Below are 230686 nucleotides of genomic sequence, written 5' to 3'. Positions count from 1 at the left end.
GGCAGAGCCTGGCAATATCCGCCGACGTGCTTTTGTGCACTTGTCCTGACAACCGCAGTGGGGGTCGGAACGATGTTCTGGCCGCTCATTGCTTTGACGAAATCCAGGCACGAAAAGATTTCGCTCTGCCTCTTACGCTTCCCAGCGAAGGGCTCTCTTAGTTCTTGCATCCCATTGTCGAAAACCAAACTGGCATTGCCGAACACGAAACTCATATCTTCGTTTGCTTCAAAAAGCTGAGCGACGCGAGACAGAGCTCCCGGCGCGAGGTAATCGTCGGCCGAGAGCAGCAGAAAGAGATCACCTGAGGCCCAATCAATGCCCTCGTTATACGTTGCAATATGTCCCTTATTTTCCGTGTGGTAGCGGTACTCGACCCGTGGATCGCTCTCGGCCAGTTGTCGTCCCACCTCTGCGGTATTATCAGGCGAGCAATCGTCTAGAATAAGCACGCGGGCCTGAATGCCTTCCTGTGAGAGTACGCTTTGGACACACTCCCGCAGGAAGTGTCCGTATCGATAACATGGAATTGCAACGTCAACAGTTAGTGTCACGGTTCCCCCCCGAAAAATAGACGCTACGCGTTACCCTTGAGCGCGCGCTGCAAGGCCTTATCAATCGCGGCTCCCGCCAGATCCCAGGATGTCGAGTTGACACTGTCAGCCGCGCGTTTGGCCTCCGATTGAAAATTCGGCATCGCCACGATCGCTTCCAGCGCCTCTGAGAGAGAATGCGGGGAAAGCGACGCGTAGCGCACATGCGCGTTGTCCAACACCATGCGATTGTGATCGGCGTCGTTGACTACGGGAATGCAGCCGCATGCAAGCATCTCGTGCGGAACGAGCGATACGTTCGTGAGTGATAATGTCAAACCCGCGAAGCACCGGTTATAGATGTCGCCCAGCTTGTCGGGGGACACCAGTCCATGGTTGGTGTATCGGAAGGGAAGCATACCGAGATCCTCACCGAAAAGGTGAAGTTCGATCTCGGGGTGACGCTTGGCAAATACTTCAAGCGCGAGGAGACCAAGCTCGACAGCGCGACGCGGCGTGCCGGCGCGCGCGTAGAACGCGACACCATTTCTCTTTGATGACGGATTGAATCGATAGCGGCTTGTGTCACAGCCGAAGGGAAACCAGTCTGATTCCATTCCGAACTCCGCCGCCAACTTCTCGGTTAGCCATCGGCCCGCGGTGAGGCCATGAAATCCCATTCTATAAGTGCTTTCCGCCAATGCGCTGTTAGTGCCGATAGGGTAAAAGGACGGCTCATAATCCTGAACGAAGTAAAAGCGTTTGCCAGCCGTCCGAATGTTGAACATGGCATAAGCCGATGGCCAATGGGTTGCCACGACCGCGTGGGCATCCCTCATATCGGGGCCAAACTTGCCAATCTTGCAAGTAACACCATAGCTCGAACGAGCAATACTTTCGTAATACTTATGATCCCCGCCATATGGATCGTAGAAATAGACGCTATTGTCGTAGCCGATCCGTTGCAGATAATTAACCATGCGAAATATTGTCGTGTGACCTCCCGATCCAGGACCAGCGGGGCCAACGATCCAATTGATCGCGATCGGCGCACCGTCTTCAACCGCCGGAACAGCAAAGATCGCCGGTCGCGTGAAGTCGGCATTCAAAACGTCTTGCGGAAAAACATGCCAGATGAAACCTTTTGGCTTTATCCAGTCGGATAGCTTTGATCGAGCGCGCGTAGCTAGGGTACCCCAACCTTCACGCAGCATGATGTGGCTGAGTTGCCTTCCTCGGCGATCGAATTGAGCACCAATCCCCTTCAGTGTAGCTGCAGCCCGCCTAGGCAAGCTATTGGACTTACCGTTTGCCGCAACCGGAACCTTCGTCAGCAAAAGCCCGATCCTTTCGTTCGTACGCACAGCATGTCGCCGCTCTCCTGGTTGCGTCACGCAGACGGCTACCATACCGTTTCCACCGAGGCACCCTATTAGCCGCAAATATAAACACCGAAATTACTTTCGCAACTCAGTATGACGAAGCAATAATTTCAAAATAAATACGCCTTTCGATTAGGCATATACCGCATTTTGATTCCTTTACTCTGCCGACGAAAAGCTTTCTCTTGAGTGGCGAAAGTCGTCCGTCGGCGCTCTTTTTTGTGCGTTAAGCCGACGTAGTTCAGAGTAGAGTGAGGACATCAGGGCATGATTGCTTCGAGCGTAACGCTGGGTGACAACGTCGTCATTCATCACCCAGACCTAGTCAATCTCTATGGCTGCTCAATCGGCTCGGGCACACGTGTCGGAACCTTCGTCGAGATCCAGAAGAACGCCGCCATCGGTGTAAACTGCAAGATCTCCAGCCACTCCTTCGTTTGCGAGGGCGTGACGATCGAGGATGGGGTGTTTATCGGCCATGGCGTGATGTTCACGAATGATCTTCAGCCTCGCGCCGTCAATCTCGATGGCTCACTTCAGTCGGACGCCGACTGGGCTGTCGTCCCCACGGTTGTGAAACGCTATGCCTCGATCGGCAGCAACGCGACCATCGTCGCAGGCATCACAATCGGCGAGGGCGCGCAGATTGGCGCCGGCGCGGTCGTGACAAAGGATGTTCCTGACTACGCAATTGCAGCAGGCGTGCCTGCGCGGATCATTGGCCGCGCCAAGGACGCTCCAGTCGAAATTCTGTCATCTGGGAGGGCACGATGATTGGTATTGCCGTCGTCGGTTATGGCTATTGGGGACCCAATCTGGTCCGAAATTTCGCGGAGACACCCGGCGCGCAGCTGCTGTGGGTCTGCGATTTGAAAAAGGACCGGCTAGGCGCCGTGCAGATGCGCTATCCGACGGTCCAGATCACCGATGATTTCGACGAGGTCCTGCGCGACCCCCGCGTCGATGCGATTGCGATCGCCACACCTGTTTTCGCCCATTACAAGCTCGCCATGCAGGCAATGATGGCCGGCAAGCACGTGTTCGTCGAAAAGCCGATGGCCTCGACCTCGGAAGAGGCGCGGCGCATGGTGGAAGAAGCCACCCGCCGAGGCCTGATCCTCGCAGTAGACCACACCTTCATCCACACCGGCGCCGTCCGCAAAATGCGGGAAATCATCGAAACGGGCCTCGGCGACGTCTATTATTACGATTCAGTGCGCGTCAATCTGGGCCTCTTCCAGCACGATGTCAGCGTCGTTTGGGATCTGGCAGTGCATGACCTTTCGATCATGGACTATGTCCTGCCGGAGAAGCCGGTCGCGGTTTCGGCCACCGGCATGGGGCATGTGGCCGGCGAGCCAGAGAATATCGCCTATCTGACTCTGTTTTTCGAGAGCAAGCTGATCGCGCATATCCACGTGAACTGGCTGGCGCCGGTGAAGGTTCGCCGCACACTGATCGGCGGCAGCAACAAGATGATCGTTTACGACGATCTCGAGCCTAGCGAAAAGATCAAAGTCTACGACAAGGGCATCACGCTGAACGGCAATGCCGAACACAACGGCGACAAGGTCTACGAGATGCGCGTCGGTTACCGCACCGGCGACATGTACGCGCCGCAGCTCGACATGACGGAAGCGCTCGGCCGCGAGCTTAAGCAGTTCGTCGATTGCGTCACCAACAAGACGCAACCGCTCGCCGATGGCCACGCCGGCCTGCGCGTGGTGCGCATTCTCGAAGCCGCGACGCAATCGCTTGCTCAGCGCGGCCGTGTCATCGAACTCGAACAGGCAAGGCTGATAGCATGATCCCGCTGCTCGACCTGAAGGCTCAATACGCGTCGATCAAGGACGATGTCGATGCCGCGGTTCTCCGCGTTCTTGCTTCCGGCCACTATGTGCTCGGCGAGGAAGTCGCGCGCTTCGAAGAGGAATTCGCGCGCTATTGCGGCACGAAACACGCCATTGCCGTCAACACCGGCACCAGCGCGTTGCACCTGTCGCTGCTCGCAGCCGGCGTCGGGCCTGATGATGAGGTCGTCACGGTATCGCTGACCTTCGTCGCGACCACCGCCGCCATCTGCTACACGGGCGCCCGGCCGGTTTTCGTCGATGTGGAGCCGGTGACGCTCACCATGGACCCGGCGAAGCTGGAAGCTGCGATTACCCGCAAGACCAAGGCGATCGTGCCGGTTCATCTCTATGGCCAGATGGCCGATATGGATGCCATTCAGGCGATCGCCGACAAATATGGCCTGCCCATTATCGAGGACGCCTGCCAGGCACATGGCGCCGAATATAAGGGCAAGCGCGCCGGCAGCATCGGGATCTCCGGCAGCTTCAGCTTCTACCCGGGCAAGAACCTCGGCGCCTGCGGCGAAGGCGGCATCATCGTCACCAATGACGACGAGCAGGCCAAGGCGATGCGCATGCTGCGCGATTGGGGCCAGGAGAAGCGCTATCACCACGTGATGAAGGGCTACAACTACCGGATGGACGAAATCCAGGGCGCCATCCTCAGGATCAAGCTGCGACATCTCGAAGACTGGACGGAAGCCCGCCGCACGCGCGCCGCGCGCTATTCGGCGCTGCTTGCCGGATCGAGAAGCGTTCAGGCGCCGGTTGCCGCAAGCGACCGCCGCCATGTCTACCACGTCTATGCGGTGCGCACCCCTGATCGCGATCATCTGCAACAGGCGTTGCGCGACGAAGGTATCCATACTGGCTTGCACTATCCCGTGCCGGTCCACCTGCAGGAAGCGCATGCTGATCTCGGCTACCAGGTCGGTGACTTCCCGGTTTCGGAAGCGGCGGCGCGCGAAGTGCTTTCGCTACCGATCTATCCGGAGCTGACGATGCGCCAGGTCGAAGAGGTCGTGGCCGCGGTGGAGCAGGACGCCTATGTCAGCTGACCCAGCCCCCCTCGTCCGGCTTGTCCAATCGGTACACGGCCTGAAGGAAAACGCGTCCGATCCGCTCTATCAGAGCGAGCTCGCCAAGGAACTGCGCCAGACATACGGGCTGGCGGGACTGGTGGAACTCTACGCGCGCTTCGCCAATGGCGATGGCTTCGTCGACGCCTTCATGCGCAAGGTCATCTGGAACAGCTTCACGCGCTCCTGCGGCTCGGGCCTGCAGGTCGGTAGCGGCGTCGGTTTCAAGCATCCGGAAACCTTCGAAATCGGAAACGGCGTTTTCATCGGCGCCCAGGCCTACATCCAGGGACGTTTCGACGGCACCTGCAAGATCGGCGACAATACGTGGATCGGCCCGCAGGCGTATTTCGACGCGCGCAACCTCGTTCTTGAGGAATGCGTCGGCTGGGGGCCAGGCGCCAAGGTTCTTGGCTCCAGCCATACCGCCCTTCCGGTTGACGTGCCAATCATCCGCACCGATCTCGAAATCAAGCCGGTACGCATCGGCGCCTGGGCCGATATCGGTACCAATGCCACCATCTTGCCCGGCGTTACCGTCGGCAAGGGCGCGATTGTTGGTGCCGGCGCTGTTGTCTTGGCGGATGTGGAACCGTTCTCGGTCGTCGCCGGCGTGCCGGCCAAATTCATCCGGTGGCGCGAAGACTCCGATCCCTCAACTGTGAAAAGCGTGGAGTAGTCATGAAGAACCAGCGAATTCTGATCACCGGCGGCGCGGGCCTCATCGGCTCGCATATCGCGGACCTCGTTGCGCTGGAAGAGCCACGCGAGATCGTCATCATCGACAACTTCGGGCGTGGCCGCCGGGAAAATCTGGCCGATGCGATCAAGGCAGCGCCCGTCACGATCATCGACGGGGATATCCGCGACCGCAAGCTGCTAAAGGAAACATTCGCCGGTATCGACACTGTGTTTCACCAGGCGGCCATCCGCATCACCCAATGCGCCGAAGAGCCGCGTCTGGCCTTCGACGTTCTCGCCGGCGGCACGTTCGATGTACTCGAGGCGGCTGTGGAAGCGAAAGTTTCCAAGGTTGTCGCGGCATCATCCGCCTCCGTGCTCGGCCTTGCCGAGAGTTTCCCGACCACCGAGGACCACCACCCCTATAACAACCGCACGATCTATGGCGCCGCCAAGGCCTTCAACGAGGGTCTCCTCAGAAGCTTTGCCGAGATGTATGGCCTGCGCTACGTCGCGCTTCGCTATTTCAACGTCTACGGGCCGCGCATGGATGTGCATGGCGTCTATACAGAGGTTCTGATCCGCTGGATGGAGCGCATCGCCAACGGCCAGCCGCCCATCATTCACGGCGACGGCCTGTCCACCATGGATTTCGTGCATGTGCACGATATCGCCCGCGTGAACCTGCTTGCGGCGAAGTCTGACGTCACCGACGAAGTGTTCAACGTGGCAAGCGGCGAAGAGACCAGCCTGCGCGACCTCGCGCAACTGCTGATGAAGGTCATGGGCGCGTCGATGGATGTGCAATACGGGCCAGCGCGCAAGGTCAATGCCGTTCCTCGTCGTCTTGCCTCTACGGTCAAGGCCGAGACCATGCTCGGCTTCAAGTCCGAAATCAGCATGGAGCAAGGGCTGAGCGATCTCGTCGCCTGGTGGCGGCATGAGAAGATGCAGAACACCGGAGAAGCGGCATGAGCCAAATTCCTGTTGCAAAACCTGTTCTCGACGAGCAGGAAGTCGAGGCGGTCCGTCGTGTCATTCTCTCTGGCTGGGTCACGCAAGGCCCGGAAGTCGCCGCCTTCGAACGTGAATTCGCCGATTTCGTCGGCGCCTCGCACGCCTGCGCGGTCTCAAACTGCACGACGGCACTGCATCTGGCTCTGCTGGCGGTCGGCGTCGAAGCCGGCGACGAAGTCATTACCGTCAGCCACTCCTTCATAGCGACCGCCAATGCGATCCGCTATTGCAACGCAACGCCTGTCTTCATCGATATCGAGGCTGATGGATTCAACATCGACCCCGAGCTTATCAAAGCAGCGATCACGCCGCGCACCAAAGCGATTATCTGTGTGCACCAGCTCGGCATGCCGTGCGATCTGAGCCGCATCGTCGAAGTTGCCGAGCGGCACGCCATTCCGGTTATTGAGGATGCCGCCTGCGCAACGGGCAGCGAAATCCTGTGGAAGGGTCGCTGGGAGAAGATCGGTAAGCCGCATGGCGATATCGCCTGCTTTTCGTTCCATCCTCGCAAGGTGGTAACCACGGGCGATGGAGGCATGCTGACAACGGCGAACCCGGAATATGACCGGAAGTTTCGCCTCTGGCGCCAGCACAGCATGAGCGTTACCGATAGCGTGCGCCACGGCTCGAAGCAGGTGATCTACGAAAGCTACCCGGAAGTCGGCTTCAACTACCGGATGACGGACATGCAGGCAGCCGTTGGGCGCGAGCAGTTGAAACGACTGCCGGAGATCGTCGCCAAGAGACGCGCGCTCGCCGCCGCCTACTCGCAGGCCCTCGGCAAGCTAGACGGTATGAGCGCTCCGGTCGAGCCGGACTGGGCACGAAGCAACTGGCAGAGCTATTGCATGACGCTGCCTGATCAGTTGGATCAGCTGGAGCTCATGCAGGGGCTGCTCGATCAGGGTATCTCGACGCGACGCGGCATTATGAACAGCCATCTCGAACCGGCCTACGCGGCGGAGAACTCGCACAGGGTTTCGGGTGATCTGACAAACAGCGTCAGCGCCCAGAACCGGACCGTAATCCTGCCACTGTTCGTGCAGATGACCGACGGAGAACTCGACGCTGTCGTTGATGCCATTGCAGCCAGCCGCCTGCGGTGCGAGCCTGTGATCGCAAAGGTAGGCTGACACGCACTACAAAACCATCACTTCCAATTGGACAATGGCAAGGCAAGGCAAGGCAAGGCAAGCGACTGCATGCCATGCTTCACCCCGCGCAGAAACTTGCGCCTGAAATCTGTACCCAAGGTAGCAGATTACTGGAGAAGCGACGGCAATTTGCGAGGGACGAGCATTCCTTTTCTTAAAGAGAAATCGACAAATCTCGCCCAAGGATTGTCCAAATCTCCACATTCGCTCGATCTTCAGGAAGCTGTATTGACTACTGCTATTTGAGTAGCTTCGAACCTATTCGGCTGAGTTTATCGCGGATGAAGTTGGTGTAGGATGGTTAACGGCAATCATAAATAGACAGGTGTAACCCAAAAGACGGAGCGCATGATGTCATCGATCGACCCGGAAGAAACACCCTCTAACCGTGCACGCCGACATTTTCTCGGTGTAGCGGCAGCTACGAGCGCAAGAGTTGCCGGAATCGCTGTTGCGACCATGGCAATAGCCTCTTCGCCCGCAAAGGCAATGGGACGTAATTGGGGCGGCGGCCGCGGAGGCGGACATGGTGGCGGTGGCGGTGGGGGCCACGACGGTGGCGGTGGCGGTGGCGGTGGCCATTCCGGCGGAGGAAACTCCGGGGGCGGCGACGGCGGTGCGAAGTGCCTCCTGCGCGGCACCCTGATTGCGACACCATCAGGCGAAGTCGCGATCGAGGATCTGCACCTTGGCGATCTCGTCGAAACGATCTCTGGCGAAGCCAAGCCAATCCGCTGGATCGGCCGCCAAACATTCCGCAAGAGCGTGTCCTCCTGGCATCCGACGGTCATGCCGGTGCGCATCTCGAAGGGCGCGCTGGATGACGGCATGCCGAGCCAGGATCTCTACATCTCCGCTGGCCACGCCCTTTACGTCGATGGCGCTCTGGTCCGCGCAAAGGATCTGGTCAACGGCAGCTCGATCATATCGACCGTACCTCATGACAGTCAAACGATCGAATACTACAACGTGCTGCTCGACAGCCACGACGTGGTAATCGCCGCTGGCACGCCGGTCGAGACTTTCCAGCTGCGTGGCAGCGACTACGAGAGTTTCGATAACTTCGTCGAACTCGAGAAGCTCTATCCGGCTGGGCGCCGCCCGAGTATGATGCCTTATGCCCCGGTGGTCGGCGAAGAAAGCGGAAGACAGCATCTGAAGGCGCTTCTATTGCTCAGCGTTTCGCCCATCGTTCCGATGCGTGATCCGTTCAAGGACGTTTCGCGACGCATATCGAGCCGCATCGGCGCACTGGTCGACTGATAACCGCCGCCCGGCAATTAAGGCTATCCATTGCGGATTGGTGCGTTGCTGCGCCAGTCCGTTTTTTTTGATCACACATGATCCTTGGCTTCGCGTCCGCGTAGTCACGGCCAACGCGTCGCGCCGACGTTTCGCGTGCCCTCGCATGTCTCGTATAGTCCACTCAGCGCATCTTGCGGCACCAGGCTGAGTCTTCAGAGCTATGGCAACCTCCTATGCTTCGGTATAGTGCAGTGCGGCATCGAGAGATGTTATGCTGGCTAGACGGTATGTGGAGACGTTTGAACATGGCGAAGAAGCGGCCTGAGGGAATTGAGAAGTACGACGCACCGGCCGGCGGATGGGGCGCGCTGCGTGCTGTCGCCAAGACACTTGCCCATCAGCAGGTCGTTGCCCAGGGGGCCGCAACACTGCTGAAAGCCAACAAGCCCGAAGGCTTCGATTGTCCGGGTTGCGCGTGGCCGGATCCCAAGCACACTTCGTCCTTTGAGTTCTGTGAAAATGGCGCCAAAGCCATCACTTGGGAATCGACTGCAAAGCGTGTCGATCCGAGCTTCTTTGCAGAGCATACAGTCTCGGAATTGTGGGGATGGAACGACCACAGTCTCGAGGACGAGGGCCGCCTAACGCACCCGATGATCTACAATGCCGAGACCGATCGCTATGAGGTGATCGAATGGGACAATGCCTTCGCGCGCATCGGCGCGGAACTCAATCGCTTGGAAGATCCGCATCAGGCCGAGTTCTATACATCGGGGCGCGCGTCTAACGAGGCTGCCTTTCTTTACCAGCTAATGGTGCGCGCCTATGGCACCAACAATTTTCCCGACTGCTCGAATATGTGCCATGAGGCAACCAGTGTCGGCCTGCCGAAATCAATCGGCGTCGGCAAGGGCACGGTTCTCCTCGACGATTTCGACCACACGGATGCGATCTTCAGCTTCGGTCACAATCCGGGTACAAACCATCCGCGCATGATGGCGACGCTCCACGAGGCATCACGGCGCGGCGTACCGATCATCGTCTTCAATCCGCTGAAAGAGCGCGCGCTCGAGAAATTCGCCTCGCCGCAGGATCCGGTCGAAATGGCGACGCTGTCGTCGACACGGATTGCGTCGGCCTATCATCAGGTGCGCACCGGCGGCGATCTCGCGGCACTCAAGGGCTTGATGAAGTGCGTATTCGAGATCGATGATGTAGATCTATCCGCCGGCGGTACAGGCGTGCTCGACCGCGCCTTCGTCGCCGAACACACGATCGGTCTCGAGGCGCTACGCGAGGATATAGACAACACCAGCTGGGACAGCATCATCACTGTATCCGGTCTCACGCGAGAGGCTCTGAAGAGTGCCGCCGAGGTCTATGTGAAGGCCAAGAGCGTGATCATTTGCTACGGCATGGGCATCACTCAGCACAGCAACGGCACCGGTAATGTGCAACAGCTCGCCAATCTACTGATGTTGCGCGGCAATATCGGGCGCCGCGGCGCCGGCATCTGCCCTCTGCGCGGCCATTCCAACGTTCAGGGCGACCGCACCGTCGGCATTACCGAGGTTCCCAACAAGGCGCTGATCGACGGAATGGAGAAGGCCTTCGGCTTCCGCCCGACCGACATGAAGGGACACAATGCGATTGAATCCGTCGAAGCAATCATGGAGGGTAGGTCCAAGGCGTTGATCTGCCTCGGCGGCAATCTGGCCGTCGCCATGTCCGACACCGACTTCACATTCGAGGCGATGCGCAAGCTTGACCTTGCGGCGCACATCACGACCAAGCTCAACCGCTCGCATTTGCTGATTGCCAAGACCTCCATCATTCTACCCTGCCTCGGCCGCACCGATCTCGACACGCAAGCGTCGGGCCCGCAATCGGTGACCGTCGAGGACTCCATGTCGATGGTGCATGCGTCGCGCGGCTTCCTGAACCCGCCGAGCGGGATGCTGAAATCCGAGCCCGCAATCGTTGCCGGCATCGCCAAGGCGACGCTCGGAGATCGCCATGGCATCGATTGGGATGGCATGGTCGCAGATTACGACAGGATACGCGACAAGATCGAAATCGTCTTTCCCGATTTCTTCGAATTCAACAAGCGTGTGCGCGTCCGCGGCGGCTTCCGGCTGGACGTACCGGCGTCTGAGCGTCGCTGGAAGACGGAAAGCGGCAAGGCTACTTTCCTCATCGGCCGCGGCCTGCATGAGGACCCGTTGGTGAAAAATCCGGACGCGCTTGTCCTGACCACGCTTCGCAGCCACGACCAGTACAACACGACGATCTATGGTATGGATGATCGCTATCGCGGCGTTTTTGGCCGCCGTGACGTCATCTTCATGAATAAGGACGACCTCGCGAAACGCGGATTGTCGGATGGCGACATTATCAATGTCGTCGCCCTACCGTCGACGGATGGAAAGTCGCGCAGCGCGCGCGGGCTGACCGCGATCGAGTACGATATTCCACGAGGATCGATCGCCGGCTATTATCCTGAGATGAACGCGCTGATCGCGCTCTCCGCCTATGACCGCATTTCTGGCACACCCGCCTACAAGGGCGTTCCGGTGACGGTCACTGGCGTGACCACTCAGTAGGCACGATTTGTGTTTCGGGCCTCGTCAAAACGAGGCCCGAAACATATTGATCAGGCTGCGCGCTTCAGCGCATCGCCGATGATCGAGACAATGGTCTCGATCTGATCCTTTTCGACGATCAGCGGCGGCGAAAGCGCGATAGTGTCGCCGGTGACGCGGATCAGCAGACCCCTCTTGAAGCAATCGACGAAGACGTCATAGGCGCGGGCGCCGACAGCACCTTCACGCGACGAGAGCTCGATGGCGCCGACTAGGCCTAGGTTGCGGATGTCGACGACATTCGGCAGGCCCTTCAGTGAGTGAAGTGCTTCCTGCCAAGTCTCCGCCAGACCGGCGCCGCGCGTCAGCAGGCCCTCTTCCTCGTAAATCTCGAGTGTGGCGATGCCGGCGGCGCTTGCAACCGGGTGGCCGGAGTAGGTGTAGCCGTGGAAGAGTTCGATGGCATTTTCCGGACCGGTCATCATCGCGTCATAGACCTTGCGGCTTGCAAACACAGCACCCATCGGGATCGCGCCATTCGTCAGGCCCTTAGCCGTCGTCACTAGATCCGGCACCACGCCAAAGTAATCGGTCGCGAACGGCGTACCAAGGCGTCCAAAGCCGGTGATGACTTCGTCGAAGATCAGCAGGATGCCGTACTTGTCGGCGATCGCGCGCAAGCGTTCGAGATAGCCCTTCGGTGGAAGGATAACGCCAGCGGAACCGGACATCGGCTCGACGATGACGGCCGCGATGGTCTCGGCGCCATGCAGGGCAACCAGACGCTCGAGATCTTCGGCGAGCTCGATGCCATGGGCCGGCAGGCCCTTGCTGAAGGCGTTGTGCTCGACGTCAAGAGTATGGCGCATGTGATCGGCCGGGATCTGCGGGAAGACGCGACGGTTGTTGACGAGGCCGCCGACGGAAATACCGCCGAAGCCAACACCATGATAGCCCTTTTCGCGCCCGATGATACGGCTGCGGGTGCCCTGTCCGATGGCGCGCTGATAAGCGATGGCAATCTTCAGCGCGGTGTCGACGGATTCAGAACCAGACCCGGTGAAGAACACCCGATCAAGCTGCGCGCTCGCGCCACCGGGGGCAATCTTGGCCAGCCGCTCGGCGAAATCGAAAGCAATCTGATGGCCCATCTGGAAGGTGGGGGCGAAATCCATGGTCATCAGCTGACGCTCGACCGCCTCGGCAATCCTCTTGCGGGCGTGGCCCGCGTTCACGCACCACAGACCGGCGGTCCCATCCAGTACCTTGTTGCCGTCAACATCGGTGTAATACATGCCCTCGGCGGAGGCGAGCAGGCGGGGGGCTGCCTTAAACTGGCGGTTGGCCGTGAACGGCATCCAGAAGTTATCGAGCGACGGGCTGTTTGCTTTGCTGATCTGGTCCATGAGGTCTCTCCGGAATGGTGGTGATGAAGTGATCGGCCAATTCAGATTCTCGAACAAGCCCTTTTCTGGATGCTTCCAACTCATTGAAAATCATGGAATTTGAAATCGAATGTTGTTATATTTCGAACACTCGAAACCTTGGAAACACCATGTCCGTCGATATCGGCCAACGCCTGCGCCATTTGCGCATGCTTCACAATCTTTCGCAACGCGAATTGGCGAAGCGGGCGGGGGTCACCAACTCCACCATTTCGCTCATCGAATCCAATTCCTCCAACCCATCGGTGGGCGCCCTGAAGCGCATTCTGGATGGAATCCCGATCGGATTGGCCGAGTTCTTTGCCTTCGAACCGCAGAAGTCGCGCAAGGCCTTTTACGCCGCCGAAGAGCTGGTCGAGATCGGCAAGGGCCCGATTTCCTACCGACAGATCGGCGAGAGCCTGTTCGGCCGCCAGCTACAGATCCTGAAAGAATGCTACCAACCGGGCGCCGACACTGGAAAGGTCATGCTCGTCCATGAAGGCGAAGAAGGCGGCATCGTGCTTTCAGGCCGCATGGAAATAACGGTCGAGGACGAGCGCCGCATCCTTGGCCCCGGTGATGCCTACTACTTCGAGAGCAGGCGCCCACATCGCTTCCGATGCGTCGGACCGGTTCCCTGCGAGGTTATCAGCGCCTGCACGCCACCGACGTTCTAACCACGCCAATCGCGAGCGTGATGGCTATCAAGACCCCAAACCTAAGTATAGTGTGGCCGATCTTCATGTCTGGCTATGTTGCTTACGGTCGCGGATGCGGGCACAACGTGCAGCGAAGTGCCCGCCCGCATTTAAAGCGGAGTGATGAGGGAGGCACTGCGAAATGACTCAACTCTGGAGAAACGCCGTGAGTGACATGCGACGAGCGACCATGGTGCAACCAGTATTTCCCATGGTACTGATCGTCGACGACGACATCTCCGTGCGCGAAGCACTCGTCGATCTCTTTCATTCGGTCCGGATCGATGTTTCCGCTTTCGACAGCCCAGCCGCCCTGCTTGCGGGGGCGGACCTCAAGCGCCCAGGGTGCATCCTGCTCGATGTTCGCTTGCCAGGGCTGAGCGGCCTCGATTTCCAGGGGCAACTGGAGCGCTTGGGAAGCAGGCTGCCGATCGTCTTCATGACGGGTTTCGGCGATATTCCAATGAGCGTGAGGGCGATGAAGGCCGGTGCCGTGGATTTTCTGGTAAAGCCGTTTCGCGACCAGGACCTGCTCGATGCCGTCTCCACGGCGATCGAGCGCGACGCGGTGCAACGTAGCGAGAGCGCGGAGGGTGACGCAGTCGTCACTTTGGCCGACACGCTGACGCCGCGCGAGCGTGAGGTGATGATGGCTGTCAGCAAGGGGCTGATGAACAAGCAGATCGCCTATGATCTCGGCATCAGCGAGATAACCGTCAAGCTTCACCGCGGCAACGTCATGCGCAAGATGGATGTCCGTTCGGTCGCCGACCTCGTACGCAAGGTCGAGCTTCTGGCCACTCGCCAGCCGTAAGGACCTATCGGGGCAACCCCCTCCCGATTGACTTGACGGCAGGAGCAGGACTAGCTGCGCGCGATCAAGCTGCGACTTGATTGCTGACACGGCGGCGCATGTGCGTCGTCAAGCAGCGGATCGATATCAAGAGGAATAGCCATGTCGGCCACACCCCGCCCCTCCCCCATTCCCGAAACAGAGCGCCGCGAGCGGCTTTCGACGCTGCGCAGCCGCATGGGTGCCGCCGGCGTGGACGCCGTGCTCCTCGGCTCGACGGAGAGCCTGCGCTATTTCACCGGCCTTGTCTGGCACCAGAGCGAACGACTGGTCGGCGCGCTGATCACGCAGGCTGACCTCTTCTACATCGTGCCGGGTTTCGAGCGCAGCCGCGTCGACAGTCTGCCAAAGCTCGACGGCGCAATCGTGACCTGGGAGGAAGACGAGAACAGCGCCGAAACCGTAGCCGGCCTGCTTTCGGCGAAAGGCCGCGTGGCGCTCGATGACGCCTTGCCGCTGTTCGTCTATCACGCACTTGCCAAGGAGCTCGGCGAGGAGCGCCTTGTCGATGGCGCGCGACTGATCCGCGATATCCGCCTACGCAAGTCCGCGGCCGAAATCGGCATCATCCAATACGCGATGAACCTGACGCTTGAAGTCCACCGCCGCGCGTACGCGTATATCAAGCCCGGCGTCCTGGCATCGGATGTCGTGCGCTATATCGACGAACAGCACCGTGCCCTCGGCGCCGATAGTGGATCGACCTTTTGCATTGTCTCCTTCGGCGAAGCGACCTCGCTGCCGCATGGCGCCGACGGCGAGCAGACCTATGCGGCCGGCGATGTCATTCTGGTCGACACCGGGTGCCGTATCGACGGCTATCATTCCGATCTGACGCGCACCTATGTTTTGGGCGAGCCGGATGCGGACTTTGCCCGCGCCTGGGCGATCGAGCGCGAGGCGCAGCAGGCCGTTTTCGACGCGGCCAAGCTCGGAGCTGCCTGCTCCAGCCTGGATGACGCGGCCCGCGCGGTCATCGTTCGCCATGGGCTTGGGCCTGATTACGCGCTGCCTGGCTTGCCTCACAGGGCCGGCCATGGTCTCGGCCTGGAAATCCACGAAGAGCCCTATGTCGTTCGCGGCAATAAGACGGCACTTGAACCCGGCATGTGCTTCTCGAACGAACCGATGATCGTTTTCCCCGGCCGCTACGGGATCCGTCTTGAAGATCATATCCACATGACCGAGACCGGCGCCGCATGGTTCACGCAGCCGGGCAAGAGCCCGACCGAGCCGTTTGCGTGAGATGCACGACATCGCCTGACTGAGCTGTCGGGCGCTACCCGACATGAAAATCAAAGGCCGCTGCCCGCACAGCGGCCTTTCGTCAGTGTTACAGCGCCAGGCTCGAAGCCCCCTGTTACAAGCGGCATTTGCTGATAAGTCTTGCTCTCAGGGAATGGAGGAGGATGTGATGAGCCGCAATATTGTTCTGGTGGACCCTTTGCCACGAACGCTCGATCTGATCATGAAGCCGGATGTTCGCCGCCGGCTGGAAAATCTCGGCGAGCTGGTGATTTGCGAAGATCGGCAGATGCCGGCTGAGCAGGTCGACGCATTGCTTCCCGAGACGGTGCTGATCTTCGGGCAGACCGACATGCCGCGCGAGCGGTTGGACCGGGCGCCGAAGCTAAAGGCCATCATCAACGTCGAATCCAACTTCATGGCGAATATTGACTACCAGGCCTGTGTGGAACGCGGCATCTGGGTGATCACCCCGGCATCGGCCTTCGCATCGCCCGTGGCTGAGGCGGCACTCGGCATGGCGCTCAATCTTGCCCGCGGCATCACCCAGGCCGACCGCGATTTCCGGGCGGGAACCGAAGAATATGGGCTGGCCGGCAACGACGGCGTCTTTCGTTTCGCCGGCGCGCCGGTCGGGATCATCGGCTTCGGCGATCTCGGCAAGCAGTTGCGCGATCTGATCCGCCCGTTCAAGAACGCGGTGCGCGTGTTCGACCCATGGCTGCCTAAAGAGATCATTGAGCGGCTGGATTGCGTGCCATCGGACCTGGACGAGACGTTGAGCAAGAGCCAGGTGGTTTTCGTCTTCGCCAGCGTGACCAGCGAGAACGAGGGCTTCATCGGCCGTCGCGAGTTCCAGTTGATGAGGCCGGGCGCCGCCTTTCTCTTGATGAGCCGCGCAGCGGTGGTCGATTTTCCCGCGATGCTGGAGGCAGTGAAATCCGGCCACATCATCGCCGCGACCGATGTCTTTCCGGAAGAGCCTGTGGCGGCCGACGACCCCGTGCGCGGTTTGCCGGGCTTGCTGCTCTCGGCGCATCGCACCGGTGGCACCCGCGATGCCTTCTACGAACTCGGCACGATGGCCGTCGCAGATGCCGAACTCATCATGAAAGGTCTGCCGCCCCAGCTTTGCCGGCGTGCGGACCCGGCAACGGCGAGCCGCTTGCGCTCGAAACCTGTGTCGGTGTCCTGAGATGGCCTTGGGATAGAGCAGAAAATAAAAAAGCCTGTCGCGGGAGGAGGTGCGACAGGCTTTTTAAAACAAATGAACAGCAGCTGGGAGGAGGAGTGCTACTGTTCGCGCAAGTCCCTCTGGGAGGAGGAGTGAGGCACTTGCAAACTCGAAGCTCTGCGGGAGGAGGATGCATCGCTTCGATGGATATGTATATACACACCCGCGCGCCTAAACGGTAGGCAAGTTTGTGCAAGGCAGCCATGCGCCATGCGCTTGGCGCGGAGCTCTCGATATGGCCGTCRGAGCACGAAGCCCCTGTACTGATCGACCGATCCAGCTATAGAACCAGCAGTCACGCGGAAATGCTGGTGAAAGGCGACACGGAATGCTGCGCTGGGGAATTCTCGGAACGAGCTTCATCTCGAACACAATGGCAGAGGCCATCAATGCCAGCGACGGATCGGTGATCGGCGCGGTCTTCGGTCGCGATCGTGAGCGCCTCGCAGCCTTTGCCGACCGCTACGGCATCTCCGTCGGGCATTCCAGCATCGATGCGCTTGTCGACGATCCCTATATCGACGTGATCTACGTTGGCCTGCCTAACAATGTGCACCACGACGCCGTCATCAAGGCGGCTGCGCGCGGCAAGCCGGTGCTGTCGGAGAAATCGCTGACCACGACGATGGAAGAAGCGCATGCGCTTGCCGCCGCTGTCGAGCAGGCCGACATTTTCTTCCTCGAAGGGCTGATGTATCTCAGCCATCCTGTCATCGCCGAGCTTGGCAACATCATCCGATCCGGCCGTCTCGGCGCCATACGCTCGATTTCGGGCGCCTATGCCGCGGACATCTGGCAGGTCGTCAATCCCGCGGGCCGCGGAACGCTTTATAATCTCGGCTGCTATCCGGCTTCGCTGATGCACTACGTCATCCAAACGGCTTTCGGCGCCGACGCCTTCGGGGATCGCGTGATCTCGGGACACGGCAACCGGTCGCGCCACGACCGCAACATCTGTGACGCTGCGCTCACCGCCCGCTTCGGCTCAGGCGTTTTGGCGACGCTGCAATCGACGGACTGCTATGGCATGTCGTTCGACTTCACTGTGCGCGGCGACCGCGCCTCGCTGCGCTTCCTCACCAATCCGTGGCTGCCCGTCGTCGGCGACAATCTGCTGGAGATCGAGGAATACGGCCTGCCGATAGAGCGCATCGTCGTTCCGTCGGACCACGACGCCTTCGGCCATCAGGTTCGCATCGTGGAAGACTGCCTGCGCAAGGGGCTGAAGCTGGCGCCGCGCCCCTCGCCGCGCCTTTCCGATTCCATCGAGATCATGCAGTTGCTGACCGAATGGGAGCGATGCTGCCGGACTTGAGCCGTCGTCCAGCTTGAGAAAAAGATCGATCCGGTTATATAAAATCATCATGATAACGTCAGCACAGATACGTGGCGCCCGCGCAATGCTCGGCCTCCAGCAAGCCGAATTGGCCGAGGCCGCCGGTATCTCCGTAGCGGATCTCGACCGTATCGAGCGCGGGGCCGAAAGCGCTGGCAGCACATTGCGCGCAATCAAGCACGCGCTAAAAGCCTCGGGCATCATCTTCGAAGCGGACGGAGAATTGATATCAGGCCGGCCGGGCGTGCGGCTGGCCCAATCGACGGGCAAGTTGTTCGACACGGTCGAGACGGAAGTTGTTCAATATCCGGAATTCATGAAGAACGACGCACCTCCCGGTGCCGGCGGGTGAAGTTGAGGTTGAGGTTTGTGAGATGAGCTACGACTTTCATGTCGGCCAGAAGGTCGTATGCATCGATGACACGTTCAAGCATGTCAGCATCGACCAGGGTATTCGCAAGGGCGAGATCTACACGCTGCGCTGGGTCGGCGAATACACGCACTATATCGACGGCACCTTCTTCGGCGTGAAGCTGGAAGAACTGCATCGCGGCAACGATGATGGCCCGGAGGGCTACGGCGCGGCCGACATGCCATTTCGCGCCACGCGCTTCCGCCCGCTGGTCAAGGACAAGATCTCATCGCTGCGCAAGCTGCTTGCCCCCACGCCGGATGCGCCGGTGGAACCGAAGGTGAAGGTCAAGAAGAAGGAAGAGGTCTGAGCCAGATACCATCTGGCCTCATCGAACCGACCCATCAATTTGAGGACAATTCTTGAACAGCGTTTCCGACCTCGTCGCCTCCGCAAAGACCGTTCACGCACGCTATCTGGCAGGCCGCATGGAGCGTGAAACGGTCAGGGAGTGGGTAATCCGGCTTGGCGCCTATCCCCAGCCGCACGGCGAACGGGTGCGCGAGGCAGCCGAATGGTTTCGCGTCGCCCAGACTGATCCCGTCCCGCTTGAAATCAAGCTTGTCGATCTCGATCGGCTGTCCGCAATCGTTTCAGGCTGACCGAAATAGGTAGTCTTCGCGCAAAACGAACCCATAAATGGCGCTTGAACTTCCCAGAAGTTGCGTTACATTCAACTTACATAATTCGTCTCTGACGGCTGACCACGGAGGTACTGGCAGTCGTTGTCGAGACGGGTCGAGGAAGGTCGGTGCGGTTTCGCCCCGGCCTTTTTCTTTACCGGATTGCCTGAAAACGTGCGCAGTGGAGGCCGCAGCAGCGGTGGAAACAGCTACCGCGCCGCTCTGCTCGTCCTTGGCGGGTTCCAGGCGACAGCCTGATTGCGGCCATCGCGCTTGGCCTGATAGAGGCCCTGATCGGCCTCGAGAATAAACTCGGCAGCGGTTATCTGTTGCTTCCAGTTAGATTTGGCCGAAATACCGATGCTGGCCGTCACCACGCCGTATTCGCTGCCAGAGTGAGCGATCGCCCGCGCTAGCAGGGTGCTGCGGAACTGCTCCGCCAACACCAGCGCCTTGGTCCCATCGGTATCGGGCAGCAGAACGACGAATTCCTCGCCGCCGAACCGCGCGAGCACATCCTGCGGGCGGTTCATCGTGCGGCGCAGGCAATCGGCGATCGCCTTCAGGCACGCGTCGCCTTCTGGATGGCCGTAGGTGTCGTTGTAGGCCTTGAAGCGGTCGACGTCGATCATCAGCACCGCCATCGGCCGGCGCTCCAGACGGCTTCGCTCGACCGCAACCGACATCGCGTGGTCGAAGGCCCGGCGGTTGAGAAGCCCGGTCAGGGCGTCGGTCTCGGCGAGGCTCTTCATCTGCTCGGCGACTGTCCTGAGCGCGAACTCGGCCTGCTTCATCGTCGTGATGTCTGAGACCGCAACAAGCGCCATGCCATTATCGGCGACGCGGGTGCGCAGGCTGAGCCAACGCCCGTCATAGAGTTCGATGTATTCTTCCTTGTCGAAGAACAACGCAGCGGCTGCTTCCGACAACCAGGCATCGGTAATCTCCTGACGGAAATCCCGTCGCTCGTTCGATTCCACGACTTTCTTGAGGATATCCCTGATATTCGTTCCGGGCACGCGGGCCTCGCCCGACAGCGGGAACAACGCCGCATATTGCGTGTTGCTGAAAACAAGCGTGCCTGTTCGATCGAACATCGCGAAACCATCCGACATCCCGGCCATGGCGAGCGACAGCAGATCCTTGCTCTCGCGCAGTTCCTGCTCGATCTTCCGTTCCTCGGTCACATCGCGCGTCGCGCCCGCAAGCCCGATGACAGCACCGGTCCGGTCGCGTAGCGGCACCTTCGATGTCGAATAGCAGCGATCGCGGCCGCCTTCGCTCAGATATTCGATCTTGTCCAGCTGCGACTGCCCGCTCTCCATCAAGGCTTGCTCTTCGGCATAGAGCATTTCGGCGCGGCGCTGGGTGGCGAGCTGGAAATCGGACGCGCCGACCATGGCCGCCGGCGAGGGATAGTGGTGGTGCTCGGCAACGTTCTTGTTGACGATGACGAACTTGCCTTCCCGGTTCTTCACGTAGTGAAAGTCGGGCGTCTGCGTCAGCGCTGCCGACAGGATATCGCGGTCATGCGCCATTCTTTCGAACTGGATCAGGACAAAGGCGGCGATCATGATGCTGAGGAAATTGAGAACCGTGATCGAGGCCGAAAAGCAGATGCTGGATACGCGGTCGCTTTCGGTCGCGATGGCAGTGATGACGCAGGTCCATATCAGCCGCGCCCGTTACGCCCACCTGAAGCACTCCTATTCGACGGCAGCCGCTCTTTCGAATGTCTCACACCGGATCCTCACACAGGTGCGCACCGAGACGGACGCGCAGAAGACCAGCGAACAGATGCTGATCCGTGAGGAGATGAACGCGCTGCTGGCCGATGCGAAGCTCGATATGGCCTATGCCGACCTGCAGAACGCCTATGCGAACATCTACGCTTCCCTGGGCATAGATCCGTTCCCGCAGACGCTGCGCACCACCCAACCCGTGAAGGAAATGGCTGGCGAGTTGCGTGATATGTGGCTGGAGCGCGGTGAATTGAAGACAGACCTCGTTGCGGCCAAATAACCGCCGGCATGGGAGACCGTGATGAAGCGCATAGCGGCATCCGTTCTGATGATACAGCTCTTGGCAGGTGGCGCAACTTACGCCGCCGGCAATGATGCGGCGGATGCCACGGCATCGCTGGAAGGGCTGCGCGGCATCGTCCGCGCCGCCGATGAAGCCTCGATATCGAGCGACCTCGGCTTTGCCATCGCCACACTGCCCTTCAAGGAAGGCGAAAGCTTCAACAAGGGCGACATCCTCGCCACTTTCGAATGCGGAGATATCCAGGCCCAGCTCAAATCCGCCGAAGCGGCGCTGGCGGCCGCGCAGATCGCCGTTGCCAACGACGAACGGCTGGCGCGCTCGAATGCGGCCGGCAAATTCGAGGTCGACATATCGCGCGCCAAGGCCAACCAAGCCGCAGGCGAGGCCGATGCTTATCGCAGCAAGCTTGGGCGCTGCACGATAAGGGCACCCTTTGACGGCCGGATCGGCGCCATGCCCTCCCACGCGCATGAAACGCCGGAACCGAGCCGTCCGATCATGCATATCGTCGCCAGCAACGACCTGCTGGTCGACGTGCTGGTGCCTTCGCTCTGGCTGCGCTGGCTGCGGGAAGGCGAAGAATTTTCGTTAAGCGTCGACGAGACGGCCAAGACCCTGCCGGTCGATATTATCCGCATCGGCGCGACCGTCGATCCGGTCAGCCAGACGGTGAAGGTGACCGGGCGTTTTTCCGGCCAGGCCACCGGCGTCCTGCCGGGGATGAGCGGCCCCACAGTGTTCAAAATCCCGAGTGAGTAGGCATACGCAGATGCAAGGTGTCGAAAAGCCAGCCAGCGATCCCATCAAGCTTCAGCCACCGGCAGCGGCCGCCGCCCAGCACGCCTACGAACTGTTGCTCAGGATTGAAGCTGACGCACGCCGTGCAGACAGCGTTGGCGAACTGCGCTTCCTCATCGCCAACGAGACGATGAAGCTCACCAAGGCCAGGCAGATCTTCGTGCTGTCGGTATCCAAGGGCGTCTTCAAGGTCGAGACGGTGTCCTCGATCGGCGCGGTAGATCGAAACGCGCCGCGCATCCGCTTCGTGGAGGGCGTGATCAGGCAGCTGTCGCGCGAGGCAGGGCTGGCGAAGATCAAGGCCTTCACCCTCCCCGCCTATTGCCCACCCGGCGAGATCGAGCAGGATAGCTATCCCTTCCCCTTTATGGCCTGGGTGCCGTTTCAACTGCGCGACGGCCATATTTTCGCGGGTATGCTGCTGGCGCGAGAGACGCCATGGCCGGAGGCGGATCTATTGCTGGCCGAAAGACTGGCCGAGACCTATTCCCACGCGTGGCGGGCGCTGAGCGGACCAAGACGCTTGAAGCACAATCTGCCGATCAAGCCGCTGATCGGAACCGCCGCTGTGCTGGCCATCGCCGCGATGTTCATCCCGGTGCACATGACGGTGCTGGCGCCGAGCGAGGTGGTTCCCGTGGCGCCGGAGATCGTCGCGGCACCGCTCGATGGTGCGATCGAGGAGATCCTCGTCAATCCGAACGCGACCGTCGTCAAGGGACAGCCTCTCTTCAGGCTTGCCGACACAGCCCTTCGAAACGAGCTGCGCGTCGCTGAACAGGACGTGAAGGTGGCGCAGGCGAAGCTGATGCAGATCAGCCAGCGCGCGATCGCCGACCCGGAAGCGCGGCGCGATCTAGCGGTCACTCGAAGCGAGTTGAGTGTCGCCTCGGCCAAGCGCGATTACGCGTCCGACATGCTGGCGCGAACCAACGTCAAGGCTGAGACCGACGGCGTGGTCATCTTCACCGACAAGCGCGACTGGATCGGTCGGCCGGTATCGATCGGCGAGCGCGTGATGGAAGTGGCCGACCCCAAGCGCGTCCAACTGCGCATCGACGTGCCGGTGGCTGATGCCATCGCGGTCGAGAACGGCGCTGCCGTCAGCGCCTTTCTGGATGCCGACCCGCTGCATCCGGTCGCGGCGAAAACGCTGTCCTCATCCTTCGATCCGCAGATGATTGAAGGCAACATTCTGGCCTATCGCATCTATGCCGGATTTGACGCCGTGCCGGAGCGCGGTTTGCGTCTCGGTATTCGCGGGACGTCGCAGATCTTCGGCGAGAAGGTGCCGCTGGCCTATTATCTGTTCCGGCGGCCGATTGCCGCGATCAGGCAGCGGCTGGGTCTATGAGCGTATCACCGTCGCCCGATCTCCGGCTGCCGCCCTTGCGCGAGGATCTGCAGATCGTGCGCGGCGGTACCAGCCTATCCGGCGAGCCGGTCTGGATTGTGCTCGATCCGGTCCGCAATCGCTTCTTCCGCATCACATTCGAGATGTTCCAGCTGCTGACGCTCTGGAATTTCGCCCGCTCGCTGCGCGGTCTCATCCAGGCGGTGCAAGCACAGTTCGGGCGGCTTCCCGAGCAGGAAGAGATCTATGCCGCGATGCGGATGCTGGAGACGAGCTTCGTCGTGACCGAACCAGCCTCCACGACCTGGCGCGCGCTTCATGCCAGCGCGACACGCCGCCATTCGCTCTTCATGCGGCTGATCCACAATTACCTCTTCTTCCGCATTCCGCTGGTCAGGCCGGACCGCTTCATCCGAAAGACCGCGCCTTACATTACGGGGCTCTTCAGCCCGACCTTCCATGCTTTCACCATATGCGCAGCCATTCTCGGGCTCTATCTGGTGTCCCGCCAATGGGATGCGTTCACCGGGACGTTTCCCTATATTTTCACGCTTGAGGGCATCGTGGTCTCGGTGATCTCGGTTGGCTTCATCAAATCGATGCACGAATTGGGCCACGCCTATGTCGCGCATCGCCATGGCTGCCGCGTTCCCACCATGGGTATCGCCTTCATGGTGCTGGTGCCGCTGCTCTACACCGACGTCAGTGATGCGTGGCGGCTGAAGTCGCGCTTCGATCGGCTGAAGATCGATACGGCCGGCGTGCTGACCGAGATGCATATCGCCGTCTTCGCGCTGCTTCCTTGGGTGTTTCTCCCCGACGGCCCATTTCGATCCGCGGCCTTCGTTCTTGCGGCGACCGGCTGGGTGCTGAGCCTGATCGTCAACCTCAATCCGTTCATGCGCTTCGACGGCTATTACATCTTCGCCGATCTCCTCGGTGTCGAAAACCTGCAGCCCCGCGCCTTCCGGCATCTACGTTGGCGGATCCGCCATCTCTTGTTCAACACCGGCGAGGAACGGCCCGATCGCTTCGGTCCGAAGCTCGACGTGATCGTGACGCTCTATGCGATCGCCACGACGATCTACCGGCTGTTTCTCTATTTCGGCATCGCGCTCCTCGTCTATCACTTCACAATCAAGATCGTGGGCGTGATGCTGTTTGCCGTCGAGATCGGCTTTTTCATCCTTCGGCCGATCCTGTCCGAACTCAGGGAGTGGTGGACCATGCGCCATGACATTGTCACGAGCAGACGCAGCTATCTTTCGCTGGCGATCCTTCTCTCGATTATCGCATTGCTCTCGCTGCCGATCTTCAAGAGCGTGTCGGCCCCGGCGGCGCTTTATCCCAACGAGTTCACGCGGCTTTTCCCGATGGAGCCCGGAAAGATCGAGGCGATCGGGATCAAGCGAGGCGATGTCGTGAAGAAGAACGACGTGCTGTTTTCAATCGTCCGCCCCGAGCTTCAGCAGGAGCTTCGCACCACCGAGATCGAAGCCGAACTGACACGCTACCGCCTGGCGCGCGTGCTGGCCGATCCGCAAAACCTCGTCGATCGCGGCATCCTCCAATCGCAACTGGCCGCGCTCGAGGCCAAGCGTGATGGGCTGGCGCGCCGGCAGGCATCGCTCATCGTTCGCGCACCGTTCGATGGCACCGTGATCGACATCGATCCGCAGGTCCATCTCGGCCGTTGGATCAGCCGGAAGGACCAGCTCGCGACCATCGCCGGCGCATCCGGCATGGCGGCGCGCGGCTTTTTGTCCGGCGGCGACCGTGGCCGCCTCGACGTCGGCGCCACCGGCCACTTCATCCCTGACGATCTCACGCAGTCTTCACTACCGGTGCGGCTCACCTCAATCGCCTCGGCGGGCGCCTCCGAGATCGATATTCCGCAGCTGACATCCGAATATCATGGCGAGATCGCAGTCCACCCGCAGAACGTCCATGAACGTCTGCGCCTCAGCCCTGTTTCGGCACAGTATGCGATTACCGCCGAGGTCTCCGGAAAGGCTTTCTCGGAGACCGTCCGAGGCGTGGTTGTATTGAACGGCAAAGGCGAAAGTATTGCCGGCCGCGTCTGGCGTCAGGTTGTAAAAGTTCTGGTCCGCGAGGCCGGCGCCTGAGGTTTTCGTAATAACTGTGAAACCATTGCGGGCGTCAGCGCTTTATATCACAAACCGGTGATAGTATTCCGGGTGATCAAAAGCGGAAAGGATGCGCAATGCGCCTGTTCAGGACGCGGACAACTCATCGTCACTCCATTTGGAAGCGCGACACGACCGGTCGGGCCTATGCCAGCCACGGCAGGTTCCGGTTGACGATCAATGGCGCCAATGAAAATTGGTTCTATCGCGTGTCCGACATGAACGGCGAGCTGCCCTCCGTCGACAGCAACCCCTTTACCAGCGAAGATGAAACGATGAAGGCCGCGCAGGCCGAGCTTGAGGACACGGCCGCCGAGCTACCGCTGCCGCCGGAATATTGATCTCGATATCAGAAAGGCAGGCGAGACGGCTTTAGCCGGTCGTGCCGGTCACAAGCCTTGCAATCGCCTCGGTGCTTCCCGGCTGCCCGAGCCAGATCATGGCCAGTCGATCACCGGTCTGCTTCGCCAGATACATATAATTATCCGCACGCTTCACGAAGGAAGCCGCGTCATCCTCTGGCTGCAGGAGCGTGACGCCCATAGCGGCCCCCAGTTCGACAACCACACCTTCGACGGCAATCGGCTTGAAGATGCGATCCACCGCGTCCCTGAGCGTGAGTTCCACGTCGTTCAGATGCGAGGAATCGACCTCGAGAAGAACGACGAACTCGTCGCCGCCAATGCGCGCGATGAAATCGTTGGCGCGGAAGCTGTCGCGGAAGCGGCTGGCTATGATCCTCAGCACCTCGTCGCCGGCGGCGTGTCCCATCGTGTCGTTCACAGCCTTGAAGCCGTTGAAATCGATGAAGGCCAATGCCAGCAGTTTGTCGGTTTGGTCGCGCCGTTCCAGATGCTCGGCCAGAACTTCGTCGAAACAGGCGCGATTGGGCAGGCCCGACAGCGCATCGGTACGCGCCGAAGCGCGGAGCGCAAGCTCGATTTCGTGCTGATGGCGAACACGCGCGGAGACGTCGAGGATGACTTCGACATCGAAGGACACGCCATCGATGACGGTGCGCTGCGCGGAGATCAGCGTCGGCAGGATCGTTCCGTCGGCATGACGGATATCGACTTCCTCCAGCACATAACCGCCGTCTTCGGCGAGCATGCGATGGCGCCGATCGCGCGCCGGGCTGCTGATCGCGGCACCCTCAGCGATCAGCGTTCTGCCGCTGATATCCTCCCATTTCAGGCCTGTAAGCCTGAGATAGGCGTCGTTTACCTTCAGATAGCTGGATGTCTCGGTGTCGCTGGTCGACACGGCCATGGCAATCGGTGCGAACTCGAACATTCGCATCAATATCGAAGTCAGGATCTCTGGTGGAAGTATCTCTTCGTCGGCCATACACGTGATCGCAACAAGTATGGCTGGTTGTGTAACAGACGAAAGTTAAGCTCTTCTGACTTAAAACGCTAATTTACCAAACACATGACGAGAGCGAATTCTCAGGTTCCGCGCGCGATAAAATCGGAGCCGCCGCTTTGCAACCGGTGTGATTACGCCTATCTTGCCTCATCATCGTCAACGAACAAGGGCTCCTGTGTTTCTCGAAATTGGAATTGTGGTCTTGCTCACCATCCTGAATGGTGTGCTCGCCATGTCGGAATTGGCTGTCGTGTCTTCCAGGCCCGCCCGCCTCAAAGTTCTCGCCGATCACGGAAGCAGAGGAGCCGCACAAGCCATAAAACTTGCCGAGAACCCTGGCAGGTTCCTGTCGACCGTGCAGATCGGCATCACGCTCGTCGGCGTTCTCTCCGGCGCCTTCTCGGGCGCCACGCTCGGTAGCCGCCTGACGGCCTGGCTGCAGCTTCAGGGCATGTCGCCGACTGTGGCCGATGCCGTCGGCGTCGGCACCGTGGTCATCGCCATCACCTACCTTTCGTTGATTGTCGGCGAACTGGTGCCGAAGCAGATCGCGCTGCGGGAACCTGAAGCGGTGGCCGCAAAGGTCGCGCCCGCCATGGCGGTCCTGTCGAAGATGGCGCTGCCGCTCGTCTGGCTGCTCGATGCTTCCGGCAAACTCGTGCTGAAGCTGCTCGGTCAGTCCGGCAAGGGCGGCGACAATGTCTCCGACGAGGAAATCAAGACGGTGCTCGCCGAGGCGCAATCCGCGGGCGTGATCGAGAGCGAGGAATCCGCCATGATTTCAGGCGTGATGCGGCTTGCCGACCGCACGGCGCGCGCGCTGATGACGCCGCGACGCGACGTCGAGATCATCGACGTGGACGACAGCCTGGAGGAGATCCGCGCCCAGCTGCACAACACCAAGCGTTCGCGCCTGCCGGTCAGAAAGGGCAGCTCGGACGAAGTGTTGGGCGTGCTGGCCGTCAAGGATTTCTACGACGCCATGTCCGTTCAGGGCACCGCCGACCTGAAGGCGATCACGCAGGACGTGCCGATCGTCTCCGACCTTTCCAACGCCATCAGCGTCATCCAGGCGATCCGGACGTCGCCCGTGCACATGGTGCTTGTCTTCGACGAGTACGGACACTTCGAAGGCGTCATTTCTTCCGGCGACATCATGGAAGCAATCATGGGCGCGCTGCAGGATGGCCCGATCGACGAACAGGCGATCGCGCGCCGCGACGACGGCTCCTATCTGGTCTCGGGCTGGACGCCGATCGACGAGTTCGCGGAATTCATGAGCCTGAAGCTTGGCGACGATCTCGAATACCAGACCGTCGCGGGTCTCGTTCTCGAGGAGCTGAAGCACCTTCCGGTGCTTGGCGAAAGCTTTACCAAGGATGGCTGGCGTTTCGAGGTCATCGACCTCGACGGGCGACGGATCGACAAGATCCTGGTCAGTTCGCTGGACACGCGCCAAACGGCGGACGTCGAGTAATCACTTCGGAAGACATGTCGCGAGCGGTACCCGGACAGGATATCCGCTCGCGGCGCAATAGCTATCAGCGCTTCATGTCAGGGCAGACATAGGGCACCTTGGCGACGCTGTAGCGGTGCTCGACCGTATCCTTCCCGGCCTTCACGCTGAGCGTCAGCTGGCTCGGCGACACCGATTTCACCTTCGCGGTGATTTTGGCGCCATCCTCATCCCAGGTAACGGTATCGTGAGAGCTGCGGCTCCATTTGCGTAGCGCATATGTTTCCCAGCAGGAATCCATCAGCAGGCTGCCATCGGCCATGAACACCATCATCACGCCGGGAAGACCGGATTGCGATTTGGTCTCGATCCACGCCCGGCCGACAAGCGGGTCAGCGGCCGGCGTCTGAGCCGCCGCAATCGGCGCCACCATCGGCGCCATCGTTCCCGCCGCAATTGCCAAGATCTTGTATAGATTATTCAATTCTCACTCCTCCATTCTGGAATCATGTCCCAAGAGATAAGGATCGAAGCGACAGGATTGTGACCGCCGCGCGCTTTTCTTGCGGCAATGTCGCTTTGCGGGACGCTCGACAAACGGCCACCCGGCTGCGCGCGCCTTCCCCAACTTCCGCGCCGCGCCCGGTCCCTGAAGGCCGAAGCAGCGAGGCCGCGCACGGTCCAACTGTCCCGATAATCCATTCCTCATAAACGATACGTTAGGGATCTGTTGACCATAATCGACTGCAAAGCGACCTCGCCGATCGCAAGAATCCGGCTCTCGCACCCCATCAACAATGACGGAAGTCGTGTTCGTGTACCATGCAGTCTTTTCCGTTCCCGTGACCATGCTGGCCCTGGCTGTGTCGCTTGCCGCGCACCGAATGGTGATGATCGCCCTGGTCATATTCGCGGCCATGGCCGGCGCAACGCAGGCAGCCGCCGACGACCGCGCGCTAAAACTCTATTTCACCCACACGGGAGAGCGGGCGACCATCGTCTTCAAGCGCAACGGCAAGTTCGATCCGAAGGGCCTGGCGCAGATCAACCGCTTCCTGCGCGACTGGCGCCGCAACGAGCCGACCAAGATGGATCCACGCCTGCTCGATCTGGTTTGGGAAGTGTACCAGCGCAGCGGCGCCAAGGAACCCATTCACGTCGTATCCGCCTACCGCTCTCCGGCCACGAACAACATGCTGCGCACCCGCTCGCGGGTGACAGGTGTCGCCAAGAAGAGTCAGCACATGCTTGGCAAGGCGATGGACTTCTATATTCCCGGCGTGAAGCTCGCCACCTTGCGCGGCCTTGCCATGCAGATGCAGGTGGGTGGTGTCGGCTATTATCCAACCTCCGGCTCGCCTTTCGTGCATCTCGATGTCGGCAATGTTCGCGCCTGGCCGCGCATGTCGCGGCTGGAATTGGCAAGGCTCTTCCCAAGCGGCCGCACGCTACATCTGCCGGCCGATGGCCGAGCCTTGCCCGGCTATGAGCTGGCGCTCGCCGACCAGAAGAAGCGCAACCGCCCTGTGGCAATCGAGACCATCCGTACGCCGGAAAGCGATGACGACGAAGGCGCTCCGGCACCCTCCCGCGCTCTCGTAACCGCGATGCTGCCGGTGCCGCAGACACGCGCCGAACGCGGCCTCGAGCTTCAGCTTGCCCGGCCGATGCCGCGCGCCGACAACACAGATAGTAAGGTTCCCGACCTCGCCTCCCTCACCGTGCCACTGCCGACCTTCAGGCCGGCGCTGGATGAAACCACTACGGCAAGCGTTCCTGCGCCCGCCGCTCCTGTCCTGCTCGCTACCGCCGTCACCGGCAAGGGATCGGCGGGGCAGCTTCTCTTTGCCCTCCACGCAGGCGGCTCGCTTGCCGGCGGCGCGGCAAAGCGTCCTGATATGACCGCGGTCGCTCCTCGGGAACCGCAGGTCGTATCGGCAGGCGTCGGCGCCATGTCCGGCAAGGCGCTCGTCGCTTGGGCCTTGCAGCCACCGGGTATGAAGATCGAGATGACCGCACCGCGGCCATCAGGCATGCGCCTGACGACGCTCGAAGATGTCGGTCCTGCGATCGACAGCGACACCGACGAATTTGCCGAAGAGGAATTCGATGAGGACCGCTTCGCCCTGGACGGCTAGGGGCGAGCCTTCAGCGGTTCCCACCACCACTCAGTATTGCGTGAAATCGCCGGTTTCCGATTGCAGCAGCGTCAGCGGATAGCGGGCCGGATGGTGCACAAGCGCCGTCATGTTGACCGGGCGGTTGCGGTCGTCGAAGGCGATCTGGTCGACCGTCAGCACTGCCGCCGGCGGCGCCAGCTGCAGCAGGCGCGCCTCGTCCTCGCCCGCCAGACGGGCACTCAGTGTCGTTTGGCCACGTTTCGGAAATATGCCGTAGCGCTGGCGCAGCTCTTCATATAGCGAGCGGTTGGCGATACCCCAATCGAGGTCGAGCAGCCCCGGCACGCGCCCGGCCGGAATCCAGTCAGTCTGTATCACCGCCGGAATATTGTCGAGCAGGCGCAGGCGCGATAGCACCACGACCTCGGCGCCGGGGGCGAGGAAGAGTGGTCTGCTGACTTCGAGCGGGGCCCGCACGAGGCTTGCCTCGATCAGCTGGTGACCCGGCGCACGGCCATTGGCCAGCGCGATGCTGGTGAAGCTCTTCAGCACCTGCAGCTCGAAGCCGCCGCCGCGTTCCGTGACATAGAGCCCTTTGCCGGGCTGGCTATGCACCACGCCCTGCTGGATGAGTTCACGCACCGCGTGGCGAATGGTGATCCGGCTCACATCATAGAGATCGACGAGTTCGCGCTCGGAGGGCAGCTTGCCGCGCAGCGGCAGACGCCCGTCGCTGATTGCCGCCAGCAGTGCCTCGTACACCTGCTTGTGCAGCGGCCGCGGGTCGTCGCGATCGATGACGCCGCGTGTTGCGATCAATGTGTCCTCGGTTTCGAGCGTCTTCAAATTCGATTTTCCCTGGGCTTTGGCCGCCTCTTCCAATGTCATCTTCAACGCAATTCTCTCGAAAGTCCATATTGACATAACTGGTCATAACCAGTCCTATTGATTGCAAGGAGCCAGAAGAGCCCCGACGATGCCGTGCACTATCACAATCAAGGGAACCCACCATGCTTAAGAAGAGCCTTGCCGCCCTCGCGTTCTCCGCCGCCCTCTGGAGCGGAACGGCCCACGCTGAGACGATTTCCGTATTTTGCGCGCCGACGGAATTCGAGCTGTGCACCAATGTCGCCAATGCCTGGAAGGAGAAGACGGGCAATGAAGCGAAGATCAACAAGATGCCTGCGCTGCTCGATGACGCCATTCCGATCTATCAGCAGCTGATCGCGGCGAAGTCGACCGATATCGACGTGCTGTTCCTCGACGTCATCTGGCTTGGCATGTTCAAGAACGGCCTTCTCGACCTGAAGACCGTCATCCCCCAGGCCGATCAGGACAAGCACTTCGCCTCTACGCTTAACGCCGCCAAGCTGGACGGCAATCTGGTCGCCATGCCTGCCTACATGGACGTCGGGCTGATGTTCTACCGCAAGGATCTGCTCGAAAAATACGGTAAGCAGCCGCCGAAGACTTGGGATGAGCTGGCCGCCACGGCCAAGGAAATCCAGGACAAGGAGCGCGCCGACGGCAAGGGCGACATGTGGGGTTACGCCTGGCAGGCCAAGAGCTATGAAGGCCTGACCTGCGACGCGATCGAGCTCGTTGCATCGAACGGCGGCGGCACGATCATCTCCGACGACGGCAAGGTGACGATCGACAACCCGAAGGCTGCAGAAGCGATCGAAAAAGCAAAGGGCTGGATCGGCTCGATCAGCCCCGAGGGTACGCTGAACTACGACGAGGAAGCTTCGCGCGCCGTCTTCGAATCCGGCAACGCTGTGTTCCACCGCAACTGGCCCTATGTCTGGGGCACGTCGCACAAGGAAGGCAGCGCCGTTGTCGACAAGGTCGGCGTCATGCCGCTGCCCGTCGGCACGGAAGGCCAGAAGTCGAGCGGATGCCTCGGCCCGATGTATTATGGCGTCTCCAAGTACAGCTCCAAGCCTGACGTCGCGGCAGATTTCGTGAACTTCATCACCGGCCCCGACATGCAGAAGAAGCGCGCGCTGCAGGATGCGGTCAATCCCTCCATCCCGGCGCTCTACACCGACCCCGACGTTCTGGCGAAGATCCCCTTCCTCAAGGACAACCAGCAAGCCTTCGCCGATAGCGCGGTGCGGCCCTCGGGCTATACCGGCACCAGCTACAACCGCGTGTCGCAGGCCTTTTATCGCTCCGTCCACGACATGCTGTCTGGTGGTGGCGATATCAAGTCCGGTCTGACCTCGCTCGCCGGGCGACTGGAAAAGCTCAAAGAAAGCCGTTGAGCCTCGACTGAACGTACAGGGGCAGGCCGGCGATCGGTCTGCCCTGGTCTCGCGCATCGCACACCGCCACCAGCAAGGGGGCGAGCCCTTTATCGTGATCAAGTCCGGGTGAAAAATGGCATCGGTTTCGCTTGAATCCGTTTCGAAGAATTTTGGGACGCACACCGTCATTCAAGGCGTCGACCTCAGGATCAACGACGGCGAGTTCGTCGTCTTCGTCGGCCCTTCCGGCTGCGGCAAGTCAACGCTTCTGCGCATCGTCGCGGGCCTTGTCGCCGCATCCAAGGGTGTCGTGACGATCGGCGGCGAGGACGTGACCGATGTTCCGGCCTCGAGACGCGGCGTCGCCTTCGTCTTCCAGTCCTATGCGCTCTATCCGCATATGAGCGTCGCCCGCAACATCGGCTTCGCGCTGGAAACGCTGGGCATGGCCAAGGACGCCATCAGCCAGAAGGTCTCATCGGTTGCGCGCATGCTCAAGGTCGACCACCTGATGGATCGCCGGCCGCGCGAACTCTCCGGCGGCCAGCGCCAGCGCGTGGCGATCGGCCGGGCGCTGGTGCGCCAGCCCGAGATCTTCCTGTTCGACGAGCCGCTGTCCAACCTCGATTCCGATCTTCGAATGGAAATGCGCATGGAGATCGCCAAGCTCCATGACGACCTGAAGACGACGATGATCTACGTCACCCACGATCAATCGGAAGCGATGACGCTCGCCGACCGGATCGTCGTCCTGAACCACGGCCGCATTGAGCAGGTGGGAACGCCGCAGGAACTCTACCACGCCCCTGACAATCGCTTCGTTGCAAGCTTCATCGGCAGCCCCCGGATGAACTTCCTGGCCGTCTCGCCGAAGACAGGCGCGGATGCCGGCACGATCGTCGGCCCCGGCAATCTCTCGATCGCCATGGTCGCCAACAATCCCTCGGGCCCAATCGCCGAGATCGGCATCCGGCCTGAGGGACTGCGGCTTGTTGGCGCGAATGAAGGCCGGATCACCTGCACGCTGGAACGCGTCGAAGACCTAGGCCACGAGCATTTCGCCTATTGCCGGATCACCGACGACACCGTCTGGGTCATCCGCGTAGCGAAGGCGCCTGCGCATGATCTCATCGGTCAGCCTGTCGGCCTGGATTTCGCTGACGCCGCCGTCTTCGCCTTTACGGCCGACGGCAAGCGCATTCTGCTCAGCCATCCAGCCGGCGGACAGGCACAGGTGAGCCAACCATGAGCGCCAAACTCGCCCGCCGCGATTACCGGGCCGCATGGCTGTTTCTGGTTCCCGTCATCGCCGTCATCCTCTTGGTCGCCGTCTGGCCGCTGAGCCGGACCTTCTTCTTCTCCTTCACCGACGCCTATCTTGACGACCCCTCCGTCTACTCCATGGTCGGTCTCGATAACTTCATGGAGGTCATCAACGACCACAGCTGGTGGGTTGCGGTGAAGAACACGCTCGTGTTCACCGTCATCTCGGTCGCGATCGAGACCGCCCTCGGGCTTGCGATCGCCTTGCTGCTCAACGAGATGATCCCGGGCCGCGGCCTGGCGCGCGCCGCCATTCTGGTGCCATGGGCCATTCCTGTCGTCGTCGCCACCAAGATCTGGGAATGGATGCTCAACGACCAGTTCGGCGTCATCAACAAGATCCTCACGGGGCTCGGCGTGGTCGATCACGGTATTGCCTGGACGGCCAGCAGCTCGCTGATCATGGGCGTCGTCATTTTCATCGACGTGTGGATGACCACGCCTTTCATGGTGCTGCTCATCCTCGCCGGTCTTCAGCTAATATCGCCGGAGATCTTCGAGGCCGCCGAAGTAGACGGCATCCCTGCCTGGAAGCGCTTCTGGTCGATCACCCTTCCGATGCTGCGCCCGGCGATCGGCGTCGCCGTCCTCTTCCGTGTTCTCGACGCGCTCAGAATGTTCGACCTTGCCTATGTCCTCGCGGCCAGCAACGAGAACGTGATGACCGTATCGATCTATGCCCGCGACCGGCTGATCAGCTTCCAAGAACTCGGCGTCGGCTCGGCAGCGTCGACCTGGGTCTTCCTGCTCGTCGCGCTTGTCGCAATCATCATCATCGGGGTTCTTCGCCTCGACAAAGCGGCGGGGACCTGATCGATGGCCAATGCAATCGCACAAAAGGCACTGCGCAAGCCCGCCGGCTACTATCGAATGAGACGGCGCGTCGTGCGCGGCCTGCAGATTTTCGCCCTGCTGCTCGTGCTCGTCTATACGCTGTTCCCATATTATTGGGCCTTCGTCTCCTCGACGAAGCAGGGTGCGGCACTCTATCGCTCGGCCCTGATGCCGGCGCTGGATTTCACCTATTACCGGCAACTGATCGACAACCCGGTCTTCATGGGGTCGCTGCTCAACTCGGCCTATGTCGCGATATCGACGACCTTCCTGTCGCTGATCATTGGGCTGTCGGCCGCCTACGCGCTCGGCCGCATCGAGTTTCCGCAGCGACGCGCGATCCTGATGATCGTCCTGATGATCTCGATCTTCCCGCAGGTGGTCGTGCTCTCGGGCATGTTCGAGCTGATCAACTGGCTCGGGCTCTTCAATCGCCCGAGCGCGCTGATCCTCACTTATCTCCTGTCGACGGTGCCCTTCACGACATGGATTCTCACCACCTTCATCCGCGAGTTCCCACGAGAACTGGAAGAGGCTGCCATCATCGACGGCTGCTCGCACTTCCGCATCCTGATGAAGGTGCTGCTGCCGCTGATGGGGCCGTCGCTGGCCAGCACCGGCATTCTCGCCTTTATCCTCGCCTGGAACGAGTTCCTGTTCGCGCTGACATTCACGCTGACCGACGAGAACCGCACCGTGCCGGTGGCGATCGGCCTGATCGCGGGCACAAGCCGCTACGAGTACCCGTTCGGGCAGATCATGGCAGCCTCGATCACCGTCACCCTCCCCCTCATCGCCGTCGTGCTTATCTTCCAGCGGCGGATCGTGGCGGGCCTGACCGCCGGCGCCGTCAAAGGCTGACAGATACAAGGATCAAGACCATGGACATGCTTGTGAAGCTCTACGAGCTGAAGCGCGACCCAGCACTCGACAGCCGCATGACGTCGCAAGGGGTCACCATCCGCCGCGTGCTGGTGCCGGAACTGCCGGCGCTGACATCGTGGATCGAACCGCGCTTCGGCGCCGGTTGGGCGGCCGAGGCGACCGCCGCTGCCATGCGCCAGCCGACCACCTGCTTCATCGCCATTCAGGCGGGAGAACTGATCGGGTTTGCCTGCCACGAGGCGACAGCCAAGGGGTTCTTCGGCCCCACCGGCGTCGATCAGGCGGCCCGAGGCAAGGGTGTCGGCCACGCCCTGCTTCTGGAAACGCTGCTCGACATGCATGCGCAGGGCTATCCCTATGGCGTGATCGGCGGCGCCGGGCCTATGGATTTCTACAGCAAGAGCGTCGGCGCGATCCCGATCGAGGGCTCCGAACCGGGTATTTATCGGGGCATGCTGTCGCTAGCCCACCCGAGCGAAATCTCCTCATAGAGGACACGATTTCGGACGCATCACCGCCGTATTTCAGCCTTTGATTTCAAAAATACCTGTCATGCCGGCGTGGCGCTGCTTCGCCGGTACAGCAGGCGTTGTGGCCTGTTTCGACAGTGCCGGCGACCGGTGTGTCTGTCACAAAAATTGATTTTAAGATGGACAATTTTTGTATATCGCCCTATATACGCAGCTAAGGAGCACAATGCTCCGTCGAAAATGACAGTATCAAAGTTCGAATACGTGACCTTTTGTCATATCGGATAGATATTTTCGATATATTATATTTTTCCTCGGACGAATTTGACTTATAAAATGTCTATTTGTCTCAGCAACACAACGGATAATACATCCTTATCCAGAAGACATTCTGCAGATCGTGGACGTATGCGAATAAAGGAGAATGCCTGGCCTCTCGAGCTCGGCGCCAAGATTATATGAATGCTGCAACTGAAACAGACGCGCCGACATCATCGGCTTCGACCAAGATCAGTCTCAACAACATCTACAAAGTTTTCGGCGAACACCCGAAGAAAGCCCTCGCGCTACTGCGCGCCGGCAAGTCAAAATCCGAGATCCATGCAGCAACGGGCTGCTCGATCGGCGTCAACGACGCCAGTTTCGATATTCGCGCCGGCGAGATCTTCGTCATCATGGGCCTGTCGGGCTCCGGCAAATCAACACTACTGCGCCTCCTCAATCGGCTGATCGAACCCACATCCGGCTCAATCAAGATCGATGGCCGCGATATCACCGACATGTCGCGCAGCGAGCTGATCGCGCTTCGCCGCCGCGATATCAGCATGGTCTTCCAGTCCTTCGCGCTGCTTCCCAACCGCACCGTTCTCAGCAACGCCGCCTTCGGCCTCGAGGTTGCCGGCGTCGGCGAGGCCGAGCGTCGCGAGAAGGCATTGGCCGCGCTGAAGGCCGTTGGCCTCGAAGGCTATGCGGACAGTCGCCCGGATCAGCTTTCCGGTGGCATGAAACAGCGCGTCGGTCTTGCCCGCGCACTTGCCAGCGAACCCACCATTCTTCTGATGGACGAGGCATTCTCTGCGCTCGACCCGCTGATCCGCACCGAAATGCAGGACGAACTCGTTCGCCTGCAGTCCGAGCACAGCCGCACCATCGTCTTCGTCAGCCACGATCTCGACGAGGCGATGCGGATCGGCGATCGCATCTGCATCATGCAGAACGGCAATGTCGTGCAGATCGGCACGCCGGACGAGATCGTCACCAAGCCGGCCAACGACTACGTCCGCTCTTTCTTCCGCAATGTCGATGTCGCGCATGTCTTCAAGGCAGGCGATGTCGCCCGCAAGTCGCAGGTCACTATCATCGAGCGCGAAGGCGTTTCGGCTGCGGCAGCACTTGAGCGGATGAAGAACTATGATCGCGAGTACGCAATCATCCTCGGTCGCGACAAGACCTATCACGGCATGATCAGCCAGACCTCGCTGATCGAGAAGATCAGGGCGAAGACGGCCGATCCCTATCGCGGCGCCTTCCTGCCCGAGATCGAGGCCATTCCGGCCGACGAACCGCTGTCGAACGTTCTTGGCAAGGTGGCAGCCAGCCCCTGGCCGGTTCCCGTCATCGACAGCGGCAAGCGCTATCTCGGCTCCATCAGCAAATCCGCGCTGCTCGAAACGCTCGACCGCGCCGGCTGATCACAAACACATCGGATAAATCATGAACTTCGATATCGGAAACGGCATCGACGCTGCCGTCAATTATGTGCTCGACAACTTTTCACCCGTGCTTGATTTGATCGCGGCCACGATCGGCTTCGTGACGTCAGGCATCCAGAACGCCCTGCTTGCGATCCCCATGCCGGTTGGCATCGCGATCTTCGTGATCCTCTCGCTCTGGCGCGTCGGCATCGGCTTTGCGGTGTTCACCGCGCTCGGCCTGCTGCTCATCAACCACATCGAGCTCTGGGGTCCGATGATGGAGACCTTGTCGCTGGTCATCGCTGCGACGCTGATCGCCGTGCTCATCGGCCTGCCGCTCGGCATCGCTATGGCCCGCAAGGATTCCGTCGCAGCCTTCGTGCGTCCGGTCCTCGATCTGATGCAGACCATGCCTGCCTTCGTCTACCTGATCCCGGCCGCCATGTTCTTCGGCCTCGGCGCCGTCCCCGGTGCGATCGCGACGGTCATCTTCTCGATGCCGCCGGTAGTTCGCCTGACCAATCTCGGCATTCGCCAGGTGGATGGCGAGTTCATCGAGGCGGGCAATGCCTTCGGCTGCACGGCGACCCAGCTTCTGTTCAAGGTGCAGCTTCCGAACGCCCTGCCCTCGATCATGGCGGGCATCAACCAGACGATCATGCTGTCGCTGTCGATGGTCGTGATCGCCTCGATGATCGGCGCAGGCGGCATCGGCAACACGGTTCTGACCGGCATCCAGCGCCTCGACGTCGGCACCGGTTTCGAGGGCGGCATCGCCGTCGTCATTCTAGCGGTCATCCTCGACCGCATCACCCAGAGCCTTGGCAAGCCGCGCGCCGCATTCTGGCAGGGCCTGTTCAGCAAGAGCGAAGGCGAAAAGCTGAAGCCGGCGACGGCCTGATCTCTAGCAACTCATCATGGTGGGCAGCGCCTGCCAAATGCGAACCTTCACAAAGGAGCACTCATGTTCAAAACACTCGCAACCCTCGGCCTTGCCGCCGCTCTCGTCAGCGGCGCGGTCACCTCGACCATGGCGCAAGATGCCAAGCCGGTGAAGATAGGTTGGGCCGCCTGGTCCGACGCCGAATTCGTCACCAAGCTTGCCGCTAAGCTGATCGAGACGAAGCTCAACCAGAAGGTGGAGCTCGTACAGGCTGATGTCGCGCCGCTCTACCAGGGTGTCGCGCGCGGCGACCTCGACACGATGATGATGGCCTGGCTGCCGCAGACGCATGCCGACTACTATGCCAAGGTCAAGGACAAGGTCGAGACGCTCGGCACGGTCTATGACGGCGCCAAGCTCGGCTGGGTGGTTCCCGACTACATTCCAGCCGACCAGATCGGCTCGATCGAGGACCTGAAGAAGGAAGACGTGCAGAAGAAGCTCTCTGGCACCATCCAGGGCATCGATCCGGGCGCCGGCCTCACGCGTCTCTCGGAAAAGGCCGTGAAGGATTACGGGCTCGACGGCTACAAGCTGCAGATCTCCAGCGAGGCCGGCATGCTGACTACGGTTGACCGCGCGATGCGGGGCGAGAAATGGTTCGTAGCCACCGCCTGGAGCCCGCACTGGATGTTCGGCAAGCACAAGCTTCGCTATCTCGATGACCCGAAGAAGTCGCTTGGCGAAGCAGAACATGTCGACATTCTCGCCCGCAAGGACTTCAAGTCCGACAACCCCAAGGTTGCTGCCTTCCTGTCGCGCATGAATCTGTCAATCCCCGATCTCGAAGCGGCGATGTTTGCCGCGCAGGAAACGTCCTACGACAAAGCCGTGGATAAATATATCCAGGACCATCCCGACCAGGTGAAGAGCTGGATCGGCGACGAAGGCTGACCGGATTATCGCGCCCGGCCCGATTTTCGGCGGGGCGCGACCCTTCGACCGAACAGGAGCGATGAATGTATATCGACCGCCTGCAACCGACCGACGCCGAAGACGACACGATGGGTGGGCGCATGTCGCTCGCCCGCGACGCGGTGAAACTCTCCATTGAAGCCGCCGCGAGAAGCCTCGGCATCACGCCCGACATCTGGGCATCGTGGGAAAACGACCGCGCGGCGCCCGCTGCCGGCAATCTGGAAACGATCGCCGATACGCTTGAGGTCAGCGTCGCATGGCTGCTGCGCGGCCATGGGGCGGGACCGACATGGCCGGTTGCGAACGACAACGCTCAACAGCCGAGCTGAACGGAAAGCCGCTGTGCGGCCGACCGATCACTGCACACAAAAACAAGGAAATGACAATGGATACGAAAGCGATCACCGCTGAACTGGCACAGCATGTCCCTGTTACCTCCACGCTGGAGAACGTCATCGAGGATGTCGCCCCAACCGATCTCGGGGATATGCATACGCTATACTCCGACATGGGCTGGCTGATTGCCGAGCGTTTTTCGACGCTTGAGGACAAGCAGCGGGTGTTCGAGCTGATTGAGCTCGGCATGCGCAATGGCGATGGAAGACTGAAGGATGCCGTCTCCACCGGACTTATCGAGGCGATGATTTCACGCACGGGCGCCCAGCCGGCGCGATGGCGCCAGATATCGGCCGAGCTCGGCCCGCTCTCGTCCGCCTACGTTAGGCAGTAATCAGACAGACAAGCCGGCTGGCCGCGCGATTTTCAACGCACGGCTCGCGGTTTGGGTTTGCGTGGGGGCGCCGACCTGTCATACGAAGACCCGCAAGCAAAGAGACACAGGACCCTCCCCATCATGCCAAACTCCCTCATGCCCGTTTTTGACGGCCACAACGACGTGTTGCTCCGGCTGCAGCATTCGGGCATCGCGCAACCGGCCAAGGCGTTTATCGAGGGAGAGGCGACTGGGCATATCGATCTTCCCAAGGCGCGCGCCGGCGGCCTGGCCGGAGGGCTTTGCGCGATCTACATCCCCTCGCCCAGCATGGGGAAGGACGCCAATGGCGATTTCCTGACGCCGGCACAGCCGGAATCGCTGAACCGCACCCTCGCGATGGCCCGCATTCTCTTCGACATCGAGGTTCAAAGCGCCGGCGGGCTGAAAGTCTGCCGCACGGCAGCCGATATCCGCCAGTCGATCGAAACCGGCGCCTTCGCGGCCGTGATGCATATTGAGGGGGCCGAAGCGATCGCCGCCGATCTCGATGCGCTCTATGTGCTTCACCAGAGCGGGCTTCGCACGCTCGGACCAGTCTGGAGCCGGCCGAACATTTTTGCTTACGGGGTGCCGTTCCGCTTCCCGTCATCGCCCGACATCGGCCCTAGCTTGACCGACGCTGGCAAGGATTTGATCCGCGCTTGCAACGAGTTGAAGATCATGGTCGATCTCTCGCATATGAATGAGCAAGGCTTCTGGGACATCGCCAAGCTCTCAAGCGCCCCTCTGGTCGCCTCGCATTCCAACGTTCACCACATCAGCCCGCACAGCCGCAACCTGACCGATCGGCAGCTTGACGCCATCCGCGATACGGGCGGGCTTGTGGGCATCAATTTCGGCGTGCTCTTCCTGCGCGACGACGGCACCCGCAACGCCGACACCAGCCTCGACCTCCTGGTCCGCCACGCCGCGTACATCGCCGATCGCATCGGCATCGACCACGTCGCCCTGGGCTCGGATTTCGATGGAACGACGATCCCGGCGACGATCAAGGACGCGACCGGTCTACCTCAGTTGATCGACGCGTTCCGCGCCGGCGGCTTCGATGAGAAGGCCCTGGTCAAGATCACCCACGCGAACTGGATCGATGTGCTCGAGCGCACTTGGGGCGGCTAAGTTACCAGCGGTGGTAATCGCGGCATAAAACGCCGAGAACCATGGGCTACTTGGACACGTGCTCCGGCTTACCCTTGGTCTTCGTGGATGCGAATTCCTCAAGCTGCTTTTCCGTCATGGAATCCACCATCTCGCGGGATGCGCCCTTGAGCTTGCTCTTCGGCGTTTCACCGCGCTTGGCAGACAAAGCTGCGCCGGCTGCCTTTTGTTGCGCTTTCGATTTTGCGGGCATGATCGTCTTCTCCCTTTCACCTTGAACTCACGGCGACACTGAAGGTTCCTGCGACAGAGCGCTCAGTCATTCCAACCGCCGCGATAGACTTTCTGGCCCCCGATCCTTTCCTTTTCGAAAGAGCGATTTATCTAACGCTCTGTGACTAAAAGATTTTTCAACGGAGTGGGATCCAAATGGCAGCATCTATACTGATTGGAATACTGATTACCTTCCTGGTCATCATCCTTGTCTTGTACCTTGTTGCCCGCCTGCCGATCGATGCCAGAGCTAAGCAGATCGTGCAGATCATCGTCATCATCATCGGCATCATTTCGCTTTTGAAATATCTAGCGGTTTTCTAAGGCCAGGGCTCGATCGATGGAGGGATCGCATTGAGCCTGATCCGCGGTAAAAGCACCGAGAAGACGAAGGCCAGCTTTCCGGAGCTGTTCTTCGATCTCGTCTTCGTATTCGCGCTGATCCAGCTGTCGCACACGCTGGTCGAGGACTTCAGTTCGACGACGCTCGCGGAATCGATCTTGTTGATCCTGGCGATCTGGTGGCTGTGGGTCTACACGACCTGGATCACCAACCTGCTCGACACCGACAAGGAAGCGGTGCGCCTGCTACTCTTCGCCCTTATGTTCGGCGGCATCCTACTCGCGATCGCCCTGCCCGAGGCATTCAAGCATCAGGGCACGGCATTCGCGGCGCTCTATTGCGCCATGCAGCTCGTGCGCTCGGTCTTCATGCTCTACGCCTACAAGGGCGTCGACCGGCCCTCTTACCTCACCTTTGTGCGCATCACTGTCTGGGTGATCGCTTCCAGCGTCTTCTGGATAATTGGCGGTTTCGCCAGCCTTGAGGCTCGCGTCGCCTTTTGGGGCGTCGCACTATTGATCGAGTACGTCTCGCCTTTGGCGCGCTACTGGGTGCCTGAACTGGGAGCGTCGCCGCGCGAAACGCTCGACATATCGGGCGAGCATATGGCCGAGCGCTGTGCTCTCTTCGTCATTCTCTGCCTAGGTGAAACCATTCTGACGACGGGCAGGACTGCCGCGGAACACATGCAGTCGAACCTGTCGGTCATGGTTTTCTGCAGCGCGTTTCTGACGACAGGCTTCATGTGGTGGATCTATTTCCACCACGGCCAGCAGAAGGCGGCCGACAAGGCGGAGACGACCTCGGCGCCCGAAACCGTGGCCCATGGTCTTTTCACCTACGGGCACTTGCCGATCGTCGCCGGCATCATCCTCACCGCCGTCGGTGAGGACTTCAGCCTGTCGCATCCCGAAGAGCATAGCAGCCTGAAGACCACGCTCGCCATTCTCGGCGGGCCGGGGCTGTTCTTGATCGGAAATATCTGGCTGAAATTGACAGCCGCGCGTAAGCCGCCGCTCTCTCACATCGCCGGCCTTGCCATCCTGCTGGGGACCCCCGTTGTGCTGCCGATGCAGCAGAATTTCACGATCCAGATGGTGAGCACCGTCACGCTTTTGCTCGTCGCTCTGTGGGAATATGTGGCGTTGCGAAAGGCGAAAGCCACCACCGCCTGAGCCACGGTGGCTCACTCATTCGCACATCGGCGAACCGTCGCACCCCGGATCGCCGAGATGGCGACCCGGATGCGACAAATCCGAAACTTAATCGGCAGAGCCGATCTTATCCTGCGTCTTCGTGTCGAAGTCGCTGGCGTCGTGACGCTCCCAGAGCTGGCTCGACGGTTCGCCGGAGAGACGGTTGACCATGCGCCCGCGCTGAACAGGCTTGCGCTCGCCGATCAGATCGGCCCAGCGCTGGATATTCTTGTATTCCTGAACCTGCAGGAACTCCGCCGCTTCGTAGATCCAGCCCTTCACCAGCCCGCCATACCAGGGCCACACGGCCATGTCGGCGATGGTGTATTCGGCACCGCCGAGATACTCACTCTCGGCAAGACGGCGATCGAGCACGTCGAGCTGGCGCTTGGTTTCCATCGCGAAGCGATCAATCGCATATTCGATCTTGGTCGGCGCGTAGGCATAGAAGTGGCCGAAGCCACCGCCGAGATAGGGCGCGCTGCCCATCTGCCAGAACAGCCACGAGAAGCATTCGGCGCGCGCCGCCGGCTCCGTCGGCAGGAAGGCCTGAAATTTTTCGGCAAGATAGGTCAGGATTGAACCGGATTCGAAAACGCGGATCGGCTTGGCACCGCTGCGATCAACCAGAGCCGGGATCTTGGAGTTCGGATTTGCCTGAACGAAGCCGCTGCCGAACTGGTCGCCATCGCCGATCCTGATCAGCCAGGCATCATATTCGGCGCCGCTGTGACCGGCGGCGAGAAGCTCCTCGAGCATGATCGTCACCTTGACGCCATTCGGCGTGCCGAGCGAATAGAGCTGCAAAGGATGGCGCCCGATCGGCAGTTCCTTCTCATGCGTCGCGCCTGCGATCGGTCGATTGATGTTGGCGAAACGCCCGCCGCTGTCCTTGTTCCAGGTCCAGATCTTTGGCGGCGTATACTCAGTCGAATTGGCCATGCTTTGTCTCCAGTGGTGGCGTCTTCATGCGATACGCAACCTGTCTCGATTGCGTTTTATGGGGATGGCTTAGTGTCAGATCTTTCGCCCGACCTCGGCGATCATTTCGAAGGATTGCAGGCGCGCGTGGTGATCATAAACGTCGGACACGATCATCAGTTCGTCGGTGCCGGTTTCGTCGATCAGCTTCTCCAAGCCGACGCGAACCGTCTCGGGCGAGCCGATGATCGAGCGGGCGAGCATCTGCTGCGCCTGCACCTTTTCCATCGGCGACCAATAGGTCTCGATGTCGTCGATCGGCGGCTGGCTCAGTCCGCGCGTGCCGCGAAACATGTTGGTGAAGGACATCTGCTGTGTCGTCGCAAGTCGGCGTGCCACGGCATCGGTTTCGGCGGCGATCACGTTGACGCCGACCATGGCGTAGGGCTGCGACTGCTGCTCCGATGGCTTGAAACGCGTGCGATAGATCTGCAGCGCCTGGAGAAGAAGTTCGGGCGCGAAATGGGAGGCGAACGCATAGGGCAAGCCGAGTTCGCCCGCGAGCATGGCGCCAAAATTGCTGGAGCCGAGAATCCAGAGCGGCACGTCGGTGCCGGCAGCCGGAACCGCCTGTATCCGCTGGTTCGGGCCGGCGGGCGCGAGAAATGCCTGCAGCTCAAGCACATCCTGCGGGAACTGATCGGCTGACTCCGGCGACCGGCGTAAGGCGCGAAGTGTCATCTGGTCGGTTCCCGGCGCACGGCCGAGTCCGAGATCGATGCGATCGGGAAACAGGCGCGCCAAAGTGCCGAACTGTTCGGCGATGACATAAGGAGGGTGGTTGGGCAGCATGATGCCACCGGCCCCGACGCGGATCGTCTTCGTGCCGGCAGCGAGGTGGGCGAGGACAACCGATGTCGCGGCACTCGCGATACCTATCATGTTGTGGTGTTCGGCAACCCAGATGCGCCGGTAGCCCCACTCTTCTGCATGCGCGGCTAAATCGCGTGCGTTGTCGAGTGCGCCACGGGCGTCCGTCTCCTCCGTCACGCGAACAAGTTCGAGGATGGAAAGAGCGGCCATGGCAATACCTTTGTAATCAACAAGTGGAGGCAGCCGCTGAAGACGGCTGCCCTAATCAAAAGGTATATGGAGTCCGCGACGCGCCCGAACAATGGTTGGGACGTCTGCTTTTTTTGAGATCGGGTTGCCCGGCCAATGATCCCGGCCTAGGCCACCGTCTTGCGGTTCCAGCGCCCGCTCATCTTCGCGGCACTGCCGCCGAATGTCAGGCCAAGCATGATCGCCGCCCTATAAAGACGGATGAGGACGACCGCGACGAAGGCGAGCGCTCTGGACCGCAGACCCTTGATGCGATCCGAGCGGATAATGGAGACCAGGCCCGCGGCCGGCGACAGCGCCACGGCGAGCGTGCGCGCGACCCAGCGCAGCCGCCAGGCGGACTTGGCCTTGATGCGCACGAAATCATGCGCGGTGTGCCGGTCCCATTTCTGCGCGAGCTCAGCGAAGGTCTTGCGCGCGGGATGATAAACGACCATGCCCGGGCAATAATGCGTGCGATAGCCCTGACGGAGCGCGCGCTGCCCCCAGTCGCGGTCCTCGGCGACCTCGATGCCCCCGAAGCGGCCGACCGCCGAGAAAACCTCGGCGCGGATGGCCAGATTGCCGGTTCCGGTAAAGCCCTGTTTGGCGATGTATTCCTTCATTCGATAGGCGAACACGCTCTCGTAGGCTTCGAGCATCGTCAGATGATTGGTGTCCTCATAGGCGATGCGCACATCGCCGCCCAGGATCGAGCGCTCGGGATCGCTCGAGAATTGCCGCTCGATTTCGGCAAGCCAGCCATTGCCCGCAAGGCAATCGGCATCGATGAAGGCCAGTATCTCGCCGCTGGCACGCGATACACCACGATTGCGCGCCGGCCCCGGCCCCGGAATAGATTCCGAGAGCAGCGTGACGGATGCAAAGGCGGCGCAGGTCTCGACCGGCAGCACCTGCGACCCGTTGTCGACCACGATGATCTCGACCGCTTGCTTCACACCTGCCTGCTCGGCCAGTGACACAAGGCAGGCGCGAAGCGCCTGAGGCTGGTCAAGATGCGGGATAATGACGCTGATCATTGACGTCCAATCTGCGGTCGAACAGGGTTCGGTAAGCGTCGAGATAGCGGTGCGCCTCGGCCGTCCAGCGGAAGCTGCGCTCGGCAACGGCGCGGCCGAGCACACCCATTTCCTCGCGCCGCTCGCGATCGTCCACGAGCGAGACGATGCCTTCGGCGAGCGCCCGCGGCGAATGTTCCGCCACGACCATCGCCGCATCGCCCGCGTCGTTCGTCGCCTGACGCAGATTGAATTGCACGATCGGTAGGCCGAGCATCATATATTCGAACACCTTGTTCATCGACAGCTTGTCGTTGAAATCGTTTGGTGGATCGGGAATGATCCCGACATTGAGCGCCGAAAGATGCGCGAGCAGCGACGGTCCGCTGAGATAGCCGGTGAAGCGCAGCCGGTCGCCCAGCTGTCTTTCGGCGGCGAGCGCCTTCAAGCGGCCGAATTCCGGCCCGTCACCGATAATCAGGCAATTGATGTCGTCGCGCTTCTGCACGTGAACAATGTCGTGCATGGCCTCGACCAGCGTATCCACGCCATCCTGCGCGCCCATGATGCCGATATAGCCTATCAGGTGCTTGCCGGGAACGACGAGCGATTGTTCCGCCTCCGTCAGCCTGAAGCGCGAGGCCTCGGGATAGCTTTTGACCACAACCACCTTATCGGGAGACATTCCGCCGCGGGCCACTGCAATATCGCGGAACGTCTCGTTGGTGGCGATGCTGACATCGGCGACGCGGAATGTCTGGCGTTCGAAGAACTGCACCAGCCGATAGAAGAAATCCTTACGGCCGAATTTGCTGACATAGAGCTCGGGGCTCAGGTCATGATGATCGAACACGAAGTAGGTGCCAAACAGGATCTTGTGTACCAGAGCCACGAGAAACATCAGGTCCGGCGGATTACAGGCCTGGATGGCATCGATGCGCTGCCGGCGGCGAACGCGGAACGACAAATAGAGCTGGTTTATCAGCGCCGTCGCGTACTCTCTGAAATAGCCGGCGGCCGTGTCGGCCTCGCGCAGCGGATGGCGATAGATATGAATGTCGTTGATCACCTCATAGGCCTCGTTGTGGCCTTTGCCCATCGGGCAGATCACGGAGACTTCATAACCCGCGTCGTTGAGCGCCTGCGCTTCCTGCCAGACGCGACGATCGAACGGAACCGGAAGGTTCTCGACCAAGATTAGAACGTGTTGTGTCATAGAAATGGTGGCCTCCCATACGCGTCTGGTGAACACGCTGAGCCACGACCATACGATCTCGCCACGTTAACTCTCTAGTTAGCTAACAGGATAAGCGATAGACCTTTTGTGTAACTACCGCTCAATCTTAAGAGCGGCTATGAACACTACGGGTAATACTTGCATCAATGCTTTCAAGCATATTGTCTCGAGTGGTTGCAAAGGAAGTGGCGGGCTGTGTCAAACACTGTTTTGAAAGCGACGGGACGGAACGTCGTGATATGCCCGATAACCGCAGGCGACATCGCCTCGGTCGCGGACTTCCTGCATGCGGAACTGAACAGCCGGCTCTCGCCCGCCCTATGGGCCTCCGCGATCCGTCCCTCATGGCAAACCACGGCACCGAACCACGGCTTCATGCTTATGTGTGACGGGCACGTTGTTGGCGCGCAGGTCGCCTTCTATTCGGAGCGACACGTCAGCGATCTCACGGAAAATGTCTGCAATCTATCCGCCTGGTGCGTTGACGAAAATTACCGCTCGCACGGCCTGAGATTGATCCGGGCTATACTTGGCCAGCAGGGCTATACTTTCACCGACCTATCGCCGAGCGGCAACGTCGTTCCCCTAAACCGGCGCCTGAACTTCAGCGACCTGGATACCGCCGCCGCACTGATCGTCAACTTACCGGTGCCACGTATCGGGACCGGCATCCGCATCATCTCCGACCGAAAGGCAATCGAGACCAGCCTCGACGGACGCGATCTTGAGATCTATCGCGACCACGCCAATGCGCCTGCCGCACACCACATTGTCGTCACGCGCGGCCAGCAGCGCTGCTATGTGATATTTCGGAGAGACCGGCGCAAGCGCCTGCCGCTGTTCGCCTCGATCCTCTACGTCGGCGATCCCAAGCTTTTCCAGGACGCCGCGCAGCAAGTTTACGGCTACCTGCTGACCCACTTCGGCATCCCGATGACTCTGTTGGAAAACAGGCTCGGCGTTGCCCGTCCACGCTTGTCGATCGCGCTTCGCTCGCCACGACCTAAGATGTTTCGAAGCAGCAGACTGGGGGCCGACCAGGTTGACTATCTCTACAGCGAACTCACGTGCGTGCCTTGGTAGTAGGGGAGTAGGTACACATGCAATCAGCAATCAAGATCAACCTGTCCCACCTCGTTCTCCAGGCCGCGCAGAAATACGCAGACCTACCCGCGCTCACATACAAGAGTGAAACCGTAAGCTACGGCGAGCTGTGGAGACGGGTCTGTGGCTTTGCCTACGCCCTTCGCGACCTCGGCCTGCAGCGAAGCGACCGCGTGGCCGTGTTGCTCGAAAAGCGGACGGAGACGGTGGTCTCGATCTTCGGCACGACGGCGGCAGGCGGCGTTACCGTTCCGGTCAATCCGCTGCTGCGGCCGCAGCAGGTCGCCTATATCCTCGCAGACTGCAATGTCCGCGTCCTCGTGACATCGCACGATCGGCTGCTGCAGCTGCAGGAACACATCGCCGATCACCCGGCCCTCGAGCATATCGTGCTCGTCGATCAGGCCTCGGGCGATATACAGGGGCTCGACATCAGTAAGTTCCGCCTGCATGGCTGGGCGCCGTCGTTTTCGCAGGAGCAGGAAACCGCGTCATCCATCGTCGCCGTCGATTACGATATGGCGGCCATTCTGTATACATCGGGAAGCACCGGAAAGCCGAAGGGCGTCGTTCTCAGCCATCGCAACATGATTGTCGGCGCGGAAAGCGTCAGCCATTATTTGAAGAACGGTCCTGAAGACACCATTCTCTCGGTTCTGCCGCTGAGCTTCGACGCTGGCCTCAGCCAGCTGACGACCGCGTTCAATTCCGGCGCGCATGTCGTCTTGATGAACTATTTGCTGCCCGGCGATGTCATACGCCTCTGCGAGAAACACAAGGTGACTGGTATCACCGGCGTACCGCCGTTCTGGATCCAGGTGGCAGCACTCGACTGGCCTGCCGAAACGGCTGCGCGACTGCGCTACTTCGCCAACACTGGCGGCCGCATGCCGAAGGCGACGCTTGATCGGTTGCGCAGACTGTTTCCCCAAGCCCTTCCCTATCTGATGTATGGCCTCACCGAAGCGTTCCGCTCAACCTACCTCGACCCGTCCGAGATCGACCGCCGGCCGGATTCGATCGGCAAGGCGATCCCCAACGCGGAGATTCTCGTGGTCCGGCCCGATGGTTCGCGCTGCGATCCGGGCGAGCATGGCGAGCTTGTCCATCGCGGCCCGCTCGTCTCGATGGGCTATTGGAACGACCCCGCCCGCACCGCCGAGCGTTTCCGCCCGGTGCCGGGGAGCGAGGCGAGCTGGCGTGCGCCTGAGCTCGCCGTCTTCTCGGGCGACACCGTCGTTGCCGACGAGGAGGGCTTCCTGTTCTTCGTCGGTCGGCGCGACGAGATGATCAAGACATCGGGCTACCGCGTCAGCCCCACCGAAATCGAGGAAGTGGCCTACGCCACCGGCCTTACCAAGGACGCGGTCGCGCTCGGCGTCGAAGACGGCGCGCTCGGCCAGCGGATCGTGCTGGTCGCGAGCCCGATCGCCAGCTCGCTCGATGTCAGCGCCCTTTTGACCGCATTCCGCCGGACCCTGCCGCAGTACATGGTTCCGTCGCAGGTTGTTGAAATGAGTGCCATTCCAACCAATCCGAACGGAAAGTTCGATCGGGTTCTATTGAGGGAGCAATTAGGTTCGTGAGTTCGCACCCTTCCATTTCCATGTTCGAGCCGGTCGGAAGCTGTATGGCCGTGGGCGGCATACCACTGGATCGCTTGGCCGAGCGTGTCGGATCGACGCCGTTCTTCGCCTATGACCGGGGCCTGATCACCTCGCGCATCGGCTATCTCCGCTCGATTTTGCCCGCCGACGTCAAGCTCAGCTACGCGGTGAAGGCCAACCCGATGGCGGCCGTCGTCCAGCATCTCGCCGGCCTCGTCGACGCATTCGACGTCGCCTCGGCATACGAGATGAAGGCGGCACTGGACACGCCGGTACCGGCAAACAACATCAGCTTCGCCGGTCCCGGGAAGACGACGGCGGAGCTGACGCAGGCCGTTGCGGCGGGCGTGACAATCGAGATGGAATCGACCAACGAGGCAGCCCGCGTCACCRATATCGGTCACAAGCTCGGCATCCGGCCGCGCGTGGCCTTGCGCGTCAATCCGGATTTCCAGGTCAAGGGCTCCGGCATGCGCATGGGCGGCGGGCCGCAGCAGTTCGGCATCGATGTCGAGCAGGTTCCGGATCTCCTTCAAACGCTCCGTGTCACCGATCTCGATCTCCTCGGTTTTCACGTCTTCGCCGGCTCGCAGAACCTGCACGCCGATATCCTGTGCGAAGCACTGACGCGCAACGTCGCGCTGCTAATGGGGCTTGCGGATCAATCGCCGTGGCCCGTTCGCTATCTGAACCTCGGCGGGGGCTTCGGTATTCCCTATTCCGAGAAGGATCAGCCGCTCGATCTGGTGCCCGTCGGCGCCAAGCTAAAGGAGCTGATCGAAGGCGAAATCCGGCCGCAGCTGCCCGATGCGCGCGTAACGATCGAGCTCGGCCGATACATCGTCGGCGAAGCCGGCGTCTACGTCACGCGCGTGGTCGACCGAAAGGTGTCGCGCGGGCGCACCTATCTGGTGGTCGACGGCGGCATGCATCATCAGCTGGCGGCATCGGGCAATCTCGGCCAAGTCATCCGCCGCAACTATCCTGTCGTGATCGGCAACCGGGTGCAGGAAAGCGAGCGCGAGGCAGTCTCCGTCGTCGGCTGTCTGTGCACGCCGCTCGATCTGCTTGCCGACAACGTGATGCTGCCGCCGGCCGAGATCGGCGACCTCGTCGTCATCTTCCAGGCCGGGGCCTATGGCCTGACCGCCAGTCCGACGGCGTTCCTCGGGCATCCGATGCCGGTGGAAGTTCTTGTCTGATTTGATTTCACCGGCGGGTAGCCGGCAACATTAAGAGGGGTATCATGAATTCGTCTACCTTCGAGGCCGTCAAGGACGTCATCATCGAAACGCTCGGCATCGAAGACCGGGATCGGATCGAGACCGCCGCAACGCCGCTACTCGGCAACATTCCGGAGCTCGATTCCTTCGCTGTGCTGAGCCTTGCGGCCGCGCTCGAAGAGCGTTTCGGCTTCCAGATCGACGATAGCGATTTCACCGGCGAGGTGTTCGAAACCGTCGGATCGCTGGCGCAGTTCGTTGACCGCAGCCTCATTGATCGCAAGCAGCTTCACTAGCAACCGTGGCTTCGCGGCCAATCAACGGTGGGGGATAAATTGGCAGTCATGGAACGAGATCGTCCGATCACGCGCGATACGGAAGGGGCTTCGCCGGCGCTCTCCGTCATTATCGTCACCTATAACAGCGCGGGAGCGCTGCCGCCGCTGCTCGATTCGATCCCGGCGGGTCTTGCCGGCATCGACCGCTTCGAGGTCCTGATCGCCGACAACGAATCCAAGGACGGATCGGCGGAGCTGGCCGAAGCGCATCCGGTTTCGCCGACCGTGATCCGCATGGGCTACAATGCCGGCTATGCGGCTGCAATCAATGCGGCGGCGGCGCGGGCGCATCCGGGATCGCATCTGCTCATCCTTAATCCCGATCTCAGGCTCTACCCCGACGCGGCGCGACCGCTTATTGAGCGGGCTGAAAAGACTTCAACCGGCGTTGTTGTTCCGCTCAACTACACCGAAGAAGGTCGGGTCGATCCAACGCTCCGGCGCGAGCCGTCGATTATGACGGCCTGGGCCGATGCTCTGCTCGGAGGTACGCTTGCGATGCGCGTTGGTCTCGGAGAAGTCATCGGCGGCGCGGCGCGCTACGGCCGCAGCGGCACCGTGGAATGGGCGACGGGATCAGCGCTGCTGGTATCCGCGCGGTTGCGGGACTTGATCGGTGCTTGGGACGAATCCTTCTTTCTCTACAGCGAGGAGGTCGATTATCTCCGGCGCGTTCGCGAGGCCGGCTTCGAGGTGGTGTTCGAGCCGCGCTCGCAGGTCATGCATGAAAGCGGCGGCAGCGGCCGAAATGCGCGTCTCTTCGCACTGATGACCGCCAATCGCATCCGCTACTACGGCCGCCACCACAATGCACTGCAGACATCGCTCTTCAGGCTGGGCATTGCACTCGGGCAGGCGATCCGCTGCTGGCGGGGAGCGGCGCACCGGGCGGCGCTATCGAGCGCACTGATGCCGCTGAAATCGCCGACCGAATTCATGGCGATCCGCCGGAGCTGAGAATGGCAAGGACGGCGCTCCGGATCATCAACTTTCACGGCATCGGCGAGCCTGAACGGCCGCTGGAACCGGGCGAGGCCCCCTATTGGCTGAGTGTCGCGCGGTTCAACGACATGCTCGACCGTATCGCCGATCACCCCGACCGCGACGCCTTGGCGATCACCTTCGACGACAGCAACACCTCCGACCTCACGATCGCAGCACCTGCGCTCGCCAAGCGTGGCCTGACGGCGCGGTTCTTCGTGCTGACCGGCCGGATCGGCGAGCCGGGATCGCTGGACAAGGCCGATATCAGCGCGCTTGTTGACATGGGCATGCCCATCGGCAGCCACGGCATCGCCCACCGCGACTGGTCGAGCCTTGCCCCGGCCGAACTCGACGAGGAATTGAAGACGTCGAAGAGCGTGCTGGAAGAGGTGTGCGGTTTCGAGATCACGGACGCGTCCATCCCCTTCGGCCGATACAACGCCGCCGTTTTGTCGCGGCTGCGGCGTGCGGGATACAGATGCGCCTATTCCAGCGACAAGGGGAGCGCCGATTCCGCTGCGTTCCTTCAGGCCCGAACCTCGGTTCGATCCGACACGACGGATGAAGCGCTGAGCGACGCGCTGTCGGGAGACATGCCCGCCATGAGCCGACTGCGGAGAGCGGCCCGCATGCAGCTGAAGCAATGGGTCTGACCCCTAGCGCGGCCCCCAGCAGTCAGGATTGCGCCGAGGCCCGAACCGCCGCTTCGGCTCCCATCACGCCATTGAGGTTGGCCGCCCCCTCGGCCCTCACGCGCGGCAAGCTTGCCGGATATTCGCGCTGCACGAAGTCGATGATCTTCTCGCGCATCTCGCAGCGCAGGTCGAAGGTCTTCGGCGCATTGGAGGCCGAGATGAGGATGCGGATTTCCATGACGTTTTCGCGGAAATCGGTGACCTGCACGGCGACCACCCGCTTGTCCCACAGCTTGGAGGCGGCGGCTATTTCCTCGACCTTCGTGCGGATAACGGAAACCGGCACCGAATAATCGAGAAAGATCATGACGGTACCGATCAGCGAGGAGCTCTCCCGTGTCCAGTTCTGGAAAGGGTTCTCGATGAAATAGCTGAGCGGCAGGATCAACCTTCGCCAATCCCAGAGCTTGACCACGACATAAGTAGACGTGATCTCCTCCACATTGCCCCACTCGCCTTCAACGATCAACGCGTCGTCTATGCGGATAGGCTGCGTGATCGCAAGCTGGATGCCGGCAAAGACATTCTTTAATACCGGCTGCAAGGCGAGGCCGAGCACGATGCCGGCAACGCCCGCCGAGGCGAGCAGGCTGACGCCATATTGCTGCACGGCCGGAAAGGTCATCAACCCTGCCGCGATGGTGATCGCGACGATCATGAAGGCGGCGATACGCTCGCCGATGCGCGATTGGGTGACGTGGGTACGAGCCAGCAGATTGTCTTCGGCGTCGAGCTTGAAGCGACGCAGATAGACCGTCATCCAGATGTGCAGCGTGGTCTTGGTGATCCAGCCGACGACGGCGATGAAACCCAAGAGCAGGATGTGGCGGATGAACTCCGCCTGCGGCGTCGTTAGCGGCGCGATCGTGGCGCCGAGCGACAGCGTGAGGGTCAGAATGCTGAGCCTAAGCGGCCGGCGGCCGCGCGAGACCAGCGATCGCCAGAACAAATCCCGCGTTTCGACCACGCCGCTCAGAAAGCGAAAAGCGAGACGATGGATCATCAAGCCCATGGCCAGTGCAGCGGCAAGGACACCGATGCTTACAAGCCAAGCGGGCAGCCACGCTGTTGCCTCCTGAAAGTGGAGAATGAAACGTTCCATACGACATCAGCTAGAGTGCAATGCAGCATAGGAAAGGTCGAGGCGGTGAAAATCATCCTTGTCGTGACCGGTCGCGCTTGCGGGAGGCACCGCGCTTTAGACAGAAAAGCCCCGGTCTCAACGTGACGTCAGAGCCAGCGAAACCGGGCTCTGCCGCGTCGATCGATGCGGTGAAGTGCGATCGGCGTGGATCTGCCGCTAATCGTATCGAGCAGTCGGATACTCTGTTTTCCGGCCACGAGCGCGAGGAATCGCGGACATCCGCGGATCGTTCCGCCGTTATCGTTCTCGGTAAAGATGCAGGGTACGGAGAGAACCGTCCCATACACGTTCATTCGTCCACTTTTTGGCATGCGCAAATCCTATTCGCTTTGCGTCGCCGTGTAGTGGAGCCATGATTCCGGCATGTGACAATCTCGTGATAATTTTGGACATGTGTGAAATCACCGGCCTCTTGCATTTTCGCAGTCGCTGATAGTGCCCGCGCTAAGACGCAGCACGACACCAGCTGCGGGCAAGGCCGGCGACCTAGCCTTCTTGTCGACAGCGGGCACCTATCTGTTGGGGGGAGACCACCTACAATTTCAGGTTCGGACAAGCCACACAACCTACTCTGCGGCTCATAGCTGCGCGGGCTTGGGTGACCGATTCTTCATTCAGACCTTGGGGCCGGAAGCCGCCTGCCGTTCGGTATCGGAATTTCGACCCGGCTTTTTATTGACGCCATTTGAACACTTGGGATTGATGAGCATGACGACGGTTGCATCCACGCTGACGATAACGCAGATCAGATCCCTCTCGTCCGCGGCGGTCGCAGCATGGACAACCGACGACATCGCGTCGCTATCCACGGCCCAGGTCAAGGCCCTATCGTCCTCTCAGATCGCGGCGCTCGACGTCGAGGACGTCGAGGCGATGAACTCGCAGCAGCTCAGCGCAATCGCTAAGACTTCCATCGTCGGCTTCACCTTCGATCAGCTGCACGCGCTCAACAAATATGCCATCGAGAGCCTGACATCCGTCCAGGTCTCCGCCCTGACCACGTCGCAGCTGAGCGCCTTGACGACCGAGCAGTCGGAAGCCCTGACCCCGAACCAGATCAAGGCGCTGTCCACCGCGCAGCTCGCGGCACTCAGCCCCGAGGATATCGCGACCTTTTCGACCGCCGATATCGCCGCCATCACCAAGGCCATCCAGGGTCTCGGGACGGCGGCACTCGCGGCTCTTTCTCCCGATCAGATCGCAGCCTTGAACACGAGCGCTGTCGCGTCGATGACGAGCAGCCAGATCGGCGCATTGAGCGCCGACCAGGTCGAAGCGTTTTCACCGGCGCAGATGGCGGCAATGACGTCTGCGCAACTGGCAGCGCTCGGACCCGATGACATAGCCATGCTGTCGCTCGAGGATATTGCCGCGATCAACACCAAGGCCATGAAGGGCTTGAACCTGTCGGCCTTGTCGCCCGAACAGATCGCGGCGCTGACGACGGCCCAGGCGAACACGCTGACGACGGCGCAGCTCGCCTCGCTCGATATCGGCCAGATCGAAGCGTTCTCGCCAGCCCATATCGCCTCGCTCAGCTCCAGCGCGCTGGCGAGCCTCACAACCGAACAGATCGGAGCTCTCAGCCCCGAACAGGTAGAAGCCTTCACGCCGCAGCAGGTCAAGGCACTTACCTCCGACCAGCTTGCCGTTCTCAACCAGGACGGCATCGCTGGGTTTTCGACCGCCGATATCGCAGCCATCAGCAGCAAGGCCATCGCGGGCCTCAGCCCGGGCTCCATCGCGGCGCTGTCAACCGTGCAGATCGCCGCCCTCGGCACTGGTTCGATCGCGAGCCTGACGACCGAGCAGCTCGGGGCCTTGAACGACGAACAATTCAAGGCGCTATCGTCGGTACAGGTGAAGGCGCTGAGTTCCGGGCAGCTCGCCGCACTCGACGCCGCCGATATCGAAGCCTTCTCGACCGCCGCGATCGCCGCGATTTCCAGCCGCGCCATGTCGGGACTGAGCACGGATGCGCTCGGCGCGCTTTCATCGGCTCAGATCGCCGCCATGTCCACGAGCCTGATCGCCAACCTCACCGGCAGCCAGCTCGAAGCCTTGAGTGCAGACCAGATCGCGTCGTTCTCGACCAGCCAGATCACCTCGCTCGGCGCACAGATCGCTGGCTTCAGCACAGGGCAGCTGGAAGGGCTTTCGACCTCAAAGATCGCGGCGCTGAGCACGGCCGCAATCGCCAGCCTGACGACCGAACAGATCGACGCGCTGAGCGTGGAGCAGGTCGAGGCCTTGACGCCCGCGCAAGTCAAGGCGTTGAGCGCGGCGCAAATCGCGGCCTTCGGTGCCGACGATATCGCAGCCTTCTCGACAGCCGATATCGCCGCGATAACCAGCAAGGGCTTCACCGGCCTCAACATGGATTCGCTCTCGACCGCGCAGATCGCGGCGCTGTCCACCGCGCAGATCGCGAACCTCGGAACAGACCAGCTGGCCGCGCTGACCACCGACCAGACGGAAGCGTTGTCGCCGACGCAGGTAAAGGCGCTGAGTTCGGTTCAGCTAGCTGTGTTCGACGCCGAGCACATCGCAACCTTCTCCACCGACGATATCGCCGCCATCACCAGTAGGGCCATAAACGGCCTGACCACCGATATCATCCCGACCTTGTCCACCGCCCAGATCGCGGCGTTGAACTCGACGGCGATCCCACGCCTGACGAGCGGCCAGATCGCGGCACTCAGCACCGATCAGGTTGAGGCGCTGACACCGGCACAGGTCGCATCGCTGACCTCCGTACAGCTCGCAGCGATCGATGCCGATCACATGGCGACCTTCTCGACGGCCGATATCGCGGCGATCACCAGCAAGGCCATACCGGGTCTCAGCACAGACATCATCGCCACTTTCTCTACCGGCCAGATTGCTTCGCTGACGACCGCGCAAGTCAGCGCGCTGAAGACGACACAGCTTGCGGTTTTGAACACCAGCCAGGTCGAGGCGCTCACCCCGGCGCAGGTGGCATGGCTGAGCTCGCTGCAGCTCTCGGCGCTTGGCGAAGACGGCATCGCAACCTTCTCGACGGCCGATATCGCCGCGCTCTCGAGCAAGGCGATCCCCGGCCTCAACATGTCCAGCCTGACCTCGGGGCAGATCGGCGCACTCACGACCGCCCAGGTCAACGCGCTGAAGACCCTGCAGATCTCCACCTTGGGCACCAACCAGGTCGCGGCGCTCACCACCGCCCAGATCGCGGCCTTGAGCACGACCTCGATTGCCAGCCTGACGACCGATCAGCTCGACGCCCTCGGCTCGGCGCAGGTAGAAGCTCTGTCTCCGCTGCAGGTGATGTCACTGACCTCGTTGCAGCTTGGCGTGCTGGACGCCGGCGATATCGCGACTTTCTCGACCGCCGATATCGCCGCGATCACCAACAAAGCGCTGCCGGGCCTGAGTACGGACGTGCTCGCAACGCTCTCAACCGCCCAGATCGCGGCCATGAGCACGAATGCGGTCGTGAGCCTGACGAGCGACCAGATCGGCGCTCTCAGCACAGCACAGGTCGAAGCCTTGTCGCCGGCGCAGGTGAAGGTTTTGAGCTCCGCGCAGATGGCCGCACTCGGCGCCGATGATATCGCCACCTTCTCCACCGCCGATATCGCCGCGATCACCAACAAGGCCATCTCGGGCCTCAGCGGCGACGCTATCGAAGGCCTGACGAACGAGCAGATCGCAGCGCTCAACACCAGCGCGATCGCGAGCCTCACCAGCCTGCAGATCGGCGCGATGAGCACGTCGCAGATCGAGACGCTGTCGCCCGTGCAGGTGGCGGCTCTAACATCGCTGCAGTTCTCAGCGCTTTCTGCTGAGGACATCGCGACCTTCTCGACCGCCGATATCGCGGCAATCACCAACAAAGGCTTGCCCGGCCTCGGCACTGATGCGGTTGCAGGCCTCACCACCGCTCAGATCGCGTTGCTGAGCACCAGCGCTCTTGCGAGCCTCACGAGCACCCAGGTCGCAGCACTCGGCACAGACCAGATCGCCAAGCTTTCGACCGCACAGGTGAAGGCGCTGACATCGGCGCAGGTCGCAGCACTCGGCGACCATGTCAGCGTTCTCTCCACCGACCAGATCGCCTTCCTGACGCCAGCGGGCATCACGGGTCTGACATCCGATCAGGTTGACGCGCTGAACAGCGCGCAGCTGCACACGCTCAGCACCAGTCAGATCGCCGCGATGACTACCAAGCAGGTCGCGGGGCTTAGCACCGGCGACATGGCCGGACTGACCACCCAGCAGCTGGCGGCCATGAGCTCGTCCGGCGTTTCCGGCCTGTCGACCAGCCAGGTCGCGGCCCTCAGCAACACACAAATCCTGGCGCTTTCGACCAAGCAGATGGCAGCCCTCAGCTCCTCTCAGGTCGGCGCGCTGCGCACGGACGACATAGCGGCACTCTCCACAGCACAGATCGCCGCTCTCTCGGTTGGCGGCATCGCGGGATTGAACTCGCAGCAGCTGGCGGCGCTTTCAACCGCACAGGCGGAGGCGCTCACCAGCAACCAGGTCGGAACGCTGAATTCCAGCCAGCTCTCGGTCCTCGGACCTGAGGATGTCGTGACCTTCTCCACCAAGGATATAGCCGCGATCACGTCAAGCGCGCTGGGGGGAATGTCGACGGATACGATCCGGGCCCTGACCACAGCGCAGATCGCCGCGCTGAGCAAGAATGCGATTGCAGGTCTGACCACCCAGCAGCTTGCGGCACTCAGTACCGCCCAGGCGGAAGCGCTGACCAGCAGCCAGATCAGCGGCCTGAGCTCCTCGCAGCTTGCCGCCCTCACCGCCGATGACATTGCAACCTTCTCGACCAAGGATATGGCGGCCATCGGCTCCGGCGCCATCGCCGGCCTTTCGACCGGCACGATCGCGGCGCTCTCTGCGAGCCAGATCGCGGCGCTGAACACGGCAGCGATCACGGGGATGACGACCGGGCAGATCGCGGCGCTGCGGACCGATCAGGTGGAAGCGTTGACCTCGGCGCAGATCGGAGCCCTGAGCTCGAAGCAGACGGCGGCTCTCAGCACCGACGATATCGCCATCCTGTCGGCGAAGAACATTGCCGCGATCAACTCCGGCGCCATCGCCGGCCTGTCGGCAGCCGCCCTCGCGACGCTGACGACGAGCCAGATCGCGGCGCTCAGCACTGCTGGCATCGCCGGCCTGACTGTCGATCTCATCAGCGCGCTCAGCAGCGACCAGATCGGCGCGCTGACGACGAGCCAGATCGCCGCGTTGAGCTCGCGGCAAATCGGAGCGCTTGGCACCGACGACCTCGCATCACTGACGACCGCCCAGGTCGCCGCATTGAGCACGGCGGGCATACCCGGTCTCAGCAGCGACCAGATTGCGGCATTGAGCACCGATCAGACTGAGGCCCTGACCAGCCTGCAGGTCGGCGCCCTGAACTCAAGGCAGATTGCCGCCCTAGGCACGGACGATCTCTCGCACTTCTCCACCGCGGACATCGCCGCCATTGGCTCGGGCGCTATCCTTGGCCTTTCGACCGCCGCGATCAGCGCGCTGTCGACCGCACAGATCGTCGCCATGAGCTCGGCAGGGATATCCGGTCTCTCCAGCGGCCAGATGGCCGCGCTCGGCTCCAACCAGGTGGAGGTGCTGACAACAGCGCAGATCGGCGCGCTGACCTCTAAGCAGGTCGGGGCGCTTGCCACCGACCGTATCGCGGCGCTTTCGATCGACCAGATCGCCGCCTTCGGCACGGCGGGGATCGCGGGCCTGACCAGCGATCAGATCAGTGCGCTCAGCGTGCGCCAGGTCGAGGCGTTCACCAGCGTTCAAGTAGGCGCGCTGAACTCGAAGCAGATCGCTGCACTCGGAACCGATGATCTCGACAGTTTCAGCACCGCCGACATGGCCGCGATCACCTCCAGCGCAATAACAGGCATTTCGACATCAGCGCTGGCCTCGCTTTCGGGCGACCAGATCTCGGCCCTTAGCCCCACCGGCATTGCAGGCCTCACCAGCGACCAGATCGGCGCGCTGCGCACCAACCAGGTGGAAGCACTGACGACCTCCCAGGTTGGCGCGCTGACCTCCAAGCAGATCGCGGCGCTGAACACAGCCGACATCAGCGCGTTTTCGCCGGAACAGATCGCGGCGTTGAGCACGGCAGGCATAGCGGGGCTCTCGACCGGCCAGCTCGTCGCACTGCATAGCGACCAGATGGAAGCGCTGACCAGCATCCAGATCGGTGCCCTCTCCTCGCGGCAGGTCGCGGTTCTGACTTCAGACAATCTCGACAGTTTCACCACGGCCGAAATCGCCGCGATCAGCTCGTCGGCCATCTCCGGCCTTTCGACAGCAGCCCTTGCCTCGCTCTCGCCAAGCCAGATCGCGGCGCTGAGCACCGCAGGCATCGCCGGCCTCAGCACCGACCAGATCGCCGCACTCAGCGTCGATCAGGCAGAAGCGCTGACCAGCCTGCAGGTGGGCGCGCTGAGCTCCAAGCAGATCGCGGCACTCGGAACGGATGATCTCGACAGCTTCTCGACGGCCGATATCGCCGCGATCAGCTCTGCTGCGATCTCCGGGCTGTCACCGGCGACGATCGCTTCGCTTTCGGCCGAGCAGATCGGCGCGCTGAGCACAGCCGGCATTGCCGGTCTTTCCACCGCCCAGATCGCTGCCTTAAGCACAAGCCAGGTCGAGATGCTGTCGACAAGCCAGATCGGAGCGCTGGGCACGGCCCAAGTCGCAGCGCTCAGCACCGGCGATATCGCCGTGCTGTCGGTCGAGCAGGTGGCGGCGCTAAGCGCGAAGGGGATTGCCGGCTTGAGCAGCACCCAGGCCGGCGCGCTCAACGTCGACCAGATGGAAAGGCTGTCCACAAGCCAGATCGCGGCACTCAGTTCGGATGCGCTGAAGGGTCTGACTTCGTCCAGCCTGGACGCACTGACACCCGCCAAGTTGGCGGCGATCAGCTCTGGCGCCATGAAGGGACTGTCGACGGACTTCATCGCATCACTCTCCACCGAGGAGATCGCGGCTCTGGGAAGTTCTGGGGTTTCAGGCCTGACCAGCGATCAGATTCACGCGCTGAGCACAGATCAGTTCAGCACCTTCTCCACCGACCAGATCGCGGCCCTGAGCTCGACCGGGCTTGCAGGATTGACGAGTGGCCAGCTGCAGACGCTATCGACCGAGGAGTTCGCGGCTATCACGCCAGGTTCGATCAAGGGGCTGACGACGGCGCTGTTTTCGACCCTGCCGTCGAGCGACATCGCGGCACTGACCACGGGCCAGGTGGCGGCGCTCAGCTATAGCCAGGTCGCGGCCATGAGCACGGCGCAGATCGGGATGCTGTCGACCACCCAGATCGGCGCGCTCAATGTGGTTCAGGCCGCAGCCCTTGGTCCGGATGACTTGGCAGGCTTCTCGCCCGAGAGCATCATCGCGCTCAGCTCCAGCGCGGTTTCGGGCTTGAGCACGAGAGCGCTCGGCGCGCTGACAGTGAGCCAGGCCGAAGCCTTCACGCCGGCTCAGATCAACGCGATGACCTCTGCCCAGGTGCAGGCGCTGACCAACGGCCCGCTCTCTGGCGCAAGCGCCGCCGCCGCGACAACGACCACGACGACGGCCACCACGCCGTCGGAGACAACGACCTCGGCCGCAGCATCGCCGGACACGAGTGAATCGTCTCAGGTTGCCTCGGTGATCATGTCCTATCTGGGATAAGCAGCTGATTGTGGGCGCGGCGGAATTCGATGCCGCGCCCGCAATGGTTCGTAGTTTCAGAGAAGAGCCTAAAAACGGCATTGATCGACAAGCCATTTATGGAGCATGTGGCGGAGACGTTCGTATTCAGTTGACCGCAAGGAAAGTCGCCTAGGCCATGTCGATGATGGAAGAGCCCGATGTTGTGATCATTGGCGCCGGCGCGGCCGGCACGGGTGCGGCCCGAACGCTCGCCAAGGCCGGTCTGAAAACACTGGTGCTCGAGGCTCTCGATCGCAAGGGCGGCCGTGCTTGGACGAAAACGGCAGCGGGCAGCGTCGTCGATCTCGGCTGCGGCTGGCTTCACTCCGGCGATCGAAATCCCTGGACCCGCATCGCCGGCGAGATCGCCATCGCGGTCGATCGCCGGCCGTCCGCCTGGGGCGGGCAATTTCGTGATCTCGGCTTCACTCCATCCGAGCGCGATGGGGCCCATATCGCCTTCGAACGGTGGACGGATCGCGTCTCCGCCACCCCGCCCCTCTCCGACATCGCCGCCGATGCGCTCGACCCGGCGGACGGCTGGACGAGTTATTTGCAAGCGCTCAGCGGCTATATCAGCGGCGACGAACTCGAACACATTTCCTGCAAGGACTACGCGGCTTACAACGAAGCCTCGACCGACTTCAACTGGCGCGTCGCAACAGGCTACGGCGCACTCGTCAGGGCCGCCATACCGGCCGAAGCAACGGTGAGGCTTTCGACGCCCGTTGAAGCGATTGGGCTCGATGGGGGTCGCGTCGAGATCAAGACATCGGTCGGCATCGTGCGCGCTGACGCGGTCATCGTCACCATCTCCACCAATATTCTGGCAGGCGACACGATCCGCTGGCCGTCGGTTTTGGATGCATGGCGAGAGGCGGCAGCCCGATTGCCGCTTGGCGCCAACGAAAAGCTCTTCCTTGAAATCATCGGCTCCGCTCCCTTTGAGGACGAGACGCATCTTATCGGCGATCCCCGCGACGCATCGACCGGCAGCTACTATATCCGCCCCTTTGGCCAGCCCGTGATCGAATGCTTTCTCGGCGGTGCCGGCGCGCGCGCCGTGGCGGAGCGCGGCCATGAAGCTGCATTCGCGCGCGCCACGGATCAGCTCGCCCATCTGTTCGGCAGCGATATCCGGCGCAATCTCCGCCCGCTCATCGCATCGGACTGGACCAGGACGGCATCGATCGGCGGCGCCTACAGCCACGCTCTACCCGGCCACTCCGACGCCCGCCTTACGCTCGCGAGATCATACGACGAGCGCGTGTTCTTCGCCGGGGAAGCAACGCACAGCACGGACTTTTCGACCGCCCATGGGGCGCTGCAAAGCGGCGAGCGCGCAGCACACGAAGTCATCGCCGCGCTTCAGCTAAAACCGTGATAGATGTGTCCTTGGGTGACACACGGGCGTGCAATCGCAGAACCCGCGGCAAGTGTGGCGATTCATCGGTTTGAAACCTGTTCGTGCGACAAAGTCGGTTCAAGGGATACCCCCTGAAGACCAAGCCGTGTTGCACAAAGGTACGGAAAAATGAGACCGTTCGCCGTTCTTTCTGCGAGAGTTTCTCTTGCTGCCGCTCTCTTCAGCGCGGGCACGCCGCTGATTGCAAACGCCACCGAGGATTGGATCGGATCGTCCCGCCAATGGTCGATCGGCTATGTCCACAATGGCGGCGAGCCCTATTGCGCGCTGGTTTGGGACAGCATGACCGGGAAGACCGTCGAGTTCCGCGAAAGCCTGAAGGATGCGTCCTGGCTGATCAAGAACGACGCGTGGTCGCTTCCTGATCATCTCGCCACCAAGGTTTCGGTGACCGGCAAAAGCAACAGCATGGAAGTGCCTGCCATCGGCGCCGACGGCAAGAGCCTGCGCGTCTGGAGCCTGCCCGGAAATTCCAATGCCGGCGGCGTTCAGGGCATTATTCGCGCCGCACTCAGCGGAATGGCCGACATCAACGTCTCGTTCCAGGGCAATGAACCCGACTGGGTCATCCCGACCTCGCGCATCTATCCTATGCATGCGACCTACGCGTCCTGCATCGAGCGGCTCTCGAACAAGAAGCCGGTGAAGATCGAAAGCGCCACGACGAACCCGTTCTAAATTCGTTGTTGCTGAGAGCTGCCAACGGACGGAATTCCGCTTCGGCTCCGGACGCAAAGTCGCGCCTGCGACGCGCTCCTTGCCTGCTATTCATCTGTCTAAAATAGCACTTGCCACAATGCTGCCGCTGGCGATATATCCCAACCCAGGGTTGGAGACGTTAAGGTGCTGTCTCCCTCCGTCGGTGCCTGACGCGTGCATTTCGAACCACGTAGGACGAGCCTGATGGACTTTTGCAGATTTCCCGAATTGGCGCCGAACGCGCCGTTTTTTGCAGATCATGGTTCGCCAGCGCACATGCGCTCGAAATCGCTCCTTTTCGCCTGCTGTCGTTAAGACAGCTAACCAAACGGCGAACGCGCAAGGCGAGCATCTCGTATTTACAGGCTTTCCATCTTCGTTTGCCGGATATGCAATGAGGCTATTCAATGGATAATTCACCGAACCCACCGGCGCTGTTAGGTCGCCTGTGGCTGGTATTGCTCGGCGCGATCATCACGCTCGCCGGGCTGTTTTTCGCGATCGGCGGCGGCAAGCTCGTCTCGCTGGGCGGCAGCTGGTACTTCCTGCTCGCCGGCATCGGACTGGTCATCGCAGGCCTGCTCATCATCCGCCGCAGGCCGCTGGGCGCCCTGCTCTTCGGGCTCGTCTTCGTTCTTTCGGCCATCTGGGCCATCTGGGACGCAGGCTTTGAGTTCTGGCCGCTGATTTCGCGGCTGCTGGCGATTGCCGTCGGCTCCATAGTCGTTGCCGTCTCCTTCCCTTTGCTGCGTCGCTCGGCCGGCCGCACGCCCGCTTACGGCGCCTCGTTCGGGCTGGCTCTGATCCTCGCGATCGGCACTGGCGCGGCCTTCTACGGCATGTTCATCCCGTATCCGCCGGTTGTCGCCACTGGCGCCGGCCCGGCCCGCACGCCGGTCGATCCGGCCCGCGAACAGAAGAACTGGGAAGCCTACGGTAACACCTCGGGCGGCAGCCGCTTCGCCGCACTCGACCAGATCAACCTGGACAACGTCAACGATCTGAAGGTTGCGTGGGAATACCACACCGGCGACACGCCGATCAGCCCCGGCGCCAACGGCGCGGAAGACCAGGAAACTCCGCTGCAGGTCGGCGACCGTGTGTTTGTGTGCACCCCACACAACAACGTCATCTCGATTGACGCCGATACCGGCAAGGAAATCTGGAAGGCCGAGATCAACGCCAAGTCGTCTGTCTGGATGCGCTGCCGCGGCCTCGCTTACTTCGATGCGACGCGCGCACCCGAACAGCCTTCGGCACCGAACTCCACGCCGGTCACCGCGGTCAACGTCGCACCCGGTACGCTTTGCGAACGCCGCATCCTGATGAACACGATCACCGCCGAGCTGATCGCGCTCGACGCAGACACCGGCGCGTTCTGCCCGGATTTCGGCACCAACGGCCGCGTCGACCTGAAGGTCGGCATGGGCCAGGCGGCTGATCCAAGCTACGTGCTCACCTCGGCGCCGACGCTTGCCGGCACCACCGTCGTCGTTGGCGGCCGCGTTGCCGATAACGTCAGCACCGACATGCCTGGCGGCGTCATGCGCGGTTTCGATGTCGTGACCGGTCAGCTGCGTTGGGCATTCGACCCGGGCAACCCGAACATCACGCTCCTGCCGCCCCCGGGCGAAAGCTACACGCGTTCGACTCCGAACGTCTGGGCGTCGATGTCCTATGATCCCGCTTCCAACACCGTCTTCATGCCGGTCGGCAGCCCGTCGGTCGACCTTTACGGCGCGACCCGCACGGATCTCGACCACAAGTACGGCGCCTCGATGCTGGCGCTCGACGCCACCACCGGCCGTGAGAAGTGGGTCTACCAGACCGTTCACAACGATCTGTGGGACTTCGACGTTCCGATGCAGCCTTCGTTCATCGACTTCCCGAAGGCCGACGGCACGACGGTTCCTGCTCTGGTGTTCGGCACCAAGGCTGGCCAACTCTATGTGCTCGATCGCGCAACCGGTCAGCCGCTGACCAAGGTCGACGATGTTCCGGTGAAGCCGGGCAACATCCCGAACGAGCCTTACGCTCCGACCCAGAAGCTCTCCGTCGGCATGCCGCAGATCGGCGCCAAGACGCTGACCGAAAGCGACATGTGGGGTGCGACGCCGTTTGACCAGCTGCTGTGCCGCATCGCCTTCAAGGGCATGCGCTACGATGGCGTCTACACGGTTCCGGGCACCGACCTCGCGCTCAACTTCCCGGGCTCGCTGGGTGGCATGAACTGGGGCGGCCTTTCGACCGACCCGAACTCGAACTACATCTTCGTCAACGACATGCGCCTCGGCCTGTGGATCCAGATGAAGGAAGCCGCACCGACCAAGGCCGTCAACAGCGGTGGCGAATCCGTCAACACCGGCATGGGCCTCGTGCCGATGAAGGGTACGCCCTACGCGGTCGACAAGAACCGCTTCCTGTCGGCGCTCGGCATTCCCTGCCAGGCTCCGCCCTTCGGCAGCCTGACGGCGATCGACATGAAGACGCAGAAGATCGCCTGGCAGGTTCCTGTCGGCACCGTCGAAGACACCGGCCCGCTCGGTATCAAGATGGGTCTGCCGATCCCGATCGGCATGCCGACGCTCGGCGGCACGCTCGCCACCCAGGGCGGCCTGATCTTCATCGCCGGTACGCAGGACTTCTACCTGCGCGCCTTCAGCACGGCGACCGGCAAGGAAGTCTGGAAAGCCCGTCTGCCCGTTGGCAGCCAAGGCGGCCCGATGACCTACAAGTCGCCGAAGACAGGCAAGCAGTACGTCATCATCTCGGCCGGCGGCGCACGCCAGTCGGATCTTCGTGGCGACTACGTCATCGCCTATGCTCTGCCGAACTAAACGTCAGCGCAAGCAACAGAAAGGGGCCGTTCAGCGGCCCCTTTTTTGTGCATGGACGAGATTTGTCACATATCGTGCAAAAAAGAGTGAAAACCTATCTGCGCCCTTGGCGATCTGCCGCGTCGGCTGCATAATGTGAGTCTGACGAGTATCGCGGCTATCGGCTACAGACTGTCCCGAACTTCGTAAGCGCATTGTAATAAAATAGTCTGACGCGTTCTATCTCGCGAGCCGACACGTAGCGATCCCGTCCTCATTCAACCGGCCGCGGGAGAGCAAAGATGCAGAAGAGCGAAAGCGACGTATTCGATCTGTTTTCGGAGATCTATACGAACGCCGCGCAAGAAGAGCTAAGTCTCCAGGAATACCTCCTGGCCTGCCGTGATGACAAACGACTATATGCCACCGCGCAGGAACGCATGGTGGAAGCCATTGGCGAACCTAAACTAATCGACACCAGCGCCGATGAGCGATTGGGCCGCATATTCTCCAACCGCACCGTCAAGATTTATCCCGCCTTTGCCGATTTCTATGGAATGGAAGACACGATCGAGCGGATCGTCGGCTATTTCAGATATGCCGCGCAAGGTCTCGAAGAGCGCAAGCAGATCCTCTATCTCCTCGGTCCTGTAGGCGGCGGCAAGTCGTCTCTCGCCGAACGGCTGAAGAAGCTGATGGAGCGCTTCCCGATCTACACGCTGGCGATCGACGGACAGGTGAGCCCGGTCTTCGAATCGCCGCTGGGCCTATTCCAGCCGGAGCGCATGTCCGATCTTTTGGAAGACAAGTACGGGATTGCCAGACGCCGCCTCACCGGACTGATTTCCCCCTGGGCCACCAAGCGGCTCGACGAGATCGGCGGCGATATCTCGCGCTTCAGCGTCGTAAAGCTGATGCCATCAAGGCTTCGTCAGATCGCGATTGCCAAGACCGAGCCGGGTGACGAGAACAATCAGGACGTCTCGGCGCTGGTCGGCAAGGTCGATATCCGGCAGCTGGAAAACTACAGCCAGGCCGACCCCGATGCCTATTCCTACAGCGGCGGCCTCAACCGCACGACGCAAGGGTTGCTCGAATTCGTCGAAATGTTCAAGGCGCCGATCAAGGTGCTGCACCCGCTGCTGACGGCAACACAGGAGGGCAGCTATAACGGCACCGAAAACTTCGGCGCCTTCCCCTATCAGGGCATCGTGGTTGCCCACTCCAACGAATCCGAGTGGCAGCAGTTCAAGAACAACCGCAACAACGAGGCCTTCCTCGACCGTATCCTCGTGGTCAAGGTGCCCTATTGCCTGCGCGTGACCGAGGAGCGGCAGATCTACGAGAAGCTGCTGCGCGAAAGCGAGCTCGCCAAGAGCGCCTGCGCGCCGGAGGTTCTCGAAAACCTGAGCCGCTTCACGGTCGCGACCCGCCTGATCCGCCACGAAAACTCACCGCTCTACACCAAGATGCGCGTCTATGACGGCGAGAACCTGAAGGACACCGACCCCAAGGCCAAGTCCGTGCAGGAATATCGTGATGTCGCCGGCGTGGACGAGGGGATGAATGGCATCAGCACCCGCTTTGCCTTCAAGGTGCTCTCGGAGACTTTCAATTACGACACCAAGGAAGTCGCCGCCGATCCCGTGCACCTGATGTACATCCTCGAGCAGGCGATCAAGCGCGAGCAGTTTCCGAAGGAAATGGAGGCCAGCTACCTCGACTTCATCAAGTCGGAGATCGCCACCCGCTATGCCGAGTTCATCGGTCACGAGATCCAGAAGGCCTATCTGGAGTCCTATAGTGAATATGGCCAAAACCTCTTCGACCGCTACATATCCTATGCGGATGCCTGGCTGGAGGACCAGGATTTCAAGGATGCCGATACCGGCCAGATTCTGAACCGCGAAATTCTGGACAGCGAACTCTCGCAGATCGAAAAACCCGCCGGCATCGCCAATCCCAAGGATTTCCGCAACGAAGTAGTGAAGTTCACCCTGCGAGCAAGGGCGCGCAATGGCGGCCGCAATCCGGCATGGACAAGCTACGAAAAACTTCGCGAGGTGATCGAAAAGCGGATGTTCGGTCAGGTCGAGGATCTGCTGCCCGTCATCAGCTTCGGCTCCAAGAAGGACAGCTCGACTGAAAAGCAGCATGACGAATTCGTACAGCGGATGATTGAGCGCGGCTATACCGCACGCCAGGTCCGCCGCCTGGTCGATTGGTACATGCGGGTGAACAAGGCCGGTTAACGATGCCAAAACCGGAGCCAAAGCGAGGGATTGGCGCATGCCGAATTTCATCGACCGCCGGCTTAACCCGAAGGACAAGAGCCTCGGCAACCGGCAACGATTCCTTAAACGCGCCCGCGACGAGCTGAAGCGGGCGATAAAGGATCAGATCAAATCCGACAAGATAGCGGATGTCGACACCGCTCATGGCGTTCCGATGCCCGCGCGGGGCGCCGGCGAGCCGAGTTTCCGACCCTCTTCCACATCGGGCAATCGGGAACATGTGCTGCCGGGAAACAAGGAGTTTTCCGCAGGCGACCGGATTTCCAAACCCGATGGCGGCGCGGGCGGCGGTGGCGGACATGGCGCGGGCGGCGGCGGAAGCGATGACGACTTTCAGTTCATCCTGTCGCGCGAGGAGGTACTCGATCTTTTCTTCGAAGATCTCGAACTGCCCGATCTAGTCAAGCTGAGCCTGAAGGAAACGGTGACATTCAAGCCGCAACGCGTCGGCTTCACCACCTCGGGTTCACCCACCAATATCAATATCGGCCGCACCATGCGCAACAGCTTTGGCCGACGCATGGCCTTGCAACGGCCGAGCGAGCGGCAGGTGAAGCTCATTACCGACGAGATTGCCGCTCTCGAAACCGAGAAACCGTTATCGACTGAGTCCCGCCGCAAACTGACGGCTTTGCGCGACGAACTTGCAGCACTTGAGCGCCGCCGGCGGCGGATTTCCTATGTCGATCCCGTCGACGTTCGCTTCAACCGCTTCGAGCGTCAGCCGGTGCCGAACGCCAATGCCGTGATGTTCTGCCTGATGGACGTCTCGGCCTCGATGGGTGAGCGAGAGAAGGATCTCGCCAAGCGCTTCTTCGTACTGCTGCACCTCTTTCTCAAGCGCAGATACGGCCGGATCGACATCATCTTCATCCGGCACACCGATGAGGCGCATGAAGTCGATGAGGAGACCTTCTTCTACAGCAAGCAAAGCGGCGGCACGGTGGTCTCCACGGCTCTCGAGGAGATGCAGCGGATCATCGAAGCGCGCTACCCGGCCGACATGTGGAACATTTACGCGGCGCAGGCGTCGGATGGCGACAACAGCAGCGGCGATTCGGAGCGATGTGCGGCACTCCTGCGCGGCGATCTGATGCGGCTTTGCCAATATTACGCTTACGTCGAAATCATCGACGAGCGCGAGACCGAAATATTCGGCGCCACCGACAATGGCACATCGCTCTGGCGCGCCTACCGAACCGTCGATGGCGAAATCCCCAACTTCCACATGGCCCGCATCGCAAGACCAGGCAATATCTACCCGGTCTTTCGTAAGCTCTTCAGCCGCAAAGCCGGCGCGCGTACGCATAACTGAGGGAACACCGATATGGCGAAGCGAGCGGAGAGTTCCGAGCTGCTGTTTGAAGGCTCCGACTGGAATTTCGGAACGCTATCGATCGTCCACGATGCCATCCAGGATATCGCGATCGGCGAGATGGGACTGGATATCTATCCGAACCAGCTGGAGATTATATCGTCGGAACAAATGCTCGACGCCTATTCCTCGGTCGGCATGCCCTTGATGTATCAGCACTGGTCCTTCGGCAAGCGCTTCATTTACGAGGACAGCCTCTATCGCAAAGGCCACCGGGGGCTCGCCTACGAGATCGTCATCAATTCCAACCCCTGCATCGCCTATCTGATGGAGGAGAACACGATGGCCATGCAGACGCTGGTCATCGCCCACGCCTCCTTCGGCCACAACCACTTCTTCAAGAACAACTATCTGTTTCGCCAGTGGACGGATGCCGGCGCCATTCTCGGCTACATGGACTTCGCCAAGAAATATATCGCCAAGTGCGAGGAGCGACACGGCACCGAGGCGGTCGAGGCGATCCTCGATTCCGCCCATGCGCTGATGGACAACGGCGTCTTCCGCTACCGCCGCCCTCCCCGCCTCTCCTCCGAGAAGGTGCGCGAGCGGGCGCGTGAACGATTGGAATATGAGGAGCAGACCTATAGCGACCTCTGGCGCACCCTGCCTTCTTCCGTCGACAGCCGCGATCCGCACGAGGCGGAGCGCAATGCCTCAGAACGCAAGAAAGCGCTTAACCTCCCGGAGGAGAACCTTCTCTACTTCATCGAGAAGCACAGTCTGATCCTTGAGCCCTGGCAGCGCGAGATCCTCAGGATCGTGCGCATTATCGCCCAATACTTCTACCCGCAGCGGCAAACCAAGGTGATGAACGAGGGGTGCGCGACCTACGTTCACTACACGATCATCAACCGGCTGTTTGATCAGGGCAAGATCAGCGAAGGCAACATGCTGGAGCTCTTGAGCAGCCATTCCAATGTCGTCTTCCAGCCGGGCTTCGACGATCCCCGCTTCTCGGGCATCAACCCCTACGCGCTCGGCTTCGCGATGATGCAGGATATCGAACGCATCTGTACCAATCCGACGGACGAGGACCGGAACTGGTTTCCCTCCATGGCCGGCAACAACGATCCGATGGGGACTTTGCGCGACGCATGGGCGAACCACCGCGATGAATCCTTCATCCTGCAATATCTGAGCCCAGCCGTGATCCGCAAGTTCCGGCTTTTCAGGCTGTCCGACATGGCGGCCGACAAGTTCTGCGAGGTTTCATCCATTCACAACGAACGCGGCTACGCGGAGATCCGCTCAGCACTCGCCCGCAGCTACGATGTCAGCGCCAGGCAGCCCGATATCCAGGTCGTCGACGTCGATCTCCTCGGCGACCGCAGGCTTCGGCTGAAGCACACGGTCAATGACGGCCTTCTTCTCGAAGAAACCAGCCGCAACGAGACCCTCACCCATATCCGTCATCTCTGGGGATATGAGGTCAGCCTCTCTGGTGTCGATGGCGCGACCGGCAACGCCCTCTACGATCATTCGACCGGATAGCCGGCACTGATCCGTGGAACGACATCGGGTGCTTCTCGTTTTCCATTCACGAGAAGGAGAAAGCCATGTCAAACGTCGTACGAAACGGTGAAAGCGCCGACAACAATGCCACGACCGCAAATACTTTCGGGAAATCCGTCGAAAGCCAGGCGCAAATCGAAGATGCAGCACGCACGGGATCCGAGGCTGTCGGACAGGGCGAAGCTCTCAACATCTATCGTCTCGAGCCCATTGCCGAGCCAAGCGATCCGCGTTGGGATAATTCGCCCGGACATGGCAGTCTCGTGGTTGCCGCCCGCACGGCAGGGGACGCTCGCATCGTTGCGGCATCCAAGGAGCTCGACTTCATGGAAGTCGACACCGCACCGGCGGATGACGTGACGACGGTGAACGCCAGCGCCTTCCGGGACGACAAGCTTTACACCGTGATCGAGATCGAGCACGGGCGCCAGGACGTGAGACGAGGCGTTATCGAGGGATCGGTGTCTGTGGATACGATAATATCCGTTCAGGTTTAGCGTCTGGGCATCTGTGCCAAGGCCGGCCGGGAACAAACCTGCTGGAAACCTCGTTCAATAACTATCTCGGAATAAACCCATCCGAGATTTTCCTGTGGCGAAGCGCTCGCAGTGCCGGGCGCTTTGCCATCGGGCTCTGTGGAAAGGAGACTAGGATGATCAACCGCGCCAAGCAGACAGCAGACGAATATCGCCATCTCGGAGGGCGGCGGTTGGCAGCTTTTGACGACAACAAGGCCTCCACCCGAGCTTGGGACAAAGACACGCCCGAAGCCGAGCGCTTCTGGCAAACCAGGATTGCAATCCTTCCCGACAGAGAGCGGGCGGAGGTGCAATCGTTTCTGCCGTCGATTGTCGACGAAAGCGATGAGCCACGCGGCAGACACTGATCTCTGTCCTTCAGTCTTGAAACTTTCTGATTTTCAGAACGTTTAGCCCCTTATGAGGGACGATGATATTGATCCGACCAATGCTGGCAGCACCCGACCGGGTGACGATGTAAACCCGGTCCACGATCAGGCGCCGACGCCTGATGTAGCTGACATAGACCCTCCACCGGACATCCCGAAACCCGAAGAAAACATGACGCCCGAGGAAGTCGAGGCGGCACGCAAGGCTTACCTGCTCAAGAGGTTCTGGATCAGCGCGCGTGGCTACTGGACACGGCGTGGCGATACGCTGGCCTGGCCACTATCCATCGGCCTGCTGGCGCTCATCGGACTGAATGTCGGCTTCCAATACGGCATAAACGTCTGGAACCGCGGCCTTTTTGACGCGATCGAGAAGCGCGATGCGCCGACGGTCTATTTCCTCGGCGCCCTCTTCCCGCCGCTCGTGCTGGGAAGCGTGGCCCTCGTCACCATTCAGGTCTACATGCGCATGAAGATGCAGCGGCGTTGGCGGTCATGGCTGACGAAGGCGCTCATCGGACGGTGGCTGGCCAGCGGTCGCTACTATCAGCTAAATCTCATCGGCGGTGACCACAAGAATCCGGAGGCGCGCATTTCCGAGGACATGCGCATCGCCACCGAATCTCCCGTCGACTTCGTCGCCGGCGTCATAGCGGCCTTCGTCTCCGCTTCGACCTTTATCGTGGTGCTCTGGATGATCGGTGGAGCATTGTCGTTGCCGATCGCGGGGACCGTGATCACCATTCCCGGCTTTCTCGTCGTCACGGCCGTTCTCTATGCCGTTATCACTTCGACCTCGATCGCCTATATCGGCCGCCACTTCGTCAAGGTCTCGGAGGCGAAGAACCAGGTCGAGGCCGAATTCCGTTACACGCTGACGCGTGTGCGCGAGAATGGCGAAAGTATCGCCCTGCTTGGCGGGGAAGACGAAGAGCGCAACGACCTAGACAAGACCTTCGGGAACGTTCTGCACCAGTGGGCTCTGCTCGCGCGTCAGTACATGCGAACGACCCTGGTTTCGCATGGCTCGATGCTGATTGCGCCCGTCGTGCCCGTCCTCCTCTGCGCGCCCAAATTCCTAGATGGCAGCATGAGCCTGGGCCAAGTCATGCAGGCCGCGTCCGCGTTCACCATCGTCCAAAGCGCGTTCGGATGGCTGGTCGACAACTACCCGAGGCTTGCCGACTGGAATGCATGCGCAAGGCGCGTCGCGTCCTTGATGATGTCTATCGATGGGCTGGAGCGGGCCGAACAGAGCGATGCGCTTGGACGTATCAAAAGAGGCGAAACCGAAGGCGATGCGATCCTCAGTTTGAACGATCTTTCTGTCTCGCTGGGCGACGGCACGGCCGTGGTCAAGGAGACCGAGGTAGAGATCCAGCCCGGTGAGCGGGTGCTTGTGGCCGGTGAGTCCGGATCCGGCAAGAGCACGCTGGTCCGGGCGATCGCCGGCCTCTGGCCATGGGGCGACGGCGCTGTCAATTTCCGCGCCGACAAACGCCTCTTCATGCTGCCGCAGCGACCATACATCCCATCGGGAACACTCCGCAGGGCCGTCACCTATCCGGCGGGCGCCGACACATGGACGGTCGAGGAGATTGGTGGTGTCCTTGAGCAGGTCGGCCTTGGTCATCTGAAGGAGAGGATCGAAGACGAGGCGCCGTGGGACCAGACACTGTCCGGTGGCGAGAAACAACGGCTGGCATTTGCCAGACTGCTGCTGCATGATCCCGATATCATCGTTCTCGATGAGGCGACTTCGGCTCTCGACGAAAAGAGCCAGGATCGGCTCATGGAAATGCTGATCGGCGAATTGCCAAAGGCCACCATTCTAAGCGTCGGGCACCGGGTCGAACTGGAAGAGTTTCACAGTCGCAAGATTACGTTGGAAAAACGCGATGGCGGCGCAAGGCTCGTCAGCGACGTCGACCTGATCCCACGGAAGAAAAAGCGCAACGTCCTGTCGCGGCTTGTGCGACATCGACGCTGACGCGGTGGCGGCGGAACGCCCGTGCCCGACGGGGCTGAGCCGTGAAACACCCAAAGCTCATCAGCCCGGACCAGTCGAGCGCGCCCCGACAAGTTCCAGCACATCCACTTTGCCCGACCGCCCCTTGAGCTGCGCCAGGCCGAGCGGTCGAAAATCGAAACCATCGCCGACCGCATTCCTCACAGCCGCGCTGACTAGGATCGCCGTGTTGAATTCCTTGTTCAATCCTTCGAGCCTTGATGCGACGTTGATCGTGTCACCCATTGCCGTGTACTGCTGGCGCGAAGCCGCGCCGAAACTGCCGACAACCGCCGGCCCGGTGTGCAGGCCAAATCGCGTCAATAGCAGCGGACGCCCATCCTTCCGATTGGCATCGTTCAACGCATCCACGGCTGCCTTCATCGCAAGTGCGCACCGGCAGCCCTCTTCCACATGGGTTGCGGTCTCAACGGGCGCGTTCCACATGACGAAAATGGAATCGCCGAGATATTGGACAACCGTCCCGCCATGCCGCTCGGCAATGCTGTTCAGCAGCTCGAAATAAGTGGACAGCGTTTCGACGACATCCTCCGGGGAATGTTGCTCGGATATGGTCGTGAAGTCGCGTATGTCGGTAAACAGCGCGGTTAATTCCTGCCGCTTCGCCTGGACGATCGCCGGCCCGCCCGGCCCAACGATCCGCCGAACCACCTCGCGGGGCACATAGAGCGCGAATTGGCTGATGGCGCGGCGGCTTGCAGCCAGCGCAGTCGCCAGCATGTTGATCTCGGTGATCAAGGAATGCGAGGTGATCTTTTCGTGAACATCGAGGTTGCCGATCTCGCGTGCTTCCCCGGCAAGCTGGTTGAGAGAGCGGCTGACCATGCGCGACAGAAGCACCGATGCGACCACACCGGCAATGACAAAGCCAGCAGCGATAATGAGATTGTGCATTAGCGATCGGTTGGCCTGCTCGACGAGATCCGCCAGTGGCACGCTGATCGCCGCCTCGCTTCCGGCAAACAGGCCGGACACGCTGATCGGCGCGACCTGGATCAGATAGCGCTCGCCGTCGAGGTCCAGCCGCGCGAGCCCCCCGGCGCCGAAGGCTGAATCTCGCCTCAGGTTGGCCACGGTGGCCAGACTGGTATCGAAACCGCTTGCCGTTGCGCCAATGCCGCCGGCGCTTCGGGACCACAGGTCCATGAGCCTGCCCATGATTTCGGGGTCTGAGTGCGCGACCAGCTGATTTTCGTCATCGATGATGTAGGCGCGAGCGCGCGGCGAGATCTGGCTGGTATCCAGGAGCCGGCTGATCGTTCTCAGGTGGATGTTGATGCCGACCACGACCTTGCCGTCGTCGCGCATCGGCGCGGCGATCGTCAATGTCGGAGTCTTGAGCGTTCCAGCGACGTAGGGCCCGACGGAAACCGCCTTTCCATCCTGGACGACCGCCTGATACCAGGGCCGCTGCCGTGGGTCGAAGGATGCGGACTCGACTGGGCGCTCCTCGATCACCCGGGCGTCGCTATCAAGAAACCGCAGCGTCGACACGGCGTCTGGCTGGCCTCTGTTGGCGATCGTCCGGATCGCGAAAGCCGCTCCCTCCGGTGCCGACAGCGTCTGCCTGACGTCATCGCGAGCGGTAGCGATCACCTGCAGGTACGAGCCATCGGGATACCCGGTATAGACGCTTGTCGCATTGGGGACGTTGCGCAGAACTTCTAGAAAGAAATCTTCCTTCGCTCGAATATCGGCTGGCGGCACGGAGACGAGCTGTTGCATGGTCGAGGCAAGCGCCACCGCTTCGGTGCCTTCCTGCAACGTGTTGCGATATCCCTCGATCAGTCGCAGGCTCATTTCGCGCATCTGCTGCGCGCCCGCGGTGACTGCCGCGCTCGTTCCCTGGCTGAAGGCCATCCAGATGATGGGTATCGATGTGCAAAGAAGCGATCCGACGACGAGAACGCCAAGATGCAGCCTGAGCGGCCGGGACCAATCCACAAGCCCCTTGGGCGTGCCATGCCCCATCATCCCACTCCCCCAACCGTGCTCCCTTAACGCCAGCTAAGCGTGTTTTAAGCGAGCGCACAAGATAGCTGAGGGTTGCAGTCCAAGGCTACGAAGCGTGTATTGCCGTCATTTCATGCGCTATCGCGATGCTCGACATGCGGCGCGATCAAAACATGCCTCGCATCGCCTCTGCCGTCGATGCGCTCAAGCAGCATTTGCGTCGCGGTTCGAGCCAGCTGAACGACGTCCTGGTCGACACTTGTCAACCCGACCAGCGGAAGAGCGGAGACCGGCGAATTATCATAGCCGATGATGGCCAGTTCCGAGGGGACACGGATGTTTCGCATCCGCGCGATGTTGATAAGCGGGACAGCATCGAGATCCGACCAGACGAATACCGCTCGCGGACGATCGGGCGCGGATAGGAAATCGTTCAAAGCCACGGTCCTGTCGGCATCAACCGGCGGGAGCCGCAGCACTTGCCCCTTCAACCCAGCTGCCTGCATCGCCTCCAGATAACCAAGCTCTCGCTGCATGGCGACGATGGTGGCCGGCGACCCGTCCGTGTCGTAGCCAAGCATGGCGATGTCACGGTAGCCCTTCGAAAGAGCGGCTTCGACGGCGAGACAGGCGCCTTTCCGATCGTCGGAGTTGACCGTGTCGTATGTCAAAGCGTCCGGCTCGTGATGCGCGATGACCACGATCGGGATCTGCTTGGCGTAGCGCTCGAGCACCTTGCCGGAAATGCGAGGCGCTATGATCAGAACGCCATCCATCCTGTTGTCGATCATCGACTCGATCATCGATGCCTCGATCGGCTGTGCGGAGCGCCCGAGGCCGACGAGCGCCTTGAAGCCGCTGTCGGCGAGGGTGTTGCTCGCCGTCTCGATCAGCCCCGGCAGGAACGGGTTGGAAAGTTCGATCGCAAGTACGCCGATCGTGTTCGTCCGTCCTCGCATCGCGCGTGCGGCCACGGAAGGGCGATAGTTGAGCTTCTCGATCGAAGCCTCGACCTTCGTGCGCAGAGGCGCGCTGACGCCATATGCGTTGCGAAGGACTTTCGATACCGCGGCAACTGAGACGCCGGCATCTTCCGCGACATGGCGGATCGTCACTCGCGCCTGCGGTCCGTCACTATCCTTTTGAAAGATCTGCATAATCCGCCGCTCTCATCAATCGTGGCGCGAGTATAGGCATTTTTCTGTTGCACATCAAACAGGAATGTAGAATGATATACATATAACGATACACACTTCGTTTTATATGCCCGCRCCAAGCGGATTGGGAGGAAACATGGATATTTTGCGAGGCGGCCCGAGGGTCGCTGCTGGTTCATCATTTCAATTCACGGCAGCCATGGTGGCGCCATTGTGCGATGAGGGCCAAGGTACCGCCGGCACCTTCGTCTCTCGCAGCTTCCAGCTTGAACGCGCCCCTCGCGAAGCGTTGCTGAATATCTCCGCTCTCGGGCTTTACCGCGCCTTCATCAACGGTCGCCGCGTTGGCTCGGATCTGCTTACGCCTGGCTGGACCTGCTATGACGATCGTATCGCCTATCAGTCCTACGATGTCGCCAGCCTGCTTCAGCCAGGCGAAAACAACATCGAGATCTGGCTCGGAGACGGTTGGTATCGCGGCCAGCTCATGTGGGCGTCGAACCCGATCTTCAACTGCTGGGGCGAGCGCACAGCCGCCATCGCCGAGCTCAGCATCGATGGCGCCTTGGCGGTGAAGACGGACTCCACCTGGAAAAGCGGGCTGACACCCGTGACGCGGAACGGCATCTATTACGGCGAGGATTACGACGCCCGCGTGAGCACAGAAGCCGCATTCGGCGTGGAAGAGCTTGTCTTTGACAAGACCTTGCTTGTTCCGCATGAGGCGGCCGCCGTTGTGGAGCTCGCACCGTTCGAACCGATCGACAGCTGGTCTGAAGAGGATGGCCGGCTGGTCTATGATTTCGGCCAGAATGCCGGCGCATATATCCGCATCGAGGCACAGGGCGAGGCAGGCGCCAGCGTTCGCGTGGAGCATTCCGAAGTCCTCGGCCCCAACAATTTTTTCGACAATCGCAACTATCGCAGCGCCCGCGCCGAACTCGTCTACACCCTGTCGGGTGACGGTGTCGAAACATACGCGCCGCTGTTCACGTTCATGGGCTTCCGCTACGCCCGCGTTACAGTCACCGGCGACGCGAAGCTGGCCTCCATCAAGATGATCCCGATCACCTCGGTCCCGGTCGCGACAGGGGGCATCACGACGGGTGTGTCCGCCGTCAACCGTCTCGTCGAGAATACGATCTGGTCGCAGCGATCGAACTTCATCGAAATACCGACAGACTGCCCACAGCGCGACGAACGTCTGGGATGGACGGGCGACGCCCAGGTCTTTGCCGGCACTGCGTGCTGGCTTGCCGATAGCCAGCTGTTCCTCCGGAAATTCCTTCGCGATGTGATGCACGATCAGAGAGAGAACGGAGCGGTACCGCACTTCTCGCCGGATCCGACGCGTCTGCATCCGATCAGCAACCGTGGCGATTGGGCCGGCTCGACCGGTTGGGGCGATGCGATCGTCATCATCCCCTGGCAACTCTATCTCCACTATGGCGACAAGGCCGCCTTGCAGGAATGCTTCCCTGCGATGCTACGTTGGCTGGACTACCTCTGGGGTATTTCCGATGGCCCGATCATTCGTCCCCCGGCGGTTTGGGGTGAACACGGCTTCACGTTCGGCGACTGGCTGCAGCCGGTCGGAGACAATCGCAAGCCGCGCCCGACCGTTGCTGACGATTGCGCCGCAACGCTCTACCACTTCGTCGCCACGCAGCTGACGGCGAAGATCGCAAGGGTGCTCGGCAATACGAACGAGGCGCAGCGCCTCGACGGCAAGCTTGAAGATATCCGCGCGGCATTCAAGAACGAGTTCTTCTCTCCGTCGGGCCGCATTGCGCATAACGATCAGACTTCATGGGCGATCGCCTTCCTGTATGGCCTCGTTCCACCTGAGTACGAAGAGGCAGGTCGCGGCTATTTCCGCCGGGTCGCGGAAGAGACCGATGGCGTGATCGGCACCGGCTTTATCGGAACGCCCGCACTGCTGCCTGCCCTCACCCGTCTCGACATGCTCGACCTCGCGGAAAAGATGTTCCTTAATCGCAAGGTTCCCGGTTGGCTTTACCAGGTGGAGCGCGGAGCGACATCGATCTGGGAGCGCTGGGATGCGCTTGCAGAAGACGGGGCGATCTATGACCCCGACATGAACAGCTACAACCACTATGCCTATGGTGCCGTTTGCCAATGGTTATTCGAGGATGTGGCCGGGATCCGGCCCCTCGAGGACAAGCCGGGATTTGAGGAAATTGAGTTCGATCCCGCGATCCTTCCGACTCTGTCTCCCGTTTCGGCATGGCACGACACACGGCTTGGTCGCATCGAGGCCGGATGGAGTGTTGAGGGCGGAAAGGTGACGTGCCATCTTGAAATTCCTGATGGCATGTCGGCACACATACGCGCAAACCGTGTAAGGCAGAACTTGAAGGTGAACGGTGCCGACGTGGCGGGTGACGGGCGTGTCAAGATCAGACAGGGACGCCACTCGATAACGTTCGACATTTGATCAGAAAGCGCGGCAAGCGCGCGAACGACACGACTAATTGTAACGGCAAATCGCCCGTCTTTGGAGGAGAAGATGACAATGCGAATGACCAAATGCAGTATCATTGCAGCGGCTACGTTGGCTCTGGCGAGTAGCGTCGCCCACGCCGAGGTGACCTTGAGCGTGTTGATCGACACAAACCCGGAAACGATCGCTTCGTTCGATGCCGTTTCAAAGGCTTACAGCGAGAAAAACCCCGATGTGACCTTCGACGTCGAGCAGCGCGCGGGTGGTTCCGAAGGCGACAACATCGTCAAGACCCGCCTGGCAACCGGCGAGATGCCGGATATTTTCCAGTATAACAGCGGCTCGCTTTTCAAGGCCCTGAAGCCTGAGCAGACAATGGCCGATCTCTCCGATCTGCAATCCGCCGCGGGTATCCTTGAGAGCTTCAAGAAAGTCGTCAGCGGTGCCGACGGTCATGTCCGCGGTATCCCGTTTGGTCCGGCGATGGGTGGCGGCATCTTCTACAACAGGAAGATCTATGCCGAACTCGGCCTGCAGCCGCCAAAGACCTGGGCCGAATTCATCGCCAACAACGAGAAGATCAAGGCCGCCGGCAAAGTCGCCATCGCCCAGACTTACGGCACGACCTGGACATCGCAGATCTTCGTCCTGGCTGATTTCTTCAACGTCCAGACCGAGGTTCCGACCTTTGCTGACGACTATACGGCCAACAAGGTGAAGTATGCCACGACACCTGCGGCTCTTCGCGGCTTCGAGCACCAGGAAGAAGTGGCGAAAGCAGGCTTCTTCAACGAGGATTTCGGCGCGGCGACCTTCGATGACGGCATGCGCATGGTCTCGACGGGCGAAGCAGCACACTATCCCAGCCTGACCTTCGGCATCGGCAACATCCAGCAGAACTTTCCCGACAACGTTCAAGACGTCGGATTTTTCGCTGAACCCGGGACCGATGCCGCCAAGAACGGTTTGACGATCTGGATGCCGGCAGCACTCTATCTTTCTGCGAAGGCCGAACATCTCGAGGAGGCTAAGAAGTTCCTCGATTTCGTGGCCTCCAAGGAAGGTTGCGAGCTGATGGCCAAGGCGGTGCCGTCGGGTCCGTATCTGATCAAGGGCTGCGAGCTTCCCAAGGACGTGCCGCAGGCAGTCACGGACATGCTTCCGTATTTCCAGACGGAAGGCCGAAACGGCCCGGCGCTGGAATTCCTGTCGCCCGTGAAAGGACCGGCACTCGAGCAGATCACCGTCGAGGTCGGAACGGGTATCCGCTCCGCCAAGGACGCAGCCGCGCTTTACGACCAGGACGTCGCAAAGCAGGCAAAGCAGCTCGGCCTGCCGAACTGGTAACCTCCCAGACGCAGCTTGCCCGGCAGATATCTGGGCAAGCTGCTAGGAGCCGCTATGGTTATACGCAAGTCACCCTACCCCTATTGGTTCATCCTGCCGGCGGCGGTCATCTTCACCGTCCTGTTCCTGGCCCCCACAATCGCATCCTTCTGGTTCAGCCTGACACGTTGGGACTTGTTCACGACCGTGTTCATCGGACTTGAGAACTACAAGCAGTTCTTCCGCGAGCCCTTCCTGATCCAGGGACTGACGAACACCGTCATCTACGCGGTGGCGACGTCGGCCGCGAAGACGGTTCTCGGCCTGCTTCTGGCTGTCCTGCTGACATCCGGACTCTGGGCCCAGGGTCTTCTTCGAACGGTAATCTTCTTTCCCGTTCTGGTGTCGACCATCGGCGTCGGCATAACCTTTTCCGTTCTCATGCATCCGACGCGTGGCATCATCAATGTCGCGCTGGCTGCCATCGGCATCCACGGTCCCGGCTGGCTGACGGATCCGGCGCTGGCGCTCTACTCGATCGTTCTCGTCGATCTCTGGAAGGGCATCGGACTTGCGACGGTGATCTATATCGCCGGATTGGCATCCATCAGCGCCGACTACTACGAGGCAGCGCGCATCGACGGTGCAACGAGAACGCAGATGTTTTTCCGCGTGACCATCCCCCTGGTCAAGCCGGCCACGGTCACCGTCATCACCCTTTCGTTGATCGGCGGCCTGCGCAGCTTCGATCTGATCTGGGCCATGACAAAGGGCGGCCCCGGCTTTTCCTCGGACGTGCTCGCGAGCGTGATCTACAAGCAATATCAGGCCGGCTTCTATGGATTATCCACGGCCGGGAACGTCATCCTGTTCGTCCTGATCGCCGCGATCGTCTTGCCGCTCACCTTCTGGCTCAATCGCAAGGAGGTCGACATATGACCCGGCGCCAGTTTTACACCGGAGCCTCCGCGTTGGTCGCATGCTGCGTGATCTTCGTGATGCCGTTCCTGTTCATCTTTCTGACGGCCGCGAAAACCAAGCAGGATGCAGCGGCACTGAAATTCACCCTGCCAAGCGAGTGGCATCTATGGACGAACTTCATAGATGTGATCCAAGCCCGCAACTATATGCTGCTGCTGGCATATCTCAACTCGACGATCATCACGGTGGCTGCCGTCACATTGCTCGTCCTGTTCGGCGCAATGGTCGGCTATGTCCTGCAGCGCCGGCCATCGCAATGGAACGCGGTCATCTATGCCTTTGTGCTGGCCGGCTTGATGATCCCGCCTGCCGTGGTACCGACGATCTGGGTGCTGCAGGCTCTTGGCCTGTTCAAGACGCTCTCCGGCATGGTTCTGATCCAGGTTGCCTACGGCCTGTCGTTCACCGTGCTGCTCTTTCGGAGCTTCATCGCGACAATTCCACGCGATCTGGACGAAGCAGCGATTATCGACGGCGCAAAGCCGTTGCAGATCTTCTTCCGTGTCGTCCTGCCTTTATTGAAGCCGGTGACCGTAACCGTCATCGTCGTCCAATCGATCGCGATCTTCAACGATTTCACCAACCCTCTCTACTACCTGCCCGGCCGGGAAAACGTGACCGTGCAGCTCACTCTCTATAACTTCCAGGGACAGTTCCAAACGCAGTTCAATCTGCTGTTCATGAACATCCTGCTTGTGACCATACCGCCGCTGATCGTCTTCATCTTCTTTAACCGACAGATCGTAGCGGGCATGACTGCCGGCGCAGTGAAAGGATAATTTATGACAAGTGTTGTTCTCGACGGCGTAAAAAAGAGCTTCGGCGGCCTCGAAGTCATCAAGGGCATCGATCTCACCATTGCCGCCGGAGAGTTTTGCGTGTTCGTTGGCCCGTCAGGGTGCGGAAAGTCAACGTTGCTCAGAATGATCTCAGGGCTTGAAACATCGAGCGCCGGGAAAATCGTCATCGACGACAAGGATGTGACCGACGCAGAACCCTCCGAGCGCGGTATTGCAATGGTGTTTCAATCCTATGCCTTGTACCCGCATCTTACAGTCGCTGAAAATATCGGTTTCGGCCTTTCGCTCGCGAAAAGACCCAAGGCGGAAATCGCGGAGAAGGTCAAGCAAATCGCCGATATCTTGCAACTGTCGCATCTGCTCGATCGGAAACCGAAAGCGCTTTCCGGCGGCCAACGACAACGCGTGGCGATCGGAAGGGCCATCATCCGAAATCCGAAGGTGTTTCTATTCGACGAACCGCTGTCCAACCTCGACGCTTCCCTACGATCACAGATGCGCATGGAGCTGACCGAACTGCATGCGCGACTCGGCGCGACCATGATCTACGTCACGCACGACCAGGTAGAAGCCATGACCATGGCCGACAAGATCGTCGTGTTGAACGGCGGCCATATCGAGCAGGTAGGCTCTCCGATGACGCTTTACAACGGGCCGCAGACAGCCTTTGTCGCGGGCTTTATCGGATCCCCCAAGATGAACCTCTTTGAGGGAGCGATCGCCAAGGCAGAGGGATGTCGCATATACGGTGTCCGACCCGAGCACCTGTCGCTTTCGCCGACCGACGGCAAGTGGCGAGGCACCGTCCGGCACATCGAGCGGCTGGGCGCGGATTCTATCGTCCATCTCGATGTCGAGACGCTGGGATCGTTGCTGGTTCGCACCGACGGCGACAAGGCCATCACCATCGGCGACGCGGCGTTCGCCTCACCAATGCCGAGCAAAGAACATCGTTTTAGCTAGGCGCTGCCTTAAATATCGGGGAAAACCGACTAGCGTTAGCAGACGCTGGAGGTAACCGTGGTGAAAATCGGAGCAGTTACGAAAAGCTAGCTGCGATCGCGCGAGCATCAAAACCCCGCATTTGCGGCGTGGTCCAAACCGCCGGGCAACCAATGCAACCCATTATCGGTTGCAGATTATGGCGGCCGTAGAATAAATGGTGACGTCGAACAAACAAGGCCGCCTCTCATGAAGGCGGCCTCAATTTTACATCTGCTACGCGCAGATGGCGAAGCAGATGTATTGCCGCTATAGATTCGCGTTCTTGGTAGTTGAAGTTTTCGACCAACCGAGACCATGATATAATAGGATCGCACCGATCGTTGCCGTGCCGATGCCATCTAGCGTAAATCCTGCTACTGCCAGCTTAAAGTTGCCCGCGCCCAGCACAAGCGCAACGCCGACAGTGATGAGATTGCGCGGTTCGGCGAAATCGACCTTGTTTTCAACCCAGATGCGGCCGGCAGTCGCTGCGATAAGCCCAAAGACGACGATCGAGAGGCCGCCGATGACAGGGGCGGGGATGGTCTGTATCAGGGCTCCGAATTTCGGCGAAAAACCAAGTAGGATCGCGACCGCGGCGGCGACAAGGAACACGAGTGTCGAGAAAATGCGTGTAACAGCCATAACGCCCATGTTTTCCGCATAGGTCGTCATTCCTGTGCCCCCGAACGCACCCGATAACATGGTAGCGACACCATCTCCAATGAAGGCGCGACCGAGGTAAGGGTCCAGGTTACGTCCCGTCATGGCACCGATTGCTTTGATGTGCCCCAGGTTTTCCGCGATGAGGATAACGACAACGGGCACAATTAGAGCCACGGCGGAGGCAGAGAAGATGGGTGTTGTGAAGTGCGGCCAACCGAACCATGGAGCAGCAGCCACTCCGGTAAAGTCGATGGGAGTGCCAAGCCTCAAAACGTTGGCGACGACGTAGTAGGCGAGATAGGCGAGCGCACCGCCAATGAGGATCGGGAGGCGGCGTGACATGCCTGGTGCATAGACCGCGATGGCGCCAACAGCCACGAACGTCAGGATCGCGATCCAACGCGAGAGCTGGCTCCCATCAGGGTTAGCAGCATTGATACCAGACGCGCTCGATATCGCGATCGGTGCCAGCACAAGTCCGATTGCCGCGACAATCGCACCGGTTAGGACAGGTGGCATCAACCGCTCGATCCAGCGGTGACCTGCGAACGCAACCAAGACACCGATCAGCGCATAAAGCACACCAGCGGCAATGATACCGCCCAAAGCCAGCGCGATGTTCGGATTTGGCGCGCCGGCTGTCGCTGCGGTCGCAGCAAGTACGGGACCGATGAAGGCGAAAGATGAACCAAGATAGCTCGGAACTCGACCACCAACGGCAATGAAGAAAATCAGCGTCGAGATTCCCGAGAACAGAATGGATACGTTGGGATCGAAGCCCATGATTAGCGGAGCAAGCACGGTCGAGCCGAACATCGCAACGACGTGCTGCAGTCCCAGCACCAACGTCTGCGCAGCCGGCAACCGTTCATCGGGCTGGATCCGCCCTTCCGCCTTTAACCGCCAGCGCGGAAAATAGCCGCCAGTCTCGCTCATCATTCGTCCCTTCGATGTTGTTGCGCAGAACCGCGCCCGAGGCGCCTGTACGCGCTGTGACACCGGTCCAGATTAGGGTTATCGCCCATCGCATACGCAAATTGACATCTAATGTCATTGGGGTGCAGAGTTTACCCACAGTGGCTGGGCTGTTCAGTCTATCCATCGTCAGCCGTCGGGTGCACATGAGGGGAAATAAACTGGAGACACCACCGAGGCACACTTCGCGACCTGCTCTTATGTGAAGCCGTTGCGCCGATGCTCGTCGACGATCGTCGGCGAGGGAGTTCTAGGCCTCGATACGGAAGAAGGATGCGATTTTTGCTCTTGTGAGCGGAAAAAAATCTGCTTTATATGAGCGATTGCTACTTGGCTTTCGGGGGAATAGCCGATGATGTGGACGCGCAGGAGCCTATTATTCGGTGGACTGGTTTCAGTCGGCGCCGTTGCGCTCCAAAAGCCGGTCGTAGCAGCGGCTCCGTCCTATTTTGCTGGTACCAGCACAGACAACGGCGTCGCTTTCAGAAGCACCAATTTCGCGAAGATCGAGAAGAAGTGGCATAGGCAGGTCGTCAAGTATTTCAGTGATGAGCCAATCGGCACTGTCGTTGTCGATACCACGCATCATTTTCTCTACCTGATCATGGAGAACAAGACCGCGATCCGGTACGGCGTCGGCGTCGGCCGTGAGGGCTTCAAATGGTACGGCCGAGCGACTATCGACCGCAAGGCGCTCTGGCCGCGCTGGACACCGCCCCCTGAGATGCGCAATCGGCACCCGGAGCTTCCAGAATCCGTCGATGGCGGTTCACCGAGCAACCCGCTGGGGCCGCGTGCCATGTATCTGCTGCGCGACGGCGTGGATACCGGCTATCGCTTCCACGGTACTTTGGAGCCTGGGAGCATTGGCAGGGATGCCTCTAGCGGTTGCATCCGCATGTTCAACGAAGATGCGATCGATCTTTATCAGCGCTGTCCGATCGGGACTGCGGTGCAGGTGCTGCCACATATAGCCGATCAGGCGCAAAATGCTGCCCAGGCCAGACAGCCCCTCTCGGCGGAATGAGGAAATCACACTGATGTTTGATTTGACCGGATTGCCGAAAATACTTGCTGTTGCAATCATCGTGGCGACGCTTGCTGCATGCAGTACGACTGAACTCGCCGAGGTGGAAGAGCCATTGCCAACGAAGATGACGGGCCAAACCAACGATCCGGCGCCCGGCTTCGAGAATATAGCATCTGGCAGCGAAGAAGACTTCATTCTCAATGTCGGCCGTCGCACCTATTTCGCACAGGACTCGGCAACGCTTGATTCCGGCGCCAAGGCGACATTGGATAAGCAGGCTGTTTGGCTTAATAATTACCCTCAATGGCTTGTCAAACTACAGGGCTTTGCCGACGATTCTGGATCTGGGACAGCGATGACTTCGCTGTCGCGAAAACGTGCTGACGCGGTGATGGCCTATCTAGTAGAGAAAGGCGTCGCATCGGATCGGCTGTGGGCCAAGGGCTATGGCAACGACCGCGAAGTCAGGGATTGCACAAACCGATCCTGCAAGGTGCAGAACAGGCGCGTCGTCACCAACCTTCGCTCGCAACGCGATTCAGTGTAAGCCTTCTATCAAGGGGCATAGATCGGTTGGAGCAGCATCGCCAAGATACAATGCACGGATGAACTTTGTAAGCGGCTTCTGGTTCAGCCCTGGCGCAGCCCTACATATTGTGTGACTACAGCACTATTGCGAGAGTAATGCGCGGTAGGCGCCTCGTTCAGCCTAGAACGTTGCGTTCTGAACTAGGCCATCGTCCCCAGTTCTGCATCGGTCACGAATAAGTTTAGCGACGTTCAACGCGCGAGGACGGCGAGTTGCATTGTCAGTCACGTGCAGGAATGTGAGGTCTTGAACGACCGGTTGCGTGCCCGGTGGGGCACAGATTGCGAGCTCACCCCGTGCGATTTGTGGCGACAAGAGCCTCAGAGCTTCAAGACCGACACCGCCGCCTTTGATAAGCGTTGGGACAATGTAGCTGATCCGGTTGTAACTGAGCCGTCGAATGCTCGCATCATCGAAGCCGTTGAAATCGAACCAATGCTTCCAAGTCACCGCGTTCGTCTCATTGGCCAGAAGCAAATGTGACTTGAGGTCGGCAATCGTCCTGATATGTTTTGCGAGATGCGTGGCGCAAACCGGTACAAAAGTATCCGGACCCAACGGTTCGATATCGGGAAGTGCCCGCGCGCCCGCGCCATAGACAATTGCGACATCAAAGCCGCGATAAGACTGAAAGTCGGGTGTTTCATCTGCCGTAATTCTAATGTCAGTCGCTTGTTCGCTCATCAAATCCACAAGAGCGGGGCCGAGCAGTTGCGCGGCTATACCCGGTGGGCTGGAGAAGGATAGCGGGCGCCCACTGTCCGGAGTGATCGCGTTCAAGCCGTGCCTAATGTGATCGAAGCCATCCTCAATGTGTCGAAGCAAGAGCCTGCCTGCGGGCGTCAGAGTCAGTCTATTGTTGGATCTCAAAAACAACTGGCAATCCAGACGATCCTCCAGCTTGCGAATCGACTGGCTGACAGCGCTGGTCGTCAAAGCCAGATTGTCGGCCGCCAGCTTAAACGAGCTCAACCTGCCCGCTTCGGCAAAGACTTCAAGATTGGCTAAGGGCACGGAAAGGCGCGGCATTGGTTTAGACTAGCTTCATCACGATTTAGAACCTATTGTTTGTATGCGGCGGAATGCCCCATTAATCAAGCTGCGTAAGTGGCAGTTGGGGCAGCCACTTTCCTTGTTCCTTTCTCACCGCATCCCACTCCAGTAGACGGGTAACTCATTTAGCGCAGCTATACTGAGCGATGCATCCCTGTCGCTTGCGTGCCGTGTGCCAGGGGCATTTCCTCCCAAATGTGCCCCAGGAGCGAGAACTTGACGTCTGAATTTAAACTACGATCCGTGGGCGTCTCATTGGCGACGCGGATAGCATCTTGGCTAGTTGCCCTGATACTCTTTGCGATCGGCGCATATTTCATCTACGGTGGGAGCGAACTCCTCAAGGTTGGCGGCTCGCCTTATTACGTCGCCGCCGGTATTGTCTTGCTGGTCACGGCTTTCCTGCTGGTCAGGTTGCGCGTTCAGGCAGCCTATCTCTACGCGGCTTTCTTCCTTGCCACAGCGCTTTGGTCTTTCTGGGAAGTCGGCTTTAAGTTTTGGCCGCTTGCCGCGCGCCTCGGAATGTTCGCCGTTGGCGGTCTGTTGATCGCGCTGGTCGTTCCTCGCTTCCCGAAGACGTCGGGTGCCTTCCGCAAGGCATCTTATCTGTTGGCAGGGATTTCCGCCGTGGGGTTGGCTGCTGCCTTTATCAGCGCTTTCTTCCCCATCTGGATCGTAAAACCCGACCACAGCCCGGAGATTGCAGCCGACTACAAATCGTCCACCGAGCCTACCAACTCGGTTGGCTTTGGTCGTACACCATCGGGTGAACAGTTCGCGCCCTATGACCAGATTACCCGCGAGAACGTCGGCAAGCTTCAGGTGGCCTGGACTTTCCGCAGCGGCGACGTCACCGGAAACGGCCGGGAAAATCAAAATACGCCGCTTCAGATCGGCAATACGCTCTACGCCTGCACGCCTACCAACCAGGTATTTGCGTTGCGTGGTGATACCGGAGAGGAACTCTGGCACTACAACCCGGAAGTGACAGTCAAGGATACAGCCAACTGGAGCCGCTGCCGCTCGCTGGCCTATCTTGAGGTGCCGGCACTCCCGGCTGACGCCATTGGAAAGAAGCGCATCTACCTGACAACTGGCACCATGCGCCTCATTGCATTGGATGCGAATACCGGCAAGCCGGTTCCAGGCTTTGGCGAGAACGGTATAGTTTCCCTCGCTGAAGGGATGGGCAAGGTCGATCCCGGCTTCTACAATCCGACATCGGGGCCGCTGCTTGCCGGAGGCAATCTCATTGTCGGCGGCTGGGTTATGGACAATCAGTCCACGGATGAACCCTCCGGCGTAGTGCGCGCGTTCGACGCCGTAACAGGCAAGTTCTCATGGGCATGGGATGTCGGCCGCCCGGGTCAACCGAACCCGCCGGCGGAAGGCGAACATTATACCCGCGGCACTCCGAACACCTGGGCAACACCTAGCTATGACGCGGCGCTAAACATGGTCTACCTGCCTACGGGCAATGGCACGCCGGATCTTTTCGGCGGAATGCGCTCGCCCGAGACGGAGCGGGTCAGCTCGTCGGTTGTCGCGGTCGATGCGACGACCGGTGAACAGAAGTGGAGCTACCAGTTCGTTCTTCATGACGTCTGGGATTACGACATGCCGTCGAAGCCAGTGCTCTATGACATGCCTGATGGCAAGGGCGGGCGTATACCTGCTCTGATCCAGGCCGGCAAGAACGGCGAGATCTATGTGCTGGACCGTCGCACTGGAAAGCCACTCACTGCGGTAGAGGAACGCTCTGTTCCGACCGAAGGGGTCAATGGTGAGTTTCTTTACAAGACGCAGCCTTACTCTGTGGGCATGCCTTCGATGCGTGACGCGGTTCTCACTGAAGCTTCGATGTGGGGTATCACACCCATCGACCAGCTCAATTGCCGCATCCAGTTTAAGGAACTCTACTACAAGGGCGATTACACGCCACCGCAATTGCAATGGTATCTTCAGAACCCGTCCTGGTACGGCACCACCAATTGGGGTGGCCAGTCCATCGACAAGCAGCACGACATCATGATCGTCAACGATATGCGTGTTGCAATGAAGGGACGCCTTCTCAAGCGTGAAGACGAAATCCGCCGCACTGCCGAAACCGGCAAGACGCAAGCCGGCGTCGGCGGTGTCGTGCCTCTCAGCAACACGCCCTACGGCGCAGAGCGCGGCATGGTGCAGTCCTTCCTCGGCGTTCCCTGCACGACACCGCCTTTCGGCACCATCGGCGCAATCGATATGCGTACGAAGAAAATGCTCTGGCACCGCTCCATCGGCACGCCGGAGCAGTTTGGACCGCTCGGCATGAAAACGCATCTCCCGATCGAGCTGGGGATGCCGTCATTGGGTGGCACGGTCCCGACGGCTTCTGGATTGGTCTTCTTCTCCGCCACGTCTGATTATTATCTCCGCGCGCTCGACGTGTTAACGGGTGAAGTCGTGTGGAAAAGCCCACTTCCAGTCGGTGGGGGCTCGACGCCTCTTATTTATCTTTCGCCAGAAGATGGACGCCAGTATGTTGTTGTTACCGCGGGTGGCGCACGGTCCTCCCCGGACTACGGTGACTACATCATCGCCTTTGCCTTGCCGAAATGACAATGGCGGGCCCCGTTCAGGCGGGGCCTACCACCCGTTCGAGTGGTTTCACTTGCTCAAATCGCCCTCCCTTTGCCAAACAGCCGGATCTTTATTGCGCGTGCGCGTCTGAGCTGGCTGGGGTTGCAATCAAGAGAAACATCGCGTCGACTGGGCGCAATTTTCTATCATCCGCGCACGGATTTGATCGCCTAGATCGCCGCGTTGATCCCGCGTTAGGTAGCTGGTTAAAAGATATCAAGTATACGGCTGTCGGCGGCTCGGGCTTCGCGCGCTGGCGAGCCAAGACGGTGGTGAGAAATCTCAGCAGCGAGAAGTTTGAGCGATTTCGTTGTGTTATCCTTGATTGTGTGAACCCTGCCCCTCCCTCCTTAAGCTTTCGTTAACCCTATAGTTCTGGACGATTTTCGAGAATCGTGGTCTACCATTTGGCGGGCAATGGCCGGTAAATCGGCTTGGAGCCGCCAAGAGGGTAAAATGGCAATAGCACAACGGACGGAATCGGTGGTCGCTTCGAAGGAAGATGCTGGCAGCAAGATCTTGCGCCACGCAAGTCTTCTCTCTGGGCAGCTCCAGCAACTGCGTATGCGGATGTACCCGCCCAAATCTGAAAAGATGCTTCGTCAGTTCCTGACCAACGAGGTCTCCAAGCTCACTTCAATCCCTGATTCGACATTGAAGCTGATGTCGAGTGAAGGGCGTGGTCCGGTGCCCAGCAGGCTCGAGAACAATCACCGCGTCTATACGCTCTCCCAGATCAATGAGTTGCGCGAGCTTTTTGCGGAACAGAAACCGGCGGATGCGCTGCGCTTTCTTCCTCGCCGGCGGAAAGGCGAGCATCTTCAGGTTCTGGCGATCGCCAACTTCAAGGGCGGCAGCGCCAAGACCACCACCTGCGTTCATCTTGCGCATTATCTCGCCATGCACGGCTACCGCGTCCTGGCTCTAGACCTGGACCCGCAGGCTTCTCTGTCGGCGCTTTTCGGCGCTCAGCCTGAGATGGATGTCGGTGCCAACGAGACTATTTATGCAGCACTCCGATACGACGAAGCCGAGCGCCGGCCCATTCGCGATATCATTCGCAAGACCTATTTCGATGGTGTCGATCTTATTCCAGGCAACTTGGAGGTCATGGAATACGAGCACGAAACGCCTCGTGTTCTTGCCAACCGCTCCGGATCGGGCGCTATCTTCTTCGAACGCCTGAAGCTTGCCCTTGCCGAGGTCGAGAACGACTACGATGTCGTCATTCTCGATACGCCACCATCGCTCGGCTTTCTAACGCTGAGCGCGATCTATGCCGCGACGAGTATGATTATCACCGTTCACCCGGCCATGCTCGATGTCGCCTCGATGAGCCAGTTCCTTCTCATGATGGGTGACCTGATCAGCGTGTTGAACGAAAGCGGTGCCAAGCTGGACCAGGACTTCATTCGCTACCTCGTGACCCGCCACAATCCGAACGATGCGCCTCAGTCGCAGGTCGTGGCAATGATGCGCCACCTGTTCGGTCCCGACGTCCTTTTGCCCACGGCCATCGAGAGCACCGCAGTGGAGGCAGCCGGCCTGGCTAAGCGCTCCATTTATGAGCTCGAAATGGGCCAACTCGGACGCGACACCCACAAGCGTGCGCGCGAAGCGGTTGACGCGGTCAATGAGGCGATTGTCGGGCTTCTCAACAAGAGCTGGGGGCGTCCATGAGCAAGTCTCCGCGCAAATCCATTGTCGCGAGTTTCGGCCTTCTTTCTGCCGAACTGGAAAGCGGCAAGACGACCGACGTCAGCCATGAAGCCCCCCCTGCCCCGTCGCCCGCGACGGGCAATCGTGTTGGTGCAGGCGTCATCGGCGCCGCGCATCGCGCGATCGATGACATTCGTACGGAACGCGATCGCCTGAAGGCACTTGTGGAATCGGGCGGAGCGACCGTGCGTGACGTGGATGCGTCTTTGATCGACCCATCGCCCTACCCTGACCGTCTCCCTGACGACGATGCCGCGAGCTTTGAGGTGTTCAAGCGCTCGATCGAGACCGATGGGCAGAAGGTTCCTATCCAGATCCGGAAGCATCCCTCCGATCAGGGGCGTTTTCAGATTGTCTACGGACATCGGCGCTGGCGTGCAGCCAAGGAGCTCAACAAGTCAGTCAGGGCTGTCGAAGTCGATATGTCCGACCTCGATCTCGTCGTGGCCCAAGGCATCGAGAATGCCAGCAGGCAAGACCTGACCTGGATCGAGCGCGCATTGTTTGCATCACGCATGGACGATGCCGGTATCAAGGCGCGCGAGATCTATGCCGCCTTGTCGATCGAGGCGGCCGAGCTTGCGCGCATGCGTAGCGTCTATCGCGCCGTGCCTGCCGACATTATCGAAGCAATCGGCCGTGCCCCCAAGATCGGCCGGCCACGATGGCTGGACCTGGCGAAGCTGATTTCCGGTGAGCCTGGATCTCTGGAGATCGCCAGAGAGACGCTGGCGCTCAAGGGTGATCCTGCGGAGTTCTCTGACCAGAGGTTCCAGCGTGTATTGGTCAGCCTGAAGCCCAGTGCTGAACCGCGACCGACACCAACGCCGATCGTCGACAGCAATGGCACGCGTCACGGTACGTACGTGGTCACCCCGAAGGAAATCCGGCTTGTGGCCGAGAATGGCCGCGAGCGGGACTTTTTGAAATTCATTGGAGCGGAGCTGCCGGCGCTTGTCGAGCGGTTTGCGGCCATGCGGGAAACAAAGCTCTGATCGCTATCAAAGCTGTCAGCTGATCCAGGAAAGGACAACTAGCAAAAGAAAAAGGCCCCCAAACGTTGCCGTCGTGGAAGCCTCTCTCTCTGTGTAGCAACTAGAGAATCGCATTTCCCCGAATCACAGTCAAGACACTTTGGCACCTAATTTGGTGGACAGCTTTCTTTTGCCTTTTGAAAGGTGAAAAAATGCATGTTGGAGTTATAACGACGCCCTTTGGGCGGCGACCAATGACGCTTGCGTTGATGAAACGTCAGGCCGCATCGGCAAAAATCGAATCGGGATCATCCGTCGATAAGTGGAAAGTGTTCCGCGATGCATCCGAGGCCAGGAATCTGCTTGGCATTCAGGACAGAGCACTCGCGGTTTTGAATGCACTTCTGACATTCTATCCCGAGAGCGAGTTGGCTTCGGACCGCGCGATGATCGTGTTCCCGTCCAATGCGCAGCTTTCAATCCGCGCTCACGGCATTACGGGCACCACTTTGCGTCGTCATCTTGCAGCGCTCGTTGATGCGGGACTGATCCTGCGCAAGGACAGTGCGAACGGAAAGCGTTATGCTCGAAAGGATCGCGCGGGCGATATTGAGCAGGCCTACGGTTTTGACTTGTCGCCTTTGCTTGCCCGCTCATCGGAATTGGCCGTGCTATCGGACCGAATTGCGACCGAGCGAGCGCTGTTTCGGCGAACGAAAGAGACCTTGTCGATCTGCCGTCGCGATGTGCGCAAGCTGATTTCGGCCGCCATCGTCGAAGACGTTTCCGGCGATTGGGAGGCCATTGAATCGCGCTACGTGGAACTCGTCGGTGCCATTCCGCGTACGCCGTCGCTTCATGATCTTCAGAACAGCCTCGAAAGTATAGAGGCCCTTCGTCAAACCGTGCTTAATCTTTTGGAAAATAAGTTGAATTCCGAAAAAATGGGCACCGATGACATCGGATTTGGCTGCCACATACAGAATTCAAATACAGAATCCATTATTGAAATTGAACCACGCGGCGAAGAGCAAGATGCAAATGTTGTGGTTCGCGCTGAGGGGCAGCATGAGCCAACAAGAACCTTTCCGCTGAGCATGGTGCTGCGGGCCTGCCCGGAGATAACGAGCTATGGACCAGGTGGTGCGGTTTCGACGTGGCGAGAGCTCATGGAGGCTGCGGTACTTGTTCGGTCAATGCTCGGCGTGACGCCTGGCGCTTATCGAAACGCCTGTGAGATCATGGGGCCAGAGAACGCCGCCGCGACGATGGCCTGCATCTTCCAGCGCGCTGGGCATATCAATTCGGCAGGCGGCTACCTCAGGGATTTGACGGCGAGGGCGCAAAGACAAGAGTTTTCGCTCGGCCCGGTTTTGATGGCTCTCCTGCGGGCAAATGGCGGAACGGAGAAGGAGGCGTCGTGAGACGGGCGAAAGGAATATTGCCAGCTGTCAAGGTTTTGAGGTTTGCGTGAGCTTGGATAGAGCGAGTGCCTGGTTCGTTTAATGGATGGCAGATGTTCAGCACGCTTCATCGCCATTGTTCTGAGAGTAGCCAATCTAGGCGGGTATGGCGGGGAGTGGTGCGCGGCCCGGGCTATCAGGCTTAGGACACCGAGTGATCGTCAGGAATGTTGACAGCTGTCAATGTTTTGGAATGGAGTTTGATGGTCTACAAACAGAAGCGCCCGTTTCTAGCTGTGTCGATGCTCAGCGGCAAAGTTGAGACTAAGCGCCCGGTTGATGATGCCAAGTAGGTGAGAACAAGGGCGCCAGATATCACGTCGTAGATTATCTGTAAGGAGCGCGCCTCGGAGTGGCTTTCATCCAGGCCAAAAACGGGGGAGGGGAAAGTAGATCGAAGTTGCACTCAGTTGGAACCGAGTGCAGGTTCGATCAATCAGTCGGCCGGTTCGATTGCCGCGATCGCGTCGAACTCGGCTCTGCTCGATAAGAAGACGGAGAGGGCGCTAGAGGTTCGTATCGTGGCTCGTCCCGATATCGTTGAGTGACGAAGAAAGCTGGCTGGGTGCTTCCTGGTTTCGACGTCTGGAAGGGAAATCTCGCCGACATGTTCTGATGAACTCAGTTGGTAGACGCCATGATGAATGCCCTCGATTACGCCAGACGCAATTGCGCTGTGCTCGGCGAAATGGTTCAGACAAGCAAGACGTAGGCTTTGGGTTCGTCAATACCGGCTCGCCGACAAAGTGTTCGGCGAGCCTCCTGTAGAAAGAGCGGTGCCCGCTCACTTGCACGCTCGATCAGATAGGTACGGTCCGAAGTGTCCCCGGCAAGCGTCGAGCGAAGACCCGCAGTAGTCTGGTTCACGGCGCTTAGGCCGCCTGACGACATCCGCCATTGGTACTCGCGTCGTAGAAACTCTGTCCATTTCGCCGAGATCCCTGGGGCTTGTGCCACGATGATCACATGCTTTTACATCTGTTGATTTCTCCGCTCGGCTGCGGAAAATCGCGGCAAACATCGAGAGAATCGTGTAAGATTCTTTAGTAGCAGTGGCTCACTATATGAGTTCGCAATGCTGCTTCGTTCCCATACGCAGTGAGGAACGCTAACTCCGATATGGAGTTCCTTAAGGAAATCATTTACCATGATTTCAATGCGTTACGATTCCACCAAATTATCCATCCAGAGCCTGCTCAGACCGGTTTCAGAAGCAGGCATTGGCTTGGCGCGGCTGGATGAACGGATCGGGCGATCGCCGGTTGGACAAGGCTGGATCGAACGATCCCATTTCACTGACGCTTGTGCCTCTCTATGGATCGATGGTGAGCTTGTTCATCTGGAGGATCTCGTACTCCACGATGCCGGACAAGATATTCGCGCACCGAGCCACGAACTGACCATCGCGCGCGACGTATTGCGTACGCGCAGAAAGATTGCGTCGCAATCGCCCGCCTGGGCGTTAAGTCCCGAAGGGATGCGCAGCTTGCGCGGTGCTAATCCAATGAACGGCAATGCCTATTCTCAGGATCGCCACGAAGCCGAAAACGACCCGATGCCTCCCTTGGAAACGAAGGGAAATGACAACGGTGCCTTCTCCAACGCGTTCGACGCGGAGCTCGCCGAGATCGACGCCGTGCTGGCACGAAGCGAAGCGGTGTTGGCGAATGTAACAGGTCCGGCACGCTCATCCGCCCGCGAGCGCGAATCGTTGGCCTATGATCTCGATTGGAATGAGGACGAGCGGCTCGATGAATGGAGGGGCGTCTTGCGGCAGAACCACAATCTGCCGCCGGTGCTGCAAGCGTTGATCGCGTTGGATGCTTGGACAGAGCTCGCCGTCTTGCAACATGCCCCGTGGCTTGGCCGGTTGCTGGCCGCGTCGATCCTGCGAGAAGAGGGCGTGACCGCCGCGGCTCATCTCGTGGCCTTCAATCTCGGCCTCAAATCCATAGCCGTCGATCGTCGACGGCATCGGGACCGGGAGACGCGATTGTTGGCCAGTGCCCAGGGGCTGATCGCGGCTACGGAAGCAGGACTGAAGGAACACGATCGGCTGGCGTTGGCGCGGCAGATGATGGAGCGGAAACTCGTTGGCCGTCGATCGTCCTCAAAACTTCCCGAGCTTGTTGAACTCGTCGTCGCGAAGCCGATCGTCTCATCGGGCATGGTGAGCAAGATCTTGGGTGTCACACCCCAGGCCGCGCGGCGCATCCTCGCGGAACTCGGCCTTCGCGAGATGACGGGCCGGGGAAGATTTCAGGCGTGGGGTATCATCTAGCCGTAACGACGTGGCCGGCTATTCCGCAAGTGCGTCCTTCGGAAAGCCGGCGGCAAGAGCGTTGATGAAGTTGCGTACCGCCGGAGGCAGTCCTCGGCGTGTCGTGAAGACGATATGTACCAGTCCCCGCATTCCCCGCCATGCCGGCAAGACGCGCACGAGTTTTCCGTCCTGCAGCGCCTGCTTGCAGGTGTGATCAGGCAACAGCGCGACCCCCAACCCGGCGAGCGCTGCGGTCCTTACCGCGGTGAAGTCGGCGCAGCCGATCCTCGGTTCGTGTCGAACCGTTTGCCTTTGGCCGTCGTCAGTTTCAAGAAGCCAGTTCACTTCACTCTGATCGTCTGTTGTCGACAGCGTCGGATGGTTGGCTAGGTCGTTGATGCTGCCGATACGGCTGGCAAGCTGGGGGCTCGCGACGAGGATGCGAATGGAATTCCCGAGCGAGCGCATCGTCAGTGATGCGTCACCCTCCAGCGCGGTGCGCACACGAAGCGCCACATCGATCCGCTCTTCGATGAGATCGACAGGGCGATCCACGGCAACGAGCTGAAGCCGCACTCGCGGATACTGGGCCAGGAACTTGGTCACGAGAGCTGAGATAGGTTCGACCAGCCCGGTTGGGCAGCTCATGCGAATAAGACCGTGCGGTTCCGATTGCGCTTCCGCGACCAGGGCTTCTGCTCGCTCCGCTTCGGCGACCATCGCCTTGCAGCGTTCGTAGAAGGCCTGGCCGACGTCGGTCACCCTGAAGCGTCGGCTGGAACGCTCGATCAGGCGAACCCCAAGGCGAGCTTCCAACCCGGCAACCCGACGGCTGAGCTTCGACTTCGGCTCGCGCAACGCCCGTCCCGCTGCGGCAAAGCCACCATGGGCCACCACTTCGGCAAAATAGACGAGGTCGTTCAGATCAGACTGCATCATCGTTCTCCATATGGAACGATGGGTAGCATTTTTGCCGACTATTTGCATCAGCGTTCTGATGGCATGTTCTTCTCAACGGCAACGGGCCGCCAACACAGAGCCAAACACAGAGAAGGACAAAGACATGAGCAAGACATTCGAAAACAAGGTCGTCGTGGTCACCGGCGGTACCAGCGGCATCGGACTGGCCACCGCAAAGGCCTTCTCGAACGAAGGCGCTTCGGTCTTCATCACCGGCCGCCGCAAGGATGCGCTCGATGCAGCCGTCAAGGAAATCGGCGGCCGGGTAACGGGCGTTCAGGGCGACATGGCCAAGCTTGTCGATATCGACCGCCTCTATGATGCCGTCCAGCAGAGGCACTCGCAAATCGACGTGGTCTTCGCCAATGCCGGCGGCGGTGAATTCGCACCGCTCGGTGCCATCACCGAGGAGCACTACGAGAAGACCTTCGACACGAACGTGAAGGGCGTGCTGTTCACGGTTCAGAAGGCGCTGCCTCTGCTGCGCGATGGCGCTTCGATCGTGCTGACCTCGTCGACCACGAGCATCTCGGGAACGCCAGCACTCAGCGTCTACTCGGCGACAAAGGCGGCGGTCCGCAATTTCGCACGCAACTGGATCCTCGATCTCAAGGATCGCCATATCCGCGTCAATGCCGTCAGCCCCGGCGTTACCGAGACGGCTGGCTTGAACGAGCTCTTCGGTAACGGCGACAACGCCGAAAACACGAAGAACTATCTCGCCGGCCTGATCCCGGCCGGTCGGATCGGACAGCCGGAGGAAATTGCCAAGGCAGTTCTCTTCCTGGCATCGGATCAAGCCTCTTTCGTCAACGGCGTCGAATTGTTTGTCGATGGCGGTCAGGTTCAGATTTAAGGATCGGTCTCAAGGAGAAAAGTCATGGCAGACATTGCAACGCTGTTGGAGCGGAACCTGCACGAGATTTTTGGGGAGGGCGATGCCGTCCTCCGCCAGAAGGCCGCGGAGGAAATCCTCCACGAAGACGCCGTCTTCACCGAGCCGCACGGCATCTATCGGGGCCGGGAGGAGATCGTTCGCATCGCCGGCGTGATCCGCGCCATGCACCCGGATTTCAAATATACGCCGATCGCACCGGCAGAGGTTCTTCAAGATCAGGCCGGCCGGCTCAGATGGTCGGCCGGTGCACCAGGCCAACCGCCCGCCTATGCCGGCACCGACTTCATCGTGGCGCGGGATGGCAAGATCGCAGCCATCTACCTTTTCTTCGACGGGGCTCCAGACACGACGCATCAATAATTGCAAAAACGGCAATAAACTAGAAATTATTGATGCAATTGTTGGCGCGAGTGTTTCGCGGCAATATCTCCCCATCAGCCGAGCAACAGCGTCGTCTGACGCTTGAAACGACAAAATTGCAGGATATGACATGACCGAGAATTTTTCTTCCATGACGCGCCGCAGCGCACTGCTCTCCGCTGGTGCAGCCGCAGCGACCATGGCAATTTCACCCGCCTTTACCTTTGCGGCAAACGCTGCATCCACAAGCTCTACAAAAGAAGGAAATACTGAAATGTCTACGATCACCACCAAGGACGGCGTCGAAATCTTCTACAAGGATTGGGGTTTGAAGGACGCGCAGCCGATCGTCTTCCACCACGGCTGGCCGCTGTCGTCGGATGACTGGGATGCGCAGATGCTGTTCTTCCTCTCGAAGGGCTATCGCGTCGTTGCCCACGACCGCCGTGGCCACGGCCGTTCGGCCCAGGTCGCCGACGGTCATGATATGGACCACTATGCCGCTGACGCTTTTGCCGTCGTCGAAGCACTGGACCTGAAGAATGCCGTGCACATCGGCCATTCCACCGGTGGCGGCGAAGTTGCCCGCTACGTTGCCAAGTTCGGCCAGCCGGCCGGCCGTGTCGCCAAGGCCGTTCTGGTGTCGGCTGTTCCGCCGCTGATGCTGAAGACCGAAAACAACCCCGAGGGCCTGCCGATCGAAGTGTTCGATGGCTTCCGTGCAGCGCTCGCCGCCAACCGCGCGCAGTTCTTCCGCGATGTCCCAGCCGGCCCCTTCTACGGTTTCAACCGTGATGGCGCGAAGGTTCAGGAAGGCGTGATCCAGAATTGGTGGCGCCAGGGCATGATGGGCGGCGCCAAGGCACACTATGACGGCATCAAGGCCTTCTCCGAAACGGACCAGACGGAAGACTTGAAGGCGATCACCGTTCCGACGCTTGTCCTGCACGGCGAAGACGACCAGATCGTGCCGATCGCGGACTCCGCACTGAAGTCGGCCAAGCTTCTGAAGAACGGCTCGCTGAAGACCTACCCGGGCTTCTCGCACGGCATGCTGACTGTCAATGCCGACGTGCTGAACGCCGACCTGCTCGCTTTCGTGCAGTCCTAACGAAAAGATCTGGCCGTGGCAGACATCTGCCGCGGCCAGTTACTCTATTTCCTTGACCTGATACAGATCGATACCACCATGCAGCTGACGCCCGAACTTGTTGCCCTGACCATCCGAGACGTCCGTGATGATGGACCGGAGCCGGGCTGGACGCCGCTTTCGGAAGCTGAGCTTGACGATCTCGTCGACAGGATCGAACGTGAAGCGGCAGGTGAGCCTCTTCTGGTCTTTGCCTATGGCTCCCTGATCTGGAACCCGGAGTTCGAACCAGCCAGCCGCGAGCGCGCGACTGCATACGGCTGGCACAGGTCTTTCTCACTGAAAATCCAGCGCTGGCGCGCAACCAGCGACCAGCCCGGGCTAATGATGGCGCTTGAGCGCGGCGGCCAGTGCGATGGTATCGTCTTCGAGCTTTCAGCCGATCGCCGCCGCCAGGATCTGCGTGCTCTCGTCGCGCGCGAGATCAAGTATAGCGAAGTGATCGACATGGTGCGGTGGCTTCCGGTGAGAACCGAAAGCGGCGTCAGAAAAGCGCTGACATTCTGGGCCAGCACCAAGCGGGCCGGACTGACAAAACAATTGCCCGCAGCGGAAGCGTCTTCGCTGATCGCGGCGGCGTGCGGTGAGGGCGGCTCCTGCGCCGAGTATCTGCACAATACGATCGTCGATCTTCAAGCCGAGGGCATCCGCGACCGCAACCTGTGGCGCCTGCAGGCGCTGGTCGCGACCGAGATCTTGGCGCGCCAGAAGGCGTAGCCCATCGTGCTCCCCGGCGATCTGCCGGAAGACCATAGCGTTGATACGATTTTACTAATCGCATTCGTCGCGGTAGCATGATCGCAGTCTGGGAGGACTGGCGACATGCTGGAGTTGGATTTCGGGTTATCCGAAATGGCGGAGGCGATCCGTGAGACGACGCATCGGTTTGCGACAGATCGTATTGCCCCGCTTGCCGCGAGGATAGACGAGGAAGACTGGTTCCCGGTCGAGATCTGGCCCGAGATGGGCGCACTTGGCCTTCATGGCGTAACCGTACCCGAAGACTCTGGCGGGCTTGGGCTCGGCTATCTCGAACATGTCATCGCCTGCGAGGAAATCAGCCGCTCCTCGGCATCGGTCGGCCTGTCCTATGGCGCTCACTCTAATCTCTGCATCAACCAGATTTCGCGCTGGGGATTGGCAGAACAAAAGCAGCGATATCTCCCGTCGCTGATATCGGGCGCGCATGTGGGCAGCCTTGCCATGTCGGAAGCAAGCGCCGGCTCGGACGTCGTCTCGATGCGGCTCCGCGCCGATAGGGTCGATGGCGGCTACCGCCTCAACGGCACCAAATTCTGGATTACCAACGCGCCTTACGCCGACACGCTGGTCGTTTATGCCAAGACCGTTCCCGATGGTGGCTCGAAAGGCATTACCGCCTTCCTGGTTGAGAAGGGCTTTCCGGGCTTCTCGATCGGTCAGAAGATCAACAAGGTCGGCATGCGGGGCTCGCCGACGGCGGAACTGGTCTTCGATGATTGCTTCGTTCCGGAAGAAAACATCATGGGCCAGCTGAACGGCGGCGTTAAGGTGCTGATGTCCGGGCTCGACTACGAGCGCGTGGTCCTATCAGGCATCCAACTCGGCATCATGCAGGCCTGTGTGGATGTGGTGCTTCCTTATATCAGGGAGCGCGAGCAGTTCGGTGCGCCGATCGGCAGTTTCCAGCTGATCCAGGCCAAGGTGGCGGACATGGTCGTGGCGCTGAACTCGGCTCGCGCCTATGTCTATGCGGTGGCGAGAGCCTGCGATGCCGGCAAGACGACGCGGCATGATGCGGCGGGGGCTATTCTCTACGCGTCTGAGAGTGCGGTCAAAGTGGCCGAGCAGGCGATCCAGGCGCTGGGCGGCGCTGGATATACCAAAGACTGGCCGGTGGAGCGCTACTGGCGGGATTCCAAGCTGCTCGACATCGGCGCCGGTACCAACGAGGTGCGCCGCATGCTGATCGGTCGCGAAGTCATCGGTGCCGAGGGTAGGGGCTGATGCCGGAGCTGCAGACGATGGTCGATCCCAGCTCGGAAGCGTTCGCGGCCAATCAAGCGCACAATCTGGCTCTGGTGGAGGCACTTCGATCCAAGGTGGCGCAGGCAGCCCGAGGCGGCTCCGAAAAGCATCGCGAGCGGCACGTCGAACGTGGTAAGCTTCTTCCGCGTGACCGCGTCCAACGCCTGCTTGATCCCGGCTCTCCGTTTCTCGAGATCGGACAGCTTGCCGCCAATGGCATGTATGACGACGAGGCGCCCGGCGCGGGCATGATCGCCGGCATCGGCCGTGTCTCGGACGTCGAATGCATGATCGTGGCGCACGACCCGACCGTGAAGGGCGGCGCCTATTTTCCGATGACGGTGAAGAAGCATCTGCGGGCGCAGGAGATCGCCTGGGAAAACCGGCTGCCCTGCATCTATCTGGTGGATTCGGGCGGCGCCAATCTGCCGCATCAGGCCGAGGTCTTTCCCGATCGCGATCATTTCGGGCGCATTTTCTACAATCAGGCGCAAATGTCTGCGGCGGGCATCGCCCAGATCGCCTGCGTCATGGGCAGCTGCACGGCGGGTGGGGCTTATGTGCCGGCGATGTCGGATGAAACCGTCATCGTGCGCAACCAGGGAACGATCTTTCTCGCCGGTCCGCCGCTCGTGAAAGCGGCGACGGGTGAGATCATATCCGCCGAAGAACTCGGCGGCGCCGATACGCACGGCCGGAAATCCGGCGTCGTCGACCATGTCGCCGAGAACGACGAGCATGCGCTTCTGATCGTTCGCGACATCGTCGCCACGCTCAATCGGCAGAAGCGGGTGGATATCGAGGTGGCCGAGCCACAGCCGCCGAAGCTCGATCCAGAAGAGCTCTATGGCATCGTTCCGCGAGACGTCCGCACGCCTTACGACGTCCGCGAGGTCATCGCCCGCATCGTCGACGGATCGGAGCTGCAGGAGTTCAAGGCACTCTACGGCACCACGCTGGTCTGTGGCTTTGCGCGGATATGCGGCATCCCCGTTGCCATTCTCGCCAATAATGGAGTGCTCTTCTCCGAAAGCGCGTTGAAAGGCGCCCATTTCATCGAGCTTGCCTGCCAGCGGCGCATACCGCTGCTCTTCCTTCAGAATATTTCCGGCTTCATGGTCGGCGGGAAGTATGAGGCCGAGGGGATCGCCAAGAACGGCGCGAAACTGGTGACGGCGGTGGCAACGGCATCGGTGCCGAAGGTAACGGTGCTGATCGGCGGCAGCTTCGGTGCGGGCAATTACGGCATGTGCGGCCGCGCCTATCAGCCGCGCTTTCTGTTCACATGGCCGAATGCGCGCATCTCCGTCATGGGCGGCGAGCAAGCCGCCTCGGTGCTGGCGACCGTGCATCGCGATGCGGAAAGCTGGAGCGCCGATGAGGCCGAAGCATTCAAGGCGCCCATCCGGCAGAAGTACGAGGACGAGGGCAACCCCTATTACGCAACCGCGCGCCTATGGGACGACGGCATCATCGACCCCGCTCAGACGCGCGACGTCCTCGGCCTGGCATTCGCAGCCACGCTCAATGCACCGATATCGGAGCGCGCCCAGTTCGGCCTGTTTCGCATGTAGCCTTAGAGGCAGGGAGAGGAGAGACCGTGATAGACAGCCTGCTGATCGCCAATCGCGGCGAGATCGCGAGGAGGATCATAAGAACGACGAAACGGCTCGGGATCCGCACGATCGCCGTGCACTCCGAGATCGATGGCGACATGCCCTTCGTTCGCGAGGCGGATGAGGCAGTATGCATCGGGCCGGCACCGGCCAAGGACAGCTATCTTAACGCGGCCGGGATCATTGAGGCCGCAATTCGGACCGGCGCGAAGGCGATCCATCCGGGATACGGCTTTCTCTCCGAGAATGCCGAGTTCGCAGAACTGGTCACCGCCTCCGGCCTGATCTGGGTCGGCGCGCCTGCGGCTTCGATCCGTGCCATGGGCCTCAAGGATGCGGCCAAGAAGCGGATGATCGTGGCGGGCGTCCCGGTCACGCCAGGCTATCTCGGAGAGGACCAATCGCACGAGCGGCTGCAGCGCGAGGCTGATGCGATCGGCTATCCTGTTCTCATCAAGGCCGTCGCCGGTGGTGGTGGCAAGGGGATGCGTCGGGTCGGTAGCACCGCGGAATTTCCGGCCGCGCTCGCCAGCTGCCGGCGTGAAGCCGTTGCCGCCTTTGGCGATGACCGGGTGCTGCTGGAGAAATATATCCTGGCGCCCCGTCACATCGAGGTCCAGGTGTTCGGCGACAAACACGGAAACGTCGTCCACCTGTTCGAGCGCGATTGTTCGCTGCAGCGTCGCCACCAAAAGGTCATTGAGGAAGCGCCGGCGCCGGGCATGGATACGTCGACGCGAGAGGCGGTCTGCCAGGCCGCGGTTCAGGCGGCGCGCGCGGTCGATTATGTCGGCGCGGGGACGATCGAGTTCATCGCGGATGCGTCAGACAGGCTTCGCGCCGATCGTATCTGGTTCATGGAGATGAATACCCGGCTGCAGGTCGAACATCCTGTGACCGAGGCCATCACCGGTCAGGATCTGGTCGAATGGCAAATCCTAGTCGCATCCGGCGAGCCGCTGCCTCTGCGGCAGGATGAACTGTCCATTAACGGATGGGCGATGGAGGCGAGGCTCTACGCCGAGAACCCGTCCACCGGCTTTCTTCCATCGACCGGGTGGCTGAACCATCTCAAGTTTCCTATGGGCGTCAGGGTCGACAGCGGTGTCGAAGAGGGCAACGAGATCAGCGCCTATTACGATCCGATGATCGCCAAGCTGATCAGCCACGGCGCAACGCGACAGGACGCGGCGCGGCGATTGGCCCAGGCGGCAGCTGACGTCGAGATCTGGCCCGTGCGCACCAACGCCGCCTTTCTCGCGCGCACGCTCGATCATCCCGATTTTCGCGCCGGTACGGTCGACACCGGCTTCATCGAAAGACACGCAGCCGAGCTGATCCCGCCGACCGAGCCCAGCGAGCGCGTATTGCAAGCAGCCGCGCGGGCGATCCTACCGAAACCGGGCGGCGATGCATGGGCAGCGGCAAGCGGATTCCGGTTGAACGCACCGCCGTCGTGGGAGGTCGGTGTCGAGATCGGCGGTGCAGCCTATCGCGTGGAACTGCGCGACGGCGGCGATCCGGCCGTGACCGATGCCGGTGTACTCTTTGTAGATGGCGAAGCCTGGGCTTATGGGCCGCTACGCGCAGGCCATGCCGGCGGAAGCGCCGGCCATTCCGACGGCGCGATTATCGCTCCGATGCCGGGCAGGGTGATCGCGCTCATGGTCGCCAAGGGAGATCGGGTGACCAGAGGTCAACCCCTTGTCGTCATCGAGGCAATGAAGATGGAGCAGACGCTGAGCGCGCCCTTCAATGGCGTCGTTTCGGAGATGAAGGTCCTTGCCGAGGCACAAGTCGTCGAAGGCAGTGTCCTCTTGCAGCTGGAAGGAGACCCATGATGGCTGGCCGTCATTTCGAGGACTGGACCATCGGCGACAGGGTTGTGCACGAAATCCGTCGCACGGTCACCGAAACAGACAACCTCCTCTTCTCCGCCATGACCCACAATCCGCAGCCGCTGCACATCGATGCGGAAGCGGCAAAGGCAAGCGAATTCGGCCAGATACTCGTCAACGGCACCTTCACTTTCGCGCTGATGGTCGGGCTCTCGGTCGGCGATACGACTATGGGGACGCTGGTCGCGAATTTGGGCTACGACAAGCTGGTCATGCCGAAACCGGTCTTTATCGGCGATACCATGCGTGCAGAAACCGAGATCGCCGATCTAAGGGAGAGCCGATCGAGGCCGACGGCCGGCATCGTCACCTTCCAGCACGAATTGATCAATCAGCGCAGCGAAGTGGTTTGCCGGTGCCTGCGTAGTGCAATGGTACAAAGGAGGTCGGCATGAGGCTGCGCTCACTGCTCTTCGTGCCAGGAGATCGTCCAGATCGGATGCAGAAGGCGCTCGGGCTTTCCGCTGATGCCCTGATTCTCGATCTGGAAGATGCCGTTGCGCTTGCCGAGAAGCCAGCAGCGAGAGAGGCTGTCGCTAATTTCCTGCGATCGGCCGAACGGCGGGCCAAACTGTTCGTGCGGGTCAACGCGCTTGAGGGCGGCCTCCTGGAACAGGATCTCGCGATCATTCTCGATGCCCAGCCTGACGCACTTGTCTTGCCGAAGGCCGAGGGCGGCGCAAGTGTCGAGGCCTTGGCGGCGCTCGCCCCCGGTGTGCCGATCATGCCGATCGCGACGGAAACGCCTGCCGCAATCTTTCAACTCGGAAGCTATGCGGCCGCTCGCCACCTGATGCTGGGATTGACCTGGGGGGCAGAGGACCTTCCGGCGGCAATCGGCGCGGCAAGTTCGCGGAATGAGGATGGCAGCTATACCCATCCTTATGAAATGGTGCGTTCGCTGACATTGTTTGCCGGTCACGCTGCCGGTGCCGCTGTTATCGAGACGGTCTACCCGGCATTCGGTGACCTTGAGGGCTTGCGACGCTATGCAAGCCGGGCGCGCAGCGATGGCTTTACGGGAATGATGGCAATTCATCCATCACAGGTGTCCGTCATCAACGAGGCCTTCTCGCCAACGGAAGCGGAAATCGAGAGAGCTCAGGCCATCGTCGCTGCATTCGAAGCTAACCCGGAAAAAGGTGTGCTTCAACTTGACGGCCAGATGATCGACGCCCCCCATCTGCGGCATGCCCGCCGCATATTGGGGCTCGCGGACGCACACTTTACATGACGCTGTTTCGCGGTCTCGAGCTTCGAGCGGCGGGTTTTCTGCGTTAGCTTACTTGCGCGGCACGTAGGAGAACCAGAAGCTGTATTCTCATCAACATTAAATACTGCTAATATAATAAATCGGCGTGACGGTGTTCGGGGTTGGGTCCGCCTGATGCTTCAGCGGCACAACAGATTTGTTACTGAGAGGGAGGGAGCAATGCGAAGGTTGCAGGCCTTTTTCACAGCGCGTTTAGATGTGAGCTTGATCCCGGCAATGACGAACATCTCGGTTGTCGGGTTCCTTTCGGTGCTATGCCTCGCTGCCGGCGTGCAGGCGCAGCAGCCGACCGATGCGCAGCGCAATGCAGTTCGATCCGCCTGCCGATCGGATTTCATCGCGCAATGCTCCGGTGTGACGCCGGGGGCATGGAAGCCCTGACCTGCCTTCAGCAGCACAATGCTTCGCTGTCAAAGCCGTGTCGCGAAGCGATCTCGAATCTTGAAGGACCGAAGAAGAGTTCGAACGAGGCCCCGCCGCAATCGGATGTGACACCGCCGACAACGACGGCAGCCGCTGCACAGAAACAGCCGACCGCCGCGCAGCGCGATGCCGTCAAATCGTCCTGCCGATCTGACTTCATGACGCAGTGCTCGGGCGTAACACCTGGGGGAACGCAGGCACTTGCCTGTCTGCAGCAACACAGCGCAACGCTCTCGCCATCATGCCAGGCCGCGGTCGGCGCGCTTGGTGGAGACGGGGCAGCCCAAGTAACCAATCCTGCCAAGCCGCCTGCCGGCGGTGGGGCGGCGGTTGCTACGCCGATGGCGTCTTTCACGCCGCGAGAAGAGCTGGTCGTCGTGCGCCGCAGCTGCGGTCCAGATTTCCGGGCGCTCTGTCACTCCGTGCCGCTTGGTGGCGGTCGCGGCATCAATTGTCTGCGCGATAACTTCGCGCGCCTGGCGCCCGCATGCCAGCGGGTGCTCAGCAACGGTCTTTAGTGGCGCCGACGGTTCTCGGCACTACAGGTTCAAGCCGTATCAGACCAAGGTCTGACGTGTCTCCCGACTGAGGTCCGACCCCGGAACCTGCAGCAATTACAGCCGTTTGTCTCCCAGCGACAGAGCGTCGCAAAAGAAGAGGAGATAAAAATGCCTTTCAAACTTGCAGCGACTGCGATCGCAGCCATCACCCTCATGTCCGGCGTCGCCATGGCGCAGTCGGGTACCGTTAATGGCGCGGCTGGCGGAGCGGTTACCGGCGCTATCGTCGGTGGTCCCGTTGGTGCGGCTGTTGGCGGCGTCACGGGCGCCGTGGTCGGTACCATCATCGATCCGCCGCCGGCAAAGGTCGTCACCTACGTTCGCGAAGCGCCGGCTCCGGCAGCACCTGTTGTCGTACAGGAAAAGGTCGTCGTCGGCCATGCCTTGCCGGAAACAGTCGTCGTCACGCCGATTCCCGAAAACCCGAAATACGGCTACGCGATCGTCAACAACGAGCGGGTCATCATCGAACCTTCGTCCCGCAAGGTGATCCAGGTCATCAATTGATCGCGCTCGGTTGGGCGGCTTGGCGCATGCCGCGCCGCCTGACCCATCGATCCGGCGCCGACGATATGACGGCAGGCGAATGTCCCCACACAATAACAACGGATGACGACAATGAACGGGCTCGCAAGCGTTGCGTTTGGAATAGCCACGGTCGTAGGCACGGTTACGCTCGCCGCATCCGTGGCCTCGATCGGCATGGCGGAGAATACGGAGCACGGCTTGCGCGGTCTGAGGGACGCCGATCTCTGGACGACAGAGCCCACGCGTGTCGATCCCGCGCTTCAAACCTATGAGCGGTTGCCTCCCGCACTTTCGACATATGCGATGGCTGACAGCCGGAGGGTCGCCGCAAAGCGACCGGCCGCGGCCGCACCTGTGGTCGCCGATATCCCGCCGCCAGCAATTGAAATTTCGGCCGAACATCTAAATTGGTGCGCGTCGCACTACCGGTCGTTTGACCCGGCGACGAACACCTATCGCTCATTCCAGGGCCAAGTTCGCGTCTGCCAGCCCCCATCGGAAACGAGCGGTGCCGCCATGACGTCCACGTCATCAACTGCCGCCGACCCATTGGCAAACGCTGCGATGTGGTGTGCCAATCGCTACAAATCCTATCGCGCGGACGACAATACCTATCAGCCCTACGATGGCCCCCGTATCAAGTGCACGTCGCCGGCTGAAGCCCAGACGGTCGCCGCAAACGAATAGTCGAGCCATCTGGGACCAAAGCCCGTGTTGTCGGCTGGTTCGTCGTGGTTAGCTTCATCGATACGACAGGAGGGCGGGTTATGCCGTCGAGAATGACAGCCGAGATTCGGCAAGCCCGAACCGGCCTGCAGTGGATGGGTCACGATGAGCGCATTGAACTGGTGTCTCGCATTCTGTCCGAGTTGCGAGATATCAGAAAGGACGTGCTGGGCCGTATCCGAGCGGACAAATGCGTCTGGCTAGACACGCTGATCGCGCGGGCGTCTTCGGAGCTTATCCAGATCGCTGCCATGGATGATGTGGAATTTCAGCTAGTGCTGATTGGGTTCGAGAGGCTGCTCGGAATTTTTGACGCACCGGACCCCGACCTTCGCCATTTGTCACCGACTATACATTAGGAGCGATCATGCGTGTTCTGATTGTCGAGGACGAGCCGGCTTTTGCGCTGATGGTCGAAGACATCGCGATGGCCGAAGGTTTCGAAATCGCGGGTATCGCCCGAAACACCGCCGAAGCGATGGAGTTGGCTCCCGAGGCCGATATCGCCATTCTGGACGTGCGCCTCGCCGATGGGCTGACAGGGCCGGAGATCGCAAGGCATCTGGTGGAGCATTTCAAGGTCGGCATCGTCTACCTGACGGGCAATCCTGATCTTGTTGAAGACCGGGACGGGGTGCACGTCGTCGTCAAACCACCGAGTGTACCGAGCGTTGTTGATGGCTTGCGCCAGGCTGCAGCGTGGCACAGTCGCCGCGCGCGGCAACAGAATGCACAAGACGGCGCGGGAAATGTCACGCCAAACCGCAACAGCACTGACAGGAGCATATCGTGACAAACATTCGAGGCAGGCACGCTGGCGGTTTGGTCGCCGAGATCATGTTGGCGGACCGGGCGTCGTTGCGGACCAGTTCTCCTGATACCAACGACGCGGCCGCCGAACTCGAACGTGGCTTCGACCTGCTGTTCTTCCTCCGGGAGATGGACATCCTGGCCGATGAGCTCGCCAAGCTTGCCCCATCGATGGATAGAACCGCACTTGAACTCCGGCTGGCGCAGATGCGGCAGGTGTTTGAATTTCGCCACAAGCAGCGGACCGATCAGCCGGAGGTCGAATAAACGACGCGAAAGATCGGTGCCGCGCAGATCCATGCGCCGTCATCTGCGTAGACAAGGGCACAAGGCCGGAAGGGGCGCAATCATGCTTTCAACGCGCTGCCTGTTGAGATTGGGATGCGGGGCGACTGTCGCCCTTGTTATCTCGGTGATGCCACTGACGCTGAGCTTCGGGCCGATTCAAGTGCCGACGACGAATGCCGCGCATGCGAAGGACGGCAATAACGGCAACGGCGGCGGAAACGGCAATGGGGGCAACAATGGACACGGTTCCAGTAATGGGAACGGCAACGGCTCAAGCAACGGAAATGGCGCGGGCAGCGCCGGAAACAGCTCCAGTAACGCGGGTGGCAACGGGAACGGCAATGGCAACGGAGGTGCAGGCGCAAGTGGCAACCCTGCCAGGGCAGGCAGTTCTTCGCCGTCGTCTCCCACCGCATCATCAGCCTCAGGCGTTAAGGCCACGGAACGTTCAGACGGCAGTGTCGATGTCCGCCACGGCAATGGCATAACCGAAACGCTGCGGCGCGGTCGCTACATCATGCGCGATTCGAAAGGCCGCACCATCGTTGACAGGCAGGCGACAGCCAACGATGTTCGGCGGCTGAACCGGATCGTTCGCTAGAGCGTGTAGACCCTAACCCTTTCCGCGCCAGCGCAGAGCTGCCTCGGTTCGATTGGAAACGCCCAATTTCGTCAGGATTTGCGTCATGTGGTGCTTGACGGTCTTTTCCTGCAGATCAAGCCGCAGGCCGATATGCTTGTTGGAGAGGCCTTCGCCCACAAGGTCCATCACCTCGCGTTCGCGCGGCGTCAGGCTGTTCTTGGATGGCTCCTTGTCCAGCGAGACATCCACCACCTTCGCGGACATGGCTGGTGACACATAGCGAGCTCCCTTGAGGATCGTCCTGATCGCCTCTGCGAGCCCCCTGGAGCCGACGCCCTTTAGAACATATCCCATCGCGCCCCTCTGAAGCGCGCCCAGCAGCGTGTCGATCTCCTCCGACGCGGTCAGCATCAACACCTTCGTCGATGGGCTGTGTTGCAATATCTCGCCTATCGCGCTCAAGCCGCCGCCCGGCATCGACACATCGACCAGCATGACATCAGGATGTTTGTCGGCTGCGATCATCGCCGCGTCGTCGCTGGTTGCGCCTTCTCCCACCACCAGGAAGTCCTTGATTTCGGAAAGGCTGCGCGTTACACCTTCGCGAAATAGCGGATGGTCATCCACGATCCCAACAGTAATGGACGTCATCTCTGCTCTCCCGTTTCCATCGGTTCGAAGGTCATGGTCAGGATCGTGCCCTTGTCCCCGGTCTTCACTTCAAACGTTCCGCCAAGACTATCGACCCGCTCGCGGAGCCCGACAAGCCCGAGGCTCGATGGCCTGACATGGTTCGGATCGAAGCCCTCGCCTCGATCACTGACCTCAATCGTGACATGCCCGCGATGAAGGGTAGCCCAAACGGCCTGCTGAATGCCGCCGGCGTGGCGATGGGCGTTGTTCAAGGCTTCCTGAATAAACCGGTAGATACAGATCTTGACCGCCGCTACCGGCTCTGAGCCGTCCTGCTCGATCACCGTGTTGACGGTCGTGTCGGTTCTCATTTGGTGGGCCTCGGTGACGCGGTTGACGATTTCGGCAAACGAAGCCTTTTCGATCTCCGGAAGCACCAGTCCCTTGCAGATATCCCGGATCTCGGTCATCGCCTCGGCGAGGCTCGAGCGGATCCAGGTGAGCTCCTTCTCACGCTCGTCGGGCAGCGTTTCCGCGCTGATCAGCAATTCGCTATCCAGCCGCAGCGAGGCATAGGCGATGTGTTGTGCAGGCCCGTCGTGGAGATCGGCGCCTATGCTGCGCAGATATGTCTCGTTGAGCGATGCGGCGCGTTGGGATGCGCGCTGTAGCCTACCCTGCAGCCCCTTGTTCTCGGCAAGCAATGCGGAGAGTTCCGCAACGCGTTTGGCGAGATCCCTTTGTTGGTCCTCGATCGTTCGGCTCCCGCGAAAAACCAGTCCTGACAGGACGGCGAAGAATACGGATGTGAGACCTGCGACGCCAAACCAGCTCCACAATCTCGCCCGCGTCAGGCTTTCACCCAGCCCTTCGGCCGTCTCGTAAAATTCGAGAACCGCAACAGCTTGGCCCGACCAGGGCTGGAGCACGGGGTTGTAAATCTCCATCAATGGCTTGCCGAGGGAACGTTCGGTGGTGCTTTCGGGGTCGTCGGCGATCTCATAGCGCGCGACCAGCGTTCCGGCGAATGCCTGGCGAAGCTTGTCGTTGACGGCAAACTGCTTTCCGACAAGCGCCTTGTCGTTGGAGTAGAGAATTGTCCCGTCCGCGCGCCACAGCTTGAACGACACCAATCGCTTTCCAAGCGCTCCTTGCCCAAGCGTCTCATCAAGCGCCAGCGCGCTCGCTTCGTCGAGCAGTGCAGCCCTCTGCATGTCGGGAAGGAGCGGAGCAACGACACTGTCGACATAAAGGGCGGTCGCGGCGCCGGAATTATGAATCACGGCATCTTCGATGACCTTCGACACCAGATAGCCGACGATGAACATCGCCGCCAAACTGACAAGTCCACCAACCACGACAAATCGCAGGGCGAGAGAGCGGGCCGTCCAGCGGGAAATCCAGTTCATGATCAACCAGTTGTAATGTGACCCCCGATACCTATCGCGCATTAAGAGTTTTTCTAGGCGCTCACTATGCCATGCGCATATGGATATGCCCTCAAGGGGAAACACAGGCGGAGCGCTTGCCGGCCGAGCTCTCGTAGGTGTTGTCGGTCGCGTGATAGGAGAGATAGCGCTCGGCGCACCAGCGGATATGGCTGATTTCGGCGGGTGACAGGACGGAATTGTCTCCATCCCCGACGGCACCTTCCTGGGTATACGCAGCAACGGCGCCTGGCGAGCGAGCCTGCATTCCATCGGCGGCACCGGCCATGCTGAAGGCGTGGGCCGTTCCAATGGACGACGCGACCAACACAGCGGTCGCAACAAGAGGTGCTACTATTTTAAAGGTCATGGCCATCGCCGCCTCCGGAATATATCTCGGGATAACAACGATAGGCGTTAACTTTTGTTCCGTGCGGCCTGTCTAACCGGGAAACACGTACGGGTTACCAGGGTAACATTGTCTGTGGTCTTGCTGCTATTCTGCCAGCGGACGAGTAAGCCGCCCGCTGGCTTCTTCGATAGACTATTGGATTTGGGAGACGAGCTCTGTCACCGACTTCTTCGCATCGCCGTAGAACATGCGTGTGTTCTCCTTGTAGAAGAGCGGGTTTTCGATGCCGGAATAACCGGTGCCCTGTCCACGCTTGGAGACGAAGACCTGCTTGGCCTTCCAGACTTCGAGAACCGGCATGCCCGCGATCGGCGAGTTCGGATCTTCCTGAGCGGCCGGATTGACGATGTCGTTGGAGCCGATGACGATGACGACGTCGGTCTCGGGGAAGTCGTCGTTGATCTCGTCCATTTCAAGCACGATGTCGTAAGGCACCTTGGCTTCGGCAAGCAGCACGTTCATATGGCCCGGCAGACGGCCGGCGACCGGATGGATCGCGAAGCGAACCGTCTTGCCGGCAGCCCTGAGCTTGCGGGTGAGTTCGGAGACGGCCTGCTGCGCCTGCGCCACCGCCATGCCGTAGCCGGGCACGATGACGACGCTGTCGGCATCGTTGAGCGCGGATGCGACCCCCTCGGCATCGATGGCGATCTGCTCGCCTTCGATTTCCATCGCGGGACCCGTGGTGCCGCCGAAGCCGCCCAAGATGACGGAGACAAACGAGCGGTTCATCGCCTTGCACATGATGTAGGATAAGATCGCGCCCGAGGAGCCGACCAGCGCGCCGGTGACGATCAGGAGATCGTTGCCGAGCGTGAAGCCGATGGCGGCGGCCGCCCAGCCGGAATAGCTGTTCAGCATCGAAACCACGACCGGCATGTCGGCGCCGCCGATGCCCATGATCAGATGGTAGCCGATGAAGAAGGCGAGCAGCGTCATCAGGATCAGCGTCCAGACGCCAGCATCGTTGGCGTACATCAGGAGCAGGATCAGCGACAGGATCGCGGCGGCGGCATTGAGAAAATGCCCGCCCGGCAGCTTCTTCGCTTTGCCGTCGACCTTGCCGGCCAGCTTGCCGAAGGCGACAACCGAGCCGGTGAAGGTGATCGCACCGATGAAGACGCCGAGGAAGACCTCGACCTTCATGATCGCGAGCTCGACCGGGGTCTTGTGCGCGAGAATACCGGCAAAGCCATCGAGTGCAGCGCGTGCCGCCTCATCCATGCCGGCAACGCGCCATGCTTCGATGTGGGCGTTGTAGCCGATGAAGACGGCGGCGAGGCCGACGAAGGAGTGAAGTGCCGCCACGAGCTGCGGCATCTCGGTCATCTGCACGCGGTTGGCCACGTAGTAGCCTGCGATGGAGCCGGCCAGGATCATCGGGAGAATGATGAACCAGTTGCTTACACCAGGGCCGAAGATGGTCGCGACAATGGCGAGCGCCATGCCGACAATGCCGTACCAAGCGGCGCGCTTGGCGCTTTCCTGGCCCGACAGGCCGCCGAGCGAGAGGATGAAAAGCACAGCCGCGGAGATATAGGCGGCCGAAACGATACCAATCGTCATATTGAAAATCCCTTGATATCCCTGGCCCGATCACGACTTCTGGAACATGGCGAGCATGCGCCGCGTGACAAGAAAACCGCCCACGATGTTGATCGTCGCGACCAGAACCGACAGAGCGGCCAGGATGACGACCAGCCAGTTGCCCGAACCGACCTGCAGCAGCGCGCCGAGAATGACGATGCCCGAGATCGCGTTGGTCACCGCCATCAGCGGCGTATGCAGCGAGTGCGAGACGTTCCAGATCACCTGGAAACCGATGAAGCAGGCGAGCATGAAGACCACGAAATGGTTCATGAAGCTTGCCGGGGCATAAGCGCCGACCAGGAGCAGCAGCGCGGTGCCGATCAAAAGCAGGAAGCCCTGGCTCTTGGTCTGCGCCTTGAAGGCGGCCGCCTCGCGGGCCTTCTTTTCCTCAGCCGTCGGCTCCTTGGTCTTTTCCCTTGGCTTCTGGGCGGCGATCGCCTGGATCTTCGGCGGCGGTGGTGGATAGGTCACCGCGCCCTCGAAGGCGACGGTTGCGCCACGGATGACGTCGTCTTCCATGTTGTGGACGAGCTTGCCATCCTTGGCGGGCGTCAGGTCCGTCATCATGTGGCGGATGTTGGTGGCGTAGAGCGTGGAGGACTGCGCGGCCATGCGGCTCGGGAAATCGGTATAGCCGATGACGATCACGCCGTTGTCGGAGACGATCTTTTGGTCGGCGACCGTCAGGTCACAGTTGCCGCCACGCTCCGCCGCGAGGTCGATGATAACAGAACCCGGCTTCATCAGCGCCACCATGTCTGATAGCCACAGCTTTGGCGCATCGCGGCCGGGGATCAGCGCCGTGGTGATGACGATATCGATCTCGGGCGCCAGCTCGCGGAACTTCTCCAGCTGCTTTTCGCGAAACTCCGGCGACGACGGGGCTGCATAGCCACCGGTGGCGGCGCCATCCTGCTGGCTCTCCTTGAAATCCAGGAAGACGAACTCGGCACCCATGGATTCGATCTGTTCGGCGACTTCGGGGCGAACGTCGAAGGCATAGGTGATGGCGCCGAGCGAGGTCGCGGTGCCGATGGCGGCAAGACCAGCAACGCCGGCGCCGATGACGAGCACCTTGGCAGGCGGCACCTTACCGGCGGCCGTGACCTGGCCAGTGAAGAAGCGGCCGAAATTGTTGCCTGCCTCGATGACGGCGCGATAGCCGGCGATGTTGGCCATCGACGACAGGGCGTCCATCTTCTGCGCGCGGCTGATGCGCGGCACCATGTCCATGGCGATGACATTGGCGCCGGTCGCCTTCACCTTTTCCAGCAGAGCGGCGTTCTGGCCGGGATAGAAGAAGGAGATCAGTGTCTTGCCGGTCGACAGCAGACGCGCCTCGGCATCAGTCGGCGGGCGGACCTTGACGATCACGTCGGCCGACGACCAGAGGGCATCCGCCGATGGAGCGATCTCGACGCCTGCGGCGCGGTAGGCGTCGTCGGAAAAGCCGGCACCGACCCCGGCGCCTGTCTCAACCAGACAGCGGTAACCCAACTTGTGCAGCTGCTCGGCCGAAGGCGGCGTCAACGCCACCCGACTTTCCCCAGAGAAGAGCTCCTTCGGACTGCCGATAATCACTGTCATCTTTACTTCATCCCTCATGGCGGATCGAACCTTAAGCCGGAAACCTGCGTAGCCGGCTATGATGGGGGTTGATGAACCAAAGAGATCGGGAACTGTCCAGTACCGAAAAGTGCTAATCCAGCCAGTTCTGCCGCTTTGGAAAGACTGCTAATCGATTTTAATTTTGAGATTGCTTTGTCAGGCGCGGCTAACATCCAGCCACCGTTTTCTTTGACGGTATGATCGGCCTGAGCTGATTATTTCAATAAATGCCGCCGATAAGGCGGCTGCTTGCTCAAAGAGATCCCGCGCAAGGCAGGAAAAAGGGGGCGGTATTTCGAGGTGGGCGGCATTAGCGCCGTCTACCTCGTCAATCGCGTGTGGGCGTGCCGAGAGATTAAGGGTAGGCGGTCGCTCCGTCGGGCTTACGGGTGATCTTCCGCTCCCAGTGAATGTAGTCCTCCGTCTGCAGCGCTTTCTCGTCGATTTCCAGACCCCAACCGGGGCGATCCGGCCGAAGCTCCATGTGGCCATCGACGGGCATGTAGGGATCGGCTGCCCACGGCGCGTGAACGTGTGGCTTGAATTCCAGCACCTTGAAGTTCGGCTGGGCCGCGCAGAAGTGGATGTTTACAGCAGTTGCCAGCGGACCCATCGGGTTGTGCGGCGCCACCGTCACATAATGGGCTTCCGCGATCGCCGCGATACGCCGCATCTCGCTGACGCCACCGACTACGCAGATATCGGGCTGGATGATATCGGCGCCACGGGCAGACAATAGCGACAGGAACTCAAAGCGCGAATAGAGCGATTCACCGGTTGCGAGCGGAACGGTCACCTTCGACTTCAGCTCCGTCCATGCCGGGATGTGTTCCGGCCGGATCGGCTCTTCGTAGAAAAGCGGATCGTTTGGCGCGATGGCGGCTGCAAGCTGGACGGCCTGATAGGGTTCGAAAATCTTCGCATGAGCGTCGAACGCGTAGTCAAAATGCGATGGCGTGATCTCGCGGATCTTGCCGAACCAGTCGCCCGTCTCCTTGACGAGTTCGCCCCAGCGGCCGGTATGAAGATCGCGGCGATAGGGGCTGAGCTTGAAGGCGGTGTAGCCGTATTTCTCGTTCAGCTCGAGCGACTGGTCGCGCGCGGCTTCCGGGTCCGGCGCCGTATAGACGCCGCAATAGACCTTGACGCGATCGCGCACATTGCCGCCGAGCAGCATGTAAACGGGCAGGCCGACGGCCTTGCCGGCGATATCCCAGAGCGCGTGATCGATCGCCGAAATTGCCGCGAGGCCAAGTGCACCCGGCGGGAAGCGGCATTGCTGGTTGAGCTTGAGGACGAGGAATTCCACGCGGCGCGGATCTTCGCCCTCAATCTGGTGAAAGAGGTAGTCGAGAAGCGGCGGCAGCGCCCAGTCCGGGCCGTGGTTGTAGCATTCGCCCCAGCCGGAGATGCCTTCGCTGGTTTCGATCTTGAGAAGCAGGCGAGGGCGGTCGTCCACGCGCTGCATGTAGGTCTTGATGCCGGTGATATGCATGGGATCTTCCTCAGGCCGCGCGGCTCTTTTCGGCGACATTGTCGACGATGGCGCGCAGGTCCGCGCGTTCGGCTTCGGTCAGGCTCTCGACGCCGGGCACGCGCACGGGGCCAACCTCGGTTCCGAGCATGCCAAGCGCTTCCTTGACGACAGTGACATTGGCGCCGTTGAGATATTTGGTGCGCAGCGCCTCGAAGCCGGCGATATCGTCGATGAGCGCGCGTGCGGCCGTGTAGTCACCGGCCTCCAGCGCCTGGTGGATGGCGTGCGAGCGTTCCGGGAAGACATTGACGAGGCCGGAAGTGAAGCCACGGGCGCCCATCGCGTAAAAGGCCGGCGCCCAACCTTCCGCCAGGCCGCAAACCCAGATCGCCGGCGCATCCTTGGTCGCGCGGATCACTTCGGCGAGCAGCATGAGATTACCGGATGCAAACTTGATGCCGGCGATATTCGGGTGCAGCGCCAGCTTGCGGAAATCGGTGACGGAGAAAGTGTCGCTGCGCACATAGGCGATGACGGGAACAGTGCTGGCGTCGGCTAGCTCCAGGAAGTAGCGCGCCTGGTAGCTTGGGCCGGCGAAGGGGTCCATCGGGTGATGGCCCATGATCGCATCGGCGCCTTCTGCGATGGCATCGCGGGCAAGCGCCTTTGCTTCGGTCAGCGAACGACCGACAGCTGCGCTAACCAGGGATTTACCGCCAGCGGCCTTGATCGTCGCGACGTGGACAGCGCGCACTTCGTCCATGGTGAGGGTGAAGAACTCACCGGTGTTGCCGGCGGCCATAAGATTGTGGACCCGCGCATGAGCAAGGCGGGTGATCAGGGCCGAGAGCTTAGCGATGTCGACGCTGCCATCCGCTTTGTAGGGGGTCACGGGCACGCCCGATATGCCCGTCAGGGCCTTGCGGATCTTTTCCATTGCCTCGGTCACGTCAGATGTCCTCCTTCTTCTTGAACACGATGTTGAGGTAGGTTTCGCCGGAGCGGACGACGTGGTCGCGCATCACGCGTTCGGCCTTATCGCTGTCGCTGGAGATGATGGCGGCGGCGATCGCGGCATGTTCGGCCAGCGCCTTGCCGCGCTCGAGCGGATCGGAATGGATGACGCGGCGGATGCTGCCGTCGTAGAATTGCTGCCGTTCGATCATCCGCGAGAGATACTGGCATCGCGAGGCGATGTGGATCTGCTCATGAAACGTCTCGTTGAGCGAAATCAGGTCGTCGGCCACGCCGTCCTGGGTCGCCTTGCGCATCAGATTGACGATGTCGTCTAGCTTGGCCGCTTCGGTCTTCTCGATGCGCTTGGCGGCGAGGTGGGCGATCATCGATTCCAGTGCGGCGCGCGCCAGGATCATCTCTTCGGCCCAGTTGGCGTTGAAGCGGATCAGCACGCCGCGACGCGGCAGTGTCTCGACCAAGCCTTCGGTCTCAAGCTGGCGTAGGGCTTCCTTGATGGGTGTCGTGCTGACGCCAAGCTGCTCGGCCAGCTGGCGCTCGTTGACGCGCTCATCCGGCGCGAAGCGGCCGGAGAGGATCGCGGTGCGCAGCGTCTTGTGCACATGGTCGCGCAGGGTCGTTAGAAAACGCGGGTCGATCTTTTCGATGCGGTCTGCGCCAGGCTGCGTCGATGCCTCTTTTTGCATGTCCCGAAAATTCCCCCGTTGACGACAAAATCGTTTTGTGAGATCTGATATACCAGATTTCAGATCGCTGTCGATATGAAAATTCGCGCTCGGGGCGAGGTCCGGCGCACCAGGGAGGAGATAGGACGATGAAAAGACGCAGTTTTCTGATGGCATCGGCTATGGTGGCGTCGACGCTCGCCATGCCGCTCGCAGTGCAGGCGGCAACACCCAAGGACCAGCTGGTGATCGCCACCAACATGTCCTCGATGCGCGGTCTGGATCCGAACGAGCTCAACCAGCTGGAATCGGCGGAAATCGTCGCCAACCTTTACGAGCGCCTGATCGTGCTCGCCGCCGATGACATTACCAAGCCGCAGCCGGGCATTGCGGAGAGCTGGACAGTATCCGAAGACGGCAAGACCTTCACCTTCAAGATCCGCTCCGGGGTTACCTTCCATTCCGGCAACGCGCTGACCGCCAAGGATGTCGAGTGGTCGCTGCGCCGCCTGGTGAAGCTCGGCCTGGCGCCGTCGGTCGATCTTCGCCAGTGGGGCATCACCGACAAGAATGTCGATGAGCTGATCAAGGCGACGGATGATTCAACTGTCGTGCTGCAGACGCCCGAGGTCTGGAACCCGAATCTGATCCTTTTCTCGCTCGCCAGCTTCTCGACCTCGATCCTGGATAGCCAGCTTCTCGCCAAGAACGAGAAGAACGGCGACATAGGCCGCGAATTTCTGCAGACCAACGATGCCGGGTCCGGTCCCTATTCGCTGCGGACCTGGCGCGTCAACGACCTTTTGATCGCCGAGGCCTTCAAGGATTACTGGCAGGGCGCGCCGAAGATGCGCCGGGTTATCCTTCGCCATATGCCGGAATCGTCAGGCCAGCGACTGCAGCTGGAAGCCGGCGACGTCGATGTCGCGACGCGTCTTTCCTCCACCGATCTGGCGGCGATCGAGGCCGGCGGCAAGGCCGATATCCAGAAGACGCCGGGCTTCGGCTTCTACTATCTGGCGCTCAATCAGAAGGATGAAATCCTCTCCAAGCCGAAGGTCCGCGAGGCTTTCCGTTATCTCATCGATTATGACGGCCTCGCCAACACCGTCATGAAATACTACGGCATCAAGCAGCAGACGATCATTCCGGGCGGTCTGCCAGGTGCCAGCACCGAGAACCCGTACAAGCTCGATATCGACAAGGCCAAGCAGTTGCTTGCGGAAGCCGGCTATCCCGATGGCTTCTCCAAGGTCTATTACGCAACGCCCGTGACGCCGGAGTATGAAGTTGCCCAGTCGCTGCAAGCCAATGCAGCCAAGGCCGGCATCAAGCTCGACCTGCAGGGCGGCGATCATATCGGCAAGTTCCGCAACCGCGAATTCGAAATCTTCTCGGCGCGCACCGGCGAACGCCTGCCCGACCCGCATGCGGTTCTGGCGTCCTATGCGACGAACCCGAACAATGCCGACGATGCGAAACTCTCCGGCCTGATCGCCTGGCGCTCTGCCTGGGAGGTTCCGAAGGACATCCAGGACATGGTCACGGCGGCCGCGCACGAGACCGACCAGCAGAAGCGCGCCGATCTCTACGCCAAGATCAACAAGGCCTATCTGGATGCTTCACCGGCCCTGATCACCTCCTTCCAGCGCACGGACGCGAAGGCGGTCAGAAAAGAAGTCAAGGGCTATGTCGGCCATTCGACCTGGCTCACCCGTTGGGACACCGTCTCGAAGGGCGAATAAGCCCTTCCTGTCGAGGAGAATGACGTGAGTATCTCACAGACATCTGGAAACGCGCCGGCAGGCGCACGGGCGGCTCTTGGCGCACTGCGCAAGGTGACGGCATCCTTTGCCGTCATCCTGACAACGCTGCTCGGCCTGCTCGTGATCACCTTCGTTGTCGGCCGCATGGTTCCCGCCGATCCTGTCATCGCCGTGATCGGCGATCAGGCCGATCACGAGACCTACGAGCGCGTCTACAAGGAAATGGGGCTCGATCAGCCGCTCTACGTGCAGTTCGCCACCTATCTCGGCAATGTCGCGCACCTGGATTTCGGCCAGTCGCATGTGACGAAAAACCCCGTCGCCAGCGATCTCGCCCGCGTCTTCCCGGCGACGCTTGAACTCGCCACGCTCGCAACGATCATCGGCGCCGGCTTCGGCATCCCGCTCGGCATCATCTCCGCTGTGCGCAAAGGCACCTGGGTCGATCACCTTGCGCGTGTCGTCGGCCTGCTGGGCCACTCGACGCCGATTTTCTGGCTGGGCACGATCGTCATCCTCGTGTTCTATGCAAAGTTCGGCCTCATACCAGGCAGCGGCCGCCTCGATGTCTATAATGAAGGGCTGGTCGAAGGGCCGACCAACTCCATCCTCGTCGACGCGATCCTTGCCGGCGAGTGGGAAGTCTTCCGGGATGCGCTGCTGCATGTTGCGGCTCCCGCACTGATCCTCGGCTATGCCGCGATGGCCTATCTAAGCCGCATGAGCCGCAGCTTCATGCTTGAGCAGCTGCGTCAGGAATATGTGCTGACCGCCAAGGCCAAGGGCCTCGGTCAGCGGGCGATCGTCTGGCGACACGCGTTTCGCAACATTCGCGTGCAACTGCTGACGATCGTGGCTCTCGCCTATTGCGGCCTGCTCGACGGAACGGTCCTGATTGAGACGGTTTTCGCGTGGCCCGGCCTTGGCCAGTATCTCACGTCGGCGCTGTTCTTCGCTGACATGAACGCGGTGCTTGGCAGCGTGCTCCTCATCGGCATCATCTCGATTGCCATCAATCTCCTGTCGGACCTGACCTATCGGTTCCTCGATCCGCGTACCCGGTGACATCATGGCGACACGTTACTTCAACGACCTGCACAATTGGCTGATCAACGAGGAGTTTTCCTCGACGCGTCAGGCGCGGCTCCACAAGGCCTATGTCCTGTGGCTGAACCTGATCGCCAATCCGTTGGCATTCGCCGGCTTCGTCGTCGTGCTGATGCTCGTCTTGATCGCGACCTTCGCGCCGCTGCTCGCCAACCATGATCCGATCCTCCAGGATTTGACCATGGCGCTAAAGCCGCCGTCATCCGCCAACTGGTTCGGCACCGACGAATTCGGCCGGGACGTCTATTCGCGCCTCGTCTATGGCGCGCGTACGACGCTCTATATCAGCATCCTGGTCACGGTCATCGTGGCGCCCATCGGCTTTGCGATCGGCGCGACCGCCGGCTATCTCGGCGGCTGGGTCGATGTGGTCCTGATGCGCATCACCGATATCTTCCTGTCCTTCCCAAGCCTCGTTCTGGCGCTTGCCTTCTCCGCAGCGCTTGGTCCGGGGATCGAGAATGCCGTCATCGCCATCGCGCTCACCGTCTGGCCGCCGATCGCGCGTCTGGCGCGCGCCGAAACGCTGACGTTCCGTGCCGCAGATTTCGTCGTCGCAGCCGAGTTGCAGGGCGCGGGCATGGGGCGCATTCTGTTTCGCCATATCGTGCCGCTCTGCGCGCCGTCGATCATCATCCGCCTGACGCTCAACATGTCGAGCGTCATCCTGACGGCTGCCGGTCTTGGCTTCCTCGGTCTCGGTGCCCAGCCGCCGATGCCGGAATGGGGCGCCATGGCGGCCTCCGGTCGTCAATATCTTCTCGATGCCTGGTGGCTGACGACGGTTCCCGGCATCGCCATTCTTCTGGTCAGTCTCGCCTTCAACCTGCTTGGCGACGGACTGCGCGACATCATGGATCCCCGCAATGCCTGAACAGTCAAAACCGATCCTCTCGGTCAAGAACATGTCGGTGCAGTTTCCGACGCTGTCCGGCGTGGTCAACGCCGTCAAGAATGTAAGCTTCGATGTCGGCCGCGAGAAAGTGGGCATCATCGGCGAATCCGGTTCCGGCAAGAGCACGACTGGGCGCGCGATCATGCGCCTGCAGCCGGGCACGGCTCAAGTCGTCGCCGATGAGTTGCGCTTCGAGGACGTCGATCTCCTCGCCGCCAGCGAGGCGGACATGCGCGCAATCCGTGGCAGCCGGATTTCGATGATCTTGCAGGACCCGAAGTATTCGCTCAATCCCGTCATGACCGTCGGAGAGCAGATTGCCGAAACCGTCATCCTGCATGAGCGCCTTGGAAAGAAGGCGGCGCGCGAGCGCACGCTCGCCATGCTGGAAAGGGTGAATATCCGCGACCCGCAGCGCGTCTTCAATCTCTACCCGCATGAGGTGTCGGGCGGCATGGGCCAGCGCATCATGATCTCGATGATGCTGATCTCGTCGCCCTCGCTGATCATCGCCGACGAACCGACCTCGGCACTCGATGTGACCGTGCGCCAGCAGGTGCTGTCGATCCTCGACGACCTGATTACCGAACGCAACATCGGCCTGATCTTCATCTCTCACGACCTCAACCTCGTGAAGAGCTTCTGCGACCGCGTCATCATCATGTATGCGGGCCGGGTCGTGGAAACGATCGAAGCCTCAAGGCTCGACGAAGCAACCCATCCCTACACACGCGGCCTGCTTGAGGCGCTGCCCAGTCTCGATCATCCCAGGGATCGGCTGGAAGTGCTGAAGCGTCAGGCAAGCTGGGCGGAGGCGTGACATGTCCATCATATCGGTAAACGATCTCGCCGTGTCCTTCGGCAGCGGCAATGATTTCAAGCAGGTCGTCAAAAGCGTCGCCTTCGAGGTCGCGCCGGGCGAGACATTCGGCCTTGTCGGCGAGAGCGGATGCGGCAAGTCGACGGTGCTCGGCGCGCTGGCGGGGCGTATCAAAGAGTGGAGCGGTTCGGTTTCGATCGATGGCGACGTGGTCGGCCCCAAGCGGTCGCGCGCGCAACTCGCCAAGCAGCAGATGGTGTTTCAGGATCCTTTCGGCTCCCTGCATCCGCGCCACACGATCGGGCGCACGCTCCTGGAGCCTCTCGAGATCCATGGGCTGGATCGCAGGCAGGAGCGTGTCGAGCAGGTGTTGCGCGACGTCGGCCTGCCGCCCGGCTTCCGCCATCGCTTCCCGCACCAGCTCTCGGGCGGGCAGCGGCAGCGCGTGGCGATTGCTCGCGCGCTTATCCTTGAGCCGAAGATTCTCTTGCTCGACGAGCCGACATCGGCGCTCGATGTTTCGATCCAGGCGGAAATTCTCAATCTCCTGAAGGATCTGCGTGAACGCTCGAAGCTGACTTATATCCTCGTCAGCCACGACATGGCTGTCATCGCGCATCTCTGCAACCGCGTGGCTGTCATGCAGGACGGCGTTTTCGTCGAGATCGCAACGCGTGAACAGTTGCTGGAGGGCAGCGTCCAGCATCCCTATACGAAAACGCTGCTGGATGGGAGCAGGGGATACATCAGCGCGCGTAGGGCGGTGGCGTAGACGGAATCACTAGCCGCGCCGCGCAAGTCTATTGAAGTCGGCCTTGAAACTCTCGACGCGCGAACCACGTCATTGCTTGAATGCAGGGGATGCGGATGAGCTATGACGTAGTGGTAGTGGGGGCAGGCTTTTCGGCGATTGCCACGGTCTGCAACCTGATCGAACTGCTTCCTCCGTCCGCGAAGATCGCCGTGGTGGGGGATGATCCGGGTTTTGGTCGCGGAACGGCCTATCGTTCCGAACTCTATCTCCACAGGCTGAACGTCCCGGCCGGCCGGATGAGCCTGTTTCCGGACAGGCCGGATGCGTTTGTCAGCTGGCTCACGGAGCGCAAACGCCCATTGAGAGACGGCGATTTCGCCTCGCGTCAGGATTACGGCCTCTATGTTCGCGATACGCTCGCCGCGTTGCTGCGGGACAAGCGACCACGCTGCAAGGTCGATTTCATCCGTGCGAAGGCGACCGGTTGCGTGGAGCGCTACAGCGCGACGCTCGGCTTTCTGCTTGATAATGGTGATGAGATTGTCGGGCGTCATGTCGTGCTTTGCCTGGGCGTGGGGAACGCGCCGCTTCCGGTCGATCTTTCCAGACTTCCGGCCGAGGCGCGCGACAGGACAATCGAAAACCCATGGCGCCTGTCCTGGCTTCGCCGCGTGGAGGCGTCCGACAGGGTCTGTATCCTTGGTTCCGGCCTCACCATGATCGATCAGGTGCTGGCGCTGTTCGCGCAAGGATTTCGAGGCAAGATCGATGTGCTGTCGCGCCGCGGCCTTGTTCCGCACGGGCACGCAAGAGCGCCGAAGCCTCCCGCCGATTTCGATCCCGCCGATCTTCCCGATAGGATGAGCGAAATCTTGCGTCAGTTGCGCAGTGAAAGTCGGCGCGCCGGTGATTGGCGCAGCGTCATGGACACATTGCGGCCGAGAACCCAGGCGCTCTGGCAGCGCCTGCCGCAAGCCGAACGCATGCGGTTTCTGCGCCACGGGCTGCCATGGTGGAACATCCACCGCCACCGTGTGGCGCCTGATGTCAACGATCGCTTCCGTGAGATGGTCGCAAGCGGTCAGGTTTCGATCCATGCGGGTTATCTTCAGGACGTTTCGCAAGTCGATAACCAGCTGATGCTGCACTACCGCAAGCGCGCAGCCAATGACGTTGCAACGATCGAATGCGACTGGCTGGTCAATTGCACCGGTGTGGAGCGAGCAGGCATCGGGCACTCACCGCTCTTGCAGCAGATGATGCGCCAAGGGCTGATCAAAGCGGATACGCTGGGCCTCGGCATCGGCGTAGACGCCGCTTCGGCCGTCCTGCACGACAATCCGGGGGCTCCGGCGCTTTACGCGGTGGGTGCTTTGACGGCCGGTCAGTTCTGGGAGATCACAGCGGTTCCGGATATTCGCACGCAGGCTCGCGCTGTTGCGAAGCGGATCTCCGATGGCGTGTTGGGGTAAAATTCCAAAGGTTTGCGCTGACCGCATCGGAGAATTTCCCCGTAGTTTGGCGATTATAGAATACTAATTCTATATACTATATGCCTATCCAATTATCGTTTCTCATCTGTTTCAGAGGGAAAATCGATGAGCTTCACGACGACGTTAAAGAGCCTTCTTCTTGCCGGCACGATCGCGGCAACCGCTGCACACGCCTGGGCCGAGGAACCCGTCAAGCCCGTGGAAGGTGGCACGTTGATCTATCTGGAGCAACAGCCCCACACCAACCTCTATCCACCGGCCGGGGGCTTTTATCCGAACGGTGGGGTACTGAACCAGATCACCGACAAGCTGACCTATCAGAACCCGAAGACGCTCGAGATCGAACCGTGGATCGCCGAATCCTGGACGGTGAACGAAAACGCCACCGAGTATACGTTCAAGCTGCGCAAGGGCGTGACCTTCTCGGACGGCTCGCCGCTCGATGCCAACGCGGTCGCCAAGAATTTCGATACCTTCGGTCTTGGCAACAAGGAGCTGAAACAGCCGGTATCGGAAGTGATCAACAATTATGATCGTTCCGAGGTCATCGATCCGCTGACGGTGAAGTTCTATTTCAAGAAGCCATCTCCGGGCTTCCTGCAGGGTACGTCGGTCATTGGATCCGGCCTTGTGTCGCTGAAGACGCTTGCCCTGCCGTTTGATCAGCTCGGCGATGCGACCAAGATAGTCGGTTCGGGTCCCTTCGTCGTTGACAGCGAGACGCTCGGCAAGGAGCTTAGCCTGAAGGTACGCACCGATTACGGCTGGGGCCCGACAAAGCTCGAACATCAGGGGCGCGCTTATCTCGACGGCATCAAATACATCATCACCGGCGAAGACAGCGTGCGGATCGGCGCACTGCTGTCGGGACAGGCGGACTTCATCCGCCAGGTTCAGGCCTATGACGAAGAACAGGTCGAAAGCCAGGGCTACAAGATCTACGCCGCTTCGACGCGCGGCGTGAACAACAGCGTCGTGTTCCGGCCAGACAATCCGCTTGTCTCGGATATCAGGGTGCGCCAGGCACTGCTTCACGGGACCAACAGCGCCGAAATTATCTCGACATTGTTCTCGGCAAACTATCCGCAAGCGAAATCGATCATAGCCTCCACTGCGCAAGGCTATGTCGATCTGTCGCCCAAGCTCGCCTATGACGGTGACAAGGCTGCCAAACTTCTCGACGAAGCCGGCTGGAAACCTGGCGCTAACGGCGTTCGCGAAAAGGATGGGCAGCCGCTGGTGTTGACCGCTTATGAATCGCCACCCCAACCGCAAAACAAGGCGACGCTTCAGCTCGTCGCCGAACAGTGGGCAAAGCTTGGCGTGACGCTCAATGTCCTTGCGGGCGACGCTGGCAGCAAGACCGTCGATGACCTGGATCCCGCAAAGACGCCGGTCTCTCCTGCTATGGTCGGCCGCGCCGATCCTGACGTCATCAAGAGCCAATACTATCCGAAGAACCGGGACGTTCTTCGCCAGAAAGGCGGGCCCAGCGACAAGGTCAAATCCTTCGTCGACGACAAGCTGAACGGGTTGCTTGAGAAATTGTCCTCGGAGCCTGATCGCGCCAAGCGGTTGGCGATCGCCGGCGATGTCCAGAACTACGTTATCGACCAGGCTTACGCGATCCCGATCTTCGAGGAGCCGCAAGCCTTCGCTGGCGCTCCTTACGTCAATGGCGTCGCTTTCGAAGCCGTCGGTCGCCCGAGCTTTTACGGCACCTGGATTGCCGCGCACTGAACGATGTGCCCGGCGTTCGCCGGGCACGCCCCTGACGCGAAGGGATCGGTATGGCCCGCTACATTACGTCACGCATAGGTCAGGCACTGCTGGTGCTGTGGGCCGCATTCACGATCTCTTTCGTCCTTTTGCAGGCGATGCCTGGAGATGCCGTGCTGATCAAATTCCAGAACCCGGAATATGGCCTGAGCCCCGAGCAACTGGCCGACATTCGCGCGGCATACGCAGCTGACGGCACCGTGTTGACGCAGTATCTGCACACCGCTGGACGGTTCCTGGTCGGCGACTTCGGCTACTCGCTGCAGGCAGGCGTGGCCGTCAGCGCACAGCTTGCGACGAACCTGCCTCCCACGGTCCGCCTCGCCGGCTTTGCTTTCGTCGTTGCCGTCGCGATTGCCGTCCTCTTGGCCATCCTCGCCAACATCCAGGGCTTTGGCAGGCTGCGCGGCATCATTCAGTCGGTGCCCTCGCTATTCGTGTCCGTGCCGACCTTCTGGCTCGGGATCATGTTGATCCAGATTTTCTCGTTTCGCCTGCGGTTGGTTCCTGTGATCAATCCGGGACCGTGGGAAGGCTTGATATTGCCCGTGCTTGCCATCGCCGTTCCCATTTCCGCGCCGCTGGCACAGATCCTTCTCCGAAACATCGACCAGGTCAAAACGCGGCCTTTTGTTGCCGTGGCGCGCGCCAAGGGAGCATCGCATGCCGGGGTTCTGTGGCGGCACGTCGCGAAGAACGCGGTTCTGCCCGTGCTGACCGTCGGCGGCGTGTTGTTCGGTGAACTCCTTGCCGGCGCCGTGATCACTGAAACCGTCTTCGGCCTCAACGGCATTGGCAGCCTCACCGAGCAGGCGGTCAATTTCCAGGACGTGGCGGTGTTGCAGGCGATCGTCGTGCTGTCGGCCGCTGCTTTCGTCACCGTCAATCTTCTGGTCGATCTTCTCTACCCCATTCTCGATCCGCGGCTCAAAGCCAAGCCGGAGACTGCACGATGACGAGCCTTGATGTCGCCGAACGCCCACTCGAAATCGCTAATGCCGACAGCGTCGGCAATCCGGCATCGGCCAATGCGCCACGCAGGCAGCGTGTCGATGTCAGCCTCGTGCTCGCAGTCGTCGTGCTTGTGATCGTCCTCTTGTGGGCCGTCGTTCCGTTGCTGTTTACATCCTACGATCCGATCAAGGGACTTCCCGGCCAGCAGCTGAAAGCGCCGAGCCTGACGCATATCCTTGGAACGGATGCACTTGGGCGCGATCTCTTCGCACGCCTCGTGCATGGCTCCGTGCATTCGCTATCCGGAGCCCTGGCGGCCGTCGGGATCGGGCTTGCTCTCGGAACCACGCTTGGCGTGCTTGCCGGTTCGCTCGGAGGCCGCACGGAAACCGTGATCATGCGGCTGGTGGATGTCCTGCTGTCGATCCCTGTCCTGCTGCTCTCCCTCAGCATCATCATCCTTCTCGGCTTCGGTACGCTCAACGCCGCGATCGCTGTCGGCATTACCTCGGTCGCGAGCTTCGCCCGCATCGTGCGCTCCGAAGTCGTGACGGTCCGGCGCAGCGAGTATGTCGAAGCGGCCTTCGGCAGCGGCGGCAGGTTTCTGAGCGTCCTTTGGCGCCATATCCTGCCCAATTCGCTGACCTCTGTCATCGCCTTCGCAGCGCTACAGGTGGGATCGGCAATCCTGCAATTGTCGACGCTCGGCTTCCTCGGATACGGCGCGCCGCCACCGACGCCGGAATGGGGGCTCCTGATCGCCGAGGGTCGCAATTACATCGCGACCGCGTGGTGGCTGACAGCAGCGCCGGGCGTCGTCGTTGTTCTCGTGGTGCTTTGCGTCAACCGCATCAGCCAGGCAATCGGAGGAGGAGATAGATGACGATAAGACCGAACGATCTGCCAAGGGACCCATTCCAGCCATCGCCAGTGCTCGATGTTGCAGGACTTACGGTTAGCTATGAAGGCCGCGGCGGAAGCCGGACTGCCGTTCACGGAATAGATTTCCGTGTCAATCCCGGCGAGGTCGTCGCGCTGGTCGGTGAATCCGGCTCGGGCAAGAGCTCGACGGCGCAGGCGATCATCGGCCTCCTGCCTGACAACGGCAGGCTTGAATCTGGCAGCATCCGATTGAACGGCGAGGAGATCGCCGGCTGGCCGCAACGGCGGCTCGACGGCGTTCGCGGCGCGGTCATCAGCCTTGTGCCGCAGGACCCTGGCAATTCGCTCAATCCCGTCAAGACGATCGGCAAGCAGGTGGCCGAAATTCTCGCCATACATGGCAAGGCATCGGGTCCGGTTGCCTATGCGCAGGCTGTCGAGCTTCTGGAACGGGTCGGTCTCAGCGAGCCGAGGCTGCGCGCGCAGCAATATCCACACGAGCTCTCCGGTGGCATGAAGCAACGCGTGCTGATCGCCATCGCCATCGCGTTGAAGCCTGCGCTCATCATCGCCGACGAGCCGACAAGCGCGCTCGACGTGACGGTGCAGAAACACATTCTCGATCTGATCGATGAGCTTCGCCGGGAATATGGTACCGCGATCCTTCTCGTTACACATGATCTTGGCGTGGCGGTTGACCGATCGGATCGGCTGATCGTGCTTAAGAACGGTCGTATCCAGGAGGAAGGTCGCACCGCGGATGTGGTTGCCGCCCCCAAGAGCGCCTATACGCGCCAGCTCCTGTTGGACGCGCCATCACTCAACCAACGCCCGCGTATCGTGACAACGTCGCCGCTGGATCAACGAAGCGACGACATCATTGTCGTCGAAAACCTGGTCAAGGATTTCGGCATCGGCGGTGACGGGCGCTTCTGTGCGGTCGACGACATATCGTTTTCCGTTCGGCGGGGCACGACGCACGCCCTCGTCGGCGAATCCGGCTCGGGCAAGACGACGAGCATCCGCATCATCTCGGCCTTCGAAAAGCCGACGTCGGGTCGGGTGCTCGTCGATGGCCTGCCGCTTTCGGAGTTGCGCGGCGAGACGTTGCGGCTCTTCCGCAAGACGATACAGCTCGTTTACCAGAACCCCTTCGGCTCGCTCGATCCGCGTCAGACGATCCGGCGCATCGTCGAGGAGCCGCTTTTGAACTTCGAGCCGGTGGCGCGAGGCGAGCGAATGGCGCGGGTTGATGCGATCATCGCCAAGGTCGGGCTTCCGGATGATGTGCTGGACAGGCGGCCACAGGCGCTTTCAGGCGGGCAGAGGCAACGCGTCGCCATTGCCCGCGCCTTGATATTGAAGCCGAAAATCCTGGTGCTTGATGAGGCCGTCTCCGCTCTCGACGTGACGGTGCAGGCGCAGATTCTGGCTCTGCTCGGCGATCTTCAGCGCGAGCTCGGCCTGACCTATCTCTTCGTCTCACACGACCTCGCCGTCGTTCGCCAGATCGCCGACACGGTCTCGGTGCTCAACGGCGGAAAACTGGTCGACAGCGGCCCGGTCGATCAGGTCTTCGGCAACCCGGCAAGCGATTATACGCGCGATCTCATCGCCGCAATTCCGGGCAAGACATTCACCCCTGCACGGGGATCATCCACCTTGACGAATACGGGAAGCAAATGATGACGAAGGCAATCCCGCCGAAGCGCCTGGGCTTTTTCAGTCGCGTGCTCGATCAGGTCGATGCGGCCACGCGCTACCGGCTGGTTGCCGAGCAGATCGTTCATGCCGAGAAACTTGGCTTCGACAGCGCCTGGGTGGCGCAGCATCATTTTGATGGTGACGAAGGCGGTCTCCCGTCGCCGCTGATCTTCCTGGCGGAGCTCGCGGCTCGGACTTCGCGGATCAGGCTCGGGACCGGCGTTATCACGCTGCCGATGGAAAGCGCGGTGCGTGTGGCCGAAGATACCGCCGTACTCGACATTCTCTCGAACAATCGTCTCGAAATCGGCTTCGGAACGGGTGGAACGCCGACGTCCTTCCTGCCTTTCGGCTTGGAGAGCAGTGGTCGCGCAGCTGTCTATGCCAAAAGCCTGGCAACCGTCCGCGACGCTTGGGCGGGACGGCCGCTTGCCGGTGACAGCCGGCTCTATCCCACCGCGCCGCATCTTCTGGACCGGGTCTGGCAGGCAACATTTTCGGTCGGCGGCGGCGAGCGGGCAGGGCGCGATGGTGATGGGCTGATGCTGTCGCGCACACAGCCGCGCTCAGCGGATGCACCCGACACGCGGCTCTGGGAGCTGCAAAATCCGATCATCGACGCCTATCTCGAAAACCTGCCGCAGGGCAGGGCGCCGCGTATCCTCGGATCAAGAAGCCTGTTCGTGGCCGACGATCGCCAGCAGGCACTTCACTTCGCAGAAATAGGGCTTCGCCGCAGCGCGGAGCGTTTCATTGCCAGCGGCCACAAGGTGGCAAGCACCAGGACTGAAGATCTCATCCGGGCGTTCGATGTCCATGTTGGCACGCCTGAGGATGTGGTCGCCTCCTTGAAAGCCGACACGGCGCTTGAGCGCGTTACCGATCTCGTCTTCCAGGTCCATTCCGTCGATCCGCCGCACGAGTACATCCTGCGATCGCTGGAACTGATCGCCGGCGAAGTCGCGCCCGCGCTTGGCTGGAACCCAAACACTTCAAGGCCGGCGAACGCGAAAACACAGGAACGACGCTTGGCCACGGCTTAGGCTGCCACCAGGAAAGGAACCCATATGAGTACGCAGTCACCCGACATCATCGACCTTCTGGCGGCCATCGAGCCAGGCTCGTTTCTTGATCGCATCCGCAACCAGCGCCCGGAAACCCGCATCAACGCCCAGAAGAGCTATCTCGCGCTCTTCGAGCCCGTGAACGAGACGGACGTCACGCGCGCCGAGCGGCTTGTGCTTGCGGCTTTCGTCGCCGGCCTTCACCAAGCGGCTGGCGCCACAGAGTTCTACGTGGCCGGTCTAAGCGAAGCGAGCGGCGGCGCGTCCCTTGCGGCTGCGGTGAGGACGGAACTTATCAAGGCTGTAACCGAGGGGCCCTATGGGCACTACCCGACGGGTCCGTTGTCGGTCGAAGACAGGCCTGGGCCGGTCTACAGCGTATCGGATTTTGGTCGTGCCGTTTTTGGCGCCAAACTGTCGGCGGCCCTGGAGCATGCGCATCTCCTTGTTTTTCGTCCGCGCGAAGCGAGCCCGGATGCGTTGCAGAAGCTGCTCAACGCCAGCTGGACAACAACCGCCATCGTCACCCTCTCGCAGCTCGTTGCCTTTCTCTCTTTCCAGATCCGTGTCGTTGCCGCGCTTTCTGCGCTCGGCACCGCAGTGCAGGCGCGCGCTCCACGCGCCGCCGCGGAATAAGGAGCCGTCATGACCGATATTGTCATCCATCCTCAGATCGAAAATCGTCCGACTGCCTTCACGCAAGCTGAAATCGGCTGGACGCCCTGGCTCGAACCGCTTTCAGAGGGAGAGCTCACCGAACGGCACTGGACCGGCCTCGTCGACGCCTCGCGGGCGAAGTCCCCATATTTCATGCTGCTTGCACGCGATCCGGAGATTCTCGAAGCCCGCACCAAGACGGACAAGGACATCTTCTACAACACCGAGGCCGGTTTGCCGCGCGCCGAGCGTGAGCTGTCGGCGACGGCCGCATCACGCAGCAATGGATGCATCTTCTGCGCCTCCGTGCATTCCCGCTTTGCCTCGCACCACTCTAAGCGCACCGAAGAGGTTCAGAAGCTTCTCGACGAAGGCACCGATGCCGATCTTTCCAGCCGTCGCTGGAAAGCCGTGGTCGAAGCATCGGTCGCCTTGACGGCGACGCCCTCGGCATTCGGAGCGGAGCAGATCGACCGGCTGCACAAAGAGGGTCTCGACGATCTCGAGATCGCCGATGTCATTCACGGCGCCGCCTTCTTCAACTGGGCGAACCGCCTGATGCTCTCGCTTGGCGAGCCCACCCCGGCGAAATAGCGGCTTTCGCCCGCAAATGGACGACGGGAAGGATCAGATCGCGTTCGCCAGTTTGTTTTCGATATAAAGCTGGCGAAGCTTCAGCGTTTCAGGCCCCGGCTTGCCATCGCCGATCGGTTGCCCGTCGATCGAGGTGACAGGTAGAACGAAACTCGTCGCCGAGGTGATGAAGGCCTCGGCGGCATTCCTTGCTTCGTCAGGCGTGAAAGCGCGCTCCTCGACGGCAAGTCCGGCGCAGCGGGCGATGTCGAGAACGCTGAGGCGCGTTATGCCATGCAGGATCGCGTTCGACAGGCCGCGCGTGATCAGTGTCCCGTCCTTGCTGATGATGTGTGCGGTTGCTGAACTTGCTTCGGTGACGAAGCCGTCTTCAACCAGCCAGGCGTCGTCGGCGCCGACGGAAGCGGCCTGCATCTTCGCCATCGACGGATAAAGCAGTTGGACCGTCTTGATGTCGCGCCGAACCCAGCGCTGATCGGGAACCAGCGCCACCGAAATCCCGGTCTTCACCTTCGGATTTTCGAGCACGGCCTTGGCCTGGGTGAACAGGACCAGTGTCGGCGTAGCGTCGGTTGGGAAGGCAAAGTCGCGATCGGCGGCGCCGCGCGAAATCTGCAGATAGATGAGGCCCTCCTGAAGGTCGTTCCTGCGGACGATCTCGCGATGAACGGCAAGCAACTCCTCTTCCGTCAGCGGGCAGGTAATCCCGAGTTCGGCCGTGGATCGCCGAAGGCGGGCCGCGTGACCGGCATATTCAAGCAGCTTGCCGCCGACAACGCCGGTGACCTCGTAGATCGCGTCGGCGAACAGGAAGCCGCGGTCGAACACGGAGACTTTTGCGTCGGCCTCGGCGAGCCAGCTGCCGTTCAGATATACGGTACGGGTCAAGATTGTTCCTCGTTCAGATTTCAGCGTGGGAAGGACCTTGGTCGATTCCATCGGCGGCGAGTTTGTCACGCAACATGCGCGCCGTCACTGCCGCACTTGCCGTGTCTGCGTCAATGCGGCCCTTCCCGCCATATACTTCAATTTTTATGAAAACTGATTCCAGCAAAGACTGATTGTGGCGCGACGTCGATCCAATTTACAAATAGCCTTGGAATGCAACCGCTTGACCAGTCGGCCCGTGGGGACTGTGCTGACTGGTGTCCGGCAAGGCGACCTGCTTTTCGATCATACTTACTGAAAAATCCTTTACCTCGGGCCGAGTTTCGTAACTGGTAGAATCCGCCCGAGCCGCCATGATGGCCACGATCTCTGCCATGTCGATATCACCTATCCGATCGATGAATTGATTGGCGGCTAGAACCATTGGATTGTCGGTCTCATTCGTTGACGCGACACCGATGCTCGGCGCCGTATTGGCGAGTGAGGTATTGCGACCTCGCGACAGTCGATCATCGATCCCTGTCACGTAGAGGTCATATGTCGTTTCTGAAAAATGCGCTTATTCGTACCAAAGTTCTTTCCCTGATTATTCCGATCTGTGTCGTGGGCATCGGCGCCACGCTCTTCATATCCGACAGATTCAAAACGGTGGATTCCACCTACTCCGAGTTCATTTCCGATGACTATCAGGCGGAAGTGGATCTTGTTGCCTCCACGAGAAGCTTGGTTTCCGTCGGCTATGCTGCCTACCAGACACTGGCCTACGACGTGCAGGATCCGGGCTTCAAAGTCGCGAACGATTTTTACAAGGAGAACACCGCAAGCCTGATCAGCCGATTGGAGCAATCCAAGGGTGGCCGCCCCGAGGATACTGCCGCGATCGACGATTTCATCGCAAGGTCGAAGAACCTCACCGCTCAAATGGACGATGCGGTGAAACTGGGCGCGGAAGGGCGCGATGCCGAGGCGAAGAGCGCCCTGGCTCGCGCCGATCTGCTCATCAAGCCTTTGCTGGCAGATATGCGGGACCTAACCACATTGATGAAGAAAAACATCAATACCCGAGCCAGCGCGCTGACCGAGCAGACACGATCGACCATTCTGATCTCGCTCGTTGTCCTAACCATCGTGTTCGCGGCGAGCACAGGCATGGCCCTCTTCGTCTCTTCGCGCGGCATCACCGCGCCGATCGCGAAATTGCGCGAACGAATGATATCGCTTGCCCGCGGCGATGCCGAAGGCGGTGTCGATGGCCAGGATCGGCGTGACGAGGTCGGCCAGATGGCAAGAGCCGTCTCCGTGTTCCGCGATAACGCCCTCGAGCGAATCCGTCTTGAAAACGAGGCGGAGGCAAATCGCAGTCTCTCGGACCAGGAACGGGCGGCGCGTGACGCGCAAAAAGCCAGGGACGAAGCCGACACCGAGTTCGCCGTCGATCGGCTGGGTGACGCACTCGGGCGGTTGGCGCAGGGCGACGTCGCCTATCGCATCGACACGCCGTTCGTCGCCCATCTCGATGCGTTGAGGACGAACTTCAACGAATCCGCCGGGAACCTCAGCGAGGCGCTGCGCGCAGTCGGTCGCAACGCGCGGGGCATCGATGCCAGCGCCAATGAAATCCGTTCTGCGGCCGACGATCTTTCGAGACGCACCGAACAGCAGGCCGCTTCCGTCGAGGAGACGGCTGCAGCGCTGGAAGAGATCACCACCACTGTGAAGGACGCTACCAAGCGGGCGGAAGATGCGGGCAATCTCGTTGCGCAGGCGCGCACCGGAGCCGAAAAGTCCGGACTGGTCGTCCGCGACGCCGTCGTGGCGATGAAGGAAATCGAACGCTCCTCGGGCGAGATCACCAACATCATCAGCGTCATCGACGAGATCGCCTTCCAGACGAACTTGTTGGCGCTCAACGCCGGCGTCGAGGCCGCCCGTGCCGGCGATGCCGGCAAGGGTTTCGCGGTCGTTGCCCAGGAAGTGCGCGAACTCGCCCAACGATCGGCTCAGGCGGCCAAGGAGATCAAGGCGTTGATCATCATGTCCGGCGACCATGTCCGTTCAGGTGTTGAGCTGGTCGGAAACACGGGAACGGCGCTGGAGGTCATCGTTGCCGAGGTCCAGGAGATCAATCGCCATGTGGACGCGATCGTGAAGTCGGCGCGCGAGCAGTCGATCGGTCTGCAGGAAATCAATACGGCCGTGAATGCCATGGACCAGGGCACCCAGCAGAACGCTGCGATGGTGGAGCAGTCGACCGCGGCAAGCCACAGCCTTGCCAGAGACGCGGCTTCGCTCAACCAGTTGCTCGCGCGCTTCAATCTTGATGAAGAGGCTCAGCGCCCGGCGGTCGTTGCAGGCGTGGTGCGGGAGGCGTCACCCACGAGCCCCGGCGTTGCATCGCCCGCGCGGGCGCTCGGGCGAAAGATTGCGACGGCCTTTGGTGGCCGAGCGTCGGCGGTCGCGGAGAAGGCCTGGGAAGACTTCTGATTATCGTGAGCCGGCACCCGGGCGTTGTCCGACGCTCGGGTGCCGCCTCCGCGACTGCAGTTTGTGCGACATTTTCGCTACACGTCGCTTTCTGCAGAAAGCGGCGCTCGCCCAAAGTATCGTTTTCAACCTCTCGTGATCTGCATCCGCCAAGGTTCTGCCTGAATGTTGCCGCTTCTAGTCCGTGGTAAAGGATCGCGAAGACATGTGCCATCTCGCATGGTTTTGCGCGTTAAGTGTTGGGGATATTCAATGGCAGACATGTCGGCTTCACGCCTGAAGCTAACTCTGGTGAGCATGCTGGCGCTTGTGGCGAGCGGGATCGGTGCGCACGCCGAGCCGCAGTCGGTGGCTCCGGCAACGCAGGCTTCCGTGGCGCAAGGCTATGCCGTGCCGGACCGCCGCTTGGTTCACATCACGCGGGCAGGCGATGATTCCGTCCTTTCAACGCTGTTCGACGGCGGCGCGGGCAACCCCGCGAAGATCATGCGGGAGATGGGCGGTCTGTCTCTGCAGATGAACAGCGACATAGCCGCATCGCTAGAAGCTTATTATAGCCAGCCAAAAGCCAAGCTGATCTGGGTAGACGCAAAGGGTCCGAACGCTAGAGCCCGCGAGGCGCTGGCGCTCCTAAAGCAAGCGGACGACTGGGGGCTGACCGCAGCCGACTACGCCATTGCGGAAGCGCTGGGTCAGGGTCGGCAAAATTCTGCCGATCAATCGAAGGCTCTGGCAACATTCGAGCTCTCCCTGTCGAACAAGATGCTGATGTTCCTCCAGGACAATTTCCGGGGCCGCATCGATCCGAACAAGCTTTCGAACTATTACGATTTCAAGCGCAAGCCAGTCGATTTGCAGGCGACGCTTGCCCGATTGGCAGCCGCCCCCGACCTGATGTCGGCCGTCGATCGTTTCATGCCCAGCAGTCGGAAATTCGCGCAGCTTGCGGCGGAACTGCACTGGCTGCGAAACTCCGGCCAGGGTGGCGATACGACGGTCAACATCAACAAGGTGACCGTGGCGATGGAAGAACTGCGCTGGATGCCGCAGGAGTTTCCGGACCGCTATGTATTCATCARTCAACCCGCCTACATGGCCTACTACACCGAAAACGGTGATGTCACGCTCTCGATGAAAGCGGTTATCGGGCAGCAGGACCATCAGACGAATTTCTTCGATGCGACGATCAAGACGGTCGAGTTCAATCCGGATTGGGGTGTCCCACAGTCGATCATTAAGAACGAGATGCTTCCGCACTTGAAGAAGGATCCGTCCTATCTCGACCGCGAGGGCTACAAGGTCGCCGTCAACGGCAAGCCGATGCCCTCGGCGAAGGTCGACTGGACACAGCCGCTGGAGAATATCGCCGTCGTGCAGCCGCCAGGTGCCGATAATGCTCTTGGCCAGTTGAAAATCCTATTTCCAAATCCGCATGCCATCTACATGCATGACACGCCGGCACGTGGGAAGTTTGCCTCGCAGGACCGGATGTTCAGCCACGGCTGCGTCCGTCTGGAAAACCCGCGCGCCATGGCGGCGGCCGTGCTGAAAACGTCGGTGGATTCGGTTAATCAGGAGATTGCGGCTGGTGACAAGAAGGACGTTCCGGTTCCTGAGGAAATTCCGGTCTATGTCTCCTATTTCACCGCGTGGCCGACCGCTGACGGCATCATCCATTATTACGATGATATCTACGGTCGCGATGCGCAGACGCTGAGTGCGATAAGGGCCACGTCGGCAAGTCGCGCCGCGCTTTAAGTGCCCTCTTAGCGGTTCGCTTCTGATCTCTGCTCGTGAAACCCGTCCGCCCGGCCGGGCTAGCGCTATCATATTGCTTGAATGCTCCTGCGACATCGTGGTGGTTGCCTATGCGGCGCGCGCCTGCAACAGATCGTCATGCGGAGCACACGGTCATGTTGCGAAATCGACGTGACCGGCGTACCGAGCAAGGAGAATCAATGTGAGCCTCGCGCCGATGACAAAGCAGAAGACGAAAATAGCCATCAATGGTTTCGGTCGCATCGGCCGAACGGTGTTGCGTATCCTGCTGAGCAAAGGTGGGGACTTCGAGCTCGTCCTGATCAACGATGTCGCCGCGCCGGAAAGCTGCGCCTACCTCTTCCAGTACGACAGTGTTTTCGGCCCCTGGCCGGAAGAGGTCGTGGCCCGCGAACAGGCGCTGCAGGTGGGCGACAGGCTGATTGCCTTCCACAATGTTCGCGATGTCCGCGAGCTTGATCTGTCCGGTGTCGACGTCTTTCTCGAGTGCACGGGCCAACCCTATACACGCGAGTTCATTTCCCGTGCGCTGGAAGCCGGTGCGAAAAGCGTCTTGATCTCAGGGCCCGCCGAGGCCGCCGACGTGACCGTGGTTCTGGGGGCCAACGAGGAAATGCTCGGGGATCACCTTATCGTCTCCAACGCCTCCTGCACGACCAATGCGCTCGCTCCCTTGCTGAAGGTTATCGACGATGCCTGGGGCGTGGTGGGCGGCCAGATGACCACTGTCCATTGCTACACGGGCAGCCAGCCCACGGTCGACCAGCCGCGTGACGATTTCGCGAGAAGCCGCGCCGCCGCGCTCTCAATGGTTCCGACAACCACCAGCGCGCACAAGCTTCTCGGCAAGGTCTTGCCGTCGCTCGCTGGAGCGATCGAGGCGCGCGCCATTAGGGTGCCGACGGCGAGCGTTTCGGCGATCGATCTCACGGTCTCCTTGACAGACACCCCGTCGCTTGCCGATGCGCGTGCGCAGATGCAAAAGGCCGTCGCCGCGTCGCGTGTTCTTGGGTGGACGGAGAAGCCGGTGGTTTCGGTGGACATGCGGGCGCGCCAGGAATCATTGATCATCTCCGGTCCGGAGACATCGATCGCGCCGGGTGGGCTGCTTCGCGTGTTCGGCTGGTACGACAACGAATTCGGCTTTGCGAACCGGATGCTCGACGTTGCAGGCCTCTTGGGGCAAAAGGTAGCAGGCAGGCGGTAAAGCGGCCAGCGTGCAATTATGTTGCTAAATTCAGGGAGAATTGCTTGACGATCGGGCTTGCCCACGCGGAACTCATGGCTGTTGTGGCAGCCGTCACCAGCAACGAGCCACGTGTGATGACGGTGCGTTCCGGCGAAGCCTTGCCGTCCGGCCCTTTCGAGCTTGGACATCGCACGCTGCAGAGCGGCTTGCGCGAATGGATCCAGGAGCAGACCGGCCACCCGATCGGCTATCTTGAACAGCTCTACACATTCGCCGACCGGGATCGTAACAACGACATCCGCGGCGGACGGACGATCTCGATCAGCTATCTCGGGCTGGTACTCGAACAGGATGCGCCCGGCGCGGGCCGTCCGGCATGGCACGGATGGTACGAATATCTACCGTGGGAGGATCACCGCCAGGGACGGCCCAACGTTCTGGATGCGATCATCGAGAAGCTCAGGGTTTGGGCCGATGCCGATCCAAGGCGTCGCGCTGAGCGTCATCAGCGCGCCGACTTCACCTTCGGCCTCGATCACGGTGGCTGGAACGAGGATCTGACGTTGCAGCGATACGAGTTGCTATACGAAGCCGGGCTGGTGGCGGAAGCAGGTGATGTGAGCGATAATTTCGGCCGGCCGATGTTTGCCGACCATCGCAGGATCCTGGCGACCGGCATAGCGCGGCTGCGTGCGAAGATAAAATACCGCCCGGTCGTCTTCGAGCTGATGCCAAGCGCTTTCACCTTGCTGCAGTTGCAGCGAACGGTCGAGGCGTTGGCGGGCCTTTGCCTCCACAAGCAGAATTTCCGCCGGCTTATCGAGCAGCAGGAGCTTGTCGAGGAAACAGGCGGCATCGCCAGCGAAACCGGCGGCCGCCCCGCCAAGCTCTTCCGCTTCCGGCAGACGGTTGTCGAAGAACGCGCTCTGTCAGGGACAAAGCTGCCTCTCGTCCGCAATTGACATATGCTCATTGTGAGAATATCTATTTGTCTCGAATATACTCAAAATGAGTATAACTGAGGATGATATGAATACCGCAGTGTCTGCCGCGTCGCTTTACAATCGTGTCAGCCGGGTCATTCCTAAGGCGGAGTGGATGAGCTTTGAAGAGGATGTCGAGGCAATCCTGGAGTTGAAGCGCAAACGCAACGCGGTCATCCTCGCGCATAACTATCAAACGCCGGAAATCTTCCACGGCGTCGCGGATATCGTCGGCGACAGTCTGGCGCTTGCACGCAAGGCAATCGATGTCGATGCCGAGGTTATCCTGCTCGCGGGTGTGCATTTCATGGCCGAGACGGCCAAGCTGCTGAACCCGAAGAAGACAGTGCTGATCCCTGACACCGGGGCGGGCTGTTCGCTGGCAGATTCCATCACGCCCGAGGACGTCGCCCTGCTGCGCAAGGCTTACCCCGGTGTTCCCGTGATCACCTACGTCAACACATCTGCGGCGGTGAAGGCAGCCTCGGATATCTGCTGCACATCGGGCAATGCCAAGCAGATCGTGGAAGCGCTCGGTGTTCCCCGGGTTCTGATGATCCCCGACGAATACTTGGCACGCAACGTCGCCAAGGAAACGAACGTTGAAATCATCGCCTGGCACGGGCACTGCGAAGTGCATGAACTGTTCTCTGCCGAGGATGTTCGCCAGCTTCGGGAGAACCATCCCGGCGTCACCGTGCTCGCCCATCCCGAATGCCCGCCTGATGTCGTGGCGGAAGCTGACTTTGCAGGCTCGACGGCGGTCATGTCCGACTATGTCGGAGAGAAGAAGCCCGCCCGCGTCGTGCTTCTGACCGAGTGCTCGATGAGCGACAATGTCGCGGTGCATCATCCCGATGTCGAGTTCATTCGCCCCTGCAATCTCTGCCCGCACATGAAGCGCATCACCTTGCGCAACATTCGAACCGCGCTCGAGGAAAACCAGCACGAAGTGGTCGTCGACGCCAATGTCGCGGTCGCGGCTCGTCGTGCTGTCGAAAGGATGCTGGCGATATGACCGAGATCCTCAAGAACCTAGCGGATCGCCCGGTTATTGTCGGAAGCGGGCTTGCCGGGCTGATCGCGGCGTTGACGCTTTCTCCCGAACCCTGCGTGCTCGTCACCCGCGCACATCTCGGCGCCGAGAGCTCGAGCGGATGGGCGCAAGGCGGCATTGCGGCATGCATCGGTGCGGACGACAGTGTGGACCTGCATCTGGCCGATACCCTCGGTGCCGGCGATGGCCTTTGCGATGCAACTGCGGCCGCCGAAATCATAGCAGAGGCGCCGGCCGTGATTGCCGCCCTACAGCGCCTCGGCGTCTCCTTCGATCAAGATGGCAATGGGAACCTGGCGCTCGGCCTCGAGGCTGCCCATTCGCGCCGCCGCATCGTGCATGCCGGCGGCGATGGATCGGGCGCCGCGATCATCGCTGCCCTCACAAGGGCGGTCCATGCCGATCCGGCAATCACTGTCATCGAAGGGGTGGAGGCGCGGCGGATACTGACGACTGAAGGCGTTCTCTCCGGGCTGCTCTGCGCCAATTCTCGTGGGGGGATGGTCTTGCCGTCGCCGCGCATTCTTCTCGCCACCGGCGGCATTGGCGGCCTCTACGAGGCGACGACCAATCCGGCCGGCAACTTCGGCCAAGGGATTGCACTCGCGGCCCGCGCGGGTGCTGTGCTCGCCGATATGGAATTCGTCCAGTTCCATCCGACGGCACTCGACGGCAATCAGCGCCCGCTGGCCCTGATCAGCGAGGCGGTGAGGGGCGAGGGGGCCGAACTGATCAACGAGCGCGGCGAGCGTTTCATGAGGTATGTACCCGGCGCCGAACTTGCGCCGCGCGATGTTGTCGCGCGTGCAATCAGTGCCGAGATCGCCCGCGGCGGCCGTGTCTTTCTCGATGCGCGCCGCGCGATCGGCGCGCGCTTCCCCTTGCGCTTTCCGACGATCCATGCCGCTTGCCGCTCGGTTGGGATCGATCCCGCAGAGCAGCCGATCCCCGTTCGCCCGGCCGCGCATTACCACATGGGCGGCGTTGCGACGGATCGGGCCGGGCGAAGCACAGTGCCTGGTCTGTGGGTCGCGGGTGAAGCCGCCTCGACCGGATTGCATGGCGCCAACAGGCTCGCCAGCAATTCGCTGCTGGAAGCCGCTGTCATGGGCATGCGCGCGGCCAATGACATGAGATCGAAGCTGGCGGCGGTTCCTCTCGGAAAAACCCCGCCCATGCCAAGCGCGCCCGAAACGAGGGCCGTGCGCCCGATCGTCGTCCGAAACCTTGGTGTTCTGCATAACGCGGCCGGCATCCAGCAGGCGATCGGGGAGCTGTTGCCGATGGCTGAAGGCAACGACTTCGGGGGTGATCCCGCAATCGTGGCTTTGTTGGTCGCCGTTTCCGCCAGCCTGCGCACGGAATCGCGCGGGGCGCATGCGCGAACCGACTATCCGCTGAAGCACCCGGTTGCGCAGCGTAGCCGGATAACGCTTGAGCATGCATTGGAGATCGCCCGTGCCGCAAGCCCATCAAACTTTGCAAGGAGTGCATGAAATGCACGTTACATCCCTTCCACGTCTCGTCATCGAACCTGCGGTCAGAACAGCGCTTGCCGAAGATCTGGGGATGGCCGGTGACGTCACCTCTGCTGCGGTCATTCCTGAAGATCATATGTCGACCGTCGTCATGGCAGCGCGTCAGCCCGGCGTTGTCGCCGGATTGGATGCGGCCACCCTTGCATTCGAGCTGGTCGATCCCGCGATATCAGTCTCCCGACATATCCGCGAGGGAGCCCCGGTCGGGCCCGGTGACGTGATCGCCACCATCAGCGGACCGTCCAGAGGGATATTGACCGGTGAGCGCACAGCGCTCAACTTCCTCAGCCATCTTTCAGGGATCGCAACGGTGACGGGATCGATCGTCGAAGCGGTCGTCGGAAGCGGTGCGGCCGTCGCTTGCACCCGCAAGACGACGCCGGGACTGAGGGCGCTCGAAAAATACGCGGTTCGCGCCGGCGGCGGTATGAACCACCGCTTCGCGTTAAATGACGCGATGCTGATCAAGGACAACCACATCGTCATCGCTGGCAGTGTTCGCGAGGCCTTGCGCCGCGCCAAGGCTGCAGCAGGGCATATGCTGAAAATCGAGATAGAAGTGGACACGCTGGAGCAGCTCCGGGAGGTCATGGACGAGGGGGTGGATGCGGTTCTGCTCGACAATATGAACCCGCATCAGCTGCGGGAAGCAGTCGGCATCGTGGCCGGGCGTGCGATCACGGAGGCCTCCGGACGCATCACGCCTCAAACCGCACGCGATATCGCGGCATCGGGGGTCGATCTGATCTCGGTCGGCTGGATCACGCATAGCGCGCCGATCCTCGATATCGGTCTCGACTACCGCGATTGAACCTCGCGCGCTTGAGGTCGCAAGCAACCACCACATTATCGCGTGATCGCGCTCGCATCCTGCGCGGATAAAATGCTAGCCTGCCGCAAAAGAAGAATGCGGAGGCTTGAGATGACGAAGAAGACGCTTGGGGAGAGGACATTCGAGGATTGGCAGGCGCTTGCCGAAAAGGAGCTTCGCGCCTCGCCGGATACGCTCGTGTGGAAGACGCCCGAGGGAATAGACGTCAAGCCGCTCTACACAGAGGCCGATCTGGACGCTGTCTTGCAGCCGGACTCGCTTCCTGGCTTCGCACCCTTCACCCGCGGTCCGCGCGCCACCATGTATGCGGGCCGGCCCTGGACGATCCGGCAATATGCCGGCTTCTCGACCGCCGAGGCATCCAACGCGTTTTATCGCAAGGCGCTGGCATCAGGCCAGCAGGGCGTCTCCGTTGCCTTCGATCTCGCCACCCATCGCGGCTACGATAGCGACCATCCGCGCGTCGAGGGCGATGTCGGCAAGGCGGGTGTCTCGATCGACAGCGTCGAGGACATGAAGATCCTCTTCGACGGCATTCCGCTGGAGAAGGTCTCGGTGTCGATGACGATGAACGGCGCGGTCATCCCGATCCTTGCGAATTTCATCGTTTCAGGCGAGGAGCAGGGCGTGTCGCGGGCAGCCCTTTCCGGCACCATCCAGAACGACATCCTCAAGGAGTTCATGGTCCGCAACACCTACATCTACCCGCCCGAGCCCTCGATGCGGATCGTCGCCGATATCATCGAGTACACCTCCAGGGAGATGCCGCGCTTCAACTCCATCTCGATTTCCGGCTATCACATGCAGGAAGCAGGCGCGACGCTGGTGCAGGAGCTTGCCTTCACGCTGGCCGACGGGCGCGAATATGTGCGGGCAGCAATCAAAAAGGGGCTCGATGTCGACGAGTTCGCCGGCCGCCTTTCCTTCTTCTTCGCGATCGGCATGAACTTCTTCATGGAGGCCGCCAAGCTGCGCGCCGCGCGTCTGCTTTGGACTCGGATCATGGAAGAGTTCACGCCGAAGAAGGCGTCGTCGCTGATGCTGCGCACGCACTGCCAAACATCGGGCGTGTCGCTGCAGGAGCAGGACCCCTATAATAACATCATTCGCACCGCCTTCGAGGCGATGTCGGCGGTGCTCGGCGGCACGCAATCGCTGCACACCAATTCCTTCGACGAGGCGATCGCGCTGCCCACCGAATTCTCGTCGCGCATCGCCCGCAACACCCAGCTGATCCTCCAGCACGAGACGGGCGTGACCAAGGTGGTTGATCCGTTGGCCGGATCCTACTATGTCGAAAGCTTGACGAACGAGCTTGCCGAAAAGGCCTGGGCGCTGATCGACGAGGTCGAAGCGCTCGGCGGCATGACGAAGGCTGTGAACGACGGGCTGCCGAAGCGGCTGATCGAGGAAGCCGCAACGCGGCGGCAGGCGGCGGTCGACAAGGGCGACGAGATCATCGTCGGCGTCAACAAGTACCGGCTGGAAAACGAAGAACCGATCGACATTCTCGATATCGACAACAGCGCCGTGCGGGCCTCGCAGATCAAGCGTCTGGAAGAGACGCGGCGTCGCCGCGACCCAGCCAAGGTGGCGGAAACGCTGAAGCGGCTGCGCGAGGTCGCTGAGAGCGGGAAGGGCAATCTGCTGGAGGCTGCGGTGGAAGCGGCGCGGGCGCGCGCCAGCGTCGGTGAGATCTCGGATGCGATGCGCAGCGTTTTCGGCGATCACACGGCGGAGCCCGAGGTCGTGAAAAACGTCTATGGCAATGCCTATAGTGATGAGCCGGAGCTGCAGCAGTTGCGGACGCGGATGACAGCGATTTCCGAAGCACTGGGTGGAGCGCCGAAAATCATGGTCGCGAAGCTCGGACAGGATGGACACGATCGCGGCGCCAAAGTCATCGCCTCAGCGTTTGGGGATATCGGCTTCGATGTCCTGGCGGGGCCGCTGTTCCAAACGCCGGAGGAAGCCGCGAATCTCGCGATTGCAAGCAAGGTGCATGTGGTTGGCATGTCGTCGCTGGCCGCCGGCCACAAGACGCTGGCGCCGCAGCTGATCGATACGCTGAAGACGAAGGGCGCCGAGCACATCATCGTCGTGGTCGGCGGGGTCATCCCCCGACAGGACTATGCCTTTCTGACCGAGCATGGCGTGGCGGCGGTGTTCGGCCCCGGAACCAACGTCATGGACGCCGCCAATTCCGTGCTCGACCTCCTTGAAGGCAAGCGCCGCAACCAGTGAGTTGGTCGTCTAACCGGTCTCCCCAGTTCGGCCGCTAATATAAAGCGCTGGCTTGCGCTCCGCCCCACTTCCCCAAGTCGATGTTTCCGCTACATAACTGGCGGGAGCAACCGGTCGACGTCCATGAAACCTGATGAATTTGATTTTCTCGCCCATGACGGCGAGCTCGCCCGGCTTATCCGTGGCTTCAACTGGGTGAAGACCTCTCTCGGTCCACCTTCGCTTTGGCCGAACGCCGTGAAGGTCACGACCTCGACCATTCTGCAGTCGCCGGTGCCGATCGTAACGCTCTGGGGCGAAGACGGCGTCATGATCTATAATGATGCCTATTCGGTCTTTGCTGGTGGCCGGCATCCGCAACTTCTGGGCTCGAAGGTGCGCGAGGGCTGGCCCGAGGTCGCCGACTTCAACGACAATGTCATGAAGGTGGGATTGGCCGGCAAGACGCTCGCCTATCAGGATCAGGAGCTGACGCTCTTCCGGACAGGCAAGCCCGAACAGGTCTTCATGAACCTCGACTATTCGCCTGTCATGGATGAGGACGGCCGTCCGTGCGGGGTGATCGCGATCGTGGTCGAGACGACCGCCAAGGTGGCGGCCGAGCGCTGGCGCAACGGCGAGCAGGAGCGGCTGCGGCGCATGTTCGAGCAAGCGCCGGGCTTCGTCGCGATGATGCACGGCCCCCACCATGTCTTCGAGCTGACTAACGCGGCCTATAACCAGCTTGTCGGCGGGCGTAATGTTATCGGCATGTCGGTGCGCGATGCGCTGCCGGAGCTGCACGGACAGGGCTATTACGAACTACTCGATCAGGTCTATACGTCGGGCGTCGCCTATGAGGGGCGGGCGCTGCCGGTCGATCTGCAGGTCTCCTCCGATGATCCGGTCGAACGCAAATATGTCGACCTCGTCTATCAACCGGTAACGGAACCGGATGGCAGCATCGTCGGCGTTTTCGTGCAAGGGTCCGATGTCACCGACCGCGTCGCGGCGGAGGAGGGGCTTCGGGCAGCCGAGCGGCAGAGCCGTCAGATCATGGACGGGGCCATCGACTACGCCATTCTCGCTCTCGATCTGGATGGGATCATCCTGCGCTGGAACGAGGGCGCACGCCGCATCTTCGGATGGTCCGAAGACGAGGTCGCCGGCAAGCATTGGCAACTGCTCTTCACGCCCGAGGATCGCGCGGCCGACAAGGCGAGCGAGGCGATGGCGGCGGCACTGAGGCAAGGCAACGCCCATCACGACCGGTGGCATCTTCGCAAATCCGGCGAACGTTTTTGGGCCAACGGAGAAATCCGCCCCATCCGCGACGAGGACGGAACGCCCGTTGGTTTGGTGAAAGTTCTGCGTGACCGCACGGAGGAGCATCTGACGGCGCAGGCGCTTAGCGAAGCCGAAGCGCGGCTACGCCGGGCGCAGGAGGCCGGTGGCGTCGGCGTTTTTTCGCTCGATCTCGAAACCAATATTCTCAACGCCACGCCGGAATTCTGCAAGATCTACGGATATGAAGATGCCGGCGATGTCCGCATCGAAACGCTGGAAGGCCTGATTGTCGAGGAAGACCGCGAGATCAGCTCCAATGGCAGGACGCGGGCGGAGGGCGCCTCGCCCTTGAACGTCGAGTACCGCATCCGCCGCGCCGACAATGGCCAGAAGCGCGTCATCGCCCGCAAGGGAGAGTTCGAGCGCGACGCCAGCGGCAAGCCACTGCGCTTCGTCGGCGTCGTCCAGGACGTGACCGACCGGCGCAAGGCGCAACGCGAACTGAGAGAAAGCGAGGCCCGCTTCCGCGCGCTCGCCCAGGCGATCCCCAATCACGTCTGGACCGCGCGGCCCGATGGCCAGCTCGATTGGTTCAACGAGCGCGTCTATGAATATGCCGGTGCGGCACCGGGCGAACTCGATGGTGGCGCCTGGACCAAGATCGTCCACCCCGACGATTTCACCGCCATGGCTGACCGCTGGCGGTCCGCCTTGTCGTCGGGTGAGGCCTATGAAACCGACCTCAGGCTAAGGCGCGCCGATGGTTCCTATCGATGGCACATCGCACGCGCGGTGCCGTCGCGCGACGAGGATGGCCGCGTTTTCCGCTGGATCGGCACCAATACCGATATCGAGGACCAGCGCGAGACGCGCGCGAAGCTTGAGGCCCTGAACGAAACGCTCGAGCAGCGCGTTGCCGAGCGCACCGCCGATCGCGACCGGATGTGGCGGCTGTCGACAGATATCATGCTTGTCGCCGACTTCGAGGCCAAGATAACGGCTGTCAATCCGGCATGGAAGACGGTCTTCGACTGGGAGGAGAGCGAGCTCATCAATCGGTCGTTCCTCGATTTCATCCATCCCGAGGATATCGCCACTACACTTGCCGAAATCGGCAAGCTCAGCGAGGGCGCGACGACCTTCTCCTTCGAAAATCGTTACCAGGCTAAAGATAAAAGCTACCGCACCATTTCCTGGACCGCGGTTCCCTATGACGCGTCAATCCATGCGGTCGGCCGCGACGTGACGGAAGAGCGCGAGGCGGCTATCGCGCTCCGCAACACCGAGCTTGCCTTACAGCAGGCCCAGAAGATGGAGGCCATCGGCAATTTGACCGGCGGCGTCGCGCATGACTTCAACAATTTGTTGCAAGTGGTGGCGGGCAATCTCCAACTGCTGTCGCGCGACGTTATCGGCAACGACAAGGCGCAGCGCAAGATCACCAACGCGCTGGCCGGCGTGGAACGCGGCGCCAAGCTTGCGGCCCAGCTCCTCGCCTTCGGCCGCAGACAGGCGCTCGATCCCCGCGTCGTCAATGCCGGCCGGTTGATCCGCGGCATGGACGAGATGATCCGGCGCACGATCGGCGAAGGCGTCGAGGTGGAGACGGTTGTCTCGGGCGGCTTGTGGAACACGCTGGTCGACCCGATGCAGATCGAAAACGCGCTGCTTAATCTCGCGATCAATGCCCGCGACGCGATGGAGGGCTTCGGCAATCTGACGATCGAGGCCGGCAACGCCTATGTCGATGACGCCTATGCAAGGCAGCACCAGGATGTCGTGCCCGGCCAGTACGTGTCGATCTCGGTGACCGACACCGGCGCGGGTATCTCTCCCGACCTCTTGGATAAGGTGTTCGAGCCGTTCTACTCGACGAAGCCGGAGGGGAAGGGCACAGGTCTCGGCCTCTCCATGGTCTATGGTTTCGTTCGCCAGTCGGGCGGACATGTGAAGATTTACAGCGAGGTCGGACACGGAACGACGGTGAAGATGTATCTGCCGCGTTCGCTACAACAGGAAGACCTGCAGGTCATCGATCCGCATGCTCCTGTCGAAGGCGGACCTGAGACCATTCTCGTCGCCGAGGATGATGAGGGCGTGCGCACCACCGTGGTCGAAATGCTGCAGGAACTCGGCTACCGGGTTCTGAAGGCAGGCGATGCGGCGGCCGCTCTTTCGGTCATCGAAAGCGGTATCCACATCGACATGCTCTTCACCGATGTCGTCATGCCAGGACCGCTGAAAAGCAGCGAGATGGCGAAGAAGGCGAAGGAGCGGTTACCTAGCCTCGCCGTGCTCTTCACCTCGGGCTACACAGAAAACTCGATCGTTCACGGTGGCCGGCTCGATCCCGGCGTGCAGCTTTTGTCGAAGCCTTACACGCGCGAGGCGCTCGCCCGCAAGATCCGGCATGTCATCGACGAAACGCAGAAGAACGTCGAGCGCAGAAAAGACACGTCCATCGCAGCCATAGCCGCGCCCATATCGCCGGCGGTATCAAAGACACTCCGGGTCATCCTGGTCGAGGACAACGCGCTGATTCGGATGGCGACCGCCGACATGCTGGCTGAACTCGGTCACGAGGTGCTTGAGGCCGAATCCGCCGAGGAGGCACTTCCGCTCTTTGGAAGCGAGCCGATCGATGTGCTGGTGACTGATCTCGGTCTTCCAGGCATGTCCGGAGACGATTTCTGTCGCGAGGTGCGTAAGCGCTGGCCTGAGATCGGCATCGTCTTTGCGACGGGTTCGGAGAAGAAGCCCGAGATGGACGACAGTTCCAGGACGGTCCTGCTGCTCAAGCCACATGGGCTGAATGAGCTGAAGAATGCGTTGGACGCTGTCGGGCGAACGGAGTGAACGCCGCGACAAACTTCAAGGCTTCGATGCCGCGGAGCACGTGAACCGCGGTATCGGCATAGTCTCAAGCACCGATGGCAGCAAGCCGGTCTCGAACGAACGAGCGGCTCGTTTTAGCGACGTCGATGGGATCGACGTCGCGGGAGCCGAAGCCTGTCTCCACGGTGAAGTAGCCCTGGTAATCCGCGGACACCAGCGCGCCAAGAAGGTCATCCCAATCCATATTGCCCTTGCCGATCGCCTTGCGGTCGGTATCGGCAGCATGCAGGTGAACCAGATTGGGGCCCATGTCGGTCACATAGGACGACAGCGGACGGCCCTCATAGGCGATATGGCAAGTGTCGAACATCAGGCCGACATTGGCGCATTCCGCCTCGACCATCATCCGCCGTGCATCGGCGGCCGTGTCGATGAGATTGGTATCCGCCGTCGTCGGCTCAATAGCGATGGTGATGCCGCGTTCGGCGGCATGGGCGGCCACCTTGCGCAGGCAATCCAGGCTATGCGCCCAGGCCTGTTCGCGCGACATCTCTTCGGCCCGCCAGCCGCCGATGAAGAGCACCATCCCGGCGCCGAGATCGTGCGCGAGATCGACGATATCGGTGTAGTGGCCGATCGTGGACAGCCGCTCGGCATGCAGGATTGAGCAGGGATTGCAGCCAAAGCCGCCGCCGATGGCGGGCAGAAGGCTGCTGATCGCGATGCCCTCGCCGTCGGCCAATGCCCGGATCTCCGCCCGGCGCGTCTTGGACAGATGCGCCGGCCAGGCGTGGGGTGCGCAGCAGCCGATCTCCACCGCATCATAGCCGATGCCGGCAAGGGTGCGGATCGTATTGGGCAGCGAGTAGGTCGGAAGAAAGGTTGGAAAGCTGCTGAAGGGGAAGGTGTTGAATGCTAATTTCATCATGGGTTCCTTACGCGCCTGCCTCAGGCCGCCAGTGGTGGCGCCATCGCACCGGTCATGATCGCGACCGCGTCCGACATCGAATAATCCGACGGCTTGATGATCGCTGCGCGGCGGCCCAGGCGGTGGATGTGGATGCGATCGGCCACCTCGAACACATGCGGCATGTTGTGGCTGATCAGGACGATCGGTACGCCGCGCGCGCGAACCTTGAGAATGAGGTCGAGCACCTTGCGCGACTCCTTCACGCCGAGCGCCGCCGTCGGCTCGTCCATGATGATCACCTTGCTGCCGAAGGCGGCAGCGCGGGCAACGGCCACACCCTGGCGCTGGCCACCCGACAGCGTTTCCACCGCTTGCTGGATATTCTGGATGGTGAGCAGGCCGAGGTCCGAGAGTTTTTCGCGAGCAATGCGGTCCATGGCTGGCCGGTCCAGCTGACGCAGGAGCCGGCCGAGGATGTTGTTGCTGTAGATCTCGCGGCCGAGAAAGAGATTGTCGCTGATCGACAGCGCCGGAGAAAGCGCCAGCGTCTGGTAGACAGTCTCTATCCCGGCCTTCCTCGCCTCAATCGGCGAACCGAAGGTGATGGGCGCGCCATCAAGCAATATCTCGCCGGCATCGGGCCGCACCGCGCCCGACAGAGCCTTGATCAGGCTCGACTTGCCGGCGCCGTTGTCACCGATGACCCCCAGGATCTCTCCCGGCATCAGATCGAAATCGGCATGATCGATGGCCACGACGCGACCGTATTTCTTGACAAGGCCCTTGGCCTGCAGAACGGGTTTTGACATCTCGATCATGCAGATACCTTTCTGATCCACTGGTCGATCGCGACCGCAATGAGAATGAGCCAGCCGATGGCAAAGAGCTGCCAGAGCACATCGACGCCGGCGATGCGCAGGCCTGATTGGAATACGCCGACGATCAGTGCGCCGATCAGCGGCCCGAGGATGGAACCTCTTCCACCGAACAGCGAGATGCCTCCGATGACGACAGCCGTGATGGACTGGAGATTGCCTTCGAAGAAGCTGGTGGGGGAGACGGCCCCGACACGGCCGATCGCGGACCAGCCGGCGAGCGCGCAGATCAGGCCGGCCACCGCATAGACCGAGATCAGGACCCGGTCGGTCCGAATACCCGCGAGTTCTGCGGCTTCCCGGTCATCGCCGACAGCATAGATATGACGGCCCCAGGCGGTTCGCGTCAGGGCATACCAGAGCACGAGGAAGACGATAACGAAGAGAATGGAGCCGTAGCTGACCTCGGTGCCGAAGACGGAGAAGTTCTCGCCGAAGAATTTCAGCGTCGGCGCTGCGGCATCGATCTCGCTGCCGCGGATCGATTGCGCACCCGAGAAATAAAGGTTCAGCGCGTAAAAGACGTTCCAGGTGCCGAGCGTCGCGATGAAGGGCGGCAGCTTGATCTTGGTGACGAGAAAGCCGTTGAAGAGCCCGATCCCGGTGCCGACGGCAAACGCGACAAGGAGTGCTGCAGGTGTCGGCCAGCCGAGCTTTACGGCGAGATTGCCCGCGATCACCGAGCTCAGGACAAGGGTTGCGGCAACCGAAAGGTCGATACCGGCCGTCAGGATGACGAGGCTCTGGGCCACCGCCAATACACCGATGATCGATACCTGCTGGACGATCAGCGACATGTTGTAGGGCGAGAAGAATTTGCTTCCGGCAAACAGGCCGAAGCCGATCAGCGACAGGATCAGCACGATCAGAGGGATGATGGTCGGGTAGGCGTGCAGGAAGCGCTGCACTTTGCCGATGATGCCGATATCGTCCACGTCGAACCTGGCGTAGGCATCACCGGCGCTCTTGGCTTCAATGCCGTCGGCATGCGGCACTTGTCCTTCGGTGTTGGTCATTGATAATCCCTTATTCCTGGGAGCGCCGTAAGGCGTTTGCGCGCGGGCACGGCGGTGGCATCGGGATGCGCGCCGTCACGCGCATCCCTGCTTCGTCCTTGGGAGGACCGTGTCAGGGGTTGGCTTAGCGCGGCAGGATCAGCCCCAGCACTTCTTCAAGGCTTCGTCCGAAGTCATCGACTTCAGGCCTTCGACCGGATGGTCGGTCACCAGCTCGACGCCGGTATTGAAGAAATCGAGACCGGGGGTCGGCTCCGGCTTCTTGCCGCTGTCGGCAAAGGCCTTGATCGCCTCGATGCCCATCGACGCCATCATCAGTGGGAACTGCATCGAGGTGGCGCCGATCACGCCGGCCTTGACGTTCTGGACGCCCGGGCATCCGCCATCGATCGACACCACGGTGACTTTGTCCTTGCGACCGGCAGCCTTGATCGCCTCGAATGCGCCGGCAGCAGTCGGTTCGTTGATCGTGTAGACGAGGTTGATCTCGGGATCGACCTGCAGCAGGCTTTCCATACCGGTGCGCCCACCATCTTCGTTGGCGTTTGTGACAGCATTGCCGATGATGCGCTTGTCGTCTTCGTCGCCGATACGCTGCGGGTTCTTCACGTCGACACCGAAGCCGGTGAGGAAGCCCTGGTTGCGCATGTAGTCGACGGTGATCTGCTGGGCATTGAGGTTGAGAAGCGCGATCTTCGCATCTTTGCTCTTGTCACCAAGGGTACCGGCGGCCCACTTGCCAACGAGTTCGCCGGCCTTGAAGTTGTCGGTCGCAAAGGTTGCGTCGGCGGCATTGGCAGGATCGAGCGGCGTGTCGAGCGCGATCGTCAGCAAGCCGGCCTTGCGGGCCTCGGCGATGACGGGCACCAGGGCGCTGGAATCGTTCGGCGTCAACAGAATTCCCTTGGCGCCGCTGCCGATGCAGGATTCGATCGCGGCAATCTGCGTATCGGCGTCGCCGTCCTGCTTGCCCGCGAAGGTGAGCAACGTGATGCCCAGTTCCTTCGCCTTGGCGGACGCGCCCTCCTTCATCTTTACGAAGAACGGATTGACCTCCGTCTTGGTGACCAGGCACGCAGTAATGTCTTCCGCATGCGCCGGAGCGCTCAAGGCTAGGGTAATCGCAATTCCCGAGACCGCGCCAGCAATAAGATTTCGCATGTGTTCCTCCCTATGCCCAAAAGGGCCGTTGGCTCTCTCAACCCGTGAATGTCTGGTGTCATTGGCTCCTCACCGCCGACCTTCATAAGCAAACACCAAAGGAAACATCTGTCAATAGATAAGCCGGTATGATTTATTAATGACGTAGATACGGCAACAAAGATGCTCGCTTTTCGGCAATTTACGGCGCTCACGCAGCATGCTTCTCCAAGCTCACATCGATAAAAAATCACCCGGTATGATTTATCTATTGACGATTGTACGTTTCTTTTCGATAGTGCAGACATCGATGAGCACTTGCCCAGCAGCGCGATCGGCGCTTTGCTATGGCTGCGCTAGAATGAGGGCGTGTCTTGGTGGAGGGGACGAGCTTGCTTGAAATGGAACGGGCCGATCAAGGTCAGCCAAGCTTGGGCGATCCAAGCCGCGGCACCAATCAGACCGGGATCAAGCTCTATAACGAGCGGCTGGTGCTGTCGCTGGTGCGTGCGCATGGTTCGCTGTCGAAAGTCGAGATCTCGCGGCTGACGGGGCTTTCCACGCAGGCAAGTTCCGTGATCATGAAACAGCTTGAGGGTGAGGGCCTGCTGATCAAGGGCACGCCGCAGCGCGGCAAGGTCGGCCAGCCGTCCGTGCCCATGTCGCTCAATCCCGAGGGTGCCTTCTCAATTGGCCTGAAGCTCGGGCGCCGCACCGCCGAACTGGTGCTGATGGACCTGTCGGGCGCCGTGCGCCGCTTCATCAGCACGACATACCGCTATCCGACGCCGAGCCTCCTGCTCGCCTTCCTGAAACAAGGCGTCAACGAGATTATCGACAACATGACGCGGCTGCAATTTTCCCGCATGCGCGGGATCGGCATTGCCGCTCCGTCGGAAATGTGGAGCTGGGAGGAAGAGGTCGGCGCGCCGCATGAGGTGGTCGAATCCTGGAAGCAGTTCGACCTGAAAGCCGAACTGGAACAGATGTTCGCTCTCCCTGTTCATTCCTATAACGATGCCACCGCCGCCTGCGCCGCCGAACTCGCCTTCGGCGAGGGCCGCAAATATCCGGACTTCCTCTATATCTTCTTCGCCACGCTGATCGGCGGCGGCGTCGTGCTTGACGGATCGCTGTATCCGGGGCGGCGCGGCTATGCAGGCTCTATCGGCTCGGCGCCCGTCCCCTCGATGACGCCGGGCGGCCAGCCCAAGCGCCTCATCCAGTGCGCGTCGATCTATCTCTTGGAGCGAATGATCGTCGCCGAGGGCGGAGATCCGAGCGTCATCTGGCACAAATCGGACAACTGGGCGCATATCGGAGAAGTGCTCGACCGCTGGATCGAACAGACCACGGACAGTCTCGCGCTGGCGATCGGATCGTTCATCTCGGTCATCGATTTCCATCACGTCGTCATCGACGGCGGCTTCCCGCCGCATGTCCGATCCGTCGTCGTCGAGAAGACCAGGGAGAAACTCGAGCGTCTGGAAATGCAGGGCGTTGCACCGGTGGAAGTAGTCGAAGGCAAGATAGGCAGTGACGCCCGCGTGCTCGGGGCAGCCAGCCTTCCGCTTCTGGCGGACTACGCACGCGACCGCGACGTGCTCTTCAGCTCGGCCGCATCGTAATCGATATCACTACGCAATAGGGCTTTCCCAAGGAGCCCGGGAGGAAAATCGTGCTTATAGGAATAGACTGGGGTGGCACCAAGATCGAAGGTGTGGCCATGACGCATCAGGGTGAGGAGCTGCTGCGGCTGCGCGAGAATACGCCTCGCCACGACTATTTCGGCTGCATCGCGATGATCAAATCGATGATCGATGCACTAGAAGCAAAGACAGGACAGAAAGGCTCGCTCGGCATCGGCATTCCCGGTTCGCTCGAACCGGTCAGCCGGCTGGGTAAGGGCGCAAGCTCCACCTGGCTGCTCGGGCGGCCGGTCGAAAAAGACCTGCACGACGCCATCCAGCGCGATATCCGGGTGGAAAATGACGCCGATTGTTTCGCCGCTTCAGAAGCGGTGGATGGCGCCGGCGTCGGGCACAATGTCGTGTTCGCCGTTATCCTTGGCTCCGGCGCCGGCGCGGGCATCGCTGTCGGCGGCAAGGCGCATCACGGACCCAACAACAGCGGCGGGGAATGGGGTCATAACCCCCTGCCGTTCCCCGATACCACCGAAATCCCCGGCCGTCCCTGCTATTGCGGTCGTCATGGCTGCATGGAGACCTGGGTCGCCGGGCGCGCTTTTGAGGCCGAATACACCCGGCACACGAATGAAGAGCTGAAAGCGCGTGAGATCATCGAAAAGAAGCGCAATGGCGATCGTCTTTGCGGGCTTTTGTGGGATCGCTATGTCGATCGCGTCGCAAGAGGCCTGGCGACCGTCGTCAACACACTCGACCCGGATATTCTGGTGATGGGCGGCGGGATGTCGAATGTCGAGGAACTCTACATCGACCTGCCGCCGGCGCTTGCGAAACGAACCTTCTCCACCGTATTCAACACGCCGATCCGCAAGGCCGTGCATGGCGATTCCAGCGGGGTTCGCGGCGCCGCATGGCTTTGGAAAGACTGATTTCGCCGCCCCCTTAAAGGACAAAGATCCATGACTGCTCAATCGGATATCAACGCGCGCTTTTCGTTCGCGCTCAACCTCATCCGCCAGGCCGGCGATCTCGCCGATGGCTATTTCAAGAACCGCGACAGCCTCACCATCAAGGCCAAGGGCCTGCAGGATATGGCAAGCGAAGCCGATCTCAACACCGAACTGCTGATCCGGGGCCAGCTCGAGAAACACTTCCCCGAAGACGCCTTTCTCGGCGAAGAGACCGGCCTCTCGAAATTCGCGGAAGGCCAGGGCATATGGGTTGTCGATCCAATCGACGGCACTCAGCCTTTCATTTCAGGCATGTCGAGCTGGTGCGTTTCGATCGCCTTCGTCCAGGATAACATCCTGAAGTTCGGCATGGTCTATGCGCCAGAGCGCAACGAACTTTTCGCCGGCGGCATCGACTTCCCCGCAACGCTTAACGGCGCGCCGGTCGGCAAGCATCCCGGCACCACCATTCGCGACGGCATCGTCGGTGTCGGCTATTCGCCGCGCGTGACGCCGGACGAATTCCTGCCGATCTTCGAGCGCTTCTTGAAGAATGGCGGCATGTTCTATCGCGACGGATCGGGCGCGCTGACGCTCTGCTACATCGCTAGCGGTCGCCTGCTTGGCTACATCGAGCCCCACATCAATTCCTGGGATTGCCTCGGCGCCATCGCCGTCATCCGCGCTGCCGGCCTGAAAACCAATGACTTTCTGTCAGATGACGGTCTGCGCAAGGGTAACCGGGTCATTGCTGGCAACGAGACGATCTATCAGGCGCTCGTTGAAATCTACGGCTGAGGACGCCGCGTTTGAGTGCTGACCGGCGTCGCAGGGGAGCGGCGCCGGTCGGCCTGTCGTTTGAAAGGGGGGCTTGTGCCAGACGACATTATTTTCAATAGAGGCTTTTCAGCACTGCTGTTCGACATGGACGGCACGCTGCTTGATTCAACCGCCGTGGTCGAGAGGATCTGGGGCCGATGGGCGATCGATCACGGGATCGAACCCGGGCCGCTGATCCGCACGATCCACGGGATCAGGGCCGTGGACGTTCTCAAACGTCTCAACCTCACAGGCGTCGACCCCGTCGACGAGGCACGGCGCATCGAGGCCCAGGAGATGGAGGATGTCGAGGGCATAGTGCCGGTCGCCGGCGCGATACCGTTACTTAACAGCCTGCCACCGAAGCAGTGGGCGATCGTCACCTCGGCGCCGATTGAGCTGGCAAGGAAACGGCTTGCTGCCGCGGGTATCCCGATGCCTGAGGTGATCGTCAGCGGCGAGGATGTTGCGCGCGGCAAGCCGCATCCGGATTGCTATCTCCTGGGGGCGAAGCGGCTGGGGTTCGAACCCGGTGCGTGTCTGGCATTCGAGGATGCGCCCGCAGGCACCCGCGCTGCAGAAGCGGCGGGCTGCCCCGTCGTGCTGGTCACGGCAACCCACAGCACGCTCCACCCTTTGGGTCACATTGCCGTTCGAGATTACCTCGGGCTGAGATATTCCCGAGATGACGGCAAGATAAGCGTCTGGTTCAAGACGAACTAATCGAAACGCCGGCCTCAAACGAGACCGGTGCTAACGTTTCATCTTCGGCGCACTGTATCGCGACGCGCCGACGTCTGTCATGGCAGCCCTATCGAGCGCCCGCTTGCAAGCCGGCCGCGTCGGAAAGGATCGCGGTGGCTTCGTTTAAGAGAACGTCTTTCGCCTTCTTGCGGGCATTTTCCAGCGCGATGTCGGCCGTGAGGCTACGCTCGTTGGATTGCAGGCCGTCGTCGTTGGTGGTGTCGACGCCATCGTCCAACTGGGCGCGAGACTTCAGCCGATTTTCGCGCGCTGTCAGCTCCTTGCGGCGGTCGGCTTCGTTGAGCGAGATCACGCCCTTGTCGCGCTGCGCCTTCAATTCGGCAACGTCTTCGATAAGACGCTGGAAGTCCGGGTCGCTTTCCACGCGCTTGTCGTGAAGGGCCTGCAGCTTAGGCAGCTCGACCTTGAGGTTGCCAGCCTGCTTGTAGCGGGCGGGCTTGATCTGCGTCCAGGGGAGCGCGTTGTCGTAGCTGGTTTCGCCGAAGGTCTTCGGGTCGGAGAGGCCGGGCAGGGCGATGTCGGGGGTCACGCCGCGCAGCTGCGTCGTGCCGCCGTTGACGCGGAAGAACTGGGCGATCGTCAGCTTCAGCTCGCCGAATTTCGGTTTGTCGTTGCGCGCCACCTGGTCGAGGTTGACCACGGTCTGCACGGTGCCCTTGCCGAAGCTCGGCTCGCCGATGATCACGCCACGGCCATAGTCCTGGATGGCGGCCGCGAAGATCTCGGAAGCGGAGGCTGAGCCGCGATTGATCAGAACGCCGACGGGGCCGGTCCATGCCGGTGTCGGCAGATCGTCGCTTTGAACCTCGACCTTGCCATCGGCGCCGCGCTGCTGAACCACCGGGCCCTTGCCGACGAACAGGCCGGTGAGGTCGATCGCTTCGGCAAGCGAACCGCCGCCATTGTTGCGCAGGTCGATCAGCACGCCGTCGACATTGTCCTGCTTGAGCTCGGTCAGCAGCTTGGCGACGTCGCGGCTGGCGCTTCTGTAGTCCTTGTCGCCCTTGCGGCGGGCTTCGAAGTCTTCGTAGAAGGCCGGCAGCGTGATCACGCCGATCTTGCGGGTGACGTCGCCATCCTTGACCGGGAGAACGGTCTTCTTGGCCGCCTGCTTTTCGAGGCTGATCTTGTCGCGCACGAGACTGATGACGCGATGACCGCCATCGGCGCCGGCATCGGCGGGCAGGATATCCAGGCGGACGATCGAATCCTTCTCGCCGCGGATCAACTGCACGACTTCATCGAGGCGCGTGCCCATCACTTCCTTGATCGGGCCGTCGGCGCCCTGGCCGACACCGGTGATACGGTCGCCGACCGCGAGCTTGCCGGAAAGCTGCGCCGGGCCACCCGGAACGAGTTCGCGGATCGTCGTGTAATCGTCGCGCTCCTGCAGCACCGCGCCGATGCCAACCAGCGAGAGCTTCATCGAGATATCGAAATCGGCCGATGCGGTGGCGCCGAAGTAGTCGGTATGCGGATCGATCGACGTCGAATAGGCGTCCATGAAGGACTGGAAGACGTCGTCGCTCTTGTATTTATAGGCGCGCTCGAGCGCGTTCTTGTAGCGCTTGTCGAGCGTGTCGCGAATGGTGGCTTCCGTCTGGCCGCCGAGTTTTAGCCGCAGCCAATCGGCCTTCACCCGCTTGCGCCAGAGATCGTTGCTCTCGGCTTCGGATTGCGGCCAGGGTTTATCGTCACGCACCAGCGCGTAGTCTTCCTGCGCGGTGAAATCGAAGCCCTTTTTCAGGAGATCGCGGGCATAGCTCATGCGATCGACAATGCGCTGCTCGTAGACATTGAAGATCGAGAAGGGGAGCTTGAGGTCTTCCTTCTTGATCGCGTCGTCGATCTTCGTGCTATCAGCCATGAAGGTGTTGATGTCCGACTGCAGGAAAATCATCCGATCCGGATCGAGCGACTTGATGAAGCGATCCATGATCTTGACGGAGAGGCTGTCGTCGAGCGCGACCGGCCGATAGCTGTAGCGCGTCAAGAATTGCGCGCTCAGCTGCGCTGCCTGCTCCTGCTGCTTTTGCGGCGCCAAAACCGGCACCGGTCCCATGTCCAGTGCATGGGCCGTGGGCGCAACCGCCAGGAGAATGCCGAGGAAACCGTATTTAATGCGCATCAAGCTGTGATCCAATTCCGACTGCTCGCGTTTGTCTACAATGTAGGTGGAGCAATTATGGTTTTTTAGCAACCGGGTTGATTGGACGGATAAACGCTGACGTCGATATCATCTACAACTTTTGGTGAGATCGGCTGTGAAGGCAGACGATGTTCTCGCCGGCCTGTCACCTCAAATGAGCGTCTTGGCTGCTGCCAGGACCTCTTCGCCGACATGAACCTCATGGCGGGTCTTGGGATATTTCCGGTCGCGAACATCCTCGGCGAACGCCCGGAAAGCGTTCACGCGCAGATCCTGCAGGCGCGCCTCTTCCGCCGCCAGATCGGCATATTGCTTGGCATGGCGCGGGACGCGGCTCGTGCCGGTTCCGAGCACGTCGCAGGAGAACAGATATTGGGCGTCGCAGACGGCACCGCAGCCCATTCCAAGCGTGATCAGTGCCGTCGAGCGCGTGATCCACTTGGCGATCGCGACGGGGACGACCTCCATCTCGACTGCCCAGGCGCCGGCCTGTTCATAGTCCTTCACCCGGCGGTAGATCGAGGCCGCTTCCTCGGGCGTCGTGCCGATCGCGCGGAAGTTGGTCCAGGTCGCCCAACGCGGCACGAGGCCGACATGGCCACTGACGGGAATGCCCTCCTTGGCCATCGCTTCCAGCAGGCGCAGCGAACCGGCGAAGTATATACAGCTGGCGCCGAGATCGAGCGCGCGAAAACCTTCGCGGATGGCGCTCGACTCGTCGTGAATGGCACCCGGCACATGGGCAGCCTGGATGAAGGCGGTGGGGGCGGCCTTGCGTATCCTTGGCAGTTGCTCGTCCACCTCGCAGGTGAACATCTCGATTCCGGCCTCAGTGGCGGCGGCTGCCTCCGCCGGGCTGTCGACATGCATGGTCAGGAATTGACGCTTGCCCTTGAGCGCGCGCAGATCGGCTACGGTCAATGCACGGGTCATGCCTGGTTGCCTTCCTGGGCTTGCCTGCGGGCGTTCTCGCGCTGCAGCTTCTTCTGCCAGCGCGCGTTCATCGCTCCATCGCCATCCTTGGTGCCGTCGTGCCAGGTGCCGAACCACTTGTCGAACGGGATCAGGCCGTCGGCATAGTTCACCTCGAAATACTTGTGGTGGAGGTAGTGGGCATAGGCGTGCGTATCGAGCCCGCCTTCCTCGCCCGCCTCGATCTTGTCGAAGCCGACATGGCCGACCACCGCGCCGAGCGCCAGCGAATGCAGATTGTAGATGGCGACCAGCGGGTGCGAAAAGATCACCAGATGGATCAGCGCTTCACCGAAGAAGAGCAGGTGCTCGACCGGGTGCATGGCAAGCGACGACCAGGGCGAAGGATTGACCGAGTTGTGGTGGACCGAGTGAACGAACTTGTAGAGAGCAGGAATGTGCAGCGCGCGGTGGATCGCGAAGAAGTAGGCTTCGTGGATCACAGGCACGAAAAGCACGATACAGGCAAGCCAGACCGGATTGTCCCGGAACGTCGCCATCGGCACGTAGTTGTTGGCGAATGCCCAGAGCGTCACGACCTCGATCGCGGTCCAGATCGTAACACCGGTGCCGACGCCGCGAATGATGCTGTCATAGGCCTGCGAGCCGAATAGGAAGACGGTGTTCTTCTTGTCTGCCGGGAAGTTCGGATTGTACTTGAAACGGTTTTCCTGGCGGCGAAGCTTGTAGAGCCGCAGCTCGATTATGCCGTAGAAGAGGAAGAACGCCGCGAGGTTGCGCGCGAAGATCAGCGCGATCCAGCCGACGGAGAAGGTCTTCGTCGTCTCGGTCCCCGGCGTCAGGAAAAACCAGAAGATCGCCGCGGTGACCATGAAGAAGGCGTTCCACGGAAAGAAGTAGTTCGGCAGCCACTTCAGGAATTTCAGTGGGTTTGGCGGCAGCACGAAGACCGGCGCCGGCGTCAGCACGCCATCAGGCGTCCAATGGCCTCTCTTGTCTCTCTTGCCGAATTTTGAATCGTCCATGACTTGCCTCCCGCATGCGTCATTGATGTCTCGAATGCTTTATCTGCCGGCATCGGCCGTGACGCGATCAGGCCGCCAGCAGCGACTTCAGCTTGACCTCGGGCTGCATCAGTGCCGTGGGATCGACGGTCTTGCCCGAGGCGATCAGCATTTCCGCCAGCCGGATGTCGCGGGCGATGCCATTGCCCGGACCGATGCCGCTCGCCGAAAGCAGCCGCCCGTCGGCACCGATCTGGAAGATGATGAAGGCACCCTCGCCGACCTCGCGGCGAACCGAGGTGACGGCGCCTTCGGCAAGCCCTGCCACCTGCAGCGTCAGGTCGTATTGATCCGACCAGAACCACGGCACGGCGGTAATCCGCTCGTCCGCGCCGATGAGATTGGCCGCCGCGAGCATCGCCTGCTCCTGGGCGCTGCGCCAGGATTCAAGCCGGACCCGCCGCCCGCCATAAACGGGGATCGGGAAGGAGCAGCAGTCGCCGGCGGCGAAAATGTCGGGGTCGGATGTCCTGAGGTGGTCATCGACCATGATGCCGTTTTCGATCGTCAGCCCAGCCTTTTCCGCGAGCTCGACATTTGGAATCGAGCCGATGCCGATCACCGCGATGTCGGCATCGATAGTCCGGCCGCCGGCCAAACCGATCGAGACGCCGTCGGCAACAATCTCGAAGGTCTCGATCCGGCTCTCGCACAGGATCTCCACGCCCGCCGTCTTGTGGCGTGAGGCCACCGCATGGGCGATGTCCTCGGGCACGCCGCGTGAGAGGATGCGTGGCAGGCCCTCGATCAGCGTGACGGTGGCGCCAAGGCCGCGCGCGATCGCCGCGAGCTCAAGGCCGATGAAGCCGCCGCCGACGATGGCGAGCCGGCTACCCTCATGCAGATGCCGCTTGATCGCCAATGCATCGGCATGGGTGCGAAGCGTCAGCACGCGCTCGGAGCGTTCGGCAATGCCGGGAAGCGGACGTGGCCGCGCGCCGGTCGCAAGCAGCAGCTTGTCATAGGCGAGCGTCGTTCCGTCCGAGAGCTCGACGGCCTTGCTCGATCGGTCGATCCCGATCGCGTTGGCGCCCAGCCGAACGTCGATACCGCGCTGCTTGTAGCCGTCGGCGTCCATGATGAACTTCGGATCGGCGCCCTCGAGGATCCCGTTCTTCGACAGCGGCGGCCGCTCGTAGGGGTGAAGTGTTTCGGCGCCCACAAGCGTGATCGTGCCGTCGAAATTGCGCGCGCGCAGCTGCAGCGCTGCACGTCCGCCGCATTCGCCACCGCCGATGATAACGATAGAGGACATGGCTGTCTCCATACTACCGGTTCGCTTGATGTCAGGCGGGGATGGCGAGCAGGACTTCGCCCGCTTCGATCTTCGCCTGGTAGGTGTTGAGGCTTTTGCAGGCCGGCGGCCGGCGCGGCGTGCCGGTGCGATAGTCGAAGGCCCCCGAATGCTTGGGACATTCGATCTCGTAGTCCATTACTAGCCCGTCGGCGAGGTGGATGGCCTCGTGCGAGCAAAGGCCGTCGGTGCAGAACACCTCGTCCTCGGGAGAACGATAAACCGCGTAAGTGCGACCGCCAAGGTCGAAGCGTATGACGCCTTCCTGCTCGATGTCGTCAAGACGACAGGCTGATACCCAGCTCATAATGTGCCTCCTTTCACTCCTCCAGACATGACCGAATATCCGTCCGCGCCCTCAGCTAGGCAACGCCGATATTGACGCAAATGCATCATTCACTAAGCTCACGGATGAGGAGCACGGGAGGATGTTTCGTGGCGAGGAAACCGAGCATGGATGACGTCGCGGCGGCGGCCGGCGTCAGCCGCATCACCGTCGACCGAGTGCTGAACGGCCGTGGCGGCGTCAAACCGAAGACCGAGCAGCTGGTCATCGAGACGGCGAGGGCGCTCGGCGTCGACCGCGCGCTCACGATGATGCCGACGCGTATTCTGCGCATCGGCGTGGTGCTGCAGAACAATGTGAATTCCTACTATGTGAAGCTGCGCGAAGGCTTCCTTCTCTCGGCGCAGCAATACAAGCGCTACAACATCCGCGTCACCTTCTGATATTTCGAGCAGATCAAGGCTGACGCCGCGATCAAGACGCTGGCGAAGGCCGCGGCCGAATGTGACGGCCTCGTCGTCATCCTGTTCGATGACCCTGATGTGACCGCGATGGTGGATCAGCTGTCGCGCAAGCTCCCCATCGTGACCGTCGCCTCCGACCTGCCGGGCACCGGCCGGATCGGCTATGTCGGCTCGAACGCCGTTCAGGAGGGGCGCACGGCGGGCGCGCTCATGGGGCGTTTTCTCGGTGATGCCGGCGGCGACGTGGTCGTCATCGTCGGCCTTCACCAATTGCTGGAGCATGAGCAGCGCGCGGTGGGCTTCCGCGACACCGTGGGCCGGATTATCCGAACTGCCGGGTGGTCGAGACGTTTCAGAGCTACGAGCAGGAGAACATCCGCAAGGATTTCCGCGCGCTCCTGCGCCGCCACCCCGCGCTACGCGGCGTCTACAATATGTCGGTGGGCAACCCTGTGCTCGCCGAAGAACTGAAGGCGATTGGCAAGGACCAGTCCGTCTGTGTCATCACCCACACGGTGACGCCGGAGCGGGTGGCATTGATGGATGACGGTGTCGTCGATGCGATCATCGACCGCGAGCCGTTCCTTGAGGCGCGGCGCGCGATCGAAATCCAGCTCCACCACGCCGGTCGTTTTGCCAAGGACGACATAACGCCTCCCCAGCGGCCTCGGATTTTCCTGCGCGAGAATGTCCGCTTCGAATAATCGTATCGCGAAATCGCCGGTGGTTCCCGAAGTGCCACGCGCTGCCCGAGCGTCGAAATTGGAAAATAATGAGAAAACGTTTTCTCACGTTGACTTTGCATTTGGGAAACGCTTTTCTCACCTCCGCGAGAAGGAGGAGATCGCGTGGTCGCTCGGAGCAACCGTGTCACAATTCATGACGTCGCCAAGGCTGCGGGCGTCAGCGTTTCGACCGTGTCGAAGGCGCTGAACGATACCGGCCGGATGGCGTCGGAGACGCGCGAGAAGATCAAGTCGATCGCAGCCGACGTGGGCTTCCGGCCGAATGCGCTGGCCCGCAGCCTCCTCTCCAACAGAAGTTTCACGGTGGGTCTCCTCACCAACGATACCTACGGTCGCTTCACCCTGCCGCTGATGTCGGGGATTTCAGAAGCGCTGGTCGATCATGGCGTCTCGGTCTTTCTCTGTGCGATCGAGGATGATCCGGCACTCGCCAAGGTTCATGTCGACGCCATGCTGGACAAGCAGGTGGATGGCATCATCGCGACGGGCAAGCGGGTCGACAGGTCTCTCCCGGTCGATCTCGCTGGCCTGCCGGTGCCCGTCGTCTATGCCTTCACCGAGGGCGTGCCGGGAAGCGTCATTCTGACGGCGGATGATTCCGACGGCGCGCGGCTTGCCGTCGAGCGGCTTCGCAAGGTCGGGCGCAAGAGGATCGTGCATGTAACCGGTCCCGACAGTTTCGTCTCGGCCGTGGAGCGCGCCGATGCCTTTCGCCAGGCCGTCGGCCCGGATGCGCTTGTCATGCACGGCGCCTGGACCGAGGCCTGGGGGCATGAGGCCGTCGCCATGCTTTGGGGCGGCAACAAGCCGACGCCCGACGGCATTTTCTGCGGTAACGACCAGATCGCGAGAGGTGTGGTGGACGCCTTGCGCGAGCGGGGAGTTCGCGTGCCCGAGGATGTGTCGATCATCGGTTTCGACAACTGGGAGATCTTCGCCGACCAGACGCGGCCGGCGCTGACGACGGTCGACATGAATTTGAAGGAGCTCGGTCGCACGGCCGGGCTGACGATCTTGGATCTTGCCGAAGGACGGGCTGTGGAGACCGGACTGCGCAAGCTTCCATGCAAGCTGGTTGTTCGCCAGTCCTGTGGTGGAGACCGGGAAATCTAACGGGAGGCGGGGCGCGTTTGCCCCATGATTTGGAGGAAATCATGCATAAGAGAATGCTTGCAGCGACGGCTTTGCTGTCAATATGCCTTTGCTCGGCGGCATCCGCCGAAACCGTCAGCATGTGGGTGCGTTCGGGCAGCGGCGGCGGCGCCTTCAAGGCGGTCATCGACGCCTATAACGCGGCCAATCCCGACAAGGTCGAACTCACGGAAATCCCTTCGGACCAGATGGTCCAGAAATATGCGACGGCGGTTGCCGGCGGCCAGGCGCCGGACGCGATCTCGCTGGACCTGATCTACACCCCGTCCTTTGCGTCCGCCGGCCAGCTTGAGGACTTGACCGATTTCGCCAAGTCGTTGAGCTACTTCAACGCGTTGGCCCCCGCTCACGTCAAGCAGGGCACCTATGAAGGCAAGGTCTACGGCCTGCCGCTTTTGGTCGAGACCTCCGTCTTCGCCTGGAACAAGGGCCTCTACAAGAAGGCCGGCCTCGACCCAGAGAAGGCGCCGACTTCATGGGAAGAGATCACCGCAAATGCCGAGAAGATCCGCAAGCTCGGCGGTGATGACTATGGCTTCTATTTCTCGGGCGGCGGCTGTGGCGGTTGCATGATCTTCACCTTCGCGCCCCTCGTTTGGGGTGCCGGCGCGGATATCCTCTCCGAGGATGGCAAGACCGCGGCACTGGATACTCCCCAGATGCGAAAGGCCGTCGAAGACTATCGTGCGATCGTCAAGTCGGGCGCCGTGCCTGCCAGTGCCGCGACCGATAACGGTGTGGACTTCCTGAAATTCCTCGGCGGCAAGATCGGTCAGCAGAGCCTTGGCGCGTTTGCCATCGGCACCATGATCACGCAGCATCCGGAGCTCGACTTCGGCGTGACAATGATACCCGGCGTCGACGGCAAGCCGTCGTCCTTTGCCGGCGGCGACAATATCGTCGTTACCAAGGGCACGCCGCATGTCAGCCAGATCCAAAAGTTCCTGCAGTTCGTCTATTCCGAGGAGGGGCAGACGATCATGGCCAAGAACGGCAGCCTGCCGACGCGCACCGATATCGCCGAGCAGGTCCTGAAGGGACAGGATCCGCGCCTGCTCGTGGCCGCCGATGCGATCAAGGTCGCCAAGACGCCCTATACCCTGCAGTTCAACGATCTGATCAACAGCCCGAACAGCCCGTGGTCGCAGTTCATCAATGCCGCCATGTTCGGCGATGATGTCGACGGCGCATTTGCCAACGGCCAGGCCGACATGCAGTCGATCATCGACAGCGCGCAATGATCTCAAGGATCTGAGCTTAAGGGCCGGGATCATCAGGCGGTCCCGGCCCGATACATCGCAATCGCTCGCCATTTCACAAACTGAACGAGATCAAAGATGACGACTGAAATCATCTCCGTCTCTCCGAAGCGCAGGCGGCGGCGGAGAGGGGGCTGGCGGGGCGTTGCCTATATCGCGCCCGCAATCGCCCTGGTGACCGTATTCTTCGTGCTGCCGCTCCTCTTCACCGTGTGGATGAGCCTGCACCGCTGGCCGCTCATGGGATCGCCGCGCTGGATCGGCATCGGCAACTACACCCGCATGTTCAACGATCCGCGTTTCTGGACATCGCTCGGCTTCACCGCGCAATACACGCTTGTTGTCACGATCGCGATCTTCGCGCTGGCGTTTCCGCTTGCCTTCTTCGTCGACAAGCCGCGCCGCTTCGTGTCGGGCTATCGCACCATCATCTTCCTGCCCGTCGTTATCGGCCTGGCCTCGGCGTCGCTTCTGTGGGTCTGGCTCGCCAATGTCGATAGCGGCCTGTTCTCGCCGGTCTTCGAGATGCTCGGCCTCACCCAGGGGCGGCGCAACCTGCTCGCGACCTTCGACAGCGCCTTCCTGACGATCATCGTCATGGTCGTGTGGAAGGTCGCCGGCTTCACGATGATCATTCTCTTGACCGGGCTGCAGGGTATTCCGTCGGAGCTGACGGAGGCCGCGCGCATCGATGGCGCCGGCGCCTGGCAGCGCTTTCGCCACCTGACGCTGCCCTTGATGCGCAGGACGATGGCGCTCGCGCTCATCCTGTCGGTCACCGGTTCGATCCTCGCCTTCGACCAGTTCTACATCATGACATCAGGTGGACCGCAAAACCGCATGATTTCGATCGTCTACTACATCTTCAACCAGTCCTTCGTGTCGTTCAATCTCGGTTATGGCGCGGCTCTTTCCATCGCGCTGCTCGTCATCCTGGTGGCGCTCAGCATCGTGCAGCTCTGGCTGCTCAAAGTTGGGGAGGATCGTCCATGACCGGCCGCACAGCCCTTCGCGCCCGCCGCAATGCCAGGCGCGCCACAAGCTATCACGTCGCCGGTGCCGCAATCGTGGTCTTCTTCCTGGCGCCCTTCGCGATCATGCTCATGTCATCGTTTCGCCCGCGCAGCGAAACGGCGCTGCCACCATGGCCGCTCACCGGCATCAGCCAATTCAGCGTCGATGCTTACAGGACGCTCGACACGTTCGGTGCCGGCATCTGGCATCACATGTTCAACTCCCTGATCGTGTCCGTCGCGACTGTCGTGCTCACCGTGGCGATCAGCCTGCTCGCCGGCTACGGTTTCTCGCGCTACCGGTTCCCGTTCAAGAACGTGCTGTTCATCCTGATCATCGCCACCTTGATGATCCCGTTCCAGTCGATCCTGACGCCGCTCTTCATCATCCTCTCGCGGCTGGGGCTCAACAATTCGCTGCTCGGGCTGACGCTCGTCTATGTCACGCTGCAGCTGCCCTTCTCCGTCTTCATGATGCGCAATGCGTTCGACGCGGTGCCCAAGGAGATCGAGGAAGCCGCCCGTATCGACGGCGCGCGCGATCTCGGCCTGCTTGCCCGCGTACTTTTTCCGCTGGTGCTGCCCGGTGTCGTCACCGTCGCGATTTTCGCATTCCTCAATGCCTGGAACGAGTTTTTCGCCGCACTCGTGCTTTTGTCCAGCAACGAGAAATTCACGCTGCCGGTGCTGATGACCGCGGTGCGCTCATCCAGAATGGGCGCCATCGATTGGGGCGCGGTCCAAGCCGGCGTCGTCGTCATGGTCATCCCCTGCCTGCTCGTCTTCTTGCTTCTGCAACGCTTCTACATGCGCGGCCTGATGGCCGGCGCCGTCAAATAATTCAAAGGAGAATTTGAAACATGACTACCGAAAACAAGAGCCAGTTCCGCCCGGTCGCCGTTCCCGATGTCGAGCTCAACGGCTTCTGGGGCAAGTGGCAGGATGCGGTGTGCGATTCCACGGCGGCGATCCTGCTCGATCGCTGCGAAAAAGCCGGCATGATCCAGGCGATCGACGTGAACCAGCCGAGCCCCGGCGTCGTCATACCGATCGACGAGAAGTGGACCGGCTCGACGCAGATGTTCTGGGATTCCGATCTCGGCAAGTCGATCGAAACCATCGCTTACTCGCTCTACCGCAAGCCGAATGCCGAGCTTGAGGCGCGTGCCGACGCCATCATCGACATGTATGAAAAGCTGCAGCAGGAGGACGGCTATGTGAATGCCTGGTTCCAGCGCGTGCAGCCCGGCAAGCGCTGGACAAACCTGCGCGACCATCACGAGCTCTATTGCGCCGGCCATCTCATGGAAGCCGCCGTCGCCTATTATCAGGCAACCGGCAAGCGCAAGCTGCTCGACATCATGTGCCGCTATGCCGACCACATGATCACGGTCTTCGGCCATGGCGAAGGCCAGATACCCGGCTATTGCGGCCACCAGGAAGTGGAGCTCGCGCTGGTGAAGATGGCGCGCGTCACGGGCGAGCAGAAATACCTCGACCTCTCCAAGTTCTTCATCGACGAGCGCGGCAAAGAGCCCCACTTCTTCACCGACGAAGCCATCCGCGGAGGCCGCGATCCGAAAGACTATGTGCACAAGACCTACGAATACAGCCAGGCGCATGAACCCGTGCGCGAGCAGGAGAAGGTCGTCGGCCACGCCGTGCGTGCCATGTACCAGTATTCCGGCATGGCCGACATCGCCACCGAATACCATGACGATACGCTGACCAATGCGCTGGAGACGCTGTGGGACGACCTCACGGTCAAGCAGATGTATGTCACTGGCGGCATCGGCCCGGCGGCGAGCAACGAGGGCTTCACCGACTATTACGACCTGCCCAACGATACCGCCTATGCCGAAACATGCGCCTCCGTCGGCCTTGTCTTCTGGGCAAGCCGCATGCTTGGCCGAGGCCCGAACCGCCGCTACGCTGACGTCATGGAACAAGCGCTCTATAACGGCGCGCTGACTGGGCTTGCGCTCGACGGCAAGACCTTCTTCTACGACAACCCGCTCGAGAGTACCGGCAAGCACCACCGCTGGGTCTGGCACCGTTGCCCCTGCTGCCCGCCGAACATCGCCCGCCTCGTTGCCTCCGTCGGCTCCTACATGTATGCGGTTGCCGACAACGAGATCGCCGTTCATCTCTATGGTGAGAGCAGCGTCAAGGCGAAGCTCAAGGGCGGCAACGTCAAGCTGACGCAGCACACCGATTATCCATGGAATGGCGATATCCGCATCGACGTCGATGTCGACGGCACGGCCGAATTCGGCCTCGCGCTGCGCATTCCCGAATGGGCCGAGGGCGCCTCGTTGAAGGCGAATGGCGAGACGGTCGATCTGGCCTCGTCGGTCATCGACGGCTATGCGCGGCTCAACCGCGCCTGGAAGAAGGGCGATGTCATCGCGCTCGATCTTCCGCTGGAGCTTCGCCCGCAATACGCCTCGCCGAAAGTCCGCCAGGACGTCGGCCGCGTCGCGCTCGCCCGCGGCCCACTGATCTACTGCGTCGAGGAAACCGACAACGGCCACGATCTCAACGCCTTCGTCGTTCCGCAGAAGCTCGCCGGCCACCGGACGAAGTCGATTGAAGGGCTGAACGGCGCGGTTGCGGTCGAGCTCGACGTCTCCAGGGAAGATGCCAGCGGCTGGAACGGTTCGCTCTATCGCACCCGTCCGGCCGAGCAGGTGCCGGCAACCGTCACGCTCGTGCCCTATCATCTCTGGGACAATCGCGAGCCAGGCGCCATGCTGGTCTGGCTCCAGACTGGGAAGTAGGCCGATGGTCCCGATGGAAACAGCGAGCGTCTCGCTCAAGGACGTGCGAAAATCCTACGGCAGCCTGCCTGTCGTGCACGGCATCGATCTCGACATCAAGGAGGGGGATTTCGTCGTTTTCGTCGGCCCCTCCGGCTGCGGAAAATCGACACTGCTCAGGATGATCGCCGGTCTCGAGGAGGTGACCGATGGCGAGATCAGCATCAAGGGGCGGGATGTCACCGATCTCGACCCGTCCGATCGCGGCATCGCCATGGTCTTCCAGTCCTACGCGCTTTATCCGCATATGTCGGTGCGCGAAAACCTGGCATTCGGCTTGAAGATGGCGAAGACAGACGCGGCGGAAATCAAGCGCCGCGTCGACGAAGCGGCCGGCATCCTGAAGATCGACCATCTTCTCGATCGCCGTCCGGGCCAGCTCTCCGGCGGCCAGCGGCAGCGCGTGGCCATCGGCCGCGCGATCGTGCGCGAGCCCGATGTCTTCCTGTTTGACGAGCCGCTGTCGAACCTCGACGCGGAGCTGCGCGTCTCGATGCGTATCGAGATCGCCAGGCTCCATCGCGAGCTCGGCAACACCATGATCTATGTGACGCACGACCAGACCGAGGCGATGACGCTGGCCGACCAGATCGTCGTGCTTCGAAACGGGAGGGTCGAGCAATCGGGATCGCCACGGGAGATCTACGAAAACCCGTCCAACATGTTCGTCGCCGGCTTCATCGGCTCGCCACGGATGAATTTCCTGAAGGCGGTCGCCCAGGGGAGCGGACGTTTCGACATCGCAGCGAAAAGCTTCGAGGATAAGGGGCGGCCGGCGAGCCTTCAGCGTGGGACGGAGTTCATGATCGGCATTCGGCCGGAGCATATCGTGATCGGCGAGGTCGGCGATCGGTCGATCGCCGCGCGCGTCGAGTTCTTCGAATATCTCGGCGGCACGCGATACATCTATTGTGCGCTCGAAGACGGGCAGAACCTCGTCGTCGAGCAGAGGGCCGGGCTGGATATTGAGCCGGGCGCGGTGATTGCACTCGATCTGTCGTCCAGCCAGCGTCTGTTCTTCGATGCCGAGGGAGGGCGGTTGCGCGCTTAAAGAGCTCGGGCGAGCGGGAACAGTTTCCCTCGAAAAAGGAGCACGATCGTTCCCGCCGCCAACAGGGCGATTGCTGCGGTCACCAGCCAGAGCAAGGGCATGGCGAGCGTCGACAGGATGCCCTGTTCGCCGCGGGCGACCATGCGGATCAGACCGGTGGCGAGCGCGGTCAGACCGAAGGAAAAGGCCCAATAGGACGCCGCGAATGGTTGCTTCATGACCCATGGAAGAAGGCGAAGCGCCAGAAGCAGCTGCAGCATGGCGTAGCCCACCATGGCATGGGCCAGCAGATCCGGCGCTCCGTTCGTCACGCTCAGATAGGCGGCAGCGCCGACTGCTGGCGGTGCGAGCTGGATGCCGATCGTTGGACGCAGGGGCTCGGCCAGTTCCGCTGCATTCAAGAGCCGGTTCAGGATGACGGATTCCATCGCCAGCCACGAGAAGAAACCCGCACCGAAAGCCAGTTGCGCCAGATCGGAATAGCCGAGTGCCGCGCCGACGATTGCCGCGACATAGCATCCGGCAACCGTCGGGAGATACAAGACCGGCGTCGTCGTGGTCGGATCGCGTCCGCCCTGCCACAAGGCACCCGTCCGCCATATCGCGAAGACGAGTGTCCAGAGCAGGCCGATCCAATAGAATGCCAGCGCCAGCGCGCCGGAAAACGGCGCGACCATCGCTGCGCAAAGCATGGTGGCGACGCCGATGAGGCCGATGAAGCAGCACTGCACGGGATGCACGATCTCCTTGCGCGCTTCCTCCGCGAAGAGGATCCACTTCAATCCGTAGAGACAAACGAGCACGAACCAGACAGCAAGCGCGAGAAGCGCAATGCCATCTCCGACAGTGGTAGGAAGCGCGAAATGACCGGCCGCTGCCCGCCAGGCGTTGGAAAGGCCCGCTATGCCGAGCACGATGCCGAAGGCCGATGCAGGAACGACAGGCAGTCGCTTTCGACCGGCTGCGGACGACTCGTCTAGTTGCGATTGCGTTGCGGTCATGGGGGCTCCGACGCTGGAAACGAATGGCTGCGAATGCGATCTTGCGTAAGACGATGCCCTCGCCGCTGTTCCGGCTTTGGCCAACGCATAAAGAGCCTGTTGCATCGGTATTGCAACAAACGGCGCGGCGAATTCGTCAGAATTCGGCGTGTTTCCTATCTCCTCATGCGCGATCGCCCGCGACGGCGTCCATGCGCGCAAGCCCGCTAGTCGAGCATGACCATATGCGCCGGAAGCTGCTCCTCGAAAAACTTCGAGAACGTCGCGATACGCGGCGGAAGCGTCTGGTAGGGCGGGTAGTAGAGCGTCAGCCAAAGCTCCTGCGGCGCCCAGCCCGGCAGCACGTGAACCAGCCGGCCGGTGCGGATATGCTCAGCGATGTGAAAGCCCGGCAGCATGGCGACGCCGACCCCATCGGCCGCCATATCCGCGAGCACTTCGCCATTGTTGGCGCTGAACGCGCGTCCAGCCGCGATCGAGATGCTCGATCCGCCGTCCGACAGGGCCCAGTTCTCGCGCCGGCTCTCGCCGCTGTAGGCGAGGCAATCGTCGGGCGTCAGTTCGTTGGGATGCTGCATCTCCGTGAAGCGGCTGCCCGGCGCCGCAACCAGGATCCTCGGCACCGCCCGGATCTTGCGCCAGATGGTGAATTTGTCCGAAGGCGCGGATGAAATGCGGATCGCGAGGTCGTAGTCGTCGTCGATGATGTTGACCAAGCCGTCCGACAGCGAAACCTCGAAGCTCATCTTCGGATAGCGCTCCCGGAAGCCCGACAGAATCGGCGTGAGGATCGTCTTGCCAAGCCAGGTCGGCGCGCTGATCCGCAGCCGCCCCTGGTCGGATTTGTGGGCGTTCTTGACGTCCTTGCGGGCGTTCTCGAGCGCTTCGACCGCCGGCTGGATCTGCGCCGCGAAGACGGCGCCGTCAGTGGTCAGCGACACCTGGCGTGTGGTGCGCACGAAGAGCTGGACGCCAAGATCGTCCTCAAGTGCCGCGATCGCACGGGTGACGGCGGCGGGTGTCATGTCGAGCTCGCGGGCGACCTGGGCGAAGTTGCGCTTTTCGGCGGCGAGCAGAAAGGTTTTCAGGGCCTTATAGTCGTTCATCTCAATTATTTCAAAAATCGCAATTCATTCGAGAGGAATATTGCAATTCCGCAATGCAATCAACCCGGTTACATCTGTGGTCATCGAAACGGCAACGCCCACAAAGAAAGGCAACGGCCATGATCAAGGATATCAAGGGACTGCACCACGTCACTTCGATGGCGTCGGATGCCCGAGAGAACAACCGGTTCTTCACCAACGCGCTCGGCCTGCGCCGCGTCAAGAAGACAGTCAACTTCGACGACCCGAGCGTCTACCACCTCTACTACGGCGATGAAAATGGCACGCCCGGCACGGTCATGACCTACTTTCCCTTCCCGCACATGATGACCGGCCGCCCCGGCGTCGGTGAAGTCAGCGAGACGCAGTTCTCCATCCCGAAGGGATCGCTGGCTTTCTGGAAAGACCGCCTGACGGCCCAGGGTGTGGTCGGTCTGAAGACCGACACTGTCTTCGGCGTCAACCGCCTGCGCTTCGCCGGCCCTGATGGCGACGGACTGGCGCTGATCGAAACCGCCGAAGACGTCCGCGCCCCATGGCTCGCCGAAGGCATCTCCGAAGACAATGCGATCCGCGGCTTCTCCGGTGCGCGCTTCGACCTGCACGACACCGCCGCCACATCGGAACTGCTGCAGTTCATGGGCTATGAGCGTGCCGAGGTCGAAGGTGATGTAACGCGGTTCATCATTCCCGGTGGCAATGGTGCCGACACCATCGACATCGCGTCGCTGCCGAAAACGCCGTTTGCCCGCCAGGGCGCCGGTTCTGTCCACCACATCGCCTTTGCCGTCGAGAACCGCGAAAAGCAGCTCGAAGTGCGCAAGGCACTGATGGACACGGGCTACCAGGTGACGCCGGTTATCGACCGCGATTACTTCTGGGCGATCTACTTCAGAACGCCGGGTGGAATCCTGTTCGAAATCGCAACCAACGAACCCGGTTTCGATCGCGACGAAGATACCGCTCACCTCGGCGAAGCCTTGAAGCTGCCGACCCGGTATGAAGCCTATCGCGGCCAGATCGAAGAGAACCTCGTTCCGCTCGCAGCATAACCCCGCACGGCAAACTGCCGTGCACCCCTAACGCCAACAATTTCCGCCTTCGAACGGCTGCCTGAGGCAGGCAGCCGACCGCCGGAGGCATCCCAATCCTTAACCGCCAAATTGGCAATCAAAATCTAAACGGAGAAATCAAATGTCCAAGCTCGAAGTCCTGACCCCTGCAAACAGCCAGCTCATCTTCATCGACCAGCAGCCGCAGATGGCTTTCGGTGTCCAGTCGATTGACCGCCAGACGCTGAAGAACAATGTCGTCGGTCTCGCCAAGGCTGCCAAGATCTTCAACATCCCGACCACGATCACGACGGTCGAGACGGAAAGCTTCTCCGGCAACACCTTCCCGGAACTGCTCGGCGTGTTCCCTGAGAACGACATTCTGGAACGCACGTCGATGAACTCGTGGGACGACCAGAACGTTCGTGATGCCCTTGCCAAGAACGCCGCCGGCGGCCGCAAGAAGATCGTCGTCTCCGGCCTCTGGACGGAAGTGTGCAACACCACCTTCGCGCTCTCCGCCCTCCATGATGTCCCCGACTACGAAATCTATATGGTCGCCGATGCATCCGGCGGCACCTCGGTCGACGCCCACAAGTATGCGATGGACCGCATGGTACAGGCCGGCGTCATCCCCGTGACCTGGCAGCAGGTCATGCTCGAATGGCAGCGCGACTGGGCCCGCAAGGAAACCTACAACGCCGTCACCTCGCTGGTGAAGGAACATTCCGGCGCCTACGGCATGGGCATCGACTATGCGGTCACCCATGTCCACGGCGGTGCCGAGCGCGTCAGCCACGGCAAGCGCATCGGCCCGAACCCAGCCAAGTAATCACCCGTGACCGCCGCTTCCGCAGGATCGAATGTTCCAGATGCGGAAGCGGCTTTCATCTAGAGTCGAGGATGGCCCCATGAAACTCTACCTTCTTTCCATCGGCGCAGGTCTTCTGGTCGGTATCGTCTACAGCCTGCTCAATGTTCGCTCTCCCGCGCCACCGATCGTGGCTCTTGTCGGCCTGCTCGGCATTCTGGTCGGCGAGCAGCTCATCCCCTTCGCCAAGACACTGATCGCCAGGGAGCCGGCGGCCGTCTCCTGGATCAACCAGATCAAGCCGCACATGTTCGGCCATATGCCGAAGGGCGAGAGCCGCAATGACGTCGTCGTGTCTCGCCAGGATCAGCACAAGTCTGATAGCTGACACCGCAAGAGGAGATTCGCTTGCGGTGGGGCCGACGCCCAGTCAATCCGGCGCAAAGCGTTGAAATCAATCTTAATAATGAAGCCAGGAGCATTTCCCATGTTCGCCGACCTCATCCTTCACCACGGTTTGATCACCACGCTCGATCGCACCAATCCAACCGCCAGCGCCGTCGCCATCAAGGACGGCGCCTTTCTCGAAGTCGGCACCGATGCCGAGATCATGGCGCTCGCCGGCCCGGATACCAAGATCGTCGACCTCAAGGGCAAGCGCGTCCTGCCCGGCCTGATCGACAACCATACCCACGTCGTGCGCGGCGGCCTGAACTACAACATGGAACTGCGCTGGGACGGCGTCCGTTCGCTCGCGGATGCGATGGACATGCTGAAGCGCCAGGTGGCGATCACGCCGGCCCCGCAATGGGTTCGCGTCGTCGGCGGCTTCACCGAACACCAGTTCGCCGAAAAGCGCCTGCCGACGATCGAGGAGATCAATGCGGTTGCACCGGATACCCCCGTCTTCCTGCTTCATCTCTATGACCGCGCGCTTTTGAACGGTGCAGCGCTCCGCGCCGTCGGTTACACCCGCGATACGCCCAACCCGCCCGGCGGCGAGATCACCCGCGACGCCAACGGCAACCCGACGGGCATGTTGCTTGCCAAGCCGAACGCCGGCATTCTCTACTCGACGCTCGCCAAGGGCCCGAAGCTGCCCTTCGATTACCAGGTCAATTCCACCCGCCACTTCATGCGCGAGCTCAATCGTCTCGGCGTTACCGGTGTAATCGATGCAGGCGGCGGCAACCAGAACTATCCCGATGACTACGAGGTCATCCAGAAGCTCTCCGACGAAAACCAACTCACCGTTCGACTAGCCTATAACCTTTTCACGCAGAAGCCGAAGGCCGAGAAAGAGGATTTTCTCAACTGGACGTCTTCGGTCAAGTACAAGCAGGGCAACGACTACTTCCGCCACAACGGCGCCGGCGAGATGCTGGTCTTCTCCGCCGCCGACTTCGAGGACTTCCGCCAGCCGCGCCCGGAAATGGCGCCGGAGATGGAAGGCGAACTCGAGGAAGTCGTGCGGGTTCTGGCCGAAAACCGGTGGCCCTGGCGCATGCATGCTACCTATGACGAAACCATCTCGCGTTCGCTCGATGTCTTCGAGAAGGTCAACAAGGATATTCCGCTCGAGGGCCTCAACTGGTTCTTCGACCACGCCGAGACCATCTCGGAGCGTTCGATCGACCGGATCGCGGCGCTCGGCGGCGGCATCGCCACACAGCATCGCATGGCTTATCAGGGCGAATACTTCGTCGAGCGCTACGGCCACGGCGTTGCCGAAGCCACGCCGCCGATCAAGCGCATGCTCGACAAGGGCGTCAATGTCTCGGCCGGCACCGACGCCACCCGCGTCGCCTCCTATAATCCATGGGTGTCGCTCTCCTGGATGGTCACGGGCAAGACGGTCGGTGGCATGCAGCTTTATCCGCGCGCCAATTGCCTCGACCGCGAGACCGCATTGCGCATGTGGACGGAGAAGGTCACCTGGTTCTCCAACGAAGAAGGCAAGAAGGGCCGCATCGAGAAGGGCCAGTTCGCCGATCTCGTGGTCCCCAGCAAAGACTTCTTCGCCTGCGCCGAGGACGAGATCTCGTTCCTCACCTCCGATCTCACGATGGTCGGCGGCAAGATTGTCTACGGCTCGGGTGACTTCGCCAAATACGACGAAAGCAACATCCCGCCCGCCATGCCGGACTGGTCTCCGGTGCGCAAGTTCGGCGGCTACGCCGCCTGGGGCGAGCCCGATGGCGCCGGTGCCCGCTCGCTGCGCCGCACGGCCATTTCGACCTGCGGCTGCGCCAGCGATTGCGGCGTCCACGGCCACGACCACGCCGGTGCCTGGACCTCGAAGCTACCGATTGCCGATCTCAAGGGCTTCTTCGGCGCACTCGGTTGCTCCTGCTGGGCCGTTTGAGGCTGACGCGATAATCGAACGACGTATCGGCCTGGGCAGCGGGAGACCGCTGCCCAGGCTTGTTTTGCAGGAGTGGAAGGCTCCGCTCAATAATTGCAGATAACGCAATTAAATCGAAACTATTGATGCAATTGTTGGCGGCAATAGTTCCCGCCAATATGGCTCCATCAGACGAACACAGCGCCGCTCGAACCGACCGGCCAAGATCGCAGGAGCAACGATGACCAGCCACTCTCCTTCAACACCGCGCAGGCTTCTGGCCGACGTCGTTTCGGCGCCCGCCGTGCGAACGGCCGCGCTGCTCGCGCTTTGCGCCGCCTATATCCAGGGCCCGCTCACCAAGATCTTCGATTTCGGCGGCGCGATCGGCGAGATGGAGCATTTCGGCCTTTCCCCGGCGCCCGTCTTCGCCGTCGTCGTCATTGCATTCGAGCTGACCGCCTCGGCCATGGTGGTGTCGGGCAAGCTGCGCTGGCTGGGCGCTCTCGCGCTCGCCGGCTTCACTGTTCTCGCGACCTTCATCGCGCTTCGTTTCTGGGAACTGCCCGCCGGCATGGAGCGGATGATGGCGACCAACGCCTTCTTCGAACATCTCGGCCTCGCGGGCGCCTTCATCCTCGTCACCATTTTCGACATCACCAAGGGAGCTGAAAAATGAGCACCGCAAAATCCTCCGGGGGCAGCTTCGCTCCACTCGCTCAACCCGTCTTCGCCGTCCTCTGGGCGGCCACCGTTCTCGGCAATACCGGCAGCTTCATGCGCGATGTCGCGAGCTCCTGGCTGATGACCGATCTCTCGGCCTCGCCGGCCGCAGTCGCCATGGTTCAGGCGGCGGGCACGCTGCCGATCTTTCTTCTCGCCATTCCGGCCGGCGTACTGACCGATATTCTCGATCGCCGCAAGTTCCTGATTGCAGTGCAGCTGCTGCTCGCCTCCGTCAGCATCAGCCTCATGGTTCTCGCCCAGACGGGCATGCTCTCGGTCAGCGCTCTGATCGGTCTCACCTTCCTCGGCGGCATCGGCGCAGCACTCATGGGGCCGACCTGGCAGGCGATCGTGCCTGAGCTCGTCAAGCGCGAGGACGTCAAGAGCGCGGTGGCGCTGAATTCGCTCGGCATCAATATCGCACGTTCGATCGGCCCGGCGGCCGGCGGTCTTCTGCTTGCGGCGTTCGGCGCGGGTCTCACCTATGGTGCCGACGTTGCGAGCTATATCATCGTCATCGCAGCACTTGTCTGGTGGCCGCGTGCCAAGAACGCCAATGATGCCCTGCAGGAGAATTTCCTCGGCGCCTTCCGGGCGGGCCTTCGCTACACCCGTGCCAGCCGCCCGCTGCATGTCGTGCTTCTGCGCGCCGCGATCTTCTTCGCCTTCGCCAGTGCCGTCTGGGCCCTGCTGCCGCTCGTCGCCCGCCAGCTTCTCGGCGGTGATGCAAGCTTCTACGGTATCCTGCTCGGTGCGGTTGGCGCTGGTGCGATTGCCGGAGCGCTCGTCATGCCGAAGCTGCGTGAACGCTTCAGCGCCGATGGTCTCCTGCTCGGTGCGGCCATCATCACCGCTGTCGTCATGGCTATCCTGTCGCTTGCTCCGCCGAAGGCTGTTGCCATCGTCGCTCTGCTCTTCCTCGGCGGCGCATGGATCACCGCTCTGACGACGCTCAATGGTGCGGCTCAGGCTGTCCTTCCGAACTGGGTGCGCGGTCGCGGTCTTGCTGTCTACCTCACCGTCTTCAATGGCGCGATGACGGCTGGCAGCCTTGGCTGGGGTGCAGTCGGTACGGCCGTCGGAATTCAGGCTACGCTCATTATCGGTGCTGTCGGCCTTCTTGTTGCCGGTCTCATCATGCACCGTGTGAAACTGCCTGCCGGCGATACCGATCTGGTTCCGTCGAGCCACTGGCCGGAACCGCTTGTCGCCGAGCCTGTCGCCCACGATCGTGGACCGGTCCTCATCCTGATCGAGTACAACGTCGAAAAGCACAACCGTTCGGCCTTCCTTCGTGCGCTGAACGACATGTCGAACGAACGCCGCCGCGATGGCGCCTATGGCTGGGGCGTGACGGAAGACTCTGCGGATCCGCAGAAGATCGTCGAGTGGTTCATGGTGGAAAGCTGGGCAGAGCATCTTCGGCAGCACAAGAGGGTATCGAACGCCGATGCCGATCTGCAAGGGAAGGTGCTTGCCTACCACTCGGGCCCGGAGAAGCCCGTCGTCCGGCACTTCCTGACGATCAACCGCCCAGGCAAGGCCTGAAAGTCTGGACATAGAAGGGGGCTGGGAGGTCCCCTTCATTTGTCATAACAGCCGGGGTCTTCCTCGCTTCTTTCGTCAGCGCAGTCGCGTCAGATCGACCGGGCGGTTATTGATGATGGCCTCCATCGAGAAGAAGCCTGTCACCGTAGCGAGATCGAAATTCGTGATGAGCTTCTGGTAGAAGGCGTCGTAGCCGGACATGCCTTTTGTTACGACCTTGATCAAGTAATCCCAGTCGCCGCCGATGCGATAGAAGTCGATCACCTCGGGTAACCGTTCGACGTGTGCCCGAAAACCCTCGCTCCATTCCTTCGAATGATGGCGCGTGCGGATCATGACGAAGACTGTTAGATCGAAACCCAGCGCCTTGAGGTCGATGTCGCTATGCGATCCCCTGATAAGGCCAAGGGAATGCAACCGTTGTAGCCGACGCCAGCAGGCGTTTTGTGATAGGCCGATCTTTTCAGCCAGGTCGCGCTGCGACAAGGTCGCGTCATTCTGCATTGCGCTGAGGATCTTCATGTCAAACGCATCGATTTTAGCGGTAGAATCGTTCATTTGACACGCCTCGCAATCGATGTTGGAATGGTTTACTCGAACTTGTGAGAGACGGCACGATATCTGTCAATGCTCACAGTGCACGTGCTTCAAAGACAGGCGGAACTTCCGGCTGATTGCCCTTTGAAGCCAAGGGTGGGGACGGCTCAGGCCGCAGATTGGGCGTTCGGCGCTCGCTGTGCCCAGGATGAAAATCAAAATGCCTGTCAAACAAGCGTTATGAAAATTAATTTCACAGTTCCAACTTTTTCCGTGTTTCGTGTTGACGAGATCGAATTTTTGTCTCAACTTGACGAAAATAAATTACGTAAATGGGAACGAGAGCAGCATGAAAGTGGGAATTATCGGGCTAGGTTTCCGGCTCGGCTATCTGGGCTACGTCTTCAAGTCGATTGATGAAAGCTTCGAGATCGTCGGCTATGTCGATCCCGAGCCCGCGGGCCTGCCGGGTCTCGTCGAAAAGAGCGTTTCCGTCGGCAAATCCTATGCGACGCCGCAGGAGCTCATCGCCAACGAAAAGCTCGATCTCCTGATGATCGGCTCGCCCAATCTCTTCCATCTCGAGCATATCCGCATCGGCCTCGAAGCCGGTCTGAAGGTGTTCTGCGAAAAGCCGATCGTCACTACGATCGCCGAAAGCATCGAGCTTGCGCGTCTGATGGCCAAGTTCGGTCACGAGCGGCTGATGGTCGGCCTCGTGCTGCGTTACTCGCCGCTTTATCGCGACCTGCAGGCGGTCCAGGCTGCCGGCAATCTCGGCCAGATCGTCTCGATCGAGGCGTCCGAGCATATCGAACCCTATCACGGCGCATTCTTCATGCGCGACTGGCGCCGCTACGAGCGTTATTCCGGCAGTTTCATGCTGGAGAAGTGCTGCCACGATCTCGACCTTTATAATGGCATCGCCGGCGCGCGGCCCGAGCGGGTCGCAAGCTTCGGCGGCCGCAAGAGCTTTACGCCGGCAAACGATCCCGCTCGCGAAGGAATCAATGACCTCGAGCTGTTCCATCGCAAGCCGAGCGGCTGGAAGGGCACCGACAAGGTGTTCGACAGCGATGCCGATATCATCGACTACCAGGTCGCCATCGTCGAATATGCCAATGGCGTGGGCATGAACTTCCATACCAACCTCAACGTTCCTGACCAGTTCCGCCGCTTTGCGATCATGGGCTCGCGCGGGATGGCCGAGGGCGACTTCGTGCGCGGCTATCTCGATGTGCATGAGCAGCTGACCGGCAAGAAGGTCGTTGAGAACAAATACGCGGCCACCGAACTCTCGCAGCACTATGGTGCCGACGAACAGATGGCGGCCGACATTCTCGACAGCGTTCGCACCGGTACGGTGCTGCCCGTCTCGACCCTGAATGCCCTTGAAGCCGGTATTCTGGCACTCTCCATGGACGAGGCCCGCATCAAGAAGACGGTTGTCGACCTGCGTCCCGTATGGGACAAGTTCGACGAGGCGCTCCACGCCAGAGCGGCTTGAGGAGGGCGGCAGGATGAACGTTCAAAGAAGCAACCTCATCTTCGCCTGGATCCTTCTCCTTCCGGCAGTCCTCTATGTCGCGGTCATCGTCGCTTACCCGCTCGTCGATACGTTCATTCTGTCCTTCACCGATGCGTCGCTCAGAAAAGTGACCAATTGGGTGGGCTGGGCGAACTATGAGAAGATCTTCAACGCGACCTTCGCAGACGTGATCGTCCGCACCTTCATCTGGACCTTCTTCTCGGTCTCGCTGAAGATGATCATCGGCACCTTCGGCGCATCGCTGCTGAACAGCGCGGTGCCCGGTCGCTCACTGTTTCGTCTCCTGACCATGCCGCCATGGGTGGTGCCGATGGCGATCGGCATCTTCATGTGGGGCTGGATGTATAACGGCCAGTTCGGGATGATCTCGGGCATGCTGCAGCGCATCGGCTTCGTGGACGGCCCGGTGGCCTTTCTCGCCTATGGCAACACGGCATTCTGGGCAACGATCATCACCGACGTGTGGATCGGCGTGCCGATGGTCACCATCTATTTCCTGGCGGCCATCCAGTCGATCCCGAAGGATCTCTACGAGGCGGCCTGGACGGATGGCGCGGGGCGTTTCTATCGCTTCCGCCGCATCACCTTGCCGCTGATGGTGCCGTCGATCATCACAATGTCGATGCTATCGCTCATTGCCACGTTCAACTCCTTCGATATCATCTGGATCCTGACGCAGGGCGGCCCCAGCGGACAGACCACGACGATGATCATCGATACCTACCAGACGGCTATCGGCTCGAAGAAATATGGTGAGGGTGCGGCCCGCGCGGTGCTGATCTGCATCTTCCTCTCGGCATTCTGCTTTGCCTATTTCCGTGTCACCCGTCGGCTCAACCCGGAGAAGCGCGCATGAAGAACGCGGCCATGATCGATCGCTACAGCTGGTGGGAAATCCTGCTGATCTACCTTGGTGTCTTGGTGTTCCTCACCTTCGTGCTGGCGCCCTTCGTCGAAGGCTTCCTGGTGTCGCTGAAGCCGCTCAGCCAGCTATTCTCGTCGCCGTACCGCTTTTGGCCGGAGAACGGATCGTTCGAGGCCTATCGCACCATGTGGATCAGCGTTCCGGGCTTCGGGCGCTATATCTTCAACTCCTTCTTCATCTCGATTATCGTCACCGTGATCGTGCTGGCGCTCGTCATCCCGGCCTCCTACGCCTTCGCGAAGTTCGAATTTCGCGGCATGGGCCTGCTGCTTGGCGCGTTCCTGACGGTCAACATGTTCTCTGGCGCCGTGCTGCTCATTCCGCTTTTCCGACTGATGCGCACGCTCGGCGTGCTCAACACCTATTTCGCGATGATCGTGCCTGGCGTGGCGTTCCTCATTCCTTCGGCGATCTGGCTGCTGAGGACCTACATGATCCGCATCCCGCAGGAGCTGAACGAGGCCGCCTATATGGATGGAGCCAGTCACTTCTATACGTTGCGCCGCGTGATCCTGCCGATTGCCATGCCGGGGATCATCGTCGTCGCCATCACCACTTTCATCGGCGCCTACGCGCAGCAATTCATCTTCGCGCTGACCTTCAACTCGAAGACCGAATACATGCCGTTGCCGGTGGGGCTCTTTGCTTACTTCGGTAAGCAGGAGGTTATCTGGAACGAGCTGATGGCAGCCTCCTTCGTCGGCATTCTGCCCGCGATGGTCATCATCTTCTTCCTGCAACGATATCTCGTCGGCGGTCTGACTGCCGGTGCGGTAAAACAATAACAAGTGAACAGCTAACTAACGGGAGTATTGACGTGTGCATCGCTTTCAAAACTAGCCTTATGGCACTGGCCTTGCTCGGCTCGACGGCGCTTGGCGCCATGACGGCCGAAGCTGCCGACAAGGAAATCAGCTGGATCTATTGCGGCGACAAGATCGACCCGATCCACGAGAAGTACATCAAGGAATGGGAAGGCAAGAATCCCGGCTGGAAGGTTGCGCCTGAAGTCGTTGGCTGGGCACAGTGCCAGGACAAGGCAACCACGCTCGCCGCCGCCGGCACGCCAGTCGCGATGGCTTACGTCGGCTCGCGCACGCTCAAGGAATTCGCCCAGAACGACCTGATCGTTCCAGTTCCGATGACCGACGACGAGAAGAAGGGTTACTACCCGCATATCGTCGACACGGTAACCTTCGAGGGCAACCAGTGGGGCGTGCCGATCGCATTCTCCACCAAGGCGCTCTACTGGAACAAGGATTTGTTCAAGCAGGCCGGCCTGGACCCCGAGAAGCCACCGACAACCTGGGCTGAAGAAATCGCTGCTGCAAAGACCATCAAGGAAAAGACGGGCATCCCGGGCTACGGCCTGTCCGCCAAGACCTTCGACAACACTATGCACCAGTTCATGCACTGGGTTTACACCAACAACGCGACCGTCATCGACGCCGATGGCAAGATCACGTTGGATAGCCCCGGTGTTCTGGCCGCTCTCCAGGCCTACAAGGACATCACGCCTTACTCCGAAGAAGGCCCGACCGCTTACGAGCAGAACGAAGTTCGTGCGATCTTCCTCGACGGCAAGGTCGGCATGATCCAGGCGGGTTCCGGCGCTGCCGCCCGCCTCAAGGACACGAAGATCAACTGGGGTGTGACGACGCTGCCGCTCGGTCCGGACGCCAAGGGCCCAGGCACGCTGCTCATCACCGACAGCCTGGCGATCTTCAAGGGTTCTGGTGTCGAGGACAAGGCGATCGAGTTCGCCAAGTACATCACCTCTCCCGAGCCGCAGGGCGAATACGAACTCCAGGGCGGCGCTGGCCTTACACCTCTGCGTCCGTCGGCAAAGGTCGATGAATTCATCAAGGCCGATGCTTCCTGGAAGCCGTTCATCGACGGTATCGCCTATGGTGGTCCCGAGCCGCTCTTCACCGATTACAAGGGTTTCCAGAACTCCATGATCGAAATGGTCCAGTCCGTCGTGACAGGCAAGGCCGAACCGGCTGACGCCATCAAGAAGGCCGCTGGCGAGATCGAAGCGTTCAAGTAAGCCTTTGTTGGGGATCGCGGGCGCGCAACACCCGCGATCCCTTCGCTATCGAGAGTAAGCGCCGCGCGTGGCGGTGACCGGAGACAGGTTTTGGGACAGTTATTTCTCAACAAGGTTCAGAAATTTTACGGCGACTTCGAGGTTCTGAAGAGCGTTCAGCTCGAGGTGAACAATGGCGAGTTCGTCGTGTTCGTCGGCCCCTCCGGCTGCGGCAAATCCACATTGCTTCGCATGATCGCCGGCCTGGACGCGACGTCGGCGGGTGACATCGTGATCGATGGCCTGAGGGTCAACGATCTGCCGCCGGTCAAGCGCGGCATCGCGATGGTGTTCCAGTCCTACGCGCTCTATCCGCATATGAGCGTTTTCGAGAATATTGCCTTTCCGCTGCGCGTCGAAAAGATGGAAGAGGAAAAGCTCAAGGCCAAGGTCGAAAACGCGGCCCGCATCCTGCACCTCGATCAGCGCCTGCAGCAGAAGCCGGGCATGCTTTCCGGTGGTCAGCGCCAGCGCGTGGCGATCGGCCGCGCGATCGTGCGCGAGCCGAAGATCTTCCTGTTCGACGAGCCGCTCTCCAACCTCGACGCTGCGCTGCGCTCCGACATGCGCATCGAGCTTGCGAAACTGCACCGCCAGCTCAAGGCGACGATGATCTACGTCACCCACGACCAGGTCGAGGCGATGACGATGGCGGACCGCATCGTGGTGCTCAACGCCGGCGAGATCGCTCAGACGGGGGCCCCGCTCGAGCTCTACCACAAGCCTGCCAACATCTTCGTGGCCGGGTTCATCGGCAATCCGAAGATGAACTTCCTGCCGGTCACCTGCACCGCCGTAGGCGACAAGAGCGTGACCGTAGAATACAAGGGCCAGTCGCTCACCGTGCCGGTCACGCCGCGCGAAGGCGTCGTCGGCCAGACGCTGACCCTGGGCGTACGCCCCGAGCATATCCAGCTTGCATCCGGCGATATCTCGCTCACCATCACGCCAAGCGTCATCGAGCGTCTCGGCGCGCAGACTGTCGCTTACGCAGCGCTGAATGGTGAGGGCGAGAACTTCTGCGCCACGCTGTCAGGCAGCGTCGGCGTGCGACCGGAGCAACCGATGCTCGTCGGCATCAATGCGGTGGATTGCCACCTCTTCGATGAATCTGGAATCGCGTTCGAACGCCATGTGGCGTTGACCGATATCGATCTCAATCTGCTGAACCCGACTGCGCTCGCCTGATCGCGAGCGCAGTCGCGCCATCAGCGATCGAGGAAATTGTAGAATAACGCGTTGGCCGGGTACGAGTAGGAGCCCCTGTCGACGATTCCGTGGCGGTACATACAATTGCGCAGTGCCGTCACGTGCCACAGGCTGTTCACGTCGGTCGAGCCGCGGCGAAACGCTTCCTGCTCGCAATAGGGATAGGTGTGATCGAAGCGGGCCAGAGTGGTCGGATCGGAATCGACACGGACACCGGAATAGGTCTGCCATTGCGACGGCGCCTGCGCGGCTGAAATGCACGCCAGGCTCCCTGCGATTCCCAATGCAATCAAAGCTCTCATGAATGATCTCCCATGACGTCGCCGGAATATTGGCGCATCAATAAGATGCGCCGGATATGGCAAACTTCAAGGAGGACTATCCAACGGCGTTACCGGCCTGTGAACAGCCGCCAACCCGATGCTGCGACTACCAGACAAGCCCGCGAGCGGCGACGTCCTCGATGCGGGTGACGACGCCGTCGCGATGGAAGACCATGGTGTCAAAGAGGTTCGAGACCACGCAGGTGTGGTTCGGGATGATCAGAAGCTTGTCGCCGATCTGCGGCCGAGCCCCCTCGCATTTCGAGAGGTCGATCACGCCGTGCTCTTCCGAGAGACCAGTGATCGACGCCTGCGGATAGCCGACCACCTGGCCATAATCCGTGAAGCCGAGCAGGTCGGAGGTCAGTGCTTTCGAGCCCGCATCGATAACGGCGCGATCCCCCGTCGGGCGGGAAACGACAGTGACGAGAATATGCATGGCGCAGTCGTCCACTGTGCAATGTCCGGCGCGGACCATGGAGCGGTCATTATAGATGTAGGTGCCGGCCCGGTGTTCTGTGGCGGCGGGAACCAGATGGGCATCGAACAGGCTCGGCGAGCCGCCATTGCTGACGATAGGGCAGGCGATGCCTTCGGCCTCAAGCAAGCTCAGCGTTTGCGCAAGAAAGGCCTGGACCTCGGTGGCGGCGCCCGGCTTCGGATAATTCAGCAGCCCGCCAAAGGTGAGGCCCGCTGCAGCGTCGATGTGCTTGGCGAGCGCCACGGCTTGCGCGGGCTTCTGCACGCCGCAGCGCCCAGCGCCTGTATCGCACTCGACCAGCACCACAAGCGGCTTGCGCGCAGCAAAATAGGTAGCCAGACCGTCGACGGTGTAGGCGCTATCCGCGACCACCTTCAGCCCGGATATCCGCTCGTTCAGCGCCGCGAGACGCTCGAGTTTCGCGCTGCCGATGATGTTGAAGGTGATGAGGATGTCCACGAAGCCCGCGTCGGCGAAAACTTCGGCCTCGGTGACCTTTTGGCAATTGATGCCCTTGGCGCCCGCCGCCACCTGCTGGGCAGCCAGCGCTGGGATCTTGTGCGTCTTGATGTGCGGACGAAAGTCGATGCCGTGCGCGTCCATGTAGGTCTGCGTGCGGGCGATATTGGCCGTCATCCGGTCTTCGTCGATAATCGGCCGAGGTGTCGAGAGTTCCGCGACCTTGTCGCCGGGCTTGGCGACGACGGCAAATGGGCTGTTGTGCATCTGAGGCTACTCCATGTTAAGCGCCGTGGGGATCGGCGATCATGGGCCAGATATCCTTGCGCGCCCGCCGATACGGCGTCTTCGCCGGATTGTTAGGATAAGGCGTGCCGGCAGCGCAATAGATGATTTCGGACGCTATCTTCGAGAATGAGGCGTAGAAGTGGTTCGTCGACTTGATGACGAGGATCTTCTTCTGCGTCGGATCGATGCCCATGACCGAGAACAGGCTCGGATCGAAGCTTTGAGCACGCGTCGAGTTCAAAATGATATCGATTCCATCGAGCACGATGTGTGCCGCATCGCCGAAGGGCGCGAAGCTTTCGCCAAAGCGCATCTCGGCATTCGGCACTATTTTTATGACCTTGACCAGACCGTCGATCGGGTTGCCGGTGCCCGGCGCGGACTTGGCACCGAAGCGCAGTGGAATCTCAGCGCCTTCGCCGGCCGCCATGCATATCTGCACGGCCATCGGGTCCCAGATCGTGCCGATCGCCACATCGGTGACGCCGCGCGCCAGGAGTTCGCCCAGCACCACTGTCGCGTCGCCGGCTGTTCCGCCGCCGGGGTTGTCCCACATATCGGCGATCACGACGGGCCATGCGGTCGCCGCCAGCGCCTGCGACACAGCCTCTTTCTCGTCGATCTGCGGCATCATGAAGGTGCCGCGTTTCGAAAAGAGTTCCATGCCCAGTTCGCGCGCCAGCGCATCGCCCTTGGCCTTGCGGTCATTGGTGACGACCAGCAGCTTGGTGCCCATCTCAGGTACGTCGCCGGCCATGAAGCCGTGGACCACGGAGATGGAGAGAACGTCGGGGTCGTCTTTCTCGATCTGCATGATCTTGTCGACGAAGGAGCGCATCGGATCGCGCGAGGTCGGAAACACGTCGATCATCTGGCAATCGAAGACGGACATGTCCGGTTTTACACGGCCCTCCAGCGTGTCGACGGCGATGCGCCACAGATCCTCGGCACGATCGACAAAGTCCGTGTGCGGGAACTCCTTGAAGTAGACGAAGGCATTGGCGGCGGCGAGACGCTTGGCCGTCAGATGGCTGTGCGGATCGAGCTCGGCGAAAACGGGAATATCGGGCCCGACAATTTCGCGAATGCGCGTCAGCGTATCGCCTTCCGTATCCTCGTAACCGGCGGCGACCATGGCGCCATGCAGGCCGAGCACGACGGCATCGACCGGCATCGCCGCGCGGAGTTGTCCGAGGATTTCGTCGCGCAGGCCTTCATAGGTCGCGCGGTTGACGAGACCGGCCGGATCCGCCCAGGTCGCGGTGCCCTCGATCAGCGTCCAGCCCTTCTCCGCGCAAACGCGCCGGCCGACGGTGATCGGCGCGGAGCAGAGCGTCGGCGTTTCGGGATGTTCGCCCGGCGGTGCATAGAGCGACGCCTCGAAAGCGCGCCGATCGACGCAAATGGGGGAGAAGGTATTGGTCTCGGTTGCGAGAGCCGCCGTGAAAATCCGCAATGTATCGGCCTTTGTGTTGATCAACCCATCGGGTTCGGAAGATAGCCGGTGAAACCGGAGATCTTCCAACGCCCCTCGTGCAGTCGGCAGTAATAAAGGGTCTGCCACTGCATGATGTCGCGGTTGCCGTCGGCCTTGGCGATGCCACCGTCGAACTTCTTGCGTACCAGCGCCATGTCGCCCTCAATCTCGATATCCTCGAGCGTGGTCGTGGTGAAAATGGCGGTGCGGGTGTCTTCTGCAAAGGATTGCGTCGCGAAATCCTTGGCCTGGCGAACCCATTCGTCGCGATAGGCGGCAAGCGTCGGGAAGGCGAGGCGCCACTTGTCGGGGCTCACTTCCTTGCGACCGTCAATGCCGATGAAGCCGTCCTCGACGAAATCGTGCTCGACCATCGACCAGTCGGCGGCCAGGAAAGCGTCGATATCGCGGTGAACGAGCATCTCCCAGATTGAGTGCCGGGCAATGTCGGAGGCGGGGAAGGGGTTCTTGAAAGGATCGCGCATGGTGTTCCCGATTGAAATTCTTTTCATGAATGACGTTTTTCTCTGGCCAAATTCCGCTTAATATGGTCACTTGTCAACTTATCACGAAAATAATTTGCAAGGATCGGTCAATGTCCATCAAGCGTTATGGCACTGTTCAGACCGGCGCAGGCGGAAAGCCGCTGCCGTTTGCCCGTGCGGTCGAAGCCGACGGCTGGCTCTATGTGTCGGGCCAGGTCGCCATGGAAAATGGCGAGATCATCGACGGCAATATCGTCGCGCAGACGCACAAGACGATCCAGAACGTGATCGCGATCCTTGAAGAGGCCGGCTACGGCCTTGAGCATGTTGTGCGCTGCGGCGTGTGGCTCGACGATCCCCGCGATTTCTGGACCTTCAACGGCATCTACCAACAGTATTTCGGCGAGCATCCGCCGGCACGCGCCTGTGTGCAATCGTCGATGATGGTCGATTGCAAGGTCGAAATTGATTGCGTCGCGTATAAAGCAAAAGACAAATAGCGCGATAGACCTAAGGGAGCCGGGCGTGGATATTTTCTCGACATTGCAGGAAGAGAAGGCCCGGCTTTCGCCGTCGGAAACCCGTATCGCGGATATTCTGCTCAACGACTTTGAATTCGCCGTCAACGCCTCGATCATCGAGCTGGCGGAGAAGGCAGATGTCTCGCCGCCGACGGTAACCCGCTTCTGTCGCCGTGTCGGCTGCGAAAGCTTTTCCGATTTCAAGGTTCAGCTTGCGCGCACGGCCTATGTCGGGATGCGCTATCTCAGGCCCGAGCCGAAGAGCCGCGATCCCGGTGACGTCGCCCAGGACATCATCACCAAGGCGCAAAATGCGTTGTTTCTGCTGCATCGCTCGCTTGACCTTGCCGCCATCGAGCAGGCCGCAGAGAAGATCGCCAAGGCCGGGATGATCTATGCCTTCGGCTCGGGCGGCAATTCCTCGATGATTGCCAGCGAGCTGCAGAACCGCCTTTTTCGTTTCGGCCTACATGTGACCGCGAGCTCCGATCACGGCATGCAGCTGATGCTGGCGGCAGCGGCGAAGTCGACGCATGTCATCGTCGGCTCGTCGTTTTCGGGTCGCAACACCGAACTGGTCCGCTCCTTCACGCTCGCCCGCGAGACCGGCGTCACGACCATCGCCCTGACGCAGGCCGATAGCCTCGTCGCCAAGGCCGCGGACATCGTCATCCCGATCGATCTTGCCGAAGGCAACAACATCTTCCGGCCGACCTCGACGCGCATCGCCTATCTGGCCGCTGTCGACATCCTGGCCAGTCTCGTCGCCTACAACATCCCGCAGGCGGCGGTCACCCTTCGACGCATCAAACAACAACTCGTTGCCCACCGTGACGGCGATGACCGTCAGCTGCTCGGGGACTGAGGATTTCATGTCAGGAAAGGACTTGAAATGACAAAATCGGTAGCGATCGTGACCGGCGCTGCGGGCGATATCGGCCGTGCCATCGCCAACCGGCTCGCGGACGACCACGACGTCGTCCTGCTTGTCGACATTGACGGCGCCGCCGCCGAAAAGGCCGCGCGTGCGCTGGGTTCGGCTGAGCGCTTCGTCGCCGTCAGCTGCGATGTGACGAGCGAGCATAGCGTTGCCGAAATGGCGAAGACCGCCGCGTCGCTCGGTGCGCTGAAGACGCTGGTCAACAATGCGGGTGCCGCGCGCGCCGTCAGCCTGCAGTCGACGAAGCCGGAGGATTGGCGCGCAGATAACGCGCTCAACCTCGAAGCGCCGTTCCTCTGCTTCAGCGCCGTCGCCGATCTCCTGAAGGTGACGCAGGGCTCGGTGGTCAACATCGCCTCCGTCAACGGCATGCACGTCTTCGGCCATCCGGCCTATAGTGCCGCCAAGGCCGGCCTTTTGCATTTCACCAAGCTGGTCGCCGTCGAATACGGCAAGTTCGGCATCCGCTCGAACGCGATTGCGCCGGGCACGGTGCGCACGCAGGCCTGGGAAGCCCGCGCCGCCGCCAATCCCAATGTCTTCGAGGAAGCCCGCCGCTGGTATCCGCTGCAGCGCGTCGTCGATCCGAAAGACGTCGCCAATGCGGTCGGCTTCCTGGCAAGCGCGCAGGCTAATGGCATCACCGGTGTCTGCCTGCCCGTCGATTGCGGCCTTACCGCGGGCCAAGCGGAACTTGCCCGCACCTTCTCCCAATCCGCTGACTACTGATCAAAAAAAGAATACTGAGAGGAACAGTTATGGACACGGCCCCTTATCGTCTGGAGAGCTGCTGGCAGCCGGACGGCGGTCCAAATGGTCGCTTCACCTTTACCCTTTTCAATCTGTCGGATGCGCCGCTTACGGATTTCAAGATCGTCTATACGTCGCTGACACGGGTGATTGACAAGAAGGCTTGCGAGAACGCGACCTTCATGCGCCGCAACGCCAATTTCCACGAGTTCGCGCCACCAACAGGCCTTTCCATTGCGCCGGGTGTAGGCTGGACCTTTACCGTGAGCGGTCTGCACCGCCCGGCCAAGCACTGCACCGATGGCGCCAAGTCGGCCTACGTGACGCTTGCCGATGGCAGCCACGTCGCGGTCGCCGTGTCCGATCTCCTCCTGGAGGGCCGCGTCAGCGAGCCGCCGCCGGTGCTGCTGCCGCAAGGCAAGCTCGACCTGCCTTTCGCGCTCCAGCCGTGGCCGGCCGAAATCGACGCCAAGCCCGGCGATGGCTTTCCAGTCGTGCTCTATCCCGCGGCCGGCGCTTCCTCGGATGATCTGCGCGCCATGTCCACGGTCACCTCGCTGGTACGTCGCCTCTTCGAAAGCGCGCATGCCCCGTTCAATTTGCAGCCGTCGCCGCAGGGCCGCGCGCTGCGTTTCGCCGCCGATGCCGCGATTCCTGCCGAGGGCTACAAGCTCACCTTCTCGGCCGACGAAATCACGCTTGCCTATGCGGACGCCGCCGGTCGCCAGTATGGCCTGACGTCGCTTGCGCAGCTGCTCGAGGGCGCGCGCAGCCGCCCCGGTACATTCCGTTTCCCGATCTCGGGCACTATCGTCGACAAGCCGCGCTATAGCTGGCGCGGCTGCCATCTCGACGTCTCGCGACAGTTCTATCCGGCAGCCGATATCAAGCGGCTTGTCGACATTCTGGCATGGCTGAAACTCAATATCTTCCATTGGCACCTGACCGATGACGAAGCCTGGCGCCTGGAGATCAAGGCCTATCCGGAGCTCACGACCACTGGCGTGCTGCGCGGACCGGACGCACCGCTTCTGCCGCAGCTCGGCAATGGCGCGGAGCCGGTCGGCGGTTTCTATTCGCAGGACGATGTCCGCGAGATCGTCGCCCACGCACTGGCGTTGAGCGTCGAGGTCGTTCCCGAGATCGATATCCCTGGCCACAGCACGGCGACGCTGGTGGCGCTGCCGGAGCTGACCGACGGACAGGAAGCACCGGACAGCTATCATTCTGTCCAGGGCTATCCGAACAATGCGCTGAACCCCGCCATTCCGCTGACCTACACCTTCCTCGAAAAGGTGCTTGACGAGATGGTCGAGCTCTTCCCGTCGAAGTATCTGCATATTGGCGGCGACGAGGTGGCGAACGGTTCCTGGCTGGCGTCGCCGCTTGCCAAGAAACTGATGGAGCAGGAAGGCATCGAGGGCACCTTCGCGCTGCAATCCTACTTCCTGAAGCGCGTCAAGGAGATGCTGACGGCGCGCGGGCGCAAGCTTGCGGGCTGGAACGAGGTCGCCCATGGCGGCGGCGTCGCGGCCAAGGATACGCTGCTGATGGCCTGGGAGAACCCGCAGGTTGGCATCGAGCTCGCCAGGGAAGGCTACGAGGTGGTCATGACCCCCGGCCAGGCCTATTATCTTGATATGGTGCAGGCCGAGGCCTTCCAGGAACCCGGCGCCAGCTGGGCGGGCACGGTGCCGCCGGCCCACACCTATGGTTATGAAGCCGAAGGCGATTTCCCCGAAGAGCTGAAGGACAGGATGAAGGGCGTTCAGGCCTGCATCTGGTCCGAGCACTTCCTGTCGCGCGGCTATTTCAACCGTCTCGTCTTCCCGCGCCTGCCGGCCATTGCCGAGGCCGCCTGGACACCGAAGGCGAAGAAGAACTGGGATCGCTTCTCGGCCATCGTGCCGCTGAGCCCGAAACTCTAAGGAGCTGACGATGCGGATCGCTGTTGGCGGAATTCATACCGAGTGCAGTACCTATTCGCCGGTGCTGATGGCCGTCGAGGATTTTCGCGTCCTCAAGGGCGCGGACCTTTTGGGGGCCGAGTATTTCAACTTTCTGAAGGCTGATGGCTTCGAGCATCTGCCACTGCTTCATGCGCGCGCCGTGCCTGGAGGTCCGGTCTCCCGCGTCGCCTACGAAGCTTTCAAGAGCGAGTTTCTCGCTCTCCTGAAGGCGGCCTTGCCGCTCGATGGGCTCTATCTTGCCATGCATGGCGCGATGAATGTCGAGGGCATGGACGACGCCGAGGGCGATTGGATTTCGGCCGCGCGCGCTGTTGTCGGGCCCGATGTCGTCGTTGCTGCGAGCTATGACCTGCACGGCAATGTCAGCCAGAAGATCATCGATCAGCTCGACATCTTCGCCGGCTACAGGACCGCGCCACATATCGATGTGCGTGAAACCATGGTGCGGGCGTGGTCGATGCTGGTCGATGCCTTGAAGAGCGGCACGCGTCCCGGCGTTGCCTGGGCTCCGGTGCCGGTTCTCTGGCCTGGCGAGCGCACATCGACGGAAGACCAGCCGGCGAAGGCGCTTTATGAGGCGCTGCCGGTCTTCGATCAGCGTGCAGGCGTTCTCGATGCCAATCTGATGGTCGGTTACGTCTGGGCCGACGAACCACGCGCGACCGCCTGCGCGGTCATCACCGCGACTAGCAAGGGTGCGGCGGCCAAGGCTGCGGAAGAGATCGCGCTTTCCTATTGGAACGCACGCGAAGATTTCCGCTTCGGTCCCGTCACCGGGCCGTTGGCGGAGATGCTTGATATCGCCGAGAAGGCCGAGACCTCGCCGGTCATTCTCGCCGATTCCGCCGACAACCCGACGGGTGGCGGCGTCGGCGACCGCGCTGACGTGCTGAACGCGCTGATCGCGCGCGGCTTCGATGGCGCACTGATCGCGGGGATTACGGATCGTCCCGCTGTCGAGGCCTGCTTTGCCGCCGGTCAGGGCGCCACGTTGGCTCTGACCATCGGCGGCAGCCTCGATGGGTCGAGCACGCCGGCCAAGGTGCAGGCGGAGGTGGTGCTGCTGTCCGATACGGACGTGGCCGCCGAGCGCCAGGCGGTCGTGCGCGTTGGCGGGATCACCGTCGTGCTAGCTGCCCGCCGCCGGCCGTATCACAACATCGCCGACTTCACCCTGCTCGGGCTTGATCCGAAGGCCGTACGGCTCCTGGTCGTCAAATCCGGCTACCTCTCACCGGAACTCGCTCCGATCGCCAATCCGAACCTGATGGCGCTGACGCAGGGTGTGGTGAACCAGGATATCGAGGGGCTCACCAGCAACCGCCGCGCGCGGCCTGCATTCCCGTTCGATCGCGATTTCAGCTATATCCCGCAAGCGCGCTTCTCGGCGCGCTGGACCGACTGATAGAAAATAACGACAGCCTGGCGGTTTCGGTTTTATACCGGACCCGCCAGGCCGCGCTCGCCCAAGACGGGCGTCAGCCGCCACCGCCACGAATTCGAACATGACCCGCTTTCTTCCCGCCGTCTTCCGCGACCCGACCATCCGGGTGAGCATGCTCGCCCTCTTTATGTTCGGCGTCGCGAGTGCCGCCACCTCTCCCTATCAATCCGTCGTCGGCATCCGTGAACTGGGCTTGAGTAACGGGCTCTACTCCGCGCTGATTTTTTCCGCCGCGGCTGTCAACGTTACCGTCAGCATCCTGCTCGGCAATCTGGCGGACCGGCTCGGCGAATACCGTAGCATGATGCTGGCGACTGCAATCTTTGGCGTGCTCGGCTATGGTGCGATCTACATTCTGCCGCATCAGGCGACCTTCGTGGTCAGCACTCTACTGCTCCTGCCGGTCTATGGCTCGCTGAATTCGCTGCTCTTCGGCAATGTCCGCCGAAGGACAACCGGCATGTCGCGCGACGACGTCGCCAGGGTCAACTCCGGTGTGCGCGCGATGATGTCGCTCTCCTGGGTTCTGGTTCCCGGCCTGACTGGCGTGTTGCTCGCCCGGTCGCCAAGCATGCTGCCGGCCTATCTGTTCGCCGGCATCGGCTGCGCCGTCTGCTTTGGCCTCATCGCCATCTTCCTGCCGCGCCAGGCGGGGACCGACAAGGCCGCGAGCCGCCATCTTTCCCATCTCGCGGCGCTGGGCGAGGTCGTTTCACCACCGGTGCTTGTCCGGGTCATCGCCATCGCGCTCATCAGCTCGACGCTGCACATCAACGGCGCCATCCTGCCGCTGATCGTCACCGGAGCGGCGCATGGGACGGTCGCCGATCTCGGCATCCTCATCGGCATTGTCGCCTTCCTCGAAGTCGTCTTCATCATCGTCTGGGGGCGGGCGCAAAGGATCATGAGCCATGTGACGGCGCTCGCGATCGGCGCGAGCATCTATGTCGTCTATCTCACGCTGCTCGGTTTCGCCTCAGCACCCTGGCATGTCTACTCACTCACCCTGATCAGCGGCATTGGCGCGGCTGCGCTGATCAGCATCCCGATCACCTATCTGCAGGACCTGATCGCCGAGCGTCCGGGATTGGGCAGCGCGCTCATCTCCGTCAACATCTTCATCAGCGCCGGCCTCAGCGCATTGCTCTTTGCCATCGGCACCGCAGTCAGCAGCTACTCCGGCACGGCCTTCATCGGCGCGCTTGCCGGCGTGATCGGGCTGGCGATGCTCTTGTATTTCGATCGGCTGGGGCGTCGCTGAGCCCCGCTGGTAGCGCAATGTTGAACTGACGAGCGGAAACGGTCGTGTAGTATTGCCGCCGAAACGGATGGATGGAGGATCAATCATGAATCGGCTGACCGCGAAGGACTTCCCCCAGGAACTGCTCGAACTCTACGATTATTATGCGCATGGCAGGATCACCAAACGCGAATTCCTCGACCGAGCGAGCAAATTCGCCGTCGGTGGCCTGACCGCCGCCGCGATCCTCTCCTCGATGAGCCCGAACTATGCCTTAGCGACGCAGGTGGAGTTCACCGACCCCGATATCATCGCCGAATACATCACCTATCCCTCGCCGAACGGAAATGGAGTTGTGCGCGGCTATCTCGTTCGCCCGGCGAAGGCCGAGGGGAAGGTGCCGGGCGTTGTTGTCGTGCATGAAAACCGGGGGCTCAACCCCTATATCGAAGACGTTGCGCGCCGCGTTGCCAAGGCCGGCTTCATTGCGCTGGCCCCCGATGGCCTGACGTCGGTTGGTGGCTATCCGGGGAATGATGAGAAGGGCCGCGAACTGCAGCAGACGGTCGATCCGCAGAAGCTGATGAACGACTTCTTTGCCGCGATCGAGTTTCTGATGAAGAGCGACCTGACCACAGGCAAGGTCGGCATTACCGGCTTCTGCTACGGTGGCGGCGTCGCCAATGCCGCAGCCGTTGCCTATCCGGAACTTGGTGCCGCCGTGCCGTTTTACGGCCGTCAGCCAACTGCCGACAGCGTCGCGCACATCAAGGCGCCGCTGCTTCTCCACTACGCCGAACTCGACAAGGGCATCACCGACGGCTGGCCGGCCTATGAGGCGGCGCTCAAGGCGGACAAGAAAGTCTACGAGGCCTATGTCTATCCCGGTGTGAACCACGGCTTTCACAACGACTCGACCCCGCGCTACGACGAAGCCGCCGCCAAGCTCGCCTGGGAACGGACTGTGGCCTGGTTCAAGAAATATCTGGTCTAGGCGCTGCCAAAGAGGCTTCCGACCGCCCATAGTGGCGATCGGAGCGTAGTGCATCCGATCAGTAGCCGACCAACAGGTTCTGTCCGAAATCCGGCTGAACGCCCAGTATCGGCCCGACCCGCTTGACGATATCGGCCACCATCGGTGCTGCGGTTTGGGCGGCGAAGTTGAGGTTTTGCAAGCCCGTCAACGGTTGATCGACGAATGACAAAACCACGTATCGCGGGTTTTGCATCGGGAAGCCCGCGAGGAAAGAGTTGAAGCTCAGCTTGTGTGAATAGACGCCGTGGATAACCTTGTTGGCCGTCCCGGTCTTGCCGCCGACATGGAAGCCGGGGACATCGGCGGTTCGCCCTGTGCCCTGCTCGCCGTTCAGCTTGAAGAGATATCGGATGGTGTCGCTGGTGCTCTTCTTGACGACGGCTTGCTCGGTCTTCGCAGCCTCTTCGCGCGTGCGCGGCAGGAAGGTCGGCTCGATCAGTTCGCCGCCATCCAGAAGAGCCGCGCCGGCGACTGCCGTCTGCATTGGCGTCGTGGCAACGCCGTGACCGAAGGCGGCGGTGAGGGAGTTGATCTTCTTCCAGACCCTCGGCTGGCTCGGCGCTTTTACTTCCGGCAGCTCCGTCTGCATCTTCGAGAGCAGGCCGAAGCGGGTCAGATAGTCTTTCTGAATATCCATGCCGACGACATCCATCATCTTGGCGGTGCCGACGTTTGACGAGTAACGGAAGATTTCGGGGATCGACAACACGCGCCGCGGCACGTCGCGGTCGTCGTGGATCGTGAAGCCGCCGTAATGGAGAGGTGTGCTGGCGTCGAACGTATCGGACAGCTTGATCTTCCCAGTGTCGATCGCCATTGCGATCGAGAAGGTCTTGAAGACGGAGCCCATCTCGTCGGTACCATTCGACATCCGGTTGAGCCAGCCTTTGTCGCCATCTGCTTGCGGATCGTTCGGATCGAAGTCCGGCGCCGAAGCCATGGCGAGCACCTCGCCGGTGTAGATATCAAGGATAACGGCTCCGGCCGATTGCGCCTGATACCGGCCGATCGCATCGGCCACCACGTCGTGCACGGCGTTCTGCGCGCGGATATCGATGGAGAGCTTCACCGGTTCCAGGCTGCCGGCGATTGTGAGGCCCGTCGAGGCGAGTGCGGAGAGGCCCTGGTCGTCGAGATATTTCTCCATGCCGCTGACGCCGTGATTGTCGATATCGACATAGCCGAGGATATGCGCAGCGGTGCGGCCGCCCGGATAGAAGCGCTTTACTTCGGGGCGGAAGCCGATGGCGGGAATGCCGAGCTTCAGCACTTCGCTCTGCTGCTTGGGGCTCAGCTGGCGCTTCAGCCAAGCGAAGTGCGAATGACGGTTGGAGAGTTTTTGAAATGTCGAGCGCTTGTCGAGATCGGGAAAAACGGTGGCGAGCTTTTCGACGGCATCATCGACGTCGACGATCTTGATCGGTTCGGCGAACATCGACACGGTGCGGATATCGGTCGCAAGCAGCTCTCCGTTGCGATCCAGGATATCGGGGCGCGATGCGACCGACGAAGGCTTGGGCAGGATGGCGGAGGTGGAGTTGTCGCCGTGCACGCCGTAATAGATGAGCTTGCCGCCGATGACGCCGTAGGCAAGCACAAGCACGGTGCCCAATATCGCCAGGCGCGATCTCGGCGTGGGCGCCTTGCGGCGTGGCTTTACCAGGCGCTTGCCACCATCGCGAGAGCCGAATTCCAGGCTGACGAGCCGCCCGCTTCTGGATGCTAGAGTTTGAAGAATGGACATCGGATCCAGCTTGCCAAATAGCGCGCATACGAATTGTTAGTACGCATCAGCTAGCGCCGAGATCGTTAATGCGGTGTTAACGAATTGCCTCGGCTTGGCTCATTTCACAAAGAAGTCATTCCAAGGTCGCCACCTTTCTACTGAAGGTGGCGACGTCGCGAGGGCCAGTGCTGCTATTGCTTGTCCGACGCCCTGTCTCGAAGAACGCCGCTGCGTATCAGCCGATCGACATGAGGCTCGCATTGCCGCCGGCGGCAGCGGTGTTGATTGAGGTAGAAACCTCTTCCAGCAGCCAGTTCAGGCAATAGGCTTCGGGATTGCGCTCCAGCTCCGCCGTCGAGGCCGCCTGCGTCAGGAGCAGCGGGCCGGACATGGCCGCGATTTCCTGCTGCATCGAGGCAATGCGCGCGCTGTCGCCTTCGATGAGCGCGCCCGAGAGAATCTCGCTCGTGCTCCTGCCGTTGCCGAAGTGGATACGCTGGGATACGCTCGATGGAAGGCCTTTCAGGCTGTTGCGAAGGCTGTCACTGCATTCGATGAATGCCTTGTTGCCTGTTGCCAGAACCGATGAGATCTGGCGATGCAGGCCGACTTCCGAGACCGGTGCGCAGAAGATGGTGCCGCGCGAGTGCAGCGCGTAGATGTTGCGCTCGCCGACGGGGCCGGTGAGCTCGCTCTCCAGACCAAGCGCCGATTGGCTGCCAAGATTGCGGGCCATCTCGGCCTCGTCATGCAGTTCGCGCTCGTCGAGCCACTTGGCGAAATCCGAAAGCGCGGGATCGCTATAGACCGAGCTGTGCTGAGGCGGGATCGGCGGTGTATTCACCAGGCGGCCGAGATAGAGCGGTCCGCCGGCCTTCGGGCCAGTTCCGGAAAGCCCGCGCCCGCCGAAGGGCTGAACGCCGACCACGGCGCCGATGACGTTGCGGTTGACGTAAACGTTGCCGACCGCGATGCGGGAGGTCACGCGGGCGATCGTCTCGTCGAGGCGCGTGTGCAGGCCGAAGGTCAGGCCATAGCCCGTGGCGTTGATCTCATCGACCAGCCGGTCCAGATCCTGCCGGCGCCAGCGGATGACATGCAGCACCGGCCCGAACACTTCGCGCTTCAGTTCGGCGATGTTGTTGAGCTCCACGATCGTCGGGGCGACGAATGTGCCCTGCTGTGTCTCTGTCGGCAGCTCGATGCGTTCCACCTGGCGGCCAAGCGCCTGCATCGATTTTACGTGGGTCTCGATGATTTCCTTCGCGTCGGCCGTAATGACGGGGCCGATATCGGCGGAGAGGCGATTGGTGTTGGCGATCGTCAGTTCGCGCAGCGCGCCCTTCAGCATCGCCAGCGTGCGGTCGGCGACGTCGTCCTGCAGGCAAAGAATGCGCAGCGCCGAGCAACGCTGGCCGGCGCTGTCGAAGGCCGATGCGATGACATCGCCCACGACCTGTTCGGCAAGCGCCGAGGAATCGACGATCATCGCGTTCTGGCCGCCGGTTTCCGCGATGAGCGGGATCGGCTTACCGTCGGCCGACAGGCGCTTGACGAGTTCGGCCTGGATCAGCCGGGCAACTTCGGTCGAGCCGGTGAACATGACGGCTGCTGTCTCCGGCGCCGCGACAAGGGCCGCACCGACGCTACCTTCGCCCGGAACCAACTGCACGACATCCTTCGGAATGCCCGCCTCATGCAGGATCCTGACGGCCTCGGCGGCAATCAGCGGCGTTTCCTCGGCGGGCTTCGCGAGAACTGGGTTGCCGGCAACGAGGGCGGCCGCGACCTGGCCGCTGAAGATCGCCAGCGGGAAGTTCCATGGGCTGATGCAGACGACGGGCCCCAGCGGCGCGTGTGACGGCCCCAGCGTGCGGCGCGCCTGTTCGGCGTAGTAGCGCAGGAAGTCGATCGCCTCGCGCACTTCGGCAATGGCGTTTTGCACCGACTTTCCGGCTTCGCGGATGATGAGGCCGAGGAGCGTCTCCATGCGCGTCTGCATGATATCGGCCGCGCTGTCGAGCACCGCCGCACGGTCTGCGGGCGAGACGACGGCCCAGGATGCGGCTGCCGCCTTCGCCGCCTGCATTGCTGCTGCGACTTCGAATGGCGTTGCCTCACGAACCTGGCCTACCGCGTCCCTATGATCGGCGGGGTTGAGTACGTCGCGGGCGCCGTTGATGTCGGTCGCTTGGCTGGGCAGCGCGCGCCAGCCCTTGGTGGCGCTTTCGCCCAGCAGATGGGACAGGTGGTTGAGCACCGTTTCGCTGGAGAGATCGAGGCCGGCGGAGTTGACGCGGCTTCCGTAGAGTTCGCCGGGGAGCGAGATCTTGTCGTGCTTCTGGCCGACGATCGGCATCTTCGAGACGATCTCGGCCGGGTCGGCGATCAGTTCGTCGATGGAGACGTTTGGATCGGCGATCCGGTTGACGAAGGAGGAGTTGGCGCCGTTCTCCAGCAGGCGACGCACGAGATAGGCAAGCAGCGTTTCGTGGGTGCCGACGGGTGCGTAGATGCGGCAGGGGCGGTTCAGGTTTTGCCGGCCGACCACCTCGTCATAAAGCGGCTCGCCCATGCCATGCAGGCACTGGAACTCGTATTTGCCGACATAATAATCCGAGCCGGCCATCTGGTAGATGGTTGCCAGCGTTTGAGCGTTGTGGGTCGCGAATTGCGGGAAGACCGCATCGGTCGCCGCCAGAAGCTTCCTGGCGCAGGCGACATAGGAAACGTCGGTGTAGATCTTGCGGGTGAAAACAGGGAAGTCCGCGAGGCCATCGACCTGCGCCCGCTTGATCTCCGCATCCCAGTAGGCGCCCTTGACGAGGCGCACCATGATCCGACGGCCGGCGCGGCGCGCGAGGTCGATGATGAAATCAAGCACGAATGGGCAGCGTTTGCCATAGGCCTGGACGACAAAGCCCATGCCGTTCCAGCCTTCCAGCTCGGGGTCGAGGCAGAGCGCTTCCAGAAGGTCGAGCGACAGTTCGAGGCGGTCGGCCTCCTCGGCGTCGATGTTGAGGCCGATGTCGTAGGACTTGGCGATCAGCGCCAGCGCCTTAACCTTCGGCAGTAACTCGTCCATGACGCGGGCGCTCTGCGTGCGTGCGTAGCGCGGRTRCAGCGCCGAMAGCTTGATCGAGATGCCCGGGCCTTCATAGATGCCGCGCCGATCAGACGCCTTGCCGATGGCGTGGATCGCGGTCTCGTAATCCTTGTAGTAGCGTTTCGCGTCCGCGCCCGTGGTCGCGGCTTCGCCCAGCATGTCGTAGGAGTAGCGGAAGCCGCGCTGCTCGAGCGGCTTTGCCCGCTGCAGCGCCTCGTCGATGGTCTCGCCGGTAACGAACTGCTCGCCCATCATCCGCATCGCCATGTCGACGCCGCGGCGGATCACCGGCTCGCCGCAGCGGGCGATCAATCGGGTCAGAGCCGCAGAAAGGCTGCGATCGGCGACCGTCGATGTCAGCTTGCCTGTCACGACGAGACCCCAGGTCGCGGCGTTGACGAAGAGCGAGCGGCCGCCGCCGAGATGCGCCTTCCAGTCGCCCTCGGAAATCTTGTCGCGGATAAGCGCGTCGCGCGTGGGCGTGTCGGGGATACGCAGCAGCGCCTCGGCCAGGCACATCAGCGCGATGCCCTCCTGGCTGGAGAGCGAATATTCATGCACCAATCCTTCGACGCCAGTTCCCTTGTGCTTGGCGCGCAGGGCCTCGATCAGCTTGCGGGCGGTGTCGGCAGCGGCTTTCCTGACGTGATCGGGGAGGGCGGCTGCTTCAATCAGGCGTGGCACGCAGATCGTCTCCGGCGTGCGGTAGGCAGCCGTGATGGCGCGGCGCAGATCGCTCTGTTCTCGGATCGGAGTGGCGAATCCATCAAAGGGATTTGCAGAGCCGTTGCCCTGCTCTACTGTGACTTCGACTGCTGCCGCGTCGGTGGTGATTGCCATGCTGGGCTCCTGATCCGCTGATGTCGCGAAGTTAGCAGATTTCAAAAAGTCAATTTCACTTGATTTAGAACGTTCTAGTCTTTAGTTCGCTATTCAATATTCATATTGGAGGAAATTATTGTGGCGAGCGCGGGAAATGTCAGGGAAATCGACCAATTCGATCAGCGCATCCTCGACGCGCTCGTCGCCGATGGCAGGATGTCTGTGACCGACCTCGCCAAACGCGTGGGTCTGTCCAACACGCCCTGCCAGGTCAGGCTCAAGCGGCTGATCGAGGATGGCTACATTCTCGGCTTCCGCGCCATCATCGACGTCAACAAGCTCGGCCGCAACCATGTGGCGTTTACCGAGGTGAAACTCTCCGACACCAGGGAGAACGCGCTGAACGCTTTCAACGTTGCCGTCCGTAAGCTGCAGGAGGTGGAGGAGTGCCACATGATCGCCGGCGCATTCGATTATCTCCTGAAGATACGTACGTCCGATATCGCCAATTATCGCCTCGTTCTGGGCGAAAAGATCTCCAGCCTCCCCTTCGTCGCCAACACATCGACCTTCGTTGCGATGGAGGCGATCAAGGAGAACGGCGCCTGATCGGAGGCCGATTGCCAGCTCTGGGCTCCTGTCATTTTAGCGCGTGACAGCGGTCGGCTTCTCTGACAAAACAGGCCCATTGAGAGACAGGGGCGTTTGCCGACGGCAGACTGAGAAGTACCCTTTGAACCTGAACCAGATAATGCTGGCGGAGGGAGTCGCTCGGACCCTTCGGCAGTGCTATCAGGGTCCCCGCGTCTTGCCCCGCCCGAAAGGGGCATGATGAAAGACGACAGATCTCCCGGTTCGATGCTCGATGCCATGCGCGCGCAAAGGCCGCTCGTTCAGTGCATCACCAATTTCGTTGCGATGAACATCGCCGCCAACGTGCTGCTCGCAGCCGGCGGTTCGCCTGCCATGGTGCATGCAGAGGAAGAGGCCGGCGAGTTCGCGGCGATCTCCAGCGCGCTGACTGTTAACATCGGCACGCTCTCGTCGAGTTGGTTGAACGGCATGCGTGCCGCTGCCAGATCGGCGGGCGAAAACGCCAAGCCATGGGTCCTCGACCCTGTCGCCCATTATGCGACTGCCTTTCGCAGACAGGCCGTCGCGGAGCTGCTGGCGCTTCGCCCGACCATCATTCGCGGCAACGCGTCCGAGATCATCGCGCTCGCCGGTGGCGAAAGCCGGGGGCAGGGCGTCGATAGCCGCGACCCCGTGGAGCAGGCGGAAGCTGCCGCCAGCCATATCGCAGACAAGCATCAGGCCGTGGTGGCGGTGACCGGCGAGGTCGATTTCGTCACCGACGGCGCGCGCGCCTGCCGCATCGAGGGCGGCACTTCGCTGATGCCGCAGGTGACGGCGCTCGGTTGTTCGCTGACATGCCTCGTCGGTGCCTTCGCCGCCGCAAGGCCCGGTGCTCCGTTCGAAGCGACGATATCGGCACTCGCCATGTTCGCCGTCGCCGGCGAAGAGGCGGCGCGGGTCACTGACGGACCGGGGTCATTTTCGTGGCGGTTCCTCGATGCCCTAGCGGCGATAGACGGCGCCGCGATCGACAACAATGCGCGGGTGCGGATGCTATGAGCAGGATCGATCTCTCGCTCTATCTCGTCCTCGATCCCGAGCTCTGCGCCGACATCGGCATGGTCGAAACCGCAAGGCGCGCCGTCGCCGGTGGCGCGACGGTCGTGCAGCTTCGCGACAAGCACGCCTCCACCGCGCGCATGATCGAGACCGGCCTTGCTCTGAAGGAGGTGCTTGCCGGGACCGACGCCTTGCTTGTCATCAACGATGATGTCGAGGCGGCCGTCGCGATCGGCGCGGATGGTCTGCATGTCGGCCAGGACGATATGGTCGTGCGCGCCGCACGCGAGCGGGTCGGACGCGACATGATCCTTGGCCTGTCGGTGGAGACCGAGGCGCTCGCGAGGGCTGTCGATCCGGCATTGGTCGACTATGCCGGCATCGGCCCGGTCTTCGCGACGCCGACCAAGCCGGATCACAAACAGCCGATCGGCTTCGACGGCCTTGCACGTCTCGTCGCTGTCTGCCCGGTTCCATCCGTTGCGATCGGCGGGCTGAAGCTGGCGCATGTCGGCGGTGTTTTTGCTGCCGGTGCCGACGGGATCGCCGTCGTCTCGGCGATCTGCGGCACATCAGATCCTCGCGCCGCCGCCCGCGAGCTTTCAGAGGCTATTCAAGGGAGATCACGATGATCCGCAACGTTCTCTCCATCGCCGGATCCGATCCATCGGGCGGCGCGGGCATCCAGGCGGACCTCAAGGCCTTTGCCGCGCGCGGCGTCTATGGCATGGCGGCGCTCACCGCGTTGACAGCGCAGAATACGCAAGGCGTATCCGGCGTTCACCTCGTGCCAGCAGGTTTCGTCGCCGATCAGATCAAGGCCGTGTTTGCCGATGTCCGGGTCGATGCCGTGAAGATCGGCATGATCGCCAATGCTGAAATCGCCGATGCCGTCGCCGGCGTTCTCAAGCTTCATCCCGGCATCCCGATCGTGCTCGATCCCGTCATGGTGGCCAAGGGTGGGGCGAAGCTTCTCGACCCCGCTGCGGTCGATGTGCTTCTGCGCCGGCTGCTGCCGCTTGCGACTCTGCTAACGCCCAATCTGCCTGAGGCAGCCGCGTTGCTCCACACCGATGTGGCCGAGAGCCGCCGGGAGATGGGCGAGCAGGCCGAAGCGCTGCGCGCTTTGGGACCCGCTGCCGTGCTTGTCAAAGGCGGCCATCTCGAGGGCGACCAGAGCCCCGACGTGCTGGCAACGGGAGACGGCCTCGCCTGGTTCGAGGCCGCCAGGATCCCGACAGCAAACACCCATGGCACTGGCTGCACGCTGTCGAGCGCGCTTGCGGCCGAGCTTGCCAAGGGCGCGCCGCTGCCAGATGCGGTGGCCTCCGCAAAAAGCTATCTCGCCAGCGCGGTGGCTGCGGCCGGCACACTTGACGTTGGCTCGGGACATGGCCCGGTCCAGCACTTTCACGAACTTTGGACGACAGCGAAAGGAGACGCGAAATGACAATGCCGATCAGTGAGCAGACGGTGATCGTAACCGGTGCAGCGCGCGGGCTCGGCGCGGCGATCGCCAGGGCTTTTGCCCGCGAGGGCGCGAAGGTGGCGATCAACTATCGCAACAGCTGCGAGCAAGCCGAGGTGCTGGCGAAAAGCCTCGGCGAGCGGACGCATGCTTTTCAGGCCGATATCCGCGACGGCGCGGCCGTGCGCGAACTGGTGGCGGATGTCACGCGCACGCTGGGGGCACCGACGACTGTGGTGCACAATGCGCTCGCCGATTTCAGCTTCAACGGCGATGCACGCCCGAAGCTCGGCGAGCTCAGCTGGGAGGAGATAACCAAGCAGCTTGATACGGCGGTGAAGGGAGCTCTGAACCTCATGCAGGCAACCCGCCCGGCCATGGCCGCTGCCGGCTTCGGGCGCGTTGTCACGATCGGCACCAATCTCTTCCAGAACCCGGTCGTGCCATATCATGACTACACGGCGGCGAAGGGTGCGTTGTTGTCGCTGACCCGCACGGCCGCGGCCGAACTCGGGCCCGACGGCATCACCGTGAACATGGTCTCAGGTGGGCTGCTGCGCACCACCGATGCCAGCGCCGGGACGCCCGAGGCGGTGTTCGATCTTATCGCCGCCAGCACGCCGATGCGCCGTGTGACGACGCCGGAGGAAGCCGCCGACGCCGTGCTGTTCTTCGCCAGCCCCTGGGCGCGGGCGGTTACCGGCCAGAACCTGATTGTTGACGGCGGCCTTGTGTTCGGCTGACGTCTTTTAGTTCAACATCACGACTTGACCGCGCCTGCGGTCAAGCCGGCGATGATGTGCTTCTGCGCCAGGAAGAAGACGATGACGGTCGGCATGATTGTCAGCGTGATGAAAGCGAGCACCAGTTGCCATGCGGTGCCGAATTCGCCGCGATAGACCATGATGCCGAGCGGCCAGGGGTACATCTTCTCCGAGTTCAGCATGATCAGCGGCAGGATGTAGCTGTTCCAGCTGCCGACGAAGGAGATGATGCTGACCGTCGCAATGATCGGTCGAGAAAGCGGAAGGCAGATATGCCAGAAGAAGCGCATGTAGCCGCAGCCATCGACGACGGCCGCCTGGAACAATTCCTCCGGAAGGTTGCGAAAATAGTTCCGGAACAGGAGTATGCTCATGCCGAGCCCGAAGGCCACCTGCGGCAGCACCACGCCCCAGTAGGTGTTGAGCAGCCCGAGATCGCGGATGCGGATGAAGAGCGGCAGAATGGCGGTCGCGGCCGGAAACATCAGCCCGATCAGGAAGTAATTCAGCAGGAAGTCTGCGCCGAAGAAGCGGACATGCGCGAAGGTGAAGGCCGCCATCGCCGATACCGATACGGTAAGGAAAACGGTCAGCGCCGCGATGAGCAGCGAGTTGACCATCTGTCGCCAATAGCGATCGCCGAACAGGATGTCGGTGTAATTTTCGACATGCCACTCCACCGGCAGGCCGAACGGATTGGTGCGCAGGTCGCCCAGATCCTTGAAGCCGCCAAGCGCTGTGGTGACCAGCGGGATCAGGACGATGGCCGATATGATGACCAGCGACGTGTAGAGATAGGCTTTGGTGCCGGCATTGAGCCGGTCGGATGAAACGACGTCAGTCATGGCGCATGAATATCCGTTTGTAGCTGAAGGCGAGCGTTACGCAGATCAGGAAAAGCACGACGCCGACGGCGCTTCCGAGCCCGACCTGCATGCGGGCCACGCCGAAGTTGAAGAGGAAGGTCACCATCGTCTGCGTGGCATTGAACGGACCGCCGCCCGTCAGAGGCATGATGAGGTCGAACAGCTGCAGCGAGCCGACGACGGCGAAGAAGACCGAGAGGCGCACCGTCGATCCAAGCAGCGGCAGGGTGATATAGCGGAACCGCTGCCAGCCGCTGGCACCATCGATTTCGGCGGCCTCCAGCACGCTCTTGTCGAGCGATTGCAGTCCGGCGATGAACAGCATCATGTGGAAGCCGAAGTATTTCCAGACGATCACGCCGAGTACCGCGTACATCGCCAGATCCTTGTCGGCCAGCACATAGGGTGTCTCGACGCCGAGCAGATGAGCGATCGAGGCGAAGAGCCCATAGTCGCCGTCGTAGACGAAGCGCCAGATCAGGCCGGCCGCGACATCAGCGAGCACGTAGGGCAGGAAAAAGATCAGCCGGAACACAACGACACCGGCAATGCGGTGCGCCAGCATCATCGCCAGCCAGATTGCGAGCGGAATCTGGATCGCGATCGAGATCACCATGATCATCGCGTTGTTCTTCAGCGCGGTGAGGAAGGCGCCGTTCTTGAACAGGAGTTCGAAGTTGCGCATGCCGACATATTGCGTCGGCAAGCCATAGCCGTCCCATTTGTAAAGACTGTACCAGGCGGCCTCGCCCATCGGCAGGATCACGAAGATCGAGAACAACAGAAGCGCCGGCGGCAGGAAGAGCAGCAGCACGGGCAGGCGGCCTGCAACGGCCGGATGTTTGCGCCGGGCGGACTGGGTGGCCGGTATGCGCGCGGGTCTGATTGCGGTGGCGGCGCTGACATTGGCCATGGGGACCTCACATTCCAGACATCAAATTGCGGCGCGAGAGCGTGCCTCGCGCCGCGATGGTCTTGATCAGAACTGATCCTGCTCGAAGGCATCCTGGATCTGCTGGGCGCCATCGGTAGGCGTCATCTGTCCGGAGACGATAGCGACCGACACGTCGTTGACGACGCGACCGACCGAGGGGCCGAGATCCTGGTCGAAGAAGTTCTGGTGCCATGTGGAATGTGCCAGCTGTTCGGCCGATTCGTGCAGCAGCGGGTTGGTCACGCCATCCTCTGCGCCGACCGCGACCGGGATGATCATGCCGGCCTTGGCCATGGTGCGCTCGTTCTCGGCATTGGTGAGGTAGGCGAGGAAGTCGAGCGTTTCCGGCGGCGCCTTCTTGGTGACGGCCCAACCGTTCAGGCCGCCCAGCGTGTCGGTGACAGCACCGGCGCCGCCAGTAACGGCGGGGAAGGCGAAGCGGCCGATATTGTCGGGGTTCAGGCCCTTCTTGTCGCCGGCATTGGTGCGCTGGTTGGCCTCGGTGTTCTGGAAGCCGAGGATCATCGCCGCCTTGCCGTCGCCGAAGACGCCGAGCGTCTGCGGCCACGTGGCCCCGAGGTAGCCGGGCTGGAATGGCTCGAGCTTGCCGAGTTCGGCGAGCTGCTCGCCGGCCTTGATCATCGCCGGATCGTTGAAGCCTTCACCCTGGCCATTCTTGGCGGCATCGAAGACCTGCTGGCCGCCGTTGCGCATCACCAGATAGCTCCAGTAGAAGTGGATCGGCCACTTCTCGCCGCCACCGCCTGCGATCGGCACGATGCCGGCGTCCTTGATCTTCTTCACTGCGGCCAGATAGTCGTCCCAGGTCTTGATCGTGGTGGCATCGACGCCGGCCTTCGCGAACAATTCCTTGTTGTAGAAGAAGGATACGGTGCCGACCGCATAAGGGACCGCGCCGATCTTGCCGTCATAGCTCAGGCCCTTGACGGAGGCCGGGTTGTAGGTTTTCACCCACGCGCCATCCTTGGCGTTCATCGCTTCGCTGAGATCGAGCAGGGCGCCAGTCGCGAGCTGCTGTTTCAGGACGCCGCCGCCCCAGCTGTAGAAGAGATCAGGCGCATCGCTGGACTGCAGAAGCGTCGGCAGCTTCGCCTTGAAGGCCTCGTTTTCGAGGAACTGCATCTCCACCTTCGTGCCCGGATGCTCGGCCTCGTAATTCTTGACGATTTGCTGCCAGACGCCGAGATAGGTCGGGTCGATTTCGAGATGCATCCACTTGATTGTCGTGTCGGCAGCGGCAGTGCCGGCGGCAATCAGAAGCGCGAGCGCAGTCGCGGTCGAGCGGGTAAAGGCGCGACTATTGAACAGGGCTTTCGCCCTTTGATGATTGAACATAAGGTCTCCTCCTCAAGGGAAAATCGTCCTCTACAATTTTGTCCCTTATGCGGATTAAATGATCGGCAGCTTTGCCAGAATGTCAACTCCCTTGGCTGCATTTGGCAGATTAGCCTTGACAGAGGGCTGAATCTCCACGCTATTTAATTCGCATTCCGACAAAAATACCGACCTGCTTCGGCGGTCGCCACAAGAGCCGTGCACGAATAGATGAAGACCGCAGACCCGGAATTGATGCGCGCGATCAATCGCCTGAACGTGCTCGACACGGTGCGCCGACATGGGCCGATCGCGCGCGTCGAGATCAGCGAGCGCACGCAGCTGTCGACCACCACGGTGTCGGCCATCACCGCCTCGCTGCTGGATGATGGCCTCATCCTGCCGCGCCACGAAGGCGATATCCGCAACGAAGCGGCGCGCGGCCGGCCACGTGTCATGTTGGAGCTCAATCCGGATGCGGCGCGTGTCGTGGGTGCCAAGATCGCAGCCAGCCGCATGGTCTTCGTCGTCACCGATTTTCGCGGCGACGTGCTCTCGAATCTCACCCTGCCGATCCGGATCGATCGCCAGCCGATCGCGGTTATCGCCGATCTCGTCGAGGATGGCGTGCGGCGTTGCGTCGTCGATGCCGGCCTGTCGCTGGAGGATGTCGATACCGTCTGCCTTAGCCTGCCGGGTGTCATCGAGCATCGAACAGGGCATATCCGCAGCAGCCCCATCTTTCGGGACGTCAATGTCGATTTCGCCGCTGAGATGACGACGCGGCTGAACACCTCGACCATTGTCGAAAGCGACGCGCATGCCATCACGCTGGCGCATCACTGGTTCGGCAAGGCGCGCGATTTGGAAGACATGGTCCTGATCTCGCTGGAACAGACGCTGGGGCTCGGCGTGCTCCATGGCAACCAGCTGTTTCGCGGCGCCGGCGGCCTCAGCCACAATCTCGGCGATCTAGTGCTTGGCATGGGACCGCGCGGCATCGTGCGGCTGTCGAGCCAGGCGGGCGAAAGCGAAATTCTGGGCGAGCAGCCGGCGGGTGGGCGATTTGCCGAGGCGATCCGGCTCGGGCGCGGCATGGCGCATGCGCAGGCCTTGATCAAGGCAGAAGACAACGCGCTGATCAGCGCGGCGATCCGGGCGGGGGAGGCCGTCGGCGTCGCGGTTGCCAATATCGTGACCATCTTCGCGCCGCCGCGCGTCATCCTGGTGGGCTCCAGCCTGGCGCTTGGAGAGCCTTTCCTGGAGAGCCTTCGAAATGCCTACGCGCTGGCCATCCCACCATCGCTCAGGGGCGTCGCGGAACTCGTCTTCGACGATTCCAGCGACGACTTCTGGGCACAGGGGGCTGCGGCCGTCGCCCTTTACGAACTCTACGAGTCGCCGTGGAACACCACGGGCCCGGCGCTCTGACGCTTTCAGAACCAAAATCTATGGGAGGAAATCATGGATAAAGTCGGCATAGGCATCATCGGATGCGGCAACATATCGGGCGCGTACCTGAAGGCCATGGCGTCTTTCCCCATTCTCGACATCAGGGGTTTGGCGGATCTGAACAGCGAGCTCGCGCAGGCAAAGGCGGCTGAGTTCAACGTGCCGGCCAGAAGCGTCGACGAACTCTTCGCCGATCCCTCGATCGAGATCATCGTCAATCTGACCATTCCGAAGGCGCACGTCGCTGTCGGCCTGCAGGCGCTTGCCGCCGGCAAGCACACCTATTCGGAAAAGCCGCTCGGGATCAACTTCGCTGAAGGCAAGCAGCTCGCCGAAGCGGCCAAGGCGAAGGGCCTCCGCATTGGTGCGGCACCCGATACTTTCCTCGGCGGCGGCCACCAGACGGCCCGCGCGCTGATCGATCAGGGCGTGATCGGCCAGCCGGTGGGCGGTACGGCCACCTTCATGTGCCCCGGCCACGAGCGCTGGCACCCCAATCCCGCCTTCTACTATGAAGTCGGCGGCGGGCCGATGCTGGATATGGGGCCGTATTACATCACCGATCTCGTCAATCTCTTCGGGCCCGTGGCGCAGGTGGCGGGCTTCGCGGTGACGCCGCGCAAGGAGCGCGTCATCACCAGCGAGCCGCGAAACGGCGAGCATATCCCCGTGCATGTGCCGACCCATGTGTCCGGCCTGATGGCCTTTGCCAACGGCGCCGTCGTGCAGATCGGCATGAGCTTCGATGTCGCCGGTCACAAGCACGTACCGCTCGAGGTCTACGGAACCGAGGGAACGCTGATCGTGCCCGATCCCAATCACTTCGGCGGTGAAGTCGAGCTCCTACGCAAGGGCGGCTCGTTCGAAAGCCAGCCGCTGACCGCGCCCTATGCCGACGGAAACTACCGATCGATCGGTGTCGCCGATCTCGCCTATGCGATCCGTCAGAGCCGGCCGCATCGCGCGAACGGCAGCCTGGCGCTGCACGTGCTGGAGGTCATGGAAGCGTTCCAGACCGCATCGGACACCGGCCGCACCGTGGCGATCACCACGCAGACGGAAAGACCGGCGCCGATGTCGGAATCCCTCGTCGACGGACGTCTGGGCAAGTAATTATTGAGGAGGAAGTTTAATGCGTGAAGCACTGATCGTTTGGGGCGGATGGAGCGGCCACGAGCCGCAGGAATGCGCCGCCATCGTCAAGGACATACTCGAGGAAGACGGCTTCAAGGTCTATGTCGAGCATACCACCGAGGCTTTCGCCGACCCTTCCGTTCACGACCTTTCGCTCGTCGTGCCGATCGTGACCATGTCGAAGATCGAGAAGGAAGAAATCAAGAACCTTGCGGCCGCGATCGAAGGCGGTGTCGGTCTGGCCGGCTATCATGGCGGAGCCGGCGACAGTTTCCGCGAATGCGTGGAATACCAGTTCATCGTTGGCGGTCAGTGGGTCGCGCATCCCGGCAACATCATCGACTACCGGGTCAACATTACCCGCCCCGATGACCCTGTCATGGAAGGCATTGCCGATTTCGACTACACGTCGGAGCAGTACTACATGCATGTCGACCCCTCCAACGAGGTGCTGGCGACGACGACCTTTACCGGCGATCACGCCTATTGGATCGATGGCGTGGTGATGCCGGTCGCCTGGAAGCGGAAATACGGAAAGGGACGCGTCTTTTATTCCTCGCTCGGCCATCAGGCCAAGGAGTTTTCCGTGCCGGAAATGCGCACTATTTTCCGCCGGGGCGCCAACTGGGCCGCGCGCTGAGCTCGCGCAAAATAGGTATTAGCACGCGGTTGGAACATTACCGGCCGCGCGCTATTTCTTCATGGTATTCAACGTGAAGGAGTTTCCAGCATGCGCAAGCTTCTCGCAGTCACCTCAATCGTCATCATGGGCTTTGCCGGCAGTGCATTCGCGCAGATGAACATGGGCACGGACAGCAGCGGTCGGTTTGATGGCTCGCCTCCACTCGGAACCGGCCCGCAGGACGAACAGTCTAGCGGCCTTTCCATTCCGCTCGATTCACTTGAGACGGGAAGCACCGCAGGCAGTGCCCCGGTCCAGTGGACGCGCTGCCCGCCGCACCAACGCAATGCTGCCAATCGCAAGTCGACCAATCCGGCGTGCATCGACGGACAATGACCTGACGGAGCGTTGCTGTGCAGCCTCGTGTTTGCGTTTCGTTGGCGCGATCTTTTGTGCTAGTGGGGCGTCTCAACGCGAGGCCTAAGACATGCTGCCCTGGATTCAGCTCGATTCCGCTCAAATTCCCGGCGAGGCTGGCGAACTGCGCCTGAAGCAGCGCGGCAGCGAATTCTCGATCATGCTTGGATCGAACGAGCTGATGAACAGCCGCCTCTCCGGCTCCGAGGAAGCACTCGCGACGCTCTCCTATGACAAGCTCAAGGGCCGGCCGCGCCCGAGCATCCTGATCGGCGGTCTCGGCATGGGCTTCACGCTTCGCGCGGCGCTGGCCGTCGTGCCCAACGATGCGACCGTTGTCGTCGCCGAACTGGTACCCGCCGTCGTCAGCTGGGCGCGGGGGCCGATGGCGGAAGTCTTCAAGGGATGCCTTGATGATCCCCGCGTTGGCATTTATCAGGGGGATGTGTCCGAACTCATCCGTTCGAGCCGGGCAAAATTCGACGCCATCCTGCTTGATGTCGATAACGGGCCGGATGGACTGACCCGTCAATCGAACGATGGGCTCTACGACTTCGCCGGGCTGAAGGCCGCACGCGAGGCCCTGCGTCTCGGTGGCGTGCTGGCCGTCTGGTCATCCGGCCCCGACGCCAGCTTCACGCGCCGGGTGCGCGACAGTGGTTTTGCGGTCGAGGCCGTCAATTCGCGCGCTAACGGAAAACGTGGCGGCGCGCGCCACGTCATCTGGCTGGCACAGAAGAAATAGCCTAGCCGGTCTGTCCGTTGCGAGCCGTGGCGATGGCGTTCGCGGCGCCGGCGCGAAGCTGCTGCGTGTCCGCGCCGGCAATGACGAGATCAAAGCCCATCTTCAGCAGCTGCCCGGCGCGCTCGCCGTTGCTGCCGAAGATGCATGCGAACTTGCCATACGCGCGGCAACGGGCGAGCAGCTGCTTCAGCACAACATCCATTTCAGCCGCGTCGGGCGCTAGATGCGCACCGTTCGATAGTGCGATGGAAAGGTCCGATGGGCCGATAAAGACGCCGTCGATGCCGTCAACGCCGAGAATGTCATCGGCGGCATCGAGCGCTGCCCGGGTCTCGATCATGGCGATCGCGACAGTCTCCATATTCGCCGTCGCCAAATAGTTCGTGGCGGCGAGGCCGGTGTGGTTCATCGCCAGCGTCGGTCCCCAGCTGCGCTCGCCGAGCGGCGGGTACTTGGTCGCCTTGACCAAAGCATGCGCATCCGCGATCGAATTGATCATCGGCGCGATAATTCCAGACGCGCCGGCATCGAGCAGCCGCGAGGCCGTCGAGAAATCGCCGACGGGAATACGCGCCATCACAGGCTTGCCGGCCAATCGACCCTGCCCGATGCCATTGGCGGCCGACACCATGTCCCAGACGCCGTGCTGCATATCGAGCACGACGGCATCGAAGGCTTCCTGTGCGAGATGATTGACGAAGAGCGGATCGGGTATGCCGATCCACGCCGAAATCAGACCGCCGCTTTCGCCCGACCTGAGGCGTTTTGAAAAGTCGTTGATTGCAGTTGAACCAGGCATACTAGTCTCCTTCCGCAGCTCAGCCCGTGGCGCGCTGCTCATCTCGATGGAATTGTTCGATAAAGGCCTTCTGAAGAAGGATGCCGTCCCATTCGTCGGGGAAGAACGGCGAATCGTAGATAAGCGTATAGGGACCGGCATATCCGGCCTGTCGGCATGCCTCCAGGCACTTGCCGTAGTCCTCGGCATCCATGCCTGATGCGGTATAATTGGCCTTGGCGTGGCAAATCTCGGCGCGGCGCATGATGTCCGAAAGGCCGGCATATTTGTCCGGCGCCGACCAGTTGCCGAGATCGCCGTTGAGGCCGACCTTGCCGCCGAGATCGTCAAGCAGCCAGTTCATTTCTCGCGGCGACGGCAGGAGGTCGAACCAGTTCTCGGTGACGACGCGGATGCCGCTCTCCTCGGCCTGCTCCGCCAGCCACGAGAGATGTCCCGACGAGCGAGCGAGGTTCTCGTCGCTCGGCTGCTGTTTTCCCGCGATGACTCGCATGTTTCTCGCGCCAAGCGCGGTTGCGATCTCGATCCAGCCGGCGATCCAGCGGATATCGCGCTCGGCCGTTGCGGGATTGCTCGGGTCGCCGTCCTCGACCAGCAAGGTCTGAAGCAGGACGCCGGACTGATCGAGGGCTGCGCGCAGCCGCCGTAGATAGTCCGCGTCGAGGCTCGGCAGATGGAAGGAGCAGATCTCCAGCCTGTGGATGCCGCGATCGGCAAGCTGGCGCGGAACGTCGATCAGTTCGACGCTGCCGGGGCCGTAAGGCTCCTGCGGTGCCCCGCTCTTGGCCGGATCGGGGCTATAGGGATGGACCGCGCCTAGCGCCCGGTGCAGCGACCATGTGGAGACGGCGAACCGTCCGTTCTCGATATCCTCGATCATTGCATTCCTCCTCGTTCCCACCCTATCTAGGCAACAACGCCTTGGAATTTCAAACGGAATCTCCGGTGATCACAGCTTCCGCCGAAAGGCTGGCGGCAAGCAGCGCCTCGTCGCGGCCGGCGGTTGCCGAAAGCAGCAGACCGACCGGCATATCCGCGTCGCCGGTCCCGCAGGGGATCGACACGCCGCACCAGTCGAGGAAATTGCCGAGCATGGTGTTGCGCAAGGTCTTGCCGTTGGTCGCGAAGAAAAGATCGTCGTTTGCTTCCAGGGCGGCGATCGGTGGCGCGACATGGGCGACTGACGGGTAGGCGATAATGCTATCGCCGACCATGCGGTCGACCTCCGCTATCAGTCGCTCGCGCGCTTCGAGAATGGCGATGTAGTCAGGCATCGTGATCGTCTGGCCAAGTCGGGTGCGTTGCACGACGCGGTGGTCCATCTGATCGGCCTCCTGCCCGGCAAGGCGCTCGCGATGAAGCGCGAAGGCTTCCGCAGTCACCAGGCTGCCGTATTTGCCCATGAGGGCGAGGATTTCGTCGAAGGCCGGGATGGTGACGCGGGTGACCGAAGCACCTTCCGCGATCAGCCACTCCACGCTTTGCTCGAAGGCTGCGACGACGCCGGCCTCGGCGCCATCGAACACGACATTATCAGGAATGACCACATCCAGCGCGCGGAGCGAGCTCGGGGTGATGGCGGGCGCGGCGGTCAGGCCGCGCATGGCCGCGTCGACCCAGATTGCGTCCTGAACGGTGCGGCAAAGGGGGCCGAGCGAATCCAGGCTTCGCGCCAGCGGAAAGACCCCGCCCATGGGGTAGCGCCCGCGTGTTGCCTTGTAGCCGACGACGCCATTGAAGGCGGCGGGGATGCGGACCGATCCGCCCGTGTCGGTGCCGATCGCCACGGGGACGAGACCTGCGGCCACCACGGCACCGGCGCCCGAGGAGGAGCCGCCGGGAATACGTGGCTCATCCTTGCCGCGCGGATTGTGCGGTGTGCCGTAATGCGGGTTTATGCCGAGGCCGGAAAAAGCGAATTCGCTCATGTTGGTGCAGCCGACGGCGACCATGCCGGCCTGCGCAAGCGCGCTTACGACCGCTGCATCGTCTTCTGCCACGGGGGCGTCCCGCAGGACCTTGGAGCCGGCCGTCGTCGCGCGCCCCTTGATATCGAACAGGTCTTTCCAGGCAACGGGAATGCCCTCAAGCAAGCCGCGCGACCGGCCGGCCTTCAGCCGCGCCGAGGACGCCTTGGCCTCTTCAAGCGCGCGGTCGGCCAGCAATTCGGTGAAGATCGACTGATCGGGGTGCACCTTGATGTCCTCAAGCACGGTCTCGGTGACCTCCACCGGGTCGGCGGCGCCGTTCTGGATGAGAACGGAAAGTTGTGCGATCGACATCGCACCAAATGATTTCGTCATGTCAGTGTCCGTGGTCTGGATGAATACCCGACCTAAGCCGAGTTTCCTCGAAGTGCCAAGCCCTTGAAGCCAGATCAAACCGATTGGTTCGATTTTATGAACACTGAGTTTGCGTATCCGGCCTTCAACCGTGGCGGTTGCCACCACATATCGGGAATGCGCGAAAGACGCCACGGGTCGAGGGATGTTGTAGGCACCTCGCGCGGATTTCAGGAGCAAGACAATGAGAGATGTAGACAGCTGGAGCGCCCCTCGCGGCGACACGGTCCATCATCATGCAACGGACGAAGAGTTGGACGGTATGGGCGAGCGCGAATACGTGGAACACATCAAGGCAACCAGCCGACCATCGGTATCGGAACGGTTTCTGATCGTTGGAGCCCTGCTGGTTCTTGGCGCGGCGGGATATGTCGCGCATATGAACACCTCGACGGCATCGGCTGTCGATCTCGCCCCTGTCGGAGCGATCTCGGATTCCGGCCCGTCGCTGGATTATTGCCGGGAGCATAGCCCCTATCCGGACAAGTCCTGCTGAGGACTTGTCGGCTTAAACTGGAGAAACGGCGACCGTGACATAGTTATAGTCGGGGAGGGCATCATGTCCGCTGATATCGACTACGATCTCGATCGCTTCATCGACGCTCAAAATGGTGTCTATGACCGCGCGCTTGCGGAGCTCAGGAATGGCCGCAAGCGCTCGCACTGGATGTGGTTCATCTTTCCGCAGATGGCAGGTCTCGGCACGTCGTCAATGGCCGAGAAATATGCCATCCGCTCGGCCGGCGAAGCCTCGGCCTATCTGGCAGATCCTATCCTCGGCGCCCGCCTTGTGCGCTGCGTCGACGCAGTATTGTCGATCAATGCAAAATCCGCGCATGAGGTGTTTGGCTCTCCCGATGATCATAAGCTCCGATCGTCGATGACGCTGTTCGCGGCGGTCAGCGATCACGGATCACCTTTCCATCAAGTGATAGATCATTTCTACGCTGGAGCGTTCGACCATCACACGATCGAACTGCTCGATGCAGGCCGATAACTCACGGCACTAGCCAACGCGAGAATGTTCGAGCGTATCGATTTCCGCCGAGATTTCCTCGATGCGAGAACGCAATTCACGATCAGTGCCGTCGTTGACATCCTCGTCACCGAAGCAATCGCGCGCATCATAGAGTTCAAGCTTGGCTTCAAGCTCCGCCCGTTTGGCATACAGGCGATGGAGATAAATGTAGTTCATCTTCCCGCTCAACCGTGTTTCCACATCTGGTTGAAAACGAGTTTCCCCCACGAAAGTTCCAAGCGCAGAAACCGGCGCTCAGGCAAACGCCGCGATAGCGGCGTTGCACGCCTTGGAGAAGTGGCCGCAACAGTTGTCCTTGCCCATCGATTGACGGGTGACGCGGGCGCCTTCCAGAAGCAGGGTCAGTGTGTCTGCCAGCAGCTGCGGTTCGCGCGCGCCGGCGGCGAGACAGAGCGCCTCAAGCCTGTCGCGCTGCTCCGCCTTATGGCGTTCGATGACGCTATAGGCCGGGTGGCCTTCACCCTTGAGTTCGATCGCGGCGTTCGCCAGATCGCAGCCGACCTGATCGCCGCAAAGGCTCTGGGTCCTGAGTTCGATCCAGGCAAGCAGCTGGGCGCGCGCATCATCGGGATGCGTGGCTTCCAGCTCGCGCCAGATCGCCTCGGCCTTATCGGAGGCGCGGCGCAGCGTTTCGCACACCAGCTCGTCCTTCGAGCCGAAGTGCCGATAGAGCGTCATCTTGTTGGTGAGAGCGCCTTCGGCGATGGCATCAACGCCGATGCCACGGATCCCGTGCTCACGAAACAGCTCCGCCGCGGTCGAGACGATACGTTCCCTAGGAGGGATCTTTTCATCAGTGCCTGCAGGCAGAATAGCTGTCGAAGTTTTTGATTTTTCTGCGGACAATGTCCTTGACATCCATGTGACCGATCGGTAACAAATGCATTGTTACTTACCGGTAACACCACTTTTCGCGGAAGTCAAATGCCGAGAGGGCAGCGCGGCCGAAGTGGAACACGGGCGACCGCCCACGAAAGGAGGACTGAGCCATGAGAAAGACCAGAGACGACCTGACGATATCCGAAGCCCTTCGCGACCCCCTGATCGCCATGGTGATGCGCGCCGACGGCGTGAAGCTTGAAGATTTCAAGCGGCTCCTGGAGACTGCGGCGGTGAAGCGCGAACAGCGCGCCAATCCGGTCAAGAAATTCATCGACGTGATCAAGAGCAATCCGGCTGCAGTCTGCAACTATTGCTAACGCCTTGGGCTTCCCTGCCCCCCGAAAGCCGTCGCCACATTGGCGGCGGCTTTTTTTGTTTGTGGCGAGCAACGCTGTACGCTGCGCAGTCATAAAAAGACGGAGCCTCTTAGGCTCCGTTTCCTAAGCAATATGGCTCAGAATTCCGACCATTCCGGCTCTTGCTTGAGCGCGGCGTTTCCGCGAAACGCATTGGTCAACTTCTGGCCCAGTTGCCGTGCTGGCGAGGCGACGGGGCCGTGGCTGGCGGTCGTCGCCGCAGGCTTGGCGAAGCTCGGCCGCCCCTGGTTGGCAACGGCGCCGTCCAGCTTGAACTGGGACATCAGCTGCGCCAGCGCCATGGCTTCATGCGCGAGGCTGTGGCTGGCCGCGGTCGTTTCCTCGACCATTGCGGCATTCTTCTGCGTGCCTTCGTCCATGGTGTTCACGGCCGTGTTAATCTCCTGCAGGCCAAGCGACTGCTCGCGCGAGGCTTCAGCGATCGCGTGAACATGGCGATTGATCTCTTGAACTTCGGCGACGATCGCATCCAGCGCCTTGCCGGCTTCACCGACCAGTTCCACGCCGGACTCGACCTGCGAACCCGAGGCGGTGATCAGCGCCTTGATCTCCTTGGCCGCGCGCGCCGAGCGCTGTGCCAGTTCGCGCACTTCCTGGGCAACGACGGCAAAGCCCTTGCCGGCATCACCCGCCCGGGCTGCTTCGACGCCGGCGTTGAGAGCGAGAAGGTTGGTCTGGAACGCGATGTCGTCGATCACGCCGATGATGTTGCTGATCTCGTTCGAGGACTGCTCGATCAGGTGCATCGCGGTGACCGCGTTACGGACGACCTCGCCGGAGTGTTCGGCGGCTTCGCGCGTCTTGGCGACCAGCTGGCTGGCGTCGCTTGCGCGGCTGGCAGCATCCTTGACTGTCGTCGTGATCTCTTCCAGCGCGGCGGCCGTTTCTTCAACGGAAGCGGCCTGTTGTTCGGTGCGCTTGGAAAGGTCGTCGGCGGAAGCGCGGATCTGGCTTGAGCCTGCGCTGATGGCGCTCGCATTGGCGCCAACAGCCTGCAGCGCGTTGTGCAGCTTGGAGACCGCGGCGTTGAAATCCTGGCGAAGCGTGTCGAGGTCACCGGTAAACGGCGTGTCGATCTGGCAGTTCAGATCGCCATCGGCAAGATTTCCGAGGGCGCCGCCAAGAGCCTTGACCGCGCGATGCAGATTTGCGGCTTCGTTGGCCTTCTCTGCCTCGCGCTCAAGGCGCTCGCTCTCGCTCATCGAGCGGGTTGCTTCGGCCTGCTGCTCGATGCGCATGCGGTCGATCGCATTGGTCCGGAAGACCGCAACAGCTGCAGCCATCTGGCCGATCTCGTCACGGCGGTCGAGGCCATGAACCTCTTCGCCGGTGTTGCCGGAAGCAAGTGTTTCCATACGTTCGCGTAGCTTGGCCATCGGCGTCGTCACACCCTTCTGGGCGATGACCATGGCAACGGCGATTGCCGCGATGACGCCAAGGGTAAGGCCGACAAGGGTATAGAAGATGGTGGACGAAACGGAGGCAGACAGCCGGCTGCCGCCCTGTTCCAGAAGGTCTGCCATTGCCTTGTTGTTGGCGCCGAACTGGGGCGAAAGACCGACAATCATGTTATCAAGCTTTGCAGAAAGCTGTTGGGTCTGCTCGGCGTTTCCGGTGCCATGCGCCGCAAGGAGCTGGTCGCCCAGAGATTTCAATCCGTCGGCTCCGGCAAGCAATTCGTCGATTGCCCCCTTGCGGCTCGGCACCAATTCCGAGACTTGCGACAGTCGCTTGCGCGCGCCATCGAACTCGGTGGCGAAACGCTTGGAGATATCGTTGAAGGCAGGGGTACCGGGCTCCTGCGCGACGGCACGGCTGAGCCATGTCGTGGACGTCCAGATGCCAGCTGCCGCGCGCGCGCTGAAGGTCGCTGCCTGGCTCTCGTTCTGGAGGAAGCCGGTGTACTGCTGGTTGGCTGCGCTAAATGTGTCGGTGAGGTAAAGCAGGCCCGCCATGGAAACGAGGCCCAGCATGGCGATAGCAATAAGGAATTTGGTTTTTATCTTCAGGTTTTTCAACATGAGGCACCTTGGAAATCGTGGTGGAATGGCGTCAAGCCGCCTGCGGAGGAGCGCAACTTGATCGCAAGGAAAAGTGACATTGGAAGGTATTGGACAACGCATCATGCGCAAAACACCGGGGGGATCCCGATATCGTGGCTTCAACCTAGGCGCTTATCCTTAAAGAAACCTGACCTCGACAAGCCAAGCGAAGGGAATCGGCAGTAGAGTTGCTTTTGATCAAAGCATGTCGAGACGAACGAATAAGCTCATATTTATGTTGGCTAATTTTTTTCGATGTTCTTCTTGGCGGCGTTTAAGAAGATCACGCTGATGTGGTCATGGCTGGTTAACCAGTTGGGAAAACGATCCAAGAGTATCATTGCGGCACACGGATAGGTCGATCTCCATGGGCCGGCGGTCGCTGTTTTGATCGTAACCCGCGATCTCGTGGGGCCCATTTGAGACAAATCATATTGAGGATGCCTAGTGGTTTACACACGCTGTAATGTCATTGCCATGTCTGGAGCCGCACTGGCGGGTGCCGTTCTGCCGAAGGTCGCAGCCGCACAGTCGATCGGCTTCACCCCGTCACCGATCTATCCGGATCCGGCTATCCAGATTCTCGACCCAAGCTTTGCCAAGTATCGCGTCGCGAGTTCCTCCTTGGAACAGGTCGCCACCGGCGCCCGCTGGCTGGAAGGCCCGGTCTGGTTCGGCGATGGTCGCTATCTTCTCGTCAGCGACGTGCCGAACAACCGGGTTATGAAATATGACGAGACAAACGAGACCTGGAGTGTCTTCAACCCGAATTCGAACTATTCGAACGGCCATGCCCGCGACATGCAGGGCCGGCTTTTGTCGTGCGAGCACCTGACCCGCCGCGTCACCCGCACCGAGTATGACGGCTCGATCACGGTTCTGGCTGACAACTACAAGGGCAAGAAACTCAACTCGCCGAACGACATCGTCTGCAAGTCGGACGGTTCGATCTGGTTCACCGACCCGACGTTCGGCATTGCCGGCGAATGGGAAGGCGACAAGGCCGAACCGGAGCTGCCGCATTCGGTCTATCGCATCTCGCGGGATGGAAGGCTGAACCTCGTCACCGACGAGCTGAAGGGTCCGAACGGCCTTGCCTTCTCTGAAGACGAGAAGAAGCTTTATATAGTCGAAGGCCGCGCGCAGCCCTATCGGATCATCTGGTCCTACGATGTCGGCAAGGACGGTTTCTCGCTGTTCGACAAGAAGGCGTTGATCACCGCCGACGACAATGGCGGCCTCGACGGCTTCCGCGTCGATGTCGACGGCAATCTGTGGTGCGGATGGGGCTCTTCGGGTGCTGCCGGCGCAAAGCCGGAAGACCTCAACGGAGTGAAGATCTTCAACAAGGACGGTAAGGCGATCGGCTTCATCAAGCTGCCGGAACGCTGCCCCAACCTCGTCTTCGGCGGGCCGAAGAAGAACCGCCTCTATATGGCGTCCAGCCATTCGGTCTATGCGCTCTATGTCGAGACGCGCGGAGCAGTCTGATTAAAAATCGAGCCGCCACGATTGTCGCGGCGGCTCGAGCAATTCTTCGACCTCAGATAATGCCGCCGCTGCCGCCCACGGAAGCCGGGCGCTCCGCGGCAACCTTCTTGCGATAGCCGCTGGCGCGGTAGGTGGCGACCGGATCGACCGCGCCACCGGCGCGACGGCGGGCTTCGGCAAGGATCGGCTCGACATCGGTGCGATAGCCGCGCTTCAGCGTTTCCGTTGCCATCAGCGCGTCGTTCTCATCCTGGAAACCTGCCAGCGCCTTGCGGTCGACGATCAGCGCCTGCGCATAGGCGCGGCGGATTTCGTTGGCGCTGTTGATCAGGCTTTCGATTGGATCGGTCACATTGTGCGACTGATCGATCATGTGGGCCGGGTTGAAGTCGTTGACGCCGCGCTGCTCGGCCTCGACCAGCTCGTTGAAGACGAGGAACAGACGGTAGGGCTCGATCGAACCGGCGTCGAGGTCGTCATCGCCGTACTTCGAGTCGTTGAAGTGGAAGCCGCCGAGCTTGCCGAACTGGATCAGGCGGGCGACGATCATTTCGATGTTGGTGTTCGGCGCATGGTGGCCGAGGTCGACGAGGCAATGCGCCTTCGGCCCCAGGGTCTGGGCGATCAGGTAATTCGTGCCCCAGTCCTGCACGACGGTCGAATAGAAGGCCGGCTCGTACATCTTGTGTTCGGAAAACAGCTTCCAGTCGTCAGGCAGCGCCTTGTAGATGTCGGCCATCGAGGCGAGGTAGCGTTCGAAGGAGCGGGTGAAGTTGCTCTGGCCCGGGAAGTTCGAGCCGTCGCCAACCCAGACGGTCAGCGCCTTGGAGCCGATCGCCTTGCCGATCTCGATGCATTCAATGTTGTGCTCGACGGCCTGCGCGCGCGTTGCCGCGTCCGTGTGGCTGAGCGATCCGTACTTGTAGGAATGGGCCTGGCCGGGCGCGTCTGAGAAGGTGTTGGAATTCATGGCGTCGAAGCCGAGGCCGAGCTGATCGCCCTTCGCCTTTAATTCCTTGACGTCGGTCTTGTCCCACGGAATGTGGAGCGAGACGTTCGGCGTGGCGCGGGTCAGTTCGTTGATGACGGAGCAATCGTCGAGCTTGTCGAAGATCCCGCGCGGCTCGCCGGTGCCGGGGAAGCGGGCAAAGCGCGTGCCGCCGGTGCCGACGCCCCAGGATGGAACGGCGACGAAGAATTCGGAGACGCGGCGCGTGATCGCCTCAATGTCCACGCCACGGCGCGACAGGTTGGCGCCCAAGGCTTCGTAATCGGATTTGAGCGCGGCTGCGCGCTTTTCGTTTTCTTGCGCAATCACATCCTGCGCGATTTTGGTTTCGGCCATGAATTCCTCCCGTGTGGCATCGAACCAAACGGCTCCTGTCCGCGTTTCGATGCATGAAATACTCAAATCAGTAATGAGGCGACCTTGGACATCATACGCATTCTTTTCGCGATCATCCTGCCACCTGTCGGTGTATTCCTGCAGGTCGGAATCGGCCTGCAGTTCTGGCTCAATATACTGCTGACGCTGTGCGGCTACGTGCCGGGGATCATCCATGCGGTTTGGGTGATCCTCCGGCGATAGCGATCAGCGCGGGAAGCTCTGCGCGTTGCCGGCATCGACATTGATGATGTTGCCGGTGGACTTTGCTGAGAGATCGGACGCCAGGAAGTAGATCGCTTCGGCGATGTCTTCAGGGAAGACGTTGAGCTTCAGCATGGAGCGCTTGCGGTAGTGTTCCTCCAGCTCGTTGATCTCGATTTTCGACGATGCCGCGCGCTGCTCGCGCCACTCGCCGTTCCAGATTTTCGATCCACGCAGAACCGCATCCGGGTTGACGGTGTTGACGCGAATGCCCGCTTCCGCGCCTTCGAGCGCCAAGCAACGGGCGAGATGGATCTCGGCAGCCTTGGCCGTGCAGTAGGCAGCAGCGTTCGGCGACGACGCTAGGCCGTTCTTGGAGGCGACGAAGACGACGTTGCCGCCGAGGTTCTGCTTGCGGAATAGGCGGAAGGCTTCGCGCGAAACCAGGAAGTAGCCGGTCGCCAGGATGTCGATGTTCTTGTTCCACATCGAAAGCTCAGTGTTTTCGATCGGCGCGGACGATGCAATGCCGGCGTTCGAAACCAGGATGTCGACGCCGCCGAATTCGACACAGGCTTCCGCGAAGGACGAGATCACGCCGTCTTCCTTGGTCACATCAAGCTTGACGCCGCGAACGGCATCGGCGCCGAACTGCTTGGCGAAATCGGCCTCCGTGCTGTCGAGCGCTTCCTGGTCGATATCGGCCAGCACCACGCAGGCACCTTCGCCGATCAGGCGGGCCGCCGTCGCGCGGCCGATGCCGCCGGCACCGCCAGTGACGAAGGCAACCTTGCCAGCCAGGCTCTTCGGCTTCGGCATTCGCTGAAGCTTGGCCTCCTCGAGCAGCCAGTATTCGATATCGAAGGCTTCCTGCTCAGGTAGGCCCTGGTACTCGGAGACGGTCGACGCGCCGCGCATGACGTTGATGGCGTTGACGTAGAACTCGCTGGCAATACGTGCCGTTGCCTTGTCGCGGGCAAAAGACAGCATGCCGACGCCGGGAACGAGGAAGATGACCGGGTTCGCGTCGCGCATAGCGGGCGAATTGTCATGCTTGCAGTCGTTGTAATAGCGCGCGTAGTCGGCGCGGTAGTCTTCGAGCGCCTTATCAAGACCGGCAACGATCGCATCCACATCCGGCTTCGCCGGGTCGAAATCGATGATTAGCGGGCGGAT

Annotated in this window: 204 protein-coding genes, 2 pseudogenes and 1 riboswitch (2 of these 207 only partly in view); of the genes and pseudogenes, 149 read left to right on the top strand and 57 right to left on the bottom strand. The window is 61.1% G+C overall.

Annotated features, from left to right (window positions below; translation table 11 throughout):
* Positions 1-554, bottom strand: the 5' portion of a protein-coding gene (locus tag AC1DOG_RS05030; protein WP_112943388.1) for a glycosyltransferase family 2 protein. It extends 424 nt beyond the left edge of the window; 554 of the gene's 978 nt are visible here — the first part of the coding sequence; its start codon is at positions 552-554; the stop codon falls past the left edge of the window.
* Between the two features lie 23 nt (positions 555-577).
* Positions 578-1870, bottom strand: a complete 1293-nt coding sequence (locus tag AC1DOG_RS05025; protein ID WP_477926996.1) for a rhamnosyltransferase WsaF family glycosyltransferase — start codon at positions 1868-1870, stop codon at positions 578-580.
* Between the two features lie 312 nt (positions 1871-2182).
* On the opposite strand from AC1DOG_RS05025, the gene AC1DOG_RS05020 reads away from it, so the two are divergent.
* From AC1DOG_RS05020 to AC1DOG_RS04985, 8 genes are all read left to right on the top strand, one after another.
* The gene (locus AC1DOG_RS05020) at positions 2183-2689 is read left to right on the top strand and encodes an acyltransferase (protein WP_112943389.1); all 507 of its coding nucleotides are present in this window, start codon (positions 2183-2185) and stop codon (positions 2687-2689) included.
* Positions 2686-3723: a Gfo/Idh/MocA family protein gene (locus tag AC1DOG_RS05015; RefSeq protein WP_112943390.1), complete on the top strand. Its 1038-nt coding sequence runs from the start codon at positions 2686-2688 to the stop codon at positions 3721-3723. The genes AC1DOG_RS05020 and AC1DOG_RS05015 overlap by 4 nt, the downstream gene beginning before the upstream one ends.
* The gene (locus AC1DOG_RS05010; protein ID WP_112943391.1) at positions 3720-4826 is read left to right on the top strand and encodes a DegT/DnrJ/EryC1/StrS aminotransferase family protein; all 1107 of its coding nucleotides are present in this window, start codon (positions 3720-3722) and stop codon (positions 4824-4826) included. The genes AC1DOG_RS05015 and AC1DOG_RS05010 overlap by 4 nt, the downstream gene beginning before the upstream one ends.
* Positions 4816-5526: a DapH/DapD/GlmU-related protein gene (locus AC1DOG_RS05005; RefSeq protein ID WP_112943392.1), complete on the top strand. Its 711-nt coding sequence runs from the start codon at positions 4816-4818 to the stop codon at positions 5524-5526. The genes AC1DOG_RS05010 and AC1DOG_RS05005 overlap by 11 nt, the downstream gene beginning before the upstream one ends.
* Positions 5527-5528: 2 nt before the next feature.
* A complete protein-coding gene (locus tag AC1DOG_RS05000) occupies positions 5529-6503 on the top strand; it encodes an NAD-dependent epimerase/dehydratase family protein (RefSeq protein WP_112943393.1) in 975 nt (324 codons plus the stop codon).
* Entirely contained in the window at positions 6500-7681 is a 1182-nt protein-coding gene (locus AC1DOG_RS04995) for a DegT/DnrJ/EryC1/StrS family aminotransferase (protein ID WP_112943394.1), read from the top strand. Before AC1DOG_RS05000 ends, AC1DOG_RS04995 begins: the two co-directional genes overlap by 4 nt.
* 372 nt (positions 7682-8053) lie before the next feature.
* A complete protein-coding gene (locus AC1DOG_RS04990; RefSeq protein ID WP_477926995.1) occupies positions 8054-8965 on the top strand; it encodes a Hint domain-containing protein in 912 nt (303 codons plus the stop codon).
* Between the two features lie 287 nt (positions 8966-9252).
* On the top strand, positions 9253-11550 hold the full coding sequence (locus AC1DOG_RS04985) for an FdhF/YdeP family oxidoreductase (protein ID WP_477926994.1): 2298 nt from the start codon (positions 9253-9255) through the stop codon (positions 11548-11550).
* A 50-nt stretch (positions 11551-11600) separates the two neighbouring features.
* Here AC1DOG_RS04985 and aptA read toward each other — a convergent pair whose 3' ends face one another.
* A complete protein-coding gene (gene aptA / locus AC1DOG_RS04980) occupies positions 11601-12935 on the bottom strand; it encodes an omega-aminotransferase AptA (protein WP_112943397.1) in 1335 nt (444 codons plus the stop codon).
* Between the two features lie 149 nt (positions 12936-13084).
* Here aptA and AC1DOG_RS04975 point away from each other — a divergent pair, with 149 nt between their 5' ends.
* The 8 genes from AC1DOG_RS04975 (at position 13085) to AC1DOG_RS04940 (ending at position 19336) form a co-directional block, all read left to right on the top strand.
* The gene (locus AC1DOG_RS04975) at positions 13085-13633 is read left to right on the top strand and encodes a cupin domain-containing protein (protein ID WP_112943398.1); all 549 of its coding nucleotides are present in this window, start codon (positions 13085-13087) and stop codon (positions 13631-13633) included.
* A 196-nt stretch (positions 13634-13829) separates the two neighbouring features.
* Positions 13830-14468 carry a response regulator transcription factor gene (locus AC1DOG_RS04970; protein ID WP_296433391.1) on the top strand — a complete coding sequence of 213 codons (639 nt, stop codon included), beginning with the start codon at positions 13830-13832 and terminating at the stop codon, positions 14466-14468.
* A 141-nt stretch (positions 14469-14609) separates the two neighbouring features.
* Positions 14610-15752 carry a M24 family metallopeptidase gene (locus tag AC1DOG_RS04965; RefSeq protein WP_112943400.1) on the top strand — a complete coding sequence of 381 codons (1143 nt, stop codon included), beginning with the start codon at positions 14610-14612 and terminating at the stop codon, positions 15750-15752.
* A gap of 169 nt (positions 15753-15921) precedes the next feature.
* The gene (locus tag AC1DOG_RS04960) at positions 15922-16947 is read left to right on the top strand and encodes a hydroxyacid dehydrogenase (protein ID WP_112943604.1); all 1026 of its coding nucleotides are present in this window, start codon (positions 15922-15924) and stop codon (positions 16945-16947) included.
* 367 nt (positions 16948-17314) lie between these two features.
* A complete protein-coding gene (locus tag AC1DOG_RS04955) occupies positions 17315-18301 on the top strand; it encodes a Gfo/Idh/MocA family protein (protein WP_477926993.1) in 987 nt (328 codons plus the stop codon).
* Positions 18302-18350: 49 nt separating this feature from the next.
* Positions 18351-18674 (top strand): helix-turn-helix domain-containing protein, encoded by a 324-nt coding sequence (locus tag AC1DOG_RS04950; protein WP_477926992.1) that lies wholly within the window; start codon positions 18351-18353, stop codon positions 18672-18674.
* A 22-nt stretch (positions 18675-18696) separates the two neighbouring features.
* The gene (locus AC1DOG_RS04945; RefSeq protein ID WP_112436629.1) at positions 18697-19044 is read left to right on the top strand and encodes a CAP-Gly domain-containing protein; all 348 of its coding nucleotides are present in this window, start codon (positions 18697-18699) and stop codon (positions 19042-19044) included.
* 52 nt (positions 19045-19096) lie between these two features.
* A complete protein-coding gene (locus AC1DOG_RS04940; RefSeq protein ID WP_112943403.1) occupies positions 19097-19336 on the top strand; it encodes a hypothetical protein in 240 nt (79 codons plus the stop codon).
* 230 nt (positions 19337-19566) lie between these two features.
* On the opposite strand, the gene AC1DOG_RS04935 is transcribed toward AC1DOG_RS04940, so the two are convergent.
* Positions 19567-20931, bottom strand: a complete 1365-nt coding sequence (locus AC1DOG_RS04935; RefSeq protein WP_112943404.1) for a diguanylate cyclase — start codon at positions 20929-20931, stop codon at positions 19567-19569.
* Here AC1DOG_RS04935 and AC1DOG_RS04930 point away from each other — a divergent pair.
* The 5 genes from AC1DOG_RS04930 (at position 20930) to AC1DOG_RS04910 (ending at position 26043) form a co-directional block, all read left to right on the top strand.
* A complete protein-coding gene (locus AC1DOG_RS04930) occupies positions 20930-21379 on the top strand; it encodes a hypothetical protein (protein WP_477926991.1) in 450 nt (149 codons plus the stop codon). The genes AC1DOG_RS04935 and AC1DOG_RS04930 overlap by 2 nt on opposite strands.
* Positions 21380-21400: 21 nt before the next feature.
* Entirely contained in the window at positions 21401-22162 is a 762-nt protein-coding gene (locus AC1DOG_RS04925; RefSeq protein ID WP_112943405.1) for an efflux RND transporter periplasmic adaptor subunit, read from the top strand.
* A 10-nt stretch (positions 22163-22172) separates the two neighbouring features.
* Entirely contained in the window at positions 22173-23555 is a 1383-nt protein-coding gene (locus AC1DOG_RS04920) for an efflux RND transporter periplasmic adaptor subunit (protein WP_112943406.1), read from the top strand.
* A complete protein-coding gene (locus tag AC1DOG_RS04915; protein ID WP_477926990.1) occupies positions 23552-25681 on the top strand; it encodes an HlyD family efflux transporter periplasmic adaptor subunit in 2130 nt (709 codons plus the stop codon). Before AC1DOG_RS04920 ends, AC1DOG_RS04915 begins: the two co-directional genes overlap by 4 nt.
* Before the next feature lie 98 nt (positions 25682-25779).
* Positions 25780-26043 carry a hypothetical protein gene (locus AC1DOG_RS04910; RefSeq protein ID WP_018896692.1) on the top strand — a complete coding sequence of 88 codons (264 nt, stop codon included), beginning with the start codon at positions 25780-25782 and terminating at the stop codon, positions 26041-26043.
* A 31-nt stretch (positions 26044-26074) separates the two neighbouring features.
* On the opposite strand, the gene AC1DOG_RS04905 is transcribed toward AC1DOG_RS04910, so the two are convergent.
* Positions 26075-26995, bottom strand: a complete 921-nt coding sequence (locus AC1DOG_RS04905) for a GGDEF domain-containing protein (protein ID WP_112943605.1) — start codon at positions 26993-26995, stop codon at positions 26075-26077.
* Between the two features lie 250 nt (positions 26996-27245).
* On the opposite strand from AC1DOG_RS04905, the gene AC1DOG_RS04900 reads away from it, so the two are divergent.
* Positions 27246-28547 carry a hemolysin family protein gene (locus AC1DOG_RS04900; protein WP_047504742.1) on the top strand — a complete coding sequence of 434 codons (1302 nt, stop codon included), beginning with the start codon at positions 27246-27248 and terminating at the stop codon, positions 28545-28547.
* Positions 28548-28611: 64 nt separating this feature from the next.
* On the opposite strand, the gene AC1DOG_RS04895 is transcribed toward AC1DOG_RS04900, so the two are convergent.
* Positions 28612-29010, bottom strand: a complete 399-nt coding sequence (locus AC1DOG_RS04895) for a hypothetical protein (protein WP_477926989.1) — start codon at positions 29008-29010, stop codon at positions 28612-28614.
* Positions 29011-29374: 364 nt separating this feature from the next.
* Between AC1DOG_RS04895 and AC1DOG_RS04890 the strand changes: the two genes are divergently transcribed.
* Entirely contained in the window at positions 29375-30664 is a 1290-nt protein-coding gene (locus AC1DOG_RS04890; RefSeq protein ID WP_477927076.1) for a peptidoglycan L,D-endopeptidase MepK, read from the top strand.
* Positions 30665-30694: 30 nt separating this feature from the next.
* Here the strand turns inward: AC1DOG_RS04890 and AC1DOG_RS04885 are convergent, their stop codons facing one another.
* Positions 30695-31492: a GntR family transcriptional regulator gene (locus tag AC1DOG_RS04885; RefSeq protein WP_112435335.1), complete on the bottom strand. Its 798-nt coding sequence runs from the start codon at positions 31490-31492 to the stop codon at positions 30695-30697.
* Between the two features lie 164 nt (positions 31493-31656).
* Between AC1DOG_RS04885 and AC1DOG_RS04880 the strand changes: the two genes are divergently transcribed.
* The 11 genes from AC1DOG_RS04880 (at position 31657) to AC1DOG_RS04830 (ending at position 41853) form a co-directional block, all read left to right on the top strand.
* Positions 31657-32913: an ABC transporter substrate-binding protein gene (locus AC1DOG_RS04880; protein ID WP_112943408.1), complete on the top strand. Its 1257-nt coding sequence runs from the start codon at positions 31657-31659 to the stop codon at positions 32911-32913.
* A gap of 115 nt (positions 32914-33028) precedes the next feature.
* Positions 33029-34144, top strand: a complete 1116-nt coding sequence (locus AC1DOG_RS04875) for an ABC transporter ATP-binding protein (protein WP_112943409.1) — start codon at positions 33029-33031, stop codon at positions 34142-34144.
* A complete protein-coding gene (locus AC1DOG_RS04870; protein ID WP_112425135.1) occupies positions 34141-35031 on the top strand; it encodes a carbohydrate ABC transporter permease in 891 nt (296 codons plus the stop codon). The genes AC1DOG_RS04875 and AC1DOG_RS04870 overlap by 4 nt, the downstream gene beginning before the upstream one ends.
* Positions 35032-35034: 3 nt before the next feature.
* On the top strand, positions 35035-35913 hold the full coding sequence (locus AC1DOG_RS04865) for a carbohydrate ABC transporter permease (protein ID WP_018896683.1): 879 nt from the start codon (positions 35035-35037) through the stop codon (positions 35911-35913).
* A 20-nt stretch (positions 35914-35933) separates the two neighbouring features.
* Positions 35934-36428, top strand: a complete 495-nt coding sequence (locus AC1DOG_RS04860; RefSeq protein ID WP_112943411.1) for a GNAT family N-acetyltransferase — start codon at positions 35934-35936, stop codon at positions 36426-36428.
* Between the two features lie 437 nt (positions 36429-36865).
* On the top strand, positions 36866-38098 hold the full coding sequence (proV, locus tag AC1DOG_RS04855; RefSeq protein WP_112943412.1) for a glycine betaine/L-proline ABC transporter ATP-binding protein ProV: 1233 nt from the start codon (positions 36866-36868) through the stop codon (positions 38096-38098).
* A gap of 22 nt (positions 38099-38120) precedes the next feature.
* Positions 38121-39002, top strand: a complete 882-nt coding sequence (locus AC1DOG_RS04850) for an ABC transporter permease (RefSeq protein ID WP_477926988.1) — start codon at positions 38121-38123, stop codon at positions 39000-39002.
* A 63-nt stretch (positions 39003-39065) separates the two neighbouring features.
* Entirely contained in the window at positions 39066-39938 is an 873-nt protein-coding gene (locus AC1DOG_RS04845; RefSeq protein ID WP_112943414.1) for a glycine betaine ABC transporter substrate-binding protein, read from the top strand.
* A gap of 65 nt (positions 39939-40003) precedes the next feature.
* Positions 40004-40291 carry a helix-turn-helix domain-containing protein gene (locus tag AC1DOG_RS04840; protein ID WP_477926987.1) on the top strand — a complete coding sequence of 96 codons (288 nt, stop codon included), beginning with the start codon at positions 40004-40006 and terminating at the stop codon, positions 40289-40291.
* A gap of 56 nt (positions 40292-40347) precedes the next feature.
* Entirely contained in the window at positions 40348-40692 is a 345-nt protein-coding gene (locus tag AC1DOG_RS04835) for a hypothetical protein (RefSeq protein ID WP_112818903.1), read from the top strand.
* Between the two features lie 123 nt (positions 40693-40815).
* Positions 40816-41853, top strand: a complete 1038-nt coding sequence (locus AC1DOG_RS04830) for a dipeptidase (RefSeq protein ID WP_477926986.1) — start codon at positions 40816-40818, stop codon at positions 41851-41853.
* Positions 41854-41899: 46 nt separating this feature from the next.
* Here the strand turns inward: AC1DOG_RS04830 and AC1DOG_RS04825 are convergent, their stop codons facing one another.
* Entirely contained in the window at positions 41900-42085 is a 186-nt protein-coding gene (locus AC1DOG_RS04825; protein ID WP_112818901.1) for a DUF3008 family protein, read from the bottom strand.
* Between the two features lie 176 nt (positions 42086-42261).
* Between AC1DOG_RS04825 and AC1DOG_RS04820 the strand changes: the two genes are divergently transcribed.
* Together AC1DOG_RS04820 and AC1DOG_RS04815 are read left to right on the top strand one after the other, a co-directional pair.
* Positions 42262-42429, top strand: coding sequence for a Thivi_2564 family membrane protein (locus AC1DOG_RS04820; RefSeq protein WP_018896674.1), 168 nt, complete (start codon positions 42262-42264; stop codon positions 42427-42429).
* Between the two features lie 30 nt (positions 42430-42459).
* Positions 42460-43623, top strand: a complete 1164-nt coding sequence (locus AC1DOG_RS04815) for a low temperature requirement protein A (protein ID WP_112943417.1) — start codon at positions 42460-42462, stop codon at positions 43621-43623.
* 87 nt (positions 43624-43710) lie between these two features.
* On the opposite strand, the gene yghU is transcribed toward AC1DOG_RS04815, so the two are convergent.
* The 4 genes from yghU to AC1DOG_RS04795 form a co-directional block, all read right to left on the bottom strand.
* Positions 43711-44586, bottom strand: coding sequence for a glutathione-dependent disulfide-bond oxidoreductase (yghU, locus tag AC1DOG_RS04810; RefSeq protein WP_113198467.1), 876 nt, complete (start codon positions 44584-44586; stop codon positions 43711-43713).
* A 75-nt stretch (positions 44587-44661) separates the two neighbouring features.
* Entirely contained in the window at positions 44662-45648 is a 987-nt protein-coding gene (locus AC1DOG_RS04805; RefSeq protein WP_112818898.1) for an LLM class flavin-dependent oxidoreductase, read from the bottom strand.
* Between the two features lie 146 nt (positions 45649-45794).
* Positions 45795-46706: a glycosyltransferase gene (locus tag AC1DOG_RS04800; protein WP_113198466.1), complete on the bottom strand. Its 912-nt coding sequence runs from the start codon at positions 46704-46706 to the stop codon at positions 45795-45797.
* Positions 46678-47901 carry a glycosyltransferase family 4 protein gene (locus tag AC1DOG_RS04795; protein WP_210297118.1) on the bottom strand — a complete coding sequence of 408 codons (1224 nt, stop codon included), beginning with the start codon at positions 47899-47901 and terminating at the stop codon, positions 46678-46680. Before AC1DOG_RS04795 ends, AC1DOG_RS04800 begins: the two co-directional genes overlap by 29 nt.
* Positions 47902-48117: 216 nt before the next feature.
* Here AC1DOG_RS04795 and AC1DOG_RS04790 point away from each other — a divergent pair, with 216 nt between their 5' ends.
* Genes AC1DOG_RS04790 through AC1DOG_RS04765 form a run of 6 tightly spaced genes read left to right on the top strand, consistent with a single transcriptional unit; the run spans position 48118 to position 53831 of the window.
* Positions 48118-49005, top strand: coding sequence for a hypothetical protein (locus AC1DOG_RS04790; protein ID WP_183794325.1), 888 nt, complete (start codon positions 48118-48120; stop codon positions 49003-49005).
* Positions 49006-49022: 17 nt separating this feature from the next.
* The gene (locus AC1DOG_RS04785) at positions 49023-50612 is read left to right on the top strand and encodes an acyl-CoA ligase (AMP-forming), exosortase A system-associated (RefSeq protein ID WP_477926985.1); all 1590 of its coding nucleotides are present in this window, start codon (positions 49023-49025) and stop codon (positions 50610-50612) included.
* Positions 50609-51835 carry a pyridoxal-dependent decarboxylase, exosortase A system-associated gene (locus AC1DOG_RS04780; protein WP_477926984.1) on the top strand — a complete coding sequence of 409 codons (1227 nt, stop codon included), beginning with the start codon at positions 50609-50611 and terminating at the stop codon, positions 51833-51835. Before AC1DOG_RS04785 ends, AC1DOG_RS04780 begins: the two co-directional genes overlap by 4 nt.
* A 44-nt stretch (positions 51836-51879) precedes the next feature.
* A complete protein-coding gene (locus AC1DOG_RS04775) occupies positions 51880-52152 on the top strand; it encodes an acyl carrier protein (RefSeq protein ID WP_112818893.1) in 273 nt (90 codons plus the stop codon).
* Positions 52153-52200: 48 nt separating this feature from the next.
* Complete coding sequence (locus AC1DOG_RS04770) at positions 52201-53151, top strand: glycosyltransferase family 2 protein (protein ID WP_477926983.1); 951 nt, start codon at positions 52201-52203, stop codon at positions 53149-53151.
* Between the two features lie 2 nt (positions 53152-53153).
* On the top strand, positions 53154-53831 hold the full coding sequence (locus AC1DOG_RS04765; RefSeq protein ID WP_113168274.1) for a polysaccharide deacetylase family protein: 678 nt from the start codon (positions 53154-53156) through the stop codon (positions 53829-53831).
* Positions 53832-53853: 22 nt separating this feature from the next.
* On the opposite strand, the gene AC1DOG_RS04760 is transcribed toward AC1DOG_RS04765, so the two are convergent.
* Positions 53854-54975 carry a mechanosensitive ion channel family protein gene (locus AC1DOG_RS04760; RefSeq protein WP_477926982.1) on the bottom strand — a complete coding sequence of 374 codons (1122 nt, stop codon included), beginning with the start codon at positions 54973-54975 and terminating at the stop codon, positions 53854-53856.
* 750 nt (positions 54976-55725) lie between these two features.
* On the opposite strand from AC1DOG_RS04760, the gene AC1DOG_RS04755 reads away from it, so the two are divergent.
* The 10 genes from AC1DOG_RS04755 to AC1DOG_RS04710 all read left to right on the top strand — a co-directional run bounded on the left by AC1DOG_RS04755 (position 55726) and on the right by AC1DOG_RS04710 (position 75773).
* On the top strand, positions 55726-62733 hold the full coding sequence (locus AC1DOG_RS04755) for a beta strand repeat-containing protein (protein WP_477926981.1): 7008 nt from the start codon (positions 55726-55728) through the stop codon (positions 62731-62733).
* Positions 62734-62890: 157 nt separating this feature from the next.
* Complete coding sequence (locus AC1DOG_RS04750; RefSeq protein ID WP_112943426.1) at positions 62891-64138, top strand: NAD(P)/FAD-dependent oxidoreductase; 1248 nt, start codon at positions 62891-62893, stop codon at positions 64136-64138.
* A 150-nt stretch (positions 64139-64288) separates the two neighbouring features.
* Positions 64289-64858, top strand: a complete 570-nt coding sequence (locus AC1DOG_RS04745) for a hypothetical protein (protein WP_112818886.1) — start codon at positions 64289-64291, stop codon at positions 64856-64858.
* A gap of 428 nt (positions 64859-65286) precedes the next feature.
* Positions 65287-67716 carry a glucose/quinate/shikimate family membrane-bound PQQ-dependent dehydrogenase gene (locus tag AC1DOG_RS04740; protein WP_477926980.1) on the top strand — a complete coding sequence of 810 codons (2430 nt, stop codon included), beginning with the start codon at positions 65287-65289 and terminating at the stop codon, positions 67714-67716.
* Positions 67717-67997: 281 nt separating this feature from the next.
* A complete protein-coding gene (locus tag AC1DOG_RS04735; RefSeq protein ID WP_018896655.1) occupies positions 67998-69947 on the top strand; it encodes a PrkA family serine protein kinase in 1950 nt (649 codons plus the stop codon).
* 37 nt (positions 69948-69984) lie between these two features.
* Complete coding sequence (locus AC1DOG_RS04730; RefSeq protein ID WP_477926979.1) at positions 69985-71304, top strand: YeaH/YhbH family protein; 1320 nt, start codon at positions 69985-69987, stop codon at positions 71302-71304.
* Positions 71305-71316: 12 nt separating this feature from the next.
* Positions 71317-72855 carry a SpoVR family protein gene (locus tag AC1DOG_RS04725; RefSeq protein ID WP_113008980.1) on the top strand — a complete coding sequence of 513 codons (1539 nt, stop codon included), beginning with the start codon at positions 71317-71319 and terminating at the stop codon, positions 72853-72855.
* Between the two features lie 65 nt (positions 72856-72920).
* On the top strand, positions 72921-73373 hold the full coding sequence (locus tag AC1DOG_RS04720) for a hypothetical protein (protein WP_112943430.1): 453 nt from the start codon (positions 72921-72923) through the stop codon (positions 73371-73373).
* A 155-nt stretch (positions 73374-73528) separates the two neighbouring features.
* Complete coding sequence (locus tag AC1DOG_RS04715) at positions 73529-73762, top strand: hypothetical protein (protein WP_112943431.1); 234 nt, start codon at positions 73529-73531, stop codon at positions 73760-73762.
* Between the two features lie 193 nt (positions 73763-73955).
* Positions 73956-75773 carry an ABC transporter ATP-binding protein/permease gene (locus AC1DOG_RS04710; RefSeq protein WP_477926978.1) on the top strand — a complete coding sequence of 606 codons (1818 nt, stop codon included), beginning with the start codon at positions 73956-73958 and terminating at the stop codon, positions 75771-75773.
* Positions 75774-75833: 60 nt separating this feature from the next.
* Here the strand turns inward: AC1DOG_RS04710 and AC1DOG_RS04705 are convergent, their stop codons facing one another.
* A complete protein-coding gene (locus tag AC1DOG_RS04705; protein ID WP_477926977.1) occupies positions 75834-77783 on the bottom strand; it encodes an adenylate/guanylate cyclase domain-containing protein in 1950 nt (649 codons plus the stop codon).
* Between the two features lie 113 nt (positions 77784-77896).
* Complete coding sequence (locus tag AC1DOG_RS04700) at positions 77897-78922, bottom strand: LacI family DNA-binding transcriptional regulator (protein WP_113008978.1); 1026 nt, start codon at positions 78920-78922, stop codon at positions 77897-77899.
* Positions 78923-79058: 136 nt separating this feature from the next.
* Here AC1DOG_RS04700 and AC1DOG_RS04695 point away from each other — a divergent pair, with 136 nt between their 5' ends.
* From AC1DOG_RS04695 to AC1DOG_RS04675, 5 genes are all read left to right on the top strand, one after another.
* Positions 79059-81380 (top strand): family 78 glycoside hydrolase catalytic domain, encoded by a 2322-nt coding sequence (locus tag AC1DOG_RS04695; RefSeq protein WP_477926976.1) that lies wholly within the window; start codon positions 79059-79061, stop codon positions 81378-81380.
* Positions 81381-81452: 72 nt separating this feature from the next.
* The gene (locus AC1DOG_RS04690) at positions 81453-82733 is read left to right on the top strand and encodes an ABC transporter substrate-binding protein (protein ID WP_477926975.1); all 1281 of its coding nucleotides are present in this window, start codon (positions 81453-81455) and stop codon (positions 82731-82733) included.
* A gap of 54 nt (positions 82734-82787) precedes the next feature.
* Complete coding sequence (locus AC1DOG_RS04685; RefSeq protein WP_477926974.1) at positions 82788-83651, top strand: carbohydrate ABC transporter permease; 864 nt, start codon at positions 82788-82790, stop codon at positions 83649-83651.
* Complete coding sequence (locus AC1DOG_RS04680) at positions 83648-84472, top strand: carbohydrate ABC transporter permease (RefSeq protein WP_112943437.1); 825 nt, start codon at positions 83648-83650, stop codon at positions 84470-84472. The genes AC1DOG_RS04685 and AC1DOG_RS04680 overlap by 4 nt, the downstream gene beginning before the upstream one ends.
* Positions 84473-84475: 3 nt before the next feature.
* Positions 84476-85456 (top strand): ABC transporter ATP-binding protein, encoded by a 981-nt coding sequence (locus tag AC1DOG_RS04675; protein WP_113168282.1) that lies wholly within the window; start codon positions 84476-84478, stop codon positions 85454-85456.
* 288 nt (positions 85457-85744) lie between these two features.
* Here the strand turns inward: AC1DOG_RS04675 and AC1DOG_RS04670 are convergent, their stop codons facing one another.
* Positions 85745-87079: a solute carrier family 23 protein gene (locus AC1DOG_RS04670; protein WP_477926973.1), complete on the bottom strand. Its 1335-nt coding sequence runs from the start codon at positions 87077-87079 to the stop codon at positions 85745-85747.
* 391 nt (positions 87080-87470) lie between these two features.
* Between AC1DOG_RS04670 and AC1DOG_RS04665 the strand changes: the two genes are divergently transcribed.
* Positions 87471-88145, top strand: a complete 675-nt coding sequence (locus AC1DOG_RS04665) for a L,D-transpeptidase (RefSeq protein WP_113008973.1) — start codon at positions 87471-87473, stop codon at positions 88143-88145.
* A 13-nt stretch (positions 88146-88158) separates the two neighbouring features.
* Positions 88159-88695, top strand: a complete 537-nt coding sequence (locus AC1DOG_RS04660) for an OmpA family protein (RefSeq protein WP_477926972.1) — start codon at positions 88159-88161, stop codon at positions 88693-88695.
* 162 nt (positions 88696-88857) lie between these two features.
* Here the strand turns inward: AC1DOG_RS04660 and AC1DOG_RS04655 are convergent, their stop codons facing one another.
* The gene (locus AC1DOG_RS04655; RefSeq protein WP_477926971.1) at positions 88858-89766 is read right to left on the bottom strand and encodes a LysR family transcriptional regulator; all 909 of its coding nucleotides are present in this window, start codon (positions 89764-89766) and stop codon (positions 88858-88860) included.
* Between the two features lie 240 nt (positions 89767-90006).
* Here AC1DOG_RS04655 and AC1DOG_RS04650 point away from each other — a divergent pair, with 240 nt between their 5' ends.
* The 5 genes from AC1DOG_RS04650 (at position 90007) to AC1DOG_RS04630 (ending at position 98849) form a co-directional block, all read left to right on the top strand.
* A complete protein-coding gene (locus AC1DOG_RS04650; RefSeq protein ID WP_477926970.1) occupies positions 90007-92391 on the top strand; it encodes a membrane-bound PQQ-dependent dehydrogenase, glucose/quinate/shikimate family in 2385 nt (794 codons plus the stop codon).
* Between the two features lie 438 nt (positions 92392-92829).
* Positions 92830-94092, top strand: coding sequence for a plasmid partitioning protein RepA (repA, locus tag AC1DOG_RS04645; protein WP_112943443.1), 1263 nt, complete (start codon positions 92830-92832; stop codon positions 94090-94092).
* Positions 94089-95126 (top strand): plasmid partitioning protein RepB, encoded by a 1038-nt coding sequence (gene repB / locus AC1DOG_RS04640; protein ID WP_477926969.1) that lies wholly within the window; start codon positions 94089-94091, stop codon positions 95124-95126. The genes repA and repB overlap by 4 nt, the downstream gene beginning before the upstream one ends.
* 191 nt (positions 95127-95317) lie before the next feature.
* On the top strand, positions 95318-96529 hold the full coding sequence (gene repC / locus AC1DOG_RS04635; protein WP_477926968.1) for a plasmid replication protein RepC: 1212 nt from the start codon (positions 95318-95320) through the stop codon (positions 96527-96529).
* Between the two features lie 1186 nt (positions 96530-97715).
* Positions 97716-98849 carry an RHE_PE00001 family protein gene (locus AC1DOG_RS04630; protein WP_477926967.1) on the top strand — a complete coding sequence of 378 codons (1134 nt, stop codon included), beginning with the start codon at positions 97716-97718 and terminating at the stop codon, positions 98847-98849.
* 18 nt (positions 98850-98867) lie between these two features.
* Here the strand turns inward: AC1DOG_RS04630 and AC1DOG_RS04625 are convergent, their stop codons facing one another.
* Positions 98868-99770, bottom strand: coding sequence for a LysR substrate-binding domain-containing protein (locus AC1DOG_RS04625; protein WP_207919757.1), 903 nt, complete (start codon positions 99768-99770; stop codon positions 98868-98870).
* A gap of 124 nt (positions 99771-99894) precedes the next feature.
* On the opposite strand from AC1DOG_RS04625, the gene AC1DOG_RS04620 reads away from it, so the two are divergent.
* The 17 genes from AC1DOG_RS04620 to AC1DOG_RS04540 all read left to right on the top strand — a co-directional run bounded on the left by AC1DOG_RS04620 (position 99895) and on the right by AC1DOG_RS04540 (position 112929).
* Complete coding sequence (locus AC1DOG_RS04620; RefSeq protein ID WP_477926966.1) at positions 99895-100647, top strand: SDR family NAD(P)-dependent oxidoreductase; 753 nt, start codon at positions 99895-99897, stop codon at positions 100645-100647.
* Between the two features lie 24 nt (positions 100648-100671).
* On the top strand, positions 100672-101049 hold the full coding sequence (locus AC1DOG_RS04615) for a nuclear transport factor 2 family protein (protein WP_477926965.1): 378 nt from the start codon (positions 100672-100674) through the stop codon (positions 101047-101049).
* Positions 101050-101179: 130 nt separating this feature from the next.
* On the top strand, positions 101180-102160 hold the full coding sequence (locus AC1DOG_RS04610) for an alpha/beta fold hydrolase (protein ID WP_477926964.1): 981 nt from the start codon (positions 101180-101182) through the stop codon (positions 102158-102160).
* A 78-nt stretch (positions 102161-102238) separates the two neighbouring features.
* Positions 102239-102916, top strand: a complete 678-nt coding sequence (locus AC1DOG_RS04605) for a gamma-glutamylcyclotransferase (RefSeq protein ID WP_477927075.1) — start codon at positions 102239-102241, stop codon at positions 102914-102916.
* Positions 102917-103021: 105 nt separating this feature from the next.
* Entirely contained in the window at positions 103022-104185 is a 1164-nt protein-coding gene (locus AC1DOG_RS04600) for an isovaleryl-CoA dehydrogenase (protein ID WP_477926963.1), read from the top strand.
* Positions 104185-105780, top strand: coding sequence for a carboxyl transferase domain-containing protein (locus tag AC1DOG_RS04595; RefSeq protein WP_477926962.1), 1596 nt, complete (start codon positions 104185-104187; stop codon positions 105778-105780). The genes AC1DOG_RS04600 and AC1DOG_RS04595 overlap by 1 nt, the downstream gene beginning before the upstream one ends.
* A gap of 26 nt (positions 105781-105806) precedes the next feature.
* A complete protein-coding gene (locus tag AC1DOG_RS04590) occupies positions 105807-107663 on the top strand; it encodes an acetyl/propionyl/methylcrotonyl-CoA carboxylase subunit alpha (protein ID WP_477926961.1) in 1857 nt (618 codons plus the stop codon).
* Positions 107663-108115 (top strand): MaoC family dehydratase, encoded by a 453-nt coding sequence (locus tag AC1DOG_RS04585; protein ID WP_112943454.1) that lies wholly within the window; start codon positions 107663-107665, stop codon positions 108113-108115. Before AC1DOG_RS04590 ends, AC1DOG_RS04585 begins: the two co-directional genes overlap by 1 nt.
* Complete coding sequence (locus AC1DOG_RS04580) at positions 108112-108954, top strand: HpcH/HpaI aldolase/citrate lyase family protein (RefSeq protein ID WP_477926960.1); 843 nt, start codon at positions 108112-108114, stop codon at positions 108952-108954. Before AC1DOG_RS04585 ends, AC1DOG_RS04580 begins: the two co-directional genes overlap by 4 nt.
* A 198-nt stretch (positions 108955-109152) precedes the next feature.
* Positions 109153-109374, top strand: coding sequence for a hypothetical protein (locus tag AC1DOG_RS04575; protein WP_477926959.1), 222 nt, complete (start codon positions 109153-109155; stop codon positions 109372-109374).
* A gap of 107 nt (positions 109375-109481) precedes the next feature.
* On the top strand, positions 109482-109934 hold the full coding sequence (locus tag AC1DOG_RS04570; protein WP_477926958.1) for a cysteine rich repeat-containing protein: 453 nt from the start codon (positions 109482-109484) through the stop codon (positions 109932-109934).
* Positions 109935-110084: 150 nt separating this feature from the next.
* Positions 110085-110483, top strand: coding sequence for a DUF1236 domain-containing protein (locus AC1DOG_RS04565; protein WP_113008958.1), 399 nt, complete (start codon positions 110085-110087; stop codon positions 110481-110483).
* A 111-nt stretch (positions 110484-110594) separates the two neighbouring features.
* Positions 110595-111191: a BA14K family protein gene (locus AC1DOG_RS04560; protein WP_477926957.1), complete on the top strand. Its 597-nt coding sequence runs from the start codon at positions 110595-110597 to the stop codon at positions 111189-111191.
* A gap of 80 nt (positions 111192-111271) precedes the next feature.
* Positions 111272-111589 (top strand): hypothetical protein, encoded by a 318-nt coding sequence (locus AC1DOG_RS04555; protein ID WP_477926956.1) that lies wholly within the window; start codon positions 111272-111274, stop codon positions 111587-111589.
* Positions 111590-111597: 8 nt separating this feature from the next.
* Positions 111598-112023 (top strand): response regulator, encoded by a 426-nt coding sequence (locus AC1DOG_RS04550; protein WP_477926955.1) that lies wholly within the window; start codon positions 111598-111600, stop codon positions 112021-112023.
* Positions 112020-112307, top strand: coding sequence for a hypothetical protein (locus AC1DOG_RS04545; protein ID WP_477926954.1), 288 nt, complete (start codon positions 112020-112022; stop codon positions 112305-112307). Before AC1DOG_RS04550 ends, AC1DOG_RS04545 begins: the two co-directional genes overlap by 4 nt.
* A gap of 79 nt (positions 112308-112386) precedes the next feature.
* Complete coding sequence (locus AC1DOG_RS04540; protein ID WP_477927074.1) at positions 112387-112929, top strand: hypothetical protein; 543 nt, start codon at positions 112387-112389, stop codon at positions 112927-112929.
* Positions 112930-112941: 12 nt separating this feature from the next.
* On the opposite strand, the gene AC1DOG_RS04535 is transcribed toward AC1DOG_RS04540, so the two are convergent.
* From AC1DOG_RS04535 to AC1DOG_RS04500, 8 genes are all read right to left on the bottom strand, one after another.
* Positions 112942-113562, bottom strand: a complete 621-nt coding sequence (locus tag AC1DOG_RS04535) for a response regulator (protein ID WP_112943462.1) — start codon at positions 113560-113562, stop codon at positions 112942-112944.
* Positions 113559-114953, bottom strand: coding sequence for a sensor histidine kinase (locus AC1DOG_RS04530; protein ID WP_112943463.1), 1395 nt, complete (start codon positions 114951-114953; stop codon positions 113559-113561). Before AC1DOG_RS04530 ends, AC1DOG_RS04535 begins: the two co-directional genes overlap by 4 nt.
* Positions 114954-115044: 91 nt before the next feature.
* Positions 115045-115347: a BA14K family protein gene (locus tag AC1DOG_RS04525; protein ID WP_477926953.1), complete on the bottom strand. Its 303-nt coding sequence runs from the start codon at positions 115345-115347 to the stop codon at positions 115045-115047.
* Between the two features lie 168 nt (positions 115348-115515).
* On the bottom strand, positions 115516-116949 hold the full coding sequence (locus AC1DOG_RS04520; protein ID WP_113008951.1) for an NAD(P)(+) transhydrogenase (Re/Si-specific) subunit beta: 1434 nt from the start codon (positions 116947-116949) through the stop codon (positions 115516-115518).
* Positions 116950-116979: 30 nt separating this feature from the next.
* Complete coding sequence (locus tag AC1DOG_RS04515; protein ID WP_112818951.1) at positions 116980-118554, bottom strand: Re/Si-specific NAD(P)(+) transhydrogenase subunit alpha; 1575 nt, start codon at positions 118552-118554, stop codon at positions 116980-116982.
* A 382-nt stretch (positions 118555-118936) separates the two neighbouring features.
* Positions 118937-120076: a mandelate racemase/muconate lactonizing enzyme family protein gene (locus tag AC1DOG_RS04510; RefSeq protein ID WP_477926952.1), complete on the bottom strand. Its 1140-nt coding sequence runs from the start codon at positions 120074-120076 to the stop codon at positions 118937-118939.
* A gap of 10 nt (positions 120077-120086) precedes the next feature.
* Positions 120087-120995: a dihydrodipicolinate synthase family protein gene (locus tag AC1DOG_RS04505; RefSeq protein ID WP_113008950.1), complete on the bottom strand. Its 909-nt coding sequence runs from the start codon at positions 120993-120995 to the stop codon at positions 120087-120089.
* Between the two features lie 13 nt (positions 120996-121008).
* Positions 121009-121719 carry a GntR family transcriptional regulator gene (locus tag AC1DOG_RS04500; RefSeq protein WP_477926951.1) on the bottom strand — a complete coding sequence of 237 codons (711 nt, stop codon included), beginning with the start codon at positions 121717-121719 and terminating at the stop codon, positions 121009-121011.
* A 128-nt stretch (positions 121720-121847) separates the two neighbouring features.
* On the opposite strand from AC1DOG_RS04500, the gene AC1DOG_RS04495 reads away from it, so the two are divergent.
* The 13 genes from AC1DOG_RS04495 to AC1DOG_RS04435 all read left to right on the top strand — a co-directional run bounded on the left by AC1DOG_RS04495 (position 121848) and on the right by AC1DOG_RS04435 (position 136167).
* Complete coding sequence (locus AC1DOG_RS04495; protein WP_477926950.1) at positions 121848-123443, top strand: ABC transporter substrate-binding protein; 1596 nt, start codon at positions 121848-121850, stop codon at positions 123441-123443.
* Between the two features lie 24 nt (positions 123444-123467).
* Positions 123468-124529, top strand: coding sequence for an ABC transporter permease (locus tag AC1DOG_RS04490; protein ID WP_112943469.1), 1062 nt, complete (start codon positions 123468-123470; stop codon positions 124527-124529).
* Between the two features lie 4 nt (positions 124530-124533).
* Complete coding sequence (locus tag AC1DOG_RS04485) at positions 124534-125445, top strand: ABC transporter permease (RefSeq protein ID WP_047511480.1); 912 nt, start codon at positions 124534-124536, stop codon at positions 125443-125445.
* Positions 125438-126286, top strand: coding sequence for an ABC transporter ATP-binding protein (locus tag AC1DOG_RS04480; protein ID WP_112943470.1), 849 nt, complete (start codon positions 125438-125440; stop codon positions 126284-126286). The genes AC1DOG_RS04485 and AC1DOG_RS04480 overlap by 8 nt, the downstream gene beginning before the upstream one ends.
* Position 126287: 1 nt before the next feature.
* Positions 126288-127058: an ABC transporter ATP-binding protein gene (locus AC1DOG_RS04475; RefSeq protein ID WP_112943471.1), complete on the top strand. Its 771-nt coding sequence runs from the start codon at positions 126288-126290 to the stop codon at positions 127056-127058.
* Between the two features lie 89 nt (positions 127059-127147).
* Positions 127148-128512: an FAD/NAD(P)-binding protein gene (locus tag AC1DOG_RS04470; protein ID WP_296431814.1), complete on the top strand. Its 1365-nt coding sequence runs from the start codon at positions 127148-127150 to the stop codon at positions 128510-128512.
* 126 nt (positions 128513-128638) lie between these two features.
* Positions 128639-130273 (top strand): TIGR04028 family ABC transporter substrate-binding protein, encoded by a 1635-nt coding sequence (locus AC1DOG_RS04465; protein WP_112943472.1) that lies wholly within the window; start codon positions 128639-128641, stop codon positions 130271-130273.
* A gap of 50 nt (positions 130274-130323) precedes the next feature.
* Positions 130324-131268, top strand: a complete 945-nt coding sequence (locus AC1DOG_RS04460; RefSeq protein WP_112943473.1) for an ABC transporter permease — start codon at positions 130324-130326, stop codon at positions 131266-131268.
* A complete protein-coding gene (locus AC1DOG_RS04455) occupies positions 131265-132149 on the top strand; it encodes an ABC transporter permease (RefSeq protein WP_112943474.1) in 885 nt (294 codons plus the stop codon). Before AC1DOG_RS04460 ends, AC1DOG_RS04455 begins: the two co-directional genes overlap by 4 nt.
* Positions 132146-133834 (top strand): dipeptide ABC transporter ATP-binding protein, encoded by a 1689-nt coding sequence (locus tag AC1DOG_RS04450; protein WP_477926949.1) that lies wholly within the window; start codon positions 132146-132148, stop codon positions 133832-133834. Before AC1DOG_RS04455 ends, AC1DOG_RS04450 begins: the two co-directional genes overlap by 4 nt.
* On the top strand, positions 133834-134895 hold the full coding sequence (locus AC1DOG_RS04445; protein WP_296436440.1) for a putative FMN-dependent luciferase-like monooxygenase: 1062 nt from the start codon (positions 133834-133836) through the stop codon (positions 134893-134895). Before AC1DOG_RS04450 ends, AC1DOG_RS04445 begins: the two co-directional genes overlap by 1 nt.
* A 24-nt stretch (positions 134896-134919) precedes the next feature.
* Positions 134920-135552, top strand: a complete 633-nt coding sequence (locus AC1DOG_RS04440) for a CMD domain protein (protein ID WP_289727833.1) — start codon at positions 134920-134922, stop codon at positions 135550-135552.
* Between the two features lie 9 nt (positions 135553-135561).
* Entirely contained in the window at positions 135562-136167 is a 606-nt protein-coding gene (locus AC1DOG_RS04435) for an alkylhydroperoxidase domain protein (RefSeq protein ID WP_113168299.1), read from the top strand.
* A 33-nt stretch (positions 136168-136200) separates the two neighbouring features.
* On the opposite strand, the gene AC1DOG_RS04430 is transcribed toward AC1DOG_RS04435, so the two are convergent.
* Positions 136201-137055, bottom strand: coding sequence for a D-amino-acid transaminase (locus AC1DOG_RS04430; RefSeq protein WP_477926948.1), 855 nt, complete (start codon positions 137053-137055; stop codon positions 136201-136203).
* A gap of 196 nt (positions 137056-137251) precedes the next feature.
* Positions 137252-137581, bottom strand: a complete 330-nt coding sequence (locus tag AC1DOG_RS04425; RefSeq protein ID WP_477926947.1) for a hypothetical protein — start codon at positions 137579-137581, stop codon at positions 137252-137254.
* An 11-nt stretch (positions 137582-137592) separates the two neighbouring features.
* On the opposite strand from AC1DOG_RS04425, the gene AC1DOG_RS04420 reads away from it, so the two are divergent.
* The 9 genes from AC1DOG_RS04420 (at position 137593) to AC1DOG_RS04380 (ending at position 153283) form a co-directional block, all read left to right on the top strand.
* A complete protein-coding gene (locus AC1DOG_RS04420) occupies positions 137593-139539 on the top strand; it encodes a methyl-accepting chemotaxis protein (RefSeq protein ID WP_477926946.1) in 1947 nt (648 codons plus the stop codon).
* Positions 139540-139791: 252 nt separating this feature from the next.
* Positions 139792-141297, top strand: coding sequence for a L,D-transpeptidase family protein (locus AC1DOG_RS04415; RefSeq protein WP_477926945.1), 1506 nt, complete (start codon positions 139792-139794; stop codon positions 141295-141297).
* Positions 141298-141499: 202 nt separating this feature from the next.
* Positions 141500-142525: a type I glyceraldehyde-3-phosphate dehydrogenase gene (locus AC1DOG_RS04410; protein WP_477926944.1), complete on the top strand. Its 1026-nt coding sequence runs from the start codon at positions 141500-141502 to the stop codon at positions 142523-142525.
* Between the two features lie 44 nt (positions 142526-142569).
* On the top strand, positions 142570-143469 hold the full coding sequence (locus AC1DOG_RS04405) for an NrtR DNA-binding winged helix domain-containing protein (RefSeq protein ID WP_113168300.1): 900 nt from the start codon (positions 142570-142572) through the stop codon (positions 143467-143469).
* 67 nt (positions 143470-143536) lie between these two features.
* Entirely contained in the window at positions 143537-144508 is a 972-nt protein-coding gene (gene nadA, locus AC1DOG_RS04400; protein ID WP_113168301.1) for a quinolinate synthase NadA, read from the top strand.
* Positions 144505-146043 (top strand): L-aspartate oxidase, encoded by a 1539-nt coding sequence (locus tag AC1DOG_RS04395; RefSeq protein ID WP_477926943.1) that lies wholly within the window; start codon positions 144505-144507, stop codon positions 146041-146043. The genes nadA and AC1DOG_RS04395 overlap by 4 nt, the downstream gene beginning before the upstream one ends.
* Before the next feature lies 1 nt (position 146044).
* A complete protein-coding gene (nadC, locus tag AC1DOG_RS04390) occupies positions 146045-146896 on the top strand; it encodes a carboxylating nicotinate-nucleotide diphosphorylase (protein ID WP_112943484.1) in 852 nt (283 codons plus the stop codon).
* Positions 146897-147007: 111 nt separating this feature from the next.
* The gene (gene scpA / locus AC1DOG_RS04385) at positions 147008-149161 is read left to right on the top strand and encodes a methylmalonyl-CoA mutase (RefSeq protein ID WP_477926942.1); all 2154 of its coding nucleotides are present in this window, start codon (positions 147008-147010) and stop codon (positions 149159-149161) included.
* A 123-nt stretch (positions 149162-149284) separates the two neighbouring features.
* Complete coding sequence (locus AC1DOG_RS04380; protein ID WP_477926941.1) at positions 149285-153283, top strand: hybrid sensor histidine kinase/response regulator; 3999 nt, start codon at positions 149285-149287, stop codon at positions 153281-153283.
* A 64-nt stretch (positions 153284-153347) separates the two neighbouring features.
* Here AC1DOG_RS04380 and AC1DOG_RS04375 read toward each other — a convergent pair whose 3' ends face one another.
* The 4 genes from AC1DOG_RS04375 to AC1DOG_RS04360 form a co-directional block, all read right to left on the bottom strand.
* On the bottom strand, positions 153348-154187 hold the full coding sequence (locus AC1DOG_RS04375) for a sugar phosphate isomerase/epimerase family protein (protein WP_162726862.1): 840 nt from the start codon (positions 154185-154187) through the stop codon (positions 153348-153350).
* A gap of 23 nt (positions 154188-154210) precedes the next feature.
* Positions 154211-154990 carry an ATP-binding cassette domain-containing protein gene (locus AC1DOG_RS04370; protein ID WP_112943488.1) on the bottom strand — a complete coding sequence of 260 codons (780 nt, stop codon included), beginning with the start codon at positions 154988-154990 and terminating at the stop codon, positions 154211-154213.
* Positions 154987-156063, bottom strand: a complete 1077-nt coding sequence (locus tag AC1DOG_RS04365; protein ID WP_112943489.1) for an ABC transporter permease — start codon at positions 156061-156063, stop codon at positions 154987-154989. The genes AC1DOG_RS04370 and AC1DOG_RS04365 overlap by 4 nt, the downstream gene beginning before the upstream one ends.
* Before the next feature lie 138 nt (positions 156064-156201).
* Positions 156202-157224, bottom strand: coding sequence for a substrate-binding domain-containing protein (locus AC1DOG_RS04360; RefSeq protein WP_113008933.1), 1023 nt, complete (start codon positions 157222-157224; stop codon positions 156202-156204).
* Between the two features lie 410 nt (positions 157225-157634).
* On the opposite strand from AC1DOG_RS04360, the gene AC1DOG_RS04355 reads away from it, so the two are divergent.
* The 4 genes from AC1DOG_RS04355 to AC1DOG_RS04340 all read left to right on the top strand — a co-directional run bounded on the left by AC1DOG_RS04355 (position 157635) and on the right by AC1DOG_RS04340 (position 161341).
* On the top strand, positions 157635-158831 hold the full coding sequence (locus AC1DOG_RS04355; protein WP_477926940.1) for an ROK family transcriptional regulator: 1197 nt from the start codon (positions 157635-157637) through the stop codon (positions 158829-158831).
* A gap of 50 nt (positions 158832-158881) precedes the next feature.
* The gene (locus AC1DOG_RS04350) at positions 158882-159778 is read left to right on the top strand and encodes an ROK family protein (protein ID WP_113008931.1); all 897 of its coding nucleotides are present in this window, start codon (positions 158882-158884) and stop codon (positions 159776-159778) included.
* A 30-nt stretch (positions 159779-159808) separates the two neighbouring features.
* Positions 159809-160597 (top strand): inositol monophosphatase family protein, encoded by a 789-nt coding sequence (locus AC1DOG_RS04345; RefSeq protein ID WP_477926939.1) that lies wholly within the window; start codon positions 159809-159811, stop codon positions 160595-160597.
* Between the two features lie 75 nt (positions 160598-160672).
* Positions 160673-161341, top strand: a complete 669-nt coding sequence (locus AC1DOG_RS04340) for an HAD-IA family hydrolase (RefSeq protein ID WP_296436446.1) — start codon at positions 160673-160675, stop codon at positions 161339-161341.
* 88 nt (positions 161342-161429) lie between these two features.
* On the opposite strand, the gene AC1DOG_RS04335 is transcribed toward AC1DOG_RS04340, so the two are convergent.
* The 5 genes from AC1DOG_RS04335 to AC1DOG_RS04315 form a co-directional block, all read right to left on the bottom strand.
* Positions 161430-163511 (bottom strand): carboxy terminal-processing peptidase, encoded by a 2082-nt coding sequence (locus AC1DOG_RS04335; RefSeq protein WP_477926938.1) that lies wholly within the window; start codon positions 163509-163511, stop codon positions 161430-161432.
* A 171-nt stretch (positions 163512-163682) separates the two neighbouring features.
* Entirely contained in the window at positions 163683-164465 is a 783-nt protein-coding gene (locus AC1DOG_RS04330; protein WP_477926937.1) for a 3-methyl-2-oxobutanoate hydroxymethyltransferase, read from the bottom strand.
* Positions 164462-165490, bottom strand: a complete 1029-nt coding sequence (locus AC1DOG_RS04325; RefSeq protein ID WP_477926936.1) for a sterol desaturase family protein — start codon at positions 165488-165490, stop codon at positions 164462-164464. The genes AC1DOG_RS04330 and AC1DOG_RS04325 overlap by 4 nt, the downstream gene beginning before the upstream one ends.
* 67 nt (positions 165491-165557) lie before the next feature.
* Complete coding sequence (locus AC1DOG_RS04320; protein ID WP_477926935.1) at positions 165558-166784, bottom strand: NAD(P)/FAD-dependent oxidoreductase; 1227 nt, start codon at positions 166782-166784, stop codon at positions 165558-165560.
* A gap of 31 nt (positions 166785-166815) precedes the next feature.
* Positions 166816-167130, bottom strand: coding sequence for a MocE family 2Fe-2S type ferredoxin (locus AC1DOG_RS04315; protein WP_477926934.1), 315 nt, complete (start codon positions 167128-167130; stop codon positions 166816-166818).
* 146 nt (positions 167131-167276) lie between these two features.
* Between AC1DOG_RS04315 and AC1DOG_RS04310 the strand changes: the two genes are divergently transcribed.
* The 9 genes and pseudogenes from AC1DOG_RS04310 to AC1DOG_RS04270 all read left to right on the top strand — a co-directional run bounded on the left by AC1DOG_RS04310 (position 167277) and on the right by AC1DOG_RS04270 (position 175613).
* Complete coding sequence (locus AC1DOG_RS04310) at positions 167277-167552, top strand: LacI family DNA-binding transcriptional regulator (RefSeq protein ID WP_477926933.1); 276 nt, start codon at positions 167277-167279, stop codon at positions 167550-167552.
* Between the two features lie 12 nt (positions 167553-167564).
* Positions 167565-167879: pseudogene (locus AC1DOG_RS04305) on the top strand (substrate-binding domain-containing protein); the annotation flags it as partial.
* Between the two features lie 29 nt (positions 167880-167908).
* Positions 167909-168277 (top strand): annotated as a pseudogene (locus AC1DOG_RS04300) (substrate-binding domain-containing protein); the annotation flags it as partial.
* A gap of 144 nt (positions 168278-168421) precedes the next feature.
* A complete protein-coding gene (locus AC1DOG_RS04295) occupies positions 168422-169432 on the top strand; it encodes a LacI family DNA-binding transcriptional regulator (protein WP_477926932.1) in 1011 nt (336 codons plus the stop codon).
* Positions 169433-169473: 41 nt separating this feature from the next.
* Positions 169474-170712: an ABC transporter substrate-binding protein gene (locus AC1DOG_RS04290; protein WP_477926931.1), complete on the top strand. Its 1239-nt coding sequence runs from the start codon at positions 169474-169476 to the stop codon at positions 170710-170712.
* A 96-nt stretch (positions 170713-170808) separates the two neighbouring features.
* Positions 170809-171723 (top strand): carbohydrate ABC transporter permease, encoded by a 915-nt coding sequence (locus AC1DOG_RS04285; RefSeq protein ID WP_018896632.1) that lies wholly within the window; start codon positions 170809-170811, stop codon positions 171721-171723.
* Positions 171720-172583, top strand: a complete 864-nt coding sequence (locus AC1DOG_RS04280; protein WP_112943501.1) for a carbohydrate ABC transporter permease — start codon at positions 171720-171722, stop codon at positions 172581-172583. Before AC1DOG_RS04285 ends, AC1DOG_RS04280 begins: the two co-directional genes overlap by 4 nt.
* 20 nt (positions 172584-172603) lie before the next feature.
* Positions 172604-174523: a glycoside hydrolase family 127 protein gene (locus AC1DOG_RS04275; RefSeq protein ID WP_477926930.1), complete on the top strand. Its 1920-nt coding sequence runs from the start codon at positions 172604-172606 to the stop codon at positions 174521-174523.
* A gap of 13 nt (positions 174524-174536) precedes the next feature.
* Positions 174537-175613, top strand: a complete 1077-nt coding sequence (locus AC1DOG_RS04270) for an ABC transporter ATP-binding protein (protein WP_289727899.1) — start codon at positions 174537-174539, stop codon at positions 175611-175613.
* Here the strand turns inward: AC1DOG_RS04270 and tehA are convergent.
* On the bottom strand, positions 175610-176614 hold the full coding sequence (gene tehA, locus AC1DOG_RS04265) for a dicarboxylate transporter/tellurite-resistance protein TehA (protein WP_477926929.1): 1005 nt from the start codon (positions 176612-176614) through the stop codon (positions 175610-175612). The two genes, AC1DOG_RS04270 and tehA, sit on opposite strands and share 4 nt — an antisense overlap.
* 206 nt (positions 176615-176820) lie before the next feature.
* Positions 176821-177720: a LysR family transcriptional regulator gene (locus tag AC1DOG_RS04260; protein ID WP_112818828.1), complete on the bottom strand. Its 900-nt coding sequence runs from the start codon at positions 177718-177720 to the stop codon at positions 176821-176823.
* Between the two features lie 119 nt (positions 177721-177839).
* Here AC1DOG_RS04260 and AC1DOG_RS04255 point away from each other — a divergent pair, with 119 nt between their 5' ends.
* The 6 genes from AC1DOG_RS04255 to AC1DOG_RS04230 all read left to right on the top strand — a co-directional run bounded on the left by AC1DOG_RS04255 (position 177840) and on the right by AC1DOG_RS04230 (position 184201).
* On the top strand, positions 177840-178772 hold the full coding sequence (locus AC1DOG_RS04255; RefSeq protein ID WP_477926928.1) for a VOC family protein: 933 nt from the start codon (positions 177840-177842) through the stop codon (positions 178770-178772).
* Positions 178773-178914: 142 nt separating this feature from the next.
* Entirely contained in the window at positions 178915-179604 is a 690-nt protein-coding gene (locus AC1DOG_RS04250) for a hydrolase (RefSeq protein ID WP_111560831.1), read from the top strand.
* 79 nt (positions 179605-179683) lie between these two features.
* A complete protein-coding gene (locus AC1DOG_RS04245; protein WP_112435380.1) occupies positions 179684-179971 on the top strand; it encodes a XapX domain-containing protein in 288 nt (95 codons plus the stop codon).
* Between the two features lie 99 nt (positions 179972-180070).
* Positions 180071-181948: an amidohydrolase gene (locus AC1DOG_RS04240; RefSeq protein ID WP_112949998.1), complete on the top strand. Its 1878-nt coding sequence runs from the start codon at positions 180071-180073 to the stop codon at positions 181946-181948.
* Between the two features lie 220 nt (positions 181949-182168).
* Entirely contained in the window at positions 182169-182606 is a 438-nt protein-coding gene (locus tag AC1DOG_RS04235) for a DoxX family protein (RefSeq protein WP_112943507.1), read from the top strand.
* Positions 182603-184201, top strand: coding sequence for an MFS transporter (locus tag AC1DOG_RS04230; protein ID WP_112943508.1), 1599 nt, complete (start codon positions 182603-182605; stop codon positions 184199-184201). Before AC1DOG_RS04235 ends, AC1DOG_RS04230 begins: the two co-directional genes overlap by 4 nt.
* 75 nt (positions 184202-184276) lie before the next feature.
* Here the strand turns inward: AC1DOG_RS04230 and AC1DOG_RS04225 are convergent, their stop codons facing one another.
* Entirely contained in the window at positions 184277-184759 is a 483-nt protein-coding gene (locus AC1DOG_RS04225) for an Lrp/AsnC family transcriptional regulator (RefSeq protein WP_026282647.1), read from the bottom strand.
* Between the two features lie 328 nt (positions 184760-185087).
* Here AC1DOG_RS04225 and AC1DOG_RS04220 point away from each other — a divergent pair, with 328 nt between their 5' ends.
* The 5 genes from AC1DOG_RS04220 (at position 185088) to AC1DOG_RS04200 (ending at position 190489) form a co-directional block, all read left to right on the top strand.
* On the top strand, positions 185088-186245 hold the full coding sequence (locus tag AC1DOG_RS04220) for a Gfo/Idh/MocA family protein (RefSeq protein WP_477926927.1): 1158 nt from the start codon (positions 185088-185090) through the stop codon (positions 186243-186245).
* Between the two features lie 13 nt (positions 186246-186258).
* On the top strand, positions 186259-187143 hold the full coding sequence (locus AC1DOG_RS04215) for a carbohydrate ABC transporter permease (RefSeq protein ID WP_018896583.1): 885 nt from the start codon (positions 186259-186261) through the stop codon (positions 187141-187143).
* Positions 187140-187997, top strand: coding sequence for a carbohydrate ABC transporter permease (locus AC1DOG_RS04210; protein WP_018896582.1), 858 nt, complete (start codon positions 187140-187142; stop codon positions 187995-187997). The genes AC1DOG_RS04215 and AC1DOG_RS04210 overlap by 4 nt, the downstream gene beginning before the upstream one ends.
* A 59-nt stretch (positions 187998-188056) precedes the next feature.
* Entirely contained in the window at positions 188057-189262 is a 1206-nt protein-coding gene (locus tag AC1DOG_RS04205) for an ABC transporter substrate-binding protein (RefSeq protein WP_162705034.1), read from the top strand.
* 90 nt (positions 189263-189352) lie between these two features.
* The gene (locus AC1DOG_RS04200; RefSeq protein ID WP_112943510.1) at positions 189353-190489 is read left to right on the top strand and encodes an ABC transporter ATP-binding protein; all 1137 of its coding nucleotides are present in this window, start codon (positions 189353-189355) and stop codon (positions 190487-190489) included.
* 20 nt (positions 190490-190509) lie between these two features.
* Here AC1DOG_RS04200 and AC1DOG_RS04195 read toward each other — a convergent pair whose 3' ends face one another.
* The 4 genes from AC1DOG_RS04195 to AC1DOG_RS04180 all read right to left on the bottom strand — a co-directional run bounded on the left by AC1DOG_RS04195 (position 190510) and on the right by AC1DOG_RS04180 (position 194023).
* The gene (locus tag AC1DOG_RS04195; protein ID WP_477926926.1) at positions 190510-190812 is read right to left on the bottom strand and encodes a hypothetical protein; all 303 of its coding nucleotides are present in this window, start codon (positions 190810-190812) and stop codon (positions 190510-190512) included.
* A gap of 127 nt (positions 190813-190939) precedes the next feature.
* Positions 190940-192040 carry a D-TA family PLP-dependent enzyme gene (locus tag AC1DOG_RS04190; protein ID WP_477926925.1) on the bottom strand — a complete coding sequence of 367 codons (1101 nt, stop codon included), beginning with the start codon at positions 192038-192040 and terminating at the stop codon, positions 190940-190942.
* Between the two features lie 16 nt (positions 192041-192056).
* Complete coding sequence (locus tag AC1DOG_RS04185) at positions 192057-193517, bottom strand: M81 family metallopeptidase (RefSeq protein WP_477926924.1); 1461 nt, start codon at positions 193515-193517, stop codon at positions 192057-192059.
* Positions 193518-193537: 20 nt separating this feature from the next.
* Positions 193538-194023 carry a hypothetical protein gene (locus tag AC1DOG_RS04180; protein WP_132668591.1) on the bottom strand — a complete coding sequence of 162 codons (486 nt, stop codon included), beginning with the start codon at positions 194021-194023 and terminating at the stop codon, positions 193538-193540.
* A gap of 110 nt (positions 194024-194133) precedes the next feature.
* Between AC1DOG_RS04180 and AC1DOG_RS04175 the strand changes: the two genes are divergently transcribed.
* The 7 genes from AC1DOG_RS04175 to yghX all read left to right on the top strand — a co-directional run bounded on the left by AC1DOG_RS04175 (position 194134) and on the right by yghX (position 201882).
* Positions 194134-194523 carry a RidA family protein gene (locus AC1DOG_RS04175; protein ID WP_112424839.1) on the top strand — a complete coding sequence of 130 codons (390 nt, stop codon included), beginning with the start codon at positions 194134-194136 and terminating at the stop codon, positions 194521-194523.
* Between the two features lie 25 nt (positions 194524-194548).
* Positions 194549-195409, top strand: a complete 861-nt coding sequence (locus AC1DOG_RS04170) for a MurR/RpiR family transcriptional regulator (protein ID WP_112943513.1) — start codon at positions 194549-194551, stop codon at positions 195407-195409.
* Positions 195410-195436: 27 nt separating this feature from the next.
* On the top strand, positions 195437-196213 hold the full coding sequence (locus tag AC1DOG_RS04165) for an SDR family oxidoreductase (RefSeq protein ID WP_112943514.1): 777 nt from the start codon (positions 195437-195439) through the stop codon (positions 196211-196213).
* Positions 196214-196242: 29 nt separating this feature from the next.
* A complete protein-coding gene (locus tag AC1DOG_RS04160; RefSeq protein WP_477926923.1) occupies positions 196243-198162 on the top strand; it encodes a beta-N-acetylhexosaminidase in 1920 nt (639 codons plus the stop codon).
* Between the two features lie 10 nt (positions 198163-198172).
* A complete protein-coding gene (locus AC1DOG_RS04155; protein ID WP_112973051.1) occupies positions 198173-199609 on the top strand; it encodes a M81 family metallopeptidase in 1437 nt (478 codons plus the stop codon).
* A 34-nt stretch (positions 199610-199643) separates the two neighbouring features.
* Positions 199644-200909: an MFS transporter gene (locus AC1DOG_RS04150; RefSeq protein WP_477927073.1), complete on the top strand. Its 1266-nt coding sequence runs from the start codon at positions 199644-199646 to the stop codon at positions 200907-200909.
* Positions 200910-200994: 85 nt separating this feature from the next.
* Positions 200995-201882: a YghX family hydrolase gene (gene yghX, locus AC1DOG_RS04145; RefSeq protein WP_477926922.1), complete on the top strand. Its 888-nt coding sequence runs from the start codon at positions 200995-200997 to the stop codon at positions 201880-201882.
* Between the two features lie 58 nt (positions 201883-201940).
* Here yghX and AC1DOG_RS04140 read toward each other — a convergent pair whose 3' ends face one another.
* Positions 201941-203668 (bottom strand): peptidoglycan D,D-transpeptidase FtsI family protein, encoded by a 1728-nt coding sequence (locus AC1DOG_RS04140; protein ID WP_112973054.1) that lies wholly within the window; start codon positions 203666-203668, stop codon positions 201941-201943.
* Positions 203669-203885: 217 nt separating this feature from the next.
* The gene (putA, locus tag AC1DOG_RS04135) at positions 203886-207596 is read right to left on the bottom strand and encodes a trifunctional transcriptional regulator/proline dehydrogenase/L-glutamate gamma-semialdehyde dehydrogenase (protein ID WP_477926921.1); all 3711 of its coding nucleotides are present in this window, start codon (positions 207594-207596) and stop codon (positions 203886-203888) included.
* Positions 207597-207716: 120 nt separating this feature from the next.
* Between putA and AC1DOG_RS04130 the strand changes: the two genes are divergently transcribed.
* The 5 genes from AC1DOG_RS04130 (at position 207717) to AC1DOG_RS04110 (ending at position 211424) form a co-directional block, all read left to right on the top strand.
* Complete coding sequence (locus AC1DOG_RS04130; RefSeq protein ID WP_112818942.1) at positions 207717-208187, top strand: Lrp/AsnC family transcriptional regulator; 471 nt, start codon at positions 207717-207719, stop codon at positions 208185-208187.
* Between the two features lie 78 nt (positions 208188-208265).
* Positions 208266-208361: riboswitch (TPP riboswitch) on the top strand.
* Positions 208362-208409: 48 nt separating this feature from the next.
* Entirely contained in the window at positions 208410-209213 is an 804-nt protein-coding gene (gene thiM / locus AC1DOG_RS04125) for a hydroxyethylthiazole kinase (RefSeq protein ID WP_477926920.1), read from the top strand.
* Entirely contained in the window at positions 209210-209845 is a 636-nt protein-coding gene (gene thiE / locus AC1DOG_RS04120; protein ID WP_113008915.1) for a thiamine phosphate synthase, read from the top strand. Before thiM ends, thiE begins: the two co-directional genes overlap by 4 nt.
* The gene (gene thiD, locus AC1DOG_RS04115) at positions 209842-210663 is read left to right on the top strand and encodes a bifunctional hydroxymethylpyrimidine kinase/phosphomethylpyrimidine kinase (RefSeq protein ID WP_477926919.1); all 822 of its coding nucleotides are present in this window, start codon (positions 209842-209844) and stop codon (positions 210661-210663) included. The genes thiE and thiD overlap by 4 nt, the downstream gene beginning before the upstream one ends.
* Positions 210660-211424 carry a 3-oxoacyl-ACP reductase gene (locus AC1DOG_RS04110; protein ID WP_477926918.1) on the top strand — a complete coding sequence of 255 codons (765 nt, stop codon included), beginning with the start codon at positions 210660-210662 and terminating at the stop codon, positions 211422-211424. Before thiD ends, AC1DOG_RS04110 begins: the two co-directional genes overlap by 4 nt.
* A 17-nt stretch (positions 211425-211441) precedes the next feature.
* On the opposite strand, the gene AC1DOG_RS04105 is transcribed toward AC1DOG_RS04110, so the two are convergent.
* The 3 genes from AC1DOG_RS04105 to AC1DOG_RS04095 form a co-directional block, all read right to left on the bottom strand.
* Positions 211442-212290: a carbohydrate ABC transporter permease gene (locus AC1DOG_RS04105; protein ID WP_018896552.1), complete on the bottom strand. Its 849-nt coding sequence runs from the start codon at positions 212288-212290 to the stop codon at positions 211442-211444.
* Positions 212283-213224: a carbohydrate ABC transporter permease gene (locus AC1DOG_RS04100; protein WP_112818798.1), complete on the bottom strand. Its 942-nt coding sequence runs from the start codon at positions 213222-213224 to the stop codon at positions 212283-212285. The genes AC1DOG_RS04105 and AC1DOG_RS04100 overlap by 8 nt, the downstream gene beginning before the upstream one ends.
* Positions 213225-213290: 66 nt before the next feature.
* A complete protein-coding gene (locus tag AC1DOG_RS04095; protein ID WP_112943524.1) occupies positions 213291-214601 on the bottom strand; it encodes an extracellular solute-binding protein in 1311 nt (436 codons plus the stop codon).
* A gap of 210 nt (positions 214602-214811) precedes the next feature.
* Between AC1DOG_RS04095 and AC1DOG_RS04090 the strand changes: the two genes are divergently transcribed.
* The 5 genes from AC1DOG_RS04090 to AC1DOG_RS04070 all read left to right on the top strand — a co-directional run bounded on the left by AC1DOG_RS04090 (position 214812) and on the right by AC1DOG_RS04070 (position 218950).
* Positions 214812-216011, top strand: a complete 1200-nt coding sequence (locus AC1DOG_RS04090; RefSeq protein ID WP_112818796.1) for an ROK family transcriptional regulator — start codon at positions 214812-214814, stop codon at positions 216009-216011.
* 33 nt (positions 216012-216044) lie between these two features.
* Positions 216045-217145, top strand: a complete 1101-nt coding sequence (locus tag AC1DOG_RS04085) for a Gfo/Idh/MocA family protein (RefSeq protein ID WP_112943525.1) — start codon at positions 216045-216047, stop codon at positions 217143-217145.
* 19 nt (positions 217146-217164) lie between these two features.
* Positions 217165-217806, top strand: a complete 642-nt coding sequence (locus tag AC1DOG_RS04080) for a ThuA domain-containing protein (RefSeq protein ID WP_112818794.1) — start codon at positions 217165-217167, stop codon at positions 217804-217806.
* Positions 217807-217896: 90 nt separating this feature from the next.
* Positions 217897-218184 carry a hypothetical protein gene (locus tag AC1DOG_RS04075; RefSeq protein WP_113198413.1) on the top strand — a complete coding sequence of 96 codons (288 nt, stop codon included), beginning with the start codon at positions 217897-217899 and terminating at the stop codon, positions 218182-218184.
* Between the two features lie 91 nt (positions 218185-218275).
* Positions 218276-218950, top strand: a complete 675-nt coding sequence (locus tag AC1DOG_RS04070; RefSeq protein ID WP_112973059.1) for a spermidine synthase — start codon at positions 218276-218278, stop codon at positions 218948-218950.
* Between the two features lies 1 nt (position 218951).
* On the opposite strand, the gene AC1DOG_RS04065 is transcribed toward AC1DOG_RS04070, so the two are convergent.
* From AC1DOG_RS04065 to AC1DOG_RS04055, 3 genes are read right to left on the bottom strand one after another with little or no spacing between them, the layout of a single operon-like run.
* A complete protein-coding gene (locus AC1DOG_RS04065; protein ID WP_477926917.1) occupies positions 218952-219749 on the bottom strand; it encodes an HpcH/HpaI aldolase family protein in 798 nt (265 codons plus the stop codon).
* A gap of 19 nt (positions 219750-219768) precedes the next feature.
* Positions 219769-220629, bottom strand: coding sequence for a sugar phosphate isomerase/epimerase family protein (locus tag AC1DOG_RS04060; protein ID WP_477926916.1), 861 nt, complete (start codon positions 220627-220629; stop codon positions 219769-219771).
* Between the two features lie 49 nt (positions 220630-220678).
* A complete protein-coding gene (locus AC1DOG_RS04055) occupies positions 220679-222052 on the bottom strand; it encodes an amidase (RefSeq protein ID WP_477926915.1) in 1374 nt (457 codons plus the stop codon).
* 223 nt (positions 222053-222275) lie between these two features.
* Here AC1DOG_RS04055 and AC1DOG_RS04050 point away from each other — a divergent pair, with 223 nt between their 5' ends.
* Together AC1DOG_RS04050 and AC1DOG_RS04045 are read left to right on the top strand one after the other, a co-directional pair.
* Positions 222276-222587 (top strand): hypothetical protein, encoded by a 312-nt coding sequence (locus AC1DOG_RS04050; RefSeq protein WP_112973062.1) that lies wholly within the window; start codon positions 222276-222278, stop codon positions 222585-222587.
* Between the two features lie 63 nt (positions 222588-222650).
* On the top strand, positions 222651-223088 hold the full coding sequence (locus AC1DOG_RS04045; RefSeq protein ID WP_477926914.1) for a DUF1810 domain-containing protein: 438 nt from the start codon (positions 222651-222653) through the stop codon (positions 223086-223088).
* A gap of 9 nt (positions 223089-223097) precedes the next feature.
* Here the strand turns inward: AC1DOG_RS04045 and AC1DOG_RS04040 are convergent, their stop codons facing one another.
* On the bottom strand, positions 223098-223286 hold the full coding sequence (locus AC1DOG_RS04040; protein ID WP_047505429.1) for a hypothetical protein: 189 nt from the start codon (positions 223284-223286) through the stop codon (positions 223098-223100).
* Between the two features lie 78 nt (positions 223287-223364).
* On the bottom strand, positions 223365-223988 hold the full coding sequence (locus AC1DOG_RS04035) for a TetR/AcrR family transcriptional regulator (protein WP_112973064.1): 624 nt from the start codon (positions 223986-223988) through the stop codon (positions 223365-223367).
* 131 nt (positions 223989-224119) lie between these two features.
* On the opposite strand from AC1DOG_RS04035, the gene AC1DOG_RS04030 reads away from it, so the two are divergent.
* Positions 224120-224329 (top strand): hypothetical protein, encoded by a 210-nt coding sequence (locus AC1DOG_RS04030; RefSeq protein WP_112943534.1) that lies wholly within the window; start codon positions 224120-224122, stop codon positions 224327-224329.
* A gap of 137 nt (positions 224330-224466) precedes the next feature.
* Here the strand turns inward: AC1DOG_RS04030 and AC1DOG_RS04025 are convergent, their stop codons facing one another.
* Positions 224467-226410, bottom strand: coding sequence for a methyl-accepting chemotaxis protein (locus tag AC1DOG_RS04025; protein WP_477926913.1), 1944 nt, complete (start codon positions 226408-226410; stop codon positions 224467-224469).
* Positions 226411-226908: 498 nt separating this feature from the next.
* On the opposite strand from AC1DOG_RS04025, the gene AC1DOG_RS04020 reads away from it, so the two are divergent.
* On the top strand, positions 226909-227922 hold the full coding sequence (locus AC1DOG_RS04020; protein ID WP_477926912.1) for an SMP-30/gluconolactonase/LRE family protein: 1014 nt from the start codon (positions 226909-226911) through the stop codon (positions 227920-227922).
* A gap of 52 nt (positions 227923-227974) precedes the next feature.
* On the opposite strand, the gene rhaI is transcribed toward AC1DOG_RS04020, so the two are convergent.
* Positions 227975-229267: an L-rhamnose catabolism isomerase gene (rhaI, locus tag AC1DOG_RS04015; RefSeq protein ID WP_112973067.1), complete on the bottom strand. Its 1293-nt coding sequence runs from the start codon at positions 229265-229267 to the stop codon at positions 227975-227977.
* A gap of 84 nt (positions 229268-229351) precedes the next feature.
* On the opposite strand from rhaI, the gene AC1DOG_RS04010 reads away from it, so the two are divergent.
* Positions 229352-229510 (top strand): YqaE/Pmp3 family membrane protein, encoded by a 159-nt coding sequence (locus AC1DOG_RS04010; protein WP_018896533.1) that lies wholly within the window; start codon positions 229352-229354, stop codon positions 229508-229510.
* Between the two features lie 3 nt (positions 229511-229513).
* Here the strand turns inward: AC1DOG_RS04010 and AC1DOG_RS04005 are convergent, their stop codons facing one another.
* A protein-coding gene (locus tag AC1DOG_RS04005) for a bifunctional rhamnulose-1-phosphate aldolase/short-chain dehydrogenase (protein WP_477926911.1) crosses the window boundary here: on the bottom strand, positions 229514-230686 show its 3' portion. The gene runs 924 nt beyond the window's last position; 1173 of the gene's 2097 nt are visible here — the last part of the coding sequence; its start codon lies beyond the right edge, outside the window — the gene reads right to left on this strand; the stop codon is at positions 229514-229516.

This window comes from Rhizobium sp. 01N48 (assembly GCF_056399145.1).
This window is presented reverse-complemented; position numbering and strand designations above follow the sequence as displayed.

Excerpts from the sequence above, each read along its gene's own strand:
- AC1DOG_RS04745 (WP_112818886.1), top strand. The coding sequence starts at position 64,289 with ATGAGACCGTTCGCCGTTCTTTCTGCGAGAGTTTCTCTTGCTGCCGCT.
- AC1DOG_RS04560 (WP_477926957.1), top strand. The coding sequence starts at position 110,595 with ATGAACGGGCTCGCAAGCGTTGCGTTTGGAATAGCCACGGTCGTAGGC.
- tehA (WP_477926929.1), bottom strand. The coding sequence starts at position 176,614 with ATGACCGCAACGCAATCGCAACTAGACGAGTCGTCCGCAGCCGGTCGA.
- AC1DOG_RS04580 (WP_477926960.1), top strand. The coding sequence starts at position 108,112 with ATGAGGCTGCGCTCACTGCTCTTCGTGCCAGGAGATCGTCCAGATCGG.
- AC1DOG_RS04700 (WP_113008978.1), bottom strand. The coding sequence starts at position 78,922 with ATGCAGATCTTTCAAAAGGATAGTGACGGACCGCAGGCGCGAGTGACG.
- AC1DOG_RS05020 (WP_112943389.1), top strand. The coding sequence starts at position 2,183 with ATGATTGCTTCGAGCGTAACGCTGGGTGACAACGTCGTCATTCATCAC.
- AC1DOG_RS04740 (WP_477926980.1), top strand. The coding sequence starts at position 65,287 with ATGGATAATTCACCGAACCCACCGGCGCTGTTAGGTCGCCTGTGGCTG.
- AC1DOG_RS04050 (WP_112973062.1), top strand. The coding sequence starts at position 222,276 with ATGAGAGATGTAGACAGCTGGAGCGCCCCTCGCGGCGACACGGTCCAT.
- AC1DOG_RS04375 (WP_162726862.1), bottom strand. The coding sequence starts at position 154,187 with ATGAAATTAGCATTCAACACCTTCCCCTTCAGCAGCTTTCCAACCTTT.
- AC1DOG_RS04565 (WP_113008958.1), top strand. The coding sequence starts at position 110,085 with ATGCCTTTCAAACTTGCAGCGACTGCGATCGCAGCCATCACCCTCATG.
- AC1DOG_RS04880 (WP_112943408.1), top strand. The coding sequence starts at position 31,657 with ATGCTTAAGAAGAGCCTTGCCGCCCTCGCGTTCTCCGCCGCCCTCTGG.
- AC1DOG_RS04095 (WP_112943524.1), bottom strand. The coding sequence starts at position 214,601 with ATGTTCAATCATCAAAGGGCGAAAGCCCTGTTCAATAGTCGCGCCTTT.
- AC1DOG_RS04610 (WP_477926964.1), top strand. The coding sequence starts at position 101,180 with ATGACCGAGAATTTTTCTTCCATGACGCGCCGCAGCGCACTGCTCTCC.
- AC1DOG_RS04330 (WP_477926937.1), bottom strand. The coding sequence starts at position 164,465 with ATGACCCGTGCATTGACCGTAGCCGATCTGCGCGCGCTCAAGGGCAAG.
- AC1DOG_RS04925 (WP_112943405.1), top strand. The coding sequence starts at position 21,401 with ATGAAGCGCATAGCGGCATCCGTTCTGATGATACAGCTCTTGGCAGGT.
- AC1DOG_RS04735 (WP_018896655.1), top strand. The coding sequence starts at position 67,998 with ATGCAGAAGAGCGAAAGCGACGTATTCGATCTGTTTTCGGAGATCTAT.
- AC1DOG_RS04065 (WP_477926917.1), bottom strand. The coding sequence starts at position 219,749 with ATGCCTGGTTCAACTGCAATCAACGACTTTTCAAAACGCCTCAGGTCG.
- AC1DOG_RS04110 (WP_477926918.1), top strand. The coding sequence starts at position 210,660 with ATGACAATGCCGATCAGTGAGCAGACGGTGATCGTAACCGGTGCAGCG.
- AC1DOG_RS04600 (WP_477926963.1), top strand. The coding sequence starts at position 103,022 with ATGCTGGAGTTGGATTTCGGGTTATCCGAAATGGCGGAGGCGATCCGT.
- AC1DOG_RS04800 (WP_113198466.1), bottom strand. The coding sequence starts at position 46,706 with ATGATCAGCGTCATTATCCCGCATCTTGACCAGCCTCAGGCGCTTCGC.
- AC1DOG_RS04060 (WP_477926916.1), bottom strand. The coding sequence starts at position 220,629 with ATGATCGAGGATATCGAGAACGGACGGTTCGCCGTCTCCACATGGTCG.
- AC1DOG_RS04705 (WP_477926977.1), bottom strand. The coding sequence starts at position 77,783 with ATGGGGCATGGCACGCCCAAGGGGCTTGTGGATTGGTCCCGGCCGCTC.
- yghX (WP_477926922.1), top strand. The coding sequence starts at position 200,995 with ATGAATCGGCTGACCGCGAAGGACTTCCCCCAGGAACTGCTCGAACTC.
- AC1DOG_RS04285 (WP_018896632.1), top strand. The coding sequence starts at position 170,809 with ATGACGACTGAAATCATCTCCGTCTCTCCGAAGCGCAGGCGGCGGCGG.
- AC1DOG_RS04075 (WP_113198413.1), top strand. The coding sequence starts at position 217,897 with ATGCGCAAGCTTCTCGCAGTCACCTCAATCGTCATCATGGGCTTTGCC.
- AC1DOG_RS04040 (WP_047505429.1), bottom strand. The coding sequence starts at position 223,286 with ATGAACTACATTTATCTCCATCGCCTGTATGCCAAACGGGCGGAGCTT.
- AC1DOG_RS04725 (WP_113008980.1), top strand. The coding sequence starts at position 71,317 with ATGGCGAAGCGAGCGGAGAGTTCCGAGCTGCTGTTTGAAGGCTCCGAC.
- AC1DOG_RS04575 (WP_477926959.1), top strand. The coding sequence starts at position 109,153 with ATGCGAAGGTTGCAGGCCTTTTTCACAGCGCGTTTAGATGTGAGCTTG.
- AC1DOG_RS04085 (WP_112943525.1), top strand. The coding sequence starts at position 216,045 with ATGGATAAAGTCGGCATAGGCATCATCGGATGCGGCAACATATCGGGC.
- AC1DOG_RS04520 (WP_113008951.1), bottom strand. The coding sequence starts at position 116,949 with ATGACGATTGGTATCGTTTCGGCCGCCTATATCTCCGCGGCTGTGCTT.
- AC1DOG_RS04710 (WP_477926978.1), top strand. The coding sequence starts at position 73,956 with ATGACGCCCGAGGAAGTCGAGGCGGCACGCAAGGCTTACCTGCTCAAG.
- thiE (WP_113008915.1), top strand. The coding sequence starts at position 209,210 with ATGAGCAGGATCGATCTCTCGCTCTATCTCGTCCTCGATCCCGAGCTC.
- AC1DOG_RS05000 (WP_112943393.1), top strand. The coding sequence starts at position 5,529 with ATGAAGAACCAGCGAATTCTGATCACCGGCGGCGCGGGCCTCATCGGC.
- AC1DOG_RS04660 (WP_477926972.1), top strand. The coding sequence starts at position 88,159 with ATGTTTGATTTGACCGGATTGCCGAAAATACTTGCTGTTGCAATCATC.
- nadC (WP_112943484.1), top strand. The coding sequence starts at position 146,045 with ATGCACGTTACATCCCTTCCACGTCTCGTCATCGAACCTGCGGTCAGA.
- AC1DOG_RS04420 (WP_477926946.1), top strand. The coding sequence starts at position 137,593 with ATGTCGTTTCTGAAAAATGCGCTTATTCGTACCAAAGTTCTTTCCCTG.
- AC1DOG_RS04315 (WP_477926934.1), bottom strand. The coding sequence starts at position 167,130 with ATGAGCTGGGTATCAGCCTGTCGTCTTGACGACATCGAGCAGGAAGGC.
- AC1DOG_RS04140 (WP_112973054.1), bottom strand. The coding sequence starts at position 203,668 with ATGTCCATTCTTCAAACTCTAGCATCCAGAAGCGGGCGGCTCGTCAGC.
- AC1DOG_RS04675 (WP_113168282.1), top strand. The coding sequence starts at position 84,476 with ATGACAAGTGTTGTTCTCGACGGCGTAAAAAAGAGCTTCGGCGGCCTC.
- AC1DOG_RS04615 (WP_477926965.1), top strand. The coding sequence starts at position 100,672 with ATGGCAGACATTGCAACGCTGTTGGAGCGGAACCTGCACGAGATTTTT.
- AC1DOG_RS04530 (WP_112943463.1), bottom strand. The coding sequence starts at position 114,953 with ATGAACTGGATTTCCCGCTGGACGGCCCGCTCTCTCGCCCTGCGATTT.
- AC1DOG_RS04890 (WP_477927076.1), top strand. The coding sequence starts at position 29,375 with ATGCTGGCCCTGGCTGTGTCGCTTGCCGCGCACCGAATGGTGATGATC.
- AC1DOG_RS04975 (WP_112943398.1), top strand. The coding sequence starts at position 13,085 with ATGTCCGTCGATATCGGCCAACGCCTGCGCCATTTGCGCATGCTTCAC.
- AC1DOG_RS04930 (WP_477926991.1), top strand. The coding sequence starts at position 20,930 with ATGATGCTGAGGAAATTGAGAACCGTGATCGAGGCCGAAAAGCAGATG.
- repA (WP_112943443.1), top strand. The coding sequence starts at position 92,830 with ATGGCCGGTAAATCGGCTTGGAGCCGCCAAGAGGGTAAAATGGCAATA.
- AC1DOG_RS04870 (WP_112425135.1), top strand. The coding sequence starts at position 34,141 with ATGAGCGCCAAACTCGCCCGCCGCGATTACCGGGCCGCATGGCTGTTT.
- AC1DOG_RS04020 (WP_477926912.1), top strand. The coding sequence starts at position 226,909 with ATGTCTGGAGCCGCACTGGCGGGTGCCGTTCTGCCGAAGGTCGCAGCC.
- AC1DOG_RS04250 (WP_111560831.1), top strand. The coding sequence starts at position 178,915 with ATGTCCAAGCTCGAAGTCCTGACCCCTGCAAACAGCCAGCTCATCTTC.
- AC1DOG_RS04860 (WP_112943411.1), top strand. The coding sequence starts at position 35,934 with ATGGACATGCTTGTGAAGCTCTACGAGCTGAAGCGCGACCCAGCACTC.
- AC1DOG_RS04080 (WP_112818794.1), top strand. The coding sequence starts at position 217,165 with ATGCGTGAAGCACTGATCGTTTGGGGCGGATGGAGCGGCCACGAGCCG.
- AC1DOG_RS04310 (WP_477926933.1), top strand. The coding sequence starts at position 167,277 with ATGGATGACGTCGCGGCGGCGGCCGGCGTCAGCCGCATCACCGTCGAC.
- AC1DOG_RS04500 (WP_477926951.1), bottom strand. The coding sequence starts at position 121,719 with ATGCAAAAAGAGGCATCGACGCAGCCTGGCGCAGACCGCATCGAAAAG.
- AC1DOG_RS04445 (WP_296436440.1), top strand. The coding sequence starts at position 133,834 with ATGACGAAGGCAATCCCGCCGAAGCGCCTGGGCTTTTTCAGTCGCGTG.
- AC1DOG_RS04945 (WP_112436629.1), top strand. The coding sequence starts at position 18,697 with ATGAGCTACGACTTTCATGTCGGCCAGAAGGTCGTATGCATCGATGAC.
- AC1DOG_RS04345 (WP_477926939.1), top strand. The coding sequence starts at position 159,809 with ATGACTGCTCAATCGGATATCAACGCGCGCTTTTCGTTCGCGCTCAAC.
- thiD (WP_477926919.1), top strand. The coding sequence starts at position 209,842 with ATGATCCGCAACGTTCTCTCCATCGCCGGATCCGATCCATCGGGCGGC.
- AC1DOG_RS04035 (WP_112973064.1), bottom strand. The coding sequence starts at position 223,988 with ATGTCAAGGACATTGTCCGCAGAAAAATCAAAAACTTCGACAGCTATT.
- AC1DOG_RS04360 (WP_113008933.1), bottom strand. The coding sequence starts at position 157,224 with ATGCGAAATCTTATTGCTGGCGCGGTCTCGGGAATTGCGATTACCCTA.
- AC1DOG_RS04395 (WP_477926943.1), top strand. The coding sequence starts at position 144,505 with ATGACCGAGATCCTCAAGAACCTAGCGGATCGCCCGGTTATTGTCGGA.
- AC1DOG_RS04755 (WP_477926981.1), top strand. The coding sequence starts at position 55,726 with ATGACGACGGTTGCATCCACGCTGACGATAACGCAGATCAGATCCCTC.
- AC1DOG_RS04245 (WP_112435380.1), top strand. The coding sequence starts at position 179,684 with ATGAAACTCTACCTTCTTTCCATCGGCGCAGGTCTTCTGGTCGGTATC.
- AC1DOG_RS04505 (WP_113008950.1), bottom strand. The coding sequence starts at position 120,995 with ATGGAAAAGATCCGCAAGGCCCTGACGGGCATATCGGGCGTGCCCGTG.
- AC1DOG_RS04550 (WP_477926955.1), top strand. The coding sequence starts at position 111,598 with ATGCGTGTTCTGATTGTCGAGGACGAGCCGGCTTTTGCGCTGATGGTC.
- AC1DOG_RS05015 (WP_112943390.1), top strand. The coding sequence starts at position 2,686 with ATGATTGGTATTGCCGTCGTCGGTTATGGCTATTGGGGACCCAATCTG.
- AC1DOG_RS04220 (WP_477926927.1), top strand. The coding sequence starts at position 185,088 with ATGAAAGTGGGAATTATCGGGCTAGGTTTCCGGCTCGGCTATCTGGGC.
- AC1DOG_RS04630 (WP_477926967.1), top strand. The coding sequence starts at position 97,716 with ATGATTTCAATGCGTTACGATTCCACCAAATTATCCATCCAGAGCCTG.
- AC1DOG_RS04180 (WP_132668591.1), bottom strand. The coding sequence starts at position 194,023 with ATGCGCGATCCTTTCAAGAACCCCTTCCCCGCCTCCGACATTGCCCGG.
- AC1DOG_RS04470 (WP_296431814.1), top strand. The coding sequence starts at position 127,148 with ATGCGGATGAGCTATGACGTAGTGGTAGTGGGGGCAGGCTTTTCGGCG.
- AC1DOG_RS04215 (WP_018896583.1), top strand. The coding sequence starts at position 186,259 with ATGAACGTTCAAAGAAGCAACCTCATCTTCGCCTGGATCCTTCTCCTT.
- AC1DOG_RS04845 (WP_112943414.1), top strand. The coding sequence starts at position 39,066 with ATGTTCAAAACACTCGCAACCCTCGGCCTTGCCGCCGCTCTCGTCAGC.
- AC1DOG_RS04450 (WP_477926949.1), top strand. The coding sequence starts at position 132,146 with ATGACGATAAGACCGAACGATCTGCCAAGGGACCCATTCCAGCCATCG.
- AC1DOG_RS04190 (WP_477926925.1), bottom strand. The coding sequence starts at position 192,040 with ATGCACAACAGCCCATTTGCCGTCGTCGCCAAGCCCGGCGACAAGGTC.
- AC1DOG_RS04830 (WP_477926986.1), top strand. The coding sequence starts at position 40,816 with ATGCCAAACTCCCTCATGCCCGTTTTTGACGGCCACAACGACGTGTTG.
- AC1DOG_RS04960 (WP_112943604.1), top strand. The coding sequence starts at position 15,922 with ATGAGCCGCAATATTGTTCTGGTGGACCCTTTGCCACGAACGCTCGAT.
- AC1DOG_RS04100 (WP_112818798.1), bottom strand. The coding sequence starts at position 213,224 with ATGGCCAATGTCAGCGCCGCCACCGCAATCAGACCCGCGCGCATACCG.
- AC1DOG_RS04850 (WP_477926988.1), top strand. The coding sequence starts at position 38,121 with ATGAACTTCGATATCGGAAACGGCATCGACGCTGCCGTCAATTATGTG.
- AC1DOG_RS04555 (WP_477926956.1), top strand. The coding sequence starts at position 111,272 with ATGCCGTCGAGAATGACAGCCGAGATTCGGCAAGCCCGAACCGGCCTG.
- AC1DOG_RS04335 (WP_477926938.1), bottom strand. The coding sequence starts at position 163,511 with ATGCGCATTAAATACGGTTTCCTCGGCATTCTCCTGGCGGTTGCGCCC.
- AC1DOG_RS04605 (WP_477927075.1), top strand. The coding sequence starts at position 102,239 with ATGCAGCTGACGCCCGAACTTGTTGCCCTGACCATCCGAGACGTCCGT.
- AC1DOG_RS04995 (WP_112943394.1), top strand. The coding sequence starts at position 6,500 with ATGAGCCAAATTCCTGTTGCAAAACCTGTTCTCGACGAGCAGGAAGTC.
- repC (WP_477926968.1), top strand. The coding sequence starts at position 95,318 with ATGCATGTTGGAGTTATAACGACGCCCTTTGGGCGGCGACCAATGACG.
- AC1DOG_RS04155 (WP_112973051.1), top strand. The coding sequence starts at position 198,173 with ATGCGGATCGCTGTTGGCGGAATTCATACCGAGTGCAGTACCTATTCG.
- AC1DOG_RS04210 (WP_018896582.1), top strand. The coding sequence starts at position 187,140 with ATGAAGAACGCGGCCATGATCGATCGCTACAGCTGGTGGGAAATCCTG.
- AC1DOG_RS04770 (WP_477926983.1), top strand. The coding sequence starts at position 52,201 with ATGGAACGAGATCGTCCGATCACGCGCGATACGGAAGGGGCTTCGCCG.
- AC1DOG_RS04045 (WP_477926914.1), top strand. The coding sequence starts at position 222,651 with ATGTCCGCTGATATCGACTACGATCTCGATCGCTTCATCGACGCTCAA.
- proV (WP_112943412.1), top strand. The coding sequence starts at position 36,866 with ATGAATGCTGCAACTGAAACAGACGCGCCGACATCATCGGCTTCGACC.
- AC1DOG_RS04595 (WP_477926962.1), top strand. The coding sequence starts at position 104,185 with ATGCCGGAGCTGCAGACGATGGTCGATCCCAGCTCGGAAGCGTTCGCG.
- AC1DOG_RS04370 (WP_112943488.1), bottom strand. The coding sequence starts at position 154,990 with ATGATCGAGATGTCAAAACCCGTTCTGCAGGCCAAGGGCCTTGTCAAG.
- AC1DOG_RS04910 (WP_018896692.1), top strand. The coding sequence starts at position 25,780 with ATGCGCCTGTTCAGGACGCGGACAACTCATCGTCACTCCATTTGGAAG.
- scpA (WP_477926942.1), top strand. The coding sequence starts at position 147,008 with ATGACGAAGAAGACGCTTGGGGAGAGGACATTCGAGGATTGGCAGGCG.
- AC1DOG_RS04985 (WP_477926994.1), top strand. The coding sequence starts at position 9,253 with ATGGCGAAGAAGCGGCCTGAGGGAATTGAGAAGTACGACGCACCGGCC.
- AC1DOG_RS04915 (WP_477926990.1), top strand. The coding sequence starts at position 23,552 with ATGAGCGTATCACCGTCGCCCGATCTCCGGCTGCCGCCCTTGCGCGAG.
- AC1DOG_RS04685 (WP_477926974.1), top strand. The coding sequence starts at position 82,788 with ATGGTTATACGCAAGTCACCCTACCCCTATTGGTTCATCCTGCCGGCG.
- AC1DOG_RS04260 (WP_112818828.1), bottom strand. The coding sequence starts at position 177,720 with ATGAACGACTATAAGGCCCTGAAAACCTTTCTGCTCGCCGCCGAAAAG.
- AC1DOG_RS04730 (WP_477926979.1), top strand. The coding sequence starts at position 69,985 with ATGCCGAATTTCATCGACCGCCGGCTTAACCCGAAGGACAAGAGCCTC.
- AC1DOG_RS04325 (WP_477926936.1), bottom strand. The coding sequence starts at position 165,490 with ATGGACGATTCAAAATTCGGCAAGAGAGACAAGAGAGGCCATTGGACG.
- AC1DOG_RS04905 (WP_112943605.1), bottom strand. The coding sequence starts at position 26,995 with ATGTTCGAGTTCGCACCGATTGCCATGGCCGTGTCGACCAGCGACACC.
- AC1DOG_RS04820 (WP_018896674.1), top strand. The coding sequence starts at position 42,262 with ATGGCAGCATCTATACTGATTGGAATACTGATTACCTTCCTGGTCATC.
- AC1DOG_RS04160 (WP_477926923.1), top strand. The coding sequence starts at position 196,243 with ATGGACACGGCCCCTTATCGTCTGGAGAGCTGCTGGCAGCCGGACGGC.
- AC1DOG_RS04320 (WP_477926935.1), bottom strand. The coding sequence starts at position 166,784 with ATGTCCTCTATCGTTATCATCGGCGGTGGCGAATGCGGCGGACGTGCA.
- AC1DOG_RS04175 (WP_112424839.1), top strand. The coding sequence starts at position 194,134 with ATGTCCATCAAGCGTTATGGCACTGTTCAGACCGGCGCAGGCGGAAAG.
- AC1DOG_RS04670 (WP_477926973.1), bottom strand. The coding sequence starts at position 87,079 with ATGAGCGAGACTGGCGGCTATTTTCCGCGCTGGCGGTTAAAGGCGGAA.
- AC1DOG_RS04665 (WP_113008973.1), top strand. The coding sequence starts at position 87,471 with ATGATGTGGACGCGCAGGAGCCTATTATTCGGTGGACTGGTTTCAGTC.
- AC1DOG_RS04495 (WP_477926950.1), top strand. The coding sequence starts at position 121,848 with ATGAAAAGACGCAGTTTTCTGATGGCATCGGCTATGGTGGCGTCGACG.
- AC1DOG_RS04795 (WP_210297118.1), bottom strand. The coding sequence starts at position 47,901 with ATGACACAACACGTTCTAATCTTGGTCGAGAACCTTCCGGTTCCGTTC.
- AC1DOG_RS04270 (WP_289727899.1), top strand. The coding sequence starts at position 174,537 with ATGGAAACAGCGAGCGTCTCGCTCAAGGACGTGCGAAAATCCTACGGC.
- AC1DOG_RS04680 (WP_112943437.1), top strand. The coding sequence starts at position 83,648 with ATGACCCGGCGCCAGTTTTACACCGGAGCCTCCGCGTTGGTCGCATGC.
- AC1DOG_RS04225 (WP_026282647.1), bottom strand. The coding sequence starts at position 184,759 with ATGAACGATTCTACCGCTAAAATCGATGCGTTTGACATGAAGATCCTC.
- AC1DOG_RS04460 (WP_112943473.1), top strand. The coding sequence starts at position 130,324 with ATGGCCCGCTACATTACGTCACGCATAGGTCAGGCACTGCTGGTGCTG.
- AC1DOG_RS04990 (WP_477926995.1), top strand. The coding sequence starts at position 8,054 with ATGTCATCGATCGACCCGGAAGAAACACCCTCTAACCGTGCACGCCGA.
- AC1DOG_RS04715 (WP_112943431.1), top strand. The coding sequence starts at position 73,529 with ATGATCAACCGCGCCAAGCAGACAGCAGACGAATATCGCCATCTCGGA.
- AC1DOG_RS04935 (WP_112943404.1), bottom strand. The coding sequence starts at position 20,931 with ATGATCGCCGCCTTTGTCCTGATCCAGTTCGAAAGAATGGCGCATGAC.
- AC1DOG_RS04090 (WP_112818796.1), top strand. The coding sequence starts at position 214,812 with ATGAAGACCGCAGACCCGGAATTGATGCGCGCGATCAATCGCCTGAAC.
- AC1DOG_RS04950 (WP_477926992.1), top strand. The coding sequence starts at position 18,351 with ATGATAACGTCAGCACAGATACGTGGCGCCCGCGCAATGCTCGGCCTC.
- AC1DOG_RS04775 (WP_112818893.1), top strand. The coding sequence starts at position 51,880 with ATGAATTCGTCTACCTTCGAGGCCGTCAAGGACGTCATCATCGAAACG.
- AC1DOG_RS04970 (WP_296433391.1), top strand. The coding sequence starts at position 13,830 with ATGCGACGAGCGACCATGGTGCAACCAGTATTTCCCATGGTACTGATC.
- AC1DOG_RS04955 (WP_477926993.1), top strand. The coding sequence starts at position 17,315 with ATGCTGCGCTGGGGAATTCTCGGAACGAGCTTCATCTCGAACACAATG.
- AC1DOG_RS04380 (WP_477926941.1), top strand. The coding sequence starts at position 149,285 with ATGAAACCTGATGAATTTGATTTTCTCGCCCATGACGGCGAGCTCGCC.
- AC1DOG_RS04230 (WP_112943508.1), top strand. The coding sequence starts at position 182,603 with ATGAGCACCGCAAAATCCTCCGGGGGCAGCTTCGCTCCACTCGCTCAA.
- AC1DOG_RS04055 (WP_477926915.1), bottom strand. The coding sequence starts at position 222,052 with ATGACGAAATCATTTGGTGCGATGTCGATCGCACAACTTTCCGTTCTC.
- AC1DOG_RS04695 (WP_477926976.1), top strand. The coding sequence starts at position 79,059 with ATGGATATTTTGCGAGGCGGCCCGAGGGTCGCTGCTGGTTCATCATTT.
- AC1DOG_RS04070 (WP_112973059.1), top strand. The coding sequence starts at position 218,276 with ATGCTGCCCTGGATTCAGCTCGATTCCGCTCAAATTCCCGGCGAGGCT.
- AC1DOG_RS04965 (WP_112943400.1), top strand. The coding sequence starts at position 14,610 with ATGTCGGCCACACCCCGCCCCTCCCCCATTCCCGAAACAGAGCGCCGC.
- AC1DOG_RS04280 (WP_112943501.1), top strand. The coding sequence starts at position 171,720 with ATGACCGGCCGCACAGCCCTTCGCGCCCGCCGCAATGCCAGGCGCGCC.
- nadA (WP_113168301.1), top strand. The coding sequence starts at position 143,537 with ATGAATACCGCAGTGTCTGCCGCGTCGCTTTACAATCGTGTCAGCCGG.
- AC1DOG_RS04765 (WP_113168274.1), top strand. The coding sequence starts at position 53,154 with ATGGCAAGGACGGCGCTCCGGATCATCAACTTTCACGGCATCGGCGAG.
- aptA (WP_112943397.1), bottom strand. The coding sequence starts at position 12,935 with ATGGACCAGATCAGCAAAGCAAACAGCCCGTCGCTCGATAACTTCTGG.
- AC1DOG_RS04655 (WP_477926971.1), bottom strand. The coding sequence starts at position 89,766 with ATGCCGCGCCTTTCCGTGCCCTTAGCCAATCTTGAAGTCTTTGCCGAA.
- AC1DOG_RS04835 (WP_112818903.1), top strand. The coding sequence starts at position 40,348 with ATGGATACGAAAGCGATCACCGCTGAACTGGCACAGCATGTCCCTGTT.
- AC1DOG_RS04105 (WP_018896552.1), bottom strand. The coding sequence starts at position 212,290 with ATGACTGACGTCGTTTCATCCGACCGGCTCAATGCCGGCACCAAAGCC.
- AC1DOG_RS04195 (WP_477926926.1), bottom strand. The coding sequence starts at position 190,812 with ATGAGAGCTTTGATTGCATTGGGAATCGCAGGGAGCCTGGCGTGCATT.
- AC1DOG_RS04525 (WP_477926953.1), bottom strand. The coding sequence starts at position 115,347 with ATGGCCATGACCTTTAAAATAGTAGCACCTCTTGTTGCGACCGCTGTG.
- AC1DOG_RS05010 (WP_112943391.1), top strand. The coding sequence starts at position 3,720 with ATGATCCCGCTGCTCGACCTGAAGGCTCAATACGCGTCGATCAAGGAC.
- AC1DOG_RS04235 (WP_112943507.1), top strand. The coding sequence starts at position 182,169 with ATGACCAGCCACTCTCCTTCAACACCGCGCAGGCTTCTGGCCGACGTC.
- AC1DOG_RS04440 (WP_289727833.1), top strand. The coding sequence starts at position 134,920 with ATGAGTACGCAGTCACCCGACATCATCGACCTTCTGGCGGCCATCGAG.
- rhaI (WP_112973067.1), bottom strand. The coding sequence starts at position 229,267 with ATGGCCGAAACCAAAATCGCGCAGGATGTGATTGCGCAAGAAAACGAA.
- AC1DOG_RS04750 (WP_112943426.1), top strand. The coding sequence starts at position 62,891 with ATGTCGATGATGGAAGAGCCCGATGTTGTGATCATTGGCGCCGGCGCG.
- repB (WP_477926969.1), top strand. The coding sequence starts at position 94,089 with ATGAGCAAGTCTCCGCGCAAATCCATTGTCGCGAGTTTCGGCCTTCTT.
- AC1DOG_RS04205 (WP_162705034.1), top strand. The coding sequence starts at position 188,057 with ATGGCACTGGCCTTGCTCGGCTCGACGGCGCTTGGCGCCATGACGGCC.
- AC1DOG_RS04760 (WP_477926982.1), bottom strand. The coding sequence starts at position 54,975 with ATGGAACGTTTCATTCTCCACTTTCAGGAGGCAACAGCGTGGCTGCCC.
- AC1DOG_RS04455 (WP_112943474.1), top strand. The coding sequence starts at position 131,265 with ATGACGAGCCTTGATGTCGCCGAACGCCCACTCGAAATCGCTAATGCC.
- AC1DOG_RS04240 (WP_112949998.1), top strand. The coding sequence starts at position 180,071 with ATGTTCGCCGACCTCATCCTTCACCACGGTTTGATCACCACGCTCGAT.
- AC1DOG_RS04785 (WP_477926985.1), top strand. The coding sequence starts at position 49,023 with ATGCAATCAGCAATCAAGATCAACCTGTCCCACCTCGTTCTCCAGGCC.
- AC1DOG_RS04365 (WP_112943489.1), bottom strand. The coding sequence starts at position 156,063 with ATGACCAACACCGAAGGACAAGTGCCGCATGCCGACGGCATTGAAGCC.
- AC1DOG_RS04510 (WP_477926952.1), bottom strand. The coding sequence starts at position 120,076 with ATGCATATCACCGGCATCAAGACCTACATGCAGCGCGTGGACGACCGC.
- AC1DOG_RS04585 (WP_112943454.1), top strand. The coding sequence starts at position 107,663 with ATGGCTGGCCGTCATTTCGAGGACTGGACCATCGGCGACAGGGTTGTG.
- AC1DOG_RS04840 (WP_477926987.1), top strand. The coding sequence starts at position 40,004 with ATGTATATCGACCGCCTGCAACCGACCGACGCCGAAGACGACACGATG.
- AC1DOG_RS04475 (WP_112943471.1), top strand. The coding sequence starts at position 126,288 with ATGTCCATCATATCGGTAAACGATCTCGCCGTGTCCTTCGGCAGCGGC.
- AC1DOG_RS04825 (WP_112818901.1), bottom strand. The coding sequence starts at position 42,085 with ATGCCCGCAAAATCGAAAGCGCAACAAAAGGCAGCCGGCGCAGCTTTG.
- AC1DOG_RS04875 (WP_112943409.1), top strand. The coding sequence starts at position 33,029 with ATGGCATCGGTTTCGCTTGAATCCGTTTCGAAGAATTTTGGGACGCAC.
- AC1DOG_RS04865 (WP_018896683.1), top strand. The coding sequence starts at position 35,035 with ATGGCCAATGCAATCGCACAAAAGGCACTGCGCAAGCCCGCCGGCTAC.
- AC1DOG_RS04290 (WP_477926931.1), top strand. The coding sequence starts at position 169,474 with ATGCATAAGAGAATGCTTGCAGCGACGGCTTTGCTGTCAATATGCCTT.
- AC1DOG_RS04465 (WP_112943472.1), top strand. The coding sequence starts at position 128,639 with ATGAGCTTCACGACGACGTTAAAGAGCCTTCTTCTTGCCGGCACGATC.
- AC1DOG_RS04165 (WP_112943514.1), top strand. The coding sequence starts at position 195,437 with ATGACAAAATCGGTAGCGATCGTGACCGGCGCTGCGGGCGATATCGGC.
- AC1DOG_RS04535 (WP_112943462.1), bottom strand. The coding sequence starts at position 113,562 with ATGACGTCCATTACTGTTGGGATCGTGGATGACCATCCGCTATTTCGC.
- AC1DOG_RS04720 (WP_112943430.1), top strand. The coding sequence starts at position 72,921 with ATGTCAAACGTCGTACGAAACGGTGAAAGCGCCGACAACAATGCCACG.
- AC1DOG_RS04480 (WP_112943470.1), top strand. The coding sequence starts at position 125,438 with ATGCCTGAACAGTCAAAACCGATCCTCTCGGTCAAGAACATGTCGGTG.
- AC1DOG_RS04435 (WP_113168299.1), top strand. The coding sequence starts at position 135,562 with ATGACCGATATTGTCATCCATCCTCAGATCGAAAATCGTCCGACTGCC.
- yghU (WP_113198467.1), bottom strand. The coding sequence starts at position 44,586 with ATGGCCAATTCGACTGAGTATACGCCGCCAAAGATCTGGACCTGGAAC.
- AC1DOG_RS04485 (WP_047511480.1), top strand. The coding sequence starts at position 124,534 with ATGGCGACACGTTACTTCAACGACCTGCACAATTGGCTGATCAACGAG.
- AC1DOG_RS04620 (WP_477926966.1), top strand. The coding sequence starts at position 99,895 with ATGAGCAAGACATTCGAAAACAAGGTCGTCGTGGTCACCGGCGGTACC.
- AC1DOG_RS04030 (WP_112943534.1), top strand. The coding sequence starts at position 224,120 with ATGAGAAAGACCAGAGACGACCTGACGATATCCGAAGCCCTTCGCGAC.
- AC1DOG_RS04025 (WP_477926913.1), bottom strand. The coding sequence starts at position 226,410 with ATGTTGAAAAACCTGAAGATAAAAACCAAATTCCTTATTGCTATCGCC.
- AC1DOG_RS04920 (WP_112943406.1), top strand. The coding sequence starts at position 22,173 with ATGCAAGGTGTCGAAAAGCCAGCCAGCGATCCCATCAAGCTTCAGCCA.
- AC1DOG_RS04255 (WP_477926928.1), top strand. The coding sequence starts at position 177,840 with ATGATCAAGGATATCAAGGGACTGCACCACGTCACTTCGATGGCGTCG.
- AC1DOG_RS04690 (WP_477926975.1), top strand. The coding sequence starts at position 81,453 with ATGACAATGCGAATGACCAAATGCAGTATCATTGCAGCGGCTACGTTG.
- AC1DOG_RS04625 (WP_207919757.1), bottom strand. The coding sequence starts at position 99,770 with ATGATGCAGTCTGATCTGAACGACCTCGTCTATTTTGCCGAAGTGGTG.
- AC1DOG_RS04805 (WP_112818898.1), bottom strand. The coding sequence starts at position 45,648 with ATGGCCGCTCTTTCCATCCTCGAACTTGTTCGCGTGACGGAGGAGACG.
- AC1DOG_RS05005 (WP_112943392.1), top strand. The coding sequence starts at position 4,816 with ATGTCAGCTGACCCAGCCCCCCTCGTCCGGCTTGTCCAATCGGTACAC.
- thiM (WP_477926920.1), top strand. The coding sequence starts at position 208,410 with ATGAAAGACGACAGATCTCCCGGTTCGATGCTCGATGCCATGCGCGCG.
- AC1DOG_RS04275 (WP_477926930.1), top strand. The coding sequence starts at position 172,604 with ATGACTACCGAAAACAAGAGCCAGTTCCGCCCGGTCGCCGTTCCCGAT.